This is a genomic window from Vibrio navarrensis (genome assembly GCF_000764325.1).
GTDB lineage: Bacteria > Pseudomonadota > Gammaproteobacteria > Enterobacterales > Vibrionaceae > Vibrio > Vibrio navarrensis.
The window spans coordinates 2652885-2883570 of sequence record NZ_JMCG01000001.1 but is presented as its reverse complement, the minus strand read 5'-3'; the positions used below and the strand labels follow the sequence as shown (position 1 = coordinate 2883570).

Here is a 230686-nt window from a genome sequence, read left to right as displayed (position 1 = left end):
CGGTTTGGCGCAACTGCTTCACTGTGCTGTTGACATCTTGCGCCAGTTGCGCGACTTCATTTTTACCTTCTACTTCGGCGTTAACCAGCAAGTTACCGCTGGCGACTTGTTGCATTGTCTGCTGCAAAGCGCGGATTGGCTTAACGATCAGGCTGGCTAACATCAGGCTAATCAGCGCGGCGACGGTTAGAATGCCAATCATGGCGAACACGGATACCGTCAGGGTTTTATCGTGCTGTTGCCCCGTTTCGCTGACTTCTTCTAATGCCATCTGATTGAGCTTTGTGGACAGTCGATCAATCGCTTTCACCATCTCTTCGCCAGCGAGGCGATAGGCGCTCATGGCGTTATCGTATTGATCCTGAAAGCCCGGTGGCGGGTAACGCTCGTGATGCTTGGTATTGAGCAGTGGCAGCATGGTGTTGCGAGAATAGCTTACGTAGTGATCCAGCGCCTGACGCATTTGCTGCGTCTCCGTTTCTAAGCCATCCATGGTGCTTATCTGATTAAGCAAGAGGCGAATATTGCTTTGTCTCTCACCGAGGACTTGGCTCAAGGTACTGACATCATCGGGATTAAACAGGCTATAAATGGCCTTAATACGCATCGCGTACATATTATCGACGATTTCGCCCAACTCATTTTTGTGCACGATGAGCTGCTCTGTGGAGACAGTGACGCGTTCAAACGCCTGCTTAAGTGTGCTTGTGCCTACGGTGAGCCCTGCGAGCAAAAGAACAATGGTAAATGCGACCGGCAGCAGAATTTGTGCCTTGATCGACAGTGCGCTAAGTAATTGACGCATTAAAACAACCCTCTGTATTTATTTTCTAAATGATAATAAATATTATTTGTAAATTATACATAAATCTATCAATTGAAAGTTCGCCTATTCAACCACTTATTTTGTCAAAAATATCACTACTAATTTGCTGTGTGTCTCAAATCGGTGAGATAGTGCGCACGAGTGCCGATTTCTTACTCACATCTGTCACTTTTGATGAATAAATTGCTTGTTGAGAGTCGGCTCTAGCAGGTATGGCGTGGTTTTTAGTGCTGTACGGAAAGGCTGTTTTTCCCGCGTATTTTCTCTAAGTAGTGGCTGCGATTATTAATTGATCAATCAGCAATGTGTCATAGAGGGTTCAATTAAGTGAAACACAAATGTCACATTCGCGTCCTAAAGTGAGCTTCGTTCAAGTAAAACACAACGGCAATCGAGCCATAAAGGATATTGTGATGAAAAAGACAGTAATCGGTGCAATCGCTCTATTGGGCGCTCTGACAGTGACCTCAGCTTCTGCTAAAGAAACTATCTCTGCAGTGGGTTCAAGCAGTGTAACTCCACTGATGGAAGTTTTCTCTGAAACGTACATGAAGAAAAACCCAAATGTATTTATCGAAGTACAAGGACCGGGTTCTTCTGCTGGTGTGAAAGCGGCGAAAAACGGCAGTGCCGACCTTGGTATGTCATCTCGTGACCTAAAATCTTCTGAAAAAGAGCCAACTCTGGTTGAAGAAGTGGTCGCTCGTGACGGTATCGCAGTGGTGGTCAACCCTAAAAACACGCTGAAAGGCCTGACGGCTGAACAAGTGACTGCAATTTATAAAGGTGAAGTGACTAACTGGAAACAAGTGGGTGGCGAAGACAAACCAATCGTTGCGATTACTCGTGACACCGCTTCGGGTACTCGCGGCGCATTCGAAGACATCATGAGCCTGAAAAAGAAAGTCTCAGGTAAAGAAGTGTCAGCCATCTCTCAACGTGCTCAAGTCGCTAACGGTAACGGTGCGCTGAAAACTATGGTTGCTTCAAACCCATACGCAATTGGTTACATCTCACTGGGCACTGTGGATGAATCCGTTCACGCACTCGCGATTAACGGTACCGACGCATCGGTAGCTAACGTGAAAAACGGCTCTTACAAAGTAGCGCGTCCTTTCCTCGTGCTTTACAAGCAAGGCAAACCTTCAGCAGAAACTCAGAAGTTCCTAGATTGGATGCTGACACCTGAAGCACAAACTCTGGTAGAGAAAGAAGGCTACATCTCGGTTCACTAATTCCCAATCTAAGTTTGCTCAGCCCAGTTTGTGGGCTGAGCGTTTTCTATCCACTTCGAACTTTATCGAAACGTGAGATTTTATAATGACCATCGCAACTCGTAGTGAAAAGCTTATGAACAGTGAAGCCAAAGCTATTAGCAAATCCGGTTTACGTACACAAAAGAGAGTTGACTGGCGGGAACGTATCTTCCACGGTCTTTTCTTAACCAGCGCGGTGATTGGCATCGTCTCTTTGGCTGTGATTGCCTACTTCATTGTGCGAGAGAGTATTCCCGCTTTCCAAGAGGCTGGTGTTTCAGGCATCGTACTCGGTGAAGATTGGCTGCCACCTGCACTTTATGGTGTCGCGACCATGATCGTCGCTTCAATGGTGTCCACCTTTGGCGCTGTTTTGGTTGGTGTGCCTGTCGGGGTGTTAACCGCCATCTTTATCGCAGAAATTGCGCCAAAGCGTGTCGCCGATATCATTCGTCCAGCGGTTGAACTGCTCGCCGGCATCCCCTCGGTCGTTTACGGCTTCTTTGGCCTAGTTATCATCGTACCTCTGATCCAAAACGTTTTTGACGTCCCAGCGGGTAACACCATTTTGGCAGGGATTATTGTGCTTGGCGTGATGATTCTGCCGACGGTAATTACCGTATCAGAAACCTCGATTCGTGCGGTGCCAAGAGCTTACAAAGAGGGCTCCTTGGCGCTGGGTGCTTCGAAAATTTTTACTATCTTCAAACTGCTTGTTCCTGCTGCGCGCAGCGGCATCATGACTGGCGTTATTCTAGGAATTGGCCGAGCGCTTGGCGAAACCATGGCCATCATTATGGTGATGGGCAACGCTCCAGCCATGCCACAAGGCATTTTAGACTCCGCTCGTACACTGACGGCAAACATCGCGATTGAGATGTCCTATGCCAGTGGTGTGCACGCCAATGCACTCTACGCCACAGGTGTCGTGCTGCTGGTGTTCATCATGATGCTCAACGCATCTCTGCTTTACCTTAACCGAGAAAAAGCGAAGTAATCGTTTGTGAAGGTGACAATTATGGATCGCGCAAAATTAAAACAAGCACGTCAGTTTAAAGACAATGTGTTAAGTGGCTTTATCTGGTTGGCAGCGGCTCTGACCGTTGGCTTCCTCTTCTGGATCATCTGGTACATTCTGTCGAATGGCTTACAGCACGTGGATTGGAATTTCATTACCGACGATTACACTCGTACGGGTGATGAGCACGGCATCTTCCCGATGATCATCTCAACCATTTACATGGTTATCGCTTCTATCGCAGTAGCGGCGCCTCTGGGCATCATGACCGCGATTTATTTAACCGAATACGCCAAAGTGGGTAGCCGCTTGGTCAAAGTGATACGCTTTTGTACCGAATCGCTGGCCGGTATTCCATCGATCATTTTTGGTCTGTTTGGTATGACGTTTTTCGTTGCCATTCTTGGCCTAGGTTTCTCGATTCTCTCCGGCGCGTTAACCCTGAGTATCCTGATTTTGCCTGTGATTATCCGTACCACGGAAGAGGCGTTGATGGCCGTGCCACAGACATACCGCGAAGGCTCATACGGTCTGGGCGCGTCTAAAATTTACACTATCTGGCGTTTGATTCTTCCAAGCGCAATGCCAGGTATCTTAACCTCGGTCATTCTAAGTATTGGTCGTGTCATTGGTGAATCCGCGCCCGTGTTCCTCACAGCAGGCATGGTTGCACGTATTCCTGATTCGTTATTCGATTCAGGTCGTACGCTAACGGTTCACCTTTATAAGCTAACCACAGAGCTGTTTACCATCGAAGAGTGGAATCAGGCTTACGGTACAGCAACGGTACTGATTGTATTGGTCCTTTTGATCAACATGGTGACCAAACTGATCGCCAAGCGCTTCAACACCGCAACGTATTAATTACTGCGCGCTTACGCAGGTTAAATGACACGAATTTTCCGATTTAGAGATAAAGAACATGAACAAATTTGATATCGAAAACTTAGACCTTTTCTACGGCGACAACCAAGCGCTTAAAGCGATCAACCTACCGATTCCTGTTCGTCAAGTGACGGCGCTGATCGGCCCTTCAGGCTGCGGAAAATCGACGCTACTGCGCTGCCTCAACCGCATGAACGATCTGATTGAAGGGGTAAAAATCACCGGCAAATTGGCGATGGATGGTGAAGATATTTATGGCAACGTTGATGTCGCCGATCTGCGCATTAAAGTCGGCATGGTGTTCCAAAAACCAAACCCATTCCCAATGAGCATCTATGAAAACGTGGCTTATGGCCTGCGTGCTCAAGGCATCAAAGACAAAAAACATATCGATGAAGTGGTCGAAAGCTCTCTGCGCGGTGCTGCGTTGTGGGATGAGGTAAAAGACCGTCTGAAATCACACGCGTTCGGCCTTTCTGGTGGTCAGCAACAGCGTTTGTGTATTGCCCGTACGATTGCCATGGAGCCGGATGTGATTCTGATGGACGAGCCGACCTCCGCACTTGACCCGATCGCAACGCACAAAATCGAAGAGTTGATGGAAGAGCTGAAGAAGAACTACACCATTGTTATCGTAACCCACTCGATGCAGCAAGCGCGCCGTATCTCCGACCGTACCGCTTTCTTCCTGATGGGAGAGCTGGTGGAACACAACGAGACGCAAGTGATTTTTGGTGAGCCGAAAGATGACCGCACGCGCGGCTATGTGAATGGTGACTTTGGTTAATGCGAAATTGCTGGCATACAATATTATAACTACAAGCGATGGTAAATCTTGCCCCTCATACGAGGGGCTTTTTTCTATTTGTGGCAGGAAAAGCCTTTGTGGCAATAAAAAGCCTCATAAGATAGCAAGTCTGTTGGCGCTTAAATTGTTGCCGCTATCGAATTTGTGACTATTCAACGGGCAAATTTGCGAAGCACTTAACAGCTGATTGTTAATGCGATTGATTGCACATTGACTCGCCGTTAACTTTAATTCGAGAGAATAATTAAGTGGTGTAGCAAGGTGAAGATCAGAAACTTTACACGTAAGGTCTCGTCAACGAGAGATCATCGACTGTTGGCGCAAACCATCTTTGAGTTTTTGTCTGAGTTGGTGGGTCCGAAAGCGATGGCGATTTTTGACGATCCGCTGATCAATACCTCTTTTACTTTGCAATACAGCCATGGTGAACCGTGCAGTTTAAGCGAATTTCCAGCCACTTTCTGGCCTTGGGCAGGCCAGTTTGATACCTCCGAAAGCTTGATCCCTCTGGCCATCAACACCTGCAACTGGGATCACCAACAGCCGTTAGGTGGCGCCAGCTACATCATGATGTTGGACAACTATCCGATGCTGCGTACCTACTTGTTAATTCAGGGCGTAAACGAAGGCTCAGCGCACCACATTTATGAAGAGACCCACGATGTAATGCAACTAGCGGCAGCGCGCTGGCAGTGCATCCGCGCCGAGAAGCACGCCTGCTTGGAAGTGAAAAACCGCGACATCCGTGAAGCGCAATACATCGACGAAATCAATCAGCGTGAGCGGTTTATCGACAACATGAAGTTGGTGCAGCAAGTGGCATTGGAAATCTCAAACCCCGGTTCGCTCAACGATCTCTACCGAATGGCCGTCGAGGCGCTGCGTGATCGCCTTGGTTTTGACCGCTCAACATTCATGTTGCTTGATATGAAAAAACGTTGTTTTAGTGGTACTTACGGTACAGATGAATACGGCAATACCGTCAGCGAATTCCACACTCAATATGATCTCCACCAACTTGGTGAAGAGTACATCACCGCGCTCTCCTCGCGAGAAACCAACTTGGTAGTGATTGATGAAACGCCGCTCTATACCGCAGGCAAAGTGGTTGGTCAGGGTTGGAATGTGATGCTGATTTTACGTGACGGAAACGAGCCCTTCGGTTGGCTGGCGCTGGATAATTTTATTCACCGCAAACCCATCACCAGCTATCAAAAACAGATGTTGCAGTCGTTCGGTGCGCTACTGTCGCAGATCTATATCCGTAAACGGCAAGAGCAAAACGTGCGCATGTTGCACTCCAGTATGGTGGAGTTGTCGCGTTGTACCACAGTAAGTAATGTGTGCCGATCGGCGGTCAGCTTTGCCATAACGCACTTGGGCGTAGATCGCATGGCGGTATTTCTTACCGATGAGAGCTGCTCTTACATGCAAGGGACTTGGGGTACGGACATTCAAGGCAATGTAGTCGATGAATCCTATTTCTTTGGTGAAACACAAGATTATTCGCTTATCAATCTCGCTCGTTCTATGCCCAACGAAGTTGCGTTTGAAGAGTCAGTACCAATTTATCACGATTGCAATATTGTCGGCTTTGGTTGGGGAGCGATGACGCTACTCACCAGTAATAGCGATGGGCCAATTGCATTCATAGCGGTTGACAACCTATTAACCCGTGGGCCGCTGACCTCGCAACTGCGAGAGGTGATCCGCATGTTTGCTTCCAGTTTGGCTGAGGTGTTGCAACGCACTCAGGCACAGGAAGCGATTCGTGAGCTTAATGAAAATCTGGAAAAAGAGGTGCGTAAACGGACGTTAGAACTGGAACAAGCGAATCTGCAACTGGAAGTACTCTCTAAACTCGACCCTCTCACGCGTCTTGGTAACCGCCGCATGCTCGAACATGTTATGGAAACCGCTTGCCACAATGACGATGATGAGGAACTCGCTTTCGGTTTGATCTTGCTTGATATTGACCACTTTGGCTTGTTCAACAACCATTACGGCCATTTAGAAGGCGATATCGCCTTGATGCGCATCGGCCATATTCTTGAGCATCACACACAAAATGAAGAAGAAGTGTTCTGCCGAATTGGCGGCGAAGAATTTGTTTTGCTGATGGTGGGGAGCGATGAGAAAGCGGTCAGAGCGAGAGCGGAAAGTATTCGTGCGCGGATTGAGCAAGAGCAAATTACACACGAAGTGAATCCACATGGTCGCATGCTCACCGTTTCTATTGGCGTATCAAGCAAGCGGGCCTATGGTCGCGACCTGCATTTTGATCGCCTTTATCAACAAGCCGACCAAGCGCTCTACCGAGCAAAAGAAACGGGGCGCAATCGAGTGTGCCACTATCACGACATCGTCGAAGCGCTCACTGAATAATGGCCATCAATCGATGGCCAAAAATTTTCTGTGACGTGACGCGGCCGTTTATAACTTGGCGAGCGGCTGTTCCTGCCTGTTGTGACCTTTCCCTACGCGACTAAGCAAAAGCTTCAGTTGCTCTGGCGTCCAATTTACCGCTTGGGCTGAAAAGTGCGCTTGATGCATTAATTCAAGCTGCTGCTCAATTTTTGCACGTAACGCGGCGTCTACCTTATGTTGGTTTAGCCAAATGCGCGTGGCCGCCTCAATCTGCGCCGCGTCGCCTCGCTCAATCGCTTGCATTACCGAGGTTTCGCCCATGAGAGCCTGTTGCTGATGAGGTGCCTGCGTGCGACGAACTTGGCGGCGCCAGTAAAGTGCAAAAGCAAGCAGAGTGAGAACCCACAGCGCGGCAAACAGACTCGTGAGATAAACCCAAATGGGAGATGCGCGGCTTTCTGCCGCCGGGTTCTGGTTGCTTTCGTTGTTGATCTGGCTTGCCGCTGGCAAGCTCGGCAGGCTAAACACTTGTGAACTGCTCGGGGTGATTTCTAGGGTGAGCCCTGAGGCCGTCGCGCGTTTCGGCTGATCGCTTTGCGTGTTCCACCAATCGATACTCAATTCGGGTAACGTTAAACGGCCTGTTTGGCTTGGGATCAACACCTGTTTGACGGTCATTTCTACACTGCCGTCGTTAGCGGTACTAAACTGTGGCTTTTCTGGGTAGACACGCACCGAATCGGGATAATTGATGGCAATCTCCGGCAGCAGATCCGCCGAGATCCCTTTGGCTTTGAGCTTGATGATACGTGAAATCGCACTGCCTTGTTCCACGCTGTCTAAATTTCCCTCTTGGCTGGTTTGCCAGCTTTGGGTCAGTGTAAGTTGGCTCGCGGGCAACCAAGGCCGACTGGCGTTGGCCGGGATGGCTTTCACCTCAATGTGTTTCGATTCGCCGCTACTGTTGAGCGATAGCAGGCGGGCCGAGCCAGTTAAGCTGTCGCCATAAATCAGCGAGCCCTGAAACTGCGGGCCTTGGATTTCATACTCGCCTGCGGTTTGTGCGCTGATGAGGTAGTTTTGCTCGACCACGGTCACTTGCAGTCCTTGTTCGACTACTTGGTATTGCTTGCTTTGCCCGACAGGCTGCATCGACAAACCGTTTACTGAGGGTGGAATGATTCGCGGGTTTTCCAACCGTCTTGGGTCAGCTTTAATGCGGATCTCCACTTTTAGCGGTGTGGTCTGCGCGGGGTAGAGCGTTTGTTGCCCGAGCTGCATTGAGTATTGAATGATGTCGCTCACCTTTGGCGTATTGCCATCGCTTGAGACGATCAACTCGATGGGTTGACTTTGCAGCCCTCCCGCACTGAACGCGGGGATCGTCAGGTTCCCAGTACGTTTTGGCGAGATGGAAAGTACCCATTCACTTTTTTGTGAGTACTGACCGTTGATGTAGTTCTTGGCCGAGCTGAACTGGGGCCCCGATTTGAAGAAATCGTTATCGAGTACACTGAAATCAATGTCGCTGGAATCGACAGAAAAATCGGCGCGAATGCGCAGCTCGATCAGCTCATTTTGTGCCAATCGGGTCTTATTGACGCTGGCAACCAAGGAGTTTGCCAAGGCATGCTGACTGACAAAGCCAATCAGCAAGATAAGAAACAGGCTTAACTTTTTCATCGGGTTTCGCTACCAAGTTTTTCCATTGTTATCCGGTTTAGGTCTATTTTGTGCTTGCAACAAGATCTGCGCTTTGAGCAAATAAGCAGGGTCGCGAGCACTCTCTATCGCCTCCAACTTGCGTTTATCGGCATCCACTTCGTCTTGCTTTGCCTGAGCGGTTGGCTGTTGTTCGCTATTGCTACTTTCTGTGGAGTTGGGTTTGCCTTGTTGCTCTTGCTCTTGCTCTTGCTCTTGCTCTTGTGCTTTGGCAGTTTCTTGAGGCTTTGACTCTGCGTCTTCGCGGCGATCATCTTGCGCATTTTTTTTATCTGCTGACGACGATTTTTCTGCCGTTTTTTCTTGACGGCTGCTCTCTGAACTCGAAGACTGCTGTTGCTGTTGCTGTTGCTGTTGCTGTTGCTGTTGCTGTTGCTGTTGCTGTTGCTGTTGCTGTTGCTGTTGCTGTTGCTGTTGCTGTTGCTGTTGCTGTTGCTGTTGCTGTTGCTGTTGCTGTTGCTGTTGCTGTTGCGCCTTTTTCACCGCCTCAAGGTTGGCTTGCGCTTGGCTAAGATCCGGCTGCTTGGTTAACGCTTGCTGATAAGCCGCGATCGCGTCGTCAAACTGGCCGTTTTTGGCTAATGCATTACCAAGGTTATACAGCGCCGCTGCACTGTCTGAACTGGAAAACCACTGCGCGGCTTGGGCGTAGTCACCCGCTTGATAAGCGGCTGCGCCTTTCCATAGTGGGTCGCTAAACGTTTGTTGTGCGGCTTGATACTCTCCGGCATCAAACTGCGCTTTGCCTTGTTGATCGGACGTTAAAAAGGGCGAGGCGCTGGCGTTTGGTGTGTGGGCTAGCGGCAGCGCGATGAGCAGCATCCAAAATACGCCTTTACGAAACAGCAGCAAGCTTAAGCCGAGAATCACGGGCATCAGCCAAAAACCGCCGTTAACACGAGAGAGGCCGCTCTCTTGTTGACGGCTTTCCACCTGCTGCCACAACCCAGGTTGATTGCTGAGCGCGGCAAGCTGTTCGATGTCGCGGTTATCGTGTTGCACGGGGAGAAAAATCCCGCCAGTTTGCGCGGCGAGCTTGGCCATATTGGTTAGATTCGATTGGGCGACGATCGGTTGACCTTGAGCATTGGCCAGCAGTGAGCCGTTTGGCAGACGCACAGGTGCGCCCGTAGGTGTGCCAACCATCAACACAGAGACGCGCACCGAGTGTCCTTGCACTAGCGCAAGAGCCTGTTGTAACTCGCTGTCGTCAACATCATCACTGATCAGCACAATGTCGCCGCCACGGCCCGAATCCGCTTGCAATTGAGTGAGCGCCAATTGCAATGCGCTGGCTAAGTTTGAGCCTTGAAACGGCATCAGCTCTGGCGACAAGTTTTCCACCAGATTGGCTAGCGTTTTACTGTCGCTGGTCAAAGGGCTGAGCAAATACGCATCGGCGGCGTAGGCGACTAAGGCGGTGCTGCCTTCTTGCCATTTGGGCAGCAGATCGAGCGCTTTGTATTTGGCTTGCTGCAAACGGCTGGGCGAGATGTCATCGGCGTACATTGAGCGCGACATATCCATCAGCAACACGCGGTTGTGGGCGAGGTCAAAGCTCGGTAGCGGGTTCTTTTGCCAACTGGGGGAAGCCAGTGCCACGATAGTGAGAGTCCAAGCCAGCAGCCATAGCCAGAGTGTTGAGGTTCTCTGCATGGCGTTGTCTTTGAGTAGGTGCGCGGCAATCGGGCCTGTGCGCCATTTTTTCCGGCTGGCTTGGATCAATATCGCCACGGGGATAACGATAAGCGCGAACAGCCATTGTGGATGAAGAAAAATCAAATCAGACACGGTTGCTCCTAAAAACAAACAGCAATAGGGAAAGCAAGAATGCGATGGCTAACGGATAGATGAACCACTCTGATTGTGGACGCCAGATCTGCACATCGCTGGTGACCGGTTCGAGTTGGTTGATGGCGTTGTAGATGCCCGCCAGCTCTTTGGCATCACGCGCGCGAAAATATTGCCCGCCGGTCATTTCAGCCATCTGCGTTAAGGTCTTTTCATCCAGATCTGCGGCGGTGTTGACTTTGCGCGTCATGAAAAACTGCTTCACCATCATTTCACCTGCGCCAACGCCGACGGTGTAGATCTTGATTTGATGACGCTGCGCGATTTCAGCGGCTTCTAATGGCGAGAGGATACCCGCGGTATTGCTGCCATCACTGAGTAAAATAATGGTGCGTTGTGGCGCTTTGCTGTCAATAAACGTTTTGCTCGCTAAGCCAACGCCATCACCAATGGCGGTCTTTTGCCCAACTAGGCCGATCACTGTCTGGTTGAGCTGCGCGGCTACCGTTTGGCGGTCAGCGGTCAACGGCGTTTGCAGATAGGCATGGTCGGCGAACAGTACCAGGCCGAGTCGGTCGCCTTGGCGCTGCTCGATAAACTGTGTCACCACTTTTTTAACTGCGCTCAGGCGGTCGATGTATTGACCGTCATCCTGCATGTCTTCCTCTTGCATCGAGCCGGATAAGTCGACCACCAGCATCAGATCGCGATATTCAGGCTGGAACTCAATCGGCTCACCAAACCAAACCGGACGCGCCGCCGCGCACAGCAGGCATAGCCAAATCAGGAGTGTCGTGGCTTTGGTGATTCGCCCTTGTTTTGTCTGATTTGTGGTACTTGTCGGCAGATAAGCGAAACGCAGAGCGTGTTCGGTTTTTGCTTCAGGCAACAACTTGTAAAGAATGAGCGGCAGTGGCAATAACACAAACATCCACCACCAAACAAAACTCAATCCTTGTAGCTCAGCCACGTTTACCTCGCTTAGGCGGTAGTGCCCGTTCAACCCAAATTTTACAGTCGTTGATAAGTTCAGCGTCGAGTTCGCTGCGTTTGCTCTGATATAAGGCGGCTTGCCACTCGTTCATTTTGTTGCAAAAGCGCGCTTCACCGAGCTGCAAATCGAGAAACTGATACCATTTTTCTCCATGTAGCGACGCGATGGTCTCGCGCGGGAAATAGCACAACGCGGCTTGGCGCAGCAGCTCAATCGCCGAAGAAGGGGTATGTGCCACGATCGGCTTTTCAAACAGTTTCAGTGCAGTGCGCTTGGCACGCAGCCTATGGGTACGCCAACGGAGATAAAGCACGATACACAGCAGTGTGGTGACCACGGCGGCAAGCACTGCCCACCAACCCCAAGCAAGTGGAAACCAAGAGGGAGTGGCAGGAAGAAGAATAGGCTGCAAGGCTAAAGTATCAGTTTGGGTTGTCATTATTGTTCTGCAATTTGATTGATGAGAGGTTTAGCGCAAGAGAGCGTGCTAAACGGAATTCCATGACGATAACTTAACAGACGAAGCTGCTGCTGATGCTGTTCAAAGTTATTTTTTAAGTCCATTTTTTGTTGTTTACAACCAAAATTAAACCAGCGTGAGGTTTGCCCGTTGGTCAGCTTCAACTGGCCCCGATAATCGGTTTCACCGTACTCTAGCGGGTCATACAATTGCACTAATCGCACGCTATGATGCTGTTTCAGCGTCGCGATCTGTTCAAGTACCGATGGAGCAAAACGCACAAAATCGCTGATAAAAATGATCTCACTGCCTTTGGCCGACATCCGTTGCAGTCGCGGTATTACTGCGGCTCTGTTGAGATGAGTAGGGCTATCTGCAACGACACGATTGTGAGCGTTTAGGATGGCGTTAAGTATCGTCAGCCCACCTTTGACCAGACTGGTTGGCTTAAACTCCAGCAGCTCTGAGCCCGTATCGATGAGCGCGCCAATCCTATCTTTCTTACTGAGCGTGGTCCATATCAAAACGGCGGCGAGATGGGCGGCTTGAACTGATTTATACAGATATTGAGAACCGAACAGCATATCTGGCCCCAAATCGAGATAAATCAGCACCGATTGCTGTTTGTCTTCGCTGAATAACTTGGTGTGCGGCTTACCGGTTCTGGCGGTGACGCGCCAGTCAATACTGCGAATATCATCACCAGCCTGATACTGGCGTACCTCTTCAAAGTCCATTCCTCGACCGCGCTGGCGGCTGCTGTTCATCCCGCCAAGCACGGACCAAAGTGAGCGTGCCGGAGGCTGCCAGCGTATCGATTGGCTTTTGTAGTACAAAAGCTCTTCCAGCGACAAAGTAACCCCGTTGCTGTGCGGTGGCAGTGCAAACTGAGCCATAAGTTACACGCTGCCAACCAGAGTGAGGAGTTTGTCAATCACCTGATTGGCGGTGACGCCTTCTGCCTGCGCTTGATAGCTCAGCATGATTCGGTGGCGTAGCACTGGGTACGCCATGGCTTGAATGTCGGCAGGTGTGACGTAATCGCGGCCACTAAGCCAAGCGTGTGCGCGAGCGCATCGGTCCAGCGCGATGGTAGCCCTTGGACTGACGCCCATCGTGATCCAGCCCGCCAGCTCATCGCTGTACTGCTGAGGAGCACGGGTTGCCATCACCAGACGCACCAGATAACGCTCCAAGGTTTCCGCCATGTGCACGTTGAGCACGGCTTGGCGCGCCGCAAAGATCTCAGGCTGTGTTACGCGTGGTTTGTCCACCGCCTTTTCGCCTTTGGCTTCCCCCCGGTTGATGCGCAAAATGGCAAGCTCATTATCTTCATCTGGGAAATCGACCTCAAGATGCAAGAGAAAACGGTCCAATTGCGCTTCCGGCAGGGAATAAGTGCCTTCCTGTTCAATCGGGTTTTGCGTCGCCATCACCAAAAAAAGATCCGGTAGCGGGTAGGTATGGCGCCCTGCGGTCACTTGGCCCTCGGCCATCGCTTCCAGCATCGCGGCTTGCACTTTAGCGGGCGCGCGGTTGATTTCATCGGCGAGGATCAAGCTATTGAAAATCGGGCCTGCTTGGAAAGTGAAGTCTCCCGTTTCCGGGCGAAAAATGTCGGTTCCGGTCAAATCGGCAGGTAAAAGGTCTGGCGTGAACTGAATGCGGTGAAAATCCCCTTCGATACAATCGCCTAGGCTTTTGACCGCGCGAGTTTTGGCCAGCCCCGGAGGCCCTTCGACCAGAATGTGTCCGTCGGCGAGAAGTGCGATAAGCAGTTGTTTGACTAATTCATGCTGACCAACGACTTGGCCCTCAAGATAGCTTTTTAATCCTTCAAAATGAGCGTGTTGCATGGTTACTTACATCAATTGAGTTTTTTGTCTTTGTTCACAAAAAGTAAAGAAAGTTCCGTTATTTTTTCGTTGATTGTTATGGGGGCTGAGCAAGTGATCTCAAGAGGAGATCAACAGATTGAGGTAAAAAATCGCGCTATGACGGTTTTTCTCCAGTTTTTGCAGACTTAGCCGATATATTTTCCGTCCATGAGAATGTAATAGACTATTCTTTAAAAGCATTTGCCAGTCTAAGCGCATTGTGCGCAGGCACCACACAGAAAGTGATTCTAATTAAAGGTCCAAATATGATGAATCTTCACTCCCTGAGCATTAAACAAAAAGTTGTCATCGGGATAACTTTTGCTGTCCTTGCTTCCACCATTTTGCTGGGTATCATGGCGCAGAAACAATCAAGAGACGTTATCAGCCATCGTTTGGTTGATATCGAACTGCCCTTGATCTTGAACCAAATTAACCTGCAAGTAGACAAGGATGTGTCTCAGCTGCTCTCCGCTGCAGAGCAGTTGGCAAAAAATGAGTTTGTACGTGAAAGTGTGCGTGACACGGCTGACCCGCAAGGTCAGACCAAGCTGATTAAGCAACTGAATAACGTCAAAGAGCAGTATCAGCTTAACGATGCGTCGGTTGCAAACCGTCAGACCGCGTATTACTGGAACCAAAATGGTTTTCTACGTCAGCTCAATCACTCGCAAGATGGCTGGTTTTTTGGCTTTACCAACTCGGGTAAACAAACCATGGTGAGCATTTTTACCGAAGCCAATGGCGAGGTGAAAATGTTTGCCAACTACCAGCATCTGAGTGGCTTTACCATGTCTGGCGTATCCAAGTCGATGGATGAGATGGTAGATAAACTGAACGGCTTCCAAATTGAAGACAGCGGCTATGTGTTTCTGGTAGATAGCGCGGGTAAAATCCAAATTCACCGCGACAAGCAGGCGGTAGGTAAACCGCTTTCTTCCTACATTGACTCCAACTCAGTTGCACTGCTTAATAAAAGCAAACCGACCGTGCTGCAAATTGAAATGGGTGGCCAAGATGTGTTTGTAGCCAGTGCCTATGTGCCATCGATGGACTGGTTTGTGGTCGGCGTTGTACCCGTCGAAGAGGTGTTTATGGAGCTGAACGCCGCTGCGACGCAAATGATGATTACCACTGGTGTAGTGGCAATTATCTTCATTCTTATGGGCGTGTTTTTGGCCAACAGCATCACCAAGCCGATCCAGCAAATTGCGCTGCGTTTTACTGATTTGGGTAAAGGCGAAGGCGATCTTTCTCAACGGATTGAAGTGAAAGGGCAAGATGAGATCGCTCAGCTTTCATCGGGTTTCAATGGCTTCATTGAGAAAATCCACGCCACCATGAAAGAAGTGGCGTCAACCAGTATGTCGCTCAGTGAAGCGGCGGAGAGTGTCTCTTCGAAAGCATCCACCACCCACAACAACAGCCAAGAGCAAAGAGATCAAACCATCCAAGTGGTCACCGCGATCAACCAGATGGGGGCGACCATCAGCGAGATTGCGTCCAACGCAGCAACCGCAGCCGATACCGCCAACCAAGCGTCAGACAACACCAAACTGGGGCGTGAAGTGGTGTCTAAAGCGAAAAACGTCATTGCCCGTTTAGCGGATGATGTGGAAGCAACCAGCCAAGTGGTGACGCAACTGGCAACCACAACCAGAGACATTGGCTCGATTTTGGATGTGATTCGCGATATCTCCGACCAAACCAACTTGTTAGCACTGAACGCAGCGATTGAAGCGGCGCGTGCAGGAGAGCAAGGTCGTGGTTTTGCGGTGGTGGCGGATGAAGTGCGTAATCTCGCCAGTCGCACCGCGTCGTCAACTGAAGAGATTCAGAAAATGATCAACCAGTTGCAAAGTGATGCCAAAGATGCGGTGACCGCGATGGAAGCGGGTAAAACCGTGACCTTTGAAGGGGTGGAAGCGACCGATGAAGCGGTGCATGTGCTGGTGAGTATCTCTGAGCGTATTTCTGACATATCTGATCGCAACACTCAAGTCGCCACTGCGACGGAAGAGCAATCGACAGTAGTGCATACCATCAACCAAAATATCGAAGAAATTAATGCCATTAACGAGGTGACCACCAACACCGCAGAAGAGCTTGCCGAGGCGAGCCGTGACCTTCGCTTGTTGTCACAACGCCTCGATTCCATGGTAGGTAGCTTCAAACTGTAGAGTCAGGTAGAATTCCGCTTAGTTTCGATGTTTTAGGTAAGAACCATGACGGATTTTGAAAAAGAGCTGCAAGCAATGTCTGCGGAAGTGGCACAAGAACCAGAAGTAAAACTGCCTTCTCTAGAAGAGCAACAAGCGATTGTTGCAGAACTAAAGAAGTTAGAAGCGGAAGGTAAACTGACTCCGGAAGTACTAGAGCAGTATTTCGGTCAGTTTGCAGCGAAAGGTGACGCACCGATCCACTAAGCTAACCATTCAGTGAAGCATGGATAGACGAAAGGGAAGCACGGCTTCCCTTTTTGTTTGTTTGAAAGTCTGGGCGCTGCTGTTGAGCGGACGCGCCGTCATAGACCATCGTGTCAATAAAAACGCCTTCCACAAAGAAGGCGTTGATTTAGCAACTTGAATGCATAGCGAAGAGGGTGAAATTAACGCTCGACGCCTTTTTCATTAAACAGACGTTTGCAAGCACGGCCATCGCTGTGGAACAAGTGGCAACGGTGCGCTGGGATGCCGATCTCCAAGCGATCGCCCGCTTCCACATCAAGCGTATCAGGTTGGCGATAAATCACGTCCGCATCCGCACTTTCTAAGTTGAGGTAGGCTTGCGTTTCGTTACCCAGTTTTTCGACGATCATCACTTCACCGTCGATGACTGCGTCACCGTCTTGTGCCGACACTAAATGCTCAGGACGCACGCCTAGAGACATACGATCGCCTTTATTTACCGTTGTGCCGTCAACCGGGATCCAGAACGAGGTGCCGTTCGACAGTTTCACTTTCACCTGATTGGCTTCGGCATCTTCAATCATCACGCTCATGAAGTTCATTTTTGGTGAACCGATAAAGCCAGCAACAAAACGGTTTTGTGGGTAGTGGTAAAGTTCAAGCGGCTTACCCACTTGCGAAACGAAACCGCCATCCAGCACGACAATCTTGTCGGCCATGGTCATCGCTTCCACTTGGTCGTGGGTAACGTAAATCATGGTGCAGCCAAGCTGGCGTTGCAGTTTAGTGATCTGCGCGCGCATCTGGACACGCAGCGCCGCATCAAGGTTAGAAAGCGGTTCATCAAGCAGGAACACGTTTGGTTGAGAAACCAGAGTACGGCCAATCGCGACACGCTGGCGCTGACCGCCGGATAGGGCTTTTGGTAAGCGTTCTAGTAAGTGACCCAACTGAAGAATTTCAGCCGCCTGTTCAACGCGTTTGTCGATCTCTTTCTTGTCTGCTTTTGCCAGTTTGAGGCCAAAAGACATGTTGTCATACAGATTCAAGTGAGGGTAGAGCGCGTAAGACTGGAAAACCATGCCAACGCCACGTTTAGATGGCTCAACATCGTTCATTCGTTTATCACCGATGTAAAGGTCGCCGGAGGTGATGTCTTCCAACCCTGCGATGCAACGCAATAGAGTCGATTTACCACAGCCTGATGGTCCGACGAAAACGACGAATTCGCCCTCGTGGATCTCTAAGTCGACGTTTTTAGAAATCATTACGTCGCCATACGCTTTACAAACATTTTTTAACGTGACACTCGCCATTTAGCTCGTCCTCGATCAATTTTTTTATAATTCACTGCCCATCATTATATGAATTATCGAAGCGGACAGTAACAGTAGGAATCGGTAAGCAGGGATGTAGTAAGAAAATAGGGTAGCACTTTAACCATTTTCAGATTGAAAGTGCTACCCGCCATGGCCAAATACGGGTTTTTCTCCCCCACATTATTAAGATGCCTCCCCCGTGAATAATTACCACTAACATCTTAACGTATGCTATTTCACCCGCATGGCTATGCTAAAACCAGCGAAAAATGGGTCTAATCAGACTCTGCTGGAAAGGGTTCTTACCATCCACTCTTGGATGAGTGAAGTTTCTTCGATCCTGAGCAAGCCGACATCCTCCTGTCACAATTTATTGTAGGGGGAGTAGTCAGGGAGGAGCGATAAACTTGCCTGCCAACGCAGAGTGGTCAAACATCACAATAATCAATGTTGCAAATATGAATTCGATCACATCAAGTGACTATTTTGTGATTTAGGTCGCGGTACGGTAACGATGCAGATCACGAAAATGCGCCATAATATCGAGGGCGTAGAGGATAGGAGGATGAGTCATAGCGGTATTTTTCAGATGATACATGTCGAAATACGGCTCACCCTCTGTGGAGTAGCCCTACATCAAAATATAAAAAGGATACGAACATGAAAAATGCTCTAAGCGCTGTAGCACTAGGTACTCTTGTTGCACTGGGTTCTTTTGGTGCGAATGCTGCCATCGAAGAAGGACAACTGACAATTTGGATCAACGGCGACAAAGGCTATAACGGTCTTGCTGAAGTTGGTAAGAAATTTGAAGCGGAAACGGGCATTAAAGTGACCGTCGCACACCCAGACGGCCTGCAGGACAAATTCCCACAAACGGCAGCGACTGGCGATGGTCCTGATATCGTATTTTGGGCGCACGACCGTTTTGGCGGTTATGCAGAAGCGGGTCTCCTAGTTGAAATCAAACCTTCGCAAAGAATCAAAGAAGGCATCGTTGATTTCGCATGGGATGCAGTGAAATACGACGGCAAACTGATCGGTTACCCAGTGGCAGTTGAAGCACTGTCACTTATCTACAACAAAGATTTGGTGCCAAACCCGCCTAAGAGCTGGGAAGAAGTGGAAGCGTTGGACGCGAAACTGAAAAAACAAGGCAAATCAGCCATCATGTGGAACCTAAAAGAACCGTACTTCACTTGGCCTCTGATGGCGGCTGATGGCGGCTATGCGTTCAAGTACACCTCTGAAGGTTACGACGTGAAAGACGCAGGTATCGCAAAAGACGGCGTGAAAGACGCGATGAAGTTCGTCAAATCACTGGTTGATAAAGGCGTTATCTCTGCGGATATGGATTACTCAGTGTCTGAATCGGCGTTTAACCAAGGCAAAACAGCCATGACCATCAACGGTCCTTGGTCTTGGGGTAACGTTGAGAAATCGGGCATCAACTACGGTGTAACCACTTTGCCGAAATTCAACGGCCAGTCTTCTAAACCGTTCGTTGGCGTTCTGACCGCTGGTATCTCAACGGCATCGCCAAACAAAGACCTAGCGGTTGAGTTTATCGAAAACTACCTGCTAACCAACGATGGTCTACGTATGGTGAACAACGATAAACCACTAGGTGCGGTTGCGTTGAACTCTTTCCAACGTGAACTGGATGCAGATGCTCGTATCGCTGCGACCATGGACAACGCAATGAACGGCGAAATCATGCCAAACATCCCTCAAATGGGTGCATTCTGGGGTGCGGCGAAGAACTCTATCGTCAACGTTGTTGATGGTCGTCAAACTGTGGATGCAGCACTGGCAGACGCAGAAAAACAAATGACTAAATAAATACCCTTTTGAGGAGGGGGTAACTCCTCCTCACTTTTCTCTCTTTTATGTTTTTATATCGCTAGCAGGTTTCCTATGCAGTCAGTTCAAGGTACAGATGCTATGACAGCTCCAGCAACCAGTGTGCCGGGCAGTAAAAAAGTGCTTATCAAGTGGGCACTTCTTGGCACCATCGGCATTCTTAACGGATACGCAACAATTCTGATGTATTCCCGAGGTGAGGTTGCGTTTGCAATGCTCACTATCATTCTTACTGCGTTGGCATTGTATATTTTTGGTAGTAAAAAGACGTACGCACACCGCTACATTTACCCTGGTATCGCCGGAATGATCTTGTTCATTCTTTTCCCGTTGGCGTATACCGTCGGTCTCGCGTTTACCAACTACAGTGCTAAAAACCAACTTTCTTTGGAGCGCGCGCAAACCGTTTTACTCGATCGCACTTTCCAAAGCGGTGAAAGTTATCCATTCACCCTATACAAAACCGATGCAGGCTATCGCATTGTGATTAAAGATGGTGACGTGTCACTTTCAACGGACGATTTCGCGATAGGCGCTGCGCCTTCTGAGCTGAGTCTGATGCCAGTAGAAACGCCGATTGGCGAAGTTGAGCCGATCAAAACTATCGTGAGTAACCGTAGCGCGCTGAACAGCATCGATCTGCATCTCCCTGGCGGTGAAGAGATCCGCATGAGCGGCCTTCGTAAGTTTGCTGGGGTTGTACCGCTGTACACCATGCAAGCCGATGGTGAGACACTGAAAAACAACCAAACGGGCGAGCTGCTTAAGCCGAATATGGATGTTGGTTTCTACCAAGCGATCAACGAGCAAGGCGAGTTTGTGGGTAGTACCGTTTCTCCGGGCTTTGTGGTGCAAATTGGTACCGATAACTTTGAGCGTGTATGGAAAGATGAAGGCATCAAAGAACCTTTCATCAGCATCTTCATCTGGACCGTGGTGTTCTCGATTTTGACTGTCGCTTTCACCCTGATGATTGGTCTCGTATTAGCCAGCGTGGTGCAGTGGGAAGAGCTAAAAGGTCGCGCAATTTATCGTGTTCTGCTGATTTTGCCTTACGCTGTTCCTGCGTTTATCTCCATCTTGATCTTTAAAGGTTTGTTTAACCAAAGCTTTGGTGAGATCAACATGGTACTGAACGCGCTGTTTGGTATCAGCCCAAGTTGGTTCTCAGATCCGATCATGGCGAAAAGCATGGTGTTGATCGTCAACACTTGGCTTGGCTTCCCTTACATGATGATCCTGTGTATGGGTCTACTTAAAGCGATTCCTGAAGATCTCTACGAAGCGTCTGCGATTGACGGGGCGAACTTTGTGCATAACTTCACTCGCGTAACATTGCCACTGATGATCAAACCGCTAACGCCACTGCTGATTGCCAGTTTCGCGTTTAACTTCAACAACTTTGTGATGATTCAGCTATTGACCTCTGGTGGCCCGAACATGATCGGCACTTCAGAACCCGCAGGTTACACTGACCTTTTGGTTAGCTACACCTACCGCATCGCGTTTGAAGGCGGCGGCGGTCAAGACTTCGGTTTGGCGAGTGCCATCGCAACGTTGATTTTCTTACTGGTTGGCGCATTAGCACTGCTTAACTTGCGTTTCACTAAGCTATCTCAGAACTAAGGAGCAGTAAAAATGGCAATGGTACAAGGTAACTCTCTTAAATACCGTGTCTGGGCGACGCATATTGCTCTGTGGGTTTTCCTCTCAATGATTATCTTCCCGCTGTTGATGATCGTCGCGATCTCATTCCGTGAAGGTAACTTTGCGACAGGCAGCTTGATCCCAGATAACCCATCACTGGAGCACTGGAAGTTGGCACTCGGCTTTGCCGTGACTAACGCGGATGGCAGTGTCACGCCACCACCATTCCCAGTACTCACTTGGCTATGGAACTCGGTGAAAGTAGCAGGCATCACATCAGTGCTGATTGTGGCCCTCTCTACCACATCGGCTTATGCGTTTGCACGTCTGCGCTTTAAAGGCAAAGACACTATCCTAAAAGCGATGATGATTTTCCAGATGTTCCCAGCGGTATTGGCTCTGGTAGCACTTTATGCTCTGTTCGACAAACTAGGTCAGTACATTCCTTTCCTTGGTTTGAATACGCACGGCGGTTTGATCTTCTCTTACTTAGGTGGTATTGCGCTGCATGTCTGGACGATCAAAGGGTACTTTGAAACTATCGATAACTCGCTGGAAGAAGCGGCGGCGTTAGATGGCGCAACACCTTGGCAAGCATTCCGTTTGGTGCTTCTGCCATTGTCTGTGCCAATCCTCGCGGTGGTGTTTATTCTGTCGTTTATCGGTGTAGTAGGTGAAGTTCCTGTGGCATCACTACTGCTTTCTGATGTAAACTCGTACACATTAGCGGTTGGAATGCAGCAGTATCTATACCCACAAAACTACCTGTGGGGCGACTTTGCCGCTGCTGCTGTGTTGTCTGCACTGCCAATCACGATCGTTTTCTTACTCGCACAGCGCTGGCTAGTTGGTGGTTTAACTGCCGGTGGTGTGAAAGGTTAATCGCTAAGGCATTAACTGGAAAGTATAAGAATAAGAGCGACCGTAACAGGTCGCTCATTTATTTGTCCTTTGTCTACACTCTTGGTTTGGCCGCCGATCAGTAGCAAAGGCATTTCTGGCGTTACGCATAGCTGGCTGTTAGCTTTGTTCCTTACGCTTAAAAACTAACAGTTTTTGTAACCAGATGCCTGAGTTTAGACTCAGGCTTTTTTATATCTGTAAATTATGTTTCAGACGTGAGAAGACTACCCATTTAGCGATAATTCTCCCAGATGCATGAACACCTGATGCGTATCAGTTCACAAAAATAACCGCGAGCTTGAAAGAACGGGAAAAGAGGGGGGTTAAAACTCTCGACTGGACGGGGCGCAGCCTAAGTATTGCAGCAAGGTATAAAGGCTTTCTTGCTGCAGCGCGACTTTGCGAAACAGATCGGCAAACGTAGAGTCACCGCCAAAGCAAGTGCGAATGTAGTGGTTGATCTCATCATTGTTATAACCTTCCACATACATGGTTCTAACCCACTGGTATTCGACGGATTTTAGATTGGAAAGGGTAGTTTCACTCAGTGTCGTTTCCTGAAGTTTCAATTGATGAGCCTGTGCTGGTCGTTGGAATATTGCGATTAGAGCAAAGATGAATGAAGAATTTATGACAGATTGGTTTCAGGATGATGTAACAAGAGCAGTGTATTCGTCGAAATTGGGAGCAGACTCTGCGCGACGGCTGCGCGCAGAGCTTAAGGAATTCGTTATTTGAGATACTTAACGTGTGCTTCCATCTCTTCACCGATCTCTTTGCGCATGTTCATCAACCTAATCGCAGATTGTTCCAGCGCTTTGTCTTCATCGGTTTCTGGCACCCACTTTTGAATAGGCGTCGGTGTCCCTTCTTGGTCGACGGCAACCATGATCACAATACAGTGAGTGGTTAAGCGATTTTTTAGATCTTTAGGATCGCTGGCTTGCACATCGATGGCAATGTGCATGGATGTGGTTCCCGTGTAGATCACTTTTGCGCTGACTTCGACCAGATTGCCGACGTGGATCGGGGCGACAAAACGAATTCCCCCGGCGTAGGCTGTAATGCAATACTTACCACTCCAAGCGGCAGAACAGGCGTAAGCGGCCAAATCGATCCATTTCATGACGGCGCCGCCGTGGACTTTGCCACCGAAGTTGACGTCACTCGGTTCAGCGAGAAAACGAAGAGTAATATTGCGTTGACCACGACTCATAGAGCAATCCTTTGTTGGCAAAAATACCAGACACTTGATAACAAAGATGTTACTTATTGGCAATCAGTTTAACCTGTGTGGCGCAATAAAGTGATTTTTGGGCTAAGAGATACTGGCAGTGGAGACTTCTGCCGGCCCGGGGACACTTTTTTTACGCCGTTTAATCTGCGATAGAATGACGCCGCTGACCACCATCAATCCCCCCGTGAAATGGTAGAGATAGATCTGTTCATCCAACAAGGTGGTTGCCAATGTGACGGAAACCACCGGAAGCAGATTCATGAACATTGCGCTGGAGTCGGCTCCGATGGTGTCGATGGCCTTAACCCACATCCAGGGAGCAAGAATCGACGCAGCAATGCCAGCGTACAAAATCAGTGGTAACGCAGCCGATGACGGTTGCAACTGCTCGCTGGTCAGCCAAAGCGGCGTGAGCATGGCCACGGCAAACAAGCCTTGCATGTAAATCAGTGTCCAATTAGACATCGGCATTTTCCAGCGCTTGAGCAGCACGCAATAGGCGGCGTAGACGATAGCGGCAAGTACCATCAAACCATCTCCCGGTGTAATGGGTTGGTGGAAAAAGTAGCTTGGGTCGCCTTCGCCGAGCATCAACGCTAAGCCTGCCAGTGAGACGACTCCGCCAACCAGACTCAGTGGTGAAATCTTTTTACCAAGCAAGGGCAGACTTAAAAATACGCTCAGCAGCGGCACCAGCGAAGTGATAAGGGACATGTTCGATGCCGATGTGGTGAGCCCGGCGTAGTAACCGAGCGACTGATTGAGCACCATCCCTAACATTGCCAGAAACGCCAGTTTAGTGAGGTGAGGCTTGATGGTCGCCCACTGGCGAATGACTCCCGGCAGACAAAATGGCGTTAAAATCACCATCGCCACAAACCAGCGATAGAAGCTCATCGCACTGGGTTCGATGGTGGAAGCAGCGAGTTTATTGACAATCGAATTGCCACCCCAGATGAATACTGTGAATAACGGAAGAAGATACACCATGAGATCCTGCTCGCACTATGTAAGTTGAATTAAAGTTTGGCAGGTCTGTATAATTATATGTATCTCCAATCAGACATTGCGCGTGACAGGAAGACAAGTTTGAAAAAAAAGACGCGAAACCTTCATCCTTCTTTATCGATAGAGCGGGCACCATCCGACGTATTCATGAACTTTGAGGCGTTTCTGTCCAATACCGAGACGCGTGCGCACAGTCATCCGTGGGGGCAAGTGCAGCTGATCAGTGGCGGCATTCTGGAGATGGAAGCACAAGGCACCCGCTTTCTTGCGCCGCCGCATTTGGCTATTTGGGTGCCTCCGGCCGTGACACACAAGAGTTACAATCGTCGCCCGCTTGAATATTGCTCAATGAATATCTCCAGCAGTTTGACGGATCAATTTCCCGCCAAAACCAGTTTGATCAAGATTACGCCCATTGTGTCGGCGATCATTGAAGATTTTCGCGCTCGTGATATCAGTGTGGCGCAAAGTGATGCTGACAAACGTTTGGTACAGGTATTGCTCGATCAGCTTGCGACGCAAAAAACCGAACACCACTTTTTGCCCTCGTCGAACAATAAATATCTGGCGCCTGTGCTGGCGTATGTGGAAGAAAATCCGACCGACGGTACGCCGCTTTCTGCTTGGGCGGAGCGCGTACACACCACAGAGCGCACACTTGCGCGGCATTGTCAGAGTGAATTAGGGATGAGTTTTACCGAGTGGCGGCTGCGCGTGCGTTATCTTTACTCGATGGAGCTGTTGCGCAAAGGGCAAACGGTAAAAGAGGTGGCGCTGACACTGGGTTACAATCAGGCGAGCCCATTCATTTCGATGTTTAAAAAATACTCCGGGCTAACCCCGGAGCAGTATAAAAGCCGTTTGCTGTAACCAAGTGGAGTTTGGCTCTAAAGCGTGCTGATCACGTAATCCAAACTGCCGACAATCGCTGCCACTTGTGCGTCGTTGCACTCTTGGGCGGTGACTTTAGGGCTGTCAGGATAAACTTCCGTGGTGGTGCCAAAACGGCATTGCGTGATGCCGCCGCAAAGCCCCAGTTTCGCCATTGGGTAGTTGATCACGCCATGTTGCACCACGCGAGAGCCAATGATCTCGCCATTTTCATCCGCTGGCGCAATGTGCGTCACTTTCGCCACGCAAGCAATGACCGCTGCTTGAAACTCTGGCTGCGGGTTTTCGCTGTCGCCGACGGTGTAAAAACCATCCGGAATGTTACCGGGTTCAAATTCTTGGCCATCACGCGCTGCCAGCGCTGGGCGAAATTCGCTTTCGTCGCTGTCGGTTGTTTCGTGTAGATCGAAATGCACCAGCACATCGCCTAACTCCGCCACCAAACTGAGCAAATTGGCCGATTCTTCTGCTGGGCTATTAGGATAGAAAGATCGATTCGGGTCGAGTGCGTTGGGGTTCCAACGGTTGATCACTTCATAGCCCCAAGGGCTGACACAAGGTGCGCACACCAGATTGAAGTGAGATTCGTAGCGTTTGCCCTCGGTTGCCATAAACTGCAAAGCGCCATGCACACCGCTGGTCTCATAGCCGTGTACACCCCCGGTAATCAGTACCGTTGGCTTTGATTCGTCCCAATGTTTGCTCTTGAGGCAAAAAAGCGGGTAACGGGCGGGGTCGTAAGAGAGCGCGCCATATTGTGCGACGTCAAACTGCTCGGTCAAAGCTTGAATCTTTGGCACCACGTCACTTTGGTATTCACGTTGAATGTGAGTTTGAGCTCGCCAAGCCAGGCGCTCCTCTTCTCCCCATTTTTGTCCCGGTGTTCCGATGGGGTAAGTTTGTCTTGTTTGCATGGCATTCCCTTTAGGCGTACCTGTGGATGAAGAGCCAAGGGTAGATCGACTCTGAGCCGAAAACAACCGAGTGAAGGCGCTTCCCATCGCGATCTGAATTATTGCTTTGCAAGAATCAAGGCCGCTGTTACATTTTGAAATACAGTAATTTATATAACGAGACAATAAAATGGCAGGGGCGAGTTTATTAACCTTATTGGATGACATTGCCACCGTGTTGGATGATGTGGCCGTCATCTCTAAAGTGGCGGCGAAAAAGACGGCTGGTGTGTTAGGGGATGATTTGGCACTTAATGCCCAGCAAGTGTCTGGGGTGAGCGCAGAGCGGGAAATTCCGGTTGTCTGGGCGGTTGCCAAGGGCTCGTTTAGAAACAAATGCATTTTGGTTCCTGCGGCGCTGTTGATCAGTGCTTTTGTCCCTTGGTTAATCATGCCGCTGCTTCTGCTCGGTGGTCTGTTTCTTTGCTTTGAAGGCGCGGAGAAAATCCTTGAAAAGTGGCATCATGCACAACCATCAAAAGAGAAGGAAATCGCAACGGAACAAGCGATTACTGATATCGCGGCCTATGAAAAGCAGAAGATTGCAGGGGCGGTACGAACTGATTTCATCCTTTCGGCGGAAATTATCGTGATAGCACTGGGTACGGTGCAAGGGCAAAGTACCAGCGCGCAAATATTGGTGGTGAGCTTGATTGCTTTTGTCATGACCATCGGTGTCTACGGCCTTGTTGCGGCGATTGTCAAACTCGATGATCTTGGCTTTTATCTCGAACGCCGCTCGCAAGGCAAGGGGATTGGCAACACGCTGGGTCAGAGCTTGATTCGCTTTGCGCCTAAGCTAATGAAAGGGCTAACGATAGTGGGAACGGCTGCTATGTTCCTTGTCGGTGGAGGCATCGTGGTGCACAACGTTCCGGCCATCCATCATCTGGTTGAACCTGTGTTAATGAATTTCTCGGCATACACCTTGGCTAATGCGCTGCTCCCAGTGCTACTTAACGGTATGATTGGGGTGCTCGCGGGGTTAATCGTGGTGGCTATTGTCACTGGTGTGCAAAAGATTCGCGCTCAGTTCGCTGGATAATCGGCCAGTTTGCTATTTTGCGGGTTTAAATATCGGATACCAAACAGACTCGGTTGCGGCCTTTGCGTTTTGCCAGATACAAGGCCGCATCCGCTCGGTTGAGCAAACTATCCCACTCGTCGTGTTGCAGCAGTTGCGCGACGCCAAAACTGGCGGTGCAAGGTTCTTGTTGCTTGGGAGAAAATTGCGTTTCTGCCATGATTTGCCGCAGCTTTTCTGCCACCACTAACGCGCTGTCTAAGTTGGTGCCGGGCAGCAAAATTAAAAACTCTTCGCCACCGATACGAAATGACAAATCCTGTCCGCGCAAATGTGTATTGAGCAGTTGTCCGATCCCAGCCAAGGTGACATCCCCCACTTGGTGGCCATATTTATCGTTGACTTGTTTGAAGTGGTCTATATCCAGCAAAATGATCGATAGCTCAGAATGGTTTCTTTCGACCCGCGACAGTTCGCGTGGCACCATATCTTCCATCGCTCGTCGATTGTAGAGATTGGTGAGAGGATCAAGCAGCGAGGTATTATAAATGTTGGTGACCAAGCGTGCGTTGACCATCAGTGGGAAGGTAAAGCCAAGCGTCAAAATCATCGCAATCGAGAGCAGAAAAGTGATTTGGTGAATATCACTCGCGAGCATAAAGTCATCTATTTCTGCACTTTGATAGGTGAACACGGCGCGAAATAGCATCCACAGTGACATCAGCGAAAAGGCGGTTGAAAGCAGGCGTACTGCGATGGGGTGATCTTTTGCTTCGCCGCGAGCGACAACATAGGCGTTGAGCGCGCAACAAAGAGAAATGTACATACTCAACACAATGATTCTCGCGTTGGTCGACATTTGGAACTCAGAGTAAAAAATCAGATACAGCACCAATACAGGAAAACCAGCTAATGCGATGGTGGTGCTGTTGGATGAGGCTTGACGGAACTGGCTGAGCCCGGCGACGATTAAGGCATATCCCAAACCTATGGCACTGTTGGCGAGAATCTTTGATAGCCAGAAAGTGGTTGAGTTGCCAAAACTGAGTGCCAGAAAGCCAAATACAATCAAAAAGATAGCGAAGACGAGCGTTTGTAACCCGCGAATATGAGTCGTTTGAATCGCTTTTAGCATAAGCATGCCAATACCGTAGGCGGTTGAGACCAATACGGAAACAATGGACAAAGTTCTTATATCTAAATCTAGATGCATATCGCGCCGTCAATCATTGTTATAGATTATTAGAGACGGTTGGTTTGCCGCTCCGAGTGTCACTTATAAGCGTAGATGATGAAATGTGAAAGGAATAAAAAAGCCGCTAAAATCAGCGGCCTTATTGCGATTTTTGTTACCAATCGATTATTGTACGGCCCACTCTATTGTTTCGTTCGCACGGATAGGCACTACTTCATCACCGCCAAATGGCATGGAAGCCGGAACGGACCACGCTTGCTTGATGAGAGTAACGGTGTCTGCATTGCGTGGTAAATCGTAGAAATCGGCGCCGTTGTGACTTGCAAACGCTTCTAGATTCTCCAGTTTTCCCTCTTGTTCAAACACTTCAGCATAGAGCTCAAGTGCAGCGTGCGCAGTGTAAGAGCCGGCGCAGCCACACGCGGACTCTTTCGCCCCTTTAGCGTGCGGAGCCGAATCGGTCCCTAGGAAAAACTTTTTGCTGCCGCTGGTGGCCGCTTTGCGTAGCGCCAGTTGGTGAGTGTTGCGTTTTAGTACTGGCAAGCAGTAAAAATGCGGTTTGATGCCACCAACCAGCATGTGATTGCGGTTGTAAAGCAAGTGATGAGCGGTAATGGTTGCCGCCACGTTGTCACCCACTTGGTTGACAAAGTCGACCGCGTCTGAGGTGGTGATGTGCTCTAAAACGATTTTTAGACCGGGGAAGTCATTCACAATCGGCGCTAAAACCGTTTCAAGGAAAGTCTTTTCGCGGTCGAAAATGTCGACATCGTGATGAGTCACTTCGCCGTGTACCAGCAGCAGCATACCTGCGTCTTGCATCGCTTGCAGCGTTGGGTAAATTTTCTTTACGTCAGTTACACCAGAGTCGGAGTTTGTCGTTGCACCAGCTGGGTAGAGTTTCGCCGCGACGACGATACCACTCGCTTTAGCGCGGTGAATCTCTTCAGCGGTAGTGTTGTCGGTAAGATAGAGCGCCATCAGTGGTTCAAACTGGGCGGCGGGTTGGTGCGCCATAATACGCTCGCGGTAAGCGTGCGCCATTTCGGTGGTGGTAACAGGAGGAACGGTATTGGGCATCACCAGTGCGCGACCGTTATAGCGGCTAATATCGCGAACGGTATCGGCTAAAACCTCGCCATCGCGTAGGTGAACGTGCCAGTCGTCAGGACGAGTAATCGTAAGTGTTGTCATTGTTGCTCCCACCAAAAGTTGTGATCCGAAAGGAGCCTAAACAGTTTGCGCAAACGCTACCGTTTAGGCGACAGGATGATATAGGAAAGCGTCTGTCATTTCATCCGCTTTTTCATTGCGGTTACAGTTTGTCATTCTGCAAATTAAAAACGTTTTAACATGGATATCAATTGGTTATCATATGCTCTACGCCAAATAACAAGGAAGCGAAGCCCATGTCACAAGCCATTCTCAAACAAATTAACGTGTTTCCGGTGAAATCGGTCGGTGGACTGTCCCTCTCCAGTGCTTGGGTCGAGAAGCAGGGGCTGAGTTTTGACCGCCGCTTTATGCTGGCAACCGCCGATGGTGGCATGGTGACGGCGCGCAAGTATCCTCAATTGGTGACCATTTCTTCCGCGCTTGTGGCTGACGGTGTGGTGTTTAGCTCTATTGGCAAACCATCACTGACGATTCGCTACCGCGATTTTAAAATGCAAGAAGCACCCGCGCAGGTGTGGAAAGATCAGTTTATTGCCTATACCACCACCGATGAAGCGGACGACTGGTTTAGTGACGTGTTGCAGCAGCGTGTCGAATTGTTGTTTTGCGGTGAACAGTCGAACAGAGTGCGTGAGAAAGTAGGGCACAACGTCAGTTTTGCCGACGGTTATCCCTTACTTGTGATCAGTGAAGCGTCTTTGGCGGAGCTGAATCGCCGCAGCCCTGAGCATCATCTGATGGATCAATTTCGCACCAATTTAGTGGTGAGTAATACCGATGCGTTTGCCGAGGATGGTTGGAAACGTATTCGCATTGGCGAGGTGGAATTTGAGGCCGTCAAGCCGTGTGAGCGCTGCGTATTGACCACAGTGGATGTAGAAAAAGGTCAGTTTCGCCAGAGTAAAGAGCCGCTGAAAACCTTGCTGCAATTTAGAGCCAATGAACGTGGCGGCGTGTTTTTTGGCCAGAACCTAGTGGCGCTTAATGAAGGGATGATCCGCGCGGGCGATCGCGTAGAAGTGCTCGAAAGCAAAGAGAGAGAGTTCTACCCAGACAATTCGCCAGCGCGCATTGAACTGACTTGTGTTGAGAAAGAGACCATAGCGCGTGATTTTATCACCTTTTGGTTAGAGCCAAAGTCGGGGCAATTGCCTATCTACCAGCCCGGCCAGCACCTACCGATTGAAATTGAAATTGATGGAGTCCGGATTGCGCGCCGCTATACGCTCTCATCGAGCCCATCTCGACCTGGGCGTTATGCTATTTCGGTCAAACGTATTGAAGGTGGGCGCGTATCGAACTGGTTGGCAGAGCATCTGGCTGTCGGTGATGTGCTCAGTGCGCAAACGCCCGATGGTCAGTTTCAACTCACCGATAAACACAGCCCGTTACTTTTGCTCTCAGCCGGAAGTGGTGTGACTCCGATGCTCTCCATGTTGCGTTATTTGGCTGATCATCAAGCGATGGACGATGTGGTGTTTTACCATCAGTGCCGCAGTGTTGAAGACATTCCGTGCCGTGACGAGTTAGAGCAGCTGAAAGCGCAGCATCCGGGCCTGAGTGTGAAAATCGCCTTAACTCAAGCGCCAGTGGATTGGTTCGGGCTCAAAGGACGGCTGAGCTTATCGCACATCAAACAGATCCCAGCGGTTGAGACGCGTCAGGTGTTTGTTTGCGGGCCAGATGGCTTTATGCAAAAAGCTAAGAGCCTATTACTGAAAAAAGGCTTGCCTGAAAACCATTACCATCAAGAAGCTTTTGGTGTTTCTGCTGCAACCAATAAACCGCTGCAAAACGTGACCATCCGCTTCGGTGAGCACGAATTTGACGGCAACAATCAGCAGCCTTTACTCGAACAAGTGGAAAATGCAGGATTGGAGATGAGCTACAGTTGCCGCGCCGGATTTTGTGGCGCATGCAAAGTGACGGTCACCGCAGGGCGCGTTCATCAGCCGGACGTGCCTGCGCTGTCGGAGGAAGAGAAACGTGACGGTAAAGCGCTAGCGTGTTGCTGCGTACCAGAGTCGGATGTGACTTTCCAGCTTGGCTAACCTCGCACAACTTTCTCATCCGCAGTAAACAAAAAGCCAGTTGCACAGCGCAACTGGCTTTTTACATGGTGTAATGTCAGCGACTTATTCAGTCGTAGATGGTTGGAATAGGCTGACGTTTATGTTGGGTGGCTTTGTAGATAGTAATCAGTCGCTCAGACACTGCTTGGCTGACGGGTTTGCCTTCGAGGAAATCGTCAATCTGCTCGTACGTCAGATTCAATGCATCTTCGTCGGCCTTCTGTGGTGCGAGCTCTTCCAAATCTGCTGTTGGCGTCTTTTTCACCAGCAATTCTGGCGCGCCCAAGGTTGCGGCGACTTGTCGCACCTGACGTTTACTTAAGCCAAATAGGGGAGCCATATCGCAAGCGCCATCCCCAAATTTGGTATAAAAACCCGTAATGTTCTCTGCGGAGTGATCCGTTCCTAACACCAAACCACCTACGTAACCGGCGATCTCGTATTGCGCCACCATGCGAGCACGCGCTTTGACGTTACCTTTAACAAAGTCTACTTTGGCCGCATCGCTCGGAATTAAGCCCGTGCCTTCTAGCGCTTGGTGTGACGCTGCGTGTAAGCCGTCGACGCCTTGTTTGATGTTGACAGAAACGGAATGAGTTGGCTGGATAAACGAGAGCGCCAACTGCGCTTCGTCTTCGTCTTTTTGCTCACCATAAGGAAGGCGTACGGCGATAAATTGATAGGTGTTAGTGCCACTCTCTGCATTTAACTCATTGACGGCTAACTGTGCCAAACGGCCGCAAGTCGTGGAATCGACACCGCCGCTGATACCGAGAACCAGTGCTTTGCACCCGGATTCAAGCAGTTTTCGTTTGATGAAAGAAACGCGACGTTCAATTTCAAAATGCGGGTCAATTGTTGGGAGAACACGCATTTCATCGCGGATGAGTTGTTCCATTTCGGTTTCCTTTTCCTGCAAGCTTAAGTCATCTGAAGTACGCATGAAGGGGTAAATCCAGATGAGTAATACAAAATAATCAAGACTGGTAGTATCATACCCGATTCATTTGAAGAGAAAACTCCAAAGCCCGGGTAAATACCATTTATGCTGAAAATCGCTGTATTTGGGAGCGCGTTTAATCCCCCCAGTTTGGGTCACAAAAGTGTGATCGAGTCTCTGTCCCATTTTGACTTAGTCCTGTTGGAACCGGCGATTGCCCACGCGTGGGGCAAAACCATGCTCGATTACCCAACTCGGTGCGAACTGCTTGACGCATTTATTGAGGATCTGTCGCTCTCGAACATTCAGCGTTCCTCATTTGAGCAAGAGTTATACCAGCCAGGTCAAAGCGTCACCACTTTTGCCCTATTAGAAAAAATTCAAGAAAAGTATCCTGATGCCGATATTACCTTTGTGATCGGACCAGATAACTTTTTTAAGTTTGCAGACTTCCATAAAGCGCAAGAAATACTCAAGCGCTGGTCAGTGATGGCTTGCCCTGAGAAGCTAAAAATAAGAAGTACCGATATTCGTCGGGCGGCTGAAAATGGAGAGAGCTTACATACGCTAACTACTGCATCGGTCACAAAATTATTGATTAAAAAGTGTCTGTATAAGACAATGCCCGCTTCTGAGTAGAGGTCTGATGAGTATGCTGAAGAATCTGATCATCGCGAGTTTTTATCTGCTGCTGTCTCAACACGCTTACGCTTCATGCGTTCTACCCGAAGAGCGTTCGGTGATGCTGGAAGATGAGATGTATGAGGCATGTCAGAGCATCGATGAGCATGAAAGCGATGCAGTGATACTGCATTTGGATGATCAACAGACCACACAACAAAAAGATTATTGGGATGAATGGGCGCTTAAGTCTGAAGACAGTCCTGTAATCAGTCAAAATTTAGCAAGCAACCATTTCGGCATTGGTTTCTGGTTGCCAGAAGAGTACCAGAAAGAGGCGCAGAGCATGACGACAGAAGAGTGGTTACGCAGCCATGGTGTGCTCTTTAGTATTGGTTTTGGCGACAAAAAAGCAGGCCATCCTCGCATGCGCTTTGATTACCGTTGGCACGATACATCCGAAGGGGATGTGATGATGCAAATCGAACTGCCTTTTTAAACCGCGCATTCTCCTTTTTGTACTTTTTGACTTACCGCCGCGATTTCGCGGCGGTGTCGTTTTCAAAAGCCCCCCTAGTTTCTCGCTTAGAGAATACGCCCTGCGATGGCTTCACAAGCTTGATCGCACTGCGCTAAATTTCCCGCAAACAATGCTTCGACAATCGCATCTTTACTCACACCGGATTGCTGGCGTTTGATCGCTTCACGCACCAATAAAGCCAGATAGACCTCATTTGGCAGTGCTTTGCTCGCTTTCTCCCAATGATTTATCGCGTCGTTGAGCGGGTTGGGCAAAGAAGATGGTTCAAGTTCGGTGATCTCACGTTTGAGCACGGCGAGCAATTCGTTATGGGCAGCGGAGTGAGCGGGTGTCACGGCAAGTTTGTCGCACAGTGCACTCATCAAGGGGGTGAGTGTCACGTAGCCTGAACTGCTTGGAAACGACTCTTTGAGTCTAAGAGAAAGGTCGCACCGCTCTAGCTGTGTATGCGGCAGAACCGTCAGCGCGGTTAAACAGTTTTGTGGGATCCAAAATCCTTGCTCGGGTTTGACCGCGAACTCTTGCTTGCCGAGTTTTATCAGCGCAAGACCAGTGCGCACAATCACCAGTTGATGTTTCAAAGTGCGCTTTCTCGCCGTGGCGAAAAGGTGGCGGTGGTGCTCGCTTTTAAACTCAATCGCGTAGTTCATCTTAGGTACCTCAAATCTCGGGGCGCCAAGATTACCGCCTCTGAAGGCAAAAGCCAACTTTTGCCCTAGATATTGGCCGTTTTCGGCGGTGTCTGAGGAACCCGAAACACAACAAATTGTCATATTTGTGATTTGACTGGTATGACCTTCCTCAAACTATGGCTAAGGTAGCTGCGTACTCGAATAACAATGCGTAGAATGTGCCAGCTTTTTTAAAACACGAAAAGAATAATGACTGACCATATCGATCCTTATGCAGAGATTCGTCCTTACAATGACGAAGAAATTCCTGCGGCAATAGAGCGCCTGATCCAAGACGATGAATTTATCAGTGCGATATTGCAACATCGTTTTCCACAGCGTAGTCCTTGGTTCAAAGGACTAGTTAAACCGTTTCTGCGTCTCTATCTGAAGCGCAAGTGGCGTACGCTGGATTCTGTTGAAGCCATCCAGTTAGTAGTGAAAGGCTATCTAGAAGATACTTTAGAGAGCACCACCGACGGGGTGACGTATACCGGGCTCGATAAGCTTGACCGCAACAGTGCCTATCTGTTTGTCTCCAACCACCGTGATATTGCGATGGACCCGGCGTTGGTCAACTATGGGCTATTTACCAACGGACACAAAACGGTACGTATCGCGATAGGTGATAACCTACTGAAAAAGCCGTGTGCCACGGAGCTGATGAAGCTAAACAAGAGCTTTATCGTAAAACGTTCGGTCAAAGCGCCGCGTGAAATGATGAAAGTGCTGGGCCAGCTCTCTTCCTATATCAAGTTTTCTCTTGATAGCGGTAACTCGATTTGGATCGCGCAGAAAGAGGGCCGAGCAAAAGATGGTAATGATTTTACCGATCCCGCTATTTTAAAGATGTTTCATGTTGAAGGCCGCAAGCAAAAAATCGCCTTTGCTGACTACATGACGGCGCTGAAAATTGTTCCTGTTTCCATCTCATACGAGAACGATCCGTGCGACATCGCCAAGGCGAAAGAGTTGTACGAGAAAGCGACGCATGGCCGTTATGAGAAAGGTGAGTTTGAGGATATCGAAAGCATCATACAGGGAATTGTCGGCTACAAAGGCCGAGTGCATGTCGCGTTTGGTGATGTGATCCAAGGGGCTTTTGAAACGCCAGAAGCATTGGCGCAAGAGATTGATCGTCAAATTCATGCCAACTACCACGTCTATCCGATCAACCGTCTGGCCGCTGGCCAAGAAAGTGCGGAGATTGCGCAAGCAGTGCGTCGTCAACTAAGCGAGAAATTGCATCAACTCCCAGAGGGTGCCAGAGACTATTTGGTGGCGAGCTACGCCAACCCGGTCAACAATCAGTTACAAGCGGATTGCAGATAAGCGTTTAACCGTTCAAAACAAAAGTCGTCCAATTGGTCGGCTTTTTTTTTTAATTTCTCATCAACGTCATAATTTGTTTTAGCGAGCCACTGCGCCACCAAGGTTGAGCTCTTGTGGCCATTTGGATATGCGGTTACCCCCGAGGAAAATGTTGCCTTTGACGGTCATTTTATTGGGAAACTCGCTTAAGGCCGATCCGCCGATATACAGATTCCCTTCTACCACGATCCCTTCCGGTAGGCTTTTTAGCGGTGTGCGAATCACGCTGAGGTCACCTTTGACGACCAAGCCGTTGGGCAGCTTTTCCAGCGGCGTATCGGTCAAATTAAGGTAACCGCCAAGTTTCACCCCTGCTGGCCAGTTTTTGATTTGGCTGCCAAGTAAGTTGGCATAGCCTTTTATTGAAGTACCGGCATAGACGGTGGTGAGCGTGCTGTTTCGCGCATCCAAGCTGCCTTGAATATCGAGATCTCGTGGCAGTGCTTTGATCGCTGTTTTACCGATGTTGAGGTTGCCTTTGACTTTCAATCCGTCTGGCAGCGAAGTGTAGGGTTTGTTTCGCAGGTCTAAATTGCCGTAGTTATCCAGATGATTGAGGATCTGGTAATGGTCGAGTGCTTGCGCATGAAGAGACAAGGGCAAGAGCAATAAAAAAGAGAGCAGAACAGATCGGGTCACGACAACATCCTAGTTTGAGAACAGTAGCGAGGTATCAGTGTACTCTACTCAGGTGAGAAAGGTGAAGGTGGCTGCAAATTGATTAGAATCTATTCGCCAAGTTGCTCTTTATTACTTTAGGAAAACGGCCTTAATAAATAGCCAGATATAAAAACGAGTCTCATAGAGACTCGTTTGCATATAATTTAAACAAATTAGTATTATCGCGCTAAAGAACGACTTTTTAATTCAAAAATCAGTTTTTCTGCACTCACTTCAAACTTAAAGCGCGCTTTTAATTCGGTCGATTCAGAATTGAGTTCGCTGGTATTAAATTCAACGTTTTCATTCACCGACTTGGCCAACTCTAAATAACGCGCAAATTCTGCTTCCAGTAACTCTTTTGAACTTGCATAAATAGTGACGTCGGCAACGTCATCGCCTTCTTTAATAATGAAACCAATCTCACCAGCACAGCCACAGGCCTCACACACGGCGTTTTCTTCTTTCTCAATGCTCATAACGAATCCTCACTTAAAAAAGGGATTATAGCGGACTCACTCGGTTTCTATCTAGTCAGATTAAGCGCAGTGAGCATAACCCGCTTATCATTTTAGCTTTTGTTAATGGATGACGTGATCTTTGTCAATTTTTGAACCGATTTAACCGTTTAGTAGTACAGTAAACCCGTCGCGTTAGTTGCACCTTTGAGAATTTTATTACAGTATCTCGTGATAAATAAATTTTACATAATCTATCGCTATTAAAAGATTATCCAAGCAGATAGAAAATCCAATTTGATAACAATATTTGTTGTTAATTTGGTTGCATATTCTGTGATTTGGATTTGCTCTTAGGCATGCCTCTGGCATTTATTGCAGAGTACCGTCATAAAAAGTAGGTAATTTTATTTTCGGTGTGCAGTCTAAGGGCCGGATCCCTAGTCGCGATGACCATTCCTGCTCCATACGTAGAGCAGGATGTATTTACAAAGAGTAGAGCTGAAAATATGCCAAAGCGTAGTAAAGAAGATACCGAAATCACTATCCAGAAAATCATGGATGCGGTTGTTGACCAACTTCTGAGGTTGGGGTACGACAAAATGTCCTACACCACTCTTAGCCAACAGACAGGCATTTCACGTACGGGGATAAGCCACCATTTTCCAAAGAAAACGGACTTTACCTCGGCACTGGATGGGCGGATTTTTAAGTTGTTTGTGGAGCACCTTGATTTCGATAAAGGACTGGGTGAGTTTTCTCATAGCTGGATAGCCGCACTGGAAAATGACCAATTCCGTGCCATCCTCCGTCTGCTGTTTCACCACATCGTGGCGGCAGAGCGTGCCCATGATTTTGCCGCCAATGGCATCGATCGTTTGTATAAAATGGTGGATAGTCAGTTTGGCGAGGGCAGTGAGAAAGAGTTGGAATGGCTGATAGGTAAATCATTGATTCAGCTAAGTTAGCAGAATAAAAAAGCTCCGAATTTCGGAGCTTTTTTATTTTCACGTTTGAGCGTTATGCTGCGGCATGGACCAGTGGGAAGCCCAGAGTTGGGTGCTGAGCTACCAGCGCTTTGTAGCCATAGACATTTTCAATTATCTGCGGCGTTAACGCTTGCCATGGCGCAGCGTCTACAGCAATTCTCCCTTGATGCAAGATGACCAAACGATCCGAATATTGTGCAGCGAGGTTTAGATCGTGCAAGACCACGATGACGGCCGCATTTTCCTCTTTGGCCAGCTGACGCGCAATCGCCAACGTGTTGTGCTGGTGGGCAAGATCGAGTGCCGAAGTCGGCTCATCCAACATCAAGATTTTATCTTTCCCCGCTTGGTGTAATTGTGTCAGCACCCTCGCTAAATGGAGCCTTTGTTTTTCGCCGCCCGATAGCGAAGGGTAGACGCTTTCGGCAAGGTGTAACACATCGGTCTTTTGCATGTAATCTTGGGCCAGTTGGCTGACTTCATGCTGCGGCAGGCTTAAGGGGATCGCACCCAGCTCGACCACTTCACGTGCCAGAAAAGGAAAGGTGAGTGCGCTGCTTTGCGGCAAAAGACCGAGGTGGCGGGACAGTTCGGCGGGCTGCCATTGTGAAGCCGCTTTGCCGAAATATTCGATCTCGTTTGTCGATGAAATTTCGCGGCATAACAGCTTGAGCAAGGTACTTTTGCCTGCGCCATTTGGACCGAGCAATGCGCTCACTTCGCCAGCTCGAAAATCAATATCGACTTTGTTTAGCACCACTCGAGAGCCAAATTTGACCTCCAGTTGTCGACCACTTAGCACGACATGTCCACTCACAGCATTTTTCCTTTTTGTTGCAGTAACAGATAGATGAAGAAAGGAGCGCCAATCGCCGCTGTGACAATACCCACTGGCAGTTCTGCGGGGGCAACCGCGATGCGTGCAACCATATCGGCAGCTGTCAGCAGCAACGCACCAAGCATCGCCGAAATGGGGATCAGCTTGCGATGATCCGGTCCGGCGAGCATGCGGCCAAGATGAGGGATGACCAAACCGATAAAACCGACCGCGCCACAAATGCTGACCGTTACGCCGACGCCTACAGCCGCCAAAGTGATCAGCCCTCGCTTGAGTGATTGCACGTCAATGCCAAGGTGTCTCGCCTCGGCCTCTCCGAGTAACAGCGCGTTGAGTGGCATCGCTTTGCGGGCAAAGTAACCATAAAGAATCAGCATAGTGACCAGTGCAAGCATGATGGATGACCAACTGGCGGCGGCGAGAGATCCCATCGACCATAATGAGAGATCGCGCAAGGTTTGATCGTCGGCGAGAAAGTTGAGATAGCCAATCACCGCGCCAGAAATGGCGCTAATGGCGACACCCGCAAGTAGCATGATGGTGGCTGACGTACCGAACTCGCTCGCGCCAATACGATAGACAAGCCATGTTGCGCCCGCACCGCCGAGAAAGCTAAACAGCGGCAAAATCGCCAAGTTCATCAGCTGCGGATATAGGTGACTGACTTGAGAAAGGCCGACAATTGCCACTGCGCCGCCGAGCGCGGCACCGGCCGAGACGCCGATGATGCCGGGTTCGGCTAATGGGTTACGAAACAAGCCTTGCATTACTACGCCACACAACGCGAGGATCGCGCCGACCAACATACAGAGCAAGGTGCGTGGCAGGCGGATCTCGCGGATCACGATGTCGATATGCGCTGGTAAGTCGCCTAAATTAAGTAAGCTGTGGAAAGTGTCATTGGCGCTGATGTTCATCGGCCCGACGGTCACTGAAGAGACCGCGGTTGCAACTAACAGCAAGCTAAAAAAGCACAGCACTTGGGCAAGAGAAAGACGGCGTAACATGATGATCACTAGTTGGTGTAGAGAAGCTGATTAAGACGCTCAGCTTCGGCTAAGCTTTTTAGACCTAAGCCACCCACAAGGGCTGACCCATCGATGGTGACTATCTGTTTGTTGATGCCAGCTGGGGTTGCAGCAAGTAGCGGTAACATCTTGATGATTGCATCCGGCCCGCCTAATTTTTCATAGCTTCGGCCACTGACCAAAATCACATCGGGCTGCATTTCGACCATGGCCTCTGTTGACAGCGGTTTGTATGAGTTCAATTGTGTCGCGGCGGGGTTGATGGCTCCAGCGAGCTTGATGATGGCATCTGGCGTAGTGTCATTGCCAGCCACGCTGGGCGCGCGACCATCGTGGATCAAAAGAAACAGCACTTTCTTTTTACTGCTTTCGGCCGGTTGATTGCTGGAGAGCTTGGCCACTTGCTGGGTCACGATCTGTTTCAACTGAGAGGCTTCTGCGGTTCGATCAACTAGTTGAGCAATATCGTCGATACGCTGCATCAAGCCGTCAACATCAGCGTCGGTGTTGACCACTTTAACATCCACACCGGTGGATTTAAGCTGTGCTAGCACAGGTGCTGGGCCCATTTCATCGGAGCCGACGAGCGTGGTTGGGTTTAGAGCCAGTAATCCTTCAGCGGAGAGGCTGCGGTGATAGCCAATTTTGGGCAGTGATACCGAATCGGGTAGATGGCTCGTGACATCGACGCCGACTAAACTTTTCTCAGCGTGGAGGGCAAAAACCAGCTCAGTCACGGCGCTGCCTGCGCTGATTAGGCGTTCCTCTGCGGCGGCGGTTTGGCTCACCATCACTGTACCAAGCAGAGCGATGCTCGCAGCGACGGTCGTCAGTTGCTTTTTCATAGATGAAATCTCTTATTGCGGTGGTTCGGTAAGAAGTTGTGTCGCTTTAATGCCGCTCTCTTGAAGAAATCCGAGCACCCTCACCAGATGTTGAATGTCGGCGGTTTTATCTGCGCCAATCACCACGGGTTTGTCTGAGTTTTTGCTTTCTTCAATTAAAGCGAGCGTAAAGTTGTCCCAATCGATGTAACGTTGACCATTGATCGCCCAGTGCGGCTCGTCAGCCAAAATATTGATGGTCAATGACTGCTTTTCGACTGGTGCAGCGGCGTTGGAATCGCTGCTTGGCAAGTCAACATCAATGGAATCGAGCTTAACAGCTGCGGTCAGCATCAAAAACACCATCACAATGAAGATGATGTCGAGCAGTGGAGTGAGATCGGGTGTTAAGCCATGCGAGTTGTCAGGTGGCGGCGCTTTGATCATTTCAGCTCCGTCGTCAGTTCGGTCGCAGTGCGCTGAGCTTGTGGAGAAACGTGCTGTACGGCAACGCCTTCCAGCCACAAGTTGACGTAGTTGAGCGTGTGCTCCAGTTTGGCCATCACTCTATCTGCCCAAAGCCCAAGTAACTGCGCTCCTGCAATTGCGGGCAGGGCAATCAATAAGCCAGCGGCGGTGGTGCGCATTGCGAGGCCAAGACCATCGGCGAGATCGTTGGGAGTGATATTACCGCTGGAAGCCGCGACGCCTTTAAACATCTCAATCAGCCCCAGTACGGTGCCGAGCAGGCCAATTAAAGGGCTGAGCACGCCGATCAGAGTGAGCAAGCGTAAGCCAGAATGAAGTTGATGGCGTTTTTCTTGTAGCCACATTCCAGCGGCATCTTCTCGCAAGGATTTCGCAAACGCGTGATGTGCCAGTAACATGGCGACCCCTTTGTAAAGCAGTGGACGCTTCAATGCTAGGCGTTCGGCCAACTGTTCAATGTGCAGGTTATTGGTGGGCGAAATAGTGTGCAACTCACGGCGAATGGCACGTTTACCAACCCCAAGACTCAGCACGACTTGAATGGAACGCTCGACAAGGATCATCACCATCACAGTGGAACAAATGATTAGCGGCCAAGCCATTAGCCCAAGTTGGCTCTGTAGTTCGTGTATATGTTGCATAGTTAATCCAATGAAAAACGAACGGGAACTCTGATGCGAGAAGGCATTCTTCTGCCGTTCTCAACGTGTGGAGAGAAGCGCCAAGCTTTGGTCGCTTTTAACGCAGCGTTATCCAACATCTCTGTGCCGCTGGAGGCGATCAGCACCGATTTGATCTGCTCGCCTTTTTCATCGAGCCAAATCTCAATCATCGCGGTGCCTTCGATGCCTCTTTTTTGTGCAAGACGAGGGTATTTCGGTGGCACGGGTCTTTCGAGATAACTTGGTCTGTCGACCAGTACTGGTAAACTGCTCGCCCCTTGCGCGCTCTGCGCTGGTGTCGGTTTGCTGCTCGGTTGTGGATCTTCAGCCACGTTTTGCTTTACTTCTGCCGGCTGTACTTCTGTCTGCTCTGCTTGAGTTTCAACCTTGTCCGTTGCCACTGTTGGCGTTTGTTTGGCTTTGACGGGCTGCGCTTTTACTGGCGGTTTGATAGCCTCTTTCTTAACCGGCTTGTGCACTTTTTCTCGTTGAATGGGTTCTGGCTGAGGCTTTTTTGCCTCTTCTACCACTGGTTTTTTTTTGACGGGTGGATGTTGCGGCTCAACTTTTGCTGCCGGTGGCTGAGGCTTAACCGCAACAAGATTCACCGCCACGGAAGAAGATTGATTTCCAGCGGTTGCAGCAAAGGCTTGCTTCTCATCTGCAACAAAAAGTATGGCAGCGTGCAGCACGAGAGACGCCATTCCTGCGAAGACATATCTAGGTAAGTTCACAATGTTCATACTGTCCAATCAAGCTAACTGGGCGAGATTATTACCTACAATACAAATAATATCAATTATCAATTGCATTATCATTTGTCTGATTTTATCATTTGCCCAGTTTAAAGAATTAGGCTCACCAAGCTTCATCTGGCGAGTAATAAGCGAGTAACTATGACGCTTAATTTAGAGAAGTACGATCAATCGATTCTTGGTGCGAACACCCCCGATCCACTGCGGTTTGCATTTGCACAAAAACACGCTGCGCACGCAGGGGGAGGAAGTCGCCCCGTGGCAGCGGACAAAATGAGTCCGACGTTCCAGCAGCTGATGTCTCAGCAAGAGAGCACCAAGCAAAAGCGTTGTCTTTATGTGCACATTCCATTTTGTCGCGTGCGCTGTACCTTTTGTAATTTCTTCCAAAATGCGGCTAGCCGTCAGTTGGTCGATAGCTATTTCGCCGCCTTGATGGCCGAAATTGAACTCAAAGCGGCACAGCCTTGGACGCAAAACGGCGTGTTTCATGCAGTCTATGTTGGCGGCGGAACGCCAACGGACTTGTCGCCGAAACAGGTCGAGCAGCTCGGCACGATGCTGCGCAGCCGCTTTCCATTGGCGGCTGACTGCGAAATCACTTTAGAAGGCCGAATCAACCGTTTTAGCGATGAGATGTATCAAAGTACGCTAAAAGGTGGTTTTAACCGTTTCTCCTTTGGCGTGCAGAGTTTTGATACCTTAGTAAGACGCAGCGCCAAACGCTTAGACGACAGAGAGCAAGTGCTTTCTCGCATTAGTGAGCTGGCTGGTTACGATGAAGCGCCCATCATTGTTGATCTGCTTTACGGTTTACCGCATCAAACTGAGCAAGTGTTGCAGCAAGATCTGCAGGATTTCATCTCAACCGGTGCGCATGGTTTAGATCTGTATCAACTGGTCGTTGGTGGCAGCGCGCCCATGCTCAACTTAGTCGAAAAAGGCCGTTTGCCTGCACCCGCAACCACCGCAGAGAAGGCGTCTATGTATCAACTGGGTGTTGAGTTTATGCAAGCGCACCACCTCAAGCAGCTCAGTGTTAATCACTGGGCGACGGACAATCGCGAGCGCAGTTTGTATAACAGTTTGGCAAAAACCTACGCTGAAGTGTTGCCAATTGGTTGTGGTGCGGGTGGCTCGATTGGTGGTTATGGTTTGATGCAAGAGCGCCAGCTTGATAGCTATCTCGAAGCGATGAGACAGCAACGCGTGCCCTTGATGCTGATGACAAAGCAGCACCGCTTAGAGCCAATTTTTTCAGCGTTAAAATCGGGTTTTGATCGCGGTGTGCTGCAAGCCTGCCAGCTAGCTGATTTTGCTGGAATAGATACGTTTGAGTATCTGCGTCCACTGTTTGAAGTTTGGCAGCAAAAAGGGTTAATTGAGCTGAATGGGCAGAGTCTGGTGCTAACGTTAGCAGGCAGCTTTTGGGCGGTGACACTCGCTCAAGCTTGCATCCAAGTACTAAGCTCTGAGTATCAGCAGCAACAACAGCAAATTTACGATATTGCGCTGTAACAACAGCGCAATTTATTGAATAAACCAAGAACTTTTGGAAGCAAAATGAACGAACTACAAGCAAAAGTCGCAGAACTGTTGCAACAAGAACCAACGCTGTTGCCGGGGGCAATGGCCGAACGCCTTAATGTGTCAGAGCTGGATGTGGTCAGTGCCTTGCCAAGCGACATGGTGGTAATGCTACCGGGTGAAATGGCTCAGTCTGTATTGGAAAGTCTGGTCGACTTCGGCCCAGTGACGACGATAGTTCACGCTTTTGGTTCGATATTTGAGGTGAAAGCGCCGTTTCCCAAAGGAAAAGAAGCGAGAGGCTACTACAACCTGATGGGGCGTCAAGGTGAGCTGCACGGCCATCTCAAGCTGGACAACGTTAAAGCGGTTGGTTTAGTGAGCAAGCCTTTTATGGGGCGTGAGAGCCACTATTTCGGCTTTTTCTCCCAGAGTGGGGAAAACATTTTTAAAATCTACCTTGGCCGTGATGAGAAGCGTGAGCTGATTCCACAGCAAGTGGAGCGTTTTAAAGCCATGCAAGCTGAGTTTGCAAAGTAACAGAATAAGAGTGAGGAGAAAGTCATGGATCCGCAGGTAAAACAAGAACGACTACAAGGCCGCTTAGAGCCGGAGATCAAAGAGTTCCGCCAAGAGCGTCAAACCTTGCAACTGGCGACGGTTGATAAAGATGGCCGCCCAAATGTCAGCTACGCGCCTTTTGTACAAAATCAAGAAGGTTACTTTGTGCTGATTTCGCAAATCGCACGTCATGCACGCAATCTCCTAGAGAATCCACAAGTCTCTTTGATGATGATCGAAGATGAAGACTCTGCAAAGCAGCTATTTGCGCGTAAACGCCTGACGTTTGATGCGGTCGCCAGTGTGGTGGAGCGCGATAGCCAACTTTGGCAGCAGGTGATTGGTCAGATGCAAGAGCGCTTTGGTGAAATTGTTGCAGGCTTAAGCCAACTGGAAGATTTTGTCTTATTCAACTTAAAAGCTGAACGGGGTTTGTTTGTCAAAGGCTTTGGTCAAGCGTATCAAGTGTCTGGTGAGGATTTGGTCGATTTTGTTCATTTGCAAGAAGGGCACCGCCAGATCTCTAATGGCTAAGCTCAACGCTGGTAAATATTCATGATTTTAAGGGAGTTAGGTATACTGACTCCCTTTTTTATCGGCTGGAGATACGTTGTGAAACCCGTCAGTAAAGTCATGGCAGAGCTCTGTTATCCGTTTATTTATGAAGAGAGTCCTGTGTGTGATTTTGAAATTGCCGCAGATGAACTCTGCTGCCGAGTTGGCCTCGTCCTGAGCATGCAGCCGCTCGACCCACTGGTGCAACAGGTGCTAAGCCGACTGCAAGCGAACATCTATCACCTCAATGGTTCAGTGCGTGGTAAGTTAGCGATCGGCGAAGAGGATGTTGATGCATTGATTGCCGATTATGACGCGCTGCGTGAAGCCTTGTCCGGTGGTTTCGCTGGATTTGTGCTGCCGGGTGGTCATCCGGTGTCGTCACAATTGCACCTTTGCCGCTGTCAGGCGAAAAAGGTAGTAAGGGCCTTGGTTGCGATTGAACACAGTGGCCTGAAGTCGCCCGCACCAATCCTATTTCGCTATGGCAATTTGCTGGCCAATGTGATGTACGCGCTTGCCTCATACACGAACCAAGTTAACCAAGTGGAAGAAACGGAGTTTATTAGCAAAAGCTATCCGATGCCGAAACGACAGTAATGAAAGCAAGTAAAGGAAAGAGGAGGCGGATTACACCGCCTCTTTGGATTTTTCAAGCGCTCGCGCCCCACGTAGCATGGCCTCTACCAGCTCACCAGCATTGAATTTTTCCAGAGCCTCGTGCGCACCCACTTGATGGGCACGGTCAACACAAATTTCACTCGAGAGCGAAGTGTGCAAAATACGATAGGAGCGATTAAGCGCCGGATCGTTTTGTACTTCAAACGCCAATTCATAGCCATCCAACCCCGGCATTTCAATGTCGCTGACCAGTAAATCAACCGGACGACCTTGTTCGGCTTCACGGCGCATTAATGCTAGTGCATCCGCGCCGTTTTTGCATATTTGGTAAGAGATATTGATGCTGTCCAACGCATCGCTTAACTGCTTACGGGCAATCGACGAGTCATCCACCAGCAAGATGCTTAATGCTTTGAGTCGTTCGCGTTCAATGTCGGTGAGCATCGGAATCTTAGTATTTTCATACTGCGGGTAAATTTTTGAAAGCAGCAGTTCGACGTCCAACATCTGCACAATTTCATTGTTGTAACGGGTGATACCAGTGACAAACACATTGTGTCCGGCACTGGCTGGGGGCGTCTCGATGGAGCGCCAGTCACAATCGATGATTTTCTCAATCGAACGCACCATAAAAGCCACGACAGTGCGCAAGCAGTCTGTGACGATCAAATAGCTATTTTTGTATTCCGATTTATCAATCGGGCGAAAACCAATCGCCGCCGACATATCGATGACTGGAACGGTCAGGTTACGAATCGTCACAGTGCCGATGACGTGGCGGTGCGAATAAGGAATTTGCGTGGTGGGCAAATATGGCACGATCTCCCGAACTTTGAGCGTACCAATAGCGAAATTTTGCTTTAGTGTCAGCTTAAACACCAGCATTCCCTGCGATTGATTTGCCTTACTAGGGGCTTTAGCCATACTGTTACCTTGCTTAACGTCATTTTTTACTGTCAATCTTACTGCATAATGGCTCACCTTCAAGGGATATCGACGACGAAAGTGCGATAGAGCTATCTCATCAGCAATTAATGACCCGATTGAGGACTTCAGGTAAACTTGCGAACTTTGACATTTTTGAGGGGAATAGCATGGCCCAAACAGCAGCGGCGTTGCACATTTTGGTGAAACACAAAGAACAAGCGGAAGAGATCATTGCGCAACTGAAAAAAGGGGCAAAATTTCACGTACTCGCCAAAAAGCATTCCCTTTGCCCATCCGGTAAACGCGGTGGTGACTTGGGAGAGTTCAAACGTGGTCAGATGGTTCCTCAGTTTGACAAAGTGTGTTTTAGCGGCGAAGTGCTTACACCACATCTGGTAAAAACAAAATTCGGCTGGCATGTGGTGAAGGTGCTGTATCGGACGTGATAAGCGTTAAGCTTCGCTAGTCATCTGCTGATTGAACAGAGCGTTTTAGGGCAAAATATGGACGTTATTCTCTACAGTGCGAAAGGCTCCAACAGCTCGGAGCGAGTGGAATGGGTGCTGAATTACAAGTAAATCGCCTATCGGCGGATAGAAGTGAGCAGCGAAGCGCTTGCTGGCAGTTATCTCAATATTAATCCTTTTGGTTACGTACCCGCATTGTCAGTGGATGGCGAGATCTTCTCAGAGTCCATGGCGATTATTGAGTACCTTGAAGAAAGTGGCGACAATTGGCCTTTACTCGGGCGAACGCGCAGCGAAAGAGCCCATGTCCGACGAGTATGCGAGTACGTTAACGCCAGTATTCATTCACCACAAAATAGAACGGTGTTGGCGTTTTGGCGGCCAGAGCTGGGCGAGAGAGAAACGCGGGTCTTGCGTGGTCAGTGGATTATGCGTTGCTTGGATAAATTGCGTGCAGCTTTGTGTTGTGATTCAGGCTATGTCATCGGTCATCACTTCTCGCTGGCGGACATTTTTGTCGCCTCAATCTACAAAAAAGCGCGGCAACATGGTTGTGTTGAGGACGCGTTTTACCGCAATCATCTGCTGCATTTAAGAGCAGATAAGAAGATCGCGGAGTCAGAGCCACACCCTTAAGAGCTACTTCGCACAACCCAATGTTAAGAGTGCACTGCATTTGCAACACGATTGAGCATCGAACGCAGACTGCCTAAAGCGATCACTTTATGAAAAGGAATGATCGCCAGCAGGTAAAGATAACCAATCCAAGTGTGGGTATTGACTAAGGTCGAAAGCGTAAACTGCCCGGGCGCATGTTTGACGATAGAAAGAGAGACACGCATGTGCTTATCTTCAGTGGAACAGATGATCTCGTCTGCGCAGAGTGACTCGACGTGATGCAGACCGATACCTTTGCCTTCTCGAAGTTGTTGTGCATTCAGCGCAACTTTCCCCGCCGAAATAGCAAAACCAAACGGTTTTACCAGCACATTTCTCAGCGCCATGAGCTTTTCGACACTCTTTGGTAAATGGCCAAAAACATCGACATAGACTTCGCTTGGTGTGCGGTTGGTGTCTGTGATTTCAAAGCGCAAAGCGTCACTAAACCCTCTTTTCTGTTGACGGCCAAATAAGGCGCTCTGGCTTGGTAAAGGGACAGAGTGTATCTGCGTCATAGTAGCTCCTTAAACAGTAGTTTTATTTCTCTTCTCACTTCCGCACCACCAATTAGCGCCAGTAATATCAAGCCGCCGGGCACCAGTATTAGCATCAAAATCGGACGCATAACATAAGAGAAAAGAAAGATCCCCGGTAGAAATATAAACCATTGAACAATCTTTAAGATCAGGTTTTTCACTATAGGTTGCATAAAATTTCTCCAATAAATTGAGCGTGCTCATTTTTATAATTGAGCGCGCTCAATTTGTCAACTTTGATCAGGAAAGGTATTATCCTTCCTAATGAGTTTGAGATGGATAAAGCATGAGTAAGCGAGATCAGACAAGAGAGCGTATCCTAGCCGCTGCGTGGCAACTATTTGAAACACAAGGGTATCAAGAAACCTCAACACGGCAGATTGCAAGAGAAGCGGGCGTTGCCGATGGAACGGTGTTTAGCCATTTTGCGACTAAACTGGCTATTTTACGTGAGGGTATGATGAAGCAGTTGTCGTTGCTTGCACAGCAAGGTGTGTCGAATCCATCTCACGACGCTTTTGAGCTCGGCTTGCAGTTTGCGCGGGTCTATTACAGTTACTACTTTGCCAATGTCAATTTGAGCCGCGCGCTGCTCAAAGAAGTGCTCTGGGACATGGAGTACTATCAATCGTTCAATCAAACCTTGTTTGCGACGATGAGTTTGCCTGACGCGTTGAGAGACAAAATTCCTTTACTATTGGATTGCTACTTCATGACACTCGTGACTCATCTGGGTATGCCGGAGCCTGATCTGGAAGAGGCGTTACAAGCCTTGGCTAATAAATATCAATGCTTACTGGCGCAATGAATCACGGTCAGTAATAGCTTGGTTTGATGATTTACTTGGATTAAGTTCACAAATTTGATGTGATTCATCTCAGTGTTTTTTTGCTCTCAAGCCTAATTTCAAATACTTATCGTCAGATTGTCTTTCCAAAATGAAACGTGCATTTCCTTTTTTATTGTTTTAAAACAGTAAGATAAGGTGTTTCTGCCTATGTGATCTCATTTCTCCATAACTCTAGGAAGGATGATAGTTGGCCACTTGGTCGATTTCTACGCCCTGTATTTCCTCCCGTTTGTACATTCACTAGGTGGATGGCGAATAGCCAGTTCGCTCTATAATTTTCTTCAAGCGCACCGAAGCGACATAGCGATACGCTACTTCGCAAGGTGCAACGTGAAAGGAGAGTGAAAATGGCTTGCTTAAACAACGAGCAAAAACGAAAAGGCAACGTGATTTTGCACGCTTTCGACTGGCGCTATGATGAGATTGGCGCTCAAGCAGAAAAGATCAATCAAATGGGTTATGCCTCGGTGCTGGTATCACCACCGCTGCGTAGTGCCAAATCCGCAAAATGGTGGCAACGGTATCAGCCACAAGACTATCGTGTTATCGACAACTTTCTCGGCAACACAGAAGATTTCCGCAACATGGTTCAAGCCCTTGAAGCGGTTGGCGTTCGTGTTTACGCCGATGTCGTCTTTAACCACATGGCCAACGAAGCCAAGCAACGTAGCGACTTGAACTATCCAGCCAAATCGGTGCTGGAAGAGTACATCAGCAACGCTGAGTACTTTGAAAAGCAGCGCCTGTTTGGCGATCTTTCGGAGCCGTTATTCACCGAAAGTGACTTTGTTGAAGCGTTCGGCATCAAAGACTGGAAAGATAAATGGCAGGTGCAAAACGGGCGGATTTCCGGTGGCCCAAGCGATCCGGGTCTGCCGACGTTGCGCGTACATGAGCATGTGATTGAGCAGCAGCGTAACTACCTGCGCGCGTTGAAAAATCTTGGTGTGAAAGGTTTTCGCATTGATGCAGCCAAGCACATGACCTTGGAGCACATCAAACAAGTTTGGACGGATGAAATTACTGAGGGGATGCATATCTTTGGTGAGATCATTACTGATGGAGGGGCGACGCAGGAGGAGTATGAACTTTTCCTACAGCCTTATTTGCAAGAAACGCGTTTGGGGGCATACGATTTTCCGCTCTTTAGCACTCTATTTAAGGCTTTCTCAGAAAAGGGCAGCTTCAAAAGCCTGATCGATCCTTACTGCTTTGGGCAAGCACTGTCCAAGCGTAGGGCGATAACCTTTGTGGTAACCCACGATATTCCCAATAACGATGTGTTTGCCAATTTGGTGATGGACGAGACATCAGAATGGTTGGCTTACGCTTATATCCTTGGTCGTGATGGCGGTAGTCCGCTGGTTTATACCGATCTCGACACCAGTGGAATGAAAAATGCCTCAGGAGAACCGCGCTGGCTGAACGTTTGGCGCGATGCCAAAATGGCGAAAATGATTGCATTTCACAACCGATTCCACGGTGAAGAGATGGAGGTGTTGGAGGGCAATGATGACATGCTGCTATTTCGTCGTGGTCAAGAAGGCTTTGTGGTGATTAATAAGTCGACTCGCAAACAGTCGGTTTCTATCCCTAGCAACGTGTCTTTAACGGATGTGCTGACTGGAAAACGTTACAGTTCAAGTAAAGGTCGAGTTGATTTCACCGTTGATGCGAAAACCAGCTTGATGATGTGGTAAGAAAACGGCGAAGCTTAAGCTTCGCCGTCTTTTATGGTGAGTAAAAGCGTTAAACGATGAATTTGTTCAAGATCGCGTCTTGTTCACGGACGTTTTCTACCTGAACTTGCATTGCAATGTTGGCGCTCTCTGCGAGTTCAGATACCTGTACGGAGAGATCTTTGATCTTCACCGTGTTGTTGTTGATCTCCTCGGCAACTAAGCTTTGCTCTTCAGCGGCTGAAGCAATTTGAATGTTCATATCACTAATTTGCTGAATGGCGCCACGAATACGCTCAAGTGCGCTATTGGCTTCTTGCGCTCTTGCCACGGCGTTGATCGCGGTGTCTTTGCTTTGGCTCATCGCGCTTGCTACCGAGTTCGCACTGCTTTGCAGTTTCTCAATCATGCTGCGGATTTCGGTCGTTGATTCTTGAGTGCGCTGCGCTAGTGTGCGCACTTCATCTGCAACCACGGCAAACCCGCGGCCAGATTCGCCCGCGCGTGCCGCCTCAATCGCGGCGTTTAGAGCCAGCAAGTTGGTTTGATCGGCGATGTCATTGATCACTTTTAGAATGGTTTCGATGTTCGACGTGGCCGATTCGAGCACTTGTACCTCGGTGACCGCTTCGTCAATGCGGGTAGAGAGTTCATCGATAGCTTGAGTTGTGTCGTTGACAATCGCGGTGCCATCGACAGTGGCGTCATCGGCATCTTTCGCTGCAGAAGCCGCGCCTTGTGCGTTAGAGGCAACATCGGAAGCGGTGGTCGCCATCTCATGCATCGCAGTGGCAAGCTGTTCGAGCTCACGTAACTGCTCTTGCATCGCTGCCGCAGACTCTTGTAAACCGACGGAGGTGTTTTCTGACCCATGTAGGATTTCAGCACCAATCGCTTTTGACTGCTTAATGAGCTGCTGCAAATTACCCGTAAAGGCATTAAAACCACTGGCTAGCTTTGAAAACTCTTGGTCTGTATTGGTATCTAGGCGCTGAGTTAAGTCACCATCGCCAGAAGCCACATCCTGAATCGCTGTATTGAGGTCATCAAGTGGGCGCATCAAAGAGCGGATCAGCACCAGCAGCAACGCGACACTGATAATCAGCGCAATTATTGTATAGTTGATGGAGCTGTTACGTAACTGGCTTATCGATTGGTAAGCAATGCTTTCATCAAGCACCACGCCTACATACCAGTCTTCCCCAGGAACGGCAGAAAAATCAAGTGTATAAGACTTACCATTCAACTCGACTTTCTGCGGTTTTTCGGTAATTTGCACGTTTGGCATGTATTCCGACATCGGTTTGCCGTTTTTCTTTGTTTCTGGGTGAGCGATGGTGGTGCCGTCTTTTGCCACGATGAAGACGTAACCTGCATCAAACAGTTTTACTTGGTTCACCAATTCGGCCAAACCTGCCAAACTCACATCGTAGAAGATTGCGCCAATAAACTTGCCGTTATCGCGCACAGGCGTCGCGATGGAGACAAGAATTTCATTTGTCGCCGAGTCAGCATACGGGGCGGTAATGATCAATTTTCCGGCATTCTTCGCATCTTTATACCAAGGACGAACGCGGGGATCCCAAGTCGGCCCTGGGTTCCAGTTCGGATCGTTATTAATATTAGAGCCATCTTTTTCGAAGCCCAAGCCAGCGAGTAGGAAGGTATTTTTAACCACTGGGCGAGTAATGACGTCGGAGATATGTTTTGGTGAAAGGTCGGTTTCCATCATACTGGTCGAGTAGGCGGCAATGGCTTTTCGGCCATTAATTTCAGCCGCGACGGTATTTCGGACCCCATCGACAATTTCAGTGACACTGGCTTCTACTTGTTTGGTCAGTTCGTCCTGAACAGTAAAATATTGCTTTGCCGTTAGCAAAGAAACAGTAACGAGCAGCAATAGCGAAGAGGCTGCAACAATTTTATGGCTAAATTTCATCCTGTGTCCCTCGGTTTGGTTAAATAACCAACTACTTATAATTTTATAGTTAAGAAAGTACCGTTCATCCAGTTATTTGTTTAGTTATGTCTAATTTATAAAGTATTTTTTGTCCGAAAAAAAAGCGAAGGAGAATCCTTCGCTTTTTCGATAGTTGTTAGACAGTAAAACGGTTGAGAATATCGTCTAGTTTGCGCACGTTGTCTGTCTGGACTTGCATCGCTTGGTTGGCATTTCTCGCTTCACCTGCTACCTGTGTAGAGAGATCTTTGATGTTGACGGTGTTGTTGTTGATCTCTTCAGCGACCAAGCTCTGTTGCTCAGCAGCGGAGGCAATTTGCATATTCATATCGGTGATTCGTTGAATCGCATCACGGATACGTTGCAGTGAGTTACGCGCCAAGTTGGCTTTTTCCACCGCGTCAACTGCGCTGTTTTTACTCTCTTTCATTGCGCCAGCGACAGAAGATGCGCCCGATTGCAGTTGCTCAATCATGCTGCGAATTTCAGTCGTAGACTGTTGAGTTCTTTGTGCCAAGGTACGTACTTCATCGGCAACCACGGCAAAACCACGACCGGATTCACCAGCGCGGGCCGCTTCAATCGCCGCGTTAAGCGCCAGCAAGTTGGTTTGGTCGGCAATGTCGTTGATGACTTTCAAAATGGTTTCGATATTGGCCGTCGCAGACTCCAATCCTTGCACCTCTTCAACCGCCATATCAATGCGTTGCGATAGCAGATTGATGGAATCGGTTGACTGATTGACCACGTTGGCGCCTTGCTGTGTGGCATCGTCGGCTTCTTGCGCGGCGGCCGCTGCTCCTTGGGCATTGTTCGCCACTTCGGTTGCGGTGACCGCCATCTCATTCATCGCAGTAGCCAGTTGTTCAAGCTCTTGCAACTGCTCACTCATGGCTTCTGCCGAACCTCGAGCACCGCTTGCCGTCAGCTCCGTACCGTGGCGAATTTCTACGCCGATCTCTTTCGACTCAATAATTTGCTTTTGCAGATTGGCAGTAAAGGTATTGAAGCCTGCCGCAAGTTGCGAAAACTCTTGATCGGTATTTGTATCAAGGCGATGGGTCAGATCTCCGTTGCCCGACGCCATATCTTGAATGGCTGCGTTTAATGCATCCAGCGGGCGCATTAAGAAGCGGATCAGCATGGTAAGCGCGGTCAAACTGAGGATTAAGGCAATCACTGCATAAATCATCGAGTTGTTGCGCAGAGAGTTGACTGCTGAGAAAGCGATATCTTGATCGACAATTGCGCCGATGTACCAGTTTTCACTTGGGATTTTGCTAAACTCAACCAGATAGCGAGTGCCGTTGAGCTCAAATTCCTGCGAACCTTCTTTGAGTTGTACTTGTGGCAAGTAACTCGATAATTTCTCACCGTTGTTCTTTTGCTCAGGGTGAGCAATCGTGGTGCCATCGGCGGCAACGAGGAACAGATAACCTGCGTCAAACAGGTTAACTTGGTTAACCAGATTGGCCAAATTAGTCAGTTTCATGTCATAGAACATGGCGGCAACGAAACGGCCATTCTCTTTTACTGGTGTACCGACCGAAATAATCACAGTTTTGCTCGACACATCTACATAGGGTGCGGTGACGATTAGCTGGTTTTTGTTCTTGGCATCGACATACCAAGGACGCTTACGAGGATCGTAATCCGGACCTGCTTCCCAACCATCGTCATTTTCAACCACGAAACCATCTTTTTCATAACCGAAACCCACCGCAAGAAAACTGGATTTCAATTTTGGTTTCTCAAGAATGGTTTTGACGTAGGTTTTATCGGATGGCGAAATCTCGATCACTTCGGTGGTCGACTGAGCCAGCATCTTACGTGCTTCCATCTCTGAAACCACGGTATTGCGCACACTGCTTATCATCTCATCTAGGCTTTTAGTTACGTGTTCTTCGATGGTGCTGCGAACAGTGTAAATTTGCTTAAGTGACAGCAAGGATATAGTCACTAACAGCAGCGCAGAAGAGGCTGCTACAACTTTATGACTGAATTTCATATAAATCCCCTAACTTAATTCCAGCAAGCTTTGTAATTTTTTATTAATTGTAGAAGTATTATCGGCATTTGCGCCGTATACCTAAGTACAATTTGTTACTTTTTTCCAAGCTAGGCAAATATTTGTAGATGTCAGTCCTCTTTTTGTGACTTTGATGGGTTTCTTTTGCATCCGATTGAATATTAAGCGGATTGATAGCAAGGGAATGTCACAAATATGAGATGTATCAATGTCTCAAATGCAAGCAAGCCTCGTATGAAACGAGGCTTTCTTTATGGTAGCACGGGCTAGAAAATGAGATGCGCCACGCCAGCAATAATTGGCAGAGTGATCAGTGTGCGCAGAATGAAAATCACGAACAGCTCAACGATATTAACCGGAATTTTACTGCCGAGCAGTAGCGCGCCAACTTCAGACATGTAAATCAACTGAGTGACCGACATGGCAGCGATGATAAAGCGAGTCATCTCGTTATCAATAGACGCGGCCAAAATGGCCGGGATGAACATATCGGCAAAACCAACAACAATGGTTTCAGATGCGGCAACGGCTTCTGGTACACCCAATAGCTCAAGGAATGGGATGAATGGCTGACCAAGAATGGAAAATACAGGTGTGTATTCAGCGATGATCAACGCCATGGTACCTAATCCCATCACGACGGGTAGTACACCAAACACCATATCCACCGCGTTGCGAATACCTTCAGCAACCACAGATTTTACCGACGTCACTTTGCCAGCGCGATCCAGAGCCAGTTCCATGCCCCAGCTAAATGAGGTGTGGCCTGCTGGCACGGCGTTGGCATCCGCGTGCGGTTCACTACCATCGATATAGCGATCTTTTTTCATGCTCAGTGGTGGTAAGCGAGGAATGATGATGGCTGCAACGATGCCCGCAAGACAGATAGCACCGTAGAATGGCAGAAACAGGTGTTCCAGTTTCACTTGGGCAATCACGACCAAACTGAAGGTGATGGACACTGCCGAAAATGTGGTGCCTACGACTGCTGCTTCGCGCTGAGTGTAGAACTTACTTTCGTACTGCTTGCTGGTGAGCAAAATCCCCACGCTGCCATCACCAAGCCAGGAAGCCATACAGTCAATGGCGCTGCGGCCAGGAAGGTTAAAGACAGGGCGCATCACCTTGCTCAGCAGCGCGCCAAACAGCTCCAGCAAACCGAAGTTGAGCAGGAGTGGCAGTAGCATGCCCGCAAAGATGAATACCGCAAACAGAGTAGGCAGAAGGCCAGTTAGGACTAAACCACCAGTATTTTCTTCCCAGATTGCTTTTGGTCCAACTTGGAAGAAAGTCATCACCACGGCTGCACCACCCAAAAGGCGAACGATTAGCCACAAAGCGCTTGGGTTGAACAGGCCGTTGAGAAACGCGTTGTTGACGATCTTAGCTGGCTGGAAAAGTTTGGTAGCAAGAGAGGCCACAGCCATAAAAGCGATGATTGCCGTCACGAGTGCGACAAGATGATCGCCCAGCAAAGCAGGTACCAGCTTGGCTAAAATTGCCACTGGGATGGTTAATTCACCTTGGTAGCTGATTGGAGCCATAAAAAGAAGTAGGCCAATAAGCGAAGGAATGAAAAATTTCCAAAAGTTGTTTTTTCCGGCCACTTCACCGTTGGTCAGCGTGGCAGTATTGGTGTTTTCTGTCATACGTTTCTCATGTTACTACTAGTCAATACTTCCATTTCTGGAGAATAGATATTCACTAAATGTCTGTGTTTAATCACAGAGTGCGCGAGAGTACTCGCAAACGCACCTCGATGCAATACTATTCAACAAAATACCCTAAATATTCAGGCGTAACATCCGATGAACGATATGAAATCAGAGTATTGTATTGACCATGTGTTAAATGTTAGAAAATTGTATCATTTTGAGTTCGGTGCGTTTCATCTGAGACAAAAATTTGTGATTTCGTCTGCGGGAAGGGGGCAGAAATAGCCAATAACTCTGTCAATTAGCCTTATTTCTATTGAGGTAAAGGTAGATCCAGTAGGCACATGCGATGGTAATCGCCAGAGTGGCGGGGAAAATTAATGCGTAGAGTTGATAATGAAGGAAGCTAACAGCGCCAACCGAGCCGCCGAGGAGAAAACCGCAGAATATGCATAGGAACAATTTGGCTTTGCGCTTATCAAACTGCTGACCGCGTAAGCTTTCGCCAATCATGATACCGAGATCGGTTATCACCCCTGTCATATGCGTGGTGCGCACCACCGCGCCGCTGAAGGTGGTGATCATGGCGTTTTGCAATCCACAAGCAGCAGAGGCTAAATATTGGCCGTAAATATGACCATTCACCAAAAAACCGAGTGACATGATTAATAAAAAACCTTCAATACAGAGCGCCACACCGTAGCGACGGCCGAGTTTTAATGCGCTGCTTTCGATAAAAAAGCCGCTGAAGGTGGAGCCTAATAAAAAGCTGACGATAATCAGCACCAAGTGAAAAGTATCGGTGGTGTTTGTGATAAAGCTGCTGCCGAGCAAGGTTACCGTACCGGAGAGGTGTGAAATTGCTTGGTGTTGAAATCCCATTAGACCAATAGCGTTCACGCAGCCAGCCAACAGTGCCAGTAAGAAGGCACCAAATTCAACCCAACGAGGCAATTTTGAAATCACGGTCATCTCTCTCAAAGACTAAGGTGGTGATTATAGCGCTGCGTGCGCTAAGTTAAAGTGGTACGAGCTGTGGGTGGTTGATCCTTCTCAAGTAATTTTGAACTTTTATATCAAAATTTTAGTGGTAATGATTTCGTGCCACAGAAACGAATCACAGTACGGTTCGCTGTTTTTGAACTGCGCTTTGCCATCTTGATCCGCTTTGTCGTCTTGATCATTGTAATAAAGAGCTTTAAGGTCTGCTTAACTCAATTTTGCCTAGTAGAAAGATGAAAAGACGCCGACTGCCGATCCCTTTGATTTTGCTCGTGCCAATCGCGATGTTAGCGGTAGTGATTGTAGCGGGCGTGTACCGCTTTAGCCTCAGTGACGACGACATCATGGCAAAGTTTCCCAATCAACCTGTAGAAAGTGATGCGCTGCTTTACGCTTGGCTTGGGATCTCTTCGCCCAACCCCTTGACCCTCAATGTGCCCGAAAGCAGAGCGTTTGCCTTTATTGATGAGTATGACAGCGCCAATGGGCTGGCATCTGGTCAGTATGACGCGGGGACGGAGAGAGGCCGCGTTACGCTGTTTACCCAATTTAAGCTGGATCTCCGTTCAGATGAAGAGATCTGGTTTACTGCGCCATTCATGGTCAGTAATCAGGGAAGCGGCCGTTTTTACTATTTGGGATTGTTTAAATATGACCCACAGCCGCGACGAGTCATTATGACGGACTCCGTTCTTCTCGGTGATCGTATCGAGCTTGAACAATCGCAGCTTGGCGACAATAAGTATATCGAAGTGACGTTTTTGCAGCATTCGGCGCAACAATCCTATATAGAACAACCGCTTGATCGAGTGACGCAGCGATATGAACGAGTGGGAAATAAACTCAAACAATCTAAATAATCATTTTTGAACGACTTTTTGTGCTAAAAATGGCAATTTCATGGTGATTTCTCAATAAGAAATGCATAAGCTGTGAAGCCTGTTCAGCAGGAGATAGTAAGGCCGTGTCTTCCCCAGTAATTAACAGACGTGTTTCTCAACGCAGTAGCGGTAAGAAGTGGATGATGTTCTCTCTACCGCTGGTGGCAATTGTCGGTATTGCCGCCTCATTACCCCAATCCAACCTCACTCGCACGATTGAGCTCAATTTACCTGAGACGAGCCAAGTGGTTGAGTCGCTGTTTGCCAACAAGTCAGACGGTTGGATGATTCCGCCCAGTTTTGAATACCAGATAAAAAGTGGTGATAACCTCAGCACGATTTTTACTCAGCTTGGTTTTGGCTACGCTGAGATGATGAAAGTGATGGAAACCGATTTAAACTATCTGGCACTTGATACCTTAAAACCCGGCAACACGCTGAGATTCTGGAGAAATGAAGAGACTGGCGTGCTCAATAAAATGGAGCTGGAATTTAGCATCGCAGATAAAGCGGTTTACGTGCGTAACAGTGACGGAACTTTTGATTTTGAGCAGGTTAACCTTCCCGGCGAGTGGCGTCAGCAACCGCTAACAGGAACGATTGACGGCAGCTTTTCTACTTCGGCCAATCGTCTAGGATTGAGCAGTACAGAAATCGATCAAGTGGTGTCTTTGTTAAGAGAGAAACTGAATTTCACGCGAGATCTACGTGCGGGTGACAAGTTCGAAGTGGTGCGGCGAATGCAATATATCGATGGCATCGACAGTGGTAAGCGTCAGCTAGAAGCGATCAAAATTTACAACCGCGGGCGTGAAATCAGCGCTTATTTGCACAGCGATGGCCAGTTCTACGACGCCAAAGGACAGAGCTTGCAACGCGCCTTCCAGCGCTATCCTGTTGCCCGCAATTGGCGTTTGAGCTCGCAGTTTAATCCACGTCGCTTGCACCCTGTGACTGGGCGTGTTGCCCCGCATAACGGAACCGACTTTGCCACGCCAATTGGTACCCCTGTGATGTCGACAGGCGACGGGACGGTCATCATGGTTCGCAATCACCCATTTGCCGGTAACTATGTGGTGATTGAACACGGCAGCAAATACAAAACACGTTATTTGCATTTAAGTAAGATCCTTGTGCGCAAAGGACAAAAAGTGTCGCGTGGACAAAAAATTGGTTTATCTGGTAACACGGGGCGCGTGACTGGGCCACATCTTCACTATGAATTGTTGGAGCACAATCGCCCGGTTGATGCGATGAAAGCCAATATCCCAATGGCCAGTTCGGTGCCGAGTAAGGAGATGAAATCTTTCTTAGCAAGGGTGAAGGAAGTGGATTCAATTTTGCGTGAGCAAACGTCGCAGGCGATATGATGCAATCACGATCAAACCAACAGATCAAAGGGAATTCTTTGATCTGTTTGAAACGATTTTCTGTTTAGGCGCTGCGTGCGTTCTGTGCCTGCAATCTAGCGATGATCTCCTGTGGCTTTTGCGGTTTGGAGTAGTAGTAGCCCTGAATTCGTTCGCAGCCCATTTCGACCAGCTTGTTCAATTCGCGTTCGTCTTCAACTCCTTCGGCGACCAGATCGACATTGAGTTGGCTAGCCAGTTGAATAATCAACCAAATCACACGCTCGGCAGTTTGGTTGCTGAGCATATTTCGCACGAAACTGGCGTCAATTTTGATTACATCAATGGGATAATTATAGATGTAATTCAAACTGGAGTAGCCCGTACCAAAGTCATCCAGTGCGATTTGAAAGCCTTTTTGTCGTAGCGCATCAAGCAAAAGTCGTTCTTTGCCAGAGTGAGTCAGCAAGACCGTTTCAGTTAACTCGACGACAAAATCTTTTGGATGGTGGTGATATTTGCGCATCATGGCATCGAGAAAAGCCAGATAGCGTTGGTCGTTGACCAGCTCATAAGCTGAGCAGTTAACCCCGAGTTTGATTCGATAGCCTAGCTCATTTTCCAACCACACTTTACTCTGGCACGCCAGCTCGATAATGCGTTCACTTAACTGAGTGATTAAGCCAGACTGCTCCGCAGCGTCAATAAACTCAACGGGTGATACGGGCCCATACTCAGCGCTGTTCCAGCGAGCGAGTACTTCAAAATAGTCCCAGCGTTTGTTATTGACGTTAACAATCGGTTGAATCACGACATAAAACTCCTGGCTTTTTTCTACAGGCAAGGAGAGCTGCTCGCGAATGGCTTCAATCAATTGTGACTTACGGTGGTAGTTCGCACTGAGGTGCGTGTCGTAACAGCGTATCCGTTCCTGAGGATATTTCTTACACTCTTTCATCGCCAAGGTGGCGTTGAGGATCAGCTCGTCGCCGCTCACTACTCGCTTGTTTGCTGCTTTGGCGATGCCCATGCTGACATCAAAACCGACATGGTTGCATTTATCTTGATACCCAGGTGAGAGACTGTCTAAAATTTGCTGGCAGATATCTTCCGGTTGCGCTGCGAAAGTAATAAGTGCAAATTCATCTCCAGAAATTCGATAAGCCAACCTCGGCGGTGGCAGCACTTGACGAATTGCATTGGCAGTAAATTTAAGGATCTGGTCGCCGATGTAATTCCCGTGAATGTCATTGATCAGTTTGAAATTATCAATGTCCAAGTAGACCAAAGAAAACGGGCTCTCAGTCTGCTCGGTTAGCGTCTCCAAGGTATCACTCAAACTACTGCGATTTTCCAAACCGGTGAGATTGTCATGAGAGACCTCATAACTGAGCTGATTGACCAACTGATCGGAGCGCGCCGTTAGCCACTGTTCACGTAGGCTTTGTGCTGCCAGTTTGGCGTACACTTGATGGTGCTTAATCAGGTTAACCGTTTCCTGTGGCGGTGAGTCATACACGGAAATCAACATGCCCAGAATGCCACCATTGGGTGCGTGAAGCGGAATACCGACAAAGGTTTTGATTCCCATCGCGGTGAGCGTTGCTGAATGAGGGGCAGAGCAGTAACAACTCGCGTGTCTAAGACAATACTCAGTGATGGCTAATGCGACTCTCTCTAACGATTCAGGCGTCGCGTGAGCAAGATCGGAGTCCGAGTCGCGTTTGGTGCAAGACTTAATACTGGTGTGACCGCTATGCAAATCAACCTGCAAGATGCAAGTTGAGTAAGCAGCAAACTTTCTTTGCAGTTCTAAAGTGACTTGGTGCAGTAACTCATTCCCATCAAGGGACAAAGCCTGGATGAGCGTATCGAGTTCAATGCAAGCTTCCAAGGTTGAACTTTTCATCTGACGTTATCTCTGCCTGAATAGTTTTCACGAGTTATTATTGGTGCATAGAATTGCAAAATCATTACTTTATGCATCGTGTTAAATATTGTTCAGGTCTTCTAAGTTTGCAACGTTGATTGTCTGCCTAGCTGCTAAGCCTCTGTTTTTCCATCAGGTAAAAATATGTATCAACTGGACCTTTCTTGTTCCAGCCGTTCTTTTAGATAGTCGATAAACAGCTTTGTGCGAGTGTGCTGGTAGTCGAGTTTGGGGTAGTAAGCATAAACAGTCGATTCGTCGGCAGTGATTTCAGGTAAAACCCGTACCAGTGTGCCTTGTTTTAACTCATCTTTGATCATCACGTTATTGCTCAATAAAATGCCCATGCCTCGCTTGGCGCCATGGAAAAGCGCTTCTGGATTGGTGGTAGAGAAATTGCCAGAAAGAGTCAGACGTTTTCCTTTGTTGATTTTCACCTCCCGGGTCGGTTTTTCTCCCCAAATGAGTACGTTATGTTGCAGTAAATCGTCTGCACAGGTCGGGGTGCCATGCTTGGCTAGATACGCAGGGGCGGCGTAAAATGTCGCCTTGTGCTCAAAGAGAGGGGTGGCAATAAAACTGAGCGAATTTAACTGTTCCAGCTCACGGCTGATAAACAGATCCAAACTCAGCTCCGGCAACTGGCCGGGCAACGTGGTAAAAAGCTGAATTTTGATGTCTGGATATTTCTCAAGAAAATCATCAAGATAATGAACGAGAAACTTAGAACCTACCGATAAGGTCGCGCCAATTTTCAACAGTCCGGCAGGGCTTTGGTTGACAGAGCGTGTTTCGTCTAACACCGATTGCCAGCTCTCCATTTGCGCTTTTGCTCGTTGATAAAACAGCGCGCCAGCTTCGGTTTGGCTGATCGAACGCGTGGTGCGCTTTAACAGTTGCACGCCAATTTTATCTTCAAGCCATTGAATGCGTTTGCTGATCGCCGAACTGGTGGTGTTCTGCTTTCTCGCTGCGGCGTTAAAGCTGCCTTCCTCCACCACTTTGATGTAACTCTGTACGCTTTGGATCCAATCCATTATTCATTCTCTCTAGGAATTAATTTCTTTCCAGTTTCCTAGATTATCATCAAATCATAAGCAATATACACTGCGGCGATGAGCTTAAGGGGAGAAGGAAGTAAAGTGCAAAATCGGCTGCGTAAAACACCACTACTTTTGGCGATGATGATTATTGCAACTGGGCAGGTCGGAGTGGCTATCTACATGCCTTCGCTGCCGATGATCAGTGCTGAACTCGGCTTGGCGCAAGCCAGTGTACAGCAACTGGTGACACTGTTTTTACTCGGTTTTGGCTTCTCGCAACTCTTCTACGGGCCGCTTTCAGACGCGATTGGCCGCCGTCCGGTATTTATTGTTGGTCAAGGGGTATATCTCTTGGGCACCTTGGTCTGTATCGCTTTTTCATCCAGTATGGAAGCATTGGAATTTGGCCGCTTGTTGCAAGGATTGGGTGCAGGGAGTGCCTCGGTGCTAGGGCGCTCTGTATTGCGAGACAGCTATGAAGGGGATCAACTGATCAAAGCGCTATCGTACATTTCGGTAACAGCGTCAATTATGCCGATCATCGCCCCCGTGTTTGGTGGTTGGATAGCCTTTCATATTAGTTGGCAAGCGGTGTTTGTATTCGTGCTCTGTTACCTACTGGCTATCTTCACGCTGGGTTATTTTGTCTTACCAGAAACTTTGCCGTATGCGAAAACGCGTTTTCGTCCGCTGAGCCTAATTGCGACCTACCGTGAACTGTTGGCCAGCCCACAAGTTTTGGGCAGTGCAAGCTTTAACTGGATGAGTTACTTAGCGAGTTTGGTCAGCTTATCGATTTTCCCCTTTATGATGCAAAATCAACTCGGTTTATCGGCAGCGGATTACGGCAGCTTGATGATCGTTCCCTCCGTCGGGCTTCTTTGTGGCAGTGTCGCGGTGAACATTCTGCTGCGCCGTTTTACTATCCGTAGCGTACTCGGATTCAGTTTTACCCTGGTTGTGCTGGCGGGGCTTGCACTCATGAGCTTACCGCTGAGTGTGGCGAGCCTTGTGGGCGCTTTCACTCTGATGAGTTTTGCTCAGGGTTTGTCATTTCCCTTGTCGATCAGCTTGCTGCTAGCGCCACATAAACAAAAGGCGGGCGCGGTGTCTGCGCTCTCTGGCTCGGTACAGATGTCGGTTGCCGCGTTGTTGGGCGGGTTTCTGGTGGAGCACTGCATTGCCACACAAACACAGCTTGGGCTGTTCTATCTGATGGTGGCAAGTGGTTGCTTTGCGGTGCTGCTTTTTAATAGCCGCATTATTGTTGCTCGCGAAGTACAACAAGTGTGAGCTTGATTCTACCGTGCGGCATTACTACAATGCGCGCAAATCTTCACAAGGGCATACTGATGCAACAGAACGAATTTGAACAACTGGTGAAAGCGCTTTGCCAGCAAGAAAACCTACCTAAAGCGCTGGAATTGCTAAAAGCGTCGGACGATGAAGAAATTTCGCAGGCAGCGCAATCCCTCACTGGTCAATTTGTTTTGGCCGAAGTCGAGGGTGAGCGACGTGTCTATCACGTTTCTTACCAAGAAAATGAAGCAGGAGAAGAAACCGAGTACCTAGAGCACATCATGAACGAAGGTGAGCACTTGGTGAAATTTGCGGCTTGGTTCTTTGATAGCATGTTTGAAGTGAAAGCGAAGGATACTTACCAAGCGGCAGGCAAAACATACCAGCAGCCCAAACGCAGCTAACCTCCTTTCCCTCAGCGTAAAAACGCCGCCGTGTTGTTCACCGCGGCGTTTTTTGTTGATAGCGGCAACGCTGCCCTCTTTTTCTTATTTCGATAAGATCTTTTTATCATCTCATGAAATAAAATTACGAAATAAATGTGATCTAACGCTTGTTATTAGTCAAATATGAAGTAAAATTACAACGTAAATGAGAGAAAAGAAAACTGAGGAGAAGCAAAATGGGTAACGAACTAGGTGGCGCGTACATTGGTCAAATGATGGCAAAGCAAGCGATGCACAACGCTTTGTACGGAAAAAGCACCAAGAAGAAAGCCTCTTTGATCAGCCGTATGTTCAAAAAAATGGCAAAATAAGATCATTCATTTGTAATAAAATTTCAAAAAACCTGGCTTTAGCCAGGTTTTTTATTTTCGCTCAGTTAGGCTCTTAGTGAGCCGATTGATGGCTCATATCCAGCACATTGTCTGGCAACGAGGTTAAACCACGTTGCTCTAGCCAGAGTTGCAGTTGATCACAGCCACCGACGTAACTGCCTTCCAGCCATATTTGCGGGACGGTCACAGGCGTTTTCTCTCCGATGATGGCTTTTACCTCAGGGATCATGCGATACAGAGCCGCACTCTCTTTGACCACATCGTGATAGAGGTATTTTATGCCTGCGTCATCCAGCAGTTTTTTGGCTTTTACGCAGTAGGGGCAGGTCGCTTTGCCGTAGACGATGTTGCCTTTGAGTGTATCTCGCTTAGACCATTCGGCGATGACCGACTGAACCAATACGCCACGGTTGAGCGCCTCTCCCTGACTGACTACTTTGCCTTCAACCAGCAGAATCGGTGCGTGCCAAGCGCCCAGTTTTAGCGGCTCCCACCAGTGAGAAAGCCAATCCTTGACCTCCAGCTCAACGGGTACGTCTGCCAATTCGTTGGCAAAGGTGTCAGTGAGAATGTCTTTGGTTAAGGTGCACTCGCCACAAGGAATATTGACTTTAAAAGGGCCCCAACTTCCGGCCCATTTATACAAAGTGATTTTGATCGGTTTACTCACGAGTGTTTCCTTAATTTGGCTATTCGCTTTAATTTAATCAGTTTCTTGTGAATAAGAACGAACTTGTCTGCCTTTTCTTTCAGCCTAGTGGAAATTATCGGCTTTTCTAACTTTCGGCTTTCTTACTTTCAGTTTTGTTAGCAACGGCTTTGTTAGTATCGATTTCTCACCGTCTGTTTTTCTTACTTTCCCAATGGGTGATAAAAGCGACGGAAGCGATGATGATCGCTGCACCGACCCAAAGTCTGCCCGGTGGAACCCAGCCGAACACCAGCCAGCCGGCCAAGACATTGAGCGGCAGCTTCGCGTGGTCGAAAGGTTGCACAAAGGAGGCATCAGCGCTGTCATACGCCTTTACCACCGCCCACTGTGCCAGTGCGGTCATACAGCCTGCGGCAAAAAGTACCAGCCAGATGGTGGTGTTGTTCGGTAGGGTAAAATCGGGCAATGCTAGCACAATGTTAAACGGGGTGATCAACAGCAGTAAGTAGACCACCATGGTGGAAGGCGGATCATTCACCGAGAGCTTTTTCACCATCAGTGAATAACATGCCCAAAAGAAGGCCGCGCCGACAGGCAGTAAGGTCGCCCAACTGAAATCATCGGTCCATGGCTCAAGAATGATCATTGCGCCGACAAACCCCATTAACGTGGCGGCCCAGCGAGCGATACCGACCCTTTCTTTGAGAAACAGGCCCGAGCCAATAGTGGCAAACAGAGGTGATGTCATCAAAAGCGCAATGCCTTGCCAAATCGGCACCGGGTAGGCGAGAGCCCACAGCCACAATTGGATCCCAATCACTGAGAGAAAAACCCGCACTGCATGCCAACCGAAGTGTGAGGTTCGCAGTGAACGGCGGATACCGAGGGTTCTGAGATACGGGAGAATCACAATCAGCGCGATGCCGTATTGCAACAGAGCGACGGTGGTGGACGGAATGGAAAAATGAATGCTGGCAATTTGTGCGAGGCTGTTAACCAGAGCAAAGGCGAGCCCAGCGGTTAACATCCAACTCGCGCCTCGAATAGGGTGATGTTGAGATTGCATAGAAAATTGGTGTTGATAAAAGTTTGAGAATCATACGTTTTCTCGCTGAGTAAGCCAACGTTTCGCTACCAAATGCAAGATAAAAAAAGCCCCCAGTGAAGGGGGCAAATGCCGATTTAAAGGACGTTACCTCTGATCAAGAGGCTAAGAACGAGAAGCACAAACGCTGCCATGCATTTGTACTTTAATAAGAGCATGATGCGTGCCAATTTATAAGTTATTGATATTTATAGGGAGAGCCATTTTGATATGCCGTTGATTGCACCAAGATCAGGCTCAAATATCTCCTTTGGTGCACAGCGAGGGCAAGTTGTTATGCACCAATTGACGCCATCGTTGCTCGAAAGCAAAAAAGCCGGTGACTGGACCGGCTTAAAGACTCTAAGTGTTAAGGACAATTAGAAATCGTAGCGTACACCCAAGCGAAGCGTGTCTTCACCTTGAGTAACTTTACCTGCTGCGTCTTTCACTTCATCTAACTGATTCATGTAGTAAGAAGCGTAAGTGCGGAAGTTGCTGTTTAACTTGTAGTAACCAGCCAACTCAATGCCTTCAGCCTTGTCAGATTTGGTGCCATTGTTGTCTTCTTCGGCGAAGGTGTAGAGCAGCGCGAGGCTAAATGGTTTGCTGACTTTGTACTGTGCGACAAGCTCGTACGCTGTGAATTCTTCTTTCGCTTTATCATCGATATCACCAGTTGAGTAAGTGGCACCGAGGTACAAGTTGTCGAGCGTGTAACCTGCACCTGCTAGGATTTGGCTTTCGCTGCCATTGCCTTTGCCTAGGTCACCAGTTGAATAAGCCAGACCAAGATCTAGACCCATTGGTAAGGAAAACAGGCCGCTGATACCCATAAGGTCACTGTTATCTGCACTTTTTGCAGAGTAAGTCGCTTGGATTTGTAGTGCATCAAAAGAACCACGATAAGCAAAAGTGCTGTCTGTTTTGTCTGATGATGAGTCGATGTACTGCTGTATGCCTGAGAACTCAGTAATATCCGTCAGGTCAGAGATAATCACTGCAGCCATGTTTTGACGGCCGACAGAGAACGAACCTGCATCAGATTTCACACCAGCATACATGTAGCGGTTGTCAAAGGTGCTTTTGCCTGTACCTTGCTCTGCTTCATAGAAACCGAATGCTTCTAGGCCGTTGCCCAAATCGGTGCTGCCTTTAAGGTTAAGACGAGCACGAGTGCTGTCTTTCATCGTACCGTCGATTTCAGCGCCTTTACTGCCGATGAAGTCACCACGGAATTCAACGCGGCCACCAATCTTTAGTTCGGTGCCTTCATTGCTGTATACCGTTGCAGCAAATGAAGAACCTGTTACCACTGCTGAAAGAATTGCTGTTGCTAGAGCTGCCTTTTTCATTACTTGTTACCTTATTTGTAATCAATGGGCTTACTTGCCCGTTTTGTTTATGTGGCTAAGGTACGGGTTGAAAATGAACAATCGATGGCTGATTGATGACAATTCGGTTGTGAATATATTTCAAATCTATGAATTGATTGGTTTTTATACGAAACGTATAGCGAAAGAGGAAAAAGAGATGGGCAGAAGAAAAGGCCAGCGTTTCTGCTGGCCGATTTAGTTACAGTGGCTGATCGTTGACGCTCAGTTTCACATCAATGTTGCCACGTACAGCATTGGAGTAAGGGCAGACTTGATGCGCAAGGCTAACGAGTTGACTTGCTTCTTGTTGAGGGAGATCCAGTGTGGCGTTTAAAGCCACTGTTAAGGCAAATCCACCGCGATCATTTGGACCAATGCCAACCGTTGCCGTTACCGGAGCGTGTTTTAAAACCACTTTGCCCTCGCGTGCGACGTGTAAAATCGCATTGGAAAAACAGGCAGCGTAACCAGCTGCAAATAGCTGTTCTGGATTGGTGGCTGCGCCGCTACCGCCCATCTCTTTTGGGTAGCTTAGGTTCAGCTCAAGCAGTTTGTCGTCGGTGCTGACCACGCCATTACGGCCAGCAGAAGCGGTTGCGGTAGTTTGATACAGTGTTGTCATCGTCTTGTCCTTTATTTTTTGATTGTGTGCAATTTAATTGCTTGCAATCTTATATCGATCCCTGAGTTGTTTGCAAGTATATTGTGCGCAATTTATTTAAAGGATGATTCTATGTCTCAGTCCAACCCCAACTGCCAGAGCGGTGCAGAAGACGCCATTTTGCTGGAAAATCAGATCTGTTTTCCGCTCTACAGCGCCGCGAATGCGGTCATTCGAGCTTACCGTCCGTTACTTGAGAAGCTCGATCTCACCTATTCTCAATACTTGGTGATGTTGGTGCTCTGGCAGCAAAACGGTATCAACGTGAAAGATCTCGGCGCAAAGTTGTATCTCGATTCGGGCACCTTAACGCCGCTACTCAAACGCTTGGAGAGCAAAGGCATCGTAGAGCGGCGGCGCGGTAAGGATGATGAAAGAGTTCGAGAGCTCTACTTGACCAATACGGGGCAAGCGTTGAAACAGCAAGCGTTGTCGATTCCGCGAGAGATGCAATGCAAGTTTGATCTCTCTTTGGAGGAATTGCTCACCTTGAAAAAGTTGTGTGAGCGAGTGATTGGCCAACTGGGCTAATGGAGAGCGGATCTCATTTTCTTTCATTCTGTGATTGAATTCTGAGCACTTTATCAGTGGCTGGTTTAGAATCCATTTTTTGAGTTCATTCAGGGAAGAAAAATGCATCCTATCTATTTAGGAAACAAAAAGTTGCAGCCAAGTAAAGTGCTCTGTGTCGGGCGAAATTATGTCGAACACATTAAAGAGTTAGATAACGCGCTGCCTGAACAGATGGTTTTATTTCATAAGCCCGCTACTTCGGTCACTCCCTCCCTGAGCTCATTCCATCAAGAGCCGTTGCACTATGAAGCTGAGATCTGTTTTGTGGTGGAAGATGGCCAATATACGGGCGTTGGTATCGGTTTGGATCTCACTAAGCGAGAGATGCAAAGTTATCTGAAAGGGAAAGGGCTGCCGTGGGAGCGTGCGAAGGCGTTCGATGGTTCTGCGGTTATGAGCCGTTTTGTTTCGCTTGCCGGATTGGATGTCGGCGATCTCAACCTTGAGCTATTTATCAACTGCGTCCGAGTGCAAAAGGGGCATGTCAATCAGATGCTCTACTCTCCGCAGGCCATCTTAGCCGAACTGAAAGGCTACGTGACGTTACAAGATGGCGACATCGTTATGACCGGAACGCCGCAAGGTGTCGGAGTGGTACACAAAGGCGACGTTTTCTTGGGCCGCCTTAAATGTGGTGAGCATACCTTGATCGAAATCGAATGGCTGGCGAGCTAGAACACCAGCAGTTTTAGCAGCAGAAATACCGCCATACTGACGACAGTCGTCAGCAGCACGTTCTTGCTTTTCCATGCGATGAAGGCCGCTAGCAGCGCGGCTAAAATGTACGGATTTTGCGGCGACAAATGAAGCTCTCCCTCGGGGGAGAAGACAATCGGAGCCCAGATGGCGGTTAAAACCGCAGGGCTGGCGTAGCTCAAAAAGCGTTGCGTGCGCTGGCCTAATTTCAAAGGCAGATTGGGTTCGAGAAACAGATAGCGACTGGCAAACACTAACGCTGTCATGGCTAAAATAGTCAATAAAATCATTGTTTTTTACCTCCAAGCTCTTCGGCTAAATAGCCTGTAGCCATCGCGCCGATACTGGCAACCATCAAAGCGCCTTCGACCTTAAAAAAGTGCAATGCCACCGAAAGCAGCAGGGCCGTTACGACGCTGAGCAAGACCGGCAGATTTTTGATCCCGGGGACGACGATGGCAATAAAGGTGGCGGCGACGGCAAATTCTAAACCCAGTTCATTGAGCTGAGGTAGGAAGCTGCCCGCCAAAATGCCAGCAAAGGTCGCGAGATTCCAGAAGAGATAAAAACTAAGCCCTGCACCCAGCGCGTACCAGCGATCAAACTGCTTTTCGCTTTGATGCCCAACGAGGGCAAACAGCTCATCGGTTAGCAAGAAACCCAGTGACAAACGCCACCTTAGCGGCAGCGGAGCTACTTTACTGCGCATCGACACGCTGTAGAGAAAGTGGCGAGAGGTGATGAAAAAGGTGGTGAGTAGCATAGTAGTCAGCCCTGCGCCCGCTTTGATCATGCCCATTGCGACCAGTTGCGCCGAGCCGGCGAATAGAATCGCTGACAGGGCTTGTCCTTCAAAAGGATGTAAGCCTGAATCAATGGCAAAGGAGCCGGCAAGCAGCCCCCAAGGAAGAACGGCGATACTCAGTGGCATCATGGCAATCGTGCCTTGCCAGAATCGTCTCGCTTTTGAGTCGTGTTGTTGTGAGGTCAAACTGATATCCATAGTGTACTCTTTGCTGTTTTTTCTCACTTTAGCGAGACGTGTGGGCAAAGTGTTGTATTTTTTTGCTGAGAGAAGATGCGACGGCTAGCCATTTGCCAAGCGATCCAAATGCTTGACATACTGCCCCGGCGTCACGCCCATGGCTTTTTTAAAATGACGGTGGAAATGGCTTTGGTCATGAAAACCGCACTCTTGCGCCACGTCCAAGATGCGCTGCCCACCTCTTAATAACCGTTTGGCGAGCCGTAAACGCTGCTGTATCTGATAGGCGTGTGGTGGAAAACCATAGTTTTTTTGAAACTCCCGCACCAAGTGAAACGGGCTTATGCCGCCAAGTTTCGCTAACTCTTCCAAAGAGACATCAGCTTGTGGGAAATCATCAAGAAACTCTTTAACCAGCGAGAGCTGGCGCTGAGCAGAGGCAGGAGATCGTAGTGGCTGGCGCACACTGCTGTGTTTGGCCGCCAGTTTGATCAAGGTGCCGTACACCAGTGTTTCGCGCAGTAACCTATTGTCTGAATTGGCTAAGGTGTCAAACACCAGCCGCAGCTGCATCGCTAATTCAGGATCGTACACCACGGGTTGCGGGAAGTAAGGCTGCGCCAAGTTGGGCGAATTGAGCTCGTCGCTTAATCTGGCAAACTGCTCTGGTACCGGATACATCGCTTTGTATTCCCAGCCCCCTTCGGTAGCAGAATGACCATTATGCACTTCATCAGCATTGACAAGAATAATGCTGTCTTGCGGTGCAATGTGGTTTCCTCCGGTGCGGAAAAATCGCTGCGCGCCTTTTTCAATCACGCCAATGGTGTAGCCTTCGTGGCTGTGCCGAGAAAAATTCTGTTTCTCGTACTTGGCATCCAGCAGTTCTAAGCCCCCGAGTTCGGCGGCAATCTGAAAATGGGCGATTTCTTTATTATCATTTTTCATCGTGTGGTGATTCGCAGCAGCATCTTCGTCCAGTCTACCCGAGTTCGAAACGCCATTTTTGTACAAAATTGCTCTGGATGATATCACCGCGGGTAAATTGGTTTGATTCTCCGTACTTCGGATATTTATTAGTCATATAGTTGGCTTGGTATTAAATGATTAGCAGTAAATATGGCTTTCTGGCATAGCTTAAGATAGAATCCGCCGCTTTGTTGATAACTATTCACTAAACAAATGATCGATTTCGCTATATTGCCTGTTTACCTGACGGCGGTCATTGCTCTGCTACTGCTGCCTGGCCCCGACATGTTGTTGATCGCCAGCTCAAGTATGAGCTACGGGAAAAGAGTGGGCCTTTTTGCCAGCTTGGGAAATGCGACCTCTGGCATGATTCTCACTCTGCTTGCGGCGATGGGCGTGTCGGCTTTAATCGCCATGAGTCCACTTGCTTTAAAAGCGCTGCATCTGCTCGGTGGTGCCTATTTGCTGAAAATGGGTTGGGATTGCCTCACAAGCATGCCTGCGCAGGCACCGGAAAACTACGACGCCAAAGCGATGGCGGCCACTTATTATCAGCGCGCTTTAATGAGTAATTTACTCAACCCGAAAGCGCTCGTTTTCTTTGTGATGTTTTTGCCACAGTTTGTGTCGGCCAACATCAGCGCCAGCTCTGGTGAGCAGATGCTGGCTCTGGGGCTGCTGCTCAATTTACTGGGGTTACTGTTCAATCTTGGCTTGGTGGTATTAGCCGGAACGCTGGGTAAGCGTTTTCTGGAAAGCGATACCGTTCGCCTCTATCAACACAAGCTCATGGGGCTGGTATTTGTTTTCTTATCTCTTTGGATGTTATCCAATTTCAACTCGTGATAGGGTTAAGCCTCATTTCTAAAGCCAGCGACTGCTGGCTTTTTCTTAGCCAGAGGAGCACGTCACCATGACGATGACAACGGAATTCACTTTTGATCTCCAGCCGGACGATTTTGAAACGATTCGTAGCGGCATTCGTGCCTATAACTTGCAGCATTTACCTTCAGGTGAAGTGACCCGAATTGGCTGCTTTGTGCGCGATGAAGAGGGCAAAATGGTCGGCGGTTTGACAGGTAACCTATTTGCTAACACCGTCTTTGTTGAATTTCTCTGGCTGGATGAAAACCATCGTAAGGGCGGTCTTGGCACGCAACTGATGCAACGTTTAGAAGCGGAAGTCAAACCCAAAGGGGTAACTGATCTTTATCTCGACACCTTCAGTTTTCAAGCTCTGGGTTTTTACCTCAAACTGGGTTTTGAAAAAGTGGGTGAATATCGCGGATTTCCAGCAGAAGGCATTAGTAAGTATTTTCTGCAAAAACGTATTTAACGTGAACACGGGAATGGTTAACACGCCAAGCTTCTGCTTGGCGTGAAACAATCAGGTTACAGGCTTGCTTGATGAGCGTTGATCAGGGCGTTCATCTTCTCTTCGGTATGACGCTGCGCTGTGGCGTAATCCATTTCAGCCGGGAAATCCCCAATCACTTCGTAATAGCACTTCAGCTTTGGTTCCGTGCCTGAAGGGCGGACAATCACCCGCGATTGATCTTGCAGATGATAGATAAGTACATCACTGGCAGGCAGATTGATTGCCTCTGTGATGCCACCCGAGACAAAACGCAAAGATGCTTTGAGATCTTCAATCACGACGACCTTCTGCCCGCCAATCGTTTTGGGCGGTAGTGCTCTTAGCTTGTCGCCAATCGGCGGTGAATCGGGAGAGAGGGCGATACTGTGCTGCGCATTGTAATAGAAACCATGTTGACGATAGAGGCTTTCCAACTTATCCCAGATGGTCATGTGTTGTGCGCTTAATCTGGCGGTGAGCTGGGCAAACGCCACCAGCGCAGACAAGCCGTCTTTATCCCAAACCTTGTTGCCGATTGTGTATCCTAGCGCTTCTTCATAAGCAAAAAGAAACTGTTGGTTTTCGCTTTGCAGATTCATCGCTACGTTAGTCAGCCATTTGAAACCGGTGAGTGTTTGGTAGTAGCTCGCGCCATACTGTTTGGCGATGGCAGACAACAGGCGAGACGACACTATGGTATTGCCGACCAATTGTTTACTCGCATCGCAGCGGCTAAGCAGATAGTCCGCAAACAACGCGCCGACTTGGTCGCCACTGAGCATCTGGTAGCGACCATCACTTCGTCTTGCGGCAACGGCAAAACGGTCTGCGTCTGGATCGTTGGCGCACGCAATCTCGGCATTGACCGATGTGGCTAATTCGATCACCCGATCCATCGCTCCAGCCTCTTCTGGGTTGGGGAAGTTTACCGTCGGGAATGTGCCGTCTGGTTCACGTTGCTCGGCAACGCTGTGGACCTCGGTAAATCCTGCGTCTCGAAGCAGCGTTTCGGCCATATCAGCGCCCACACCGTGCATAGCGGTGTAAGCCAGCACGAGATTATTGGGCGCGTTTTTCTCCAGCAGCGGATGGTTATTCATGGTTTCACGGTAGCTTTGGTAATACTCTTCTGTCAGCCATATCAATGAACCATTTTGTTCAGCTTGTTCCAGCGCTTGGTAAGGGATCGGGCGCGCTGCGGCGAGGTCGATTTGCGTGGCAATGCCTGCATCATGTGGGGGAATGATTTGTGCGCCGTTTTCCCAATATACTTTGAAGCCATTGTATTCAGGTGGGTTGTGGCTCGCTGTCACCACCACGGCCGCCGCCGCGTGGAAATGTTTTACTCCATAGGCGACCACCGGAGTCGGGGCGACTTTATACGTGAGGTAGACTCTAAACCCCAGCGCACTCAACACCGCCGCGGTATCGTGGGCAAATTGTTTCGAATCGGTGCGGCCATCATAGCCGATCACCACGCCGCGCGATTGTGCGTTGTCGATGGTTTGCATCAGGTAGTGACCAAGTCCCGCGGCCGTTTCTTGGATGACTAAGCGGTTCATACGATTTGGCCCAGCGCCGACTTTGCCACGTAGGCCAGCGGTGCCAAATTCGAGTCGACCGCGAAAGCGATCGGCCAGTTCTTCATCTCGGTGATTATCAATGAGGGTTTGTAACTCGGCTTTACTGATTGGATCAGGATCTCGGGCTAGCCATGCAGCGATCTCTGTGTTCATTGTTTTCTTCCTTATGCATCTTGCTTGGAATTAATCTAAATGATAACAACTATCATTTCTTTGAAGCCAATCGTTTAGTTGTGAACAAAAAAAACGTGTTGCTGTAAAGATAGTCAATTTCTGCCAAAGCTTCTGCTATGGAAGTGAAATCAAGGGGATATCAGCAATCTGCATCAAGAAATGCGAAGGGGGTAGAGAAAAAAACAAGAGGAGCGATTCGCTCCCCTTGGACTATTGAGGCTCAGTGCGCCTTAATTTGTTTTTTTAAGCTCTTGATACTCAAAGCTTGGAATCGTGACTTCTACACGGCGGTTTTGCGCGCGCCCTTCGGCCGTGTCGTTTGAAGCAATAGGGCTTGACTCACCCGCACCGACTATGGTCAGTTGCTCTGCTTTCACGCCACCCTGGATGAGATAATCTGCCACCGCTTGAGCGCGTTTCTCCGAAATGCGTTGGTTAACTGTCTCTGAACCGGTTGAGTCGGTGTGACCGACAATTTCCGCGTTCGCGGTTGGGTAAGCAAGTAACACTTCCAAAAGAGGATCTAACGATTTTTTGCCACCAGCAGAAAGTGTGGAACTTCCGGTTGCAAACAGCTCTTGGTTGTACTTCTGATTAGTGAATTTAGTCACCCACTCCGGTTTTGGCTCAGGCTTCACTTCTTCTGGCTGAGTTTGAGCAACGGGCTCAGCAGCGGCAGGTTGCTCTTGTTCGACAGGGCGTGGTTCTACCACAGGTTCGCTGGCGGCAGCGGGCGCTGCACTTGATTGGCCAAACAGGTAAGTGACACCCAAACTGAACACGTTAGTGTCCATGTCTTGTACGATATCGTCACTCATATCTTGAAAGCGTTGATATTCAGCGCGTGCTTTTAGCGTTTCTGACAACTGGTATTCAAGACCCAGTGAGCCTGTGGCAACAATGTCATTCTCATCACCAAAGCGCATGTAGGCTGCACCTAGTTTAGCAAAAGCATCGAGCTTCTCATTGACAGGCAAGTTGAGCTTTGGCGCAACAGAAATTGCCGATAGACGGTCTTTGACATAGCGCCAATCTGAAAACGTGGTTTCAAATTTACCCAACATATCAATGCCCACTTCGGCAGCGATGTTGTCGGTAAAGTTGTAGCCAGAGTAAGCCCCTAAACCAAAGGATTTGTAATCACAAGGGCTGGATGCGTAGCAGGCATCCTCAAGAGCAACGTAGCCAAGTTTACCACCCACGTATACATCAGAGAGGGCGGCTGTAGCGGTAGCTGAGAAAAAACCACTGCTAGCTAGCACGGCGGAAATAGTGATAGCTAATTTTTTCATAATTATTCCTTCTGTTCTTAGGCTAAGACGGTATGGGAACTTGATTAACTTGTCATTAAACGTGATGACAACGTGGTCAACGCAAGAGAGTCAAGTCCCTTCATTCTAGTGACAAAATGTTGCAAACCCCATGCGAGAATGTGAAATTATGTGATATGTCTCATATATAGGACGAATAGGAATCTTTGTTTTGTCTCTCTTGATCATTGCATAGGAGTGTACTCCAAGAGGGTGTAATTAAATATTTACAATCAATGTAAAACGTAAAATTATTGAAAAGTTTGCCTTTTGCTAAAAAAAATGATTGCAGTCTCCGTTTTAAGCCGATAAGTTACCCCCATACCCAGAAAAAACGGGCTGTGCAGAGGATCCGTTCCTTCTGCGATTTCAGCCAGAAAAGAGTGAATAGGAAGAAGTACGCAATGTTTCAAACTGATGATGTAAGAATAAATCGAGTCAAAGAACTGTTACCACCTGTGGCGGTTTTAGAGAAGTATCCGGCCACTGAAACCGCGTCTTCGACCACTTTTGAATCTCGCAATGCGATTCACAATATTTTGAACGGTGAGGATGATCGTCTGCTGGTGATTGTTGGCCCATGTTCGATTCACGATCCTGTCGCCGCAGTGGAATATGGCAAAAAACTCAAAGCACTGCGTGATGAGCTGAGTGATAAACTGGAAATCGTGATGCGTGTCTATTTTGAAAAGCCACGCACGACGGTGGGCTGGAAAGGGCTTATCAACGACCCATACCTAAATGATACGTACAAGCTGAATGATGGCCTGCGCATGGGGCGTAAGCTGTTGTTGGATCTTACGGACATGGGACTACCTACAGCCAGCGAGTTCCTAGACATGATCACCCCGCAATACGTCGCTGATTTGATCAGTTGGGGCGCGATTGGTGCGCGTACCACAGAATCTCAGGTGCACCGCGAGTTGGCATCAGGTCTCTCTTGCCCGGTTGGTTTTAAAAATGGCACCGACGGCAATATCAAAATTGCCAGTGATGCGATTCGCTCTGCGAGTGCTTCGCACCATTTTCTTTCGGTCACTAAATACGGCCATTCTGCGATTGTTGAAACGGCGGGTAACCCAGATTGCCACATCATTTTACGCGGTGGTAAAGAGCCAAACTACAGTGCATCACACGTTGCTGCGGTGAAAGAGGAACTGGCCGCTGCTGGTCTTCCACAAAAAGTGATGATTGACTTCAGTCACGCAAACAGCTCGAAGCAGTTTAAGCGTCAAATGCTGGTGGCCGATGATGTGTCTGAGCAGCTTGCCAGTGGCGAAGATGCGATCTTCGGCGTGATGATCGAGTCACACCTCGTTGAAGGACGTCAAGATCTGGTGGATGGTAAAGCACCGACTTACGGTCAGTCCATTACCGATGCGTGTATCGGCTGGCAAGATACCGAAAACGTTCTTCGTCAGTTGGCTGATGCCGTGGTCGCACGCCGCGCCAAGTAAGTCATTAACCGCTAAGTGGTATTAAAAAGGCCTGCAATCGCAGGCCTTTAAGATCTCAGGTTATCGATCAATCACGCTCTTTTGCCGGAATGTAACCGTACTCTTGAATAATCGCTTGGCCTCGTTCGGACTTGATAAAGCGGATAAACTCTTTCGCCGATTGATCTAAGTTGTCACTTTTGTACACAATCAAAAATGGCCGCGACAAGAGATAGCGGTTAGTCGCGATGCTTTTCGCATTCGCCTCAACACCATCAATAGTAATGGCTTTTACCGAGCGATCCACTGACCCTAAAGAGACGAAACCGATAGCTTGTGGGTTGTGGTTGACGATGGTTTTCACCATGCTGTTGCTGTTCACAACCAGATTACTGGTGCTGATATCGGAGACTAAACGATCTTTAATGATTTTAGTCAGGCCGAGAAGGCTCTCGAAGCTGTAGCGTGAACCGGACGACGCTTCACGGGTGACTGCGGCAATTCGTTTATCTTCACCGCCCACTTGTTTCCAGTTGGTCAGCTTACCTTGATAAATATCGAAGATTTGTTGCTGTGTTAGGTTATTAATTGGATTGGAGATATTGACGACCAGCGCCAAACCGTCATAAGCAATCAGATCGACATTTAGATCTTCACCTTTCTCCATTTCAGTAAGGTAGCGTGAGCTCATACCCAGTTTCACCACCCCTTTATTGACCATGGTGATGCCCGCTGTGGAGCCGATGCCTTGTACGGCAACAAAGGTTTCAGTATGAGTTTTGTTAAATTCTTCAGCCAACACATCCATCACGCGTGCGACAGAGGTTGAACCTGAAATATTGAGCTCTTTGGCGTAAGCGGATGGAAAGGATAGGGCAAAAGCCAAAAAGGTAGAGACCGCTAAGCGAATCATAAGGTACTCCAATATAAGCGTATTTTAGCCGCCTATGATATTTCGTTCAGGTTACACTTTTGTGAAAGGGCTGGCATATCCTGCGAAAGCATGGTCACAGACTGGTTTTCTGGTGAGATAAGCGTAGAGTTTGCGTATACTCATTACTCGTATTGGGCGCGGGAGAAAACCATGTCAGTCACGCAAATAGCCACCAATCGTCTCTATAAAGAAGTTGAAGAGTTGTGTACCAAGCGCAACACCAATGTGCCAGTGGAGCTTGGCAAATGTCTCTATGTGCCTCTTGAAACTGGGGTTGAGCTGCACAAAGCGAGCTATCTTCTAGACTCCCGACACAGTGAGTACACCTCTCCTGTAGCCCAGATTCTTTTTGATGAAGGGCAGCAGCACTGGCTGTTTTTTATCGCTCGATTCGATGGCGAAAACTACTATTGGGAACCGTATGCGACTTTAACACAAAGTGCGCATCTTGAGGATATTCTCCATGAGATAGAGCACGATCCGGCTGGCTGCTTTTGGTAATCCCTTTCCAACTCTCCCATTAATCACGATTTCCCAGAAACCTTGGCACGAAATTCTTTAGGTGTCATGTGCTGAAGCGCTTTAAAGGCGGTGCTGAAATGGGCGGCGCTTTTAAAGCCTGATTCCGTTGCAATCTCATTGATGGATTTGTGGCTGTTGCGCAGTTGGTTGGTCGCATAACTAATACGTTTGATTTTCAGCAGTTGTGAAAAAGACATCTCTTCTGCGGCTAAGCGGCGCTTTAATGTCGCGATAGACATGCCCATATGTTGTGCCAGCGATTCTAACGAGATCTCGTGATCGATGTTCTCTTCGATATAGCAGATGATCTTTTGTGTTTCACTAAACTGAGTCGCCGCGAAGATAGACCCGAGTAATTGAGGCTGAGCTTCAACCATCAAACTCAAGAGTGCCAGCGCCATATGTTCTTGAGCCAGTTGAGGGCTTTTGCGCGATACGGACTCGATTAGCAGTTGTTTCAACTGTTGGAGAGCTGGAGTGGTTGCGCCAAACTTCGTCAGAAATTCAGCTTGGCTGGTGGTTGCACTAGCGAGTGGATAGCTATTGCGAAATTTTTGCAGCAGGGCTGGGGTGAAAATCAGTACGACAGCGGAAAAGCCTTGCTCTCCGGGCAGTGCCAACGCTTCTTTAAATTGGTCAGAGTGATAAAAGGCAAACTCGCCTTCCCCCAGTAAACACGCTTCTCCAGCTTGTGGATGAAGCTGCAATTTCCCTTTCTCGACACAAAACAGACCGTTTTGCGCTGTAGGGTAGCGCTCTTGCTTGCGCGGCGCGAAGTGAGTAAAGGTCAGAAGCTCTATTGCTGGCATAAAATCGAAATCGCTGTTTGGTCGTTGATCACTGAATGGACAGCTAGAGTCGTGCCCTTCAATCGTTTTTTCTTTTCGAGATGATTTTACTGGGATTGTGGAAAATAAAAAGCGCCCAAATTGAGCGCTTGTTATCATTTATTCGCCTTGTATTGCTTCAGCGACTGGCAATTCGGCAAACACGGCAGTTGGTCTGGCGACCAAACTGCGGTTTTCTTGGTTGACTTCGGTAAGAACCACTTCCAACACATCGCCCAGTTTGTAAACCAGCTCTTTATCGATGGAGATTGTTCCCGCATCACCATTGCACTCAATGCGGTCTTTATTGTCGACAATCAGAGCACCAGGAATGAAGGCGGCCGCGCCATTCTCTAGCAAACGAACACGCATGCCCGCGCGGTTGATGTCAAAGATTTCCCCATGGAAGCGAGTTTCTTTCGCTGGCTCGTCGGCCAAGGTGCGCGCGTAGAGCCAATCCGCGACATTGCGCTCAGCAATCTTGTGATGTTTACGATGCAGAGCCAACTCATCACCGACGGTATCATCAGGTTTTTGTACTGGCTCTTTATTAAGGATCAGTGCTTTAAGCATACGGTGGTTGATCATATCGCCATACTTACGGATCGGAGAGGTCCAAGTCGCGTAAATATCTAGCCCCATTGCGTAGTGAGGCAGTGGTTGGTTGCTCACTTCACTGTAGGTTTGGAACTTGCGAATACGGTTGTCGAGGTAAGTGCTCTCTTGCTGACACAGCCAGCGACGTAGTGCAGCAAAGCCTTGCAGGGTGGCTAACGATTCACTGGTGAAAGGTAAGGTGCCGTCGGGATTAACCAGTTCAACCGCATCAGCCAATTTTTCTGCTTTGAAGCCAGAATGGCAGTTGAATACGCCTGTACCAAAGTGCGCTTGCAAAGTTCTACCTGCACAGATGTTGGCGGTGATCATCGACTCTTCAACCAAACGGTTGGCGCTGCGGCGTGAGTCGGCATGAATCGCGATCACATCGTTATCTTCACTGAGTTCGAAGCGGTAATCCGGTCTGTCTGGGAAGACGACCGCGTGTTCTTCACGCCACTGTGCGCGTGCCAGCGAAAAATCGTACAAGTCGCGAACGATGGTTGCGATTTCTTCGCTTGGCTGCCATTTTTCCGATACGCCGTTTTCTAACCAATCAGAGACGTTGTCATAGGCCAGACGGGCATGCGATTTAATATTGGCAGCAAAGAAACGAATGTCATCGCCGATCACGCCATCTTTCGACACGGTAACCGTGCAGCAAAGGGCAGGGCGAATTTCACCTTCGATCAACGAACATAGCTCGTCGGCCAGATCGCGTGGCAACATCGGAATGTTGCGCCCAGGCAGATAAATGGTGAAGCCCCGTTCGCGCGCGACTTTGTCCATCTCATCGTCTGGTGTAATGTACGCAGTTGGGTCAGCGATTGCGATGGTCAGTTCAAAATCCCCTGCGGCGTTTTTCTTCGCATACAAGGCATCGTCCATATCTTTGGTCGACTCGCCATCAATCGTGACAAATGGCACGTGTGTCATGTCGATGCGTTGCAGATCCGCATCGTCTTTGATTTCCCAGTGTTCAATGCCCGCAGGCTCTGAATTTGGTAGATCATTTTCGGCCAACGTAACCCACCACGGGGCGATTTTGTCATTGGCATCGGTGATTTTTTCTGAGATTTCAACAAAGAAGCCGTTTTCATCTTTCAGAGGGTGACGTACAAGATGGGCAACCACCCAGTCACCTTCGGCGAAGTCATCACTTTTCAGCCCTTTTTTCACTTTGGCTTTCAGTGACATTTTTTTCAGCTGCGGATGATCAGGCGCGACGTTGAGCTTGCCCTTGAACATTTTGATGCGGCCAATAAAACGGTTGAGTGATTGTTCCACCAACTCTTGAGGCTCGGCGACTTCACGTTCGTTTTCCGTGCGGATGATGGCAATCACTTTGTCACCGTGCATACATTTTTTCATGTAAGCCGGCGGGATGAAGAAACTGGTTGTGCTGTCGACTTCGAGAAAACCGAAACCTTTTTCGGTTGCCTTGATGGTTCCCTCTTTCTTAGGCAGATTTTCTTGAATTTGCTGCTTAAGTTGGGCGAGTAGTGGATTATCTTGAAACATCTTTTCTTAGCTTATGTTTTGAATTGGGCACACTATAATCATTGCACGGCTTTATTACTACCAAAAACAGGCTATTTCACCGTCCATCATCTACAATTTGACCAATAAATGATTGAGCTCAGCCCTTGTATTTACTTGGACTGAAGGGATTAGGCGGTCCGATTCTACCACTGCTAAGAAATATTTGTGATGAAACTCAATTTTTTCTGGCTTTTTTTATGCTTTTAAGGAATAATCCGCGTCCCTTAAGTCGTCCCCAATGGCTTGTAGCGTTTTTGTACTGTGCTGTTTCCTGCAAAAGGAAGCTAAAACCGGATGAATCAGTATCGAATGAGAAGAGCTTGTGGGACCCATTTTTACATTTAATACAGTAGGATCCCCATGCAAGATTCTGTTATTCAATTCAGCGATTTAGAGCTGAATGATTCTATCCTTTCTGCTCTAGAAGGAATGGGCTTTGTTTCTCCAACACCAATCCAAGCAGCCGCTATCCCACATCTACTTCAGGGCGTAGATGCACTAGGTAAAGCACAAACAGGTACAGGTAAAACCGCTGCGTTTTCTCTTCCTCTGCTAAACAAACTGGACCTAGCACAACGTAAGCCACAAGCTATCGTGCTTGCACCAACTCGTGAGTTGGCTATCCAAGTTGCGGCAGAAATGAAAAACCTTGGCCAAAACATCAAGGGACTTAAAGTTCTCGAGATCTACGGTGGTGCATCTATCGTTGATCAAATGCGCGCACTGAAAAATGGTGCTCACGTTATCGTGGGTACACCAGGCCGTGTTCAAGACCTGATCAACCGTGAGCGTCTGGACCTCGGTGAAGTTCACACTTTCGTTCTTGACGAAGCAGACGAAATGCTAAACATGGGTTTCGTTGATGACGTGACCGAAATCATGGAACACGCGCCATCTTCTGCGCAGCGTGTCCTTTTCTCTGCAACCATGCCTCCAATGTTGAAAAACATTGTTGAGCGTTTCCTGCGTGAGCCGGTAACGGTTGACGTTGCGGGTAAAAACCACACGGTTGACAAAGTTGCTCAGCAGTTCTGGGTCGTAAAAGGCGTAGAGAAAGACGAAGCGATGTCTCGTCTGCTTGAAACTGAAGAGACCGATGCGTCGATCGTATTCGTTCGTACTCGTCAAGATACCGAGCGTCTGGCAGATTGGCTCAGTGCACGTGGCTTCAAAGCTGCGGCGTTGCACGGTGATATTCCTCAGTCTCTGCGTGAGCGCACTGTTGATCACATCAAACAAGGCGTGATCGATATCCTAGTTGCAACAGACGTTGTGGCACGTGGTCTTGATGTTCCACGTATTACGCACGTATTTAACTACGACATCCCGTTCGACGTGGAATCATACATCCACCGTATCGGCCGTACTGGCCGTGCTGGACGTCAAGGTAAAGCGATTCTTTTGGTTCGCACTAACCAGATCCGCATGCTACGCACCATCGAACGTGTGACGAAATCTTCTATGGAAGAGATCCAACTGCCACTGCGTGACCAAGTTGCAACGGCTCGCCTAAACAAACTAGCGGCTGAATTGGCAGCAGAAACTGAGCACAAAGCACTCGACAAGTTCGCTGAACTGGTTGAAAAGCTAGAAGAGACGCTAGAAATCGATTCTTCAGTACTGGCCGCGATTCTGCTGAAACGTCAGCAAGGTAAACGTCCGCTGTTCTACGTTGGTGAAGATCCAATGGTTGAAGCGGTTGAGCGCGAAAAACAACGCCGTAAAGATCGCCGCGAAGGTGGTCGTGAAGGCGGACGCGAAGGTCGTGAAGGCCGTCGTGAGAGCTTCAACAACCAAGATTGGGATACTTACCAGTTGCAAGTTGGTCGTGAGCAAGGCGTTCAGGTTAAAGACATCGTTGGCGCAATCGCAAACGAACTTGGCCTAGGCAAAGGTTCTATCGGTGCGATCAAGCTAGCGCAAGAGCACACCTTTGTTCAGCTACCAAAAGCGATGAGCACACAAGCGGCCAGCAAACTTCGTAAGCTGCGCATCCGCCAGAAAGAAGTCGGCGCGGTAGTGTGTGATTTCGAAGATTTCGGTGAGCCACGTGGCCGTCGTGAAGGTGGTCGCCGTGATGGCGGTGCACGCCGTGAAGGTGGCTACCGTGGTCAGCGCGAAGGCGGCCGTGAGGGTGGACGCGAAGGCGGTGCACGTCGCGAAGGTGGATTCCGTGCTAATCGTGAAGGTGAGCGTCGTTTTGACCGTAACCGTGGTGGTGATCACCGTGGTAACTATCGTGGCGAACGTGGCCATGGCCGCAGCAACAGCAGCCGTCGCGAAGAAGCATAAGATTGTAGAAAACCGGGTTTCGACCCGGTTTTTTTTCGTCTGTGGTTTTTCCGTTTGTAGTCGGCCACTTTGTCGGCAAGTTGCAGCACCGCCCCGAACCGCTTAGTGCATCAAGTGGCATTTCCTCTCTCTGTTTTTTCTGTCAATCAACTCATCTCTCGTGGCGATGCTACGTACTTCTGACGCTGCGTTTTATATTTTTCGTGCCCCTAATAAAATCAAAACCTGTTCAAGATCAACAAAAAATCAGCGTTTGAACCGTATGGGCTAAAAGATAGTTGAAAGATTAAAAAATTATTGAATAATGGCCTGTAGATTAAGAGAACCGCGCAAATGCGTTGTACCCAGCTCCGCTCCACAACAGGAAACAAACTCCATGTCTAATTCGTTCGTACTAGTGATCAACTCAGGTAGTTCCTCTCTCAAATTTGCCGTTATCGACTCGGTCAGTGGTGATGCGGTGTTAAGTGGGTTGGGTGAGTGCTTTGGCTTGGCCGACGCTCGCATGAGCTGGAAATACGCTGGCGAGAAAACGGAAATTGCCATTGAAGGGGAAGGAAACCACCATAAACTTGCTATTGGCAAGTTGGTTGGTTTGACTGAACAATTAGGTCTTACGCAAGATATCGTCGCCGTCGGCCACCGTATCGTCCATGGCGGTGAGAAGTTCACTAAGACAGTGCGTATCAACGAAGAAGTGACCGCTGAAATCGAAAAATTGGCCGATCTTGCGCCGTTGCACAATCCGGCGGGTGCGATTGGTATTCGTGCGGCGATGGAAGCTTTCCCAACCTTACCGCAATTTGCGGTGTTTGATACCGCGTTCCACCAAACCATGCCTAAACGTGCTTTCACTGGCGCGATTGCGAGCGAGCTGTATACTGACTTTGGGATCCGTCGTTACGGCTTCCACGGCACCAGCCACTATTTCGTTAGCCGTGAAGCGGCCAAGATGCTCAATAAACCGGTCGAAGCATCGAGTTTCATTTCTGTGCACCTTGGCAATGGTGCTTCTGTTTGCGCGATTAACAACGGAAAATCGGTGGATACCTCAATGGGCTTTACCCCATTGTCTGGTCTGATGATGGGCACACGCTGCGGCGATTTGGACCCTGGGATCATCGAATACCTGCTGAAGAAAGGCTGGTCGCAAGAGAAAGTGTTTAACTCACTCAACAAAGCGTCTGGCTTCTTGGGTGTGTCTGGCCTAACCAGCGACGCTCGTGGCATTTTAGAAGCGATGGAGCAGGGCCACGAAGGAGCCACATTGGCATTCCAAGTGTTTACCTACCGCGTGGCGAAGTACATTGCCTCTTATCTGGCAGCGCTTGATTCTTTTGATGGCATTATTTTCACTGGTGGCATTGGTGAAAACTCACTACCGATCCGCCGCGAGATTCTACAAAACCTCAAACTGCTTGGTTTTGTCGAAGATGAAAAAGGCAACGAAGAGGCTCGTTTTGGCAAGGCTGGCGTGATTGCCAAATCAGAATTACTCAACGCAGTAGCGTTGGTGGTGCCGACCAACGAAGAATTCGTGATTGCCCAGCAGTCGGTTGAACTGCTGTAATTAATAACAAAAACAGATAGTTAAAAGCGAGCTTGGTGCTCGCTTTTTTTTGCTCGTTATGTTGGATAGACCATTGCTAAGGATGTGCATGGCGACACACCGATTACTCACTACATCGACTTCTCAATTCATTTTTTGCCCCAAGTTAGTGGGGTTAGGGTTGGCTTGGTTATGCCCCAAAGTTTGTTACGTTCTTCTAACCAACCACATTATGGGGCATATGTTTGACCTACTTTTTTAATCAGTGTGCTGTTCGATATCAGGGTTGTATTCAAACTACCAAATCTCAGCACACAACAACATCTTTTGACTGTACCCTCTCAATAATTGACCGCACAAAGAAATCCACGGATTTAGGCGTAAGTGGTAGGCTTAATGATGGCTCTGTGATCTCGAGTTCCAACAGCAGTGGCATACCGTTCTTATCTTCTATAAAATCTAGTCTCGCGTACAAAAGTGGTTTAGAAAGTTCAAGGTTGGTTTGTACTAGATCCAGTATACGCTTTGCCAACGCCTTCTCTTCACTGTTCGCATCCTTTAGCGTGCGAAATTCCATGTCAGGTGTTTTGGTCTCCCCACGTTCCGCCAGTAATGGCTCTTTCTTAATCGTATGTGAATACGTGTTGTCAAAGTAAATTATGTTTGTTTCACCATGCTTCTCAATTGTGTTGAGATAGGGTTGAAAAATGACGCTCTTGCCCAACTGTAACAGGTAGCGCACATGCTGAGTTATTTTGTCTGAATCGTCGATTGAAAGACGAACGACACCAAATGAATAGGCGCCAACTGTTGGCTTAATCACGACTTCGTTTATTTCCCATTCGCTCTCTTTAAGACTGGCAAGCGCTGCTTGAATCTCTGTTTCTGAATAAATGATTTCAGTCGGGACAATGGGGATCCCTTGTTTCTCCAGTAGTTTCAAGTAACTTTTGTCTGAGTTCCATTCGATGACTGATAGAGGATTAAGCAACACAGAACTCTGTTCAACCTTTTGGCAAAACTCAATGAATGGTTTTATTTTCTCCATATAGGTCCATGGAGAGCGCAGTACAACCAGGTCATATATTGACAAATCCGGATTGGCGTCATCCCAGAAGATGACATCAGCTTCCACGTTAGTGCGCTTAAAAGCGTCGATTATTAGTGGCATATCATAGTCGACGGATAAGCTATCGCTATCCGATACCAATGCGACTTTCTTTGTATCGAGCATTTCACAATTCCTTTTTTGCTACCAGGGAAGGACAGATCCCATATGAATAAACTGACCACTGACTGAGTTGTCCGTATCAAGTGCCACTTGTATTGCTGTGAGGGAACCTTCTTTGGGGGTCAACATCCCGTCCCCATCATTTAAGTCGGTTTTCGTATAACCTGGGTGGATGCTATTGACCGTAATTGAGGTATCTCGAAGCTCATAGGCAAGATGAGCAGTCCAAGAGTTGAGCGCAGCTTTTGAGGCACTGTACGCAGGGAGTGATTTAAACGTATCCGTGTAGGTATATGAGGTGGTGTCACTGTGTAACGTCACTGAACCCAACAAACTGGAAATGTTGAGTATTTTGCCTTTTGTCGAACGCTTAAGTAATGGTAAGAAACGGCAAGTTACGTTTACCGTACCAAACAAGTTGGTGTCGAACGTTTCCAGCCATTTGGTGAGTGGTTGCTCAGATGGAGATTTGCCGTACTCTTCAACCCTAATTGCTGCATTATTAATAAGTATGTCGATTTTACCGAACAAGTTTTCAACAACACGAACAGCTTCTTGGATAGAGTCGTCACAGGTAATATCCATTGGTAAGCAAAATGCTTCGATTCCTTGGACGCTCAATGTAGAAACCGCTTCGTTAATCGCTGTAGCGTTTCTACCAGAAAGCAGTACCGTGTGACCTTGCTTGCCAAGTGCAGTTGCAATTTCAAAACCGATCCCTTTGTTTGCTCCAGTGATCAGCGAAATCTGTAAATCTGTCATATATCCCCCTAGCTCTCAACTTTCACAAAGTGAGTTTGTTTCTTCGCTTCGAGCAGTTTGCCGGCGCCAATAATGGAACACAGAGTCAGTAGAAGTGTTATGAAACTGAGTATTGCCACCCAGTTACCAAAGCGTTGTGCTATAAAACCAGATGTAATGACAGGTATCGAGAACCCAATATACGAATAGATGTACATGCCAGCCGTAGATCTTGCTTTATCGATGTTACGGTTACTGGTAAATTGAAACAGACCTGCCATGTACGTGAAACCATAACTTGAGAGGCTAGTACACCCGGCTCCAAGAAGAATGATTGTGATGGATTCACGATAGTAACCAAGCGCTATGAGGCTAAATCCCAACACCGTCAAGAAGCATCCCAGCAGTAGACTTAGGTTTGAAGACAAGCGCTTGGCAATGTGTTGAGTCAGAAAGCCGGTGCAAATAGAAAGGAAAACCATTAACCCAGTCCACTCGCTAAAACCTACCTCATTGAGTAGTATTGGGACAATGGCGATGACCATGCCGGTAGTTGCCCAAGCCATCATCATGCCTAGACCATACGACCAAGTATTGGAGGGAAAGCAAGGCAATGTGATTAGATTGAGGTTTGGTTGGATAGATTGATTGGTCGGCAAACGAACAAGCAATAGCACCAACAGCGGTACGAGCAGAAATAAGCTTAGATAACTGTATGGCAGCACGGTCATACCTGCTACATTCAAACTCGCACTTGTGGCAAGAGCTCCGCTACCAAAACCTAAAGATGTCGATGCTGCCACCAGCAATGTCCCAAATTTTAGCTCTCTCTCTTCAATTAGGTCATAGATGTACGCTGAAACAGATGTCGTGGTTAGGGCAGTAGCAACCCCCAGTAATAATCTTGCCACAAACAAAGATGTCCAATTGGGCTGAATAACGAGCAGTGTCGTTGCGCCGGCACTCAACAAAAGTGCGATGAATATGGGCGGTTTTCTACCCACTTTATTTGAAATCCCCCCCAGCATTAATAAGGTAGGTAATAGCCCTAACACATAGGCTGCAAAGGCGACGGTTACCGCCGCGGTGCCCATGTTACTGTTTTGGGCATACACTCCATAAAGTGGAGCTTGTAAGTTTACAGAGTAAGTCACGCAGAACATGACCAACGCCAAAACACTTAATGAAATTTGCTTTTTCATACGATGCTTCCTTTCATGGATAATTCTTGTTGATTGGTCATACATCTCACGTGCAGTATCAACATACTTTCAGTTCTTAGAGGGAGAGCTAGGCGTCACATTCAGCCTTGACTGACTCTTCACACCAAGTCTTAATAAAAGGATCCGTTTCTTCATTGCCAAGTTGATCAAACAACTCGGTAGACAAATATCGTTCTCCTGTATCTGGCGCCATCGCCAATATTACGCTTCCTTTAGGGGCTGATTTCGCTACTTCTAACGCGGTTGCGACCGTCGCTCCGGCAGAGATGCCAACAAGGATCCCTTCGTAACGAGCAAGAGCACGTGCAGTGGTGATTCCTAAGTTTCCATCGATGGTGACCAAGCTATCCACCACATCCTTATCTAATACGCTCGGTATGAAATCTGGGGTCCAGCCTTGCACGGGGTGCACGGTCCATTCATTCTTCGCGAGGATACGAGCTCCTTGAGGCTCAGGGACAACAATTTCTACCCCTGGTCGTGCCACCTTCATCATCTGTCCGATACCGGTGAGAGTTCCGCTTGTCCCAAAGCCTGTGACAAAGTAATCTAAACGCTTACCAGCAAAGTCACTGAGTATCTCAGATGCTGTGGTCTCGCGGTGATACGCAGGGTTCGCAGGGTTATCGAACTGACGGGGTCTGAACCATCCATGCTTAGCGGCAAGATGGTCGGCAATTCGATTACCGCCGCTACTCCCTTGCTCGCTTGGGAATAGGATAACTTCACCACCGTACGCGCGAATCAGTTTCCTGCGTTCTAGCGAATAACCATCGCCCATAACGGCCACAAATTTGTATCCTCGTGCAGCAGCAACCATGGCGAAGGCAATGCCAACATTCCCTGACGTGCATTCGATAATTGTGTCACCTTTCTTGAGCAAACCTTTGGCTTCAGCGTCTAAGACGATCGAGAGTGCAAGCCTGTCTTTTACTGATCCAGCTGGGTTAAAAGACTCAACTTTTACATAAACCTCGACTCCCTTTGGAGCAAGATGATTGAGTTTGACAATTGGAGTACGCCCCACGGTTTCTGTTATTGAGTTATATAAAGGCATTTACGTTCTCTCTTATTTTGTATTTGATTTGAAGGGACACTGGCTTGGTCGTTTGACACTTGCTTCTTGCAACTGATACTGACGCCATTCAAGATTTTGTTCTTCGCCATAAAAGCCTAACTCCGTGGGCATTACTCCGTCGTTGTAGGTTTTGACACGATTTCGAATGCGCTCGCGAGCCTGCCTTCCACCTTTTGTTTCTCCATTAGCGACTATGTCAAAGATTTCTCTGGCGTTAATGACAAAGTTAAGTCGTGAGCCGAGATTTCGATTTTTAAGCTCTTTATGCTTATCCGAGCTCATGTTGATGAATAGTTCGATACCGTTAAAGCAATATGTCCATTCAGCGGCTTCGGGGTCGGTAGGTACATTCCCAGGCCATTGAGCGATGTCGTGCTCATGTGTCCAATTTAAGATGTCCCAACCAAGTTCGTGTGGTTCCATTGACGATGAAAGATCAGGAGAAATGAAGACCACTAATGGTGAGAACATGCGCTTGCTCACTGGGGTAGCGTTAACCATGTCTGTATAGGCAATCATGCCATGCAAAAACTGGTAGTAACCGTTGCGATCGTCTGGCTCACAAAACAGCACGTGAATTGTCTTAGCGCTCCACGCCCTGCGGCTAAACAGGCAAGGAAATTCAGGTGCGCTGACTCTCGCACTGAATTCTTCCCATGCCTCTCTCTTCCAGTTAGATAACGTATGTAGTTTTGGCAACAACTCCTCGTGTGTATACAACGTTTTATGTTGAGCGTTAGGCACGAGTGGAGCGGGTCTCGTTTCGATGATTTCCATGATTACAGACTCTTATTTTGTTTGAATAGGGCATCCACGGTCTTAAGGATAAGATCTAGTCCTTCCATGTTAGCGACTGACGAATGGCTATCCGCACAAAACTCAGCAAGTTCTAACCCCATGATTTGATTGCTTGGAAGTGACTCGAATAGTTCCAACAATTGGGCGATTTTTAATCCGCCTTCAACTTTGAAGTCAGCGGAAATCTGCCCTGGGTCCATAACGTCCCAATCCACGTGAACCCAGACTTTAGAATCTCCAATGAAGCGCATGACAGATTCCGGTGTCAGAGTCGAAGGAGGAAAGTGAATGACACCTGCGTTGTTCACGTTATTCAGTTCTTTTTCATCAATGTCATGCACGCCAATTAGACCAACATTATTGGGTTTGACGCCAGAACCTAAGCCGCTCTCCCAAAGACCACATGTAGCAGCCAGTACCATCCCGCCAAGGTAGCCTGTTTCGGTCGTATCTGGTGTATTAAAGTCACTGTGTGCATCAATCCACAGAACCTTTATATCAGGAAAAGTCGCAGCGACGACTGGGAGTGTTGCTAAGCTTGCCGAGCAGGTATTTGAAGCAAAGATGACAGGGTGCTTACCGTTGGCAAGCAATCGCGAGGTTTCAGTCTGTAACAAATCGAGGTGTTTTTTAGCTTCTGGGAGTGCCAGACTCCAATCATCCGATTTTGCAGGTGATCGCTGCCCTACGTAATTGGGTGTGAGGTCATAATGTAGAGCCAGTTTGTCTGCCGTAAGTTTTGCGCCCTCCAGCATACGATCTGATCTGTCTGCGACACGCCCTTGAGAGCATAGAATTTGAAAAGGCATTTAAAAGACTTCCATACCATTTAAAAAGGAAATCGATTTATAACCCAGATTAAGTAGACATAAAATACATGATAAATATTGTTATTTTTATCATTATAAGAATATGCATCCTTAATAATCCTGATAATAAGAATCATGTGAAATAATTTATATTTTTCTTTCGTAGAATATATTCCCTTTATCACATTAGTATGAAATAAAAATCCAAATGCATACTTGTGATATTACTCCCAAAATTGAGAGTAAAATAAAATAATCATCAAAAACAAATGCTTATGTTGTTAATTCCTATCGAGCTTTTATGGCTTTAAGTAACTTTGACTTGAGTTTTTATATAATAAAAATCAAGTTCTTTAAAATTATTGTATCTATTACAATTATTAAATAAATAAAAATAGCAAATAAAGTGATGTTTAAATGAATAAAAATTGTATCTATTACAATATTTAAAATGATTAGGTCTTATTAATTTTTGTACTTTAATCGTTAGCGATTCATTTATGACGGTGAACTCAAACGAGTCCAACTGCATCATACTGAGTGAAGGCTTAGCCTAATGCTCCATTTTTCAAACAGGGATATACGTGACACGATGCTGTTGCACTTAGCCTACTGGTTGAATCACAAAATCATTATCATCTGAGAAAAACAATATTAAATTAGACGTTTATTGGGCAGGACAACCTATGCGTCAAGCGATGAGTTTCCGTTGTTAAATACTTGTATCAAGAATGGTTATCTTGTAAAAATACAGAGTGTGTAAGTAATTTCATGTCTTAAAAATCATAAGGTTATGAGGTCTATTAGTGAAGGCGAGATACAAGAATATTGTCGATAGATACGCGGAGGCGATTAGATCTGGACGGTTATACGCAGGTACGAAGTTGCCAACACATCGAAAACTCTCCACAGAAGAATCGATCTCGTTAGCAACGGCTACAAGGGTCTATGCTGAGTTGGAGGCGATGGGGCTCGTCAGAGGGGAGACTGGAAGAGGCACATTTGTCAGAGACATTAGCTTACCGACAAACCATGGCATGGACCAACAAATGATAGCCTCTGACGTAGTGGATTTGAACTTCAACTATCCAGCCTTACCTGAGCAAGGCGAATTGTTGCGGAATGCGCTACGCGCTTTGTCATTATCGGGCGGGATCGATGCTCATCTCCTTTACTCACCACATGCTGGTTCGACGAGTGACCGCGAGATCTTTGCGCTCCATTTCTCAAAGCATGGTATGAGCTTTAGTGCAGATGAATTGCTCATCGTTAACGGTGCGCAGCACGGTTTAATGGTTGCAGTAATGGGTTTGTTACAGCCGGGAGATGTGGTTGCAGTAGATGCGCTTACTTATCCTGGGTTTAAAGCGCTAGCCCAACTCTATCATATTGAGTTGGTCCCTGTTCCGTTTGATTCTGATGGGCCTGACTTACGTGTACTTCGACATTTGTGCGCACAAAGAAAAATCAAAGCTGTGTATACGATGCCAACTTTGCACAACCCGCTGGGCTGGGTCTTGAGTGAGCTACAGCGCATAGAGATAGCAGAAATTGCTCGTCTCTATGACTTTCTAGTTATTGAAGATACCGCTTATGGTTATTTGGTCGACAACCCTCCATTACCGATTTATCGCCATGCACCAGAAAGAACGGTGCTAATCACTGGCTTTTCAAAGAATGTTGCAACGGGACTACGTGTCGGTGTTGTCATAGCGCCACAAACACTAAGACCAGCTCTAGAAAGAGCAATCCGGGCGACAACGTGGAATACACCATCGTTATTGACTGCCATAGTCAGAAATTGGGTGGAAGAGGGAGTGGTTAAACAGTTAGAGGAAAAGAAAAGAGCAGATGCTGGAATGCGCCAACGTCTAGCGAGGGAGATTTTAAGTCCGCTCGACTACATTAGTCATCCTGCATCTTATTTTATTTGGCTCCCTTTAGCTGAGGGGGTTCGGTCAGACCATGTGACAACGTCTCTTATTAAACATAATATTTTGGTCTCTACCGCTGATCCATTTTGCGTGACTAAAGTCGTTCCTCATGCACTCAGAATTGCGCTCGGTTCAGTTAGTCCATCAGCTTTGCGTGCAGCATTACAGACTGTAAAGGACTGCATTATTGGTAGCTATTGATTTGTACTAGTAAGATTGGACTCTTCACTAAGCAACTTTCAATAGCTGTAGTTATTCATGAGTCGCTAAATTAGTAAAGTCACTGGCTTACTTTTGTCCAAATTCCTGTTAGTAGAAGCGATACTAATCGCCGCCCAACCAACGAAGAGTTCGCGATTGTCCGGTAATCGGCTGAGTTACTGTAATTTTATCGAGTTTAACATCAGGGAAAGAGATGCGAGCCCCGTGCTCGCTTTTTCTCTAGTTGATCAGGATATCTGCTCAACGCGGTTGCGGCTTATAGCTTTCTTCCCGAGTAGTGAATAATGTCGTGGAACACGGCATTCGTCTCTCCTATGTTTTTGTAGCCATGAGCTTGGTTGGCATTAAAGCGCACTGCTTGGCCCGGGCGCAATGTGTGCCATTCGCCATCAAACAGGACCGCCATTTCGCCAGCAATACATAGAATGTGCTCGGTCACACCAAGATTGTGCGGTTCAGATTCGTGCTGATAGTTGGGCGCTAAGGTGAGCTCGAATACCTCGAACCCCAGCGCTGGCTCAAACGGGAACAACAAGCTGACAAAGAAGCCAGCATTGTACTCCTCACGCCTTAGCTCGTTTGCATCTCTGAAAAGATTGGTAAGTTCATGGTTCGAACTCACGGAGATAAAACTGGAAAACGACACATCAAATCCTGAGGCGATTTGCCACAGTTTCGCGACGGTCGGGCTCGATTCACCGCGTTCTATTTGCCCAAGCATGGCTTTACTCACGCCAGTTGCTTGCGCGGCTTTGTCTAAACTCCAACCTTTTTCTTGCCGAAGGCGTTTTAAGTTATCGCCGACTTTGATTTCTGTTTGCATATTTTTTCAACAAACCCCTTGTGCGTTATAACGCACAAATGCTAGATTAAATTTTACGGACGTTATAACGCACATTAAGGTGAATTAACATGACTAAGCTAAAACTTTCTCACATCAGCACCGGCTTTATCGCCGTTTTTATTGGCTACGCAAGTGCGGCCGCGATAATTTTTCAAGCCGCGACCAGTGCTGGCGGGAATGAAGCGCAAATTGCTTCTTGGTTTTGGGCGCTGGGGATAGGTATGGGAACCACTACGATTTTGCTCTCATGGTTCTACAAGAAACCAATCGTCACCGCGTGGTCCACACCGGGCGCAGCATTGTTAATTACCTCCCTTGACGGGTTGACCATGAATCAGGCCGTCGCCGCGTTTTTATTCAGCTCTCTGCTGATTACCTTAGTTGGCTTGGCTGGGATAGTTGAAAAAGTACTAAAGCAAATCCCAACCGCCATCGCAGCGGCGATGTTGGCCGGAATATTATTGCAATTTGGCTTGGGCTTGTTTGAATCGCTCATGGGAGAAGGACAAATTGTCTTGGTGATGTTAGCGATGTTTATTGTGGCAAGAACTTGGCTAGGAAACTTACTGGTCCCGAGTATTTTTCTCGTCGCGCTGGGGCTCTGTGTCGCTATGGGAAAACTCGATGTTAGTGAGGTCACGCTGGGGTTGACCACTCCGACCTTCATGGCTCCGGATTTTGATTTCTTCTCGTTGGTCAGTGTTGGAATCCCTTTGTTTATTGTCACTATGGCCTCGCAAAACTTGCCGGGATTTGCGGTATTAAAAGCCAATGGCTACCAAGTCGAGTCCTCCAAAATCATCACGACGACAGGTTTGGCCGGGCTGTTATTGGCTCCGTTTGGTGGTTTTGCTTTTAATTTGGCCGCCATCACAGGCGCAATTTGTATGGGGCCAAATGCGGATGAAAACCCGAAAACACGTTATATGGCGGGGATTTCGATGGGTGTATTTTATCTTTTAGCGGGCATTTTGGGCATGTCATTTGTTTCCATTTTTAGCGCCGTCCCTGCCGCGGTGGTGATTGCGATTGCAGGGCTAGCGGTGATGCCCACCTTAATGAACTGCTTATCGGTATCGATGACCGATAGCCACTGCCGAGAGCCTGCACTGTTTACGTTTCTGTTCACCGCATCTGGCATCAATTTACTCGGGATAGGCAGCGCTTTCTGGGGCGTATGTCTGGGGCTGATTTGCTACTGGCTATACAATTACAAAGCGAGCATGGCGAGGGCGAGTGACACATCATCAACCCAATAGGTTTAATCCGTTGATGTTCGAGTATTCCTATCAACTCAATTGTGGTTAAACAGGGCTGCTATTGCAGGCGAGAAGACCTTACCGCTATGGGTCTGACTTAACGGGTTGTTAAGCACTACCAAGGCTCGCTAGAGGCTTTTACTGTTATGTGTGTCTATTTGCACGGCATGCTTGCTTTGAAAGTCTCGGTATTGGGTGTATAGAAGAGGCAGTTTCGAGTCTAAGATCAAGATAAATAGGAAAAACCTATGCTGTATAGAGTGTTAATCATCGCCTTTGCCTCTTTGTTAACTGCGTGCGCATCACAAATCACCATCATTCCAGATGAACATAAAATTTTGCTGACCGAGGATACTTTGGTTTACGAGGGGATGATCACCGGAGATGCTGTCCTTGAGGCGATCCGCCTAGTGCGAACCGACGGACGCCAGATTAAAAAGTTAAGGATCACCAGCGAGGGTGGTGAAATGGGTTCTGGCATCGAGTTTGGCTATTTCGTTCATGAACTGAATTTGGATGTGGAAGTGAGTCAGCTCTGTTTTTCCGCCTGTGCAAACTACATTCTGCCCGCAGCCAATCATGTGTTGATCAAGAAAGATGCCATGCTCGGTTGGCATGGCGGGGCGAAGCAAGACGACGAAATTTGGCGTCACTCAGTTCCTGCGAGTCGGTGGGAAGAGTTTTCCGGCTATTTGAACCGTTTGAGATTAAAAGAAACGGCTTTTTTTGAGTTAATAGGCGTTGATCAAAATATCACGATTTATGGGCAGACTATTCCCAACAATTGTCAGTTCAGCCAAAAGACGCAAGGATGGATATATAGCTTATCTGACATGCGAAAAATGGGAATAAAGCACATTGAGATGCAAGGGGATGAGTTGACCACGTCGACAACCTATAAAGACTCCGAAATAAGCACGTGTTTATTGCCGGATATTTTTAAATAGAGCAAGTGATTGCCAATAAAAGTAGCCGCAAAATGCGGCTACTTTGTGAGGCGAAAAAGACTCTCTACTACATTGCCGCTTTTTTCGCCGCTTCAATCCAAGCATCAAATTGCTTTTGGTGCGCTTTTATCCAGCCATCGACATGCGCTTCAATGTCGGCAGAACGGTTTTTGCCTTGGCTCATCATCATATTTTGCGCGTTCACATCGTTGATGTTCACTTGCATGATGGCAAACAACTTCGCCGCCGCTGGGTTTTGCTCAGCAAACGCTTTATTGGCAACGATGCGCATGCTGTTCATCTCAAAGCCGTAGTTTTTGCCATTTGGCAACGTGGTATCGACATCTTTTCGCTCACCTGGCAGCGCCGAGAAAGGCACTTCAAGCCAGACGACGTCTTTACCGGGAACCAAAACGCCGCTCACCCAATACGGTGTCCAAGTGTAGTAAAGAATGGGCGAGCCTTGCTTATAGCGGGAAATGGTATCGGCGATGATGGCGGCGTAGTTGCCTTGATTATGCGAAACGGTATCGCGCAGGCCGTAAGCACTGAGCTGCGCCTCGATAACCCCTTCACAGCCCCAGCCCGGATTACACCCGGTTAGATCGGCCTTACCATCGTCGTTCGCATCAAATAGGCGAGCGATTTTCGGATCTTTCAATTGGCTAATGTTGCTGATGTTGTATTTATCCGCTGTGGCTTTATTAATCAAATAGCCTTGCGCCGCGCCGCTGATGTATTGGCCTTGGCGATAGAAAACCTTATCTCCTCCGGCCATGGCGTATTTGTCACTGTGCAACGGAAACCAGCCAACCGCGAGGAAGGTGGCATCGCCTTTGGCGATCGAGGTGTAGGCGACGTTGTAATCGACTTCTTTGGTTGGTAACACATCGTAACCGAGCGCTTCAAGGGCACGGTTGACGATCAAGGTTTGAAAGGTCTCTTCCGCAACAGTGGATTGAACCGGCTGTACGGTTATCCCCGCACCGGGCAGTTTTTCTGCCCACGCGCTGCTGGTCACAGCCAGTGACGTGAGAGCAGTAACGGTGAGGGTTTTCTTCCATGAGCGATGCATATTATTTCTCCATTTTGCTAAATTCAGGTGAGGGCTTGCGGGAGTTGAAGAGTCGCGTCAGCAGAGATGCTGGTCCGGTGTGATACCAGCGCAGTTTGCTATTGCCCGCGTTGTCCCCCAAGGTTTGTGTGATGCGATCAAGTAAAATCGCCAGAATGACGATGCCGACCCCGCCGACTGCGGCTAGGCCCATATCTAAACGGCCGATGCCACGCAGCACCATCTGGCCTAAGCCGCCAACGGCAATCATGGAGGCAATCACCACCATGGAAAGTGACAACATGAGAGTTTGATTGACCCCAGCCATAATGGTGGGCAGCGCCAGAGGCAGTTGAATGCGATAGAGCATTTGCCGTTTGTTGGCGCCAAAGGCGTGACCTGCTTCAATTAGCTCTTCGGGCACTTGTTGAATGCCTAAAATCGTCAAACGCACCACAGGTGGCAGGGCAAAAATGATGGTGACAACTACGCCGGGCACGTTGCCAATGCCAAACAGCATCACGATTGGTACCAGATAGACAAAAGCGGGCGTGGTCTGCATCGCATCCAGCAGTGGGCGAATAATTTTGGCGGCGGTTTGGCTGCGTGCGAGCCAGATCCCCAATGGCAAACCAATCAACAAGCAGAAAAATACTGACGTCATGACCAGTGCCAAGGTGGTCATGGCTTGCGACCAAGCGCCAATCAAACCGATGAAGATCAGTGACGCAAGTGTGGCACTGCCTAAGCGAACATTTGAGCATTGCCAAGCAAGCAAAAACAAGATCAGCAGCATGATGGGTGCTGGTGTGGAAACCAGTGCGGTTTCGAAAGAGGAGAGAATAAAATCGATCGGCACGCGTACGGCTTGAAACAGCGGGCGACCATGATCCACCAGCCAGTTTAATCCGGTTTCTACCCAGTGATCGAAGGGCAAAATGGCTTGCTCGAAGGGATGAAGCGGATCAAACGATGGGAGCGGCGGCACATCACTATTGAGCCAATCGGCATTGTCGGTCACGGGCGTTGCTTGTCCCCAAGGATCGCTTGGCGCAGCGCTGGTTTGTGACCACGGGTCACTGGTTTCTGATTCGTTAGACATAGTTACTACTCCTTGTCTAGGGTTTGCAGCAGCCGTGATTTGGTGACCACACCAAAGTACTGCCCTTGTTCATCGACAACGGGAACGGCGTAAGGCACCCCGGCCACAAGGCCCAAGATGTCGTTGACTGACTGTTCGGGCATGAGTGCGATGGCGTCAGGTAGTTGCGCGCTACTCAAAGAGCGCTGTTCTTTGTGCGCAAGGCGCAGCGAGTCGAGCGACACCACACCGGAATAGCGGTTGGATTTATCAATCACAATGCCGTAATCGCGGTCCTGCTCAAGCAATATCTGCATGGCGGATCTTGGGCCGTCGTGCTCACTCTTCTTAAACACCGCCACCGGTTTTTTCCGCGCAATGTCTTTGGCGGTTAATACGCTCGCCACATTGACACCACGAAAGAAGGCAGCCACGTAGTCGTTGGCTGGATGGTTGAGGATCTCATCGGGTGTGCCGACTTGCACCACATCCCCATGCTGCATGATGGCGATGCGATCGCCGATGCGCATCGCTTCATCCAGATCGTGCGAAATAAATACGATGGTGCGTTTATCGTCGTTTTGCAGGCGCAAAAGCTCGTCTTGCATTTCGGCGCGGATCAAAGGATCAAGCGCTGAAAACGCTTCATCCATCAATAAGATATCGGGGTCGCACGCCAGTGCACGTGCCAGACCGACGCGCTGTTTCATCCCTCCGGAAAGTTCATCGGGAAACGCCTCTGCATAGGCGTCCAATCCGACGCGGTTGAGCGCAGCAAGCGCGGTGCTTTCTCGCTCCTCAACGGCAATGCCGGCCAGCTCTAAGCCGAAGGCGGCGTTTTCCAGCACCGTCATATGCGGCATTAAAGCGAAGTTTTGAAACACCATGGAGATGTGTTTGCGGCGCACCTCACGCAGTTCTTGCTCAGAAATGTGGGCGATATCTTTGCCCTTAAGCAATACGCTGCCCTTGGTGGGTTCAATCAAGCGATTGAGTAAGCGAACGAGAGTGGACTTGCCAGAACCAGACAGTCCCATAATGACAAAAATTTCTCCGGCTTGAATCGACAGTGACACATCATTGACGCCGATGGTCAATCCTGTCTTTTGCAAAATGCCGTCCTTGTCGACACCCTTCTCTAGCAGGGTAAAGGCCTGCTCTGGCTGCTCCCCGAATACCTTAAACAGGCCTCGGGTTTCCAGTATGGGGTTCATAGTTTTTTCCTTGTACTGTTACTTAGAGACGTAACATTTAGTACTCTAAATAATTATTGGGATTTTTTCAATCTTAAACCTGAGTGTGCTCAGTTGAATCTAAGATTGCACCATGCTCTTGTGGCAAAATTAACCGGTAATTGCTGGTTAAATATCATCTTTTTGCTTCTATTTTTACCAATTGGTGTGTTTTATGGCGACTTGTGTGATGCTTTGTTGAGCAATGAAAATGAGTTTTCGACCATCACCGAAGGTTTTATCGCTTCTCTTTGTGAGGAGTTTTACGAGCCATTTTTAAAATAAACATTTGTGCACGAATAAATAATGTGGCATTTTAATTTAACTGCACGTTCAATTAAAAACATCAGGAGCCAAAATGCCGAAGGTTGGGATGCCGCAAATACGTAAGCCGCAACTGGTGAATGCGACCATGACGGTGATTGATCGCGTGGGTCTGCACGCCGCCAGTATTGCCCTGATTAGCAAAGAGGCGGGGGTATCGACGGGCATCATTAATCACTATTTCGGTGGCAAGCACGGTTTGTTGGAAGAAACCATGCGGGAGATCCTCCGTCAGTTATCGCGCACTGTGGTGGAGCGTTTAGCCGCGCTCCCCAAACAGGCCTACCACCAAAGGATCAATGCCATCATCGACGGAAACTTTTCCGGTTACCAAGTGGAAAACAAAGTGGCCAAAACGTGGTTGGCGTTTTGGTCTTATTCCATGCACGACGAGCAGCTAAAGCGGCTGCAACGAGTCAATGAGAAGCGCTTGATCTCTCATCTCAAACATGAACTGAAAGCGCTGCTCAATCGCGATCAAGCGGAACTGGTCGCCCACGGCATTGCGGCATTGATTGATGGTATTTGGTTACGCGGGGCGCTCAACCCCGATGGGATCAGTGGCGAAACCGCCAAAGTGATCATTAACGATTATTTGGACAAGCAACTCACTTTTTATACAAAACAATAACGACGAGTCAGACCTTCATGATGGATAACAAATCACATTACATTGGCGGTAAAGCCGTAACTCGTGAAGCCAGCGAGTATTTTACCACCTACAACCCGGCCACGGGCGAGCCGCTGGCACGCGTCGCTCAGGCTACTTCTGACGATCTTGAGCAAGCGATAGTCGCCGCCAAAAGCGGTTTTGCCATTTGGTCGGCGATGTCAGTACAAGAGCGTTGTCGAATTTTGCACCGAGCGGTGGCGCTGCTGCGTGAGCACAACGACGCGCTGGCGAAACTGGAAGTACTGGATAGCGGTAAGCCGCTGCAAGAAGCCATTGTCGTGGACATCGCCACCGGCGCCGACGTGATTGAATACTACGCGGGGCTCGCCGTGTCACTGCAAGGTGAGCAGCAGTCACTCAGTGCCAAGCAGTTTTACTACACTCGCCGTGAGCCGCTCGGCATTTGCGCTGGCATTGGTGCCTGGAACTACCCAATCCAGATTGCGATGTGGAAATCGGCCCCAGCGCTTGCCGCAGGCAACGTGATGATTTTCAAACCCTCCGAAGAAACGCCACTTTCGGCACTGAAACTGGCGGAAATATTTACCCAAGCAGGCCTGCCAGATGGCGTGTTCAACGTAATTCAAGGCGACTATCGTGTCGGGCAAATGCTCACTGCCCATCCTGATATCGCCAAAGTCTCTTTTACGGGGGAATCAACTACGGGCAGAGCCGTGATGGCCGATAGCGCCAAGACACTGAAATCGGTGACGATGGAGCTCGGCGGTAAATCCCCCCTGATCATTTTTGAGGACGCTAAGCTCGATCAGGCTGTCTCAGCGGCGATGGTGGCGAACTTCTACACCCAAGGGGAAGTGTGTACCCACGGTACACGCGTGTTTGTGCACGAGTCGCTCTATGACGATTTTGTCGCACAACTGAAAACGCGCACCGAGCGTTTGCGTATCGGCGATCCGATGGATATGGAGACGCAAATTGGCGCGCTGATCTCCGGCGAGCATCTGAATAAAGTGATGGCCGCAATTGAAAGCGCGAAACAGAGCGGCGCGACCTTACTCACAGGCGGCGAGCGTCTGATGGCAAATGGTTTGGATAAAGGCAATTTTGTTGCGCCAACCGTGTTTATCGACTGCCAAGACGAGATGGCCCACGTGCAGCAGGAGATATTTGGCCCGGTGATGTCGGTTTTGAAATTTCGCACGGAAGAAGAGGTCATTGCCCGCGCCAATCACAGCGATTATGGCTTGGCGGCTGGGGTATTTACCCAGAATCTTGGCCGAGCGCATCGAGTGATTCATCAGCTGCAAGCCGGGATCTGCTGGATCAACACCTGGGGAGACTCGCCCGCTGAAATGCCGGTTGGCGGTTACAAACACTCTGGGATTGGGCGTGAAAACGGCCCGGAAACGCTGCGTCACTACACGCAAACTAAAAGCGTATTAGTCGAGATGGGCGATTTCGTCGGCCCGTACCAATAATCAGCAAATAAGAGAGAAAACCATGCAACAACACTACGATTACATCATCGTCGGTGCGGGATCGGCCGGCTGCGTTTTGGCCGATAGGCTGTCTGAAAGTGGTGAACATCAAGTGCTGCTTTTGGAAGCGGGCGGCTCTGATAACAGCATTTTCATCCAGATGCCCACCGCGCTCTCTTACCCGATGAACAGCGAGAAATACGCTTGGCAATATGAAACGGTCGCGGAGTCTGGCCTGTCTGGGCGACAGCTGCATTGCCCGCGAGGCAAAGTGCTCGGCGGCAGCTCTTCTATCAACGGCATGGTGTATGTCCGTGGCCATGCTTGCGATTTTGATGAGTGGGAAGCGCAGGGCGCGGCTGGTTGGAACTATCAAGCCTGTTTGCCTTATTTTCGCCGTGCCGAAGCTTGGATTGGCGGCGCGGATCAGTATCGCGGCGGGGAGGGGCCACTTGGCACCTGCGCAGGCAACGAGATGACGCTCAACCCGCTCTATCAAGCCTTTATCGATGCAGGCGCTGAAGCGGGCTATCCGCAAACATCGGATTACAACGGCTACCAACAAGAAGGCTTTGGACCGATGCACATGACGGTGAAAAATGGCGTTCGTGCTTCCACCTCTAACGCGTACTTAAGCCGAGCGAAAAAGCGAGCCAATTTCACTCTGATCAAAGGCGTTAACGCGCAAAAAGTGCTGCTAGAAAACAAACGGGCTGTCGGTGTTGTGTTTGAGAAATCGGGCAAAACCTCACAGTGCCTTGCGCGCAATGAAGTGATTTTAAGCGCCGGCCCCATCGGCTCGGTGCAACTGCTGCAACTTTCTGGCATCGGCCCGAAAGCGGTACTTGAGCGTGCCAAGGTGTCCTTAGTGCATGATTTGCCCGGCGTGGGGCGCAATTTGCAGGATCATCTGGAAGTGTACTTTCAATATCACTGCAAAGAGCCCATTACCCTCAACAGCAAACTTGGCTTAGTTAGCAAAGGGTTGATCGGCGCACAATGGATTCTGACCCGCAAAGGGTTGGGCGCGACCAACCATTTTGAATCTTGCGCCTTTATTCGCTCACGTAAAGGGCTGAAGTGGCCAAACATTCAGTATCACTTTTTGCCTGCGGCGATGCGCTACGATGGACGTGCAGCCTTTGCTGGTCATGGCTTTCAGGTGCATGTCGGCCCCAACAAACCGCAAAGTCGTGGCAGCGTCGAAATCATCTCGGCGAATCCAAACGACAAACCCAAGATTGAGTTTAACTACATTTCGACCGAGCAAGATCGCCAAGATTGGCGAGACTGCATTCGTTTAACGCGCGAAATTCTTGCACAGCCAGCGCTCGATGCCTATCGCGGTGAAGAGATTCAGCCGGGCGCGGACGTGGTCAGCGATGACGCGATCGATCACTGGGTGCGCGAAAATGTGGAAAGCGCCTATCACCCGTCATGCAGCTGCAAAATGGGCGCGGACGATGATCCAATGGCAGTGCTGGATGAACAGTGTCGAGTGCGTGGCCTGAGTGCATTGCGCGTGGTCGACTCGTCAGTCTTTCCCACTATTCCCAATGGCAACCTCAATGCACCAACCATTATGGTCGCTGAGCGGGCTGCGGACATGATTTTAGATAAAGCCCTGCTCGAAGCCGGCAACGTCCCGGTGTGGCTCGCGCCGAATTGGCAAGAGAGCCAACGAATGCATCCACCGAAAAGAGCGTTACAACACGCGCCATAGCGATGTGCTAAGTCATCAGCAAGTAACACATTTAATAATGAAAAGTCAGAAAAACGATAAGGAATCGATTATGTCTATGACGACAAAACTGCTCACCACCACCGCCCTCACGCTTTTTGCCGCCAACAGCTACGCCAACAGCTGTCAAACGGTGCGCTTTGCCGATGTGGGTTGGACCGATATTACCGCCACCACCGCTGTTACCTCTGAGCTGCTCAAAGGTCTCGGCTATGAGACGAAAACCGATCTTCTTTCGGTTCCGGTGACTTACTCTTCAATGGCCAACGGCGACATCGACGTGTTTCTCGGTAACTGGATGCCGACGATGGAAGGCGACATCGCTAAGTACCGCCAAGCGGGGACGGTCGAAACGGTACGTGCTAATCTGCAAGGGGCCAAATACACCTTAGCTGTGCCGAAGTACGTTTATGACGCGGGCGTGACAAATTTCGCCGATCTCGCCAAGCACGCCGACAAGTTCAAATCTCGCATCTACGGTATCGAACCGGGCAACGATGGCAACCGCTTGATCCAATCGATGATTGATGCCAATGCCTTTGATTTAAAAACGTTTCGTCTAGTGGAATCGAGCGAAGCGGGCATGGTGTCACAAGTCTCTCGCGCCGCACGCCGTCAGCAGTGGATTGTCTATTTAGGCTGGGCACCTCACCCGATGAACAGCAATGTTGAGATGGAATATCTGGCCGGTGGCGATGACTATTTCGGGCCGAATTACGGCGGTGCCAATGTTTACACCAATGTACGTGCAAATTACCTAGCGCAGTGCCCAAACGTTGGTCAACTGCTGCAAAACTTGCAATTTAGCCTGGAGATGGAAAACCAGTTGATGGAAGCGATCCTCAATCAGAAGCAGAAACCGGCGGTGGCGGCGCAGCAATGGCTAAAAGCCAATCCAAACGAGCTGCAGCGCTGGTTAAAAGGGGTGAAAACCCTGCAAGGCGAAGACGCCGTGCAAGCGGTTATGAACTACCTCGATAGCAACGTGTAAGCGCGTTGCTTGTCCTGTTTCGATTAAATAACAAAGGCTTAATTGTGAATTTTATTACTGATAACAAAATCCCTCTGGGTCAATGGATGGAGACGGGGGTTGACTGGTTGACCTTAAACGCCGCCGGCGTTTTTGACGCCATCTCCTACTTTCTAGAAACGGTTATCCTGTTTGTGGTGGATATTTTTAAGTGGATGCCACCGGCGCTACCGATAGTCATCACCGCCTTATTGGCGTGGCTGCTGCATCGCAGCCTGCCTTTGATGCTGTTTGTGGTCGCTGCTTTGCTGCTGATCCTCAACCTTGGTTATTGGCAAGAAATGCTGGAAACCTTTGTCTTGGTCTTTGCCGCGACAACGATTTCCGTATTAATTGGCGTACCCCTTGGCATCATGGCGGCGCATCGCCCTTGGCTTTACACCTTGCTGCGACCAATTCTTGACCTGATGCAAACTGTGCCAACCTTTGTCTATCTGATCCCTACCTTGGTGCTGTTTGGTCTTGGTATCGTACCGGGTTTGATCTCCACCATCATTTTTGCCATCGCCGCGCCGATCCGCCTGACCTATTTAGGCATCACTAAAGTGCCGCAAGAGCTGATTGAAGCGGGCAAAGCGTTTGGGGCCAGCCGCATGAAACTGCTGCTTAAAGTCGAACTGCCAGCGGCGCTGCCCAACATTATGGCGGGCATCACGCAGTGCATCATGTTGTCGCTCTCTATGGTGGTAATTGCCGCACTGGTCGGTGCCGATGGTCTCGGTAAGCCTGTGGTGCGCGCGCTGAACACGGTGAACATTTCACAAGGCTTTGAAGCAGGCCTTGCGATTGTACTGGTGGCGATCATCCTTGATCGCTTGTGCAAAACCCCCAACCAAAAGGAGGCATAACCATGGATGCCATTACGATTAAAAATCTGGATGTGGTTTTTGGTTCGGATCCCGCACTGGCGTTTGAAAGGCTCGATCAAGGAAAATCACGCCAAGAGATCATTGATGAAGTCGGTCAAGTGGTGGGGGTCAATAACGTCAGCATGAGCGTCAAAGAGGGCGAAATTTGCGTGTTGATGGGGCTTTCGGGCTCGGGCAAGTCAAGTTTGCTGCGCGCTGTGAATGGGCTAAATCCGGTGTCACGTGGTGCTTTGCTGGTGAAAGATGGTGAGCAGCAGGCGGACTTAGCCACGTGCGACCAAGAAACGCTGCGTCATCTGCGCACTCATCGCGTTTCTATGGTGTTTCAAACTTTTGCTCTTATGCCGTGGCTGAACGTTTTGGATAACGTGGCGTTTGGTTTGGAGATGCAAGGTATCAGTAAAAAAGTGCGCCGCGCAAAAGCGCGTGAACAACTCGCGATGGTTGGGCTGGCGGAATGGGAAGACAAATTTCCCCATGAACTTTCCGGCGGGATGCAGCAGCGGGTTGGCTTGGCGCGCGCATTTGCTATGGACAGCGACATTCTGTTGATGGATGAGCCCTTTTCGGCGCTCGATCCGCTGATTCGTGCCCAACTGCAAGATGAGCTGTTGCAACTGCAAAAACAGCTGAATAAGACCATTTTGTTTGTCAGCCACGATCTGGATGAAGCGCTGAAAATTGGCAACCGCATTGCGATCATGGAGTCTGGACAATTGATTCAACACGGGAAGCCTGAGCAGATAGTGCTGCAACCCGAAAACCAATATGTGCGCGATTTTGTGGCTCACACCAATCCGCTTAACGTGCTGAAAGGGCGCTCTCTGATGCGTCCAGTGGAAGAGCTCACACAGCAAGCGCAGCGCTGGCAAGTGTGTAATGAGCAAGCGCTGTGGGTGGAGCAGCAAAAGCAGGGGATAACGCTGGTTGATTCGTCGCACCAATTGCTGGACTGGCATCAAGAGGGCGTTGGCCTTGGCGATATCAATGACCATACCGTCGTTGCGGTCGAGCCTGATATCGGTATGCGTGAAGTGATTGAACTTAAGCAGCGTACTAAACAACCGATTCTGCTGGTGGAGCAGCAACGTCTGGTCGGCGTGCTGAGTGACAGGCAGTTGTATGGCGCGCTCCTTGGCAACTTCGCCGCTTCAGCCTAAGCAAAACGATGCGCCAGTATTGAGCAGAACGGATGGCTTGCTGATTCTTTTGCGCTACACTTGGCCGTTAGCCAATAAAGGGGAAAGCCATGCTGATTGGAATTAAGTTGCTTAAACTGGCGGTGATTTGCGCCCTGTTCTTTACTATTTTTGACTTGATTGCTCATGGTGAAGTGACGTGGGTGGCGCGTCTTTTAGGGATGTAAGTAAAAAATTGAGCCTTCTTAAGAAGGCTCAATTTGTTTGCCGCTCAACCTTTTAGTCAAACGGACGTGGTATTGGCGTGTTTGGCGTGGAAGGTGGCAATATGGGCAGCGAGAATGAAGGTTGATCGCCTGTTAAGGTATAGAGAAAAGCGACAATTTTCTGGTTCTCTTCAGATGTGAATGTTCGGCCGAGCTGTAGCCTTCCCATAATGTCTACCGCTTCTGTCAAAGTCTGGGCTTCGCCATCGTGGAAGTAGGGATAAGTTAATGCCACGTTACGTAACGTCGGCACTTTGAACTTAAATCGGTCAGCATCTTTGCCAGTCACAGCGCTTAAGCCTTCAGCACTGTTTGCGGTTTGGTAAGGTTCAATCAACCCCATTTTTTGAAACGAAGTGCCACCGAGTGAGCTACCGTTATGGCAAGCCACACATCCTGAGTTTTTAAATAGCTGATATCCTTCCAGCTCCGCTTGAGTGATGGCGTTATCATCCCCCATTAACCATTGGTCAAAACGTGAGTTAGGGGTGACTAAGGTTTTCTCAAACTCGGCGATGGAGTCAGTGACTTGGTCAATATCAATTTTCTCTTTGCCAAACACCAACTTGAATTCGTTAACGTATTGTGGAATAGACTGCAATACATCGATCGCCAGCGTGTGAGTAAAGGCCATTTCTCCCGGATTGGCAATCGGGCCTCCCGCTTGCTCTTTCAAGTCAGCGGCCCTGCCATCCCAAAACTGGGCGATATTGAGGCTTGAGTTTAGAACCGTTGGCGAGTTTATCGGACCTTGCTGCCAGTTGTGTCCAATGGATGTTTTTAGATTGTCGCTGCCGCCCATACTGAGGTTGTGGCATGAGTTACACGAGATGAATCCAGATTTTGATAAGCGAGGATCAAAATAGAGTTTTTTGCCTAACTCGGCTTTACCAAGATGGATTTCTTGTGCTTGGGCGATAGGGGTGACGGGTTCACTGCGATTACTCGATAGAGCGGAGGTAGAGAAAACGCTACTGATAGCAATGGCAAGAGTAACGACTCGTATCATATTGGCTTCCTTTTCTTGTTATAGGCGCGATATAGCGCCGATTAATGAACTGACGACCTTACTACTTTGGAAGTATGGCTGAGGGAAAAGGAGTGATGATGGCGAGTTCTATTTCGGTTGTTTTAGATCAAAAATCGGCAGGGATAAAATCTACAATTGAGACTTTGCTCAAAATATAGCCGCTGGATTGTCGGCCATCTTCCCCGCAAACGGTTGGTTAAAAATAAAAAGCGCCAAAAATGGCGCTTTTGCGTTTCCATTGCAAATGGATTACTGGCTCGCTTTACCAAGCTGAAGCCAAGTATCAATCACAGTGTCTGGGTTGAGCGACACTGAGCTGATGCCTTGTTCCATTAACCACTGTGCAAAGTCTTCGTGATCCGAAGGGCCTTGGCCACAGATGCCGACGTATTTGCCTGCTTTGGTTGCTGCGTCGATGGCCATTTTCAACATCGCTTTCACCGCAGGGTTACGCTCGTCGAACAGGTGAGCGACATCGCCTGAATCTCGGTCGAGGCCGAGCGTGAGCTGAGTCATGTCGTTTGAGCCAATCGAGAAACCGTCGAAGTACTTGAGGAACTCATCCGCCAGCACCGCGTTTGACGGTAGCTCACACATCATGATCACTTTCAGACCTTGATCGCCACGGCGCAGATCAAACTTAGCGAGCAAGTCAATCACCTGAGCCGCTTCACTTGGCGTGCGTACAAACGGGATCATGATTTCGACGTTTTTCAGCCCCATTTCGTCACGTACGCGTTTGATCGCTTGCGTTTCCAGCTCGAAACAGTCTTCAAACTGTGGCGAGATGTAACGCGATGCCCCACGAAAGCCCAGCATCGGGTTCTCTTCGTGCGGTTCGTAGCCTTTGCCGCCGACAAGGTTGCTGTATTCGTTCGATTTAAAATCGGACATGCGCACAATAACGCGCTTTGGCCAGAACGCTGCGGCGATGGTGGCGATCCCTTCAGTCAGTTTGCTCACGTAGAAATCGATAGGATCTTTGTAACCGCGAATACGCTGGCTGATCTCGACTTTGAGGCTGTCGCTTTGCTGATCAAAATTGAGCAGCGCTTTCGGGTGGATGCCAATCATCTTGTTGATGATGAACTCCAATCGTGCCAAACCCACCCCTTCGTTAGGGATCTGAGCGAAATCGAACGCTCGGTCTGGGTTGCCGACGTTCATCATCACTTTGGTGGGTAGCATAGGCAGCTCATCAACGGTTGAACGGCGCACGGCAAACTCGATCTGCCCTTGATAGACATAGCCAGTTTCGCCTTCAGCACAAGATACGGTGACGAGCTCGCCATCTTTCAGCTGGCTGGTTGCGTGTCCACAGCCGACAATGGCCGGAATACCAAGCTCACGAGCGATGATGGCTGCGTGGCAAGTGCGTCCACCACGGTTGGTGACAATCGCCGACGCTTTTTTCATCACCGGTTCCCAATCTGGGTCGGTCATGTCGGTGACCAGCACGTCGCCTTCTTGCACCAGTGACATTTGATCGAGTGAATCGACCAAACGAACCACACCAGAGCCGATACGCTGGCCAATTGCACGACCTTCCACTAGCACTTCTGCTTTGTGGCTCAGTTCGTAGCGCTCGATCACATTCTGTTCGCTTTGCGAGCAGACAGTTTCAGGGCGAGCCTGCACTATGTAGAGCTTGCCGTCGATACCATCTTTGGCCCACTCAATATCCATCGGACGCTGATAGTGCTTCTCAATGATCATCGCCTGTTTGGCCAGCTCAATGATCTCCTCATTGGTGAGGGAAAATTCGCTGCGCTCTTGCTCGGTGGTATCGACAATTTCCACCTGCTTGCCAATCACTTGGCTGTTGGCGTAGATCATTTTGCTCAGTTTCGAGCCAAAGGTTTTCTTGACGATGGGCGCTTGACCCGCTTCAAGCAGCGGCTTGTGCACGTAGAATTCGTCTGGGTTAACCGCGCCTTGCACTACCATTTCGCCAAGGCCCCAAGCGGAGGTGATGAACACCACTTTGTCAAAACCGGATTCGGTATCAAGAGTGAACATGACGCCGGACGCGGCTTTGTCGGAACGCACCATGCGCTGAATGCCCGCGGAGAGCGAAATACCACGGTGGTCGAAACCTTGGTGCACGCGGTAAGAGATAGCGCGATCGTTAAACAGTGATGCATAGACGTGTTTGGTCGCTTCCAGCACAGCGTCGATGCCTTTGACGTTAAGAAACGTCTCTTGCTGGCCGGCAAAGGAAGCGTCCGGCAAATCTTCTGCGGTCGCGGAAGAGCGCACAGCAACAGAAAGCTCGTCGTTACCCGCAGTGAGCTCTGCGTAGTTGCTGCGGATATCTTGCTCGAGATCCGCTGGGAATGGGGCTTCTAAAACCCACTGACGAATCATGGCACCGGTTTTACGCAGCGCGTCAACGTCGTCTACATCCAGTTCGTCAAGCAGTTGGTGAATACGCTCATCCAGCCCTTCGTAATCAAGGAACTGGTTAAACGCGTAAGAGGTGGTCGCAAAACCGTTGGGCACAGAAACGCCAGCATTGGCAAGGTTAGACACCATTTCACCAAGAGAAGCATTTTTTCCGCCGACTTTATCGACATCTTCCATGGATAGGCTATTGAACCAGAGGGTGTTCTTTTGCATGTCTTTCTCCAGAAACATTGCAGCTTGTAGGGATTAGGCAAACGATTACGCGGCAGCTGAAAAAAATTGTGAGCAAATTTTCAAAGCTGTGGGGGTGGTAATTGAACGCCTGGGTTTATTGTTTGTATTATGGTTAACATCCTAATCAAAATATTTTTAAAATTTAAACAAAAATGCAAACTGAAAAGCAAAGTCGTGATGTATTCTACGTTTCCGACGGAACAGCGATTACCTGTGAAACCGTCGGTCACGTTGTTCTCGGGCAATTCCCCTTTTATGCCAACGAAAAAACCTTTCCTTTCATTGAAAGTGAAGAGAAATTAACTGAGTTGCTCAAGCATATCGAAATATCCTTTCAAACAACTGGCATAAAACCGTTGGTGTTTTTTTTCGTTAGTGATTGCCGAGTTTCGCGAGAAATTGTTGCAGGCGAATGCTCACTGTTACGATGTGCTGGAAAGTATTGTCCAGCGGGTGAAAGATGACATTCACATGGAACCCGTGCCCAAGCTGCAACGTTCGCGCAGCGTCAGCAAAGACACCGATACCTATTTTGATCGTATTGCGGCCATTGAGTACACCTTGGCGCACGATGACGGCATTTCTCTTAAAGGTTTGGAGCAGGCAGACATCATTTTGCTTGGCGTCTCACGCAGTGGTAAAACCCCAACCAGCTTGTACATGGCAATGCAATTTGGTTTGCGCGTGGTGAACTATCCGTACATTGACGACGATATTCGTGGGCTTAAATTGCTGCCGGAGTTTGAGATCCACCGGCACAAGTTATTTGGCTTGACGATCGCGCCAGAGCGTTTGACCGAGATCCGGCAAAATCGTTTGGCGGGCAGTGAATACGCCAGTACCGCGCAGTGCCAACATGAACTGGCTAACGTGGAGGCGCTATTTCGCCGCGAAGCGATCCCTTACATCAACACCACCTCTTTGTCGGTGGAAGAGATTTCGACCCGCGTGCTGGAGAAAACCGGCCTGAAGCGTCGCTTGTTCGGATAAAAGCCGAGGTTGTTAGGGTCTGTTGACCTTTTGCGGTTAAATTTTGTTCGAGACAAAAGCGTTTTAATCGCGGCGAGAGGTTTGTAGCCTAGTCATTCTAAGCAAAACACCTCTCAACAAAGAGTAAAACGCTTTTGGCCGAACCCTTCGGGCAGCGTTTGTGGCTCCTTTTTGCTGCGTTATCGGCTTATCATGTAGGCCCCTACAATTCAAAGCCTCTGCCTTGCACAAAGAACCCACAAACTGCTGCAAAAATCATCTCAAAAGGTCAACAGACCCTAGTCAGCCTCGGCAAAAATCGAAGAGAGCAATCAAGGAGTTAGGAATCTAGTATCGCGATAAGCTCAGTGGGCGAGGCGCGGTTTTCGAGTAAGTAGTGGCGAAATTGCTGCTCGGGAAGGGCGGTTGAGTAGTAAAAACCTTGAATGTTGCGCACTCCGAGTTTGGCTAAAATGTCGAGCTGCGACTTTTCTTCTACCCCTTCTACGACTACATCCATATGCAGAGTTTCTGACAGTGCTAGCATCGACATCAGCAGTGGCTGAGTGTTGGAGTCACTGGTCAGATTGTTAATAAACACGCGATCAATTTTCATGATGTCAAACGGGTACTGGCGAATAAAGTTCAGCCCAGAGTAGCCAGTGCCAAAATCATCCACCGCGATGCGAATGCCCAAGTTTCCTAGGTAGGTGAGGTGCCTGCGCAGCGTGGTGAGATCGTCAGGGCTAAACACGCTCTCTTCGGTGATCTCAAACACCAGGCGGTGGCTAATCTCCGGTTTATCTTTGAGTTGTTCGGTGACCTGAAAAATAAAATCTTGGTCAAGCACCACCTGACGGCTGATATTAATGCTCACATAGCCTTGAGGGTAGAGCTCACTGGTGGTTTGCAGCAGTTGGATAGCTTTAGCAAGAACAAAACGTGTGATCTGTTCGATAAGGCCGACTTTTTCGGCTAGTGGAATAAAAATGCCCGGAGACACAAAACCTTGTACCGGATCGTTCCAGCGTAGCAGCGATTCACACCCCACCACTTTATTGGTTTTAAGATCGACAATTGGTTGAAAATGCACCGATAAATTTTGTTTCTTAATCGCATTGGTCAGAGCGTATTCGATGCTGTTATGCGTGATGTGTCTTTGGCGCAATTGAGCAGAAATCAGCAGCACTATGGTGGCGACCAACAAGCCAATCCACGCGTTTTTCAGCAAATATTCGAGATAAAAACCGCGTCCAACAGCAGAGTTGATAACGACTGGGAAGTGTTTTGACGTGACTTGCAGTTGGTTAATCGGCTCGGCCAAGGTGAGGCTTTTGACTGGCCTGCCAGCCACGTGGATCTCGTAGTCTAAATCGCCAAAGGAGAGGATTCCGCGAGTGATCAGTTGCAAATAGTTGGTGGGAAACAGCACGCTTAGCCCGCGCAGTGTCTCGTCACCAAAGATGTAGATCAGCGCCATTTCGCCCGTGAGTGCTGTTTTAGCAAAAGAAAGCGTCGCGCGTTCAGGACTTTCATCCAAACGTTGCAGTATCGATTTGTAGAGATAAAACGAAACCTTGACTTCATTGCTGGTGCAGAACACGCGGCCAGTATCGTCAAAGGTGCCTATCTCTTTGGTCATACCAAGATTGAGAATACTCTTGCGCAGTTCGTAAGTGAGAGCGCTACATGGCTGAGAGAAAATCGCAGGGCTGAAAAGATAGTTGAGCTGGATGCGTGTCTCTAAGAGCTCTCGCTCAATGTGGTTGATGGCTTTGTGGGTCAAAGTGCGCTGATATTGATTGGCAAATGGCACCAAGGCACACATGGTGATGGCGAAAGAAACCAGCAAAATGACGGCTACCTTGATGGTCCGTTGCCAGTTATGCCTGCGAAAAAAAGTCTGCTGAGAATTCAAGGTACGTCGTAATCGTCTATTTTTTGCCAAACTATATCGGCCATTGTGGCCAGCGAATAACGGCTTCTGTTCAAACTGTGATCATAAGCCTCAAATATCCTATTGAGGAAATACTTTTTTACCAGCGCTAATATTGCGAGGCAGACAAAATATTGTGCATATGGCCGCTATTGCGCTGTTTTTTTTCAGATTGCCCATGGTGTTGACAAAACGTTACTTATCTTGACGAAACTGCCGCGGCGCTTTGCCGGTTAAGCGCTTGAAGCTATGGCGAAAATTGGCACTGTCGCTGTAACCTAAGCGATAGGCTATTTCCTCGACACTCAACGCCGTATTGAGTAACAGCTCCAGTGCGAGATCGCGCCGAACCTGATTTTTTAGTCTCTGGTAGCTGGTGCCCAGCGCTTGCAGTTGTCGGTGCAAAGTGCGCGCAGAGAGACCATACCAAGCGGCGATTTCCTCAGCACTGGGTTCCGAGCCCAGACAAGTGTAGAGGTGTTGAGTGATTTGCCGATCAAGCCGATGCGATGCTTGCAGATGGTGTAATAAGGATTCGCAGCCGCTTAAACATTTTTGCCATTTACTCTCTAAATGGCGCAGCAGTGGACGCTGCAACACCTCAACGTCAAAATACCAAGCAAACTCTTGCGCGTTAAACTCAATGGGGCACTGAAAATGGTGTTGATAAGCGAGCGCGTGTGGCGGTGGTGGGTAGGGGAGCAGCATCTGTACACTCGGCAGCTTTTCTCCGGTCAACTCTGCGCACAGCTGCGCAATCGCGCTAAAGAAATACTCGCTGCAAAAAGGCAGCAACTTGCCAATCTCTAAATTGTTTTCGATTCGGATACAGGCCTGATGTGTATCGCGCAGCACTTGGATGTGGAAAATCGGCCCGTTGAGCTGTAGATATTTAAACCCCACTTGCAGCGCTTCAAGCACGTTTTTGCTGCTGGCGATGGCAAAGCCGAGCAGGCCAAAATCGCTGAAACTGGCTCGCTGGCCGCAAATCAGCCCGAGAGGTTGGTCGGGGATGCGCTCTGCGGCGAGCTGAAAAAGCGCCAATTTATCGGCAAAACGATAGTGACCTGCCTCTTGGTCTTCTGGTGTGGCTGAGATACCGGCCTCGCTAAGGAACATTTCGCTATCGACGCCATAGTCTTGCAAAACGCTCAGCAGCAATGCGACATCGTAACCGCCAAACGCTTGCCAGTGTTTGACTGGTCGATATTCGGTGATCAGTTGCATCGTCATCTTTCAGCCTTCCTGCTTACTTGCTTAAGGTCGTTTATTGGTCGTATAAAACGTGATCTAAACCAGATTGATGTCCGATTCTAACCTGTTTTATACGCTGTTGGCGCGTCACACTGTGAGTTCATGTTAAATTATTGTGAAGCAAGGACGCTATCATGCTCAAATTGGACTCTGCACCAAAACGTTTGATCGCTTCTTCCGGTGCGCCAAACTATGGTCAGTTTGATGAGATTCCGCGCGATTTGGCACTGGGAGACTTTGACTATCGCACTGTGATGGACGCGCAAGCGAGCAAATTCGCGCGTTATTTCGACTACAAACAGTTCCAGTTTGTCAGCATTGTCACGCAAGATTATCTGATTGGCGTGGCGATTGCCGATATCCGCTATCTCACGTCGGCGTTTTGCTATCTCTATGACAGACGCAAAAAGCAACTGGTGGAAGAGAACTGGTTGCGTCCATTGGCTTGGGACAGCCATTCGGTGCCTTCTCCTTACAACAGCACCATGCACATCGCTCGTAAACAGATCCAATTTCACATTGTCGATGGTGTATGGCGGGGGCAATTGGCGACTCGTCAACTGAGCGCGGATCTGACCCTGATGCCTGAGCCCGGCAGCCAAGCGCTTGCGATGTGCACACCCACCGGTTATCAAGGCTGGACTTATACGCAAAAACACAATGCCTTGCGTGTAACGGGGAGGCTTTCTGTTGCGGGGAAAACGCTTGATCTGAGCGGTGCCTGTGCTGGCTATGATTTCTCCGCGGGCTATATGCGGCGTGAAACCAGTTGGCGCTGGGCCAGCATCAATTGCCGCGATCAATTTGGCACTCTTGGGCTTAATCTCGCCGCCGGAGTCAACGAAACCGGTAGTTGTGAGAACGTGCTGTGGATCAATGGACAAAAACACGGCCTGCCATCGGTTTATTTCTCTTTTAGCCGCGCCGATAGCGCCAAACCTTGGCACATCTACTCACAAAATGGACAAGTGGATTTGACCTTTACCGCCGAAAACTGCCGCCGTGAGAAACTGAACCTTTACTGGCTGAAAAGTAATTTTCGCCAATTTATCGGCCATTTTAACGGCGCGATCACCGACAATCATGGCGTGGTCCACAAGATTAACGCCACGTTGGGCGTCACGGAAGATCACTTCGCTCGCTGGTAACCCTGAATACAAAGGAGTGTAACTATGTTAGTTGAACATCCAGAATGGCTTTTGCTGTTGATGGCGCCGCTGTTTGTGGCCTTGATGGCAGCGGAATATTGGCTGGGCGAGAGAAAAGGCAGACTGCCGGCCAACTCTCGTTACGAGTTTAAAGAGGTGCTGTGCAATTTTACCTTAGCCTTGATGCATCAAGGTACGGATCTGCTGGCGGGTTTGTTGCTCGCTCATCTCTATTTGTGGCTGTTTGGCTGGCGCTTATTGGAGATTGACATGGGCGCGATGAGTTTTATTGCGCTGATGGTGTTGCAGGATTTTTGCTACTACTGGTTTCATCGCGCTAGCCATCGCGTGCGTTGGATGTGGGCTGCGCACGTTGTCCACCACAGCTCTGAGCGAATGAACTTCAGCACGGCGTTTCGCCAGAGCTTGATGTATCCGGTCACAGGCATGTGGCTGTTTTGGTTGCCTTTAGTGATCATTGGCTTTGAACCACAGTGGATCACCTTGGTGGTGCTGTTTAATCTTGGTTTGCAGTTTTTTGTCCACACCCAATGGGTAAAAAGCTTAGGGCCTTTGGAATACGTGTTTAATACCCCGTCACACCACCGGGTTCATCACGGCGTCAACGCGCGCTATATCGACAAAAACTATGCGGGCGTTTTGATCATCTGGGACAAGCTGTTTGGCACCTTTGAGCCAGAGAGCGAAACTGTGCGCTTTGGCATCAGCAAACCGGTGAACAGCTTTAATCCACTGGTGGTTACGTTTGCCGAGTGGCGCGATCTATGGCAAGACGCGACCCAGTGCGGTTTAACGCTTTCCCAACGGTTGAAGATCCTGTTATCGCCGCCTTCAGATGCCTCTGGGCAGGCTGAACTGCGTCATGAGCGTTTGTCGGCTGAGCAGAAGATTGAGGCCGAATAACGCTATCCGCTGTAAGTGGATGATTCATTTTGTCTGTTTAATGAGCGAAATAACTTTTCGATTTACCAATAAATGCTCGAACGCGCATTTTGTGAGTGATGTATCGAACCTAAAGGAAAAAAAATGACACACTAAACGTATGCTTATTAATGAATAGGAAGAAAGCGATGAAAGCTTCCGCTCATTTTGAAACGGACGTAGTGATCATTGGTGGTGGTGCCACAGGGACGGGGATTATGCGCGATTGCGCGCTACGGGGAATCGCCTGCATCTTATTGGAAAAAGATGATATCGCCTCCGGTACCTCTGGGCGTAATCATGGCTTGCTTCATTCTGGTGCGCGTTACGCGGTCACGGATGAAGAGTCGGCCCGAGAGTGTATTCAAGAGAACAAAATCCTCAAAAGGGTGGCCCGCCATTGCGTGGAAAACACCAGTGGGCTGTTTATCACTTTGCCGGAAGACGATCTCTCATTTCAGGATACCTTTGTCGCTCAGTGTCAAAAAGCCGGAATTGAAACCGCGGTTCTCACGCCCAAAGAGGCGCTGGCGCTAGAGCCTAATGTCAACCCGCAGTTACTTGGGGCAGTGCACGTTCCGGACGGCATGCTCGATCCGTTTCGTCTTTGTGCTTCGAATGTGTTAGACGCCAAAGAGCATGGCGCACGCATTTTTAATCACACGTTGGTCGTTGGTCTCATCCGTGAGGGCGATCAAGTGCGAGGAGTGCACTGCTTGCATACGCAAACTGGCCAAGCGTTTGATATTTATGCGCGAGAAGTTATCAATGCAGCGGGGATCTGGGGACAAAATATCTGCGAATACGCGGATCTCAATATCAAGATGTTTCCGGCCAAAGGCTCATTGCTCATTCTGGATTACCGCATCAACAACTTGGTGATCAACCGTTGCCGTAAGCCGTCGGATGCCGACATCTTAGTGCCCGGTGACACCATTTCGCTGATCGGCACCACCTCACAACATATCGACTATGCACAAATTGATGACTTGCACGTGACCGAGCAGGAAGTCGATGTGCTTTTGCGTGAAGGGGCTAAGCTGGCGCCGATCATGGCCAACACGCGGGTATTGCGTGCCTATGCCGGAGTGCGGCCATTGGTTTCTGTCGATGATGACGGCAGTGGTCGCAACATCAGTCGTGGCATTGTTTTGCTGGATCACCAGCAGCGAGATGGTCTAAAAGGCTTAACCACCATCACTGGCGGCAAGCTGATGACGTACCGTCTGATGGCGGAGTGGGCAACCGATTTGCTGGCGAAAAAACTCGGCGTGGATCGCGCGTGTGAAACCCATCTGCGCCCGTTGCCGGGGTCCAACGACGCGCCCAAACCCGCCAAGAAAACCGCCAGTATCGTCAAACCCGTTTATGAATCAGCAATTTATCGCCATGGCGAACGGGCTGAGCAATTCTTGCAGCAAGACAGTGCCAGCCAAACGGTGATCTGCGAATGCGAAATGGTCACTCAAGGCGAGATTGAGTACGCGATCAAGCAGCTCGATGTGAGTAATTTAGTCGACTTGCGCCGGCGCACACGTCTTGGCATGGGCCCTTGTCAGGGTGAGCTGTGCAGCTACCGTGCAGCGAGTCTATTTAGCCAATATGGCAACGTCGATGGCACGGCCAGTGCTCATCTACTGGCAGAGTTTCTTGAAGAGCGCTGGAAAGGCATTAAGCCAATTTTCTGGGGCGATGCGCTGCGAGAGGCGGAGTTCAGCTACTGGATTTACGAAGGCCTGTTTGGTGCCAGCGAACTACCAAATGTGGAAAACGGCGACACCGCACAGCAGCAAAATGAGGAGAACCACTCATGTTAAATTACGATATTGCAGTCATCGGTGGTGGTATCGCGGGTTACAGCGCCGCATTGCACGCGTTAGAACAAGGTAAAAAAGTGGTGTTAATCAGCCAAGGACAGAGCGCGCTGCATTTTTCCTCCGGCTCGATTGATCTGCTCGGTAAAACGCCTGCGGGTGAGGATGTGAGTGCACCTTTTCACGCTATCGAGCAATTTGCTGAGCGTTTTCCTGCTCACCCTTACGCAAAACTGAGTGCGCAAAGTGTGCGCCGCGCACTGCGTTGGTTTCAAACCGCTTTAGCACAGCAAGGGATCCCACTGCAGAGCGAAGAAGATGAACATAACCACTTTCGCATTACGCCACTCGGCACTTTAAAAGCGACTTGGCTTTCGCAGCCGTTTGTCTATCGTCACCGTCAGAGGCTGCCATTTAAACGGCTGCTGCTGGTCTCGGTTGATGGTTATCGTGACTTTCAGCCGTTGCTTGCCAAAGATAACCTGCGCAAACAGCGCGATTTCGCCCAGTGTGCGGTTGAGGAAATCAGCGTCACCATCCCCGGATGCGAGCAACTGCGGCGCAATCCCAATGAGCTGCGCTCAATAGACATTGCCCGTTTACTCAAGCAGCCGCAGGCGTTTAACAGTTTGTGTCACCAACTGATGAAAGGGGCGACACCGGACGATCTGTTGATCATGCCAGCCATTATGGGGAACGGTGACGGTTTGGTGTTGTTGGAGCAATTGCGCCGCGAAACCCGTTTGCACTTTCATGAAGTGCCGACCATGCCCCCTTCGCTGCTTGGTATTCGTATCGAAGAAGCGCTGCACAAACGTTTTGTCCAAGCGGGCGGGACGCTACTTAAGGGCGATCAAGTGACTCGTGGCGAATGGCATTCAGAACAGCAGTTAAAAGCAATTTACACGCGCAATTTGGGTGATATGGCGCTGCATGCCAAGGCGTTTATTTTGGCTTCTGGTAGCTACTTTAGCCAAGGGCTTAAAGCCAATCTCAGCGAGATCGTGGAACCGATTTTTGGTTTGGAGATGGTGTCAAACTCGGCGCGTAGCACTTGGCGCGCAGAGAAATTCTTTAGCCCCATCGGTCATCCATTTATGGCGTTTGGCGTCAAAACCGATGGTACGTTCCGCCCTTATTTGCACGGTGCGCTTTGTCAGAATCTCTACTGCTGTGGCTCTGTCTTGGCGGGGTACGATCCGGTGTTTGAAGGCTCGGGAGGCGGCGTCGCTATCTCGACCGCGCTGGCCGCCGCACAGCATGCCGTTTTGCATTGCGAGGTTCAAACGCAGGAGGAGTGCGTATTATGATGAATACTTTTGCCAAACATGCCCCTGTGAACACCAGCTTTGATCAGTGCATTAAATGCACCGTGTGTACTGTGTATTGTCCGGTGGCGAAAGCGAATCCGGAATATCCGGGGCCAAAACAATCCGGGCCAGACGGTGAACGTCTGCGCTTGAAAAATCCGCACTATTACGATGAGTTGCTGAAACTGTGTACCAACTGCAAGCGCTGTGAAACGGCCTGCCCGTCGGGGGTGAAAATTGGTGATATTATCGCCGTGGCGAGAGGTAAGTTTGGTCAGAAAGGTGTCAGCCCTAAGCTGGTGCGCGATTTTGTCTTAAGCCATACTGATCTGTTTGGCTCGCTGGCAACGCCGGTCGCGCCGATTGTCAACAAGATCACTGAACTGAAACCGATAAAAAGCTTGATGCACAAAACCATTGGCGTCGATAAGCACAAGCAACTGCCGAAATACTCTCACGGCACGTTTCGTCAGTGGTACAAGAAGCAGGCGAAAACGCAAGCGCAGTTTGCGCGCCAAGTGAGCTATTTCCACGGCTGTTATGTCAACTATAACCATCCGCAACTGGGTAAAGATTTAGTCAAAGTACTCAATGCCATGGGCTATGGCGTGCAATTGCTGAAAAAGGAAAAATGCTGCGGTGTGCCTTTGATTGCCAATGGTTTTCATGAAAAAGCGCGTAAAAACGCCACGCTCAATATCGAGATGATCGAGCAAGCCGTTTCGCAAGATCACACAGTGGTTTCCACCTCTTCGACCTGCTCATTTACGTTGCAACAAGAGTACCCGCATGTGTTGGGTGTCAAAAATGAGCACGTGGTACAACGCATTGAGTACATTACCCGTTTTCTGCTCAAAGCATTTATGAGCGGCTATGCGCCCGCGATGAAGCCAATCAACAAGAAAGTGGTTTATCACACCCCTTGCCACCTAGAGCGCAGCGGAAATGTGATGTTTACCCTTGAACTGTTGCGCATGATCCCCGGATTAGAGCTGGTGGTGCTAGATAGCGAATGCTGTGGTTTGGCAGGCACTTATGGCTTTAAAGAGGAGAACTATCAGACGTCGATGAAAATCGGCGCGCACCTATTCGAGACCATCAAACAATCGGCGGCGGATTTTGCCATTACCGATTGCGAAACCTGTAAATGGCAAATTGAAGAGAATACCCAGCTTGAGACCATTCACCCTATTAGCCTACTGGCGATGGCACTTGCCTAACCTGCGCTGGCTGTTAGCGCCGTTTGCAAATAGCTGAGCAAATCATCCAACTGGGCCACAGTGATGGAGGCCTGGTTGGCGTACGGCTTTTCCTGCGCATTACTCACCAGACAAGATGGCATATTGGCATTCTTTGCTGCTTGTAAATCATACAGATAATCACCGACATACAGCACCTGATGGTGCTGCAACTGCCATTGGTCGGCCAATTGCAGCAGCGCTTCGGGATCGGGTTTAGGCGCGCAATGTTCCCGGGTGATCAGCTTTTCCACTTCGATGTCATTGTGCGCCAGTTTGAGTTCACTGGCTGCCAGACAGTTGCGGGTGACAATCGCGCAGCGCCACGCTCTTTGTTTGATAAAAGCCAGTAAAGCGTGACAACCCGGTAATGGAGTTGAGCTTTGCGCATCGGCCATCTCATGCTGCAAGATAATGTGCTGCGCATGTGCCCGCTGCGTTGCATCGGGTAGCTTATCAACAAAACTGAGCAAATCTTCCTGTGCGGGGCAACCAAGTGCTTGGCGCATGGAGACAAAATCCAGTGACGAGGTGACTAAGGTGTTATCCAAATCAAAAACAACCGCTCGTATTTGATTGATTTCTAATGTAATTGGTTCCATTTGCTCTCGTTATCACTTTTGTGTTTTCAGTCTAGTTTATCTCTTTACATGCGCTTTGTGCGCAGATAAGTTGGTTCCGTCTCGAAAATCACAAGGAACACTTTGATGAAAAAGGATTTACGTGAACTTTGCCACACCATTTTATCTGGCAATCATGAAGCCACGCCGGCGGAGCAGTTTGCCGCTATGGCGCAATGGTGTGAAAAGCACAATGTAAAACACGATCACTATGGCGATGGTGAGCTGATTGAAGCATTTCAGCAGCAAGTTGCGGATTTACTGGGCTTTGAGGCTGGCTTATTTGTTATCAGCGGAACCATGACGCAAGCGACGGTGCTGGATCTGGTCTGTCAGCAAAAACGCAACAAAACCGTGGCGATGCATGAATCGAGTCATATTTACCGCTTTGAACGTCAGGGCTATCAGTTGCAAAACCGTTTTCACATCCTGCCGCTCGGCGATATGTTTCGTCCTTGGAAAGCGGCCGATCTGGATGCGTGGCCAGATGAGATTTCAGCGGCGCTATACGAGTTGCCAATGCGGGAGCTTGGTGGGCAGCTTTTAAGTTGGGATGAGCTAAATGAAGTCAAAGCCGAATGCGAACATCGCGATATTCACTTGCACATGGATGGTGCGCGCCTGTGGGAGTGCGCAGCGTATTATCAGAAGAGCTATCAGGAAATCGCCCAAGGGTTTAAAACGGCTTACGTTTCCCTTTACAAAGGGGTGAATGGTCTGGGTGGTTCTCTGCTGTTAGGTGATCGCCGTTTTATCGAACTGGCGTCGATGTGGATGAAACGTCAAGGTGGCAATGTTTACCATCGCACCCCTTATGTGGTGTCGGCTGCGATGCAGTTTGAGCAGCGTCTGGCTAATATGCCTGCCTTGTTTGCCCGTACAGAGCAAATTTATCAGCTAATCAACACCTACCCGCAATTAGCTGTCAACCCATCAAAGCCGCAAAGCAACATGCTGCATCTTATCTTGCCGTTTGGCTATGAGAAAGCGCTGGAACTGCGCGACAAGTTGGCAGAAGAACAAGGCATCTGGTTGGGGCATCCGCAAATTGCGCAGCATCCTAACCAGTCAGTTGTTGAGTGGTACGTTGGCGATCGCTTGCAAAGCGTTGCAGACGAACAGTTACGTGCAATATTTGATTGGCTACTCAGTCAGTAAAGAGAGGATTCGATGATCATTCCAGCTTCGCTCAAAGTGGGCGATACCATTGGCTTCTTTTCTCCGTCGTCTCCTGCGACGGTGTTTGCTCCTGAGCTTTTTGCTCGTTCGCTCACCTTAAGATCCTAGATGTATTTGATAAAGTGGCGGCTGTGGTCTTAGGCAAGCATGAGCTGTTTAATGATAAAGGCACCGGGCGAGCGTCGATTGATGTGCTAAAAGAGGTGCTCAATGGGCAGAAAGTCCCCATTCTGTATGACTTTGACAGCTGTCATACTCACCCTATGCTGACAGTGCCACTAGGCAGCACCATGACGATTGACTTCGATCAGCACAAGGTGAGTGTGTCGCTGGCTTAAGGCTCGATCCGATACACGTTGCCATTATCGGTGGTGAAATAGAGAAAGTCGTCCGGGCTCACGCTGATGGCTCGGATACGCTCGTTGAGATGGGTAAATAAACGGTCAGTTTCTGCAAGCTGACCGTTTTTTATGCTGACCACGTTAATGTGGGTCAGCTTTAACGCGCCGATAAGCAGTTTGCCATTTAAGCTTGGATAGCGTTCTCCTCGATAGAGCAGCAAACTGCTTGGGGCGATGGAAGGGACGTAAACCAGTTTAGGCGCTTCGATATTGGGTAAGGTTTCCGCTTCGCCGACACGCATCGGCCCCCAATACTCTTTACCGTGCGAGGTTTTTGCCCAGCCATAATTTTTCCCGGGTTGGATCAGATTGATTTCGTCACCGCCACGCGGCCCGTGCTCTACCGACCACAGTTGCGCTGCCTGTGAGTCAAAAAACAGACCTTGCGGATTACGATGGCCGTAACTCCAAATCTCATTTCTTACCGTATCATCCAGCAAGAAAGGGTTGTCGTTTGGTACACTGCCATCCAGATTGAGCCGCAGAATCGCTGCGGCGTGGTTGGCGGGGTTTTGCCCGTTATCTCTTTCTCCGCGATCGCCAATCGAAAAGTAAAGTCGATTTTGCTGATCAAAGGTGATGCGACTGCCAAAGTGCCTGCCCGTGGTAGAGGAGGCATCGGCGACAAACAGTTCTTGCCAGTCAGAGAGAGTTTTGTTGCTCAGCTTTGCGCTGGCCAGCACGACAGTGGTGCCGTTGTCGACCTCTTTGCTGAAAGTGAAGTAGAGCATTTGACGCGAGACAGGGGAGAGCGCGACGTCCATCAAACCGCCTTGCCCTGCATCATTGACGTTGGAAAGCGTATAGAGGGGCGTTTTCTTGCCCTTGGTCACATCCAGCAGCGATATGTGGCCATTTTTCTCGTTAATCACCGCATAAGCGCTGTCGACAAAAGTGATGCCCCAAGGAATGTGGTAGCCGCTGGCAATTTTTGTCGCTTTGAGATTAGCGGCATAAAGGGTGGGAGAGCAGACCCAAATGATTAAGCTGGCGAGCCAGCCGAGCGCATGACTTTTGTTCATCGACTTTCCTTGTTGTTGGCATAGGCATTTACGTCACGCCATCCGGCGTTATGAGGAAGTAATGAATCAAGTGTATGCCAGGAAGCGAAAATGTCATATGGGCGAAAGGTGAACAAATGTGTCGAAGTTACCGGACAGAACAAAAAGGCCGAAAGTGACACCTTCGGCCTTTGGCTTTGCTTATAACACGTTAATGATAGCCAGCGGGATTACATGGCGGCTTCGAAAATGGCCGAGATCTCTGCGTGCGTGGCTTGTTTCGGGTTGGTAAAGCCGCAAGCGTCTTTCAGTGCGTTATCCGCCAAAGTGGGAATGTCTTCCAGTTTCGCGCCCAGCTCACGAATACCCGCAGGAATGCCAACATCTTTGGCCAGAGCGACAATCGCCTCAATCGCTGCATTCGCGCCTTGCTCTGCGCTCATGCCTTCCACATTCACCCCCATCGCTTTTGCTACGTCACGAAGACGTTCTGGGCAAATCTGCGCGTTATAGCGCTGAACGTGCGGAAGTAAAATGGCATTACAAACGCCGTGTGGTAGGTCGTAGAAACCACCAAGCTGGTGCGCCATCGCATGTACATAGCCTAATGATGCGTTGTTAAATGCCATGCCCGCCATAAATTGTGCGTAGGCCATTTGTTCACGTGCTTCAATGTCGTCGCCATGAGCAACGGCTTTGCGCAGGTAGGCTTGGATCAGCTCGATCGCTTTGATAGCGACAGCGTCGGTGATTGGGGTGGCTGCGATCGAGACATAAGCTTCGATCGCGTGGGTTAGCGCGTCCATGCCTGTGGCCGCTGTCAGCGATGCGGGTTTCGCCAGCATCAACTCAGGATCGTTCACCGAAATCAGCGGCGTGGTGTGCTTATCGACAATCACCATCTGAATGTGACGCTCTTCATCAGTGATGATGCAAAAACGGGTCATCTCGGAGGCAGTACCTGCGGTGGTGTTGATCGCAATCAGAGGCAGCATCGGTTTAGCTGATTTATCAACTCCCTCGTAATCGCCAATTACGCCGCCGTTGGCTGCAACCAAAGCAATGCCTTTCGCGCAGTCGTGTGGTGAACCACCGCCTAAAGAGATGACGAAATCACATTGGTTCTCTTTAAGTAGCGCCAAGCCTTGGTTGACGTTGCTGATGGTTGGGTTTGGCTGAGTGCCATCAAAAACCACGGTTTCGACAGAACGCGCCGTTAGCAGATCTTGTACCTGCTTAACCACGCCAATTTGATTGAGAATTTTGTCAGTGACGATTAAACCCTTAGTGAAACCTTGCGCTTGAATGTTGTCAGCGGCGTCTTTTAAGCAGCCCGCGCCCATAAGGTTGATCGTAGGGATAAAAAAATGCACTCGTCATTGGAATTGCTCCGTAATTAGTTGTTATCGGTTTACGTCGCTACTCTGTCACAGACGAAGGTGGAAAAAACTTGATCTCAGACAAGTTGGGGGAGGGAATTCCCCCGTAATGATAGGGAAGTGTGAACGGGATCTTGTTGCACATAAAAAAGGTGACACTATTGATGTTTTGATTAGATTTTATCATGTTTGAAGGCAATCGTTTTCTCAATAGTAACTGATAAAATGTTTATAATTTATATAGTTGTGTAGTTCGGTTAAAAATACCTCCCAAAAATGAGAGGTATTTTATTGACTTCGGCTAATGATAAAACTGAGCGAATTTATGCGATTTCGACCAGTTGTTCCACCAGTTTTTCTATCCCACTGGCTGCTTCGGAAATCGAATTCGCCAGCATATAAGCGGGCGTTGATAGCACTTTATGTTTGGTATCAAAGTGCACTTGATTCACCGTGCAATTGATGTGTACGCCACCTAACTTGTTGAATGCGGCGGCAGTGGCTTCGTCGTTGCCTATCGTGCCTTCTACTCCATGCGGGTAGATCATAGGGATAATGACTGGTGCGATGCACAAGTAACCGGCGGGTTTACCTAGTTGCGCGAATGTGCGACAAGCATGGGCAACATCGGCATTGATGCTGCATTCAGCCCCCTTGACCGCAAAATCAGTGAGATTTTTCGCTGCACCAAAGCCGCCTGGCAGTAACAAAGCATCAAACTCCTCTACGTGCAGTTTTGCCACATCTTCAATCTGACCGCGCGCAATACGTGCCGCTTCGACCAACACATTGCGCGTCTCATCCATTTCTTCGCCTGTTTTATGGTTAAGTACGTGCAACTGTTCAATATTTGGGGCAAAGCAATGCCAGCTTGCTCCCGCCTTTTCTATCGCGTGTAACGCAAGAACCGCTTCATGCAACTCGCTGCCATCAAAAACGCCTGCGCCACTGAGAATCACCGCAACTTTTTTCATTTTCTCTGTCCTGTGGTTGATCGTTGTCTCCTTTACTCTAGCCAATTCTGTTGGCGATGAAGCAAAGTTTGGCGAATTTTGTGCACTTACTCCACGCCGGATTGAGGTGCTGGCTCCGCTTCTTGGTGCGAGACTGATGGGGATGTTTCTTCGCCTTCCTCCTCTTGTTCGTTCTCTGGGTAAACGCGCACCACAAAGGGTGTGAGCATGACACTGGATGGCATAAATCGCTTCATAACGTCTCCGACTGATCATTCCTTGCTGCTTTATAGCCACATAACATCAAGATGGTATTGAAGTAGGTCATTTTTGCAGTAAGCTGTCTGCTTTGCTGATTTATGCTGCGTTTAAGATCACACTGGAAAAAGAACGATGACCAATAAATACACCTTGTTTGGCTTGCTGGCGATTTTGTTTTGGAGCTGTTTGCTCGCCATGACACGTATGGTGGCGGAATCATTTGGTCCGGTCGGCGGCGCCGCATTGCTCTACACCGTGAGCTCAATGTTGTTAGTGTTGGTTTTAGGCGTGCCCAAACTGCGCAATTTTTCTTGGCGTTATTTGCTGATTGGCGGCGCACTGTTTGTCAGCTACGAAATTTTACTCGCCTTGTCATTGGGTTTTGCCGACAGCCGCATGCAATCGATCCAAGTTTCTATCGTCAACTATTTGTGGCCTGCGTTGACTGTGCTCTTTGCTGTCTGGGGGAGTGAGAAAAAGCCGAATTGGCTATTGTATCCTGCCGTTTCGCTTGCGTTTATGGGGGTGGCTTGGACTGTGGGCGGCGATCAGGGCTTATCACCAAGCATGATTGCGCAAAACGTCATGGCTAATCCTTTGGTGTTTGCCATGGCGTTTGTTGGCGCAATCATTTGGGCCGTTTATTGCAATATCACCCAGCGACAGCAATCCAAACACAGTGCGATTACGCTTTTTTTCATCGCCACTGCAGCGGCCTTGTGGGTGAAGTATTTTCTCACTGACGCCGAACCGTTGCATTTTACTTTAGGCAGCAGTGTCAATCTGCTACTGGCTGCGGGGCTGATGGCAGGAGGCTATGCGCTGTGGAATGTGGCTATCGTTGGCGGCAATATGGTGTTTTTGGCCACCATGTCGTATTTCACCCCCGTACTTTCTTCATTTCTTTCGTCGTTCATTCTTGGGGTCAGCCTACCTGGGGCATTTTGGCAGGGCGTATTTATGGTGACACTGGGTTCACTCGGCTGCTGGTGGGTAACGCGCAAGAAAAACGCCGCATGACGCGGCGTTTGGCAAATTTAATGAGCCGTGTTTTTAATGAGCAATGTTGAGATTGAGTTGCAACTTAAACGGATGTTTAGAAAGCTGGTCGCGCAGCTTGTTACGGGTATTTTCTAGCTCTGCCAAGGCTAACGTTTGATTTTTGACATGCAAGTCGACGTTGACGCGCAGCTCTTGGCCTACTTTTGTTACCCCTGCCAGCTTAAGATGCTGTGAAGTTTGCTGTTCAATAAATTCGATGTCGCTGCCCACGCGTTTGCACAGCTCTTCGTCTGGCGACATCATCAGCAGCTCTCGCAACGCATCTTTCAGCATACCAAGCGGCACTTTGATAAAGTAAAACGACATCGCCAACATCATCACTGGGTCAGCATAGGCAGCGAACTCTGCGTATGGGGTATACGTCACCGCCCAAGACATCACAAAACCAATCGAGACCACGGCACTGAGCAGCGCATCCATCTGCCATTGTTTTACTTCCGCTTCAATCAGACCGGACGAGAACTGACGGCTTTTTTTAACGATAAACCACCACACATACGCGCAGCCGATCACACAAGAGGTTTCGAAGAATATCGCCACCGACGCATCAACTTCACGGCCACCGTTAAATAAATCGGTCACTGCCGAGTAGAGTGAATAAGCCACCACAAGCAAAATCACGATTGCTTTAATCGCAATCACAATCGGCTCTAGCACCGCTTTACCAAACGGGAAAAGGTTTTTGGAAGGCTTGCTGATGTAGTAGGAAGCAGCCAGCGACAATAATGTTAACAGTAAGCTGACCAGCGAATAGATCCCATCGAACATGATGACCAAAGAACCTGCGAACAAGCCAAGTACCAGTCCGCTGATAGCAAACCCTGATGCAGCAAGGGCTGAGAAAGTCAGGATTCGATTTTCGTTCTTTGTTGTCCTGTCACACATAAAATAGTCCAAAGGCTAAACACTCTGACATTGTTTAGCGGGCTGGGCTTTTTTACAAATGAAAAGTGGATGAAAGAAATATGACCGAAAGAGATTCTTTAGATAATTTCTTATTTTACAATAGGTTGTGATTAAAAATTGCTGTCAGTAAATTTGACGCTCACTGAGGGGAAAGTCTGTGTTGGCTAGAAATCGAATAAATAATCGTTGATTCTGTCCGCCAGCCAGCTCATCGCCGGGTGCTCTGCCATACCACTTGGGGTGAACATACAATAGTCCTCTTGCGTCAAACCGTAGGTGTGTTTGATGACCGCTAATTTCTGCTCGCGCAGGTATTGGCGAATCAAGGGCTCGGGTAATACGCCCCATGCGTTTTCTTGCAAAATCATGTTCATCATGTAGTCAAAGCAGGAAAAACCGATGTGACGCAGCGAAAAAGGGCGTAGCTCGGGGTTATCTTTCTCGTTGAGATAGACCATCAAGGCTTGCATCTGAGAGCGCAAATCCTCGTCCGAAACTCGCCGCATACGAGTCAGTGGATGATCGGCGCGACACACCGACATCATGCGGATTTTGCCTAGTGGGTTGTAGGTGATTTTGGGGCTATCGATGCGTTCATAATCAACACCAAAAGCGAAATCAACCTGACGTGTTTCGACTAAATTTTCCAAGTCGCCACTGGAAGCAAGGACGATGTTGAACGAGGTGGATGGGTAGCGTTTACTCAGTTCATGTGAGTATTCTTGCCAAACTTCATCGGGTAGTGAATCGTCTCGTGCGATCCACATCTCGGCGTTAAAGACACCAGAGACTTGCTCGCAGGTTTGCTTAATTCGCTGCGACGTAACCAATAAATTCTCGCAGTCTTTAAAGATGGCTTTACCCGCTTCAGAAAGAGTGAGTTGATTGCCTGAACGGGTAAAAAGCTCAATATCTAACTCTTTTTCCAGCGATTTTATCGACATACTGAGCTTGGTGCGGTTGCAATCTAGATGGCGCGCCGCTTCAGAGACAGAGCCTAACTCTGCGACGCTACAAAACGCTTCAATTTGAGACAGATTCATGTGTTACCCATAACCATTTTTGAAGCTATAGCATAACTAACTTTTGCCCCGGTTGTTAAGTGGCTCTTTTGCACACAGATTGGCGTTAATAACTCTATGACGTGGCGAGAAATTTGAGTTAATCTATACGCAGTTCCCGTTACAAGAAGTAATTATGGAGGCCATGATGGCACACAATTGGGATGAGGTCGCTAAGGAGTGGGAGAGCAATCCTGCGACGGAAGAATTTGCCAAATCTGTGTTTAATCAGCTGTTAGATCGGGTTGATCTACAGGGCGCAAGAGTGTTGGACTTTGGTTGTGGTACTGGCTTATTGACGCAAAAAATGTCGCCATTGGTGAAAGACATTGTTGCGCTTGATGCAAGCGAAGAGATGATTGAAGAGCTCGATAAGAAGCAGTTGCCTAATGTTGAGCCTGTAGTCGACAGTTTAACGCGTGGATTGGTAGCGCAGCACCCTGCATTTCGTGGTCAATTTGATCTGGTGGTTGCCTCATCGGTTTGCGCGTTTGTCGATGATCTGGCTGGCGTTTTGGATATCGCTCACAGTTTGCTCAACCCAGGTGGCTGTTTTATTCATTGGGATTGGGCTGCGGATGCCGCGGAGCAAGGTTTAGAGGTTGATGGCCTCACGGAGGAGCGAGTCCGTCAAGCGCTCACCAATGCGGGTTTTGTCGATGTTGAAGTGGGCCCTGCATTTTCGTTAACGATGGACGGTAAAACCTATCCCGTTTTAGTGGGAATGGGTAAACGGCTTAACTAACCGTTAAGCGAAATCATTAAATACAGGTGAGGCGAGTACAATGCTCGCCTCACGTTTTCTCTGTTCCTTTCGTTATTTTGTCTAGCCGTCTGCGTCTACTGTGGCGAACTGAGCTATCTCATCCAGCACTTCTGGGTTGGCCACAGCACCGAGGTTTTTCACTTCTTGCCCGTTCACGACCTGTTTCACCGCCAGTTCAACCAGTTTGCCAGAACGGGTGCGAGGAATATCGCTGACCGGAAAAATTTGTTTCGGTACGTGACGTGGCGAACAGTGTGACTTGAGCGTGGCACGAATTTGCTGCGCAACACTCTCTGTAAACTCAAAACCCTGCGCCATTTTAACGAACAACCAAATCTCTTCATTGCGCTCATGGATTCGCCCGACCGCGATGGAGTCTTCGATGCCACTCAGTGCATTGACTTGCTGGTAGATCTCGGCAGTGCCGATACGCACCCCGCCGGGATTCAGAGTGGTATCACTGCGGCCATAGAACACCACGCCGCCCGTTTGCGTCATCATCACATCATCGCCATGGTGCCAAACGTTAGGGTATTTTTCCCAGTAGGCGTGATGATATCGCTCGCCATCATCGTGCCAAAAACCAATCGGATAGTTGGGCAGAGAGTTGCGGCAAACCAACTCGCCGCGCTCGCCAATCAGTGGCGTTTGCTTATCGTCAAACACGGCGACGGCAACGCCAAGGCCTGCGCTTTGAACTTCGCCCCGATAGACTGGAGAGATAGGATTTCCCAGCACAAAGCAGCCGCAAATGTCCGTTCCGCCAGAAATCGATGCCAAGTGCACATCCTGTTTAATGCTGCCGTAGATAAAATCGAACTGCTCTGGATAAAGTACCGAGCCAGTCGAGCAGAGAGTTTTTAGCGAAGTGAGCTGATGGAACAGGGCGGGCTCGTAAAAGGCTTGCTGCAATGCTTCTAAGTATTTAGCCGACGTGCCAAATAGCGTCACGTTGTGCTCATCGACCATGTCCCACAGTACCGAATGCGCCGGATACACTGGGCTACCATCAAAAATGACTAAGGTTGCACCGCTGGCGAGGGCCGAAACATGCCAGTTCCACATCATCCAGCCGCAAGTAGTGTAGTAAAACACCCGATCATCGGGTTGAATGTCACAATGCAGTTGATGTTCTTTGAGGTGGTTGAGAATGGTGCCACCAACTGAGTGAATAATACACTTGGGTTTACCCGTGGTGCCGGAAGAGTAGAGAATGAACAAAGGATCGTTAAAGCCAATGCGTTCAAACTCAATCCCTTTGGGCTCATAGTTGTCCATAATGGCTGCCCAAGTAGAGTAGTTACTGTTGTGGACCGCATCAGGTGCTTGTAGATACTCGATCTCACAGATGTTTACTAAGTCTACCAACTTGTCTTCAATTTCTCGGTTTTTTTCCGACATATCGAAGATTTTCCCGCCAAAGGAGTAGCCGTCACAACAGAACAGGACTTTGGGTTTAACTTGGCCAAATCGCTCAAGAACGCTGTCGATGCCGAAATCGGGTGAAGTCGATGTCCAAATCGCACCTAAGCTGGTCGTAGCCAGCATCGCGACCACGGTTTCTGGCAGATAAGGAAGGTAGCCTGCCACCACATCGCCACGGCCTACACCATTACGGCTAAGCCATTGCTGAATAACCGATACTTGATCGCACAATGCTTGCCAAGTGAGACTCTTTTCCTCGCCACGTTCGTTACGAAAAATAAGCGCAGGTTCGGCGGGTTTTTGGTAGGCAGAGGAGAGGAGGTTTTCCGCATAATTAAGTTCCGCTTGGGGAAACCAAAGATTATCTCGATTGGCCGTATACGCTTGCCACTTGGGCTTTCCTTCTCCGATGATGCAATTGCCTTGAAAACCGATCACATCGCAATAATCCCAGACTTCCATCCAAAACTTTTTGTTCTCGACGATAGACCACTGATAGAGCTCGGCAAAGCTGTCGATTGCTTCGCCTTGCATATTGATGTGTTCAATGAATTTCTTCAGATTACTGTTGGCCACTCGCTGTTTAGAAGGTGTCCAGATTGGGCTTGACGTTGTCATTGTTCTTCTCATTGTTAATCATTTATTAACATGACTAATTTTTAACCCAATAATGGGGAAAGTCAAACATTCAGACTCAATCCAGCTTATTGAATTGAAAGGGCTTGATCTATTTATGTAAAAAAAATGTTACACGGAAAATTAGCGGCAAAACCCGCACGAGGATTGGAAGCGTCGAGTTGAGAAGATAGGCTTTATGTAAAGGAAATGTTAATCGGAGATGCGTAATGGACGCCTATCACTCTAAAGCCGTTGATGAACAAGGGTATGTCGACTGGAACACAGAAGAAGACGCGATTTGGCGCGATCTATTTAGTCGGCAAATGGAAGTAATCCCTGGCAGGGCGTGCACGCCATATCTGGATGGATTGCGTTTGCTCAACCTCTCTTCGCAACGTGTTCCGCAATTGCCAGAGATTAACCAAGTGCTGCGCGACACCACGGGGTGGTGCGTTGAGCCCGTGCCTGCTTTGATAAACTTCGACCGTTTTTTTAATTTGCTCGCCAACAAAAAATTCCCGGTAGCGACCTTTTTGCGTCGTCGTGAAGAGTTTGATTATTTGCAGGAACCCGATTTCTTTCATGAAATCTTTGGTCATTGCGCCATGCTGACGAATGCCAACTTTGCTAAGTTTACCGAAACTTATGGAAAACTCGGTTTTGCCGCCACGCCCAAACAGCGTGCATTTCTAGCTCGTTTGTACTGGTTTACGATTGAGTTTGGCTTGGTTAAAGAACAGGGAGAGCTGAAAATCTACGGCGGCGGCATTCTCTCATCGCCCGGCGAGACGTTATATGCGTTAGATGATAGCCGGGCGCAGCGCCGACCTTTTGATATCCAAACGGTACTTCGCACTCCTTACCGTATTGATATTATGCAGCCCGCATACTACGTGCTGGATGACATTTCTTGTCTGTTTGACCTAAGTCGACTCGATTTACTCAGTGAAGCGGATCTCGCAATGGAAGCGGGTTTGCTCCCTCCACTTTTTCAACCAAAGGAAACTGAACATGCTTGATGAATTGAAATGCGAAGCTTGCCATATTGACGCTATGCCTTTAAGCGATATGGAACAACAAACCCTGATCACTGAGTTGGAAGGTTGGCAATTGTTGCATCGTGATGGTATTACGCAGCTTGAGAAGGTGTATAAGTTCAAGAACTTTATGCAGGCTTGGCAGTTTAGCAATCAAATTGCAGAGCTTGCGGAACAAGAGTTCCACCATCCATCGATTTTGTTGGAGTGGGGTAAAGTCACCGTGACGTGGTGGAGCCATTCGATCAAAGGGTTGCACAAAAACGACTTTATCTGCGCAGCGAAGTGCGATCAGATCATCAAATAATTCTCACGATTTAGGGCGACATCGCGATGTCGATCTTCGCCCGGCTTGGCAGAATAACCTTCTCCGCAAGAGTGAAAACTCATGCTTGTTCTGTCGAGCCTTCTTTTTCCCTGTTTCAATAGCGAATTTGAAAAATGCTGACTCTCGCGGTGAGAGCCAGCTTTGCTATAAAGAGCTAAAAAGATGTTTTCGATTCCACGTTTAAAAATCTAGGCGATACACAGAGGTGGTACCGCTGACTTCATTGCCAACTGCCAGAAGATGTTCTCCCTGACGTTGGAAGTAACGAATGGATTCTGGCCCCAAATCACCGGCCAAAGGGTTGTACTGGTCGTTGGTGCATTCACCGTCTTTGTTGGTTTGGCTACACACTGGTTGTGAGTAATCGCGATGGTTGATGTAAGTGATAAACATCGCATCACGTGGCTGGCTGACATCATAAACCATGATACCCCCTTGGCGCTCTAAACCGATGAACGCGTAGGTACGGCCATTGACTGTGGCTACTTCGACCGCCTCAGGCTCAATGCCTTTGTCATCACTGCGATCATCGGCACTACGATTGCTGTCGTTACTGCTGTTGAAGTTTTCCCCTTCCATCATCGAGGCGATTTGACCGAACTGGTCACCACTGTCAAAGACTAACTCGCCTTGTTCATCCCAAATGGAAAAGGAGCGTGCGCCATAAGTGAGTAGTGTATCGCTGGCGGTGACTTTTCCATCTGGTTTGATGAATTTCAAACGAGCCAATTGTTTGTTGCCTTTCAGTGCCGCCGCCAACGGGTGTTTTTCATCGACTTTCAGTTTCTTGCCACGCACTTCATCACTGTGGCTAACACAAAAGCCCAATTTGTTGCTGTAGCCATCTGTAGAGCGATAATCCTCTTCTTGCCAAGAGAAACCCAGCTCGTCACAACGGCTTTGTGTTGTCTCAATACCGTATTCGCGACCATCGCCTTCGTTAGCGGAAAGAATGTACGTTTTGCCTTCGGCTTGATAACTGGTGATGCTGTCTGGCATATACAAACCGCTTAACTGAGGATAAGCGCGGAAATTACCGATCTTTTTATCCTTATTTGACGCGTCTAGTTGCGCATTGGCCCAAGATTTCTCTCCCAAAGGGGCAATTTTCTCGATATGTGCAGAAGCGACGTCGATGATCGCGAGAGCGTTGTTCTCTTGCAGGGAGACGTACAGTTTGCCGTTATCGGCGAACGTTAAGTATTCCGGTTCTAAGTCTTGGGCAGGGGTCGCGTTGCGGCCAGAGATTCGCACACCTGCAAGCTCGTCACGTCGCAGATCATTAAATGCTTTGAAATCAATTTGCTGTACTTTAGCTTGCATTGGCCCGTTAGCAAGGTCGACCAAGGTGATGCTGCCCTCAGGGTCGACTTGGTAGTCACCACTAGGTTCGCCTTCGTTCGCACTGGCAATATAGCGGCCATCTTTGGAAAAGCTCACCATGTCGGGTAGCGCGCCAGCAGGATAAGTAGTGATGAGGGCCAAATCGGACGAGCGATACAGAGCAATAATACCGTTGGCCTGTTTGTTGGCATTTTCTACCGCCACCGCCACCAAACCGTTATGGGTAGCAACACTATTGGCTGCACCAACCTCAATGCCAGCGGATTTCCCTGCACTGCTTAACTCAATATGACCAACCAAGAAAGGCTGATTATCCTCATCAAGCGCTAATACATCGACTAAACCTGCTTTGGCGTTGACCACGTACAGCTTGTCGCTGCAACTATCGTAACTGACGATCTCTGCCGCGCTTGAAGCAAAAGGCGCATCGGCAATGTAACGCCCGAGGTAAGTTAAACCGCTTAATGGCATCTCAGTGCTCGGTATGCTGGTCGCGACTTGGCAAGCCGATGCCAATTCACTTGAGTCGGCCATTTTCTGCTGTTGAGCACAGCCAGAGAGCAGAGTCAGCGCCGTTAGAGCGGCCAAGGGCGAAACACGTGTCATAGAAAACTCCTTTTGATAAATGACTTGATTAAGCGCAAGAATCTATTTAGTTTCTGTGACAGTTAAACAGGAGATAGATGAAACTATTGTTTCAGTAAAAGGAAATCAGATGACACTAAATGCATTGCTCGAAAAACTGCAATCAGCCCCGAATAGCGTTGAGTTTGATCACGTGATTGAGGTAATCGACGCCAACTACCACTTTACTCCAAGCGCATTTCGTAACGGTGAGTGCGAGAACCACGTTGGGCAGAATAATGGATCTTGTAAGATCTTCTCATTTGCTCAGCTACATGGTCTTAGTGTGCCACAAACCTTAGCCTGTTTTGGCCGTTTCTATCGTGAAGATGTGCTGCAGTATCCGGATAATCTCGATCATCAGAATATCCGCAACTTTATGCGTTTTGGTTGGAAGGAAGTGGCGTTTGAAAGCCAAGCATTAAGCGCAAAATAGCGTTTTCATCGCGGGCTTAACCGAGCCGCTTTTTGATCACACTAGGGTAAAAATAAAGCCCCCCTTTGTCTCCGGGAGGCTTTTTTTGATCTTGGGTTTTGAATAAAAACTCAAAACGATCCTCAGGTTAGTTAGTTCTTCTCTTCAATGCAGAGAGATTTTGATATTAATTTATATTAAAAATCAGTTAGATATAAAAAATTATGAGAAATCCATCGCAAATATGACTCTTTGTCATAAAAATTTAATCTTGTTATGGATTGAGAATTGGTGAGGAATTAATCATATTGTCAACATGATGTCGAAAACAATAATAAAGAGGAGATTGGATATGCATCATGAAATGATTCAACCTACACACTTTGGCGTAATCGGCCGTACTTGTCTCTTGTCTCTGATTATTGTTGTCAGCGTCATGAGCCTGATTTAAGTCGGCAATTTTAGTTAAAGCATGTTGAGGGCTCCTTGTGGAGCCCTTTGTGTTTTTGCTTACACCATCGAGAACAAAAGTGCGGATACAGCCAGCAAGCCACTAAGCAGAGTAAACCAAGTACTGAGTTTATGGCGGTATTGACGCAGGGCGTCGATTTTGTAAATCGCGTACACAGGCATGATAAAGAGGATCATGGCGATCACTGGCCCTGATAGGGTTTCCATCATGCCGAGGATACTTGGGTTGATGACAGCCGCAATCCAAATGGAAACAAATAGCAGCACGATGGTGATTTTGTCAGCGCCGTTGTTACTGATGCGCGCATGTTTGGTAATAAGGCCATTGAGACTTTCCCGCGCGCCTAAGAAATGCCCCAAAAACGAGGACGTAATGGCGATGAAGGCAACCAGAGGGCCAAACGTGGCGATAAATGGGTTGTTGGTGGCGTTGGCTAGGTAAGAAAGTACCGAGACATTTTGCGCTTTCGCTTCGGCGAGCTGTTCTGGAGAAAGTGCCAGCGCACAAGAGAAGACAAACAGCAGTACAAAAGCAATCAGCATCACGCTGGTGCGCTTTAGGATCTGTTCAGATTTTTTCTCAGCGTGCTCTGCGTAATGGCGACGCTGCACATTAGCGAAGCTGGAAATCGCCGCAGCGTGGCTAAAAGAGAACACTACAACGGGTACGGCAAGCCATACAGTTTGCATGAAATCAACGCCACTCGGTATCGTCAATAATGGCAACTGCCAATCTGGGATCAAATAGAAAGACAAAAATGCCAGAATGGCGGCCAGCGGATAAACCATTACCGCAAAGGCTTTGAGCATCAGCTTTTCTCCGCCGAGCATGATGGCGATTAAGCTCGCTACCAATACGCCGGAGAGTAGCACGCGTGGCAATGAAGCCATGCCCGCTTGGTTGACCATAAAACTATCGACCGTGTTGGTAATGCCAACGCCATAGATGAGCAGGATAGGGAAAATAGACAAAAAGTAGAGCAGTGAAATCAAACGGCCGGCTTGGCTGCCAAAGTGTTCTTCCACCACGTCGGTGAAGTCCGCGTTGCGCTGTTGAGAAGAAAGGACAAAGCGTGCTAATCCTCGGTGGCCAAGAAAGGTCATAGGAAATGCGACCAGTGCCATCAGCATCAGTGGCCAGAAACCGCCCATACCTAAGTTGATTGGCAGAAACAAAATGCCCGCCCCTACCGCGGTGCCGAATAGGCTCAGTACCCAATGGGTATCGTGTTTAGACCAAGTGCCAGTTTGTGCCTGATCACTAAAATTTAACGTTTCTCGAGATTCTTCCACTTTGATACTGCCTTTGTGAAAATAATAATTTTGCGAATGTTATACATTTTAGTTTGATATATCACATGGCCAAGCTAGCGATATCTGCTGCAGATCGGCAGATTATGTAAATTATCTGCTTGCTATTTTTTCGGCAAAATAGAGATAATAACTGAATGTGTGATATTAACTGGTTTAATATTGCAAATATTTGTTATTTTTTGGATGTTGGTGTTGTATTCAAAGTGACGAAAAAGCCAACACATTTGAGCGGTTGGGCGGGAAAATGGGTTGCTTTAGATGGTTCTGCCTGTTTGACAACGTTTTAAATGGCTCAGCAGTGGCAGCGGTTTGGCAATGCCAAAACCTTGCGCGTAGTCGATCCCTAAATCACACAAAATGTCGGCGTGTTGCTCAGATTCGACAAACTCAGCGACCGTGGTCAAGTTCATGGTTTTGGCGACCTGACTGATCGCTTGGACGATGGTTTTGTCCCTATCACTGTGGGTAATTTCTTGTACAAACGAACCGTCAATCTTGATGATGTCCAAAGGCAAACGGCGCAAATAATCAAAGCTGGCGTAACCGGTGCCAAAGTCATCCAGTGCAATAGTGCAACCGATTTTACGCAACTGCTCAATGGCAAGAATCGCTTGTGCTTCATCGCGTAATGCATCCGATTCGGTGATCTCAAAGCAGATTTTGTCCAGCGGCACACCGTATTGCTGAGCTAAGGAAACGACCTCCTTGACTAAGCTATCATCACTGAGCGCTTTGGCGGTGAGATTAATTGAGCAGCGGCCGATACTCTGCCAGTTATCGACAAATCGACTCAGGCTGATAAAAGTGTGGCTGACAACCCATTTGTCGAGTTCCACTTCCAAACCAAACTCGTTGATGAGCGGGAAAAACTCCGCTGGCGACATCATCGCCTGACCGTCAACTTTAAGCCGTAGTAGTACCTCGAAGTACTCTTCTTTTAAGCGTCCGTGTAGGTTGCGATAGGGTTGGCAATAAAGTTCAAACTGATTATTTTTAAAACAATTTTGAATGAAGTTGAGCTTTTCTAATTCGGAATATGGTGTGGTGTGCTGGTTAAGCCATTTGATGTCCGTTTGCGCATCACTGTACTGTTCACACAGTGATGAGACCAAGCTTTCCAGATCCTGATCGTACTTTAGGTCAGTGCAATGAATCGTCCGTTTGACTAGGCTAATCGAGGTGTCTTGAAAGTAAAAATGGAACTGCTCAAGCAGACGGATCAGGCTCTTTAGCTCGGAGTTGAGATAAGGTAGACGTGGCACGTAGCAAACCAAGCCTTCAGAAAAAGGTGGCAGGTAGCAGCGTTTAATGTACTGCGTTTTCTCGTTGAGGTAGTGGCTCAGTTGTTTGATCAGTTGCGCACGGCCTCGATGCCCCAAACTGCTCAGCTTGGAAACGGTCGGGGTTAGATTGATAAAAATGAGCACCACGTGGCCACTTTGTTCGATATCTTCACGCATCTGCGCGAGATTAAACAGCCCAGTATAAGGGTCTATCCGCTCGCGCACGATCGCTTCGCGGGTGGTGAGGTAGTTTTTGATCGAGTGCGCACCAAGCATAAACATCAATGCGGTCATGACAAACAAAACCAGCAAAATACCGTAGAAGTGACGTTCAGAGAGGATGCCTTGATTGAGGCGACTCACGCCGTCTTCGATCGTCAGTAGCAAGACAAAAGTTGCAAACAGCACTGGCCGAACAAGGCCATACTTGCCAATGCCGACACCCACCAGGCAGATCAACAGCAGCGACATGGTGTCGCGATAGAGCGAGCTTTCACCAAACAGGATGAAGACACAGACCAGAACGCAGATGGTGAACCACAAGCGGTAGTGATAGCTGGTGAGGCTGTCTTCATGCATCGCTTTATCGAGTTGGATGTAAGGCGCCTTACTTCCCTCGGCGAGATAATGGATCACCAGCGTAAACAAGGGCGTTAATACCAACTGTGTCAATGCGCCGCTGAGCACGGAATAAAATAGAAACTGAATATCAAACTGCGCTGCCGCGCCAAAATAGTCACTGATGCTGATCAAAAGCAGACTATTGGCGATGGGGTAAGCGAGCCCTAACACAAGAATGTAATAGACCAGTCTTAACGGAAAGTTATGTGCATCAAAACTTTGGATAATTCGCTGATAAATGGTGGAAAACAGCAGCGGAATTGCAGGCAAAGCAGTTGAGAAAAGTAATGCAATCACGAACGCTCGATGAGAAAAATAGCTGTAGTAAAACAGCAATCCGGAGACCACACCGGGAATCACGCGCCATGAATATTTGAGGAAAATCGCCATGATTAAGGCGGCGGTGAAGGAGAGCACATGGACCCGATCAGCTTGCATCACATAAAAATTGGATAAAAAGAAACTGCACTGAATAGCAACAAACACCAAGATTTGGCAAAGCAGAAAACGACTGTTCTGCGTAATATCCTTGGCGAAAAACGATCTCAGTGACGACAACATGTAAGTTCCTGAAAGTGTGCACAGCGGTGGGCGATGCCGCCGAACCTTGCTTATCACTCGTTTGATTGTAGTGGCGAATGGCACACTGTTTGCGGCGCATTGTACAAAAAGTTGTGAGAATGACCAAAGCAATGTTGATGATTTCAACAACACTGTCACGAAAGTTGTCAAAGAAAAGGGCCGATTTGGCTAGGCGCACAAGGGAGAGCGGTGTATGAAGGAAAAAAGGAGGGCATTCGCCCTCCAAGCAATGATTTTATTTCCCACCAATGCTTAAACGAGCAAAGCGAATCTTTGGCGAGTAGAAGCTGTATGAATCGTTGGCTTCGACCAAGGAACCAACGGCCTCGATCTCTTTCAGCATTTGATAGAAATTCCCCGCCACAGTAATGCCGCGCACTGGTTGGACTCGTTTGCCATCGCGACACAGAAATCCGCTCGCGCCAAAGGAAAAGTCGCCACTGATAAAATCTGCGCCAGAATGAGCGCCTTGTAAGTCGACCAGTTCTAAGTATTCGCCCGCAGTCACTTCTGCAAAGCTGCTGTTGCCCGAGCCAATCACCGTGTGATGAGCCGAAACGTCTAAGCTGTCTTTCGGTCCACGAGAGGCATGGCCTGTATTAGCGACGCCAAAGTAGGCGGCGGTGTAACTGTTGTGCAGCAAAGAATGGAGTTCGCCTGCGCCAACAATGACCAGATCTTGCGCCGCAGTGCCTTCGCTATCAAAACGGTGGATACGAAAACCCCCTTCAACGTAAGCCTGGCTGGAAACCGTTAGCAGAGGGCTGGCAATGGCCGCGCCGATTTTATCGCGCAGTGGATTGAATCCTTTCATCGCACTGGACGCTGAGAAACAGGCAGAAAAGGCACCAAACAGCTCACTTAAGGTGTCAATGGTGAACAGTACGGAGTAGTTGCCCGTTTTGACTGGCGCACCATCGAGCAGATCACGCGCCTGCTCATAGCCTGCATCAATGCAATACTCAGGATCGAGATCGATGTAACGTCGACCCAAACTCATAGCGCCAGCCATCGACTGTTTACCGTCTTTTTCAAACAGGGTATAGGCGTAAGCGGAATGGTAACGTTCCGTTTGCTGACATAAACTGCCTTGAGTATTGGCAATCAGTACTTGGCTGGTTACATCACTGTAGCCGTTGTAGGGTGAGCTGCTGGCATGCGGGCGGCTGACCACGCCTTGTTCCAATCTCAGACTTAGGGCAATTTTGTCATCGACAGTGGCATCACAAGCTTGATTGAGTTCTGGGTAGTCGGCAGTCAGTTGGCTATCGATGACACTGATCTTTTGCTTAGGGTCAACTTTCGCGTACTTGGCGCTTTCTAACGCGTTATTAAGCATGAGATCTAAGCTCTCTGTGGCCAGCGATTCAGAGTAGCTGGTGGCGACGCGATCGTTTTTCACAACGCGAACACCAATCACTTGAGAAGTGCTGACTTTGTACTCATCCAGCTGGCCTTTACTGGCTTTGAGCGAGAAGTTATCACTGGTTTGCGCTACGATGTCGGCTTGCGCACCCTTTGCTTTGGCTTGAGTGAGCAGATGATCAATCGCCGTGAGCAGGTGTTGTTTTTGGTCCATTAGTTGCCCCCTCCAACCAGAATATTGTCTACTTTTAATGACGGTTGCCCCACGGTCGTTGGCACAGAGCCGCTGACAGAGCCACACATCCCCGGTGCCAGCGCCATATCTTTGCCAACCATGCTGATCTCTTTCAGCACTTTTGGCCCGGTGCTGATCAGCGTTGCGGTTTTCAGTGGCTTAGTGATCTTGCCGTTTTCAATCAGGTAGGCTTCACGAACGGCAAAGTTAAATTCGCCCGTGCCAGGCTGAACGGAGCCTCCGCCCATTTTTTTGGCGTAGATGCCTTTCTCGATGCTGGAAATCATCTCCTCGAGCGAGCTGTTACCTGCTTCAATGAAGGTATTTCGCATGCGAGAGGTTGGTGCGAACTTGTAATTTTGTCGACGTCCTGAACCGGTGCGCGCGTAACCCGTTTTCATTCCGCCCATCTTATCAACCATAAAACTGGTCAGTTTGCCATCTTTGATCAGCTGAGTACGCTGTGTTTCCATACCCTCGTCGTCGATGTGAATAGAGCCCCATTCGTTTGTCATGGTGCCATCGTCCACCGCGTTCACCACCGGATGCGCGATCATCTCGCCCATTTTGTCGTGAAATACCGAGGCTTTTTTTGCCACTGAGGTGGTCTCAAGCAAGTGACCACACGCTTCGTGGAAAATAACGCCACCAAAACCGTTGCCAATGACCACAGGCATCTCACCGGAAGGGCAGGCATCGGCGTTGAGTTTTACCAGTGCTTGGGCGGCGATGTCGCAACCGAGCGCTTTGGCGTCCAACTGCTGACTGTACTCCCAGCCTGCCAGCGCACCGGGACCGTCCATCCCTGTACTTTGCTCACTACCATCTTGGGCAACCGCATTACCTGCTACGCGAACATAGTGGCGAGTGTCGGCAATGTGCAGCCCTTCAGAGTTGAAGATTTCAACCTGCTGTTCCCGTTGCAGCACACTACCGATAAACTGAACGATTTTTTCGCTCTGGGCACGAGCGGCGAGATCCACTTGGCACAAAAAGGCGATTTTGGACTCTAAGTTCGGATCGCGCTTGAGCGGCATAGTGCAGCCGTGCTGCATGGGGTAGCGAGTAAGGTTGAGTGCGCCAGCGTGGGCGATTTGTTCACGTTTATCTTTGGCTGCGAGCAAGCTGGTTACGCGTTTTAGCTCTGTTTCCTCTGTGCTGTTGGTGTAGCCGTAAAGCACTTTGTGGCCAAAGAACAGGCGGATACCGATACCAAAATCGATACCAGAGTTGATTTTGTCCACTTCTTTGGACGTTAGGGAAACAGAACTGGTTTGATGATGTTCTACAAACAGCTCAGCGAAGTCGGCTCCAAGAAACAGAGCATGATCAATGACCGCTTTAGCGGTGACAGCGTTAAGCATGAAATCTCCTTGAGAAATTGTCCTAGGCTTCTTTCAAAAACAGCGCGCAGCCTTTTTGAAGTTAGGCGTTATGTTAACATTTTATTAAAGATTTTTTATTCTAAAGCTGGAGAAGTAGATCTTGAAAATGGGCGATCTTACGCGGTATTGCAGCGAAAAGTAAGGGAAATAATCGGATTTTAGTTAAGGCTAATGGAAGAGGAGGCCGTCAATTCGGCCTCCAAAAATGGGAATGATTGAAATTGGATGGAGTTTATTTTTGCTCGGACAAAAAGTGCACCGCTTTGTCTGGGAAGTCGGTAAATAGACCGTCTACTTTGACCTTGTTATAGAAAACGTCCAGCATGCCAGCAAAATTTTCTGCGTATGGCGCAATACGTCCAGGGTCTGCGCGGAACGTGTAAGGGTGAACCGCAAGCCCAGCTTGTTTAGCCTCTTGCATGAGCGGTAAAACAATCAGATTGTCTTTGGTTGATTTGTCATCCACGAGCATCGGTTTCCAAGGGCCAATCCCTTCTGCGTAGGTTGCCACTTTTTTCATTGCTCCGGGCTTAAAGAACCAGTCGTAATCGTAGGGTGTTGCAGTGTTACCTTGGTACACCATGGTTTCGTTCCAATCGGTGTAGGCAAGAAGCTGCACCAGTTTCAGATCCATTCCCATTGCTGGCATCAGTTCATCATTAATGCGTTTAAGCTCAATCGGGTCGAAACATTGCAGGTAGACTTTGCTCTCTTGGTTGGTGTAGCCGTATTGCTTTAACACTTTCAATACTGCAGTACTGATATCTTTACCTTCATGGCGATGGAACCAAGGTGCTTTGATCTCTGGGTAGATGCCGATATCGTAACCTAACGTTTTGTTAAGCCCTTGGATCAGTTCAATCTCTTCTTGCAGGGTGGGGACGGTGAAATCGCCTTTCCACATTGGGAAACGGTTCGGGAATCCTGCCACCTTATTGCCTTTGTCATCGATGTTGAAACCTTCGGTGACTCGCAGCGATTTGATCTCAGCTAAAGTAAAGTCGATGGCGTAGTAGCGTTTATCCGCACGGGCACGATCTGGGAACTTATCCGCGACGTCCGTCACGCGATCAAGATAATGGTCATGCAGCACAACCAACTGATCATCTTTGGTCATCACCACATCTTGCTCGATATAATCTGGTTTCATGGCGTAAGCCAACGCTTTGGCTTCCAGCGTATGCTCTGGCAAATAACCAGAAGCGCCGCGGTGTGCAATCACCAAAGGTTTCGCGGTCACACTGCCAGCCGCCAAGGCGGCGAGAGCGAAATAGAGAGGAGAGAGCTTCATGGAATTTTCCTTGTGTTTGTTTTCACTAAATTTTCGAAGGAGTATCCTGACGTTCGAAAATGTAACTATGATGACACTTTCGCGCAGAAAATAGCCCGTTAGCTTACGGAAGTAAAAAAACGGGCTTGAGGACGTTTAATTAAGCAACAGCTTCTTTCTGTTTGTTCTTCGCTTCGTGATGAGCGCGTTCGCCCAGCAATGCGTAAGTCAAACAGACAATTGATGTGATACAAGAGCCGATCAAGATGATAAAGCCACCATCCCAGCCAAAGTGGTCAACGGTGTAACCCAGTACCGCGTTTGCCGCTACAGCACCACCCAAGTAGCCAAACAGACCCGTTAGACCTGCAGCAGTACCAGCGGCTTTTTTCGGCGCAAGTTCGAGGGCGTATAGACCAATAAGCATCACAGGGCCGTAGATGAGGAAGCCGATAGCCACCAGCGCCGCCATGTCCACACCAGGGTTGCCTGCTGGGTTAAACCAGTAAACTAGTACCGCAAGCGTTACCAACACCATAAACAGAATGCCCGCTGGCGCACGACGGCCTTTGAACAGTTTGTCTGAGATCCAGCCACACAGCAGGGTACCCGGAATACCCGCCCACTCGTAGAGGAAGTAAGCCCAAGACGATTTGTCAACCGTGAATTCTTTAGCTTCTCTCAGGTATACCGGAGCCCAGTCGAGAACGCCGTAGCGGATCAAGTAAACGAAGGCGTTCGCAATTGCGATAGACCAAAGCAGTTTGTTGTTAAACACGTACTTAAAGAAGATCTCTTTGGCCGTCATCTCTTTTTCATGCGAGGTGTCGTAATCATCTGGGTAGTCGTTTTTGTACTCTTCAATCGGTGGCAGACCACAAGATTGAGGCGTATCGCGCATGGTGATCCAAATAAATACCGCAACTAGTAGAGCGAAGAAAGCGGGCACGTAGAAAGCGGTGCGCCAGTCGTCATTGAACATCCACAAACCGAAGAGGAAGATAGGACCTATCAAACCACCACCCACGTTGTGCGCCACGTTCCACACTGACACAATTTCGCCCCGCTCTTTGCGAGACCACCAGTGCACCATGGTTCGGCCACAGGCAGGCCATCCCATACCTTGGAACCAGCCATTCAAAAACAGCAAGATAAACATGGCGGTAATGCTGCCGGTTGCCCAAGGCATAAAGCCAAAGCAGAACATGACTAGGGCCGACATCACCAAGCCTGCGCTGAGGAAGTAGCGCGGATCAGAACGGTCGGAAACACTGCCCATTAAGAATTTAGATAAACCGTAAGCGATGGATACCGCTGCCAGAGCGACACCGAGATCGCCGCGGCTAAAGCCTTGTTCAATCAGATATGGCATCGCCAGACTGAAGTTCTTACGTACCAGATAGTAGCCAGCATAGCCAACGAAAATGCCGATAAACAACTGCCAGCGCAGGCGGGAGTACGCACCATCAATTTTCTCGCCGGGCAGGCGATTGATATGTGCTTTGGGTTTGAATATACCAAACATGGTAAGCCTCTTTACTTTGTGTTTTGCGATGGTATAGAAACGGCCCCGAACAAAAGAATGTTGAGTAGAGAGCGGGTGGTTTCTTCTAAAGTGCGAACGAGCAAAATGTTTCGTTCGAAATCGGTCTGATTTTCGTATTGATTGACAAAGTTTTCTGTGAGAAATGTTACATTTCAATTAATAATATTAATAAAACAAGATATTAAGTTGCAAATATGGATGATGTCTCTCATTTTCAACGTGTTACGAAATGGCGTTTTGGAACTTTTGTGATTGGTTTTTGAGCAAACGAGTGTTCGCTGGTTAGAAGTAAAGCGCTCCCACTGAATGCGAGAGCGCTAGGCTGCTTAAAGTTTGATCTGTTGCAGAGTGGGTTTCCAGCGTGCATGCGTTGCTGAGGATTCAGGGCTGACGCCGACAGTTTGGCCGCTGATGATATCTAGTACGTAGCGAGTGTCGCTGCCATCGACATAACGGCTGATCAGCTTATCGCCTTCCCAGAACCATTTCTGAGCAAGGTTTGCGCCACACTGCTCAACGGTGAGGCGTTGGTCATTATCAACAGTCAGGCAGCGATCTGGCGCAACACGGCTGCGGTAGCGCTCTTCTTTGTCAAGGCCCCAAACTTGGTTCCAGTTGCCGTGACAGCTCCAACCGTTGACCTCGCCACCGATGGCTTTTTGATCGCCATCTTTACCATACACATCGAGACACAAATCGTTATTGCTCAAAGATTGCAAGGTGACGTGCGCTTCGGCTTCAAACAACGGATGATTCCAGTCTACACGGACTCGCTGTTTAACGGTTGTACTGTTTGAAGAGTACCCCGCAGGGCCATAAACAGAGAACAGCGCCGAAGGTACCACAGTACCAAAACGAGCACGGTAGTTAAGTTTTACCCCAATCTCAAAGTCTGTGGTGCCACTTTCACTGACAGGCGTCTCGTAAAGTACGTCATAGCTGGGTTTAAAGTTAGCGTAGGAGATCGGATTGAACTTGGTTTTGTCAAACACCCAGCCGCTACCCCAGTGAGCTGCGGTGAAATAGCAACCCAACTCCTGACGGCGCAGTTCATCACACTCACCGAACTCGCGTTCAAAGGAGATATCGAAATCGCTTAGCGAAGAACGGTTGTTGATGCGGTAGTCTTTTGTGTCAAACACTAAGGTTTTCGAGTAGTTATAAGTGAACGAACCGCTGACTTCCCCCCCAACTTTGGGGCCGTCTTTATTGACCTCGGCCCCCACTTTACCATTCACGCCAATCGAGTAGCCATGCGTGTCGCGGTGCTGGTAGTTTTTGTTCTCATTTTGTGGGAAATCACGTGCTTTTTTCGGTGTGTAGCCAGAAACCGGCTTAACCCACAAATCATAGCTGCTGGCAAACGGACCAATATAGGTGCGGCGGTTCGCCCAGCTTTGGAACCAGCTATGTTCTTGTTGCAGCTCGTTCACAAGGTGGATGCCCGTGCCGGGCTTATCAGCATCAACGGTAAAGCGGACAATTTTTGCATCTGGGGTAAAGCCTGCGGCAGTGGCTGACTGTACCGAGCGCATTTGTGCGACGTTAACGCGAACATCAATTGATGCACCTGCATTACACCAATCGCGGGTATTATCAAAATCGCCAGACGTATGCAGGTTACATTTGATTTTCGAGCTGGTGATGTAAATCGGCTTTTCGACAATCGGTACATATTCTTGTGCACTGGCGTTCATCGCCGCGGCGAGTAAAGAAAACGTAAATACAACTTGTGTTTTCATCTTAGTTGCCTCCGAAGCCAAAACGGTCAAGTGCATGTTGCAGAGACTGAGTGATACTCTCCAGTTCTGCGGTAGGGTTATTGAGCGAGTTACCATTTTCATCGGTCACATCGCTGACAATCGCATTGACTAAGGCATCCCCTTGATAGGTGCCAGTCACGACCACTGGAGCAGAAATGCCCAGTCCGGTGAGCTTTTGGCTGAGTGAGAACTGCGCTTCTTCGCCAGCAATTGCAGTGAGATCGAGCACAACCGTATCACCATTAGCGATGTGTTGTTGAGCAAGGTTGAGCTCATCTTCAGAAGCGCTGCCTGCGTTGACGTAAAGCAAATCTTGCTGAGATAAATGACCACTGTAGAGCGTCACAGGTTGGCGATAGCTTTGTGCGATAGCCTGAGAGATTTCACTTTCACTGCCCAAAATTTGGACATCTGCGAAAGCCTGTGCAGCAAACAAGCTTGAAAGAAGCAGGGCAAGATCATGAACATTTCTTGTACAACGCAAGGTTAAATTTGACCTGAAGCACGGTCTGTGATCTTATGCTCTTCTTTTGGGGAGCGACCATGAATATTAATACCATCAAAGCGCATTTCAGTATCATCCGTGACAAACGGCAAAGTGCAAAAGTTGATTATCCTCTGTTTGATATTTTGTTTGGGTCTATCTGTGCCGTGATAGCCGGAGGTCAAGGCTGGACTGACATTCGTGAATATGTTCTTGGCCACCATGAGTGGTTTCTTAAACAGGGACTGTTTGAAAACGGTGTGCCTGTCGACGATACCTTTGCTCGTTTGATTGCAAATATTGATCCTGCCGAGTTTCGCGACTGCTTCCTGGGTTGGATGAATGCGGTACATACCATGACGTTTGGTGAGGTGGTTGCCATTGATGGCAAGACTTTGCGCGGCTCCTACGATAGAGACGACAGGAAAAGCACCATCCATATGGTGAGCGCCTATGCAAGTGCCAACCAACTGGTATTGGGCCAACTCAAAACTGACGATAAGAGCAATGAAATTACCGCGATTCCAGAGCTTATTAAGATGCTCGACTTGCGAGGAGCTATCGTGACGATTGATGCGATGGCCTGCCAGACCAAGATTGCCAAGGCGATCACTAGCAAGGGCGGTGATTACTTGTTGGCAGTAAAGGGGAATCAAGGCAAGTTGTCGGCAGCCATACAGACAGCCTTCGCCCCACACCGCCGTGCCCCGATTGACAAAACCACCTATCAAATCGAGAAATAAAAAGGCCGCGTTGAAGCACGTACTTGCCATGTACTCAAGGCTAGTGAGTTAGAGGGTGACTTCTCAACGTGGAGCGGACTCGCCAGTATTGTCATGGTTGAAAATTACCGAGTTGCCAAAGGTAAAGCGCCAAAGCTGGAGTACCGCTACTACATAAGTTCAGCAGACCTGACCGCGGAGCAGGCAGGAAATGCCATTCGAGCCCACTGGGGCATAGAGTCAATGCACTGGATTTTAGATGTGAGCATGCGAGAAGATGCTTGTCAGATTTACCGACAAAACGCGGCTGAAAATTTGGCAGGTTTAAGACACATGGCGCTTAACATGCTAAGAGCTGAGCCAAGCAAAATTAGTGTGCCAATGAAGCAGAAACGTTGCATGATGAACCCCGGCTTCTTGGAGCAAGTCTTAGTCGCTGGATTTAAGTCAATGACTAAATTCTAACCACTCATGCGGACGCCCTGTTGAAAGAAGGAGTATTCTTCCTGCTATTTTATTGTTGTTTTTTCGCATAGTTTCCTCATTACGAGTTGGTTTTATTATATTAAACTACCGATCACGAAATAATGTTAATAATCGTAAGGGTATTGATCCTCATCCTTGAATGTTGAAGCGTTCTTATTCCATCAAGCGACTAATTTGTAACCGCTATGAATATTGATGAAAAGGCAATAAATTCTTATTCTGGCTGATATTCACAAAAATAAATATTGTAAATTTTTATGATTGACAAATATTGGTTGATGTAATAATGATCTAGAAACTCTTTTTGTTCATTATATGTTTTAATTTAAGCTATTGTATTTGTTGAATTTTATTTATTTAATAATAAGGAATTAATTAATAAGGTGGCATTTTATTAGTTTTTTATAGATAATCTAATGCTAATTTATTTCATTTTCTAGATTTAAAATAATTATGTTTGTTTCGATTGTATTCTAATTTTCAGTGTTGATTTATAGTGTTTGCTAAATTTTGTTTTGCTAAATTAGAAATTATTAACAATGTTCTTTGATATAAAATAGAATTTCCATAATTAGAAATAAACTCGGTCACCTGCAAAAACGTTTTTTGTGTTCAGTGCGCACAAACGAAGCAGAGATCACAAATGTCATGACTTAAGAGCTAGATCATGATTTATTTTTAGCATCGAATTTATAATTGCCGCCCCTTCAGCGAGTTTGGCGGTAAGCAGAAACCGCTCGAAGGTGTCCATTCATTACACGCAAAGCAGGTTTACAATGCTTAAAAAATTATCACTGAAGAATAAACTCGCTGTTTCTGCGAGCGCTGCCATCATTATCGGGGGACTATTGGTTGAAGCGTTGTCTTTTAGCGACGCTCTGGAGCGTTTGGACGCCGAAGTTCAACAACGCTTAGCCAGTACCTCTGCCTCTTACAACCAATATGTTACAGACTGGCTGGTGTCTAAAGAGCGGGCTTTGACCGCGTTGTCGCAAGAAGTTGAAAAAAACGCCATTGTGACGCATCTTAAGCAAGTCAAACATTCTGCGGGCTTTGATAACGTCTTTCTCGCTTATCCCGATGGAGGGCAGGACAACGCCAATGGCGCCATCCTTCCACCCGGCAACAACGATCCGCGCCAATGGGGTTGGTATATTAATGCCATCGCCAACCCAGCCAAAGTGTTTATGGACAACCCGACGGTTGCAGCAGCAACGGGTGCCAATGTGGTTTCGCTGGGCAAAGCGTTGTCGCTGCACGGTCAACAGGTGGTTTTGGGCGCTGACGTTGAAATCACCGATATTCTCACCAGCATGGAGAAGGTGATTTTGCCCGGAGAGGGTTACATGGCTATCGTCAATGACCAAGGCAAGCTCTTTACTCATGCCAATACCAAACTACTGAATCAGCCTGTCAGCGCGCTTGGGTTGAACTTTAATGACATTATGCAGGCGGCTCGCAGCGGAAAAGATATTTACGCTGATGTTAATGGCGAGAAGTCGGTGATCTACGCTCAGCCGATCGACGGGACTCAACTGACCACAGTCAGCGTGATCAATTATCAATCCCTTGTCGCGCCTTTGTTTGACGCGCTTTGGGGGCAATTATTGCTAACTGCGATCGTGGTGATTGTTTGTACTGCGCTGTTTAACATGTTGTGTACTTTGCTGTTTCGCCCGCTGAACAACGTCTCGCTGGCACTGGAGCAAATCGCCAATGGTAGCGGCGATCTCACCCAGCGGATTGAAGTGGAAAGTTCTGATGAAGTTGGACGTTTAGCCAATAACTTTAATACCTTCGTCAGCAGCTTACAGCAGTTGATCGGCCACATTCGCCAGCAGTCGCACCAGTTGACTGACCAAGCCGACACCAGCACTGCACGTGCGGATCGCGCGGTAAATGAAATTCACCACCAGCAACAGGAAATTACTATGGTGGCGACGGCGGTAACGGAACTGGCCAGTGCGACTCAAGAGATCGCCTCTCACGCGGAGCAAACCGCTCGAGCAGCGCAAGATTCGGCCACCAGTACCAACGATGGCCACGCATTGGTGTTACACACGAAATCGTCTATCAACAGCCTAGCGAGCGAACTGGAGCAAGCCAGTGGTGTGATTGGCGACCTTAGCCGTCATGCACAGGAGATCTCGACGGTGCTTTCCACTATTCAGGGCATTGCTGAGCAAACGAACTTGCTGGCACTCAACGCGGCAATTGAAGCCGCGCGGGCCGGTGAGCAAGGCCGAGGTTTTGCGGTGGTGGCGGATGAAGTGCGTGTTTTGTCTCAGCGCACACACTCATCGACCGAAGAGATCAAATCCACTATTGATGCGTTGCAACAGATCACTCAGCGTGCTGTGGCCTTGATGGAGAACAGCGCAACGCTGGCGGGCAATTCGGTAAACAATGCAGATAAAGCGACCTTGGCCTTGGAAGAGATCAATGCGGCGGTGAATTTAATCAGTGATATGGCGACACAAATTGCGACGGCCGCTGAAGAGCAGACGCACGTTACCAGCGAAATCACCCAGAACATCACTTCAATCAAAGATGTTGCCGATCAATTGGTGATCAATTCGCAAGACAGCTCAAGCGAGTCCAATCAATTGAAACAACAAGCTTCTGAGCTTAGTGCCAAAGTGGCGACCTTTAAACTATCCTGACAGCGATGATGTCGCGGTCCACCTCTGAACGGCGCTATTGGGCGCCGTTTGTTTTGAAGCAAGATCACAACCTTACTGCAAAGACAAACCGCTTGAATATAAAGTTAGACGCATAGCCAGAATTTCGTAAATTAGATTGATAATCTACGCTTTACAGAATTTCTAATAAGCAATGAGAGCCATCTATGCAATTCAGTTTAAAGAGGAAAATGGTTTCCTCCGTCGTTTTAGCGATTGCGATTACCGCCGCGACACTTCTTTTTGTTGGGTATCAAACTTTTAAAACTCACAGCTGGAAAGCGATTGAAAGTGAAAGCCGCAACACACTCAGTGCTCATGCCAAGGGGATTGCAGACTGGTTTCATGACAAACAGCTCGCCGTTAAAGGTTTGAAAGAAGAAATCGAGCGTAACCCGCAGCTCGATATTGTACCGCATTTACGTCAAGCGCTTGTCGCGGGTGAGTTCGGCCTGAGTTATTACGGGAATGAACAAGGAGAGATGTTTCGTCATGATCCTTCACTGAACAAGGCGGGCTACGATCCCAGAGAGCGTGGTTGGTATAAAGAAGCCAAAGCCGCCAATAGTGCTATCACCACTGCGCCTTACGTCAGTGTTACCATGCAAACTTTAGTGGTGACGTTAACCGAACCCGTTCGACACAATGGCAAATTGATCGGCGTTGCCGCTTCAAATTTGGCACTCAACAAACTGATCAAAGACGTTTTAGCCATTCAGGTACCGGGTAACGGCCGCGCTATCCTTGTTAACCGCAAGGGCAATGTAGTTGCTCATCCGAATAAAGACGTACTACTTAAACCAGTGGCCGAAATAGCGCCAGAACTGAGCATTTCGGAGCTGATTCGCGCCGCTGATAACAATAGTGCGTTATACGTTGATGTTGCAGGGGCTGCCAAAGTGATCATGGCGCAACCGATCGAATACACCGACTGGTTACTCGTGATGGAGATGGATAAGGCAACGTTGGAAGAGCCGTTATCTGACATGCTGCTTAATCAGACGTTAATCGGTGTGCTGGTGCTTGTGGTGATGGCGCTGGCGACGTCTTGGTTCGTGGCGAAACAGCTGGTTGAGTTGGGTCGCGTAAGTGAAGCTTTGGCTGATATCGCCGAAGGCGACGGCGATTTGACCGTTCGTTTGCAAGTGACTAGCCAAGACGAAGTTGGTCAGTTAGCAGAGAAATTCAATAAGTTTGTCGACCGATTGCATGTGATGGTGAAGAACGTGCGCGATGTTTCTGGTGCGCTCAACCTTGGGGCAAATGAGGCGGCGCGATCAGCCAGTCAGCGCAGTGAAAGCATTCGTCATCAGCAGGATGAGATCACCATGGTGGCTACCGCAGTGACGGAAATGGCCTCCGCAACAGCTGAAATTGCAGGTAATGCCGATAACACGGCGAAAAATGCTAACCAATCGGTTGAGTTGAGCCAGCATGGCTTTGAGCAGATGAGAAAGAGCCAGCGCTCGATCAATTCTCTTGCGCAAGAGCTCACCAACGCCGTTGATATCATTGGTGAACTGGAAGCGCACGGACAGCAAATTTCGACCATTTTGGCCACGATTCGCGCTATCGCAGAGCAAACGAACTTGTTGGCACTCAACGCGGCGATCGAGGCGGCTCGTGCCGGGGAGCAAGGGCGTGGTTTTGCGGTGGTTGCTGATGAGGTCCGCGTGTTGTCGCAGCGTACCCACGCCTCGACCGAAGAAATCCAAGAAAAAATTCAAGGCTTGCAGCGCGCAACCAGCAGCGCTGTTGCAGTGATGAAGCAAAGCCATGAGCTTGCGGCGACCAGTGTCGATGACGTTAACCTCACTGGTGAAAGCTTGACGGCGATTGGTGACGCGATTCAAACCATCAGTGATATGGCAACGCAGATCGCTTCGGCCGCAGAAGAACAATCATTAGTAACGGCCGACATCAATGGCAATACCGAATCAGTTCGAGAGGTGAGTGATCGTTTGGCTGTCGATGCGCTGGATGCGGTTGAGCAAGCAAAACGTCTACACGCTTTGGCTGGCGATCTCGACAAAGAGATATCGCGTTTCAGATTGTAAAGACTAACTCGGCACCTTAGGGTGCCGAGCTGCTTTTGGGCAAATCATCACCTGAAATCAGGCTTACTTTGGCACAACACGATAATTGCGCTATCTTATGCCTCTTGATTTCTATCCATGAAATACCGACATGAATCTACACATCCGCAATGCAAATAGAGAAGACATTCTCGCCATCGCACAGCTCGAACAGCAACTTTTCGCCGAACACGGTTACCCGCTTTTTTTCATCCGCCAAGCGCTCGATTGTTGGCCTGGTGGCGTATATGTTGCGCAGGTTGACAGACAGCTTGCTGGTTATGTTTTGATTGCTCCGACGGATCACTCTGCCGATGAAGCGTGGATGCTTTCACTCGCCGTATCATCGGCCCATCAAGGGCAGGGAATTGCGCGCAAACTGGTGCGCCACGCACTCGCTCACTCAATTCAATATCAAAAAATCAAGCTGACGGTGGCACCAGAAAACGAGCCCGCACTGCGCCTTTATCAATCGGAAGGCTTTCAACTCATTGATAGCGAGCGTAATTACTTTGGGGATGGTGAAGAGCGATTGGTGATGCTCTATCAACGCGAGTCAACAGCTTAAGCAAGCGTTAGTTTACTACTGTTTTCGGGTACGTTATTTTGCAAGTGATATGCCACTTGGTGATTTTCGCCGAGTTAACTATGGTTAATTAACCTAGTGAAAAGAGAGCAAGCAAATGGACAAAAATACGCTGCAACAGGAAGTAGACCAAGCGATTCCGCAAGAAGCGTTCGATTGGTATGACGACTATGCCCACGGCCGAATTGATCGCCGTGAGTTTCTAGGCAAATTAGCTGGTTTAGCAGTCCTTGGTTTTAGTGTCGGCTCTATTACGGCGGCGCTTTTACCCGACTATGCCAGAGCTGAGCAAGTGTCGTTTAACGATCCCGATATCAAAGCGACCTATGTTTCCTTCTCATCGCCGCAAGGGCATGGGGAAGGACGAGGCTATATGGTCACGCCAGCAAAGATCCTTCAGCCGACTCCCACGGTTTTGGTGGTGCATGAAAATCGGGGACTGAATCCTTACATTGAAGATGTCGCTCGGCGCTTGGCCAAAGTGGGTTTTATTGCTTTTGCTCCGGATGCATTAGCGCCGCTGGGTGGCTATCCCGGCAATGATGATCAGGGGCGAGAGATGCAAAAAAGCCTCGCCAGAGAGAAAGTGGAGCAAGATTTTATTGCTGCCGCTCAATATCTCAAGTCACATCCAAATAGTAGCGGTAAGCTGGGTGCCGTTGGTTTTTGCTTCGGCGGTTACGTAGTCAATCTGTTGGCGGCGGTGCTGGGTGAAGAATTGAATGCAGGCGTTCCATTTTATGGCACACCCGCGGCTAAGTCTCTGCGCCGGAGTATCAAAGCGCCGCTGATGCTGCACTTTGCCGAGCTGGATAAACGAGTCAACGATACTTGGCCAGATTACGAGGCGGACCTCAAAGCAATCAATGCCAACTATCAAGCGTTTATCTACGCCAATGTTAATCATGGTTTTCACAACGATTCGACCGCACGCTACGCGAAGGAAGAGGCAGAATTGGCTTGGCAGCGTACGCTTGGCTTCTTTAACCAGCAGCTACGCTAGCCAAGCAGACTACACATCCCCCCCACTTTTGCGTTTTAAAGTGCAAAGTGGGGTGGGTGGCGAGAGTTCTAATCGACAACCAATTCGCTAAATCCAGTCTGCTCGTCAAATGCTCGCTGAAAGACTAAGTCAGGATAGTGATGAATGATGAGCTCAGCGGTGGTGTCAATCAAACAGCCCTCGAGGAGATGTCCGCCCCAAACGCGGCCCTCTGTATCCGACACAGCAATATGCGTATGCTGGTGATTGGCCGTTAGTGTCCCCATCAAAGAAACCAGTTCAAAAGGTGCCTCAAGTGACAACGTTTGCTCAGCGCCCGCAAGGCGGATGTTCAGCGCAGAGAGTGAGCCCACACACGAGGCGATACTGCCCGCACGAATAGAGTGCTTGGTGACTATTTCAGCCAGCGATTTTTTCAAATCGTCACCGCGCGTAAGACGAGTGACCAGAATATTGATTGCCATGATTGTCCTGTTAATTTTCAGAAACGCCATAAAGACATTCGTTTTATGGCGTTTTGCAAAGTTAGCTTTTTAGGTTACCACGGTCGATTTGCTGGAGCAGTTCATTGGCTTTTTTCATCGCACTGCGCGCATTATTGGCTTGGCGCTTTTTAAGCAGGATATCTGAAAACTGCAAATACTTGTTGGCAGTTTGAAAGCGCAGCTCAGCGATATCATTGAAGTTGGCGGGTAGCTCAGACGCCAGCTTGTCTATTTCGACCACTAAGCGATCAAGATTATTGATTGTGGAGGCTTTTTCAAGGCGAAGATACAAACCATCAAAATCATTTTTGTACAGCACACGAGCGGCATCCTGCGGATAGTCCAATTCTTCACCATTTTCTCTCGCCACGAGGTAAGCACTCATCTGTTCTATCGCATCTTTCATGCTATTACTGGCAGCTAACCTCTGCTTATGTTCTTCGAACGAGGCAAAAAACGTATTTCCTATCGTAATCAACGTCTGAAGGGCGATGGCATCACGCTGATTAAGCGCCCTTTTTAAATGATCGCCAAACACTTCGCTCGCGAGTGAAGAGGGGACGAAGGGGTAACCAGTATGAATCGAGTTGAGGTCGTCATATAAGTTGATTAGCGATTTTTCACCGTCTTCGGCTACATACTGAGCCCGCTCTAATCCAGAATTGATCTGTCTTTCGATGGAAAGTAAGGTTGAGCGCTTGCTGGACTTGATGTCTAGGTTTAATAGTTCAAGCCGATGAGAATCCGGGTAATAGATCGCGGCATTTTTGAGTACCGATTCAACTTTGTCATAATCGGGATACTCGCTGTTACTTGCGTTGAGGATCTCATCGATTTGCCGCTCAAAATCGCCCAGCAGCGCGTTCTGATGATAGCGTAAGAGACCAGCACGTACCACAGGTGGGAGTTCACCGCTGTTGAGCAGAGGCAGCACTTGATCAAATGGTGTATCCAACAAATCTCTTAGATGGCTCATCTCCTTGGCTTGCTCAGCAGCAACGCTCTCAAGTGTGGCATGCTGATTTTCGTAGTGTCTAAACATGCTTACTGTGATTGAGAAAGTCAGGAGGATTAATGCCGCGACTGTCAGTTTGGGAGTGAGCGTTTGGTTTAATCGTCGTTTGAGATCACTGGCTGACATTGAACTTTGACGCGTCGAAAGTGAGAGGATCTCTTTAAGTGGTCGCCAGGCATACCAAGGAAGAGGGGCAGGTTTAGTCAGGCTTAACGCTTGCTTAAGGGCGAGATCCGCCGTCGTCCGATTGTAAGGATGTTTGCAACTTACTAGTTCGTAAGCAATGCAGGCGAATGCAAACAGATCGTCTTCACGTTTGGGTTTGTTACCCGCGAGAATATTAATCGATGCGTAGTTTGGCGTATAGCCAACGACCGCATGATCGTCTGTTTTCCTTTTGGCAGAGTATTGGTCTTGCTTGATTCGCTCTGTTTTTGACACGCCGAAGTCGAGAATCTTCACTCGGCCAGTTGATTCGATCATGATATTTGCAGGTTTCAGATCGGCATGCACAATGTCTACGGAATGAGCATAAATCAGAGCGTCCAAAATTTGGTTAAATATGACTTTGGCTTTTTGCAATGGTAGACCGGAGGGCCGTGAACGCTGGATCAACTGTTCAACGGTTTCACCATCAAGGTACTCCATCACAATGAAATAGGTACGGTTGTCAACGCCAAAATCGAACACGCGAATGATGTTTGGGTGGCTCAATGTTTGAGTATGTTGCGCTTCGCGTATCAACATTCTTGCGGTTTCTGGCTGATCAACGTATTCGTTTTGCAAAACTTTCAAAGCGACATAAGGATTACTCGCACCGGAAGATTCCAGCACTTTATCTTTTGCCCGATAAACGTCACAGAGTCCGCCGTGGCCAATAAGCGCCTCAATGACATATCTACTCTTCACAACATGACCCGCGGGTAATGTGGAGTTTGTCATAGGATTATTTTGGCTATGAGATCTTGATTCAGTATTGTCTTTACTTATATTCACAGAAATATTTTTTATTTCTGTCTTATCCGAGACGGTATCACTTATAATAACTTTGTCCGATTTTTGAGACTCTACATTTTCTTTGCTTTTTACTGATTGTTTCTTTTCTGAATTTTCGTTTATGGCATCATCATTAGAGTTACTTCTTTTAATAAGTTGCGTCTTGTCTCCATTGGCCTGCTGGCCTTTATCTTCATTTTTATCAACTGACATTGATTAGACTCCTAGCTAAAATGGCCATTACTATATCCACAAACTTCAACTAAATAGAAGTGCGATGAACAAAAGTTCGCTCTAACTAACAGCAAATTAACTATTAATGAAATCCAAAATCTTGAAAATTTGATCTGGGTTCTAGATTTTGTTTTCTCTGCAAACTTTGAATTGAATTGAAATTTAATTAATTCATTATTTGCAGCTATTAAAATAGTTCCCACACTGTTGACTTGCATGTAAATAATGCCACTGAGTCACGGTATTTCGCGCGTGGCGCTTGGGAATTACAAAAGTATAAAATAGACAATGGCTAGAGGTTGACATGGGCTTAGTGCTTTCCATTACTAGTTTTCACAAGTTCACACCAGAGCTACAGAGTGTTTTCACGCTATCTTCTGCAGAAGAACACTGCTCAATTAAATTTGGTCGAGCTGATTCTTGTGACTGGGTTCTTCCCGATCCTGAACGCATCATTTCAGGTGTGCATGGTGAGATATCAAAGTTTGGAAAGGACTATTTACTAAGAGATCTGTCAACGAATGGTATATTTATTAACAAGTCAGTTAGCCCTGTAGGAAATGGAATAGAGATCGCTTTAAAAGATAAAGACACAATTAATTTTGGTGATTACGAAATTGAGGTTTCACTACAGGAAAATCAGCAAGAAACCCCAATCGATAAAGAGCCAGTGTTTTCTAGTTCCAATACGCTATCCCCAAGAGATATTCTTAGTACTCCCATAGATACAGGGAGTCCGGACTATATGGACTTTGGTTTTGATGCGAACCTGTTTCTTGCACAAGAGGAGAGCACATCCAGTTTGCCTCATCCCGATATCGGTAGCATTGATGACTTCTTCGATAGCAAATCTGATGTTAAGAATGAAGCGCTGACTGTCAGTCAAAGCAACGCGGATAGGGCATTGCCACTAAGTAGAAAGTTTGAGGGAGAAGCGGAGCCCCGTATTGATTCACTGTTAAAAGCTTTCCTCAATGGGGCGGGCATCGATCAAAATTTGATACCTGACGGAAATAAAGAGGCATGGTTTAACGAGTTGGGCCGTTCTTACTCTTTGATGCTAGAGGGCTTAATGCAAACACTGCACAATCGCGCAGAGTTTAAGCAAGCGAATAAATTAAATCATACTGCATTTCAACGCTCTGAGAACAATCCGTTAAAGTTTTCTGCCAATTTAGATGATGCAATACACAATTTATACAACAGACGAAGTGCAAGTTTTCTCTCTCCTGAAGCGGCCATAAAGTCAGCATTTAGAGATATTGAAACTCATGAAGCAGCGATGGTTAATGGTGTTCACGGAGCCGTATCTGGGGTAATGAAATTACTGGACCCAAATAACATCTCTGAACATATCTCTCAACGTGAGAGCAATGCCGTATCTGCTTTGTTTTCCAAAACAGAGAAGAAAAAATGGCATAAATATGAAAGCCTTTATTATCAGCTAAATAATGAGATGGATTCTGATAAAAACCACTTTTATTTAGAGGATTTTGCAAAAGCTTACGAGATAGCATTGAGGAATACAACGGGAGAATAGGATGAGACTTTCAGTCAAAATTTTATCTATCATATCGATATTTTTATTACTTGGTTGTAGTGCGGCGAATATGGTCGTAGACCCCTACGCTGATGTGGAAATTTCAGCGGGACACAATATTAATCCTGATATGAATGGCCGCCCTTCTCCTGTCGCTGTTTATATATTTGAACTGACTTCGGATACTTTGTTTGAAAGCCAAGATTTTTTCTCTTTATACGAAGGAGCAAGTGAAGTTCTCGGGCCAGATATGGTCTCGAAAACAGAGCTTTCCTTGTCACCTGGGCAGTTAGAGCGTTATCACTCAACAATGAAACCCGGAGTGGAATATATCGGAATCATTGTTGCGTTCCGTGATATTGAGAATGCCAATTGGCGTAGAGTTATCAAAGTCGATCGAACGGGTTATCACACCTACGAGCTATTGTTAGACGAATTATCGTTGGCAATAAAGTAAGCAGCATTGGCAGGTTAGTAAATGAGTGCATATTCACCAATGGTTTGGAGTGAAGGGATGTTTTTACGTCCGCAACACTTCCAGCAGCAGGAACGATCACTGGCGTACGACTATCGTGGACTGGCGAAACTAGCTAGCCATTATGCGCGTGGAATCGAACAGATAAGTCTTGATAAAACGGCTCTCAAGGATGGACAAATCGCCATCACTGAAATGGTCGCGATTCTACCTGATATGACTTTGGCGATGATCCCTGAGCGAGATGTCATTCCGCAAGGGGTTACGGTGGATCCTCACATTGAGAATACTTTAGTGCAGTTAGCTATCCCCGTTGAAAAGCTGCAAGGGCAAAATGTTTCAGCTGTCAGTGATGCTCAGGTCACTCGCTATAAGTTTGTCGAAGCCGACATCACTGACAACGTGTCTGGCATGGATGAAGAAGTGGTTCAGTTAGCAGGTTTGTCATTTGAAATTAAAGTAACCAATGACAGTTTGCCCGGATATGTTTCTCTGCCGATTGCGCGTATTCGCCAAGTGAGTACAGAAGGACAAATTCTGCTTGATGAGGATTACGTTCCACCTTTTCTCAACGTGCATCACAACCCAGTACTGACCAAGTATCTCAAGAATATTTTGGCGATGTTAAAAATTCGTGCCGATGCAATTGCTCAGCGTTTGGCGCAAGGGAAATCTGCTGCATCTTCAGCGGTGGATTTCATCATGCTACAAATGCTCAATCGTTATGAGGCTAGTTTAAGGCATCTTGCGACTGGGACAGAACTACACCCTTATACTTTGGTCACTCATCTCTTCGGCTTAATCGGCGAACTGGCAACATTTTCGACAAAAAATAAGAGAGTACCTAAGCTGCCAGAATATGTTCATCACAATATGGGGGCTGTTTTTTCTGAAATAAATCAGATTCTTAGCCAGTATCTCAGTGTTGTCCTCGAACAAACTGCGACCAAGATGCCGCTTGATGTCCGTCAGTTTGGTATTCGTGTCACACCACTGCCAGATAAGAAACTGCTGTCGGTTTGTCAGTTTGTCCTCGCGGTGAAAGCGGATATTTCCCCCGATGAAATTCGCCATAAGCTGCCAGGTCAGATCAAAGTTGGGCCGGCAGAGAACATTCGTGATCTCATCAATAACCAAATTAATGGCATTTCAGTCTCGCCGCTTAGCGTGGTTCCAAGGCAAATGCCGTACTCCTCGGGTTTTGTCTATTTCGAGCTGGTTAAGAGAGGCGCCTATTGGGCACGTTTAATGGAAAGTGGTGGTATGGCTTTCCATGTGTCTGGTAACTATCCCGGACTTGAGATGGAACTCTGGAGTATCAATCAATAGCAGCTGAGTTATGGATCAAACAATAGTAAAACCGACACCCGGAAAGAAGAAGGGTAACGCACCTCAGCCCGCGACGGTGGTTGAGAGTGACAATACTGTGCTTCTTACGCAAATGATCAAAGAAGAGAAAGAGTCCAGCGTGATTGCTTATGGGAGCAATACGCTGTTGGCGGAAGCGAACGTTATCTTCTCTTTGCTTGGTCAGATTCGCTCTACGGCAGCTCACAGTGACGTGAAACAGCTTCGCGAAGCCTTTGTGCAGAAAATGCGCGATTATGAAAATCGTCTTCGTTTACAAAATGCCAACGCTAAGCAAATTGATATTGCTAGGTATTGTTTATGCTGCGCGATTGATGAAGCGGTCCTTAATACCACATGGGGGAGCCAGTCTGTTTGGGGGCATAATTCTTTGTTGTCGACGTTTTACTCCAACACACAAGGTGGCGAACAGTTCTTCGTTCATTTAGATGAATGCCTAAAAGACGCAAAACAATCGCTGGATCTGTTGGAAGTGATGTATCTCTGCATGAGCCTTGGATTCAAAGGCCATTTTCGTCTGAAAGAGAATGGTAACGAGCAACACCGTGCTTTGAAAATTCAAGTTATGGATGTACTGAAAAACAATGAAAGAGTGCCGAAAAACGCATTGGGTGAGGGTTGCATCCAGAATGTACTGATGGGAGAACAAACCACCGAAAAAGCGCCAATTTGGGTTGTACTGTCTATAACCGCGGCGTTGTTAGCTTGTGTGTACATGTATTTGAGTTTCAGTCTCAACGAAAAATCAGACGCAACTTTCACCAATCTGATCAATTTGCTGCCGGACAGACAAGTGGATGCGACTCACGAAAGTTACGCTTCTTCTCTGGCTATTAGTCGAGAGATGGAGCGCTTTTTAGCCACAGAAATAGAGATGGGCATACTGCAAGTGGAAGCGCTGGCCGATAGAGTGCGCATCACCTTTCAATCCCAAGATTTGTTTCAGTCTGGCAGTGCCGAAATGGTGGCGCATATACAACCCGTGGTCTCAAAAGTTGCGCGAGCGTTGGAAGCGACCAACGGTAAAATTCTGGTCGTCGGCCACACCGACAATGAACCCATTTTTACCAGCAAGTTTCCTTCAAATTGGCATTTATCTTTAGCGAGAGCCACATCACTAACGGATCGCCTTATGGCATCGGGAGCGCTGCACGGGCGCATTATTCCTGAAGGAAGAGGCGATGCTAAACCTTTGGCGTCGAATGACACCCTTGAAGGCCGTCAGAAGAACCGGCGCGTTGAAATTGATCTGCTGATCCCGAATCAATTAACCGATGGGAACAACTAAATGAAAGCCATTAACACTCTTATTCGTCAACGCTGGGTGATTGGACTTATTGGCCTATTTGCAGCTTCAGTATTCATTTGGTTTGTTGGGCCACTGATTGCCATTGCAGGCGTTGAACCGTTGAAATCGGGCTTTAATCGCTTACTGGTGATTGTGGTGCTGGTCTTTGCGTGGGGTGTGACGAACGTAATTCGTCAGCAACGTGAGCGTAAAGAGCAGGATGAAAGTATCCAGAATTTGCTGGAAGTAGACTCGTTCAATGACAAAGAAGCGGCGTCGGAAATTGATGTGATGCGAGAGAGAATTGAACGGGCGGTACAAGTCATCACTAAAGATGGAAAGGGCAAAAAGAATCTATACAGCCTGCCATGGTATGTCTTAATTGGCCCTCCAGGTACAGGCAAAACGTCAGTGTTAAAGCATTCCGGTTTGGAATTTCCGTTAAGTGATGCGCTAGGCAGTGACGCTATCGCGGGTATCGGTGGAACACGTCATTGTGACTGGTGGTTTACCAATAAAGCTGTATTGATTGATACCACTGGCCGATACACGACCCAAGATAGTCAAGCCCATGTAGACTCCAAAGCGTGGTATGGCTTTTTAGGGCTGCTGAAGAAATACCGTAAACAACGTCCGATTAACGGTGCGCTGGTTACCGTCAGCCTTGCCAGCATGATGACGCAAACAAGAACAGAGCGCGGCCTGCATGCTCGTGCGATTAAAAATCGCTTGCAGGAGTTAAAAAACCAATTGGGTATGCAGTTTCCGATTTATGTGGTGTTAACCAAAGCGGATCTGATTGCAGGATTTAACGAATTCTTTGCTGATCTCAGTCGCGATGAGAGAGATGAGCTGCTCGGTTTTGTTTTCCCGCGTGAAGTCGGCGATGAACGAGGTGTCATTTCACTGTTCAACAAAGAATTTCACGATCTTTTGGAACGCCTCGATAAACGTATGATGCAGCGTTTGGAAAGTGAAGAAGATCTAGATAAGCGCGCTCTGATGTTTGAGTTTCCTAAGCAGCTACGTTGTTTACAAGCAAATTTGGATGAGTTCCTCAGTGAGATCTTTGCCCAGAATAAGTTTGAAGAACCGGCAATGATTCGCGGTGTCTTTATCGTCAGTGCATTGCAAGAGGGCATGCCTGTTGATCGCATCATGGCCGAAACCTCGCAAGGTCTGGGTTTGGGGCGCCCGCCGCTGCGGTTAAGCTCAAAAGAGTCGTGCACCTATTTCGTTAAAAACCTTTTTGAAGAGGTGATTTTTAAAGAGCAGCTTCTCGGCACGCTAAACCGACATCATCAAAAACAGAGTGGTTGGTTAAGAACGGGAACCTACGCGGCTTGTGCTGGTGTTTCCGCGTTGGCACTCGCCTTGTGGATGACGAGTTATCAATGGAACAGTCGTTTAATTGAGCAGACAGATGCGCAGTTGGATGAGGTACAAAATTTACTAAAAAACCAAGACTTTGATTTTACGGATGAACTGATCCCATCACTGAATGTCTTGAACAAAATCATTGAGCTGCCCATGGGATACGCAGGCCAACATGTCGAGGATGGTCAGATCACGACCCTAGGTTTGTATCAAGGGGAAAAGATTGGTCAATCGGCTAAGGCGGCTTATCACAAAGCGTTGGTGAGTTACTTCTCGACATTTATTGAGACTGCGCTGCTCAATGAACTGCAAGAGAACGAACAGCATCGAGAATATTTATATGAAACGTTGAAAACCTATTTGATGCTGTTTAACGACGACAAACTGGATACAGAGCATGTACTTAACTGGTTCACGTACTATTACGAACGCACTTATCCGGGGGCGTTGAATGAAGAGTTACGGACGGATTTAGCCTTGCACACGCAAAACTTTGTCAAACAAACTGAAAGAGGGCTTTACCTCAATAACGACGCGGTTTCAGCCGCTCGACACGTGCTCACACAAATGTCGCTGTCCGAAAGGGCGTACCAAAGAATGAAGCTACAGTTTGTTAAAAGTCATGTTGCCTCTTTTCGTTTGACCGATGTATTGGGAACACGCGGTATTGAACAGTTTGAACGAAAAAGTGGCAAACCTTTATCTATGGGGATCTCTGGTTTTTATACCTACAACGGTTTCCACAGCATCTTCCAGTTACAAATTGGTCGCACGGTAAAAGCCTTAATGGAAGAAAACTGGGTGTACGGTGATGAGATTGATGCGCGCAGTATCGATCAGGACTTAGCGATTGCTGGGGTTCGTGAGCGCTACTACCGCGACTACGTTTACGAGTGGAAATCGCTGTTGGAAGACATACAGCTAAAACCGACATCAAGTTTAAAGACCAGCTTAGATCAAAGCGTGGCCTTGGTCAGTTCGGAAAGACCACTTGAGTCGCTGCTGCGGGCGGTGCAGAAAGAGGTTGCTCTAACCAAAGTTTCCTTGTCGCAAAATGAACAAGCCGCTGCAGAGGTTGCTGGTAATGTTGCGAAAGTGAAGTTCTCCGGTACCGCTGACAAACTGGAGATGTATCGTCCCTCAGAAGAGAATGCATTTAACGTCAGTTTACCGGGCAAAGAGGTGGAGGCGGAATTCGCAGAGATCATCCAGATGACCGACCAAGACTTTGACGAGATCCATCAAGCGCTGAATAGTTTGAAAAAGTATCTCACTGATCTTTCAAGTTCAGGGAATAACCAAAAAGTGGCGTACAAGAGTCTGCTTAACGGCACCTTAGCAAGCGAAGTAGCCGCTTCTATCAATCACGCAAGGCAGTTACTTCCGTCGCCGTTTGACGCTTGGCTAAATGAACTTTCCAGTGAGTCAGCAAAACTGGCAGAAAAAGGATCACGTGTTCATCTCAATACTCTGTGGACCAATAAAGTGCTTAAGCCTTACGAGCGCAGCATTCAAGGACGATATCCTTTTAGCCCAACGGCGAAAAAGGAAGTGACGCTAAAAGATTTCAGCCGCTTCTTCGGTTACGGCGGCACGTTGGATGCTTTTTTTAACGAGTATCTCTCTCCTTTTGTGGATACCTCCAAATCCGTGTGGCGTTTTGAAAAGGAAATTGGCGTGAGCCAAGAAACCTTAGCCGTTTTCCAGAGAGCGGAAAAAATCAGGCAGGCTTTCTTTGAACCAGACAACACCTTACGGGTCGATTTTGGCATGAAGCCTGTCTATCTGGATCAACATATTACTAGCTTCGTACTGGAGTTGGGTGGGCAAAACCTAGTTTACAAGCACGGTCCTGCTAGGTCGAAGACGCTCAGTTGGCCTGCGCGGCAGTCGGCTACGCGTGTTGTGTTTACACCACCAGACTCTCGTCGAGAAATTGCTCACACGTTTGAAGGTGATTGGGGACTCTTTAAGCTGCTCGACCAATCACTTAAAGCCCGTCCTGAATCACGTAAGGACAATATTGTGATGATAGATCTCAAAGGGAACAAAGTGCAGTTAGAGCTGATCCCCAAAAGTACGATGAACCCATTCTGGTCAAATGATATGGAAAGATTTCGATGTCCACAGACTCTGTAACGTTGGGATGGGGCTACATAGGTAAGATCCCGACGAAAGGCGACTTTATTAAACATGGCTTAGCAAAATCTTGCAGCAATGTTTTACATGACTGGCAACAAGCCGTGATGGCCGTCAGTCGTGAGCAGCTTCAGCAGCGTTGGCAAGATCTCTACCTGAATGCGCCCATTTGGCATTTTGCGCTTGATGCAGCTATCAGCGGTGAGTCGACTTTGATCGGCAGTATGATCCCCAGCGTAGATGCTGCGGGGCGCTACTTTTTCTTTACAGTGGCACGTGCGGTCGAAGCCCCCGCTGTGGCCTATTGGCAGCAGCGAGCATGGTCGGAAGACTCGCAGACGCTAGCCTTAGCGGTACTCGAAGATGGTTTCGTGTTTGAAGAGTGGCAGCATCGTTTGTCGACTCTGGAAGAGAATATTGCAGTTTCGCGTCAGTTTAATGGTGAGGTGGCGCTTAAACATCCACATAGTGAATCACTGCTCTTGGCGGAATACACGCCAACCGATGCAGACAGCTTGTTGAGGATGTTGCTCAACGAGAAATTCGATAAGCCTTGTTTCTGGTGGACAGACGGCAACGACAACATGGAGCCAATGGCATTCATCTGTGACGGTATGCCCTCGATTGGTAAATACGCTGCGATGCTGGACGGCGAGTGGGCTAAGTGGAACTGGTAGGTGGATGAATGAACTGGAATTTTTTTACGTTTTCAAAATCTCACCCGGGAAAAGTTCGCCCGTATAACGAAGATGCCTTACTCGATATGACGAACCGCCAAGTTTGGGTGGTCGCGGATGGTATGGGGGGGCATGCCGCTGGCGATATTGCCAGCCAAATGCTCGTCGACAAAATTGAGCGGTTCATCTTCGAAGCGCCCGATTTCGCCATTGATGATTTGCGCCACCAAGTTGAACAGGCAAACAACGACATTTACGACTACGCGCAGCAAAATTTGGCGGGTAAAACCATGGGCACCACCATGGTGCTGCTGATGATTCAAGATGGCTATTTCCATTGCTTATGGGTCGGTGACAGCCGAATTTATCTGCTGCGTGATGACGTGTTTGCACAAAAGACGCGCGACCATAGCCAAGTGATGGAAATGGTTGAACAGGGCATCTTGTCCGCTGAAGAAGCAGAAGATCACCCCTTGGCGAATGTGATTACAAGAGCGATTGGCGTGGAGTATGGGGTTCGAATTGACCAAGTCTCCGGCCAGTTGCAGCACGGTGACCAATTCTTGCTTTGCAGTGATGGTTTGACCAAGGAGCTCAACGATCAAGAGATTAAAAATAGCCTCTATGCAGACTCGGTGAATCAATCTGGTTTAGCGCTATTGCATTCGGCTCTGGTGCGCGGGGCGAGTGACAATGTCACTTGTGCACTCATCAAGGCAAGTCGAGAGTTACCGTTCGCCAAAGAAGGTGTCTCTGTCTCTTCAGATGCCACGGTGCCTGTCTATGCAAGGAGAAGAATGGTATGAGCTTTGAAGATATCGAATACGATTGGCTAGACGCTGCGCAGCAAGCGATTGAAGGGGAAAGCCCGACAGGTATCGATCCCAGAGGAGATATCACCCCGCAGTCACTGTACTACCGACTCAAAGATCAACGTATGCAAGCGCGCAATGTTGAGCGAAATGCCATTGTTGAGGAGGAACCGCTGCTCAGCCATGCCAACCTATGGCGTGTGTTTATTGATGAGCTGCCGAACGCGCTCGCAACACAAACGAAAGATTTAGAGTATGTCGCTTGGCTTATCGAGGCCCTGACGCGTCTACAGGGATTTCGTGGTATGGCGATTGGCTATGAGCTTGCGACTCACTATGTGCAACATTATTGGGAGCATCTGCACCCAATGCCTGATGAAGAGGGTATCGAAACTCGTATTTCGCCAATTGTGGGGCTAAATGGTATCGACAACGAAGGGACACTCATTTTCCCACTGGCTTGTATACCGCTTACTGAGCAAGGACCAGTCCAAGCATATGCTTACTGGGAATATCAGCAGGCGTTGGATATTGAACGCTTGGATGAAGAAAAGAAACGCGCTAAACGTGACAAAGGTGTTGCAGCGCTCAGCGATATCCTTCAAACCGTGAAGTCTTCCAGCGCCGCGTTTTATCAGCAGCTCGATGCGGATCTGCAACGGGCGATCAATGCATTTCACCAGTTTTCGCAAGTGTTGGATAGCGTTTGCGGTGAAGTGACCCCAAGTTCATACATCGCACATAAATTGGATGCGATACATGCGGCGGTAAAACACCTTGCTGGTGACAAACTGAGTAGACCGATGGCGGTCGAAGAGAGCACTTCGCCACAGCTCGAATCAGCAGAAGAAAGTGGCGCACCTAACGTGGCTAAAGGTGCTCACTTTGAGCTACTCAGCGCCAATATGGAGTCGCGACAGCAGGCGATACTGCAATTACAGAAAGTGGCGGATTTCTTTCGAGAGACAGAACCACACTCACCCGTTTCATACACCATTGAACAAGTCATTCGTTGGTGTGGGATGGCTTTGCCTGATTTATTGGCAGAGCTTATCGCTGATGGAGAAGCCAAAAATGGCTACTTCCGTTTAGTTGGCATAGCAAATAAAGATGAGTAATTAAAGGGAGAACGATATGACTAGTATCCACTCGAAACTGTCACGAGTAAGGAAACCACGTGTTCATATTACCTACGATGTAGAAACCGAAGGCACATCACTGAAGAAAGAGCTTCCGTTCGTGGTTGGCGTGATGGGGGATTTTGCTGGTCAAAACACCGAAGCTCTCAAACCGCTGAAAGATCGCCGTTTTATCCAGATTGATCGCGACAACTTTGATGATGTTCTGAAGAAAATGAGCCCGTCGGTAGCATTTAAAGTGAACAACACGTTGGCGGGTGACGGTTCACAGTTTGAAGTGAATTTGAAGTTTCAATCCATGAAAGATTTCGAACCTGCTTCGATTGTCAGACAAGTCGAACCACTGCGTCAGCTAATGGACACTCGCAATAAGTTGCGTGACTTAATGACCAAAGTTGACCGTTCTGAAGAGTTGGAAAATGTGCTCGAAGCCGTACTGAACAATACGGAAAACTTATCCAAGTTGGCTGATGAACTGAAGATTGGTCAAGAAGAAGCGCAAGCGGAATAAGGAAAGGAAGATGACAACACAGTTAGAAAACCAATTGGATCCGACCACCGAGGAACAGTCGTTTTCGTTTCTTGAGCAGGCGATTGGAGCAACGAAACAAACAGAAGCGTCTCGTGCAGAAGAGTTGATCAAGACGCTGACGGAAGAAGCGCTGAAAGGCACGGTCACTTGGAATAAAAACTTAACCGTTACGTTCCGTGAAGCGATTACGGCGCTTGATAAGAAGATTTCTGAACAGCTTTCTGAAGTGATGCACCATTCTGATTTGCAAAAATTGGAAGGGACGTGGCGCGGACTGAACTATCTGGTGATGAACTCAGAGACCAGCTCGACCCTGAAGATCCGCATGATGAGCATGACCAAGAAAGAGCTGCATAAAGATTTGAGCAAAGCGGTGGAGTTCGATCAGAGTCAGATCTTTAAGAAAGTGTATGAGGCGGAGTTTGGTAGTGCTGGTGGTGAGCCATACGGCGCCTTGATCGGTGACTACGAGTTTACCAACCATCCAGAAGATATCGAGAGCTTGCGCTTGATGTCGAACGTTGCGGCGGCAGGCTTTTCGCCATTTTTATCGGCGGCGTCACCAGCGTTGTTTGGCTTTGATGAGTGGACGGAGCTTTCTAAACCTCGCGATTTAGAAAAAGTGTTTGAATCACTGGAATACACTCAGTGGCGCGCCTTCCGTGAGAGCGCAGACTCGCGCTTTGTTAGCTTGACCATGCCTAAAGTGCTAGCACGTTTGCCTTATGGTCAAGCTACTTCACCAGTCGAAGAGTTTGGTTTTGAAGAGTTTGATGTGGATGAGATCTCCGGGATCGCCACCAATGCACAGCATAACGATTACTGTTGGATGAACTCATCCTACGTACTGGGCGCTAAACTGACGGATGCGTTCTCAAAGTATGGCTTCTGTACTGCCATTCGCGGCGCGGAAGGGGGCGGTCGAGTAGACAACCTGCCAACACACTTCTTTATGAGTGATGACGGTGACCCGGACATGAAGTGTCCGACGGAAATCGGCATTACCGATCGCCGTGAGTCAGAGCTGGGTAAATTGGGTTTCCTACCGCTTTGTCACTACAAAAACACCAACTATGCGGTGTTCTTTGGTGCGCAAACATGCCAGAAACCTGCGAAGTATGATTCGCCAGATGCAACCGCCAACGCGGCTATTTCAGCACGCTTGCCTTACATGATGGCCACCTCTCGCTTTGCCCATTACTTGAAAGTGATGGCACGCGACAAGATCGGCAGCTTTATGGAAGCGCAAGATGTCGAGTCATGGTTAAACCGCTGGATCTTGAGCTATGTCAACGCCTCTGAAGGGGGCGGCCAGGAAATTCGCGCGAAATACCCGCTAGCTGATGCTCGTGTGCAGGTGAAGGAAATCCCAGGCACAGCGGGTGCTTACAACGCGGTCGCTTGGTTGAAACCTTGGCTGCAAATGGAAGAGTTGACAACCTCGCTACGCTTGGTTGCCAAGATCCCACAGTCTGGTGGTTAACTAAAGAGGAATGGGCTGGTGCTTGGTACCAGCCCAAATTAAGTGGATGAATTTTGTCTCAGCAGAACAGCTAACCCATCAGCGTGCGACGCCAGAGCAACCTCTGGCCATGAGCCATTGGATCGACCGTTTTTTGGATACCCAAGATATCAATCAGGCCGCTCGGTATTGGGTTGAATTTGCAGGGATTAAAGACCGAGAGGAGTTTGTTCACAGCATTTTGAGCACAATTGAGCAGATTGATGCTCAGCTCAACCAGCAGTTGGATGAGATTCTCCATTGCAAAACGTTGCAGGATCTCGAGTCGACGTGGCGAGGATTACACTATTTAGTCGAGCAGAAAGATCGCAATGCCGAGGAACAGGTCAAGATCAAAGTACTGGCTTGTACTTGGGATGAGTTAGCCAAAGACGCCACCCGTGCGATTGAATTTGATCAGTCGGCGCTGTTTAAACTGGTCTATCAAAATGAATATTCGATGCCCGGAGGGGAACCTTTCGGACTCTTGGTCGGAGACTACTATTTAGGCCAGTCGTTGGGCAGAAACGCCTTGGATCGCGATGTCAGCATCCTCGCGAAGTTGGCACAGTCTGCCGCGGCGGCGTTTAGTCCTCTGATTATGTCGGTAAAGCCCGGGGTATTTGGTACTGACCATTTTGCTGACATTGCTTCGATTGGCAATATTTACACCCAGTTTGAGCAAAACGAGTACATGAGCTGGCGAAGATTAAGAGAAACCGACGACGTGCGTTTTGTCGGTTTGACGATGCCGAATGTGCTCTACCGTCAGCCATATTGCAGCGATGGTTCAAGAGGCGATCGCTTTGTTTACAACGAACGTATCCGCGACTCTCATCAGGATCTATTGTGGGGCAATGCCTCATTCTGTTTTGCAGCCGTGATTATGCGTGCGTTTCAGGAGTACGGCTGGTTTACGCATATTCGAGGGCATAAGACGGGTGACTATTCACAGGGCATCATTCAGCCCCCGTCCATGAGTCAAGTCTCACTACCGGGTAAAGGGCAGCGCTTTAAAGCGCCGCTCAATTTGAAAGTTACAGAGCGGCGTGAGCAAGAGCTCTCGGACTGTGGATTTATTCCGCTCTCTCCCGTGGCGGAAACACCATTTATCAGTTTTACGTCGAATATCTCGCTGCATAAAGCGCAATCATTTTTGGCGAAAGGTGCGAATGTCAACGCGCGGCTTTCTTCAATGCTGCAATACACCTTGTGTGTATCAAGAATTGCCCACTATATCAAAGTGATGGGGCGAGATCGCATTGGTAGCTATCAGGATGCGCAGAGCATCGAACGAGATTTTCAGACGTGGTTGCATAAATACACAACGGCGTCGGACGAAGCGTCAGATGAGTTGAGGGCAAAGTACCCGCTCAATGAAGCGCGCATCAAAGTAACGGAAAAGCTTGGCAGTCCGGGCAACTACTATTCGGTGATCCATTTACGTCCTCATTTTCAACTGGACCAGATGGTGTCATCCATCAAGCTTATTACTGAGCTATCACCGGAACACATACTATAAGGAGTCACAATGTCAGATTGGCAACAACAGATTAATCAGGGCGAACTGCAACAGGCGAAAGAGGCTTTAGTCAGCGCAATAAAACAAGACCCGAAAAACGCCACTTTACGCAGTGCATTTATTGAAGTGCTGTGCCTGCAAGGTGACTTTGAACGTGCCGATGAGCAATTGATGCAGGCAATCAAGCTTTTTCCCGAATATCTGGCGGGTGCGAGCCAAATTCGTCACCTAGTTAAAGCAGCGCAAGCGCGTGTCGATTTTGCTGGTGGCGCAGCCAGCGCACAGTTTGTCAGTGGTAATGACAGCCAAAACAATACGCTCGTTCGCTTTAGCTTGGCACTGCTTAATCAAGATGGCGAAGAACTCGTCGAGGTGTGTGAAAAGGCCGAAACCGCGAGACCCAAAGCGACTTTCTCCATTAATGGCCAAACTTATGAAGATGTCCGTGATCTTGATGATCGACTGGCAGGCTTTATTGAGCTCTTCTCTTCAGCCGGAAACTATTTTTTGGTGCCACTTAACCAAGTGAACTCTTTACAACTGAAACCTGCAACCAATCTTTTAGAAAACATCTGGCGTCCTTGTGAGTTTGATATTGACGGCCTCGGTGAAGGGGAAGCCCATTTCCCAATGACGTATGTCGACTCTGAAACAGATCAACACAAGCTTGGTCGCGAAACGGATTGGAAAACGCTTTTAGGCACCGAACATTGTTTGGGCATGGGGCAAAAAATGTGGTTGGCAGGGGAAGGGGCGATTGCGCTATCGCAGTTGCAAACCATTGAGCGAGTTGCGTTGGCTGCAACGGAATGAGTGATTTTAGCCTGACGCCTTCTTTGCTCGACAAGTTGGTGGATCATGACCCTAGCAGCAGCTACGACAGGTACTATCCACTAACACGTCAGGCGTTAATGGATTCTATCCGTTCTGATTTAGAAGCACTGCTTAACAGCAGAATAAGCTGGTTAGCCGTATCGGAAGAGCTACGAGAAGTGCATTCGTCCATTCTTCGTTACGGTTTACCGGATTTTTCATCCATGCCTTTTAGCAGTGCTGATGGGCAGCAGCATCTGTGCCGTTTGGTGCAAGAGACTATTGTGCAGTTTGAACCACGGTTGACCTCTGTAAGCGTGACGATTGCCGAAGACAAAAACCCGCTAGACCGCATTTTAAAACTGCGAATTCGCGCCACCTGCATCATCGACAGCACAGAGCAGGAGCTAGTGATGGATTCAGAGGTTGAACCCGTGAGCTTAGGGATAAAACTGAGTAAAGCGAAATGAGTGAAGAGTTTTTAAAATACTACAATCGTGAGCTGGTCTACCTGAGACATAAAGGCCATGAATTTGGCGAGCAGTATCCTAAAATAGCAGCCAGATTGCGTTTAAGCGAAGAAGTGGTTGAAGATCCGCACGTGTCTCGTCTATTAGAAGGGTGTGCCTTTCTCACGGCGCGCATTCGACAAAGTTTAGATAACGCTTTTCCACAATTAACGGAAGCGCTCATTGGCCAATTATTTCCCGACTTTCATGCACCGATTCCCTCTATGTCGGTGATCAAAGTCAATGGTTCGAGCTCTGCGACATCAACGGTGACTGTGCCTGCTGGCGAGCGGGTTACCATTACCGCCCCCGGTTTTAAAGAGTGCGATTTCCTCACCTGCTATGACACTCAGGTTCTACCTTTTGATGTGGCGGAGGCTAAGCTGGAAAATGCCCCTTTTAGCGGCGCAGATGCCCGTATTGAAGCCGATGCAAAGTCAGTGTTGAAGCTGAGTTTATGCAGTAATAGTGATGAAATCAGCCTTGCCGATAGTTCAGATAAGAAATTGCGTTTTTATCTTAATGGACAGTCTCAAGTGGCTTTGCAGCTCTATCAAAGTCTGTTCAAGTCCTGTATCGGCATCGCGTTAGTGCAGAAAGGGCGCAGCAAAAAAGAACTGACTCCACGTCATCTCAAAGCAGTCGGCTTTTGCGATGAAGAAAAAGTCGTGCCCTACAGCAAACGCAGCTTCTCCGGTACCCGAATGTTGATTGAGTACCTACATTTCCCAGAAAAATTCCTCTTCTTTGATTTGCTGGATTTGGACTTCCGAGCTTTCGACAGCGAACCTCAAGGCGAGATATGGTTTTACTTCAATGAATCGAACGATTGGTTAGAGAAGCAGATTACCAGCGATAATGTTCAACTAGGATGCACGCCAGTTATCAATTTGTATAAGGCGAAAATGAAGCCTGTTCGCGTTCAACCTTCTGAGTATGAGTACCAGCTTCATGCCGAGTATATGGAGCCAGAGTCAAGTGAAGTGGTCAGTATCGATAACGTCACGCTGAGAAACTGGAACAAGGTATATGATAATTTGCCGCCGTTTTATGCTGGCCAGCACACTAACTACCGCACTCAACCGGAAATATATTGGGTTTTGCGCCGAGAAGATAAAAATTGGGCGGGGGGCTTTGATGAGCCAGGACGTGAAGCATTTGTTTCGGTTGTGGATAAGCAGCACCAACTCTTTTGCCCAGAATCGAGAGAAAACTGGCTGATGTCGGTTGAGGCGTGGTGTTGTAACCGAAATCTTGCCGCAAAAATTCCTTTTGGCGGCGGCCTGCCACAAGTATCGATGCCGGATTGCAAAGATAATTTCAGTAAGATCAAATGTTTGTCGACCCCTACGGAAACGGTTCGTGCCGAGATGGACGAAAGCTCACGCTGGCAATTTGCCAAGTTACTGACGCTGAATCATTTCAGCGATGACGCTGGCGCTGAGAACTTGCGACAAGTACTCAGTCTATTGGCTTTTCGCGGCACGCCGGAAACCAAAGCGCTGATTGACGCCATTAAAGGGATGAAGACGACGCTAACAACCGGCAGAGTGGTGCAAAATGGCCGAGTGGGTTTCTGCAACGGCACGGCGATTACGTTACAGATCTCAGAGCAGATTCTTTCGCGAGAACAGATCTTCTTTTTGGGGAACGTGCTCTCTGCCTATTTCTCCCAGTTTGCTGAAATCAATACCTTCACTCAGTTGACCATTACGCTGACCTCAACAGGGGAGCGCTTTTTTCGCTGGCCCGCCAGTGCAGGAGAAAAGGAGCTGCTATGACAGAGCAGGAGTTTTTTGACACCTTGGAAACATCGCCTCTGTTTGAAGCCATTCATCTGCTGGAACAGCACTATTTACGAGGCGATAGTCATCTGGGAAGTGACACCTTGCCAGAGCGGGAACGCATTGCCCTTTCAGTACAACAACGAATGGGCTACGAAGCTAACCAACTTGTCAGCATAGAAAAGAAAACCGCCCATCAACTCCGTATTAAAACCAATTTAATCGGGTTAACGGGTGAGCAAGGTGTCCTGCCCAATCACTACAGTGAACGGGTGATGCAGAGACAGCGTGAAAATGATGAGGCGATGTCGGACTTCTTCGACATTTTTAATCATAGGTTACTGTCGCTTTACTATCGCTGCTGGCAGTCATCGCAGTTGCCAGCCCAGTTGCAGCGTGTAGCCCGTGGTCACTCATCGGCCATTCATACCATTCTCAACGCGTTGACGGGGGAGCAAGGAGATGAGGCGATTTTTCTTGGTGGGGCCTTTCAACATCGCTTACGCAGTAAAGCGATGGTCAAGAGCTTGCTCGAAATGCAATCGGGTTGTTTGGTGCATCTGCATGAATTTAAAGGACGTTGGTTTGATATTGATAAGGATGAACAAAGCCGTCTTTGCAGTCGAATCCAACCTGAAGGACAGTTTGCTCAGCTAGGTGGTGGCGCGCTACTGGGAAAACGAAGCTGGAACATGAGTGTCGGATTTGAAGTGGAATTTATCGCGACAGAAGAGCAGGCACTTCGAGATTTATTGCACAGCGAACGCCTGCAGCAAACAAAAGCCTTGATTGAAAAACTGCTTGGAAGAAGCAAACAAATTAAGTGGAAACTGACGGCAGATCGCCGCCTGCTTCCGAAAGCAAATCTTAGCAAGGGGCTTGGGATCCTTGGCAAAGGAAGTGTACTGGCGGCGAAGAATCTCGTCGTCGATGAACAAATAACGATAACAATCTGAAAGGATGATTCATGACGTCTTTATCACTATCAGCGTTGGTTGAAAAACTGACTCCCGAAGCAAAGGGGTCGTTGGAGCAGGCTGCGGCCCTCGCCAGTTCAAGAACGCATTACAGTATCGAAATTGCTCACTGGTTGCTGACGATGATTCAGGGAGCGGGCAGTTTTGAGCTGGAAATGTACCGCTCTTTTTCGGTCGATCTCGCCAAGCTACAGAGTGATGTTCAGCTACAACTGGAGAAGTTTAAAACGGGCTGTCAAACTGTTCCTGGGCTCTCTTCTCATACGGTTACCATTTTGCAAAATGCCTGGATGACCGCAACGATCGCGTTTGAGGCGCAGAAAATCGCTCCAATCCATTTACTGCATGCTTTTCTCTCAGACGATACCCTATTCGCTTTTTCGAGCAGTTTTAGCCCGGAGTTGAAGAAGATCGACCCCGATGCATTGCTCCAGTTCAGCCGGAACTATGTTAAATCGCCTCAAGCGGAGGCGGCTAATCGCAAGGTATCGACTCAAGCCTTGGAGCAGTTCACCATCGATTTGACCGAGCAGGCGAGGGCTGGGGAAATTGATCCAGTGATTGGTCGAGACGACGAGATTCGTTTGATGAGCGATATTTTGCTACGTCGCAGACAAAATAACCCGATTTTAACGGGGGAAGCCGGCGTGGGGAAAACGGCTGTCGTCGAGGGTTTGGCACTGAAAATTGCGAGCGGCGATGTTCCACCGGCGCTGAAAAATGTGCAGATCAAATCCTTGGACCTCGCCCTTCTGCAAGCTGGCGCAGGCATGAAAGGCGAGTTTGAAAATCGTCTTAAGAATGTAGTCAAAGAAGTGAAAGAATCCCCAGTGCCTATCATTCTGTTTATCGATGAAGCACATGGCTTGATTGGTGGGGGCGCTCAGGCCGGTCAGGGAGACGCTGCGAACATTCTTAAACCCGCATTGGCACGCGGTGAATTACGTACCATTGCTGCGACAACGTGGGCCGAGTATAAGAAATACGTCGAGAAAGATGCTGCGCTCACCCGTCGTTTCCAAGTAGTCAAAATCGAAGAGCCAACAGCCGAGCTGGCAGTCGAAATGCTGCGCGGCCTGTTGAATGTGATGGAGCACCACCATGGGGTGCATATTACCGCTGAAGCGCTAAAAGCGGCGGTAACGCTTTCTGATCGCTATATCAGTGGGCGACAGCTTCCGGATAAAGCAGTGTCGGTGTTAGATACCGCTTGCTCTCGCGTGGCCTTGAGTCAAAACGCGGTACCTGGTGCGCTTGATCAAAAACGCAAACAACGACAAATGGCTGAAAATCAATTGAATCAATTGTTGAACGAACAGTCCTTTGGTCAATCCCATCATCAGCTCATTGGAGAGCTGGAAGTAAAAATCAGCGCATTGCACGATGACATTGCACAGCTAGAAAGCGTTTGGCAGCGAGAAAATGAAGCGGTCAGCGCGGCAAAAGCGCTTCGCGCTGAGATATTGCAGCAGCCTTCTGCAGAGAAAGCGCAGCAACTGGTGTCGATTGAAAAAGAGTTAGCGGAAAATCCGACTCCGCTCGTTTTCTCCCATGTGAATGAAACCTTGGTGGCAGAAATCATTGCCGATTGGACAGGCATTCCACTTGGTAAGCTAAAAAATGACGAAGTGAAAGCGATTTTGAATTTGCAGCATCACTTGTGTGAACGGGTCGTGGGACAAGATCACGCCTTGGCTAAAATGGCAGAAGTGATTAAAACGGCGCGCGCGCAGCTAAATGATGAATCAAAACCGAACGGGATCTTTTTCTTGGTCGGGCCTAGCGGCGTCGGGAAAACGGAGTCCGCTTTGGCAATTGCCGAACAGGTGTATGGCAGTGAAGAGAACATCACCGTCATCAACATGTCGGAGTTTAAAGAAGAACACAAAGTGTCACTACTGCTCGGCTCTCCACCGGGGTACGTTGGTTATGGAGAAGGTGGCATACTAACAGAAGCCGTGCGGAGAAAACCGTATAGCGTGATCCTGTTGGATGAAATGGAAAAAGCTCATCCGGGCGTGCAGGACATTTTCTATCAGGTATTCGATAAAGGCATGATCAAAGATGGTGAAGGTCGGGACATCGATTTCAAAAATACCATAGTGATTATGACATCCAATTCAGGGACGGATACCACGATGGAACTGTTTCAAGACCCTGAGCTCGCGCCAGATGCAGACACACTAAAAGAAGCACTAAGAGACGATCTACTGAAAGACTTTAAACCTGCCTTTTTAGGTCGGGTTAATGTGATTCCTTATTTACCGCTTTCACGAGACGTCTTAATTAAGATCGCAGATTTGAAAATATCAAAAATAAGAAAACGGATTGAAAATAATTACAAAGCTGAAACTGAGATTTGTGCCAAATTAATTGGCAGCATAGTTGATAATTGTAATGAATCTGGAAGTGGTGCACGAGCATTGCAAACAGTTATTGAAAATCGATTGCTGCCCAAAATATCAGATGCGATTTTAAATGCCGTTTTAAATGATACTCCTGTTGATAAAGTAGTTATTCAAGGCGAGTTAGACGACTTACTCGTCTCGATACAATAACACCGGAGATGAATATTTTTATTTGGGAGTAAGATCAAAATATCAGCCTCGTATGATATTTTGATCTATTAAAGGAAATTAATCTCGGTTATAAAAGTGCGTATTTAAATTCCCTTATTTGATACATTTGTTATTAATTAAAACCTTGCATCAAGAAAAACCTTACTCATATTGAGTTTTATTAATCAAATGCTATAGGAGATTAGCATGCAGTCAAATACCTACCTGAAATATGCTGATATTAAAGGTGAAGCTACCGCAGAACAGTACAAGGACCTAATTACTCTTCTTTCAGTTGATTGGAGTGTAGGTCGTGAGATTTCTTCTTACACTGGTACTGCAATGGACCGTGAAGCGAGCTCAACTCGTCTTTACGACATGACAATCACTAAGCTTCAAGATCGTTCTTCACCAGATCTGTTCAAAGAAGCGACCATCGGTAAAGGTAAGCCAGCGGTTTTCCACATTACCAAGCAAGGTGAGAAAATCGAAGAAATCATGAAGATTGAGCTGACTGATGCGATGATTTCTAACTACGCAGTTTCAATTCAAGACGATCGTCCAATTGAAACCATCACGATTTCTTACACTGAAATGATGATGACAGTTACACCAACTGACGACAAAAACAACACTTCTGCACCGTTGGTATACGGTTACAGCGGCGTTAAAGGTCAGCAAATGTAATTTATTTTGCGGAGGATATGTTCCTCCGCTTATTTCTAAAAGAAGTCTGCAATGAAAAAAGCTACACAAGATAACAACTTTATTAGTATATCGACCCCCTATGGTAAAGACGCTATCATTCTCAACTCATTTGAGTATCGGGAAGAAATATCAGAGCTTTTTTCATTGCAAGTGCTTGGCTACTTTAATGGACAAAAAGGTGAACTCAATCAAATACTCGGTAAGCCTGTTATCGTGACAATGAAGAATCATGAAAAAGTGACAGCAGAGCCGCGCTATTTTCATGGCATAGTATCAAAAGCGAGACTATTAGGTAGTCGAGTGACCAAAGTTCACCAAGGCGACAACTATAAAAATATTGAAATTATTGTCGAACCGAGACTTAAGTTTTCTGAGTATCGGGTAAATAGCCGCATTTTCCAAAACAAAGATATTAAAGAGATTCTGTCGTTAATTTTGGGTGAACATGGCGTTGATTTTTCATTCAAATTGAACAAATCCTATGCAAAGTATACCTACAAAGTTCAGTATGAAGAATCTGATCTGTTATTTGTGAAGCGTTTAATGGCAGAGGAAGGACTCTCTTTTTGTTTTACTCATAGCAGTTCTGCACATCGTTTAGAGATTTTCGATGACATCAGCTACTACAAGCCGGGCACCGAATTCACCGTCGATTTCGACACGGGCAGCGCCGAAGTTGGGCACATTTCATCGTGGAACGAAATGCAAACTCTTGTGACAAAGCGTAGCCATAAAGCGGGTTTTAATATGGAGAAGCCCTCTTCAGCTCCGAAAAATACCGCCGTGGGCGGTTCTGCTCTCTTTACCGTCCCCGCTAGCGAGTACTTTGAGTATCTTGGTGAAACGGAAACCAGTGATCAGTACAAACTGCGCAATACGCACAGTATCGAGTCTATCCAACAAAATGGGTATGTCTGCTCCGGTGAATCCAGTTGTCGTACGTTTTCGGTGGCGAAAAGCTTCAAGTTTGCCAAGCATGAAGACAGTAACCGAGTGGGCAAGGAATACGTACTCTCGTCTGTCGTAGTGAGTGCTGCAGTGTTTAACCAAACTGGTAAAGGGGGCAGCTCAGAGCAAGGCGTTAGGGTCTTCTTCACCTGCGTCGAATCCGGTACGGTTCATCGTCCTTCAGTCAGCTACGCCAAACCTCTCATTCGTGGAGTGCATACCGCCATTGTCACGGGAAACAAAGAGGGCGAAATCTACGTTGATAAATTTGGCCGAATTAAGGTTCAGTTCCATTGGGACAGAGAGGGCAAATACGATGTGAATAGTTCTTGTTGGATCCGTGTAGCGCAGCAAATTGCCGGGAACGGGTGGGGGAGTTCCTTCCTACCGCGAGTTGGTCAGGAAGTGATCGTCGAGTTTATCAACGGCGATCCCGATCAGCCACTGGTGACAGGTGCTTTGTATAACGGTACCCAAACTCCGCCCTTTGCTTTGCCAGAAAAGAAAACACAGAGTGGCTATCGTAGCCGTTCTGTAGAAAAAGGGGCAGAGAATTTCAATGAACTGCGCTTCGATGATAAGCCCGGCGAAGAACAGGTTTACTTGCACGCTGAGAAAAACTTCCAAATGAAGGTGGAAGACAGCGCCGATGTACTGATCGAAAACAACAAAACAGAGAAGATCACCAACAATCTCACCTGCGAAGTGGGCAAAAATACTACCGCCAAGATTGGCAAAAATTACAGTTTGGATATTGGTGAAGTGCTCTCTTTATCGGCTGGAAAAAGCATTGAAATCAAAGTTGGAGGTGCTTCGATCCAGATGTCGAGTTCTGGTGAGATCAACATTAAAGGTAAGAAAATTGCCATTAATGGCTCAACCATAGCCCTGAAAGCGGGCCAGATCTCACTCAACTAAGGAGCGCAAAATGGGTAAAGCGGCATCCGTTGTCGGTTGTTTTCATCTCTGTCCTAAAGTGACCGCCAAAGTCCCTCATGTCGGTGGTCCGGTGGTGGCGGGATCGCCTAATGTCAAAATCTGCGGTATGCCTGCCGCTAGAAAAGGCGACAAGCTCATTTGTATTGGCCCGCCCGACAGTATTTCTCAAGGCTCCTCATCAGTGAAAATCAATGGAAAACCCGCAGCAAGAATGGGCGATGGTACATCGCACGGCGGCAAAATTCTGGTGGGTGTACCGAACGTGTTGATCGGAGATTAAATGGCTCTTTTGTTCGACTCGGCATGTATTGCTATTGGTGAGCAAACGCTTTATCAAGGTTTTACTTGGCAGGATCTGGAGTTGCCACAATGGTGTGACGACATCTATTTCACTGGCAACGTTCGTAGAGCGATTGCACATCAATCTCCGTCGTTAGTACATCGTTTGATTGAGCTGATTGATCATCATGCGGTTCACTTCGCCCTTGTGCCTGCTGAGGCGCCGCTCTGTTTGCTGTTGCCCGAAATCAAAGAGAGGCAAAGTGTGGCAGAGGTGTTGAAAGCGGTACAACAAAAACTGCCCACTTCGACTGAGCATGAAAGAACACTTTTTTGTTATCCCTATGGGAGTGCGTCATTTTTGGTCGCCTTAAAGCGGATTGCTCAGTTGGCGAACTCACCTTACGGTTGCTGGGTTGTTGCGTTGGATAGCTCTGAGGTTTTTTGTTCAGGCATCGAACACCAGAGCTTTGAAGAGACAAAAACAGATTCCTTATTGCTGGCTCGCACGGTTGATACGGGCACTGGTCTGGCATTTTCACCGGTACAAATTGATCTGCATTCTCAAGCCTATGCCAGTGGTAGCGACTCGGTGATGCCTTCTCTCGCCTCGTTATGTAAACAGGAATTAACCGATCTCTGCTTGCCACTAAAGGGCGAAGAGAGCGAGCAATGGCAAAATCATCTGCCCCGTTTCTCGCCATGGATTACCCAACAAACTCGCTACCATTTTAATCAATTGAATAGTGGCGAGTTGGGAGCTGGGGGCGGGTTGCTCAATGCCCTCCTGCTGTACGAACAACAAAAGCAAGCACCTAACGCCCATTTTCATGCATTACAACTGGACTGCGATCCTCTCGGTATGGCCGCAGGGGTTTTATATCGCTGGCGCAGCGAAGAATAAACGTCAAATAAAATGAGTATTCAACGGATAGTTCAACTCACCGCTTACGACGGTTCACTACATCACTTCTCTGATCAGCCCTTTGCTGAGGGTAAATCGTATCGATTTCCAACCGTAGCAGTCGCAGCTCAGTTTGTTGAGCGCTTTAAGCTGTCAAATTTAGCGGATATCGAAGAGATCGCACGTTGGCTAGGTGTTCAGCCAACCGTTGGGGTATACCGTGAAAAATGTACGTTTGCCGACTATGTGACGCCGCTTAGCGATGCGTTAACCAACAACAGGTTACATGTTGTCCAGATAGCTAGCGTTAATCCCGCGGGCGTCAAACCCAGTGCGCCCGTACCAGCGCCAAAGGTGCAGGCTGCAAAACCTGCAGCGGATGGAAAGTCCGCGCAGCAAGAGAGCCAAAGCAGTGTCAGCCAAGAGCCCCAGGCGGAAAGCAGCAGAAACCATGAAACGGCAGGTGATCCGGTATCTATGGTTACCGGAGAAGAAATTCTCACCTTGTGTGACGTGGCGAATCATCCCGTCCTCTTTAGCCGCACTTACCGGTCATCACGTTGTGATAGCGACAGCGGTATCGGTTTCGGTTGGCGTCATAGTTTTGACTTGCAATTATTTGATGTACAAGCAGAAGATGGCGAAGTGAGCCACTGGCAGTTTGTGGATGAGATGGGCGATACGATTCTGTTTCCCGCCGTCAATCAAGGTGCGGTGAGCTATCAGACTTATGTGGGTGCCAGTTGTTTTTATCAGAATGACAAGTATCGCCTTGTTACCCTGAAAAATGGCGTCCAGTACAAATTCGAGCATGTGGATGAGCACTGGCTGCTAAGACAGATCCGCCCTAGCGTTTTACAACGAGTTGAACTGAATTATTCGCTCAAACATCGCTTGATCGGTGTCAGCACCAATCAGCATCCATCTCTTGAGTTTCAATATGATCAGCGTGGGCATTTGATTGAAGTGAGAGAGCCTCACTCAGGGCGAGTGTTGGCCCAGTATCGCTATGATCCACAAGATTGCCTTATTGCTGCCACCAATCAGCAGGCGCAAACAGAGCAGTATGCCTACTCGCAAAGCCATCTGATCATTCGCCGTCAGCGCTGCACGGGTTTTACTCACTATTTTGAGTGGACGGGAGAAGGCTCAGCAGCAAAATGCGTGCGTAACTATGGCGACGACCAGACCTACGATTACTGCTTCGCATACCAAGACGATCGTTCAAGCTTTCGTGACACGCTAGGCAATCAATGGTTGTTTCTGCACAGCGCACAAGGGAAGTTGCTTGAAAAACACAGCCCTGAAGGGCGTAAGTGGCGCTGGGATTATGATCACTTAGGTAGAGTAGTGGCTGAACATTTTCCCGACGGCAGTTGTGTGAGTTTCCAATACAATCAGTATGGACAAAAAATCGCCCAGCAACATACATCCGGAGCCACCACGCGCTACCAGTACAACCAACTTGGTCAGCAGACGATGTTGCTTCATCCGGATGGTGAAAAGCAGTACCAGCATTACAACTCACTGGGGCAGTTATTGTGGCGTTCGGCCACCGATGGCACGGTCACCGAATACCAATACGATAAGTTTGGTCGCTTAATTCAAAGTCACAGCGCGCGAGGTGAAAAGCAGCAATGGTGGTGGAACGATAATCAGCAGCTCGTAGCACGTCAAATCAACCAAACCTTACTTCGTTACAGTTATGATCAGCACAACGACCTTGACGGTATCGCCTATCCAGACGAAATGGTGGTCGCCTTTGAGCGAGACAGCCATGGGCAGGTAGTGAAGACCAAAGCCTTCAACAGCAAAGACGATACGCAGCGAGAAGTGAGCTATCAGTATGATGATTTTGGTCGCCTAACGCAGATAACGACCCCAGCGGGGCGAAGTGCCATTGAGTGGGGAAAGCTGGCACAACCAGAAGCGATCATTCGCGCCGATGGCAGTGCGCTGGCGTTTGAGTATGACGGAGAGCGAAATCTCACCGCGATCACTCGCAGTGATGGCGTGCAATACCATCTCACTCTCTCTGCTGATGGACATTTGGCACAAATAACCAATTTCGACGGGATCTGTACCCAATACGACTATGACGCTGCAGGCCGCTTAGCCCACCTTCGCTGCGCAGAAAGGCAGGTTGCGTTTGATTACGATCTTAATGGCAATCTTTGCCGAGTGCGCGCGGGTGGGGAATACGGGCTGTGTGAAAACTATTTTCAGTTCAGTGCTGGCAGCAAACTGCGCTTGGCGAGCAATGCCAAACGCACCATTCAGAACCAGTATCAAAGCGATGGATTACTTAGCGAACAGACACAAGGCAATCATACTTTTGTCTATCGCTACAATGCGTGCGGGCAGTTAGCCGAAATCGACCTCCCTGATGGCGAAACAATGATATTGGCGTACACCGCGTATGGCCAGTTGCAGCGTGTACAGCGCAAAGAGTGTCAAACCGCGGCGGTGCAGTATGAGTACGACGAGATGGGGCGTATTTGCCGTCTCTATTGCGGCGGACAAAGTGAAGAGAGGCAGTTCGATGGCATTGGCCGTTTGAATTTGCAGCGTTGGCCAGAGAAAACGCGCAAATACCATTACGACGCTGCGCAGCATCTTGCCATCGTGATAGATAGCGAGAGTGGTGCAACGCACTACCAATACGACGCGCTCGGTCAGCTTACTCGGGCGAAATCGGTTTACATTGAAGAAAAATATCACTTTGATGGCTTTGGCCATCCGCAAGGGCAAGCGAGCCAACGGCTTGGAGACCGATTGCTAGAGCACCAGGGTTGGCGTTTTCAATACGACGCTCATGGTAATCAAATCAAAGCAGAAGGGCAGGGCCAAGAGCAGAGCCGCCGCTTTAACGCACTCAATCAGTTAGTTGAAGTGCAGTATGATGACCAATTAGCCTATTACGAGTATGACGCGTTAGGCCGTCGCAGCCGTAAAGTCACAGAAGCGGGTGTTACCGAGTTTCTTTGGCAGGATAGCCAGTTAATCGGCGAGTACCACCAAGGTCGATACCGCTGGTATTTCTACCAGCCAGAAAGTCATATTCCGAGCATGTTGGTGCAAGATGGGCAATGTTATTTTTACCAGTGTGACCATCTTGGTACCCCGTTACGGCTAGTGACTTCCCAAGGCGAGATTGTTTGGCAAGCGCACTACGAGACGTGGGGCACGGCACATATCGAGATAGAGCAAGTGACCAACCCACTGCGTTTTCAGGGGCAGTACCATGATGCTGAAACGGGATTGCACTACAACCTCGCGCGATACTACGATCCGCGCACAGGCCGTTTTATCCAACCAGACCCGATTGGTTTATTGGGCGGGCTGAATCACTATCAGTACACGCCCAATCCAGTGATGTGGGTGGACCCCACAGGGCTGTGCGCAAAAGAAGATAGCACACTCTCTGTCGACGCCTTAGCGGAGAATCCGCAGCAAACGCTCATCACGAGTACCCTTCCGGCGAGTTATCAGTCGACTACGTTAGCCAGCAGCTCTGTGGGGCAGCTATCTAGCACAACATCATCGAAGAAAAGTACGGACCTAGAAAAACTGGGTTCGGCACTCAGCGATTCGGTTGATAAAAACGTGATAGACCAAAACACCAGTGATAAACTGTATGCTCTGGCCGAAGCGGGAGTCGCTACGCCAGCGCAGATTAAGCAGGGATTGGATGATGGCACCCTACTACAAACACCAGACAGGCTGACCATTACAGATGTAGTTGATAATAGCAAAGCAGTATGGGTAGTAGATATGGACGGTTGTCCCGTATCTGTCTCAGCCGTCTTATCTAACACTCACGCTGGCAAGCGGTCGTCTATAGAGAAAAAACTTCAACAGTCGGTCGGTGGTGATGAACGGTTAAGTGATGATGATGGTGGGCATCTGATTGGTCATCGCTTTATGAATGATCAGGGCTTGAAAAACCTATTCCCACAAAATGCAAATTTAAACCGTGGTGCGTATAAAACTATGGAAAACGAGTGGGCGGATTGGATTGCAGAAGGCTGTGAGGTTCGTGTTACTGTTAAACTCGATCCACCAGGTGCTGAGCGCCCGGAAAACATTGTTGCACAATATCAAGTGTTTGACCCAGCCACCGGAGATAGGGTGTTTAAGCGCCGACACCGATTTGATAACAAAAAAGGCGAAGAGTTTAAACGTGTTAACCGTACAGATATGCAAAATTATATTTAAAGGGTAAGTACAATGAATATAGATCCAAAATACATACAAGAGTTAGGCGAGCTGATTTTGCGTTGTGAGGATGTTGTTGAAACTGAAAGCTGGGATGGTCTAGCCTTTGTATTTGATGTGGGGGATGGTCATATGGCCAATTCAGGTTTCATGTACGTCGGTGATAAGGTAATCCCTGCATCAGCTGAAGTAGAGTCTGACATTATGGTGCTGGATAATAAAATACTTGAATTCCGTGAAGCAATTCGCCAAGCCTGTGGACATGAATTTGTACAGCTGTTGATTCAGATGACTTCAGCCGGAAAAATTCATATCGACTTTGAGTTTAATGATCGTGAACGTTGGAACATGGGGCCGGCCAACTACCGCGCCATGCGTGAAAACTTACGCCCTTCGTTGGATAATTAAGCGTTTACTTCATATCTAAGCAGTCACCCATAACTATTCTAGCTCTAGCTGAAAAAGTTACGGCTAGTTCGCATTGAGTGGCTGTGTATCTGTTAGTTAACTGTAAATAATGCTCATTTTAACCCAAAATAGCAGCACTCCTACGCTTATCCTGGTGGGATGTTGTTTGCGTTGGAATACGCTGAATGTAGCCAGCGCATTCAAGCACGTTTGTACAGTGAACATGATGAACATCAACGAGAAGTTCGTTATCACTATGATGATTATCGCAGTACAAAGTTTTATTAATATCCCATTGTTAGGTATGGCATGCATGTGGCATGACCGAGGCAATGAGTTGCAAGTCTCTGGTCCATTTTTGCCTCCGGCGTTAGTGGATGGACGCTGGCTGGACGAGGTAAAAAGCGGCCGCTACACCCGTTAACTTGAACGCTGGATGGGATGAAAGTGCAGAGGTCAAAGCCTGCACTTTTTTAAAGGCAGATGGTTAATATGACTATCAACCTGATGGTGTGTTGAGTGAACAAGCCCAAGGGTTATACGCATTGCCTACCGTTACCATCAACACGGTCAGTTAAACGTAGTATCGTTGAGTGCGCATAGAGTATGAATACGACGCTCATGGTAATCAAATCAAAGCAGAAGGGCAGGGCCAAGAGCAGAGCCGCCGCTTTAACGCGCTCAATCAGTTAGTTGAAGTGCAGTGTGATGACCAATTAGCCTATTACGAGTATGACGCGTTAGGCCGTCGCAGCCGCAAAGTCACAGAAGCAGGTGTTACCGAGTTTCTTTGGCAGGATAGCCAGTTAATCGGCGAGTACCACCAAGGTCGATACCGCTGGTATTTCTACCAGCCAGAAAGTCATATTCCGAGCATGTTGGTGCAAGATGGGCAATGTTATTTTTACCAGTGTGACCATCTTGGTACCCCGTTACGGCTAGTGACTTCCCAAGGCGAGATTGTTTGGCAAGCGCACTACGAGACGTGGGGCACGGCACATATCGAGATAGAGCAAGTGACCAACCCACTGCGTTTTCAGGGGCAGTACCATGATGCTGAAACGGGATTGCACTACAACCTCGCGCGATACTACGATCCGCGCACAGGCCGTTTTATCCAACCAGACCCGATTGGTTTATTGGGCGGGCTGAATCACTATCAGTACACGCCCAATCCAGTGATGTGGGTGGACCCAACGGGTTTATGTGCGAAAGAAGATCGCCCCGCCATCACAGCTGGAGCCAATGACGTCGAACCCCAACAACAGATATTCTACGCTATGGGGTCAGGTAACTATTCGAGTACGCTAAAAACGTCTAGCCCCACTTATCAACTTAATGCTGGGATGTCTGATGTGAATCAGGTCAATTCCGATGATATTCATTTATTCCTTGATGGAGCGGGGATGACGCCTGCTTTTGGTATCATCCCTGATTTGGCGAATACGTTGTTGTATGCTGCCGAGGGAGATTATGCCAACGCGTTAATCTCTGCGATGGCCATGGTTCCGATTGCCGGACAAGGAGCGACAGCGGCCAAATATGGCAACAAAGCACTCAATGCGGCCACTGAGACAGCAGCAAAGGGCAGTGATAATTTAACATCCGCAGCGAAACAATTGGACACACCGAAAGGGAGTGAGTTGCCGGGGATTAAGCCTAAACGCCTAGAAATGAACAAACATAAACCACCTTGTTTTAAGCCGGGTGATGATCTACTCAAAGCTAAACGCTTTTCAGGTAATAAACCAAAACTTGAAAAAGAATTCTATCGCCAGCTTAAAGATCAGCAGACAGGCATTAATAAAATGACTGTTGGTAAATACTTACAAAATAGGCAAGTTCTCAAAGATTTAATTGATGAGCATGGTCACAAGAAAGCGCGTCGAATTTTAACAGGTGGCAGTAAAGCACAAAATGCAGCGAGAAAAGATTACACCAAGGAGATTCGAGAGTCTCTAATAAAGAGTTACCGTAAACAAGGGAAGTCAGCAAGGGAAGCTGAACGGCTAGCGATCACAGAAACAGAAAAAACATTAGAGGAATTAGCAGCACTCCACGATCCTGATATGATCGCAGGCGGTGATGATAAAATAAACCGTTTGGGTAACACAAATGTAAACTCGTCGCTTGGTTCACAGTGGTCAAAAGCAGGCAGGATAACAGGTATTGACGAAGCGGCAGAGAAAGCTTTAACTGAGTTTGGTCCAAATGCACAAATGAATGTAGAACTTACACGATGCAAATAAGGTAAATAAAAATGACATCCTCATTTAAATTAGACGAAGACTTTGAATACTTTTTGGAAAAGTTTTCAACTCCGTTTGAACAAGTGCCATGTAGCACAGAGACTATTAATAGATACAAAGGTAAACTTCCTTCGCGTTTGCTAGAATACTGGCGAGAATATGGGTTTTGTGGTTTTCATGATGGACTTTTTTGGATAGTAAATCCAGAAGATTTCGAGGACATAGTAGATGAATGGTTGTCACCAACAGATATTCTTGATCATGACATTTACCATGTATTTGCTCGTAATGCCTTTGGTGATTTATTTCTTTGGGGTGAAGAAACGGGTCAGAAATATAAGCTTTCGACTTCAAAAGGATGGATTATAGAGCGCGAGGGAGATCCAAGACCAGAACATAACTCTCGCATCGAGTGGTTCTTTGGCGGACAAACAATTGACTTGCACGATATTGATGATGAGGACGATAATCCCCTCTTTGAACAATGTGTGAAAAATTTAGGTGCGTTAAAATCCGATGAAATGTTTGGCTTTGTGCCCAGTTTAATTGCTGGTGGTGAAACCAAGTTAGAAAATATTCACAAAGTGAATATTTTCGTTCATTTATCACTATTAGCTCAATTTGGCCAAATTGAAGTTCTGGACAAGAATGCATTACGTAAAAAAGCCTTTGGCTTATAAATTGAGGAGACTCCGATGTGGCTAGAATATTATTCAACACCGCTTTAACAATTTAGAAATGATAACAAATTCAACAACATACACCCACTTAACTTAGTGACAAAATGTATGCTTTTGAATCGGTTTTTTTCTTAGTGGATAATTAATATCGAGAGTGCCTCTAAAGTGAACAGTTTTGCGCATAAAAGCACAACATCTTCCGCTCTTTAACAACACGGATGTTGTTGAGCCTGTCAAATATATTGGCAGGCTTAGCTTTAACACTTGGCACTGAGGAATCTAGGTTTTAGGTTGAATGAAGAAATGCATAAGGCGAAGGCCATGCTCGAAGAGAGAGGCGTTGTGTTTCCTCCCCCACTACACCTAAAGAAGTACGAGAGGCGTTAAAGCAGGGGCAGTAAAGACGCGTTAGGCCGTCGCAGCCGTAAAGTCACAGAAGCGGGTGTTACCGAGTTTCTTTGGCAGGATAGCCAGTTAATCGGCGAGTACCACCAAGGCCGATACCGCTGGTATTTCTACCAGCCAGAGAGCCATATTCCGAGCATGTTGGTGCAAGATGGGCAATGTTATTTTTACCAGTGTGACCATCTTGGTACCCCGTTACGGCTAGTGACTTCGCAAGGCGAGATTGTTTGGCAAGCGCACTATGAGACTTGGGGCACGGCACATATCGAGATAGAGCAAGTGACCAACCCACTGCGTTTTCAGGGGCAGTACCATGATGCTGAAACGGGATTGCACTACAACCTCGCGCGATACTACGATCCGCGCACAGGCCGTTTTATCCAACCAGACCCGATTGGTTTATTGGGCGGGCTGAATCACTATCAGTACACGCCCAATCCAGTGATGTGGGTGGACCCAACGGGTTTATGTGCGAAAGAAGATCGCCCCGCCATCACAGCGGGAGCCAATGACGTCGAACCCCAACAACAGATATTCTACGCTATGGGGTCAGGTAACTATTCGAGTACGCTAAAAACGTCTAGCCCCACTTATCAACTTAATGCTGGGATGTCTGATGTGAATCAGGTCAATTCCGATGATATTCATTTATTCCTTGATGGAGCGGGGATGATGCCTGCTTTTGGTATCATCCCTGATTTGGCGAATACGTTGTTGTATGCTGCAGAAGGAGATTATGCCAACGCGTTAATCTCTGCGATGGCCATGGTTCCGATTGCCGGACAAGGAGCGACAGCGGCCAAATATGGCAACAAAGCACTAAATGCGGCCACTGAGACAGCAGCAAAGGGCAGTGATAATTTAACATCCGCAGCCAAACAGCTGGATGGACCCAAAGGAGGAGAGTTACCGAAGTCTGCCCATCTAAAGCGGCTGCGTAATCCAGTTCTTGAAAAGCACTATCAAAACCTTGCAGAATACGAAACTAGGTATCAGAAAAAACTCGATGATGCGATAGCAAACGGCGCTTCGGCTAGGAAGATTGGCGCGTATAAAGCCAAACTCACCGAAGTAAAAGGCGAACGTGCTGCCAGCGCTTATATGGAAAAACACTTTGCCAAACCGCCACCACCTGCACAAATGGAACTCGGTTTTGGGCCAGGCCCCGGTGTTGACCAGATTTGGGCGAAACGAGATGAGAATGGAAAAGTACTTGAATACTTTATTGTTGAAGCCAAAGGGCCGGGGGCTAAGTTACAAGAAACCAAAACCAAAGGTATGCAGATGTCTAACAAGTGGATTGAGAATAACCTCAACCGCATGAAACAGTCCAAGAAATACCCTGAGAGAAATCAGCTTGGTAAGGATTTATTGAAATCAATAAAGTTCAAAAAGCCAAAAATGAATAAACTCGTTATCGAGGCCATAGAAGACAATGGAAAAGTGACTGGTGGTAAACTACAACCACTTCCAAAAGAAGGATGATAAATGTTAAAGCTAAATAAAGTTATTCTTGATGACATAAATGAACTTTATGAGGACCTTGAATACTTAGAAACCCATCGAGCGCCTGAAATCAATGATGAAAACGAAACGCTTGATGACCGTCAAAATGCGGTTTTTGTTATGACTAGTCAGTATATTGAAATTGCTTATACCAACTACGCCCTTGAAAACTATTCTGAGGTAAAACCTAATTTGATTAAATCCGCGCCATTTGCTTTTTTGCGCGGTTTCGATAGTGAGCTAAGAACGCATAATAATGATTGGACAATTCAGCAAGAGATGAATATATGCTTAACCTTTGGCGATGCAGATATTATTGAAAAATTATCCAAACTAGCAAATAGCTTTAAACCTAGCAGCATCATGCATAAAGCGTGTTATTTTTATGACCTTCTACTTATCAAAATCGGTACTCATCAACCGCTTGAACAGAGTGACATTGATGAAGCTTTATCTGAGGCTAAAAACACCAAAGACAAAGATGTTCAACAATACATTCATCCATTAATCGAAGCCATCAGTGCGCTTACTACAAGCAACCAAGCTTTATGGCAAGAGAGTATTGATAAAGCCATTGCGTGGCATACCGATGAATGTAAGTTCGGTGACTATAAAGACATGCTCGACGGCTTTATGTGCTTAAACGCCCTCACCATGGCAAAACTCGGTAAAGAGTTGCACGGGTGGCATTGCACCACCGACTCGTTATACCTGCCTTTATTTTTAATTGATTAAACGGATTTAAACTGAACTATGAGCAGCTTAATTCACCTCTATCTGGTTAATGAAGACGATTACCCAACCATTGCTTCTGGTACCCATGAGCAGACTTATCAAACGCTAGTTGAAATCACGCAAGAAGAAGGCATGCGCTGGCAAAGCCTTGAGCTGAATATGCGCGGCTTTGAGGCGGCTCTGCAATTGTGGGATGCGGTTGCGGGTAACAGCAGACTCTTACTCATCGCCACCTTTAACTTTTATCCGCATAAGCTATTACCACCTGATGCCGATACCAGCGGCACGTTTGGCTTCTTCCCTGCGGACATGGTGCGTGATTTATTTACCGTGATGGAAGAAGAATACGACTTTGATATCGACAGCGAAGAAGGCCAGCAACTGATTGCGGAAATTGAAGAGGATGGGCTTGAAGAGCTCAACCCTGATGCTTATGAAATGGTACGTGATAAGTACTTTGTTACCTTTAGGGATGCGGCAAAACAAGGTAAGAGTGTTGCCGTATTAATCGAACAATAGAGTTACATCGCCAACAGATAGGGGGCTAGCAGCGGCAAAATGGATATTTGATAGCGATGTGATGTTTAGTGCCGAGTGTTTAAAGATTGTTGTCGCTGGTGTGGAAAAGGACGAGTTGCAAATGGGGCTTAGCAGGGAAAAGCATGTGAGCATTCAAGAACTTGATATAGACGCCAGCCAGTTGGCTGGCTAGAAATAAGGAATACTGATGATTACCCTAACTCGTAATGCGGACCCTAGCTTTGAAACCATCCCTCTAGATGAACAGCTATCAGGAGGTTATAACACCTTAGACAAGCGCATTAGGCGCATATCAATTCGCCGCGAAAACCTGACATCAATACCAGATCAACTGATTTTCCATGCCCGTTGGCAAACCTGGCTGGAGCAGACGCCCGAGGTGGAAAAGCTCAGCACCTTGTGTTTTGTTGAGGCGGCGGCGATGCGAGCTGCCTACTTCAAATTGGCGCAAACCCCCGAGGTAGAGCAAGCGATCTCGATACCGGGTTTTCCGACGGTGCACTGGAATGGTAATAGAATTTTGGAAACGGGTTGTATTAACTCGGCTGACTGGATTGACGCTTATTTTACCGCGGTGATAGCACGAGATACAGCAAGCATGGAGAGCTTAGCCAGTTTCAGTGTTGACCTAATGAAACAAAGTGTCACTCAGGCTGGCCCCGTTTCCTATATGTTGGTGGAGGTGTTTCAAGCTTACCATCATCAAACGCCCGATTATGCCGATAAGTTATTGCGAACCATGGATGCTGCAATGAAACAAGGTAATGACTGGGCTCTAGATATTGCGATGGGCATGCTTGAAACCTTTGCCGCCTTAACCACCGACATTGGTTATGACTTCAATCAAGTGTTGGCAAAAAACTTACAACTACAAGAACGTTACGCGATACAAGAAAACGGCCCCAATTATATTGCCGTGGAAAGTTTTATTAATATCCCATTGTTAGCCATGGCTTGCATGTGGCATGACCGAGGCAATGAGTTGCAAGTCTCTGGTCCATTTTTGCCTCCAGCGTTAGTGGATGGACGCTGGCTGGACGAGGTAAAAAGCGGCCGCTACACCCGTTAACTTGAACGCTGGATGGGATGAAAGTGCAGAGGTCAAAGCCTGCACTTTTTGTTTAAGGTTGGGTTTGAATATGATGGAGAGTGTAACTCAAACTCGCAATTTCCATTTTTTGATTGGTTAAACGCCGAGACTGAGTCATTCAGTCTCGGCGTTTTCATTTATAATATCAGTTGATTATTCTTCTAGTCCGTATGCCGCCATTGCAGGTTGAGCGTATCGTAATCCCTGAATTGGGTGATTCGTCATAACCTCATCAATGAACTGCATGTCGGAGTGAGAGAGTTGTGCCTTCAGTGCAGCCACGTTTTCAATCAGATACTTCTCGCGTTTTGTTCCTGGGATGGCAATGACATGCTCCGATCTAGCTAACAGCCATGCTAAAGAGAGCTGGGCTGGAGTGACATTCTTCTCTTTTGCTAGCATACAAATGGCTTCTACCAGACGATTATTCTCTTTCAGATTGTCATTAGAGAATCTTGGAAGAGAACGTCTAAAATCATCTTGTGCTAGAGTATCTAGCGACAGCAATTTTCCAGTGAGCATTCCACGCCCAATTGGACTATAAGCCACCAACTTGGCACCAATCTCCTCGATGGCAGCAAGTACACCATTTTTTTCCACGGTAGGAGTGACAATAGAATATTCAGTTTGCACGGCGGAAATGCCGTGTTTACCCTGAGTATATTTCTTAAGTGATTGATCTGCCTTCAAGATGATCTCAGGGCTTACTTCAGAGAGACCGACAGCCTGAATTTTCCCTTCTTTCAACAAATCTGCCATGGCAGACATACTTTCATCAATATACAACCCCTGATCTTGGATACGGTGTAGGTAGTATAAATCGATGTGGGTGTTTAAACGGGACAAGCTCGCTTGGCAAGCCTTACGAATATACTCCGGCGAGTTGTCCACATTACGGCTTGCAACATCGTTATCACGCACAATGCCACACTTGGTTGCCAAAGAGATATTTTCACGTCCTGCGGAGCCCAATGTACGGATAAACCGCCCTAATAGTGCCTCGTTGTGTCCGTAGCCATAAACATCGGCAGTATCGAAATGGTTTACCCCCAACTCTAAAGCCTTATGAAGAACATCTAGCGATTGCTGTTCATCTGTCTGCCCGTAGAATTCTGACATGCCCATGCAGCCAAGACCTATTGGGTTTACAAGCTTGTTGGCTAAGGTACGGCTTGTGAAGGTATGGTTTACTACAATGGAATTTTTCATCTTTTTTCACCTTATTTGGTTAAGCTTCGGCACGAATTGCTATGTGGTTCTCTGAAACCAATTTTCTGATCAAGAAGAAACACAGAATATTGATAAGCAAGAACATGCTTGATAGGGGGAGTAGGCTTTCGGTATTTAAATAGCTTGCGAAGACCATGATTAGACCTGCAAGTAACATTAACAGGAACCCAAGTAGAGAACTCGCTAAGCCACCTAACTCAGGGAAAAGAGAAACACCTTTCCCCATCAGATTTGGATACATGACTCCTGCAAAGAATGTCATGATTAAACATGGGATCACTAGAGCATAGATATTCATTCCAAACTGATATGCATAGGCAAACATCGCAAGCGAGACGAATACGTTTATAGTGGTTGCGCTCAGGTAAAGTTTATTAACTGGAACTTTATCTTTGTTGAAGCGATTACTGAATACGCCCAGAAAGTAAGCCGCTCCCATCAGCAGTGCAATATTGCCAAACGTAGCTGGTGAATAGCCTAAAACGTCTTGCACGATAAAAGGAGCAACAAGGTTGAATGTGAGCAAAATGCCATAACATAACCCCATGGCAAGGAAACAGATTTGGAATTTCTGTTCACCGATAATCTTGCGGCTGTTACTTGCCAGCGTGGCAGGTGTAAGCGGTACTGGTGTTTTCAGAGATTCCTTGAACCGGCAAAGCAATGCAAGTAACACTGCGCCATAGATAGCTAAGAAGTAGAGGCATGATTCCCAACCGAAATGAAGTTGCAATTTCGCACCAATAACAGGGGCGATAATTGGTCCCATTCCCCATGAAATCACCATATAAGTCAGAACATTCGCTAATTGTGCGTCTTTGAAATTATCTGTAGCGATTGCTTTCATCACTACGGATGCGGAAGTGATTCCCAATCCCTGTATGATACGGGCAACAAGAAAAGTGTTGAAGTCATGGCTGAAAATTGCAATCAGGCTACCAATTAAATAGATAAAAATTCCTAGGAACAAGGTCGGTTTCCTGCCCCAAGCATCTGCTATTGGCCCGTAAATCATCTGACCGATCGCAAATGCAATCAAATACAGAGACACACTTAGCTGTATCTGGCTTTGCGTTACGGAATAACTGTCACGCATTTCTGGTAGTGCTGTAACATAAATATCAATTGCTGCTTGACCAATGGGTGCTAGCAATATAATAAGCAGTGTGATAAAGAAACTGCTATTACTTTTTGTGTTCATTAGTTTTCCTTTATATTTCATTTAATTTAAATTCGTTTAAAACCTTTCTCATTTCATGATCAGGATTAACGACAAAAGCCTTTCCAACTGCGGTTAGCATAGGTATATCAGAAATATGATCACCATATGCAATACAATCATTAGTGTCGATGTGGTGAGTTTGGCAAAATCTTATAACCAGCGCTCTTTTTCCATCTCCAATTGATTGTTGAATTAACTCGCCAGTGTATCTGCCATCCGATACTAATGGCTCTGAGCACAAATAGAAATCTGCACCGATTACATTACCTATAGGGTAAATAATGTCTTCCATTGCGCCAGAAACAAGGACGATATTAAATCCATTCAGTTTCAGTCTCTCTATCTCAGATACAACTTTATCAATAAATATAATATCGTTAGATTGATTAAACCATTTTTGAGATAAATCTCTTAGTTTATTTCTACTTATGCCCCTCATTTGTTCATAGTAAAAAGAGTTAATGATTTCTCTCGAAGCCCCATCCTTAACTTTGTTTCTGATATCAGTCATTAAATTTTCAAACCGTTGCGAATGATTTTCTGAATCAGTCTGCGTTAGAAAAAATTTATAGAATGAAAACATGCTTTTACATTGAACTATTGTTTCATCCATATCAAAAAATGCACATTTCATTTATCTTTTCCTTAATAGGCATGCTGTCCATGAAAATCCAGCACCAGCACTAATCGCTAAAATCAACTCACCACTTTTGATTCTGTTCTCATTGTCTAAAGTATAGAGATGGGCAAAAATATCGGAGCAACCTAAGTGCCCACTATTCTGACCAAAATCAAAATGGGTTTTATTTACTAATTCACCTAAAGCGGGAAGATAGCTGCTCTCGATCAATCCCGAACCGAGGTTTGGTAGAAAAACATGTTGAATATCATGAAGAGAAACAGAAGCACTGACCATTACTTGATGGATTGCTAATTCGATACTTTTTAAGGTAGATAACCTCAAATTCTCATTTCCATGTAAATTTAAATAAGATTTCTTACTTTTCTTAATGTCATAAAATTCATGTGGATCATCTGAGCGAATATCAGTAAATCGATGTAGTGCCTCCAATTTATGTTTCCATACAGTTTTCATTCCCTCAATCGCATAAGCGCCTTCACCAGGAGGGCCAACAAGAATACTGACTGCAGCGTCACCATAAATAATTCCGTAGTCTGATTTCCATCGATTGAAATTAGTTCCATCAAAGCGATCTGATGCGACCAGCAAATAATGATGATGAGAAAAATTCTGTTGGCAAACCTGTTCAAGTGCAATCATAAGACCATTACAACCTTGATTTAAATTGAAACAGCATACGCCATTTTCAACAGAAAAATAGCTCGATAAATAACTTGCTGGTGACCAAAGAAATGTTCCTCCTTGATGATGAAGATGACAGTAGATCAGAGTTGAAATATCCTCTTTCTCGTGCCTGTGAATATTCATTGCCTTTAGTGCCATTTCGGATGGAAATAACTCAGTTTCACAGCAGATCTCACGATAATTCGTCTTTAGATGGCTTTCACTATCATATTCTCCTGATATCAGTGCACGAGCTACACTCTTTCTGGGGGCTAGGTAGCATCCTATGCTGATAATGTCAGGAAAACTTGGCGTATCTCTCATAACATTTCCACGCTACTTATGATGAAATCTTGTCGGAAACGTATCTTGCAGGGGACAGATTGCTCGAAATAATCTGCCAGTATGTTTCCGATACCGTGGCCAGTTGGGATTATTTCCGTATATGTTTTCCCCGATAGTTCACGCCAAGTTGTTGTGTCATGCCACCGCAGGTTTGGAATTCTCGCACCGGTTTTGAGCGATTTAGTCTGCAAGCTTTTTTCAGAATTTACCTGTATTGCATGAGCCGTTTGACTAAAAGAGAGCATGATTTTTTTCAGCTCTTGCTTGGATACTTTCCCACTATTCATTTTTTGAATTAATGGATTAAGTTTCGTTCTCTCGACCGTATATTTGGCGAGAGTCAACCGCTCTTCTGTGTATTCACGCAGTAGTGCTTGGCGCTGACTAATGTCAGTCTGAGCGAAGCGCCAATATAGGCAAAACGCATCTGCGATCCCTAAATTCATTGCTTGGCCTCCCGTCGGGGAGTGGATATGACCAGCATCACCGCACAATACCACCCTATCTTTTACAAGAGTTTCTGCCATTCTTTCGTTGACCTTATAGCTGCGGAGCGACGTGATTTTTTTGAAATCAGCAAACTCTCCCATGCCAATCGAAGCCATTATCTTTTTGAAATCTTCGATATTGATCAAGTCACCGACATCTTGCCTTGGTCCGGGACCTGCAACTCGAAATACGTTGTCCCCCATAGGTATCACTGAAATGGCACCGTTTTCCGAGATGTGCATCTGTGATTCATCCAAAGGGAAGCTTTGGCGGGGGACGCCTTCAACCAAAACATAGCTGTAAGGGTAGGTGATGCCTTTGTATTCGATCTGTGCAAGTTTCCTTACGGTACTCTTGGCACCGTCGCATCCAACAATGTAACTGCCGATAAACTCAACATCTTCATCACCGTTTTTTGCCAGAACCGTGCCATTTTCTCCAATTTGATACACGTCGTGATGGTAGTAGACTCGTCCCCCCAGAGAGGTGAACTTGCGCTCCAATATGTCGACCAGATCCGGCTGTTTTATATTGATGAAGAAAGGGAACTTATTGGGAGATAGTTGGGTAAAGTCCATTACATACTCTTCCTTTCCCTGAATATTAAATCGTATAGAATTCTGCTTTAACCCTTTTTGGAGCACGGCTTGATCAATTTCGAGTAGAGAAAAAACATCGAGTGAGGCGGCGTGCACCATGACTGCCTTAGTCAACTGATTCTGTTGTTGCTCTTTCTCTAAGATCACACAATTAATACCCTGACTTTGCAGCAAGCATCCAAGTGTTAACCCTGTTGGTCCTGCACCAACAATGATAATGTTATCGTTCAAGTTCAGCCCCTCATGCAGCTTTTGACACAGCGTCTAGTTTCGCGAAGAAACTTGCTACAACATCGCTTGCAAGCTCACTTTCTCTATCGGAAATAAACGCCTTATCATAAACGCTGTAATCAATGTCGATCTCTGCTAAGTGTGTAGCACCTTGATAAAGAATGGCTTTGCTCTTGGCTTTGATTACGCCACGTTTGTTCTTGTTCAGTGAGTGAATAACAAAATCAATTCTTACATCGAGAGGGAAGGTGAAGTTTATATATTCACTATTTACCCGATTAAGAACAAAGTAACGATTTCCTCGTTCCTCTTCTGCCAAGTAGAAGTTTTCAGTGACAGAAAGCATCATTTGCCTTGCTGATTCCGTCAATACCATGCCCTGAATGTGCTGCCCGGTCATATGATCCTGCAATAGCTCGTTTTCATCCTGTATGCTTAGCCATGCCGTGTAGAGGGTGTCAGTTACTCGTGCTGGCTTTGATATCAAAACATTCTGTCGATTATGTTTGTGCACAGAACATTGATGTGAGTGATCGACTTGATCATGCACTTTTCCGGCTTCTTCTATGCTGACGGAGAAGCCCAACTTTTGATAACTCAGGCTGAGATGCTGCATCGTCATCAGATCATTGAGTTCAACACCTTGACCAATGATTACCCTTAAATCTCCAGAAACTGCACGAGAGAAAAGTGCTTGCTTAAACTCATCGACAGTCATAACAGTTTCATTTCTATTAGAAAACTCTGAAAACTTGTTACCAACAACCAAAATTACTGACATTGTTATTTACCTTATTATGAATGGATGAACTATATGTTTTGATATAATTAAGAGCTTAACTTTATTTTTTAAAATAATATTTATGAGAAAAATAATTGCAACAAATTATTTCCATAAAAATCACATTAGTGTGATCCTGATCGCACTAATTGGCTATTTACATAAATGTTCATAGATGTATGTTCTTGATATTATTGAAATTAATTTAGTTCCTTGAAATGAGGCATAATTGTGAACAAGGTAACGCTGAAACGCTTCCATACTGTATGGTAAAAGGGTAGACTATTAAGCATTGAACTAAATTGCTCGTAATATGGTAGTTTTTATGACTAAGTACGATGTACTACTGGCTGAGGCTGGTCTTCTTCAAGACGAAACAATTAGCACAACAAAAATCAAAACCGTGGTCGATCTCATTAGTTTCTGTAGTAAAGTTTCAGATAAATGCACTCAAAATTTGGGGAAATCATCACTCAGTGATGGACAGTTTGTGGTTTTGATGCTGTTGAAGCACTTTGGCAGAATGAAGCCATCTGAACTCGCCACCAAAGCAGATATCACACGCTCGGCGATTACAGTGGTATTAGATAGCTTAGAAGGACGAGGTTTTGTGATAAGAGAACATCAACAACAGGATCGTCGTTCGTGGATTATTTCTATAACGGATGCCGGGTTGGCGGAGTTTCAATCGATACTACCGGAACAAACAAAATGGCTATCCCAAATACTGATGATATTGAGTGACGATGAGTTTAAAACTTTTTCAACGTTGGTAAGCAAGATCTACTCTCACAACCCCGCATTAGATTTAGAAATCTAACTATTGTGTAAAAATATCTGTATTGATGACGGTTGGTCAGGAAGTCTTTAAAAGCAACTGATTCATTCTCTTAATAGTAAAGGTAGGGTTTATACTTTGCCTTTGCTTCAAACTAACTTGTTACGATATCAAGTCCTTTCATCAACTTTTCCCCTGTTCTTACACTTTTCTCTGCGCTGGCTCATTGCGTTAACTAAGGCTATATCTATCAATGACTCTTGATAATCCTCTTAGTAAATTGAGAATGTCTGGGTTTACTGAGGATATTGAAAATTTATAAATCAATAAATGAGTGAAATATAGGGTTTTTCTCAAGAGAAAAACCGTGATTTTCCTCCATAAAATAGAATGTGAACACTGTTTCTATATATGTCAATAAGTGAGATTAAATCTGTTTTATGTGGCTGGCATCTCAATGAAATGAAAGTGTTATAAATGAAAATTACATCAAATGTTATAGATGGCAATTATTCTCTATATTTATCTTTTTATAAGGTATTGATATATTTTGATAATGTTTTTATTGACGATGCTTTTGACTTTATTTTTATTAGATCTCAAATTTGATAATCGTGAAAATTTGTATTCTCATGAATTAATTGACGTAGAGTTTTTCAAAATTATAATCCGCGGGGTTCAGTTGGCTGTAGCTAGGGTTATATTTATTTTTAGTGATAATTTGCGTTTTATTTCCCGTTGTCGTTTTTATTTAATCAAAACGACAAATGCTATTGAGATTTTTAAATATATGCATGTTAAGGAGAATTCATGTATAAGCAAGGCTTAGTGAGTATACCACTCATTATGATGTTAACCGCTTGTGGAAGTGACAGTAATTCTGGTGCTTCCCCCCTCTGGCAGGATAGTTGTCACTGTTAAAATTTAACCAGTCTAGGGCGGTAAGAGTGAATTGTGTCTCGTATTCCAACAGAAAGAAAAGAAGCCATATTGAAGAAGCTGCTGCCTCCATACTCAATGTCAGTGAGCGAACTTTCAAAAGAGGAAGGCATTAGCACTGCAACCCTGTATCATTGGCGACAGCAACTCAGACGTTCAGGAGCCGCAGTGCCAAACAGCAACACTTCATCAGAGCAGTGGTCTGCTCAAACTAAACTCGCCATCGTCGCCGAGACTTACTCGATGACCGAGAATGAACTCAGCCAATATTGTCGTGAAAAAGGTCTGTTTCCAGAGCAAGTCCAACGCTGGCGCAGCGAATGTATGCAAGGCTTCATGTCGAGTAAAGAGCGGGAAGCACAAGCAAAGAAGCAGGCCAAAGCGGATAAGCTTGAAATCAAAGAGCTTAGGAAGGAGTTACGCCACAAAGAAAAGGCGCTCGCTGAAACGGCTGCCCTGTTGGTTCTACGAAAAAAGCTCATAGCCTTTTACGGGGAAGAGCCAGAGGACGACTAACCTCAACCGATGAAAGGCAGCACCTGATTGCTCTTATCCACGATGCCAAGCAAAGTGGTTGCCGCTTAGAGCGAGCTTGTTATGAGGTTCAAATTGACCTGAGAACGTATCGTCGATGGTATCGGCAAGGAGAGGTTCAAGCGGATAAAAGACCGACCTGTGCCAGACCTGAGCCAGCTAACAAGCTCTCTCAGCAAGAGCGTGATGCCATTATCGAGGTGTGTAACCGCCCAGAGTTCGCGAGCTTACCTCCAACTCAAATCGTACCGACACTGCTTGATAAAGGTGAGTATATCGCCTCAGAGTCGAGCTATTATCGGGTACTGAGTGCACAAGGGCAACTTCATCATCGAGGCCGTCAGAGGAGTAGACAAACACAAGCGAAGCCAACGAGTTATACGGCGACAGGCTCGAATCAAGTCTACACATGGGATATCACTTACTTGCCTTCAAAGGTTCGAGGCCAGCACTATTATCTGTACGTCATTGAGGACATCTACAGCCGAAAAATCGTGGGTTATGAGGTGTATGAACGTGAGTGCGGCGAGTTAGCCTCACAACTCCTGCAGCGGACGTTGATGCGAGAGCAGTGCTTCAGTCAACCGCTGGTTCTTCACTCAGATAACGGTGCGCCTATGAAGTCGCTGACGTTCAAAGCGAAGATGGATGAGTTAGGCATTACCTCATCGTATAGCCGTCCAAGAGTCAGTGATGATAATCCGTATGTAGAATCGTTGTTCCGCACGGTAAAGTACATGCCAAACTGGCCGACAAAGGGCTTTGAAAGTCTCGACAGCAGTCGACGTTGGGTTGAAGCCTTCGTGCGCTGGTACAACACCGAGCACAAACACAGTAAGCTAAATTATGTCACGCCTTCAGAGCGTCATAATGGAAAAGATGAAGAGATCTTGAAGCGCCGAGCTGAGGTATTGCTCGCAGCAAAACAGCGAAAACCTGAGCGCTGGCCTGGTGATATCAGGAACTGTGAACCAGTTGGTGAAGTCCACCTAAATCCAGAAAGAGAAGCTGCTTAATAAGCAAGCAAATGATGGCAACTATCTTGAAAAACACCGCTTCTTCCGACACTCGTCAGTTCAAAGGCTTAAAATTCGCGGGCATGGTTTACGATGGTCCTATTTCTGATGCTACGGTGTCGATATATGTAGGAAATAAACTACTAGCGACTGCGAAAACCGATCAAGATGGTAAATATTCTGCTGAGGCAAAAGTATTTGATGATGAATATGAAAACATCAAGTCTTTGCCTATTACCTATAAGGCGCAGCGTGACCAGATTATATTCTATGAATATGCCGGACAAACCTTAGAGCAGGCGTTAAGCCATGAAAGCGTTAATGCGTTAATTAGCAACTTTTCGACGGTTGAATATGTGCTTGCAGATGTTAACAAGGATGATTTTGTTTCGGCCAATGAGTGGGACGCTTATCAATCCCTTGATCGCAATTATGCAGAGCAGATGATTGTTCGTTATGGTGTTGGCCTCAAGTCTATTGTTGATTTCTCAGGTTCTCTGGCTGGTTTTGAGAATACCACAGTATGGCTTCGCAATTTGCGCAGCGATGTTTCATGGGGGCAGTGGCATCGATTAAATGACATTCCTTATACTGCCGCTTGGGATTCTCTGTTTGCCGATACCTGGTTTCTCGATCAGGAGGCCCATCGCTTTGTCAGTATCAATGCTTGGTCAAGCCAGTATGAGAATGTGATTTCTCCCGATCCTCAGCCAGCCAGTGTGAAGTATGTGTTGGTGACCGGATTGCCACAAATGGCGAACGTTGGTGATTGGGTGAGCCCTTCAATGTTCGCGCTTTGGTCGGATACCACCTCAAGCGATATCAGCAACGAAGCGGCGATTACGATTACGCCAGCAACAGCATTGGAAAAAGTAGGTGCGCGTTGGAAAGTAAAACATGCTGGAACCATTACATTCAAAGCTGAATATAATGGTGTCTCTACTTCGAACACCTTCACCGCGGAAGGGGTCGGACTGGACAATATTGTATTGAGTGGTGTTGGCAAAAACGTCAAAGTGGGTGATAAGTTGCTGCCATTGGTTTCAGCCATGTGGACAGACAATGCAACCACTGAAGTGACTCGACTTTCTGCTTGGAGTTACACACCAGCGGATGCCATCATGCTGGTCGATGGTCAGCTTCAAGTGGTGAAAACAGGCGAGATCGCGCTGACAGCAAGCTACCAAGGTGCAACGTCAACCATCACCTTTAATGCCGAACCCGCGGCATTGGCGTCATTGCGTATCGAATCAGCCCAGCGAGAGCAATATCTGGGAGATCAGTTCCAAGTCAGTGCTTTAGGCATCCACGAAAATGACTACGTTCTTAATGTCAGCGACAGTGCAGAGTGGACCTCCAGCGATCCAGAAATCCTAGAATCGCTCGGTGGTGGCTTATTCCTGAGCAAAGGTGTTGGTAGTGCAACTGTAACCGCGACCCTTGAAGGTTTCAGCACGACGCAACAGTTTGATGTGGTGGCGAAACTCACTGGAATTAGCCTCAATCTACCAAATAAGAGTGTTTCTCGTAATCAGTCCATTCAACTTTCTCTAAATGGCGAGTTCAATGATGGGTCGGTCAGCGAAATTATTGAAGGCGTACAGTGGGCAACGAGCCAACCAGAGATTCTCGCCATTGATGAAAAAGGCGTGGCGACGGGTCTGGTTGAAGGCAGTTCTGTTGTCTCTGCTAGCTACAAAGGGTTGACGTTAGAAGAAACGGTAACGGTTACTCAGGCGATGATCATTTCGTCTGTGCCTGAGTTTGTGAATGGCGAAATGGTGCTTAATGAAGGGGCGAAACTGCCTTACGTATTTAAGTTTACCCGCTCAAATGGGGTGGTACACGAGTTCGCTGCGAGCGCTGATGGCTTGAACTTTGAAAGCTACGGTTTCCGTGCAGAAGTGGATGCCTCGGGCTTGCAAATCGCCGATCTAGATAAAGAAGCGGATCTCATGCGCGGTGTACGTGCTGGGAAAACCAAACTTGCACTTGATTCGGTGCCAGTGGATCTGCAGCAGATTTTTGTTGAGCTGGGGGCACTGGCTAGCGCCTCGGATTACCCAACTCGAGTCGATCTGCCGGTCTCTGTCGTGGACAATCAAGATGTCTATCAGTGGCATAAGCTGGCTGGCAACGCGACTTCAGTCGAGGGCTTAGTACAGATCCAAGCCGTACAAAATGGCAATGCTCTGTATCGCTTCTGGCAAGTTGGTGGAACGGAAAACGGCAGCCTGTTCGTCAGCAAAGTCACGGCGTCAGGTGAAAGCGATGCAGTTGAAGTAGCGCTGCCAACGACGGACTTCAAACTGCTTTCTAACCAAGTTATCTCAGGAAACAACGGTTATGTGATGTTAGTGACATCGAACAAACATGTCAGTGGTGTTATCCCTGAACACAAAGCGTATCGCTACACGCTTGCGGATGGCACACTGGCAGAAGTTGATACCAGTAAGCTCTACAACAAGCAGTTCAACCTTAACGCAGACAGCTTCTATTTTGCCGCAAATGGTAATTTGATTTTGCTGAAAGAAGATGATGCCTCTCTGGTGTCCGTGTTTGATTTCACCAGCAACACTTGGACAGATAAAGTCGCTTCACTCAACGGTAAGCCAATACAGTTGCCTTCTCAATACGCGAGTATTGCGGCACTGGATACAACAGGAATGGATTACGGCGCGTTTGCACCGCCAACGCTGAACATCTTTGATCTCGAGACACAAACCGTGACGTCTCAGCAGTTTATCTACCCTGGCGATGCACAATACTTCTGTGCGGAACCGAAATCAGTCAGCGTTGCCGTACGTGCGGAGCTGAAAGATTCCGGAGCTGGCTGTCAAATTGCGGCGCGTGGTAGCTATGACATTATCGGTTACTGGATCTGGAATTCCATCAATGAAGCGCCTCACACCTTCTTGTTTGCTGATGGCAAATCACGTCGCGGCGGCGATAACTATGGAGTGGCATTGGTGAAACCAGATGGGAATGTTGCCTACAGTGCGGGTCGACAGTCTGTTGATGGTACCGACGTCTTCAATATGGCTGAAATTGTCGATGTGGAAGTTGATGGTGTTATCGAGAAACAAGTACGCCACCAAGTCTTTAATAAGAAAGAGAAAGCGATGGATGGTGCCTACTCTAAGTTCTCTGTAATCGATGGCAATCAGTTCGCTATTGTCAATGCCGATGTCAAAGATGAACTATTCAGCGTCTTCACTCATGGCGTCGCGGTTAAAGATGAACTGGGTCAATGGGCGAGCGATAGCTTCATGTACCAATTGCCAGTCTCTGTTACGAGCAGTGATACTAAGTTGTACAACTTGGGCGACACATTAGTGTTGAGTACTGAAGGTCAAGCGTCAACGGAGTACTGGGTGTTGCAATTGCGCAAGCCACTTCTCGACCCAACCACGGGTGAAGAACCGGATGTTGAGTGATTAAGGGTACAAGTTGACTTAACTCTGTAATAGCGATTCGTCGCAAGTCACGATAAGCCAGCCAGGTCTACTGACTGGCTTTCTTGGTAGGACGATGCGCAGATTTTACCGTTCTCATAAAATTGCCATTCCTTATTTCATTTCAGCACTAATCGCTGCGTAGTATTGTTCAGTAATTTCATAACTTGCGCTCGATTCTGAGCAGAGACCAGTGTTAGAATCTGCGCCCCTTGCGAATCAGCAAATTAAAAAAACAGGAATTTTTTGCGAAGTGAAAATCTTCGAATTGATCACTCTTGTTGTTCGCGGGCACTAGATCTTAGGGAAGCATTAAACAGCAAATTGAAAGGAATAGTTAATGCAAAGAGTCAATGTGATTGGCAGTAGCGCTAGCGGAAAATCAACGTTCTCCAAACAATTGGCGGCTCGTTTAGGTTGTCCATATATTGAGATGGACCGCCTATTCTGGCAAGCCGATTGGCAGGAAACCGATGATGAGACTTTCTTTTCTAAAATAAGCCAAGCAACGGACGGAGATGCTTGGGTTCTTGATGGAAATTACAGCCGCACGCAGAATGTAAAGTGGCAACACGTTGATACCATTATTTGGCTGGATTATTCCCGCTGGCGAACGACTTACCGAGCGGTTAAAAGGGCATGGATGCGTTCGTGGACACAGCAAGAACTTTGGCCGGGAACAGGCAACCGAGAAAGCTTTAGTAAATCCTTTTTCAGCAGAGATTCTATTATTTGGTGGTCGATTAAAAACTATCGCAAAAACAGGGTAAAATACTTGCTCCTGAAAGAAGAATTGCAGAACTCGCCGATCTGTTTCGTTCATCTAACCACGCCCAAAATGGCTGAGCAATTTTTGCGTCAACTAAAATGAGTGATGATGGCTTTGTCATTAAGTCAGGCTCATTACTCTCTGTCACTCGCACTTTGAATGTCTGCTCTCCCATTAACGAAATAAGTCGTTAATATCGAGGCGTTGCTAATTTCCGGAGTGAATATGATGGGTTACGAGCCAATGGCGATCTCAAGTTATTTGGGATGGTTGATTTTTTTAATGCTAACTTATCCTTTTGCCTTAGTTGCGATTCAACTTACTGTCTTTGATATTCGCATTAGAGCGGTTGTTAATCGTGTATTTAATGTGACGGCATTGCTTCTTGCATTATTCCTTCTCATCATGCATATGCAAACCGAAGTTGTTTATGGCAAACCTTTACTGGATGCTTGGCACGCGAAACAGCAGTCCGATACGAAATAATTCAAGAAGCAATAAGCACTTATTAACGGATGCGAGGTGGTTCTTCTTAAACCCTGTTTGCTATAAGACGCTCTAACGTTGTAAATACTTTAAGCTGCGCAGTTCAATACGCTTGAACACGGTAGACAAAGTTAAACAAAGCAGCAGATAGCAAAAACCGACAATCAGCCAAATTTCGAAAATGAAACCAGAAGAGTTGGCGACCTCACTGCCCACAAACGTCAGCTCTTGAATGGAAATCAGAGAAACGATGGAGGTTTCTTTCACCAGCGAGATAGTTTGCCCCGCTAACGCTGGCGTGATGGATGCCAATACTTGTGGACCAATCACAAAACGATACTTGACCCAAGCGGAGAGGCCGAGAGAATCCGCAGCTTCCCACTGACCTTTGGTAATGCTACGCAGTCCTGCGCGAACAATTTCGGCAATGTATGCCGAAGAGAGCAAGCCAAGACACATCACACCGGAGAGCAAGTTTTCCCACAAGTTGGACGGGCCAAACAGCCAAGTTATCGCCGCTGGTGGCGTTGCTGGGTAATTGCGCAAAAGTGTTTCCAGACCAAGTAACGGAATAAGTTGGTTCGAAATAAAGAAATAGAAAATAAAGACAAACACCAATGGTGGAATATTGCGAATTAACTGCACAAACGCATTGGCCGGAACGCGCAGCACTGAACGTTCGCTTGTTCTGGCAATGCCAATCAAGGTGCCCAGTATCAAAGCCAGTAGCATCGACCAGAAACTTAGCCGTAGCGTGGCAAGCAGTCCTTGAAAAAAGTATGGCAAACTACCATCGGCACGCGGAGTGAAAATGAGCTCAAGCGCCTCTTGCCAATGCCACTGATAATGAATGCCAACCGAAGAACGGTGGTAGAGCCAAGCCAGCAGGCCAATAATTAAGAGGCTCAGCCCGACATCCAGCGGGCTGAGTCTATAGCGAAAAGGTGGTTGCGATTTAACCGTCATGGGTTATTGGCCCGAGGCAATTTGATCTTGCCAATCTAGCGTTGAGAACCAGTACTCGTAACGTTGCTGCAACCAGCCATCGGCCATGCGAGCTTGGATCCAAGCGTCGAAAAAGGCTTTTTTGTCTTCTTCTCCAAGGCGCACCGCAAACGCTTCATTGCCTTTGGCAAGGCGTTCGCTAAACGGCAGGAACAGTTTATCGCTATGTTTAATGGTTTCGTGTTCAGGTTTTGGGCTGGAGGCAATTACGGCGTGAGCATTACCGTTGATCACTTCTTGGAATGCTTGTGCATCGTCATCAAACTGCAAAATGGTCGCTTTCGGGAAGGTTTCGCGGGCCACTTGCACGGTAAATGCGCCTCGTCTGGCGGCGATTTTCACCCGGCGCGAGTTGAATTTTTCCATTGAGGTGAAATCGGCTGCTAGCGTTTTGCTGGCTGCAACTTGCACGCCCGAGTGAGAATAGGGCGCAGTAAACAGCACGCTTTTTGAACGCTCTGGGGTGACGGACATACCGCCGATGATGACGTCAAATTTCTTTGCCAAGAGAGCGGGAATGATGCCATTCCAAGCGGTTGGAACAAATTCGACTTTCCAGCCGGAATCAGCCGCTAATCGCTTGGCGACATCAATTTCAAAGCCAATCAGTTCTCCTTGTTTGTTACGCATTGCCCATGGAACGAAGGTAGACATACCAACACGCAGTGTACCGCGTTGATTGATACTATCGAGATTGGCAGTTGCGCTTTCGTTAGCCAGTGATGGTGTGCTCAGGCTGAGCCCGAGTAGGCCAGTGAGAAGCGCTGCAATACTTAAGCGAGCGATTCGGTGTTTAAACAGTTTCATGCTTCTTCCCTTAAATGTGTTTAATGTGAACGCCAGCGAGCACCAAGGCGATGTTCCAGCCAAGCAGAAAGTGCTGACAGACTTAACGTGAGTAGCAGATAGATGGCAGCGACACTAAACCAGATCTCAAAGGGCATTGCCGTTTCAGAGACGATATTCCTACCTTGGGTGGTGAGGTCGAAAATGGCCATCACACTGACGATAGACGAGTTTTTGATCAGAGACACCATTTCATTGGTCAGCGGTGGCAGAGTTCGTTGCAAAAGTTGCGGCAAGATCACATCGTAGAAAGTAAAGAAGGTCGACAAGCCAAGTGATTTTGCTGCTTCGTATTGCCCTTGTGCAATGCCGTTAAGCCCGCCACGCAAAACCTCAGCAGTATAAGCGCCTTGAAACAGCGCTAGCGCGAGCACGGCGGTTGAAAAGCGATCCAGCCCAATGACTGGGCCGAAGACAAAATAGATCAGATAAATTTGCACCAGCAGCGGTGTGTTTCTGACCACTGCGACATAACCAGTACCAAGGGCTCGGCCGACAATCGAACGTGACTGACGTAGTAGGGCGGTGGTCAGCCCCAGTAACAAGGTGAAAAGAAGGCTGATGGCAGTGAGCTGCAACGTGACCACCAGACCTTGCAGTAGTTCAGCGGCCCACCATTCGCCATCTTCAAAAAAGAGTATGTAGTCAGGAACTCGATGCCACTGCCACTGATAGCCCATTGCTTTGGCTCCTGAATCGAGCAACCAGACTAGTGCGGCAAACATCAGCACCGCTTGAAGCATCGCCAGCAGAATAGGTTTAATTAAGCGCATGGCTTTATGGCTAACCATCGCTACCTCGAACCTAAAATTTGTTGGAGAAATTGTTGCGTACGCGGGTGCTGTGCTGCCGAGAAAAGTTGCTCTGGCGGTGCGATCTCTACTATTTCGCCGCCGTCCATGAACGCCACTCGATGGGCGACTTTGCGTGCAAAGCCCATTTCATGCGTGACACACATCATGGTGATGCCATCATTGGCCAGATCAACCATCACATCCAGCACTTCGTTGATGGTCTCTGGGTCAAGTGCCGATGTTGGCTCGTCAAACAATAAAATCTCCGGTTGCATGCACAGAGAGCGCGCAATCGCCACACGCTGCTGTTGCCCGCCAGAAAGCTGGATCGGGTATTTGTCGGCTTGATCGGCGATTTTTACTCGTTTAAGGAAGTGTTCCGCTCTTTGATTGGCTTGATGGCGACTTAATTTCAAGGTTCTCATCGGCGATAGGGTCAAGTTCTGTCTCACTGTCAGGTGAGGAAAGAGATTGAAGTGTTGGAAAACCATACCGATTTTGCCACGGCTCCGATGATTTTCCTGCTCATCGGGCAGAATACGGATCTCTCCTGCATCGATGGATTCCAAGCCGTTAACTGTACGGATCAGCGTCGATTTCCCCGAACCGGATGGGCCGCAAATCACGAGAATCTCCCCTTTGCGCACGGACAGTGAGATTGATTTTAACGCTTGGAATTGACCATACCACTTGCTGACTTGGCAGAACTCTATCACGCTCATTGGCTATTCTTAGTTATTGTTTTGACCATACCTTAGCAAAATCAATAAGCTATTTCATCAGTCGCTTCGCCTCTCAAGGTTTGAGAGGCGAGTAGGCTCAGCGAATCAAACGCACTACTAAAGCGCCCGGCGCGCGCATTGGTTCAAGATTGTGGCTTAGAACTGTCGCGGCGACAGGCGCGGTGTAGCGAGCAATTTCTTCCCCAAAGCTGTCGTACTGAAGCGCCAGCAATTGACCCGGGGAAACGTCTTGCAGCAGCTCAACCTGCGGAATGACAAAGCCACCCACCTCGGCGCGCAGTGAGATAATCTCTTTGCCTTGCACGCAAGAAAGCGGCGTTGACGGGGCGCCGTCTTTGATCTGCAAGTGCGTCAGAATGTTATTGATTCCTTCGGCTGTACGTTCAACAAGGTCAGATTGCGTATATCGCCCCATACCCACTTCAACCGTAATGCAGGGGACACCGTGTTGATTCCAGACCGTTTCTAACACGCCCGCATCTCCCGGGTCATCGAGAATGGCGTCTGGGTTTAACCAGCGTGCCATATCAAGCGAAGCTTGCTGGCGAAAATCGGCAAAAACATAAAGAGGATACGCTGCGCCGCTGGTTTGTGTGTGCAGATCAATGGCCAGTTGGGCGTTGGGCTTTAACAGTTTTTGCCACAAGGTATCGAGGTAGCGGCTGGCTTCATTTCCTTTGGCATTGCCGGGAAAGTGACGGTTGAGATTGACGGCCGACGTGTCTGGGTCAGCGGAATGAAAATCGCGGCTGTGATTGAGCAAACCACTTAAGTTGATGGTCGGGACGATAGTCACGACGCCCGCTAAGCTCTGCCCGACCAGATCACGCGCCACTTTTTGCGCGCTGAGTACGCCGTTGTATTCATCGCCATGAACGCCAGCGGTGATGAGCAATTTTTTGCCCGGCTTTTCCCCTTTAAAGACCAGCACAGGCAGATGTTGCCACTGAGATAAAGCGTTACTGGCAACGCGAAACCAGAATTTGTGCTCGCCGCTGGGTAAATCATCGACATCCAAAGCGTCAATCACACGTAGACCTTGGAGAGAATCAGCTAAGAATTGTGTGGCCATTGCAGTGGAGACTCCAAATGACGGTTAAACAAAATACTCTGAGTAAAATGGGCAGAGCATCGTCAGTGACGCGCTCGGCCAAAAAAATCACAACGCTCTGCTATGAAAATCATAAATGGGAGCGTAATACGCTGAGCAACCGATCGATGTCTTCGCGACGGATGTCCTTATGAGTGACAAAGCGGATTGGATTTCCCGGGGACACGATGATCTGCTCTTGCTTTAGCTTTTGCGCTATGGTTGCGATATCGACGCCATCATCGAGTTTGGCAAACACAATATTGGTTTGCACCCATTGCGGATTGACATCGAACCCGGGCAGTGTTGCAAGCCCGTGTGCCAGCGCTTTTGCGTTGTCGTGGTCCGTTTTAAGTTGGCTCACTTGCTCGGTCAGTGCCAATTTACCTGCGGCGGCTAAAATGCCCGCTTGGCGCATACCGCCGCCAACCATTTTGCGCAAACGACGTGCCTTAGTGATGTACTCTTTGCTTCCCAAAAGCAAAGAACCGACAGGCGCAGCGAGCCCTTTAGACAGGCAGATGGTCATGGAATCGAAATACTGAGCGATTTCACGCACTGGAACATCCAGCGCTACGGCGGCATTGTAAACCCGCGCACCATCAAGATGCATTTTCAGCCCATGTTTGTTGGTAAAAGCGCGCGCTTGTTGAAGATAGCTTAGTGGTAACACTTTACCGTTGATGGTGTTTTCTAAGCTAAGCAGCTTGGTACGGGCGAAATGGCTGTCATCGGGCTTAATCGCAGCGGCGAGTTTATCAAAAGGCAATGTGCCATCTGGATTGTTCTCAATCGGCTGCGGCTGAATTGAGCCTAATACTGCCGCGCCGCCCGCTTCGTAGCGATAGTTGTGCGCTTGTTGGCCGCACAGGTATTCATCCCCCCGTTCACAGTGAGACATCAAGCCGAGTAAGTTTGCCTGAGTGCCCGAAGTGGTGAAAAGCGCAGCTTCAAAACCCGTTTCGCTCGCGGCAAACGCTTCTAACTCGTTGACAGTTGGATCATCGCCGTAGACATCATCGCCAACCACCGCGTTGGCCATGGCCTCACGCATCGCCGGGGTAGGCTGAGTGACGGTATCGGAGCGAAAATCAATTTTATTACTAGCCATCATTTCTCCTGACTTTACTATTTTATTGGTGGCTTTTTTCTCTTTAGAGATAACCACACAGTTTGGCTTTACTCAAACAAGCAATGGTTTTGCCATCACTGATGCTGCCTTCAATAATTTTCTCTTCTAATTGCGAGACTGGCATAGTGACGACTTGAATCACTTCATCGTCATCACATTGATAGCGATTGGTTAGGCGCAGCTGCTTTGCCACGTACAGATATTGGATCTCATCGCAAAATCCAGCCAGCGGCGTGACTTGACCCAGTGAGTAAAAGCACTCTGCACTGTAACCTGTTTCTTCCTCTAACTCTCGTTGAGCACAGGTGAGTGGATCTTCATTGGCCTCTTTGGTGCCCGCCGGAAGTTCCAACAGCCATTTTTTTAACGAAGGGCGATACTGATTGATCAGCACAATTTCGCCTGACGCCGTGACGGGTAAAATAACCGCTGCGCCGGGATGTTGGATGGTGGTATGACAGACAGATTTGCCGTTAGGTAGGGCAACATTTTCTTCAACTAGGGCGATGTTTTTCCATTTATGTATGATTTTTCTCATGTCAAAACGACTTTCCTAGTTAACAGATTTGTAAAAAACTCAGCAGACAAGATACGCACTAACCAAGTCAAACGAAAGAAATAATTGGGCAAACGCTGCTTTATCGATTGCGCAATCAGTGATTTGCGCCCCATAAATGCAATCTTTGTTTACCCGTTGTCAAGCGAAAGCGACTTCTGCTATAAGGGCTTCTCCGCACAAAATACACTTGTAACAAAGTGATAACAAATGTATAAAAGTACGTGTAATCGAATCGATCTGAATCAGGAGTAACGTAATGATTCGCCCCTCTTTTGCGTCAAACGCAGACAAAGCGTTACTTTCCGAAAGAATTAACAAACTCTCTTTAGCGCTGGCCGATGGCGTCTATGAACGTGAATACACCATCAAACTCTGTTTGTTGGCCGCTTTGGCTGGTGAAAGCGTGTTTCTTCTTGGCCCTCCGGGTATTGCTAAGAGCTTGATTGCAAAGCGCCTTATCCAAGCATTTGACAACAGCAGCTATTTTGAATACCTGATGACGCGTTTTTCCACGCCAGAAGAAGTGTTTGGTCCGCTGAGCATTCAAGAACTGAAAGACAATGGCCGTTATGTGCGCTTAACTCAAGGCTATCTGCCGACGGCGCAAGTGGTGTTTTTGGATGAAATCTGGAAAGCAGGGCCAGCGATTCTCAACACGCTTCTTACCGTCGTCAATGAAAAGACCTTTAAAAATGGCAGCGATATCGAGCGTGTACCGATGCGTCTGCTGATTTCTGCGTCTAACGAATTACCGGATGAGGACAGTGGCCTAGAAGCCTTGTACGACCGTATGTTGGTGCGTGTCTTCGTCAATCGAATCCAGAACAAGCAAAATTTCAAATCGATGCTGACGGTCGGTACGCCAGAAGAGGCGCGCATTCCTGAGGGTTTGGCGATCACCGATGAAGAATATCATTACTGGCAGCAGGCGCTCGAGTCACTCAAACTCAACGATAAAGTGTTTGAAAAGCTCTATCAGCTCAAATCGATGCTGGAAGAGAAAGTGGAATCTCAAGGCTACGATGCGGCTGACATGGATCTCTATGTCTCTGACCGTCGTTGGAAAAAGGCGGTGCGCCTTCTCAAAGCGAGTGCCTTTTTCAATGGTCGTGACGAGATCAATCCGCTGGATCTGCTGTTACTGCAAGACTGCTTGTGGAACAGTCCTGACTCTCGTGACGTGGTCACTTCTGTTATCCAGGAATTTGCCCTTAACTATGCGTTTGACCAAAAGAACGTACAGCACCAAATCGACCATTGTCGCGAAGAGCTGGCGGATATTCAGCAGGAGCTGGAAGAGCAGTACGGTATTGTATTGTCGATGGAATCCTCGGCGGGTCTTTTGCGTAAAGGGAAAGAAGTACACCATTTTGATACTTCAGAAGCGCGCCTTTACAGCGTTGGGCCAACGCGCAATTTGGTCAAACTGGTGCTACTACAAAGCAACATGTCAGTCTCTGAATCTGAACGAGGCGATAGTCGCTGGGTGTATGTGCAAAAAGATGAGTTGGATCGCTTGATCAAAGAAGGTCATGGCGACCTCTATGGTTTTGTTAATCAAAATACCAATTTGTGTCGCCTTAAGTTCGACCTTGATGCCTCGAACAACTTAGTCGTACGTGATATTGCCAACCGCGCGGTGCTGGTCAGTTTGGTGACGAAAGAGGGGCTTAACCAAGAACACTACCAAAAATGGGTAGAAAAATGTGACAACGCTTTTAGCAAACTCACGGAGGCTGAACACCACTTACGTAAAGCGCGCAGCGATTTTCATGGTGCCTTGCCGCACAACTTCATTGATCCGGAACTGCCTCGTTTAATGGAAGCAACGCTGCAACAGGTAAATCACACGCTGGAAACCACCAAGAGCGAGAGTGAGAAAACCATGTTCCGCATTAAGCATCTCAACGAGTACTTTTCGTAAGGAGCCGCCATGCTGGGAGCCGATAGCCTTAACCTCGCGTTAATGATTGCAGACTCAGGCATTGTTGAGTCTGCGGTGAATGATTTAATGGCCCGTTCGCAACTCATGGTGATGGCGGAAAACCAAGGTGTCAAATCCTCGGTAAAAAACCATCTGCTTAAATGGCGCGGTAGCGTCAAGCGTCGTATTACCAAAGTGTGCGAAACGGAGCGCTTCCAGCAAGAGTTGTCGCTCTATCAAAGCGTCATTCATCTCAGTGAACGTGAGTTTTTCGAGCAGATCGATGAGGTCGTGAAAAAACTGGAGTGGCATTCCGCGTTTTATATGCAGGCGCGTAGGCTGCTGGAAAAAAACAAAGGGGTGTTTAACCCTATGTTTCCACACTACTTCTGTGATCAGTGGTATCAGAGTTTAAGCGACGCGGTCAAACAAGCGCAGCTTACTGAGCTGGAAGCGAACAAAGAGAAAATGCTCGCCGACATGTATCAGCGCATGGAAACCATGAAAAGCATGGACAAAGTGACCGACGGTGGAGATGAAGGTAGTGTGGGTCGCTTGTGGGATATGGCGGCAGCTAAGCTGAGCAAAACGGACGTTTCCGTGATGAAACGTTACGCTGAATTTCTTAAAAAGAACAAAGGTTTGCAAGAGATAGCCGAGCAGCTTGGCCGCATGGCGAATGAGGTGGATGATCCGGAGCTCTACCGCACACCAGCGGAAGAGCTGCAGATGGTGGAAGAAAAAAGTGATGAAGCCACCGATGACATTGTCGGCATTCACGAGAGTGATGATCTCAATAAACTGCTGCCGAATGAAACCATGTTTCTCGCCTATCCGGAGCTGGAAGTGGTGTTTTACAAGCATTTGGCCGATAAACGTTTAATGAACTATCGAGTCAAAGGCAAATCGCGCACCCTGCGTAAAGTAAAAGCGCATAAACCAGATAATCAGCAAGTTGAAATCGAAAAAGGGCCGTTTGTCATTTGTGTAGACGCATCGGGTTCGATGAGTGGTTTTCCAGAACAAAGCGCAAAAGCGATGGCGTATGCGCTGATGCAGATTGCATTGGCAGAAGAGCGCGACTGTTATGTGATCTTATTCTCCACCGAGCAGATCACCTATGAGCTGACTCGCCAAGATGGCTTGCGTGAGGCGGCGGACTTCCTCACTTATACCTTTCATGGCGGCACCGCGTTTGAGCCCGTGTTGCTTAAATCGATTGAGCTGATGAGCGGTGAAAAGTATCGTAACGCGGATCTGGTGGTGCTGTCTGATTTTATCGCACCGAGACAGTCGGAAGAGATGTTGGCGAAGGTCGAGCAGCTTAAGTTGCAACAAAACCGTTTTCACGCGGTAAGCTTGTCCAAATATGGCAACCCTGAGTTGATGTCGATGTTTGACCACTGCTGGAGTTACCACCCAAGTTTGGTCGGCCGCCTAATGAAAAAATGGTAACGAGAAAAACCAAAAGAGCCGTGAGTGCTCTTTTTTTATGTGCGGCTTCACAACACGCTATTTCTAATGCTTAACTTATCATTAATCAGTGGCATCTTATGATGCAACGGATTCCCTTGGTGGAGAGAGTGATGACGATCAACGAGTTACAGCAATACCTAGACACCTTCAACTGTGCGCAAAGTGATTTCCCTTTTGGTCCGGACGCTCTGGTTTATAAGGTCAAAGAGAAAATGTTTGCTATTTTGGCCACGCGCGAGGGAAAAGAGTACGTCACGCTCAAAGCCAAACCTGAAGATGGCGAAGTGCTTTGTGCACAATTTAGCGCCATCACACCGGGTTACCATACGAATAAGCGCCACTGGATCACGGTCTATTTTGCTGGTGACGTCGAGGATGGCTTGATCGAAGATTTGTGTCAGCGCTCTTACGACTTAGTGGTGGCCAAACTGCCCAAATCACAGCGGCCACTTTAGTACAATCAGGAAGGGAAGCGATGCGTACATTGACTCAGTGGCTTGACGCTTACGGGCAAAGCCATCAACACCCGATCAATCAGCGTATCCATACCATCGCAGTGCCGGGGATTTTTTTCTCTGTGGTGGCGCTGATCTGGTCCATTCCCCCCATTACTTTGTCTGGCATGACACTCAATTGGGTCTGGCTCGCGGCCTTACCGGTGTGGGTATTTTATTTTCGCCTTTCACTGAGCGTCTTCTTGCTGATGCTCGGTTATACCTTGTCTTGCATCGCGCTGGCTTGGAGCTTAGCACTTTTGCAACTGCCTGTTTTTACTATCGCCCTAGCGCTGTTTGTCTGCTTGTGGCTGTTGCAGTTCATCGGCCATAAAATTGAAGGTAAAAAGCCGTCCTTTTTTGAAGACTTGCAGTTTCTCCTCATAGGGCCAATCTGGGTGTTCAGAAAGCGCTAATGGTTCCTTAGCTAAAAAACAACCAGATGCCGACGCCGACCATCAAGCTGCCTGCAATTCGGTTGAGCGTCCGCACATTTTGTGACTTGCCAAGAATGCGTTTTAGCCCCTTACCGCCGGTGGCGTAGAGCGTCATGCAGACAAACTCTGAGATAAGAATAATGCCGACTAACAGCATTAGTTGTGGGGTGAGTGGCGCCGATTGATCGATAAAAGGCGGCAACAGCGAAATCATAAACGCCCAACCTTTGGGGTTCGCAATGGCGGTGATAAAGCCTTGCATCACCAAATTCCAGTTACCACCGACCATGACGGGGCTGCCATCGCCTGATAATGCTAACTTGCCTTTTGAGCGCCACATCTGTACGCCAAGGTAGATCAAATAGAGCGCGCCTAACACCTTGAAACTGACAAACAGCATCGGGTAGTTGAGCATGATAGCCGCAATACCAATCACCGCCGATACCGAAACCAACGCCACTCCGGCGAGCTCACCGATCATCATCCATAAAGTGCGTTTGTAGCCAATACTCATGCCCAAGCTCAGCGCCAGCGTCATGCACATGCCGGGCGTAATCGAGACAAAGAAGAAAGTTGGGATAAAAGCAGAAAGCAATGCAAGGTTCATAGGGCGAAGATTTCCTGAAACAAAACGTGACCAGAAAGAGCATTTGTTAACAATTTGCTCGACATAGAATACTGCTTTCGTGAATTTTGTCGAAATTTATTTGTGATCGATTGCGCTGTTTTTTTACCACGAGCTGGTCTTTGCAAGATCGCTATCACAGATTGAACGGGGAGTAATAGCAAATTATACCGCGCGATATACTATCTCATCGAAACGTTTCGATGATGATTTTCCGACGAGGATGACTCGGATTTTTCCAACGTACCGAGAGACGCACAATGAAAAAAAGTACCCTGATAAACTCTGACCTCTCTTATCTGGTGGCCACTTTGGGACACACCGATGAGATCACCATTTGTGATGCGGGTTTACCCATTCCCGATCAAGTGACGCGCATTGATTTGGCGCTGACCCATGGCGTCCCCAGTTTTATAGAAACGGTTGGCGTTTTCTTGTCAGAATCGCAGATTGAAGGGGTGGTGATGGCGGAGGAATTTGCCCAAGTTAGCCCAGAGCTTCATCAGGCGCTGCTCGTTCAATTGCAGCAAGAGCAAGAACGCACTGGCAAGAGCATCGCCACTTCCTATGTGTCTCATCAAGAGTTTAAGCAACGTACTCAGCAAAGCAAAGCGGTGGTGAGAACAGGTGAATGTACGCCTTATGCCAACGTTATTTTTCAGGCCGGTGTGGTTTTTTAGGCGGCGAGAACGTGAGGGAAAAGTATGAGCGAGACGATACTGCAGCTGAACAACATTGAGAAAGCATTTCCGGGTGTCAAAGCGTTGGATAAAGCGTCACTCAATGTCTATCCCGGCCGAGTGATGGCGCTGATGGGGGAAAATGGCGCGGGCAAGTCCACCTTAATGAAAGTGCTGACGGGGATTTACCACAAAGACGCTGGCAGCATCGTCTATCAAGGCCGTGAAACCACATTTAAAGGTCCGCGAGATTCCCAGCAAGCGGGTATCAGCATTATTCACCAAGAATTGAATCTGATCCCGCAATTGACTATCGCGGAAAACATCTTTCTTGGCCGTGAAATAACCACCAAATTTGGTCGCATTGACTGGGCCAAAATGTACCAGATGGCGGATAAATTACTGACCCGCTTGAAAGTGAAGCACAGCGCGAAAACGCTACTCGGTGAACTGAGTTTGGGCGAGCAGCAGATGGTGGAAATCGCCAAAGCGCTCTCGTTTGAGTCGCGTGTCATCATCATGGATGAGCCAACCGACGCTTTGACGGACACGGAAACGCAAGCCTTGTTTGGCGTGATCAACGAACTGCGCGATCAAGGCTGTGGCATCGTCTATATCTCTCACCGTCTCAAAGAGATCTTCGAGATCTGCGACGACATTACCGTGCTGCGCGACGGAAAATTCATTGCTCAATGTGCTGTAGCGGAGACGGATGAAGAGGGGCTGATCGAGATGATGGTTGGCCGCAAGCTAGAAGAGCAGTACCCACGCATTGACGTCAAGCATGGCGAGACCTGTTTGCAAGTGGCGGGACTCACTGGATCTGGTGTGCATGATGTCAGCTTTAGCCTAAAACGTGGCGAGATCCTCGGCATTTCCGGTTTGATGGGCGCAGGGCGCACCGAACTGATGAAGGTGATTTACGGTGCGCTACCGAGTGAGCGCGGAGTGATAAACCTTGACCAGAAAACCATTAATCCGGTGAGCCCGCAAGATGGCTTAGCCAACGGCATCGCCTACATTTCCGAGGATCGCAAAGGCGATGGCTTGGTATTAGGGCTGTCGGTGAAAGAGAATATGACACTCTGCGCGCTGGATAAACTGAGCAAAGGGATGCAAATCCAGCATGGCGATGAAATGACAGCGGTGGATGACTTTATCCAGCTGTTCAATATCAAAACGCCAAGCCGCGAACAAATTATTGGCAATTTATCGGGTGGTAACCAGCAAAAAGTGGCGATTGCCAAAGGGCTGATGACGCGGCCTAAAGTGCTGATCCTCGATGAGCCGACACGTGGTGTAGATGTCGGGGCAAAAAAAGAGATTTATCAATTAATCAATAAGTTTAAAGCCGAGGGGATGAGCATCATTTTGGTGTCGTCGGAAATGCCTGAGGTGCTTGGTATGAGTGATCGCATCTTAGTCATGCACGAAGGGCGCATCACCGGAGAATTTGATGCAAAAGACGCGAATCAGGAAAAGCTGATGGCGTGTGCAGTCGGTAAAACGCTATCTGAGGAAGCAGCATGAACAGTAAAACCATGAGTAAGCCGAGCAATACAGGCGGCAAAAAACTGCTGAGTAAAGAGTGGTTGATTGAACAGAAATCACTGATTGCATTGCTATTTTTGATCGTTGTTGTCTCATTTTTGAATCCAAACTTTTTCACCCTCGACAACATTTTGAACATTCTGCGCCAGACATCCGTTAACGCGATTATTGCGGTGGGCATGACGCTGGTGATTCTCACCGCTGGGATCGATTTGAGTGTCGGCTCGGTGTTGGCGTTGTGTGGCGCTTTTGCGGCCAGTTTGGTCGCAATGGAAGTACCGGTGCTTATTGCTGTCCCCACCGCCTTGGTTGCTGGTGCTGCGTTGGGCGCGATCAGCGGCATCATCATCGCCAAAGGCAAAGTACAGGCATTTATCGCCACGCTGGTAACCATGACGCTGCTGCGCGGTGTGACTATGGTTTATACCGATGGTCGTCCCATTTCAACCGGCTTTAGTGATTCTTCTGATGCGTTTGCTTGGTTCGGTACCGGCTATGCGCTAGGCATTCCGGTGCCAGTCTGGTTAATGGTGGTGGTGTTTGCCGCGGCTTGGTATCTGCTCAATCACACCCGTTTTGGTCGCTATGTCTACGCCTTGGGGGGCAATGAATCGGCAACTCGCCTCTCTGGTATCAATGTTGATCGCGTCAAGATTGGTGTGTACGCCATCTGTGGTCTGTTGGCGGCGCTGGCTGGCATCATCGTCACATCGCGTCTCTCGTCCGCACAGCCCACTGCTGGTATGGGGTACGAGTTGGATGCGATTGCGGCCGTGGTGCTCGGCGGAACCAGCTTAATGGGCGGCAAAGGGCGCATCATGGGCACCTTGATTGGCGCATTGATCATCGGATTCTTGAATAACGCACTGAATCTATTGGATGTTTCCTCTTACTACCAGATGATTGCAAAAGCAGCGGTGATTCTGCTAGCCGTCATGGTGGACAACAAGAATAAGTAACCAACGAGCGGAAGGACCATTCTGCTCCCCCTACACAACAATAAGGACAATAACATGAACAAACTGGCCACTTTAATTTCTGCTGCGCTGCTGAGCTCCACGGTTTCTGTTGCTGCACAGGCGCAAGATACGATGGCAATCGTACTTTCAACGCTGAACAATCCGTTCTTTGTCACTATGAAAGACGGCGCAGAAAGTAAAGCGAAAGAACTGGGTTACGATTTGATCGTACTCGATTCGCAAAACGACCCAAGCAAAGAGCTTTCTAATGTGGAAGACCTGACTATTCGTGGTGTGAAAGCTATTTTGATCAACCCGACGGATTCGGATGCCGTCTCTAACGCTATTCGCATGGCTAATCAGGCGAAGATCCCTGTGTTGACACTCGATCGCGGTGCGAGCCGTGGTGAAGTCGTCAGCCACATCGCCTCTGATAACGTGATCGGCGGTGAAATGGCGGGTAGCTACATCATTGAGAAAGTGGGTGAAAAAGCCAAAGTCATTCAGCTTGAAGGCATCGCTGGTACTTCCGCTGCTCGTGAGCGTGGCGAAGGTTTTATGAACGCGGTGAAAGAGAGTGGCATGCAAGTGCTTGCCAGTCAGCCCGCCGATTTTGACCGCACCAAAGGGTTGAACGTAATGGAAAACCTGCTGGCAGCCAATCCTGATGTGCAAGCGGTTTTCGCGCAAAACGATGAGATGGCGCTAGGCGCACTGCGCGCAGTACAAGCATCTGGAAAACAGGTTGTGATCGTCGGCTTTGATGGCACAGAAGACGGTATTGCGGCGGTGAATCGTGGCAAGTTGGCTGCGACTATTGCCCAGCAACCTGATCTGATTGGTGCATTGGGCATCGAAACGGCCGACAAAGTCCTTAAAGGTGGTGAAGTCGAAGAGTACATTCCTGTACCACTCAAAGTCGTGACTAAGTAAGTTTAAACCTCTGGTTCCCGGCATTTGATGGCTCAGGCTGGGAGCCAGATTTTTTAGGCATTTGCCTGACGATGGTTGTGCGTTTTTCTCAAGAGCGCAAACCCATCGGTTACATTCAAAAGTAAGCTCATCAGAGCTGAGGATTCCCTATGAATAAGTTAGTGGTATTAGGCAGTGTTAACGCTGACCATGTCCTTCAAGTGCCTTCTTTTCCACGTCCAGGCGAAACCTTACATGGGCGCAATTATCAAGTGATCCCGGGTGGAAAAGGAGCCAATCAGGCCGTCGCCGCGGCTCGCTTGGGCGCAGATACAGGCTTTATTGCCTGTGTTGGGGATGATGCTTTTGGTATCAATATTCGCGAAAGTTTCAAAATGGATGGCATCAACACTGTCGGCGTGAAAATGCAGCCGAATTGTCCAACGGGCATTGCCATGATCCAAGTGGCCGACAGTGGTGAAAACAGCATTTGTATCTCCGCAGAAGCAAACGCGAAGTTAAGCGCACAAGCGATAGAATCAGATTTGGACAGGATCCGCGCGGCGCGCTTTTTGTTGATGCAACTGGAAACGCCCATTTGTGGCATTGAACGCGCGGCAAGTGTGGCAAAAGCAGCAAAAACCAATGTGATTTTAAACCCAGCGCCCGCCAGAATGTTATCGGATGAACTGCTAGCATGCGTGGCGATGATTACCCCGAATGAAACCGAAGCTGAGCTGCTGACTGGTATCACGGTCACGGATGATGAGAGTGCGCAGCTAGCGGCCAACAAGTTACACGCCAAAGGGGTAGAAATGGTGTTGATTACTCTCGGAGCAAAAGGTGTTTGGCTGAGCGAAAATGGTCGAGGCCAGCTGATTGCGGGGTTCAAAGTGGATGCTGTTGACACAACCGCAGCCGGAGATACTTTTAATGGGGCCTTGGTCACTGGTTTATTGGAAGATATGCCATTAGAATCAGCCATCAAATTTGCTCACGCTGCGGCGGCCATTTCCGTCACCCGTTTTGGTGCGCAAACTTCCATCCCAACCCGTAAAGAAGTTGACGCCTTTCTCGCAGAGCACCTCTAGCCGTATATCAAGGAGAACGACATGGCAACCATGAAAGATATCGCCCGACTTGCCGGGGTTTCTACCTCAACGGTTAGCCATGTTATTAACAAAACCCGATTTGTCAGCGAAGAGATTGCTGAGCGAGTCAATAACGCCGCCAAAGAGCTCCACTATTTCGCGCCCTCAGCACTCGCTCGTAGCCTAAAAGTCAATCGCACCAACACGCTTGGCATGCTTGTAACGACTTCAACTAATCCCTTTTTTGGTGAGGTGGTTAAGGGAGTAGAGCGCAGCTGTTTCCTCCAAGGTTACAACTTGATTCTTTGCAACACTGAAGGCGATAACGAGCGCATGAAGTCTTCTATTAATACGCTATTACAAAAGCGAGTCGATGGATTGATCTTGATGTGCTCCTCGCTCGAAGGGGAAAGGTTAGATGCGTTTGAACAGTATCCTGACATCCCTGTCGTGGTGATGGACTGGGGCCCCATGCTGTTCCAAAGTGACAAGATTCAAGACAACTCTTTACGTGGCGGCTATTTAGCAGCCAAGCATCTTATTGATTCCGGACACACACAAATAGGCTGCATTACTGGACCACTGATTAAGCATCAAGCACAGATGCGTTATGAAGGCTATAAGCGTGCTCTGAATGAGGCGAGCTTAACCTTCAATGCCAACTGGATCATTGAAGCGGATTTTGAGTGCGAAGGCGGTTATCAAGCGTTCAAAAAAATGCATGCATCAGGCTCATTACCCAGTGCCATTTTCGTCTGCAATGACATGATGGCAATGGGGGTGATTAATGCGGCCAATGAGTTGGGGATCGCGATTCCTCAGTCGCTTTCCATTGTAGGTTATGACGATATCCACATTGCCAAGTTTATGACCCCATCACTGACCACCATCCATCAACCTAAATACCGTTTAGGCAAAGCGGCGGTAGAAACGCTACTGAAGAAGATCAAAAAGCAGACTCAGGAAGTGCAAGTTGTCCAATTGGAACCTACACTGGTTGAGAGAAACAGTGTGCGATCTCGTACTGAATGAGCTGGTGGCAAGCGGAACATATTGAATTTAAAGCTATTCAATAAGTTGTTTGTAATTTAGCTCATTTTTGTTCACTCGCTATTGCTAATCGGTCTATAAATTATTCTTATGTTCATGATATAAAGGACGCTTTATACAAGGGTGAGATGTGTGATTTTTTGCCCAAAAAGCTCAGTAATTAATTGTATCTTTACAAATAGTGTGGTCTTATTGAGCTGTTAGTTATTAATCTAATAAAGAATGAGAAGAGATGATTGGTGCAAAATACGCGGTTTTTTCAGTCAAGCATCCTTGGGTGCATAGACTGAATTTGTTGGTAGTGCTGTTAATATCCTTGGTAAGTGGTTACCAATTGCTAGTCCATGAACAGTTAATTTACAGTGTAGGAGCTTTGATTACCCTATTGTCGATTATCGTTTTTGCGTCGGCTTCCGAGTTTAAGCGCAAGTACGTGCACATCGAATAGCATGCTAAGGTAAATCTCAAAAGAGCGATGGTCCGGTTTCGAGCGTTTTGCTTGGACCGGACTTTGTTATTTTATCTCTCCTTATTTTTGTTACTCGTCAGAATTGCTGCTCATCAAAATGCAGTGCAATCTGTTGCTTTTTGTGTGGTTTAATTGCAAAACTTCTACAAACTCGGCAAACAGTGACTATTATTGATGGTAGAGTGGTGCTTGCCCTGGAAAGCACTGCGCTTACGGCACTTTTAGCGAATTATTTGAACTGCTAGGAAGTTTGCCGATTTACAAATAGGGTCTAAGCAGTTAAAAATAAACTAATAAATAATAAAGACGACGCAATGTTTGCGGCGCTTTCACTACCTGAAGTATGTAAAGACATGAGCCATCCAAGTAGTACAATTTTGACAGAAAGTGGGACCAATGAACTTGAGATCATTGAATTTCACTTAGAGAAAACGTTACCTGACGGCAGGACGAAAACCTGCTACTACGGGATTAACGTCGCTAAGGTGCGTGAAGTGATTCAGGTGCCGGAAACAACGGACTATCCGAATGCCCAGCCTCACATGATTGGCGTTTTCTCCTCGCGAGATGTATTAACTCCGCTGGTGGATCTTGCAGGATGGTTGGGTGTGCCAACCCGCCAAGATATGGCGCGCAAGTTTGTGATCGTAACTGATTTTAACAAGATGACTAACGGCTTTCTGATCGATAGCATCAGCCGTATCCACCGTATTTCATGGAACGACGTCGAATCGCCCAGCCAGTTTTTGGAAGCTGGTGAGCAAGATTGTGTCGTCGCTGTCGTGCGTAAAGATGGCAACCTCATCATGATCTTAGATTTCGAGAAGATCATCGCCGACATCAACCCTGAACTGAGCATGGAAAAATACGATGTTAAGGTGGATCGCTCAGTCGATCTCAACCAGCGTATGGTCTCTAAGCGCAATGCGAAAACGGTCATGGTGGTTGATGACTCAGCGTTTATTCGTTCACTGATCCAAGATACGCTCAGCTCTGCAGGCTACAACATCATTGCTTGTAAAGATGGCGGCGAAGCGTTTGAGAAGTTAATGAGCCTTATCCAAGTAGCGAAAGAGGAAGGATTGCCTGTCAGCGAGTTGATTGATGCGGTGGTAACCGACGTAGAAATGCCTCGTATGGATGGCATGCACTTGGTGAAGCGTCTGCGGGAGACGGCAGAGTACAATTCGATGCCGATTGTCATGTTCTCTTCATTGATGAGTGAAGACAACCGCGCAAAAGCGTTGGCTTTAGGGGCGAATGACACTATCACTAAACCAGAGATTGGCCGGATGGTGGCAATGATGGACAAATACGTCCTGAAGATTTAATGCGGCTTGTCGACAAAACCAGGGCTCCAAACGGAGCCCTGATTCTTTATATACTAAAGGTTATGCGTACGCTTCGACGAATTGATTCCATAAGCGATAACGTTCAGCGAGCTCGGCTTTAAGCTGCTTATAACGAATGGTGAGTAGTGCGTTTTCATACTTTTGCGCCGCATTCTGGCGCTTACTTTCAAGTAACTGTTTCTTCGCTTCGTAATACTCCTTCATGAGCGCGGTTAAGCTATCAAATTCCCTCTGCAATTGGTCATGCAATGAAGCTGCTTCTGCCCGTTGTTCCAACTTCATTTTGGCCTTTTTAAAAATTTGTGCCGCTTTTGCGCTATCGATTTTCAGTTGCGGAGTTACGCGCAGTTTTTTCGTCAATCCAATCCAAGAACAACTTTTGATCAGCCATTTAGTCGGATCGTACTGCCACCAATAGATGCCATTGCGATAATCGTTCTCAAAAATATGGTGGAAGTTATGATAACCCTCGCCGAAGGTGAAGATGGCGAGTATCCCATTATCCCGAGCGCTATTTTTATCGGT

General features: G+C 48.0%; 198 protein-coding genes and 6 pseudogenes (2 of these 204 only partly in view). 112 read left to right on the top strand and 92 right to left on the bottom strand.

Translation table 11 applies throughout. The annotated features are described in order from the left end of the window. Positions 1 to 805 carry the 5' end (the start) of a methyl-accepting chemotaxis protein gene (locus EA26_RS12770; protein WP_039428028.1) on the bottom strand. The gene continues 839 nt to the left of window position 1, outside the view, so 805 of the gene's 1644 nt are visible here — the first part of the coding sequence; the start codon lies at positions 803 to 805; the stop codon falls past the left edge of the window. A 434-nt stretch (positions 806 to 1239) separates the two neighbouring features. Here EA26_RS12770 and EA26_RS12765 point away from each other — a divergent pair, with 434 nt between their 5' ends. The 5 genes from EA26_RS12765 to EA26_RS12745 all read left to right on the top strand — a co-directional run bounded on the left by EA26_RS12765 (position 1240) and on the right by EA26_RS12745 (position 7178). Continuing rightward, entirely contained in the window at positions 1240 to 2061 is an 822-nt protein-coding gene (locus tag EA26_RS12765; protein ID WP_039428026.1) for a phosphate ABC transporter substrate-binding protein, read from the top strand. Positions 2062 to 2146: 85 nt separating this feature from the next. Next, positions 2147 to 3079: a phosphate ABC transporter permease subunit PstC gene (gene pstC / locus EA26_RS12760; protein WP_039428023.1), complete on the top strand. Its 933-nt coding sequence runs from the start codon at positions 2147 to 2149 to the stop codon at positions 3077 to 3079. 21 nt (positions 3080 to 3100) lie between these two features. Then, on the top strand, positions 3101 to 3964 hold the full coding sequence (gene pstA / locus EA26_RS12755; RefSeq protein ID WP_039428021.1) for a phosphate ABC transporter permease PstA: 864 nt from the start codon (positions 3101 to 3103) through the stop codon (positions 3962 to 3964). Between the two features lie 58 nt (positions 3965 to 4022). Beyond that, complete coding sequence (pstB, locus tag EA26_RS12750; protein ID WP_039428020.1) at positions 4023 to 4772, top strand: phosphate ABC transporter ATP-binding protein PstB; 750 nt, start codon at positions 4023 to 4025, stop codon at positions 4770 to 4772. A gap of 336 nt (positions 4773 to 5108) precedes the next feature. Further along, entirely contained in the window at positions 5109 to 7178 is a 2070-nt protein-coding gene (locus EA26_RS12745; RefSeq protein WP_052079751.1) for a sensor domain-containing diguanylate cyclase, read from the top strand. A 48-nt stretch (positions 7179 to 7226) separates the two neighbouring features. On the opposite strand, the gene EA26_RS12740 is transcribed toward EA26_RS12745, so the two are convergent. The 6 genes from EA26_RS12740 to EA26_RS12715 are packed head-to-tail and all read right to left on the bottom strand — an operon-like array spanning position 7227 to position 13983. Next, complete coding sequence (locus tag EA26_RS12740; protein ID WP_039428018.1) at positions 7227 to 8843, bottom strand: BatD family protein; 1617 nt, start codon at positions 8841 to 8843, stop codon at positions 7227 to 7229. A 9-nt stretch (positions 8844 to 8852) separates the two neighbouring features. Next, positions 8853 to 10673 (bottom strand): vWA domain-containing protein, encoded by a 1821-nt coding sequence (locus EA26_RS12735; protein WP_039428017.1) that lies wholly within the window; start codon positions 10671 to 10673, stop codon positions 8853 to 8855. Next, on the bottom strand, positions 10666 to 11604 hold the full coding sequence (locus tag EA26_RS12730; protein WP_081947137.1) for a vWA domain-containing protein: 939 nt from the start codon (positions 11602 to 11604) through the stop codon (positions 10666 to 10668). Before EA26_RS12730 ends, EA26_RS12735 begins: the two co-directional genes overlap by 8 nt. Positions 11605 to 11635: 31 nt before the next feature. Next, on the bottom strand, positions 11636 to 12106 hold the full coding sequence (locus EA26_RS12725) for a DUF4381 domain-containing protein (RefSeq protein WP_039428012.1): 471 nt from the start codon (positions 12104 to 12106) through the stop codon (positions 11636 to 11638). Continuing rightward, a complete protein-coding gene (locus EA26_RS12720; RefSeq protein ID WP_039428010.1) occupies positions 12106 to 13023 on the bottom strand; it encodes a DUF58 domain-containing protein in 918 nt (305 codons plus the stop codon). The genes EA26_RS12725 and EA26_RS12720 overlap by 1 nt, the downstream gene beginning before the upstream one ends. 3 nt (positions 13024 to 13026) lie before the next feature. Then, on the bottom strand, positions 13027 to 13983 hold the full coding sequence (locus tag EA26_RS12715) for an AAA family ATPase (RefSeq protein ID WP_039428007.1): 957 nt from the start codon (positions 13981 to 13983) through the stop codon (positions 13027 to 13029). 287 nt (positions 13984 to 14270) lie between these two features. On the opposite strand from EA26_RS12715, the gene EA26_RS12710 reads away from it, so the two are divergent. Both EA26_RS12710 and EA26_RS12705 read left to right on the top strand, forming a co-directional pair. After that, the gene (locus EA26_RS12710) at positions 14271 to 16184 is read left to right on the top strand and encodes a methyl-accepting chemotaxis protein (RefSeq protein WP_039428005.1); all 1914 of its coding nucleotides are present in this window, start codon (positions 14271 to 14273) and stop codon (positions 16182 to 16184) included. Positions 16185 to 16229: 45 nt separating this feature from the next. Further along, the gene (locus tag EA26_RS12705; protein ID WP_039428004.1) at positions 16230 to 16430 is read left to right on the top strand and encodes a restriction endonuclease subunit S; all 201 of its coding nucleotides are present in this window, start codon (positions 16230 to 16232) and stop codon (positions 16428 to 16430) included. Between the two features lie 182 nt (positions 16431 to 16612). Here EA26_RS12705 and malK read toward each other — a convergent pair whose 3' ends face one another. Beyond that, positions 16613 to 17728, bottom strand: a complete 1116-nt coding sequence (gene malK, locus EA26_RS12700) for a maltose/maltodextrin ABC transporter ATP-binding protein MalK (protein ID WP_039428002.1) — start codon at positions 17726 to 17728, stop codon at positions 16613 to 16615. A 663-nt stretch (positions 17729 to 18391) separates the two neighbouring features. Between malK and malE the strand changes: the two genes are divergently transcribed. The 3 genes from malE (at position 18392) to malG (ending at position 22123) form a co-directional block, all read left to right on the top strand. Beyond that, positions 18392 to 19573: a maltose/maltodextrin ABC transporter substrate-binding protein MalE gene (malE, locus tag EA26_RS12695; RefSeq protein WP_039427999.1), complete on the top strand. Its 1182-nt coding sequence runs from the start codon at positions 18392 to 18394 to the stop codon at positions 19571 to 19573. A 75-nt stretch (positions 19574 to 19648) separates the two neighbouring features. Beyond that, positions 19649 to 21220, top strand: a complete 1572-nt coding sequence (malF, locus tag EA26_RS12690; RefSeq protein ID WP_039427998.1) for a maltose ABC transporter permease MalF — start codon at positions 19649 to 19651, stop codon at positions 21218 to 21220. A gap of 12 nt (positions 21221 to 21232) precedes the next feature. Beyond that, positions 21233 to 22123, top strand: a complete 891-nt coding sequence (gene malG, locus EA26_RS12685) for a maltose ABC transporter permease MalG (RefSeq protein ID WP_039427996.1) — start codon at positions 21233 to 21235, stop codon at positions 22121 to 22123. A 344-nt stretch (positions 22124 to 22467) separates the two neighbouring features. Here the strand turns inward: malG and EA26_RS12680 are convergent, their stop codons facing one another. From EA26_RS12680 to EA26_RS12670, 3 genes are all read right to left on the bottom strand, one after another. After that, a complete protein-coding gene (locus EA26_RS12680) occupies positions 22468 to 22713 on the bottom strand; it encodes a hypothetical protein (RefSeq protein ID WP_039427993.1) in 246 nt (81 codons plus the stop codon). 161 nt (positions 22714 to 22874) lie between these two features. Then, positions 22875 to 23360, bottom strand: coding sequence for an acyl-CoA thioesterase (locus tag EA26_RS12675; RefSeq protein WP_039427992.1), 486 nt, complete (start codon positions 23358 to 23360; stop codon positions 22875 to 22877). Between the two features lie 102 nt (positions 23361 to 23462). Continuing rightward, on the bottom strand, positions 23463 to 24371 hold the full coding sequence (locus tag EA26_RS12670; RefSeq protein ID WP_039427989.1) for a DMT family transporter: 909 nt from the start codon (positions 24369 to 24371) through the stop codon (positions 23463 to 23465). Positions 24372 to 24470: 99 nt separating this feature from the next. Between EA26_RS12670 and EA26_RS12665 the strand changes: the two genes are divergently transcribed. Beyond that, complete coding sequence (locus EA26_RS12665; RefSeq protein WP_039427986.1) at positions 24471 to 25259, top strand: AraC family transcriptional regulator; 789 nt, start codon at positions 24471 to 24473, stop codon at positions 25257 to 25259. A gap of 17 nt (positions 25260 to 25276) precedes the next feature. Here EA26_RS12665 and EA26_RS12660 read toward each other — a convergent pair whose 3' ends face one another. Continuing rightward, on the bottom strand, positions 25277 to 26194 hold the full coding sequence (locus tag EA26_RS12660) for a M14 family metallopeptidase (protein WP_039427984.1): 918 nt from the start codon (positions 26192 to 26194) through the stop codon (positions 25277 to 25279). A 169-nt stretch (positions 26195 to 26363) separates the two neighbouring features. Between EA26_RS12660 and EA26_RS12655 the strand changes: the two genes are divergently transcribed. After that, the gene (locus EA26_RS12655; protein WP_039427982.1) at positions 26364 to 27278 is read left to right on the top strand and encodes a DUF808 domain-containing protein; all 915 of its coding nucleotides are present in this window, start codon (positions 26364 to 26366) and stop codon (positions 27276 to 27278) included. 25 nt (positions 27279 to 27303) lie between these two features. Here the strand turns inward: EA26_RS12655 and EA26_RS12650 are convergent, their stop codons facing one another. Further along, the gene (locus tag EA26_RS12650; protein WP_226978270.1) at positions 27304 to 28398 is read right to left on the bottom strand and encodes a GGDEF domain-containing protein; all 1095 of its coding nucleotides are present in this window, start codon (positions 28396 to 28398) and stop codon (positions 27304 to 27306) included. Positions 28399 to 28617: 219 nt separating this feature from the next. Further along, a complete protein-coding gene (gene pyrC, locus EA26_RS12645; RefSeq protein WP_039427976.1) occupies positions 28618 to 29646 on the bottom strand; it encodes a dihydroorotase in 1029 nt (342 codons plus the stop codon). Between the two features lie 215 nt (positions 29647 to 29861). Here pyrC and EA26_RS12640 point away from each other — a divergent pair, with 215 nt between their 5' ends. Continuing rightward, complete coding sequence (locus EA26_RS12640; RefSeq protein WP_039427973.1) at positions 29862 to 31679, top strand: hybrid-cluster NAD(P)-dependent oxidoreductase; 1818 nt, start codon at positions 29862 to 29864, stop codon at positions 31677 to 31679. Positions 31680 to 31767: 88 nt separating this feature from the next. Here EA26_RS12640 and nadE read toward each other — a convergent pair whose 3' ends face one another. Continuing rightward, positions 31768 to 32598, bottom strand: coding sequence for an NAD(+) synthase (nadE, locus tag EA26_RS12635; protein ID WP_039427970.1), 831 nt, complete (start codon positions 32596 to 32598; stop codon positions 31768 to 31770). 147 nt (positions 32599 to 32745) lie between these two features. Between nadE and EA26_RS12630 the strand changes: the two genes are divergently transcribed. Next, positions 32746 to 33279: a nicotinate-nicotinamide nucleotide adenylyltransferase gene (locus EA26_RS12630; protein ID WP_039427969.1), complete on the top strand. Its 534-nt coding sequence runs from the start codon at positions 32746 to 32748 to the stop codon at positions 33277 to 33279. Between the two features lie 7 nt (positions 33280 to 33286). Continuing rightward, positions 33287 to 33760, top strand: coding sequence for a hypothetical protein (locus tag EA26_RS12625; protein ID WP_152593688.1), 474 nt, complete (start codon positions 33287 to 33289; stop codon positions 33758 to 33760). An 86-nt stretch (positions 33761 to 33846) separates the two neighbouring features. Here EA26_RS12625 and EA26_RS12620 read toward each other — a convergent pair whose 3' ends face one another. Beyond that, on the bottom strand, positions 33847 to 34452 hold the full coding sequence (locus EA26_RS12620) for a hypothetical protein (RefSeq protein WP_039429116.1): 606 nt from the start codon (positions 34450 to 34452) through the stop codon (positions 33847 to 33849). A 231-nt stretch (positions 34453 to 34683) separates the two neighbouring features. Here EA26_RS12620 and EA26_RS12615 point away from each other — a divergent pair, with 231 nt between their 5' ends. Then, a complete protein-coding gene (locus tag EA26_RS12615) occupies positions 34684 to 35805 on the top strand; it encodes a 1-acyl-sn-glycerol-3-phosphate acyltransferase (protein ID WP_039427966.1) in 1122 nt (373 codons plus the stop codon). A gap of 78 nt (positions 35806 to 35883) precedes the next feature. Here EA26_RS12615 and EA26_RS12610 read toward each other — a convergent pair whose 3' ends face one another. Both EA26_RS12610 and EA26_RS12605 read right to left on the bottom strand, forming a co-directional pair. Continuing rightward, the gene (locus tag EA26_RS12610; RefSeq protein WP_039427965.1) at positions 35884 to 36483 is read right to left on the bottom strand and encodes a hypothetical protein; all 600 of its coding nucleotides are present in this window, start codon (positions 36481 to 36483) and stop codon (positions 35884 to 35886) included. A gap of 200 nt (positions 36484 to 36683) precedes the next feature. Continuing rightward, on the bottom strand, positions 36684 to 36983 hold the full coding sequence (locus EA26_RS12605; RefSeq protein ID WP_039427963.1) for a YfcZ/YiiS family protein: 300 nt from the start codon (positions 36981 to 36983) through the stop codon (positions 36684 to 36686). 488 nt (positions 36984 to 37471) lie between these two features. On the opposite strand from EA26_RS12605, the gene EA26_RS12600 reads away from it, so the two are divergent. Then, the gene (locus tag EA26_RS12600; RefSeq protein ID WP_039427962.1) at positions 37472 to 37930 is read left to right on the top strand and encodes a TetR/AcrR family transcriptional regulator; all 459 of its coding nucleotides are present in this window, start codon (positions 37472 to 37474) and stop codon (positions 37928 to 37930) included. A 52-nt stretch (positions 37931 to 37982) separates the two neighbouring features. Here the strand turns inward: EA26_RS12600 and EA26_RS12595 are convergent, their stop codons facing one another. The 6 genes from EA26_RS12595 to EA26_RS12570 are packed head-to-tail and all read right to left on the bottom strand — an operon-like array spanning position 37983 to position 42535. Continuing rightward, positions 37983 to 38768 (bottom strand): heme ABC transporter ATP-binding protein, encoded by a 786-nt coding sequence (locus EA26_RS12595; RefSeq protein ID WP_039427960.1) that lies wholly within the window; start codon positions 38766 to 38768, stop codon positions 37983 to 37985. Continuing rightward, a complete protein-coding gene (locus EA26_RS12590; protein WP_404976588.1) occupies positions 38765 to 39799 on the bottom strand; it encodes a FecCD family ABC transporter permease in 1035 nt (344 codons plus the stop codon). The genes EA26_RS12595 and EA26_RS12590 overlap by 4 nt, the downstream gene beginning before the upstream one ends. Positions 39800 to 39804: 5 nt before the next feature. Beyond that, positions 39805 to 40662, bottom strand: a complete 858-nt coding sequence (locus EA26_RS12585) for a heme/hemin ABC transporter substrate-binding protein (protein WP_039427956.1) — start codon at positions 40660 to 40662, stop codon at positions 39805 to 39807. A gap of 12 nt (positions 40663 to 40674) precedes the next feature. Then, the gene (locus EA26_RS12580) at positions 40675 to 41088 is read right to left on the bottom strand and encodes an ExbD/TolR family protein (RefSeq protein WP_039427953.1); all 414 of its coding nucleotides are present in this window, start codon (positions 41086 to 41088) and stop codon (positions 40675 to 40677) included. After that, positions 41085 to 41771 (bottom strand): MotA/TolQ/ExbB proton channel family protein, encoded by a 687-nt coding sequence (locus tag EA26_RS12575; RefSeq protein ID WP_039427951.1) that lies wholly within the window; start codon positions 41769 to 41771, stop codon positions 41085 to 41087. Before EA26_RS12575 ends, EA26_RS12580 begins: the two co-directional genes overlap by 4 nt. A 2-nt stretch (positions 41772 to 41773) precedes the next feature. After that, positions 41774 to 42535: an energy transducer TonB gene (locus EA26_RS12570; RefSeq protein WP_226978271.1), complete on the bottom strand. Its 762-nt coding sequence runs from the start codon at positions 42533 to 42535 to the stop codon at positions 41774 to 41776. Positions 42536 to 42688: 153 nt separating this feature from the next. Here EA26_RS12570 and hutW point away from each other — a divergent pair, with 153 nt between their 5' ends. From hutW to EA26_RS12550, 4 genes are all read left to right on the top strand, one after another. Next, the gene (gene hutW / locus EA26_RS12565; protein ID WP_039427949.1) at positions 42689 to 44065 is read left to right on the top strand and encodes a heme anaerobic degradation radical SAM methyltransferase ChuW/HutW; all 1377 of its coding nucleotides are present in this window, start codon (positions 42689 to 42691) and stop codon (positions 44063 to 44065) included. Positions 44066 to 44110: 45 nt separating this feature from the next. Next, positions 44111 to 44614, top strand: coding sequence for a heme utilization cystosolic carrier protein HutX (hutX, locus tag EA26_RS12560; RefSeq protein ID WP_039427947.1), 504 nt, complete (start codon positions 44111 to 44113; stop codon positions 44612 to 44614). A 24-nt stretch (positions 44615 to 44638) separates the two neighbouring features. Then, on the top strand, positions 44639 to 45169 hold the full coding sequence (gene hutZ, locus EA26_RS12555; protein WP_039427944.1) for a heme utilization protein HutZ: 531 nt from the start codon (positions 44639 to 44641) through the stop codon (positions 45167 to 45169). A 78-nt stretch (positions 45170 to 45247) separates the two neighbouring features. Continuing rightward, on the top strand, positions 45248 to 45790 hold the full coding sequence (locus EA26_RS12550) for an ATP:cob(I)alamin adenosyltransferase (protein ID WP_039427942.1): 543 nt from the start codon (positions 45248 to 45250) through the stop codon (positions 45788 to 45790). Between the two features lie 30 nt (positions 45791 to 45820). Here EA26_RS12550 and EA26_RS12545 read toward each other — a convergent pair whose 3' ends face one another. After that, on the bottom strand, positions 45821 to 46735 hold the full coding sequence (locus EA26_RS12545; RefSeq protein ID WP_039427940.1) for a chemotaxis protein: 915 nt from the start codon (positions 46733 to 46735) through the stop codon (positions 45821 to 45823). Positions 46736 to 46905: 170 nt separating this feature from the next. On the opposite strand from EA26_RS12545, the gene ppiC reads away from it, so the two are divergent. After that, the gene (gene ppiC, locus EA26_RS12540; protein ID WP_039427938.1) at positions 46906 to 47184 is read left to right on the top strand and encodes a peptidylprolyl isomerase PpiC; all 279 of its coding nucleotides are present in this window, start codon (positions 46906 to 46908) and stop codon (positions 47182 to 47184) included. A gap of 57 nt (positions 47185 to 47241) precedes the next feature. Continuing rightward, positions 47242 to 47841 (top strand): annotated as a pseudogene (locus EA26_RS12535) (glutathione S-transferase family protein). 23 nt (positions 47842 to 47864) lie between these two features. Here EA26_RS12535 and EA26_RS12530 read toward each other — a convergent pair. Continuing rightward, positions 47865 to 48380 (bottom strand): DUF2867 domain-containing protein, encoded by a 516-nt coding sequence (locus EA26_RS12530; protein WP_039427936.1) that lies wholly within the window; start codon positions 48378 to 48380, stop codon positions 47865 to 47867. A gap of 307 nt (positions 48381 to 48687) precedes the next feature. Between EA26_RS12530 and EA26_RS12520 the strand changes: the two genes are divergently transcribed. Then, positions 48688 to 49209: a TetR/AcrR family transcriptional regulator gene (locus tag EA26_RS12520; protein ID WP_039427931.1), complete on the top strand. Its 522-nt coding sequence runs from the start codon at positions 48688 to 48690 to the stop codon at positions 49207 to 49209. Positions 49210 to 49598: 389 nt separating this feature from the next. Continuing rightward, positions 49599 to 50951: an alpha-amylase family glycosyl hydrolase gene (locus EA26_RS12515; RefSeq protein ID WP_039427928.1), complete on the top strand. Its 1353-nt coding sequence runs from the start codon at positions 49599 to 49601 to the stop codon at positions 50949 to 50951. Positions 50952 to 51000: 49 nt separating this feature from the next. Here EA26_RS12515 and EA26_RS12510 read toward each other — a convergent pair whose 3' ends face one another. The 4 genes from EA26_RS12510 to EA26_RS12495 form a co-directional block, all read right to left on the bottom strand. After that, positions 51001 to 52869, bottom strand: a complete 1869-nt coding sequence (locus EA26_RS12510) for a methyl-accepting chemotaxis protein (protein ID WP_039427925.1) — start codon at positions 52867 to 52869, stop codon at positions 51001 to 51003. A 157-nt stretch (positions 52870 to 53026) separates the two neighbouring features. Next, complete coding sequence (locus EA26_RS12505) at positions 53027 to 54898, bottom strand: methyl-accepting chemotaxis protein (protein ID WP_039427922.1); 1872 nt, start codon at positions 54896 to 54898, stop codon at positions 53027 to 53029. 287 nt (positions 54899 to 55185) lie between these two features. Continuing rightward, positions 55186 to 56568, bottom strand: coding sequence for a YjiH family protein (locus EA26_RS12500; protein ID WP_039427919.1), 1383 nt, complete (start codon positions 56566 to 56568; stop codon positions 55186 to 55188). Between the two features lie 303 nt (positions 56569 to 56871). Further along, positions 56872 to 57540: a YoaK family protein gene (locus EA26_RS12495; RefSeq protein WP_039429110.1), complete on the bottom strand. Its 669-nt coding sequence runs from the start codon at positions 57538 to 57540 to the stop codon at positions 56872 to 56874. A gap of 269 nt (positions 57541 to 57809) precedes the next feature. Between EA26_RS12495 and EA26_RS12490 the strand changes: the two genes are divergently transcribed. Continuing rightward, positions 57810 to 58436: a hypothetical protein gene (locus EA26_RS12490; RefSeq protein ID WP_039427916.1), complete on the top strand. Its 627-nt coding sequence runs from the start codon at positions 57810 to 57812 to the stop codon at positions 58434 to 58436. A 104-nt stretch (positions 58437 to 58540) separates the two neighbouring features. Beyond that, positions 58541 to 59827 carry a peptidoglycan DD-endopeptidase ShyA gene (gene shyA, locus EA26_RS12485; RefSeq protein ID WP_039427915.1) on the top strand — a complete coding sequence of 429 codons (1287 nt, stop codon included), beginning with the start codon at positions 58541 to 58543 and terminating at the stop codon, positions 59825 to 59827. A gap of 64 nt (positions 59828 to 59891) precedes the next feature. On the opposite strand, the gene EA26_RS12480 is transcribed toward shyA, so the two are convergent. Both EA26_RS12480 and EA26_RS12475 read right to left on the bottom strand, forming a co-directional pair. After that, positions 59892 to 61715, bottom strand: coding sequence for a putative bifunctional diguanylate cyclase/phosphodiesterase (locus EA26_RS12480; RefSeq protein WP_039427913.1), 1824 nt, complete (start codon positions 61713 to 61715; stop codon positions 59892 to 59894). A 170-nt stretch (positions 61716 to 61885) separates the two neighbouring features. Further along, positions 61886 to 62773 carry a LysR family transcriptional regulator gene (locus tag EA26_RS12475; protein WP_039427911.1) on the bottom strand — a complete coding sequence of 296 codons (888 nt, stop codon included), beginning with the start codon at positions 62771 to 62773 and terminating at the stop codon, positions 61886 to 61888. A 144-nt stretch (positions 62774 to 62917) separates the two neighbouring features. Between EA26_RS12475 and EA26_RS12470 the strand changes: the two genes are divergently transcribed. The 3 genes from EA26_RS12470 (at position 62918) to EA26_RS22465 (ending at position 64835) form a co-directional block, all read left to right on the top strand. Continuing rightward, positions 62918 to 64072, top strand: coding sequence for a multidrug effflux MFS transporter (locus EA26_RS12470; RefSeq protein WP_226973871.1), 1155 nt, complete (start codon positions 62918 to 62920; stop codon positions 64070 to 64072). 59 nt (positions 64073 to 64131) lie between these two features. Beyond that, positions 64132 to 64482: a hypothetical protein gene (locus tag EA26_RS12465; RefSeq protein WP_039427903.1), complete on the top strand. Its 351-nt coding sequence runs from the start codon at positions 64132 to 64134 to the stop codon at positions 64480 to 64482. A gap of 218 nt (positions 64483 to 64700) precedes the next feature. Further along, a complete protein-coding gene (locus EA26_RS22465; protein WP_264299426.1) occupies positions 64701 to 64835 on the top strand; it encodes a hypothetical protein in 135 nt (44 codons plus the stop codon). A gap of 73 nt (positions 64836 to 64908) precedes the next feature. Here the strand turns inward: EA26_RS22465 and EA26_RS12460 are convergent, their stop codons facing one another. The 4 genes from EA26_RS12460 to ohr form a co-directional block, all read right to left on the bottom strand. Continuing rightward, entirely contained in the window at positions 64909 to 65526 is a 618-nt protein-coding gene (locus EA26_RS12460; protein ID WP_039427898.1) for a glutaredoxin domain-containing protein, read from the bottom strand. 166 nt (positions 65527 to 65692) lie between these two features. Then, positions 65693 to 66574 (bottom strand): DMT family transporter, encoded by an 882-nt coding sequence (locus EA26_RS12455; protein ID WP_052079745.1) that lies wholly within the window; start codon positions 66572 to 66574, stop codon positions 65693 to 65695. Between the two features lie 398 nt (positions 66575 to 66972). Continuing rightward, complete coding sequence (locus EA26_RS12450; protein WP_039427893.1) at positions 66973 to 67947, bottom strand: porin; 975 nt, start codon at positions 67945 to 67947, stop codon at positions 66973 to 66975. A gap of 220 nt (positions 67948 to 68167) precedes the next feature. Further along, the gene (gene ohr, locus EA26_RS12445) at positions 68168 to 68590 is read right to left on the bottom strand and encodes an organic hydroperoxide reductase Ohr (protein WP_039427890.1); all 423 of its coding nucleotides are present in this window, start codon (positions 68588 to 68590) and stop codon (positions 68168 to 68170) included. Between the two features lie 111 nt (positions 68591 to 68701). On the opposite strand from ohr, the gene ohrR reads away from it, so the two are divergent. Next, entirely contained in the window at positions 68702 to 69160 is a 459-nt protein-coding gene (gene ohrR, locus EA26_RS12440) for a transcriptional regulator OhrR (RefSeq protein WP_039427888.1), read from the top strand. 102 nt (positions 69161 to 69262) lie between these two features. Continuing rightward, positions 69263 to 69877 carry a fumarylacetoacetate hydrolase family protein gene (locus EA26_RS12435; RefSeq protein WP_039427887.1) on the top strand — a complete coding sequence of 205 codons (615 nt, stop codon included), beginning with the start codon at positions 69263 to 69265 and terminating at the stop codon, positions 69875 to 69877. Here the strand turns inward: EA26_RS12435 and EA26_RS12430 are convergent. The 3 genes from EA26_RS12430 to EA26_RS12420 form a co-directional block, all read right to left on the bottom strand. Continuing rightward, entirely contained in the window at positions 69874 to 70188 is a 315-nt protein-coding gene (locus tag EA26_RS12430) for an AzlD domain-containing protein (RefSeq protein WP_039427885.1), read from the bottom strand. The genes EA26_RS12435 and EA26_RS12430 overlap by 4 nt on opposite strands. Further along, positions 70185 to 70901 (bottom strand): AzlC family ABC transporter permease, encoded by a 717-nt coding sequence (locus EA26_RS12425; protein WP_039427883.1) that lies wholly within the window; start codon positions 70899 to 70901, stop codon positions 70185 to 70187. The genes EA26_RS12430 and EA26_RS12425 overlap by 4 nt, the downstream gene beginning before the upstream one ends. A gap of 84 nt (positions 70902 to 70985) precedes the next feature. After that, positions 70986 to 71831, bottom strand: coding sequence for an AraC family transcriptional regulator (locus tag EA26_RS12420; RefSeq protein WP_039429106.1), 846 nt, complete (start codon positions 71829 to 71831; stop codon positions 70986 to 70988). 234 nt (positions 71832 to 72065) lie between these two features. Between EA26_RS12420 and EA26_RS12415 the strand changes: the two genes are divergently transcribed. Then, positions 72066 to 72698 carry a LysE family translocator gene (locus tag EA26_RS12415; RefSeq protein ID WP_039427881.1) on the top strand — a complete coding sequence of 211 codons (633 nt, stop codon included), beginning with the start codon at positions 72066 to 72068 and terminating at the stop codon, positions 72696 to 72698. A gap of 67 nt (positions 72699 to 72765) precedes the next feature. Next, a complete protein-coding gene (locus EA26_RS12410; RefSeq protein WP_039427877.1) occupies positions 72766 to 73188 on the top strand; it encodes a GNAT family N-acetyltransferase in 423 nt (140 codons plus the stop codon). A 56-nt stretch (positions 73189 to 73244) separates the two neighbouring features. Here EA26_RS12410 and EA26_RS12405 read toward each other — a convergent pair whose 3' ends face one another. Both EA26_RS12405 and EA26_RS12400 read right to left on the bottom strand, forming a co-directional pair. Beyond that, positions 73245 to 74945, bottom strand: coding sequence for a phospho-sugar mutase (locus EA26_RS12405; RefSeq protein ID WP_039427876.1), 1701 nt, complete (start codon positions 74943 to 74945; stop codon positions 73245 to 73247). A 251-nt stretch (positions 74946 to 75196) separates the two neighbouring features. Beyond that, complete coding sequence (locus tag EA26_RS12400; RefSeq protein WP_039427874.1) at positions 75197 to 76258, bottom strand: OmpA family protein; 1062 nt, start codon at positions 76256 to 76258, stop codon at positions 75197 to 75199. Positions 76259 to 76680: 422 nt separating this feature from the next. On the opposite strand from EA26_RS12400, the gene aroG reads away from it, so the two are divergent. Then, entirely contained in the window at positions 76681 to 77733 is a 1053-nt protein-coding gene (gene aroG / locus EA26_RS12395; protein ID WP_039427870.1) for a 3-deoxy-7-phosphoheptulonate synthase AroG, read from the top strand. Between the two features lie 67 nt (positions 77734 to 77800). Here the strand turns inward: aroG and EA26_RS12390 are convergent, their stop codons facing one another. After that, positions 77801 to 78625, bottom strand: coding sequence for a phosphate ABC transporter substrate-binding protein (locus tag EA26_RS12390; protein ID WP_039427868.1), 825 nt, complete (start codon positions 78623 to 78625; stop codon positions 77801 to 77803). A 171-nt stretch (positions 78626 to 78796) separates the two neighbouring features. Between EA26_RS12390 and EA26_RS12385 the strand changes: the two genes are divergently transcribed. Next, the gene (locus tag EA26_RS12385; protein ID WP_039427864.1) at positions 78797 to 79147 is read left to right on the top strand and encodes a DUF3024 domain-containing protein; all 351 of its coding nucleotides are present in this window, start codon (positions 78797 to 78799) and stop codon (positions 79145 to 79147) included. A gap of 23 nt (positions 79148 to 79170) precedes the next feature. On the opposite strand, the gene EA26_RS12380 is transcribed toward EA26_RS12385, so the two are convergent. Continuing rightward, positions 79171 to 79977 (bottom strand): AraC family transcriptional regulator, encoded by an 807-nt coding sequence (locus tag EA26_RS12380; RefSeq protein WP_039429103.1) that lies wholly within the window; start codon positions 79975 to 79977, stop codon positions 79171 to 79173. Between the two features lie 138 nt (positions 79978 to 80115). After that, positions 80116 to 82113: an exoribonuclease II gene (gene rnb / locus EA26_RS12375; protein WP_039427862.1), complete on the bottom strand. Its 1998-nt coding sequence runs from the start codon at positions 82111 to 82113 to the stop codon at positions 80116 to 80118. Positions 82114 to 82494: 381 nt separating this feature from the next. On the opposite strand from rnb, the gene EA26_RS12370 reads away from it, so the two are divergent. Beyond that, positions 82495 to 84426, top strand: a complete 1932-nt coding sequence (locus EA26_RS12370; RefSeq protein WP_039427860.1) for a DEAD/DEAH box helicase — start codon at positions 82495 to 82497, stop codon at positions 84424 to 84426. A 376-nt stretch (positions 84427 to 84802) separates the two neighbouring features. Next, complete coding sequence (locus EA26_RS12365) at positions 84803 to 85996, top strand: acetate/propionate family kinase (protein ID WP_039427859.1); 1194 nt, start codon at positions 84803 to 84805, stop codon at positions 85994 to 85996. 286 nt (positions 85997 to 86282) lie between these two features. Here the strand turns inward: EA26_RS12365 and EA26_RS12360 are convergent, their stop codons facing one another. The 6 genes from EA26_RS12360 to EA26_RS12335 all read right to left on the bottom strand — a co-directional run bounded on the left by EA26_RS12360 (position 86283) and on the right by EA26_RS12335 (position 91855). Continuing rightward, complete coding sequence (locus tag EA26_RS12360) at positions 86283 to 87209, bottom strand: ATP-grasp domain-containing protein (protein ID WP_039427857.1); 927 nt, start codon at positions 87207 to 87209, stop codon at positions 86283 to 86285. A gap of 18 nt (positions 87210 to 87227) precedes the next feature. Then, positions 87228 to 87968 carry an SDR family NAD(P)-dependent oxidoreductase gene (locus EA26_RS12355; protein WP_039427854.1) on the bottom strand — a complete coding sequence of 247 codons (741 nt, stop codon included), beginning with the start codon at positions 87966 to 87968 and terminating at the stop codon, positions 87228 to 87230. A gap of 8 nt (positions 87969 to 87976) precedes the next feature. After that, a complete protein-coding gene (locus tag EA26_RS12350) occupies positions 87977 to 89149 on the bottom strand; it encodes an MFS transporter (RefSeq protein ID WP_039427851.1) in 1173 nt (390 codons plus the stop codon). An 88-nt stretch (positions 89150 to 89237) separates the two neighbouring features. Continuing rightward, positions 89238 to 90227: a cysteine synthase A gene (cysK, locus tag EA26_RS12345; protein WP_039427849.1), complete on the bottom strand. Its 990-nt coding sequence runs from the start codon at positions 90225 to 90227 to the stop codon at positions 89238 to 89240. Positions 90228 to 90239: 12 nt separating this feature from the next. Next, the gene (locus EA26_RS12340) at positions 90240 to 91025 is read right to left on the bottom strand and encodes a YqcI/YcgG family protein (protein WP_052079212.1); all 786 of its coding nucleotides are present in this window, start codon (positions 91023 to 91025) and stop codon (positions 90240 to 90242) included. Positions 91026 to 91027: 2 nt separating this feature from the next. Then, positions 91028 to 91855, bottom strand: a complete 828-nt coding sequence (locus EA26_RS12335; RefSeq protein ID WP_039427846.1) for an arginase family protein — start codon at positions 91853 to 91855, stop codon at positions 91028 to 91030. Between the two features lie 806 nt (positions 91856 to 92661). Between EA26_RS12335 and EA26_RS22595 the strand changes: the two are divergent. Both EA26_RS22595 and EA26_RS12330 read left to right on the top strand, forming a co-directional pair. Then, positions 92662 to 92850 (top strand): annotated as a pseudogene (locus tag EA26_RS22595) (GntR family transcriptional regulator); the annotation flags it as partial. Between the two features lie 54 nt (positions 92851 to 92904). Further along, on the top strand, positions 92905 to 93990 hold the full coding sequence (locus EA26_RS12330; RefSeq protein ID WP_226978357.1) for an aminotransferase-like domain-containing protein: 1086 nt from the start codon (positions 92905 to 92907) through the stop codon (positions 93988 to 93990). 277 nt (positions 93991 to 94267) lie between these two features. Here EA26_RS12330 and EA26_RS12325 read toward each other — a convergent pair whose 3' ends face one another. After that, positions 94268 to 94834 (bottom strand): helix-turn-helix domain-containing protein, encoded by a 567-nt coding sequence (locus tag EA26_RS12325; protein ID WP_039427841.1) that lies wholly within the window; start codon positions 94832 to 94834, stop codon positions 94268 to 94270. Between the two features lie 89 nt (positions 94835 to 94923). Here EA26_RS12325 and EA26_RS12320 point away from each other — a divergent pair, with 89 nt between their 5' ends. Together EA26_RS12320 and EA26_RS12315 are read left to right on the top strand one after the other, a co-directional pair. Continuing rightward, a complete protein-coding gene (locus tag EA26_RS12320) occupies positions 94924 to 96114 on the top strand; it encodes a benzoate/H(+) symporter BenE family transporter (RefSeq protein WP_039427839.1) in 1191 nt (396 codons plus the stop codon). A 260-nt stretch (positions 96115 to 96374) separates the two neighbouring features. Continuing rightward, complete coding sequence (locus EA26_RS12315) at positions 96375 to 97061, top strand: hypothetical protein (RefSeq protein WP_319024169.1); 687 nt, start codon at positions 96375 to 96377, stop codon at positions 97059 to 97061. 67 nt (positions 97062 to 97128) lie between these two features. On the opposite strand, the gene proX is transcribed toward EA26_RS12315, so the two are convergent. The 3 genes from proX to proV are packed head-to-tail and all read right to left on the bottom strand — an operon-like array spanning position 97129 to position 100410. Beyond that, on the bottom strand, positions 97129 to 98136 hold the full coding sequence (proX, locus tag EA26_RS12310; RefSeq protein WP_039427835.1) for a glycine betaine/L-proline ABC transporter substrate-binding protein ProX: 1008 nt from the start codon (positions 98134 to 98136) through the stop codon (positions 97129 to 97131). 1 nt (position 98137) lies between these two features. After that, on the bottom strand, positions 98138 to 99217 hold the full coding sequence (gene proW / locus EA26_RS12305) for a glycine betaine/L-proline ABC transporter permease ProW (RefSeq protein ID WP_039427834.1): 1080 nt from the start codon (positions 99215 to 99217) through the stop codon (positions 98138 to 98140). 5 nt (positions 99218 to 99222) lie between these two features. Beyond that, positions 99223 to 100410, bottom strand: a complete 1188-nt coding sequence (proV, locus tag EA26_RS12300; protein ID WP_039427832.1) for a glycine betaine/L-proline ABC transporter ATP-binding protein ProV — start codon at positions 100408 to 100410, stop codon at positions 99223 to 99225. A 120-nt stretch (positions 100411 to 100530) separates the two neighbouring features. Between proV and EA26_RS21885 the strand changes: the two genes are divergently transcribed. The 7 genes from EA26_RS21885 to choV all read left to right on the top strand — a co-directional run bounded on the left by EA26_RS21885 (position 100531) and on the right by choV (position 107664). Then, a complete protein-coding gene (locus EA26_RS21885; RefSeq protein ID WP_160173459.1) occupies positions 100531 to 100713 on the top strand; it encodes a hypothetical protein in 183 nt (60 codons plus the stop codon). Positions 100714 to 100786: 73 nt separating this feature from the next. Next, on the top strand, positions 100787 to 101383 hold the full coding sequence (gene betI, locus EA26_RS12290) for a transcriptional regulator BetI (RefSeq protein ID WP_039427828.1): 597 nt from the start codon (positions 100787 to 100789) through the stop codon (positions 101381 to 101383). A 20-nt stretch (positions 101384 to 101403) separates the two neighbouring features. Beyond that, on the top strand, positions 101404 to 102864 hold the full coding sequence (betB, locus tag EA26_RS12285; protein WP_039429099.1) for a betaine-aldehyde dehydrogenase: 1461 nt from the start codon (positions 101404 to 101406) through the stop codon (positions 102862 to 102864). A 22-nt stretch (positions 102865 to 102886) separates the two neighbouring features. Then, positions 102887 to 104587 carry a choline dehydrogenase gene (gene betA / locus EA26_RS12280; protein ID WP_039427826.1) on the top strand — a complete coding sequence of 567 codons (1701 nt, stop codon included), beginning with the start codon at positions 102887 to 102889 and terminating at the stop codon, positions 104585 to 104587. A gap of 70 nt (positions 104588 to 104657) precedes the next feature. Beyond that, positions 104658 to 105596, top strand: a complete 939-nt coding sequence (locus EA26_RS12275; RefSeq protein WP_039427825.1) for a choline ABC transporter substrate-binding protein — start codon at positions 104658 to 104660, stop codon at positions 105594 to 105596. Between the two features lie 44 nt (positions 105597 to 105640). Beyond that, positions 105641 to 106483: a choline ABC transporter permease subunit gene (choW, locus tag EA26_RS12270; protein ID WP_039427823.1), complete on the top strand. Its 843-nt coding sequence runs from the start codon at positions 105641 to 105643 to the stop codon at positions 106481 to 106483. A 2-nt stretch (positions 106484 to 106485) separates the two neighbouring features. Next, positions 106486 to 107664, top strand: coding sequence for a choline ABC transporter ATP-binding protein (gene choV, locus EA26_RS12265; protein WP_039427822.1), 1179 nt, complete (start codon positions 106486 to 106488; stop codon positions 107662 to 107664). A 258-nt stretch (positions 107665 to 107922) separates the two neighbouring features. Here the strand turns inward: choV and EA26_RS12255 are convergent, their stop codons facing one another. After that, entirely contained in the window at positions 107923 to 108918 is a 996-nt protein-coding gene (locus EA26_RS12255) for a cytochrome-c peroxidase (RefSeq protein ID WP_226970216.1), read from the bottom strand. A gap of 270 nt (positions 108919 to 109188) precedes the next feature. Further along, the gene (gene ppsA / locus EA26_RS12250; protein ID WP_039427819.1) at positions 109189 to 111576 is read right to left on the bottom strand and encodes a phosphoenolpyruvate synthase; all 2388 of its coding nucleotides are present in this window, start codon (positions 111574 to 111576) and stop codon (positions 109189 to 109191) included. Between the two features lie 155 nt (positions 111577 to 111731). Between ppsA and ppsR the strand changes: the two are divergent. Beyond that, positions 111732 to 112569, top strand: a pseudogene (ppsR, locus tag EA26_RS12245) (posphoenolpyruvate synthetase regulatory kinase/phosphorylase PpsR). Between the two features lie 319 nt (positions 112570 to 112888). On the opposite strand, the gene EA26_RS12240 reads toward ppsR, so the two are convergent. Beyond that, positions 112889 to 114400 (bottom strand): EAL domain-containing protein, encoded by a 1512-nt coding sequence (locus EA26_RS12240; RefSeq protein WP_226978355.1) that lies wholly within the window; start codon positions 114398 to 114400, stop codon positions 112889 to 112891. A 279-nt stretch (positions 114401 to 114679) separates the two neighbouring features. Continuing rightward, positions 114680 to 115717: an AraC family transcriptional regulator gene (locus EA26_RS12235; protein ID WP_052079213.1), complete on the bottom strand. Its 1038-nt coding sequence runs from the start codon at positions 115715 to 115717 to the stop codon at positions 114680 to 114682. Between the two features lie 155 nt (positions 115718 to 115872). Between EA26_RS12235 and EA26_RS12230 the strand changes: the two genes are divergently transcribed. From EA26_RS12230 to glpC, 5 genes are all read left to right on the top strand, one after another. Continuing rightward, positions 115873 to 116886, top strand: coding sequence for a DUF2804 domain-containing protein (locus tag EA26_RS12230; RefSeq protein WP_039427817.1), 1014 nt, complete (start codon positions 115873 to 115875; stop codon positions 116884 to 116886). Positions 116887 to 116910: 24 nt separating this feature from the next. Continuing rightward, a complete protein-coding gene (locus EA26_RS12225) occupies positions 116911 to 117810 on the top strand; it encodes a sterol desaturase family protein (RefSeq protein WP_081947071.1) in 900 nt (299 codons plus the stop codon). A 167-nt stretch (positions 117811 to 117977) separates the two neighbouring features. Beyond that, a complete protein-coding gene (glpA, locus tag EA26_RS12220; protein ID WP_039427816.1) occupies positions 117978 to 119645 on the top strand; it encodes an anaerobic glycerol-3-phosphate dehydrogenase subunit A in 1668 nt (555 codons plus the stop codon). After that, positions 119639 to 120952 carry a glycerol-3-phosphate dehydrogenase subunit GlpB gene (gene glpB, locus EA26_RS12215; protein ID WP_039427813.1) on the top strand — a complete coding sequence of 438 codons (1314 nt, stop codon included), beginning with the start codon at positions 119639 to 119641 and terminating at the stop codon, positions 120950 to 120952. Before glpA ends, glpB begins: the two co-directional genes overlap by 7 nt. Next, the gene (gene glpC, locus EA26_RS12210) at positions 120949 to 122172 is read left to right on the top strand and encodes an anaerobic glycerol-3-phosphate dehydrogenase subunit GlpC (RefSeq protein ID WP_039427812.1); all 1224 of its coding nucleotides are present in this window, start codon (positions 120949 to 120951) and stop codon (positions 122170 to 122172) included. The genes glpB and glpC overlap by 4 nt, the downstream gene beginning before the upstream one ends. Here glpC and EA26_RS12205 read toward each other — a convergent pair. After that, positions 122169 to 122792, bottom strand: a complete 624-nt coding sequence (locus tag EA26_RS12205) for an HAD family hydrolase (protein WP_039427811.1) — start codon at positions 122790 to 122792, stop codon at positions 122169 to 122171. The genes glpC and EA26_RS12205 overlap by 4 nt on opposite strands. A gap of 105 nt (positions 122793 to 122897) precedes the next feature. On the opposite strand from EA26_RS12205, the gene EA26_RS12200 reads away from it, so the two are divergent. Both EA26_RS12200 and EA26_RS12195 read left to right on the top strand, forming a co-directional pair. Next, positions 122898 to 123968, top strand: coding sequence for a threonine aldolase family protein (locus EA26_RS12200; RefSeq protein WP_039427810.1), 1071 nt, complete (start codon positions 122898 to 122900; stop codon positions 123966 to 123968). 104 nt (positions 123969 to 124072) lie between these two features. Then, positions 124073 to 124327 (top strand): annotated as a pseudogene (locus EA26_RS12195) (LD-carboxypeptidase); the annotation flags it as partial. Here the strand turns inward: EA26_RS12195 and EA26_RS12190 are convergent. The 4 genes from EA26_RS12190 to EA26_RS21985 form a co-directional block, all read right to left on the bottom strand. Then, the gene (locus tag EA26_RS12190) at positions 124324 to 125412 is read right to left on the bottom strand and encodes a PQQ-dependent sugar dehydrogenase (RefSeq protein WP_039427806.1); all 1089 of its coding nucleotides are present in this window, start codon (positions 125410 to 125412) and stop codon (positions 124324 to 124326) included. The pseudogene EA26_RS12195 and the gene EA26_RS12190 sit on opposite strands and share 4 nt — an antisense overlap. A 209-nt stretch (positions 125413 to 125621) precedes the next feature. Continuing rightward, positions 125622 to 126764 (bottom strand): L-threonine dehydrogenase, encoded by a 1143-nt coding sequence (gene yiaY / locus EA26_RS12185; RefSeq protein ID WP_039427804.1) that lies wholly within the window; start codon positions 126762 to 126764, stop codon positions 125622 to 125624. Between the two features lie 329 nt (positions 126765 to 127093). Then, positions 127094 to 127744: an isoprenoid biosynthesis glyoxalase ElbB gene (gene elbB, locus EA26_RS12180; protein ID WP_039427802.1), complete on the bottom strand. Its 651-nt coding sequence runs from the start codon at positions 127742 to 127744 to the stop codon at positions 127094 to 127096. Between the two features lie 86 nt (positions 127745 to 127830). After that, positions 127831 to 127980, bottom strand: coding sequence for a hypothetical protein (locus tag EA26_RS21985; RefSeq protein ID WP_167772726.1), 150 nt, complete (start codon positions 127978 to 127980; stop codon positions 127831 to 127833). A 136-nt stretch (positions 127981 to 128116) separates the two neighbouring features. Between EA26_RS21985 and yddG the strand changes: the two genes are divergently transcribed. Further along, entirely contained in the window at positions 128117 to 129004 is an 888-nt protein-coding gene (yddG, locus tag EA26_RS12175) for an aromatic amino acid DMT transporter YddG (protein WP_039427799.1), read from the top strand. Positions 129005 to 129037: 33 nt separating this feature from the next. Here the strand turns inward: yddG and EA26_RS12170 are convergent, their stop codons facing one another. Further along, positions 129038 to 129931 (bottom strand): cation diffusion facilitator family transporter, encoded by an 894-nt coding sequence (locus EA26_RS12170; protein ID WP_039427798.1) that lies wholly within the window; start codon positions 129929 to 129931, stop codon positions 129038 to 129040. A 185-nt stretch (positions 129932 to 130116) separates the two neighbouring features. Next, complete coding sequence (locus tag EA26_RS12165; protein WP_039427796.1) at positions 130117 to 130995, bottom strand: LysR family transcriptional regulator; 879 nt, start codon at positions 130993 to 130995, stop codon at positions 130117 to 130119. Between the two features lie 154 nt (positions 130996 to 131149). On the opposite strand from EA26_RS12165, the gene EA26_RS12160 reads away from it, so the two are divergent. Further along, entirely contained in the window at positions 131150 to 131758 is a 609-nt protein-coding gene (locus EA26_RS12160; protein ID WP_039427794.1) for a class I SAM-dependent DNA methyltransferase, read from the top strand. A gap of 81 nt (positions 131759 to 131839) precedes the next feature. On the opposite strand, the gene EA26_RS12155 is transcribed toward EA26_RS12160, so the two are convergent. Then, positions 131840 to 133822 (bottom strand): acetoacetate--CoA ligase, encoded by a 1983-nt coding sequence (locus tag EA26_RS12155; protein ID WP_039427791.1) that lies wholly within the window; start codon positions 133820 to 133822, stop codon positions 131840 to 131842. A 227-nt stretch (positions 133823 to 134049) separates the two neighbouring features. On the opposite strand from EA26_RS12155, the gene phhA reads away from it, so the two are divergent. Next, positions 134050 to 134841 (top strand): phenylalanine 4-monooxygenase, encoded by a 792-nt coding sequence (gene phhA, locus EA26_RS12150; protein ID WP_039427788.1) that lies wholly within the window; start codon positions 134050 to 134052, stop codon positions 134839 to 134841. After that, a complete protein-coding gene (locus tag EA26_RS12145) occupies positions 134834 to 135166 on the top strand; it encodes a 4a-hydroxytetrahydrobiopterin dehydratase (RefSeq protein ID WP_039427786.1) in 333 nt (110 codons plus the stop codon). The genes phhA and EA26_RS12145 overlap by 8 nt, the downstream gene beginning before the upstream one ends. A gap of 201 nt (positions 135167 to 135367) precedes the next feature. On the opposite strand, the gene EA26_RS12140 is transcribed toward EA26_RS12145, so the two are convergent. Further along, on the bottom strand, positions 135368 to 137137 hold the full coding sequence (locus tag EA26_RS12140) for a choice-of-anchor I family protein (RefSeq protein WP_052079741.1): 1770 nt from the start codon (positions 137135 to 137137) through the stop codon (positions 135368 to 135370). 109 nt (positions 137138 to 137246) lie between these two features. On the opposite strand from EA26_RS12140, the gene EA26_RS12135 reads away from it, so the two are divergent. Beyond that, a complete protein-coding gene (locus EA26_RS12135; RefSeq protein ID WP_039427782.1) occupies positions 137247 to 137591 on the top strand; it encodes a HopJ type III effector protein in 345 nt (114 codons plus the stop codon). Positions 137592 to 138080: 489 nt separating this feature from the next. Here the strand turns inward: EA26_RS12135 and EA26_RS12130 are convergent, their stop codons facing one another. From EA26_RS12130 to EA26_RS12095, 8 genes are all read right to left on the bottom strand, one after another. Next, positions 138081 to 139334, bottom strand: coding sequence for an aromatic amino acid transport family protein (locus EA26_RS12130; RefSeq protein ID WP_039427780.1), 1254 nt, complete (start codon positions 139332 to 139334; stop codon positions 138081 to 138083). 275 nt (positions 139335 to 139609) lie between these two features. After that, a complete protein-coding gene (locus tag EA26_RS12125) occupies positions 139610 to 141820 on the bottom strand; it encodes an EAL domain-containing protein (protein ID WP_052079739.1) in 2211 nt (736 codons plus the stop codon). Positions 141821 to 142076: 256 nt separating this feature from the next. Then, complete coding sequence (locus EA26_RS12120; RefSeq protein WP_039427778.1) at positions 142077 to 143420, bottom strand: TldD/PmbA family protein; 1344 nt, start codon at positions 143418 to 143420, stop codon at positions 142077 to 142079. Beyond that, the gene (locus tag EA26_RS12115; RefSeq protein WP_039427777.1) at positions 143420 to 144805 is read right to left on the bottom strand and encodes a TldD/PmbA family protein; all 1386 of its coding nucleotides are present in this window, start codon (positions 144803 to 144805) and stop codon (positions 143420 to 143422) included. Before EA26_RS12115 ends, EA26_RS12120 begins: the two co-directional genes overlap by 1 nt. Before the next feature lie 253 nt (positions 144806 to 145058). Continuing rightward, a complete protein-coding gene (gene glpQ / locus EA26_RS12110; RefSeq protein ID WP_039427774.1) occupies positions 145059 to 146117 on the bottom strand; it encodes a glycerophosphodiester phosphodiesterase in 1059 nt (352 codons plus the stop codon). A gap of 139 nt (positions 146118 to 146256) precedes the next feature. Continuing rightward, on the bottom strand, positions 146257 to 147621 hold the full coding sequence (glpT, locus tag EA26_RS12105) for a glycerol-3-phosphate transporter (protein ID WP_039427773.1): 1365 nt from the start codon (positions 147619 to 147621) through the stop codon (positions 146257 to 146259). A 347-nt stretch (positions 147622 to 147968) separates the two neighbouring features. Next, positions 147969 to 149384 (bottom strand): leukocidin family pore-forming toxin, encoded by a 1416-nt coding sequence (locus EA26_RS12100; RefSeq protein ID WP_039427771.1) that lies wholly within the window; start codon positions 149382 to 149384, stop codon positions 147969 to 147971. Position 149385: 1 nt separating this feature from the next. Continuing rightward, the gene (locus tag EA26_RS12095) at positions 149386 to 149889 is read right to left on the bottom strand and encodes a hypothetical protein (RefSeq protein ID WP_039427769.1); all 504 of its coding nucleotides are present in this window, start codon (positions 149887 to 149889) and stop codon (positions 149386 to 149388) included. 59 nt (positions 149890 to 149948) lie between these two features. On the opposite strand from EA26_RS12095, the pseudogene EA26_RS12090 reads away from it, so the two are divergent. The 5 genes and pseudogenes from EA26_RS12090 to EA26_RS12070 all read left to right on the top strand — a co-directional run bounded on the left by EA26_RS12090 (position 149949) and on the right by EA26_RS12070 (position 157442). After that, positions 149949 to 151076, top strand: a pseudogene (locus EA26_RS12090) (ISAs1 family transposase). 797 nt (positions 151077 to 151873) lie between these two features. Continuing rightward, on the top strand, positions 151874 to 153760 hold the full coding sequence (locus tag EA26_RS12085) for a methyl-accepting chemotaxis protein (protein WP_039427766.1): 1887 nt from the start codon (positions 151874 to 151876) through the stop codon (positions 153758 to 153760). Positions 153761 to 153945: 185 nt separating this feature from the next. Then, positions 153946 to 155835: a methyl-accepting chemotaxis protein gene (locus EA26_RS12080; RefSeq protein WP_039427764.1), complete on the top strand. Its 1890-nt coding sequence runs from the start codon at positions 153946 to 153948 to the stop codon at positions 155833 to 155835. 130 nt (positions 155836 to 155965) lie between these two features. Beyond that, entirely contained in the window at positions 155966 to 156421 is a 456-nt protein-coding gene (locus EA26_RS12075; protein WP_039427762.1) for a GNAT family N-acetyltransferase, read from the top strand. Between the two features lie 115 nt (positions 156422 to 156536). Continuing rightward, positions 156537 to 157442, top strand: a complete 906-nt coding sequence (locus EA26_RS12070; protein ID WP_039427759.1) for a dienelactone hydrolase family protein — start codon at positions 156537 to 156539, stop codon at positions 157440 to 157442. 68 nt (positions 157443 to 157510) lie between these two features. Here EA26_RS12070 and EA26_RS12065 read toward each other — a convergent pair whose 3' ends face one another. Continuing rightward, on the bottom strand, positions 157511 to 157906 hold the full coding sequence (locus tag EA26_RS12065) for a PPC domain-containing DNA-binding protein (RefSeq protein ID WP_039429085.1): 396 nt from the start codon (positions 157904 to 157906) through the stop codon (positions 157511 to 157513). Positions 157907 to 157967: 61 nt separating this feature from the next. Then, positions 157968 to 160151 carry a serine/threonine-protein kinase gene (locus tag EA26_RS12060; RefSeq protein WP_039427757.1) on the bottom strand — a complete coding sequence of 728 codons (2184 nt, stop codon included), beginning with the start codon at positions 160149 to 160151 and terminating at the stop codon, positions 157968 to 157970. A gap of 325 nt (positions 160152 to 160476) precedes the next feature. On the opposite strand from EA26_RS12060, the gene tagH reads away from it, so the two are divergent. The 29 genes and pseudogenes from tagH (at position 160477) to EA26_RS11910 (ending at position 196771) form a co-directional block, all read left to right on the top strand. Beyond that, positions 160477 to 161712, top strand: a complete 1236-nt coding sequence (tagH, locus tag EA26_RS12055; RefSeq protein WP_039427754.1) for a type VI secretion system-associated FHA domain protein TagH — start codon at positions 160477 to 160479, stop codon at positions 161710 to 161712. Position 161713: 1 nt separating this feature from the next. Next, positions 161714 to 162169: a type VI secretion system lipoprotein TssJ gene (gene tssJ, locus EA26_RS12050; protein ID WP_039427751.1), complete on the top strand. Its 456-nt coding sequence runs from the start codon at positions 161714 to 161716 to the stop codon at positions 162167 to 162169. Between the two features lie 21 nt (positions 162170 to 162190). Then, positions 162191 to 163516, top strand: a complete 1326-nt coding sequence (tssK, locus tag EA26_RS12045; RefSeq protein ID WP_039427749.1) for a type VI secretion system baseplate subunit TssK — start codon at positions 162191 to 162193, stop codon at positions 163514 to 163516. A gap of 10 nt (positions 163517 to 163526) precedes the next feature. Then, positions 163527 to 164843 (top strand): type VI secretion system protein TssL, long form, encoded by a 1317-nt coding sequence (gene tssL / locus EA26_RS12040; protein WP_039427748.1) that lies wholly within the window; start codon positions 163527 to 163529, stop codon positions 164841 to 164843. Further along, positions 164844 to 168359, top strand: coding sequence for a type VI secretion system membrane subunit TssM (tssM, locus tag EA26_RS12035; protein WP_039427747.1), 3516 nt, complete (start codon positions 164844 to 164846; stop codon positions 168357 to 168359). Next, the gene (tagF, locus tag EA26_RS12030) at positions 168341 to 169036 is read left to right on the top strand and encodes a type VI secretion system-associated protein TagF (protein ID WP_039427746.1); all 696 of its coding nucleotides are present in this window, start codon (positions 168341 to 168343) and stop codon (positions 169034 to 169036) included. The genes tssM and tagF overlap by 19 nt, the downstream gene beginning before the upstream one ends. A gap of 8 nt (positions 169037 to 169044) precedes the next feature. Further along, entirely contained in the window at positions 169045 to 169842 is a 798-nt protein-coding gene (locus EA26_RS12025) for a Stp1/IreP family PP2C-type Ser/Thr phosphatase (protein WP_039427743.1), read from the top strand. Then, positions 169839 to 170966 carry a type VI secretion system protein TssA gene (gene tssA / locus EA26_RS12020; RefSeq protein ID WP_039427741.1) on the top strand — a complete coding sequence of 376 codons (1128 nt, stop codon included), beginning with the start codon at positions 169839 to 169841 and terminating at the stop codon, positions 170964 to 170966. Before EA26_RS12025 ends, tssA begins: the two co-directional genes overlap by 4 nt. Before the next feature lie 16 nt (positions 170967 to 170982). Then, positions 170983 to 171498, top strand: coding sequence for a type VI secretion system contractile sheath small subunit (tssB, locus tag EA26_RS12015; protein WP_039427740.1), 516 nt, complete (start codon positions 170983 to 170985; stop codon positions 171496 to 171498). A gap of 10 nt (positions 171499 to 171508) precedes the next feature. Beyond that, complete coding sequence (gene tssC, locus EA26_RS12010; protein ID WP_039427739.1) at positions 171509 to 173002, top strand: type VI secretion system contractile sheath large subunit; 1494 nt, start codon at positions 171509 to 171511, stop codon at positions 173000 to 173002. 46 nt (positions 173003 to 173048) lie between these two features. Further along, positions 173049 to 174542: a type VI secretion system contractile sheath large subunit gene (gene tssC / locus EA26_RS12005; RefSeq protein ID WP_039429082.1), complete on the top strand. Its 1494-nt coding sequence runs from the start codon at positions 173049 to 173051 to the stop codon at positions 174540 to 174542. Positions 174543 to 174551: 9 nt separating this feature from the next. Further along, a complete protein-coding gene (locus EA26_RS12000; protein ID WP_039427738.1) occupies positions 174552 to 175355 on the top strand; it encodes a type VI secretion system accessory protein TagJ in 804 nt (267 codons plus the stop codon). Continuing rightward, positions 175352 to 175825 (top strand): type VI secretion system baseplate subunit TssE, encoded by a 474-nt coding sequence (gene tssE / locus EA26_RS11995; RefSeq protein ID WP_039427737.1) that lies wholly within the window; start codon positions 175352 to 175354, stop codon positions 175823 to 175825. Before EA26_RS12000 ends, tssE begins: the two co-directional genes overlap by 4 nt. Then, positions 175822 to 177645, top strand: a complete 1824-nt coding sequence (tssF, locus tag EA26_RS11990) for a type VI secretion system baseplate subunit TssF (RefSeq protein ID WP_039427736.1) — start codon at positions 175822 to 175824, stop codon at positions 177643 to 177645. The genes tssE and tssF overlap by 4 nt, the downstream gene beginning before the upstream one ends. Continuing rightward, on the top strand, positions 177642 to 178604 hold the full coding sequence (gene tssG / locus EA26_RS11985) for a type VI secretion system baseplate subunit TssG (RefSeq protein ID WP_039427734.1): 963 nt from the start codon (positions 177642 to 177644) through the stop codon (positions 178602 to 178604). The genes tssF and tssG overlap by 4 nt, the downstream gene beginning before the upstream one ends. Positions 178605 to 178615: 11 nt before the next feature. Next, complete coding sequence (gene tssH / locus EA26_RS11980) at positions 178616 to 181183, top strand: type VI secretion system ATPase TssH (protein ID WP_039427733.1); 2568 nt, start codon at positions 178616 to 178618, stop codon at positions 181181 to 181183. A 207-nt stretch (positions 181184 to 181390) separates the two neighbouring features. After that, entirely contained in the window at positions 181391 to 181870 is a 480-nt protein-coding gene (locus EA26_RS11975; RefSeq protein ID WP_039427731.1) for an Hcp family type VI secretion system effector, read from the top strand. Between the two features lie 51 nt (positions 181871 to 181921). Next, positions 181922 to 183757 (top strand): type VI secretion system tip protein TssI/VgrG, encoded by a 1836-nt coding sequence (gene tssI / locus EA26_RS11970; protein ID WP_039427725.1) that lies wholly within the window; start codon positions 181922 to 181924, stop codon positions 183755 to 183757. A 10-nt stretch (positions 183758 to 183767) separates the two neighbouring features. After that, entirely contained in the window at positions 183768 to 184058 is a 291-nt protein-coding gene (locus tag EA26_RS11965) for a PAAR domain-containing protein (RefSeq protein ID WP_039427724.1), read from the top strand. Continuing rightward, positions 184059 to 184961, top strand: coding sequence for a hypothetical protein (locus EA26_RS11960; RefSeq protein ID WP_052079215.1), 903 nt, complete (start codon positions 184059 to 184061; stop codon positions 184959 to 184961). 12 nt (positions 184962 to 184973) lie between these two features. Then, complete coding sequence (locus tag EA26_RS11955; RefSeq protein ID WP_052079737.1) at positions 184974 to 189179, top strand: RHS repeat-associated core domain-containing protein; 4206 nt, start codon at positions 184974 to 184976, stop codon at positions 189177 to 189179. Positions 189180 to 189191: 12 nt separating this feature from the next. Continuing rightward, a complete protein-coding gene (locus EA26_RS11950; protein ID WP_039427723.1) occupies positions 189192 to 189587 on the top strand; it encodes a hypothetical protein in 396 nt (131 codons plus the stop codon). Between the two features lie 166 nt (positions 189588 to 189753). Further along, complete coding sequence (locus EA26_RS11945) at positions 189754 to 190011, top strand: immunity 49 family protein (RefSeq protein ID WP_152593686.1); 258 nt, start codon at positions 189754 to 189756, stop codon at positions 190009 to 190011. Positions 190012 to 190180: 169 nt separating this feature from the next. Next, positions 190181 to 191836 (top strand): polymorphic toxin type 15 domain-containing protein, encoded by a 1656-nt coding sequence (locus EA26_RS20490; protein WP_081947070.1) that lies wholly within the window; start codon positions 190181 to 190183, stop codon positions 191834 to 191836. 11 nt (positions 191837 to 191847) lie between these two features. Further along, a complete protein-coding gene (locus tag EA26_RS11935) occupies positions 191848 to 192516 on the top strand; it encodes a GAD-like domain-containing protein (protein WP_039427721.1) in 669 nt (222 codons plus the stop codon). A gap of 414 nt (positions 192517 to 192930) precedes the next feature. Then, positions 192931 to 194406 (top strand): annotated as a pseudogene (locus EA26_RS22590) (RHS repeat-associated core domain-containing protein); the annotation flags it as partial. Between the two features lie 3 nt (positions 194407 to 194409). Continuing rightward, the gene (locus EA26_RS11920; RefSeq protein WP_039427719.1) at positions 194410 to 195162 is read left to right on the top strand and encodes an Imm49 family immunity protein; all 753 of its coding nucleotides are present in this window, start codon (positions 194410 to 194412) and stop codon (positions 195160 to 195162) included. A gap of 18 nt (positions 195163 to 195180) precedes the next feature. Continuing rightward, positions 195181 to 195681, top strand: coding sequence for a hypothetical protein (locus EA26_RS11915; RefSeq protein ID WP_039427717.1), 501 nt, complete (start codon positions 195181 to 195183; stop codon positions 195679 to 195681). Between the two features lie 208 nt (positions 195682 to 195889). Beyond that, positions 195890 to 196771 (top strand): immunity 49 family protein, encoded by an 882-nt coding sequence (locus EA26_RS11910; RefSeq protein ID WP_039427715.1) that lies wholly within the window; start codon positions 195890 to 195892, stop codon positions 196769 to 196771. A gap of 174 nt (positions 196772 to 196945) precedes the next feature. Here EA26_RS11910 and EA26_RS11905 read toward each other — a convergent pair whose 3' ends face one another. Genes EA26_RS11905 through EA26_RS11880 form a run of 6 tightly spaced genes read right to left on the bottom strand, consistent with a single transcriptional unit; the run spans position 196946 to position 202995 of the window. Next, positions 196946 to 198001: an aldo/keto reductase gene (locus tag EA26_RS11905; RefSeq protein ID WP_081946429.1), complete on the bottom strand. Its 1056-nt coding sequence runs from the start codon at positions 197999 to 198001 to the stop codon at positions 196946 to 196948. A gap of 19 nt (positions 198002 to 198020) precedes the next feature. After that, on the bottom strand, positions 198021 to 199223 hold the full coding sequence (locus EA26_RS11900) for a multidrug effflux MFS transporter (RefSeq protein ID WP_039427713.1): 1203 nt from the start codon (positions 199221 to 199223) through the stop codon (positions 198021 to 198023). 10 nt (positions 199224 to 199233) lie between these two features. Continuing rightward, positions 199234 to 199878: an HAD family hydrolase gene (locus EA26_RS11895; RefSeq protein ID WP_039427711.1), complete on the bottom strand. Its 645-nt coding sequence runs from the start codon at positions 199876 to 199878 to the stop codon at positions 199234 to 199236. Beyond that, on the bottom strand, positions 199879 to 200874 hold the full coding sequence (locus EA26_RS11890; protein ID WP_039427709.1) for a ketoacyl-ACP synthase III family protein: 996 nt from the start codon (positions 200872 to 200874) through the stop codon (positions 199879 to 199881). Next, positions 200871 to 202214 carry an FAD-dependent oxidoreductase gene (locus EA26_RS11885; RefSeq protein WP_039427708.1) on the bottom strand — a complete coding sequence of 448 codons (1344 nt, stop codon included), beginning with the start codon at positions 202212 to 202214 and terminating at the stop codon, positions 200871 to 200873. The genes EA26_RS11890 and EA26_RS11885 overlap by 4 nt, the downstream gene beginning before the upstream one ends. A gap of 10 nt (positions 202215 to 202224) precedes the next feature. After that, a complete protein-coding gene (locus tag EA26_RS11880; protein WP_039427707.1) occupies positions 202225 to 202995 on the bottom strand; it encodes an AfsA-related hotdog domain-containing protein in 771 nt (256 codons plus the stop codon). A gap of 325 nt (positions 202996 to 203320) precedes the next feature. On the opposite strand from EA26_RS11880, the gene EA26_RS11875 reads away from it, so the two are divergent. The 5 genes from EA26_RS11875 to EA26_RS11845 all read left to right on the top strand — a co-directional run bounded on the left by EA26_RS11875 (position 203321) and on the right by EA26_RS11845 (position 210972). After that, a complete protein-coding gene (locus EA26_RS11875) occupies positions 203321 to 203815 on the top strand; it encodes a MarR family winged helix-turn-helix transcriptional regulator (RefSeq protein ID WP_039427705.1) in 495 nt (164 codons plus the stop codon). Positions 203816 to 204727: 912 nt separating this feature from the next. After that, positions 204728 to 206262, top strand: a protein-coding gene (locus EA26_RS11860) for an IS3 family transposase (protein WP_404975831.1) whose coding sequence is annotated in 2 segments (ribosomal slippage) — positions 204728 to 205181 and positions 205181 to 206262 — 1536 coding nt in all. Because the reading frame shifts where the segments join, the coding sequence is not laid out codon by codon here. An 11-nt stretch (positions 206263 to 206273) separates the two neighbouring features. Continuing rightward, a complete protein-coding gene (locus EA26_RS11855; protein WP_052079733.1) occupies positions 206274 to 209699 on the top strand; it encodes a cell surface protein in 3426 nt (1141 codons plus the stop codon). Positions 209700 to 210057: 358 nt separating this feature from the next. Beyond that, positions 210058 to 210588: a P-loop NTPase family protein gene (locus tag EA26_RS11850; RefSeq protein ID WP_039427701.1), complete on the top strand. Its 531-nt coding sequence runs from the start codon at positions 210058 to 210060 to the stop codon at positions 210586 to 210588. Between the two features lie 123 nt (positions 210589 to 210711). Further along, positions 210712 to 210972 carry a hypothetical protein gene (locus EA26_RS11845; protein ID WP_039427700.1) on the top strand — a complete coding sequence of 87 codons (261 nt, stop codon included), beginning with the start codon at positions 210712 to 210714 and terminating at the stop codon, positions 210970 to 210972. Between the two features lie 72 nt (positions 210973 to 211044). Here the strand turns inward: EA26_RS11845 and EA26_RS11840 are convergent, their stop codons facing one another. From EA26_RS11840 to EA26_RS11810, 7 genes are all read right to left on the bottom strand, one after another. Further along, positions 211045 to 211938, bottom strand: a complete 894-nt coding sequence (locus EA26_RS11840; RefSeq protein WP_039427698.1) for an amino acid ABC transporter permease — start codon at positions 211936 to 211938, stop codon at positions 211045 to 211047. 3 nt (positions 211939 to 211941) lie between these two features. After that, positions 211942 to 212784: a transporter substrate-binding domain-containing protein gene (locus EA26_RS11835; RefSeq protein ID WP_039427697.1), complete on the bottom strand. Its 843-nt coding sequence runs from the start codon at positions 212782 to 212784 to the stop codon at positions 211942 to 211944. A gap of 20 nt (positions 212785 to 212804) precedes the next feature. Continuing rightward, positions 212805 to 213596, bottom strand: coding sequence for an amino acid ABC transporter permease (locus EA26_RS11830; RefSeq protein WP_039429061.1), 792 nt, complete (start codon positions 213594 to 213596; stop codon positions 212805 to 212807). Positions 213597 to 213616: 20 nt separating this feature from the next. Further along, a complete protein-coding gene (locus tag EA26_RS11825) occupies positions 213617 to 214333 on the bottom strand; it encodes an amino acid ABC transporter ATP-binding protein (RefSeq protein WP_319024170.1) in 717 nt (238 codons plus the stop codon). Positions 214334 to 214436: 103 nt separating this feature from the next. Continuing rightward, positions 214437 to 215432, bottom strand: coding sequence for a succinylglutamate desuccinylase/aspartoacylase family protein (locus EA26_RS11820; RefSeq protein WP_039427695.1), 996 nt, complete (start codon positions 215430 to 215432; stop codon positions 214437 to 214439). A gap of 109 nt (positions 215433 to 215541) precedes the next feature. Continuing rightward, the gene (gene ltaE, locus EA26_RS11815; protein WP_226978360.1) at positions 215542 to 216561 is read right to left on the bottom strand and encodes a low-specificity L-threonine aldolase; all 1020 of its coding nucleotides are present in this window, start codon (positions 216559 to 216561) and stop codon (positions 215542 to 215544) included. 43 nt (positions 216562 to 216604) lie between these two features. Then, complete coding sequence (locus EA26_RS11810) at positions 216605 to 217120, bottom strand: NUDIX hydrolase (protein WP_039427694.1); 516 nt, start codon at positions 217118 to 217120, stop codon at positions 216605 to 216607. 277 nt (positions 217121 to 217397) lie between these two features. Between EA26_RS11810 and EA26_RS11805 the strand changes: the two genes are divergently transcribed. From EA26_RS11805 to EA26_RS11790, 4 genes are all read left to right on the top strand, one after another. Then, positions 217398 to 219065: an ATPase RavA domain-containing protein gene (locus EA26_RS11805; RefSeq protein ID WP_039427693.1), complete on the top strand. Its 1668-nt coding sequence runs from the start codon at positions 217398 to 217400 to the stop codon at positions 219063 to 219065. Positions 219066 to 219074: 9 nt separating this feature from the next. Beyond that, positions 219075 to 220520, top strand: coding sequence for an ATPase RavA stimulator ViaA (viaA, locus tag EA26_RS11800; protein WP_039427692.1), 1446 nt, complete (start codon positions 219075 to 219077; stop codon positions 220518 to 220520). A gap of 131 nt (positions 220521 to 220651) precedes the next feature. Further along, the gene (locus EA26_RS11795) at positions 220652 to 220996 is read left to right on the top strand and encodes an MmcQ/YjbR family DNA-binding protein (protein WP_045572140.1); all 345 of its coding nucleotides are present in this window, start codon (positions 220652 to 220654) and stop codon (positions 220994 to 220996) included. Between the two features lie 20 nt (positions 220997 to 221016). Further along, complete coding sequence (locus tag EA26_RS11790) at positions 221017 to 221451, top strand: Mpo1 family 2-hydroxy fatty acid dioxygenase (RefSeq protein ID WP_039427690.1); 435 nt, start codon at positions 221017 to 221019, stop codon at positions 221449 to 221451. Positions 221452 to 221458: 7 nt separating this feature from the next. Here the strand turns inward: EA26_RS11790 and EA26_RS11785 are convergent, their stop codons facing one another. Further along, positions 221459 to 222079, bottom strand: a complete 621-nt coding sequence (locus tag EA26_RS11785; RefSeq protein ID WP_039427689.1) for a LysE family translocator — start codon at positions 222077 to 222079, stop codon at positions 221459 to 221461. Positions 222080 to 222357: 278 nt separating this feature from the next. Here EA26_RS11785 and rbsD point away from each other — a divergent pair, with 278 nt between their 5' ends. From rbsD to EA26_RS11745, 7 genes are all read left to right on the top strand, one after another. Next, the gene (rbsD, locus tag EA26_RS11780; protein WP_039427687.1) at positions 222358 to 222777 is read left to right on the top strand and encodes a D-ribose pyranase; all 420 of its coding nucleotides are present in this window, start codon (positions 222358 to 222360) and stop codon (positions 222775 to 222777) included. Between the two features lie 24 nt (positions 222778 to 222801). Then, positions 222802 to 224307: a ribose ABC transporter ATP-binding protein RbsA gene (gene rbsA, locus EA26_RS11775; RefSeq protein WP_039427685.1), complete on the top strand. Its 1506-nt coding sequence runs from the start codon at positions 222802 to 222804 to the stop codon at positions 224305 to 224307. Further along, positions 224304 to 225287 (top strand): ribose ABC transporter permease, encoded by a 984-nt coding sequence (gene rbsC / locus EA26_RS11770; RefSeq protein ID WP_039427682.1) that lies wholly within the window; start codon positions 224304 to 224306, stop codon positions 225285 to 225287. The genes rbsA and rbsC overlap by 4 nt, the downstream gene beginning before the upstream one ends. Before the next feature lie 54 nt (positions 225288 to 225341). After that, positions 225342 to 226220 (top strand): ribose ABC transporter substrate-binding protein RbsB, encoded by an 879-nt coding sequence (gene rbsB / locus EA26_RS11765; protein WP_039427680.1) that lies wholly within the window; start codon positions 225342 to 225344, stop codon positions 226218 to 226220. 149 nt (positions 226221 to 226369) lie between these two features. Beyond that, the gene (gene rbsK / locus EA26_RS11760; protein WP_039427678.1) at positions 226370 to 227290 is read left to right on the top strand and encodes a ribokinase; all 921 of its coding nucleotides are present in this window, start codon (positions 226370 to 226372) and stop codon (positions 227288 to 227290) included. 21 nt (positions 227291 to 227311) lie between these two features. Then, positions 227312 to 228322, top strand: coding sequence for a substrate-binding domain-containing protein (locus EA26_RS11755; protein ID WP_039427677.1), 1011 nt, complete (start codon positions 227312 to 227314; stop codon positions 228320 to 228322). 840 nt (positions 228323 to 229162) lie between these two features. Beyond that, entirely contained in the window at positions 229163 to 230140 is a 978-nt protein-coding gene (locus EA26_RS11745) for a chemotaxis protein (protein ID WP_039429056.1), read from the top strand. A gap of 60 nt (positions 230141 to 230200) precedes the next feature. Here the strand turns inward: EA26_RS11745 and EA26_RS11740 are convergent, their stop codons facing one another. Beyond that, on the bottom strand, positions 230201 to 230686 hold the end of the coding sequence (locus EA26_RS11740; protein ID WP_039427674.1) for a fatty acid desaturase. Its footprint extends 651 nt past the window's final position; only the last 486 of its 1137 coding nucleotides appear in the window; its start codon lies off the right edge, out of view; the stop codon is at positions 230201 to 230203.

Bases quoted from the DNA above. Each gene is read 5' to 3' on its own strand.
- rbsK (WP_039427678.1), top strand. From the start codon at position 226,370: ATGAATAAGTTAGTGGTATTAGGCAGTGTTAACGCTGACCATGTCCTT.
- EA26_RS12650 (WP_226978270.1), bottom strand. From the start codon at position 28,398: ATGCTTATGCTAAAAGCGATTCAAACGACTCATATTCGCGGGTTACAA.
- EA26_RS12370 (WP_039427860.1), top strand. From the start codon at position 82,495: ATGCAAGATTCTGTTATTCAATTCAGCGATTTAGAGCTGAATGATTCT.
- cysK (WP_039427849.1), bottom strand. From the start codon at position 90,227: ATGCCTTTATATAACTCAATAACAGAAACCGTGGGGCGTACTCCAATT.
- glpQ (WP_039427774.1), bottom strand. From the start codon at position 146,117: ATGAAGCTCTCTCCTCTCTATTTCGCTCTCGCCGCCTTGGCGGCTGGC.
- glpA (WP_039427816.1), top strand. From the start codon at position 117,978: ATGAAAGCTTCCGCTCATTTTGAAACGGACGTAGTGATCATTGGTGGT.
- EA26_RS12165 (WP_039427796.1), bottom strand. From the start codon at position 130,995: ATGAATCTGTCTCAAATTGAAGCGTTTTGTAGCGTCGCAGAGTTAGGC.
- EA26_RS12715 (WP_039428007.1), bottom strand. From the start codon at position 13,983: ATGCAACACGCTCATTTTGAAGGATTAAAAAGCTATCTTGAGGGCCAA.
- tssC (WP_039427739.1), top strand. From the start codon at position 171,509: ATGACAACACAGTTAGAAAACCAATTGGATCCGACCACCGAGGAACAG.
- EA26_RS12325 (WP_039427841.1), bottom strand. From the start codon at position 94,834: ATGCAAACAGAAATCAAAGTCGGCGATAACTTAAAACGCCTTCGGCAA.
- EA26_RS12410 (WP_039427877.1), top strand. From the start codon at position 72,766: ATGACGATGACAACGGAATTCACTTTTGATCTCCAGCCGGACGATTTT.
- EA26_RS11785 (WP_039427689.1), bottom strand. From the start codon at position 222,079: ATGAACCTTGCATTGCTTTCTGCTTTTATCCCAACTTTCTTCTTTGTC.
- EA26_RS12580 (WP_039427953.1), bottom strand. From the start codon at position 41,088: ATGATCAAAGCGCCGCCACCTGACAACTCGCATGGCTTAACACCCGAT.
- EA26_RS12085 (WP_039427766.1), top strand. From the start codon at position 151,874: ATGCTTAAAAAATTATCACTGAAGAATAAACTCGCTGTTTCTGCGAGC.
- EA26_RS12575 (WP_039427951.1), bottom strand. From the start codon at position 41,771: ATGCAACATATACACGAACTACAGAGCCAACTTGGGCTAATGGCTTGG.
- tssM (WP_039427747.1), top strand. From the start codon at position 164,844: ATGAAAGCCATTAACACTCTTATTCGTCAACGCTGGGTGATTGGACTT.
- tssC (WP_039429082.1), top strand. From the start codon at position 173,049: ATGAATTTTGTCTCAGCAGAACAGCTAACCCATCAGCGTGCGACGCCA.
- EA26_RS11960 (WP_052079215.1), top strand. From the start codon at position 184,059: ATGGCTCTTTTGTTCGACTCGGCATGTATTGCTATTGGTGAGCAAACG.
- EA26_RS11950 (WP_039427723.1), top strand. From the start codon at position 189,192: ATGAATATAGATCCAAAATACATACAAGAGTTAGGCGAGCTGATTTTG.
- EA26_RS12170 (WP_039427798.1), bottom strand. From the start codon at position 129,931: ATGTGTGACAGGACAACAAAGAACGAAAATCGAATCCTGACTTTCTCA.
- pstA (WP_039428021.1), top strand. From the start codon at position 3,101: ATGGATCGCGCAAAATTAAAACAAGCACGTCAGTTTAAAGACAATGTG.
- EA26_RS22465 (WP_264299426.1), top strand. From the start codon at position 64,701: ATGGGTAACGAACTAGGTGGCGCGTACATTGGTCAAATGATGGCAAAG.
- betB (WP_039429099.1), top strand. From the start codon at position 101,404: ATGGATAACAAATCACATTACATTGGCGGTAAAGCCGTAACTCGTGAA.
- EA26_RS12625 (WP_152593688.1), top strand. From the start codon at position 33,287: ATGAGTATGCTGAAGAATCTGATCATCGCGAGTTTTTATCTGCTGCTG.
- EA26_RS12600 (WP_039427962.1), top strand. From the start codon at position 37,472: ATGCCAAAGCGTAGTAAAGAAGATACCGAAATCACTATCCAGAAAATC.
- EA26_RS12725 (WP_039428012.1), bottom strand. From the start codon at position 12,106: ATGACAACCCAAACTGATACTTTAGCCTTGCAGCCTATTCTTCTTCCT.
- EA26_RS12430 (WP_039427885.1), bottom strand. From the start codon at position 70,188: ATGATTTTATTGACTATTTTAGCCATGACAGCGTTAGTGTTTGCCAGT.
- viaA (WP_039427692.1), top strand. From the start codon at position 219,075: ATGCTGGGAGCCGATAGCCTTAACCTCGCGTTAATGATTGCAGACTCA.
- hutZ (WP_039427944.1), top strand. From the start codon at position 44,639: ATGGATCCGCAGGTAAAACAAGAACGACTACAAGGCCGCTTAGAGCCG.
- EA26_RS12415 (WP_039427881.1), top strand. From the start codon at position 72,066: ATGATCGATTTCGCTATATTGCCTGTTTACCTGACGGCGGTCATTGCT.
- aroG (WP_039427870.1), top strand. From the start codon at position 76,681: ATGTTTCAAACTGATGATGTAAGAATAAATCGAGTCAAAGAACTGTTA.
- EA26_RS12620 (WP_039429116.1), bottom strand. From the start codon at position 34,452: ATGAACTACGCGATTGAGTTTAAAAGCGAGCACCACCGCCACCTTTTC.
- EA26_RS12405 (WP_039427876.1), bottom strand. From the start codon at position 74,945: ATGAACACAGAGATCGCTGCATGGCTAGCCCGAGATCCTGATCCAATC.
- EA26_RS12190 (WP_039427806.1), bottom strand. From the start codon at position 125,412: ATGAACAAAAGTCATGCGCTCGGCTGGCTCGCCAGCTTAATCATTTGG.
- rbsD (WP_039427687.1), top strand. From the start codon at position 222,358: ATGAAAAAAAGTACCCTGATAAACTCTGACCTCTCTTATCTGGTGGCC.
- malG (WP_039427996.1), top strand. From the start codon at position 21,233: ATGGCAATGGTACAAGGTAACTCTCTTAAATACCGTGTCTGGGCGACG.
- EA26_RS12145 (WP_039427786.1), top strand. From the start codon at position 134,834: ATGCTTGATGAATTGAAATGCGAAGCTTGCCATATTGACGCTATGCCT.
- ppsA (WP_039427819.1), bottom strand. From the start codon at position 111,576: ATGTTTCTGGAGAAAGACATGCAAAAGAACACCCTCTGGTTCAATAGC.
- tssI (WP_039427725.1), top strand. From the start codon at position 181,922: ATGAAAAAAGCTACACAAGATAACAACTTTATTAGTATATCGACCCCC.
- EA26_RS12490 (WP_039427916.1), top strand. From the start codon at position 57,810: ATGAAAAGACGCCGACTGCCGATCCCTTTGATTTTGCTCGTGCCAATC.
- EA26_RS12075 (WP_039427762.1), top strand. From the start codon at position 155,966: ATGAATCTACACATCCGCAATGCAAATAGAGAAGACATTCTCGCCATC.
- EA26_RS12720 (WP_039428010.1), bottom strand. From the start codon at position 13,023: ATGGCTCAGTTTGCACTGCCACCGCACAGCAACGGGGTTACTTTGTCG.
- malF (WP_039427998.1), top strand. From the start codon at position 19,649: ATGCAGTCAGTTCAAGGTACAGATGCTATGACAGCTCCAGCAACCAGT.
- EA26_RS11810 (WP_039427694.1), bottom strand. From the start codon at position 217,120: ATGAGAAAAATCATACATAAATGGAAAAACATCGCCCTAGTTGAAGAA.
- EA26_RS11975 (WP_039427731.1), top strand. From the start codon at position 181,391: ATGCAGTCAAATACCTACCTGAAATATGCTGATATTAAAGGTGAAGCT.
- nadE (WP_039427970.1), bottom strand. From the start codon at position 32,598: ATGGAACAACTCATCCGCGATGAAATGCGTGTTCTCCCAACAATTGAC.
- hutX (WP_039427947.1), top strand. From the start codon at position 44,111: ATGAACGAACTACAAGCAAAAGTCGCAGAACTGTTGCAACAAGAACCA.
- EA26_RS11835 (WP_039427697.1), bottom strand. From the start codon at position 212,784: ATGAAACTGTTTAAACACCGAATCGCTCGCTTAAGTATTGCAGCGCTT.
- tagH (WP_039427754.1), top strand. From the start codon at position 160,477: ATGGGCTTAGTGCTTTCCATTACTAGTTTTCACAAGTTCACACCAGAG.
- betI (WP_039427828.1), top strand. From the start codon at position 100,787: ATGCCGAAGGTTGGGATGCCGCAAATACGTAAGCCGCAACTGGTGAAT.
- EA26_RS12710 (WP_039428005.1), top strand. From the start codon at position 14,271: ATGATGAATCTTCACTCCCTGAGCATTAAACAAAAAGTTGTCATCGGG.
- EA26_RS12615 (WP_039427966.1), top strand. From the start codon at position 34,684: ATGACTGACCATATCGATCCTTATGCAGAGATTCGTCCTTACAATGAC.
- EA26_RS11830 (WP_039429061.1), bottom strand. From the start codon at position 213,596: ATGCGCTTAATTAAACCTATTCTGCTGGCGATGCTTCAAGCGGTGCTG.
- EA26_RS12475 (WP_039427911.1), bottom strand. From the start codon at position 62,773: ATGGATTGGATCCAAAGCGTACAGAGTTACATCAAAGTGGTGGAGGAA.
- EA26_RS12275 (WP_039427825.1), top strand. From the start codon at position 104,658: ATGTCTATGACGACAAAACTGCTCACCACCACCGCCCTCACGCTTTTT.
- ohrR (WP_039427888.1), top strand. From the start codon at position 68,702: ATGTCTCAGTCCAACCCCAACTGCCAGAGCGGTGCAGAAGACGCCATT.
- EA26_RS12350 (WP_039427851.1), bottom strand. From the start codon at position 89,149: ATGAAAAAGCAAATTTCATTAAGTGTTTTGGCGTTGGTCATGTTCTGC.
- EA26_RS12480 (WP_039427913.1), bottom strand. From the start codon at position 61,715: ATGAAAAGTTCAACCTTGGAAGCTTGCATTGAACTCGATACGCTCATC.
- EA26_RS12135 (WP_039427782.1), top strand. From the start codon at position 137,247: ATGACACTAAATGCATTGCTCGAAAAACTGCAATCAGCCCCGAATAGC.
- EA26_RS12655 (WP_039427982.1), top strand. From the start codon at position 26,364: ATGGCAGGGGCGAGTTTATTAACCTTATTGGATGACATTGCCACCGTG.
- ohr (WP_039427890.1), bottom strand. From the start codon at position 68,590: ATGACAACACTGTATCAAACTACCGCAACCGCTTCTGCTGGCCGTAAT.
- EA26_RS11745 (WP_039429056.1), top strand. From the start codon at position 229,163: ATGAGCCATCCAAGTAGTACAATTTTGACAGAAAGTGGGACCAATGAA.
- EA26_RS12730 (WP_081947137.1), bottom strand. From the start codon at position 11,604: ATGTTTGTGTTATTGCCACTGCCGCTCATTCTTTACAAGTTGTTGCCT.
- EA26_RS12360 (WP_039427857.1), bottom strand. From the start codon at position 87,209: ATGCTCGATACAAAGAAAGTCGCATTGGTATCGGATAGCGATAGCTTA.
- tssG (WP_039427734.1), top strand. From the start codon at position 177,642: ATGACAGAGCAGGAGTTTTTTGACACCTTGGAAACATCGCCTCTGTTT.
- EA26_RS12465 (WP_039427903.1), top strand. From the start codon at position 64,132: ATGCAACAGAACGAATTTGAACAACTGGTGAAAGCGCTTTGCCAGCAA.
- EA26_RS11905 (WP_081946429.1), bottom strand. From the start codon at position 198,001: ATGAAAAATTCCATTGTAGTAAACCATACCTTCACAAGCCGTACCTTA.
- EA26_RS12570 (WP_226978271.1), bottom strand. From the start codon at position 42,535: ATGAACATTGTGAACTTACCTAGATATGTCTTCGCAGGAATGGCGTCT.
- EA26_RS12355 (WP_039427854.1), bottom strand. From the start codon at position 87,968: ATGACAGATTTACAGATTTCGCTGATCACTGGAGCAAACAAAGGGATC.
- EA26_RS12510 (WP_039427925.1), bottom strand. From the start codon at position 52,869: ATGAAATTTAGCCATAAAATTGTTGCAGCCTCTTCGCTATTGCTGCTC.
- EA26_RS12705 (WP_039428004.1), top strand. From the start codon at position 16,230: ATGACGGATTTTGAAAAAGAGCTGCAAGCAATGTCTGCGGAAGTGGCA.
- EA26_RS12630 (WP_039427969.1), top strand. From the start codon at position 32,746: ATGCTGAAAATCGCTGTATTTGGGAGCGCGTTTAATCCCCCCAGTTTG.
- EA26_RS12670 (WP_039427989.1), bottom strand. From the start codon at position 24,371: ATGGTGTATCTTCTTCCGTTATTCACAGTATTCATCTGGGGTGGCAAT.
- EA26_RS11845 (WP_039427700.1), top strand. From the start codon at position 210,712: ATGATGGGTTACGAGCCAATGGCGATCTCAAGTTATTTGGGATGGTTG.
- EA26_RS12660 (WP_039427984.1), bottom strand. From the start codon at position 26,194: ATGCAAACAAGACAAACTTACCCCATCGGAACACCGGGACAAAAATGG.
- EA26_RS12435 (WP_039427887.1), top strand. From the start codon at position 69,263: ATGCATCCTATCTATTTAGGAAACAAAAAGTTGCAGCCAAGTAAAGTG.
- EA26_RS12400 (WP_039427874.1), bottom strand. From the start codon at position 76,258: ATGAAAAAATTAGCTATCACTATTTCCGCCGTGCTAGCTAGCAGTGGT.
- glpC (WP_039427812.1), top strand. From the start codon at position 120,949: ATGATGAATACTTTTGCCAAACATGCCCCTGTGAACACCAGCTTTGAT.
- EA26_RS12585 (WP_039427956.1), bottom strand. From the start codon at position 40,662: ATGAAAAAGCAACTGACGACCGTCGCTGCGAGCATCGCTCTGCTTGGT.
- EA26_RS12330 (WP_226978357.1), top strand. From the start codon at position 92,905: ATGATAGCCTCTGACGTAGTGGATTTGAACTTCAACTATCCAGCCTTA.
- tssK (WP_039427749.1), top strand. From the start codon at position 162,191: ATGAGTGCATATTCACCAATGGTTTGGAGTGAAGGGATGTTTTTACGT.
- EA26_RS12450 (WP_039427893.1), bottom strand. From the start codon at position 67,947: ATGAAAAAGGCAGCTCTAGCAACAGCAATTCTTTCAGCAGTGGTAACA.
- EA26_RS12140 (WP_052079741.1), bottom strand. From the start codon at position 137,137: ATGACACGTGTTTCGCCCTTGGCCGCTCTAACGGCGCTGACTCTGCTC.
- tssA (WP_039427741.1), top strand. From the start codon at position 169,839: ATGAGCTTTGAAGATATCGAATACGATTGGCTAGACGCTGCGCAGCAA.
- pstB (WP_039428020.1), top strand. From the start codon at position 4,023: ATGAACAAATTTGATATCGAAAACTTAGACCTTTTCTACGGCGACAAC.
- EA26_RS11820 (WP_039427695.1), bottom strand. From the start codon at position 215,432: ATGGCCACACAATTCTTAGCTGATTCTCTCCAAGGTCTACGTGTGATT.
- EA26_RS12100 (WP_039427771.1), bottom strand. From the start codon at position 149,384: ATGAAAACACAAGTTGTATTTACGTTTTCTTTACTCGCCGCGGCGATG.
- tssJ (WP_039427751.1), top strand. From the start codon at position 161,714: ATGAGACTTTCAGTCAAAATTTTATCTATCATATCGATATTTTTATTA.
- EA26_RS12255 (WP_226970216.1), bottom strand. From the start codon at position 108,918: ATGATACGAGTCGTTACTCTTGCCATTGCTATCAGTAGCGTTTTCTCT.
- EA26_RS12640 (WP_039427973.1), top strand. From the start codon at position 29,862: ATGTCACAAGCCATTCTCAAACAAATTAACGTGTTTCCGGTGAAATCG.
- EA26_RS12320 (WP_039427839.1), top strand. From the start codon at position 94,924: ATGACTAAGCTAAAACTTTCTCACATCAGCACCGGCTTTATCGCCGTT.
- EA26_RS12455 (WP_052079745.1), bottom strand. From the start codon at position 66,574: ATGCAATCTCAACATCACCCTATTCGAGGCGCGAGTTGGATGTTAACC.
- EA26_RS12385 (WP_039427864.1), top strand. From the start codon at position 78,797: ATGTCAGTCACGCAAATAGCCACCAATCGTCTCTATAAAGAAGTTGAA.
- EA26_RS12160 (WP_039427794.1), top strand. From the start codon at position 131,150: ATGGAGGCCATGATGGCACACAATTGGGATGAGGTCGCTAAGGAGTGG.
- EA26_RS12605 (WP_039427963.1), bottom strand. From the start codon at position 36,983: ATGAGCATTGAGAAAGAAGAAAACGCCGTGTGTGAGGCCTGTGGCTGT.
- tssF (WP_039427736.1), top strand. From the start codon at position 175,822: ATGAGTGAAGAGTTTTTAAAATACTACAATCGTGAGCTGGTCTACCTG.
- EA26_RS12000 (WP_039427738.1), top strand. From the start codon at position 174,552: ATGTCAGATTGGCAACAACAGATTAATCAGGGCGAACTGCAACAGGCG.
- elbB (WP_039427802.1), bottom strand. From the start codon at position 127,744: ATGAAAAAAGTTGCGGTGATTCTCAGTGGCGCAGGCGTTTTTGATGGC.
- EA26_RS12225 (WP_081947071.1), top strand. From the start codon at position 116,911: ATGTTAGTTGAACATCCAGAATGGCTTTTGCTGTTGATGGCGCCGCTG.
- EA26_RS12340 (WP_052079212.1), bottom strand. From the start codon at position 91,025: ATGGAAATCATCGAAACGAGACCCGCTCCACTCGTGCCTAACGCTCAA.
- EA26_RS12235 (WP_052079213.1), bottom strand. From the start codon at position 115,717: ATGACGATGCAACTGATCACCGAATATCGACCAGTCAAACACTGGCAA.
- glpT (WP_039427773.1), bottom strand. From the start codon at position 147,621: ATGTTTGGTATATTCAAACCCAAAGCACATATCAATCGCCTGCCCGGC.
- tssL (WP_039427748.1), top strand. From the start codon at position 163,527: ATGGATCAAACAATAGTAAAACCGACACCCGGAAAGAAGAAGGGTAAC.
- malK (WP_039428002.1), bottom strand. From the start codon at position 17,728: ATGGCGAGTGTCACGTTAAAAAATGTTTGTAAAGCGTATGGCGACGTA.
- EA26_RS11855 (WP_052079733.1), top strand. From the start codon at position 206,274: ATGATGGCAACTATCTTGAAAAACACCGCTTCTTCCGACACTCGTCAG.
- betA (WP_039427826.1), top strand. From the start codon at position 102,887: ATGCAACAACACTACGATTACATCATCGTCGGTGCGGGATCGGCCGGC.
- EA26_RS11875 (WP_039427705.1), top strand. From the start codon at position 203,321: ATGACTAAGTACGATGTACTACTGGCTGAGGCTGGTCTTCTTCAAGAC.
- EA26_RS12120 (WP_039427778.1), bottom strand. From the start codon at position 143,420: ATGGACCAAAAACAACACCTGCTCACGGCGATTGATCATCTGCTCACT.
- EA26_RS12420 (WP_039429106.1), bottom strand. From the start codon at position 71,831: ATGAAAAATGATAATAAAGAAATCGCCCATTTTCAGATTGCCGCCGAA.
- EA26_RS11900 (WP_039427713.1), bottom strand. From the start codon at position 199,223: ATGAACACAAAAAGTAATAGCAGTTTCTTTATCACACTGCTTATTATA.
- EA26_RS12530 (WP_039427936.1), bottom strand. From the start codon at position 48,380: ATGACGCAGATACACTCTGTCCCTTTACCAAGCCAGAGCGCCTTATTT.
- glpB (WP_039427813.1), top strand. From the start codon at position 119,639: ATGTTAAATTACGATATTGCAGTCATCGGTGGTGGTATCGCGGGTTAC.
- proW (WP_039427834.1), bottom strand. From the start codon at position 99,217: ATGTCTAACGAATCAGAAACCAGTGACCCGTGGTCACAAACCAGCGCT.
- rnb (WP_039427862.1), bottom strand. From the start codon at position 82,113: ATGTTTCAAGATAATCCACTACTCGCCCAACTTAAGCAGCAAATTCAA.
- EA26_RS11840 (WP_039427698.1), bottom strand. From the start codon at position 211,938: ATGACGGTTAAATCGCAACCACCTTTTCGCTATAGACTCAGCCCGCTG.
- EA26_RS12500 (WP_039427919.1), bottom strand. From the start codon at position 56,568: ATGACAGAAAACACCAATACTGCCACGCTGACCAACGGTGAAGTGGCC.
- EA26_RS12765 (WP_039428026.1), top strand. From the start codon at position 1,240: ATGAAAAAGACAGTAATCGGTGCAATCGCTCTATTGGGCGCTCTGACA.
- EA26_RS11895 (WP_039427711.1), bottom strand. From the start codon at position 199,878: ATGAAATGTGCATTTTTTGATATGGATGAAACAATAGTTCAATGTAAA.
- EA26_RS11890 (WP_039427709.1), bottom strand. From the start codon at position 200,874: ATGAGAGATACGCCAAGTTTTCCTGACATTATCAGCATAGGATGCTAC.
- EA26_RS12070 (WP_039427759.1), top strand. From the start codon at position 156,537: ATGGACAAAAATACGCTGCAACAGGAAGTAGACCAAGCGATTCCGCAA.
- hutW (WP_039427949.1), top strand. From the start codon at position 42,689: ATGACGCTTAATTTAGAGAAGTACGATCAATCGATTCTTGGTGCGAAC.
- EA26_RS12335 (WP_039427846.1), bottom strand. From the start codon at position 91,855: ATGCCTTTTCAAATTCTATGCTCTCAAGGGCGTGTCGCAGACAGATCA.
- EA26_RS12200 (WP_039427810.1), top strand. From the start codon at position 122,898: ATGAAAAAGGATTTACGTGAACTTTGCCACACCATTTTATCTGGCAAT.
- EA26_RS11755 (WP_039427677.1), top strand. From the start codon at position 227,312: ATGGCAACCATGAAAGATATCGCCCGACTTGCCGGGGTTTCTACCTCA.
- EA26_RS12380 (WP_039429103.1), bottom strand. From the start codon at position 79,977: ATGCCAGCAATAGAGCTTCTGACCTTTACTCACTTCGCGCCGCGCAAG.
- tssB (WP_039427740.1), top strand. From the start codon at position 170,983: ATGACTAGTATCCACTCGAAACTGTCACGAGTAAGGAAACCACGTGTT.
- EA26_RS12115 (WP_039427777.1), bottom strand. From the start codon at position 144,805: ATGCTTAACGCTGTCACCGCTAAAGCGGTCATTGATCATGCTCTGTTT.
- EA26_RS12125 (WP_052079739.1), bottom strand. From the start codon at position 141,820: ATGTTGTCGTCACTGAGATCGTTTTTCGCCAAGGATATTACGCAGAAC.
- EA26_RS12505 (WP_039427922.1), bottom strand. From the start codon at position 54,898: ATGAAATTCAGTCATAAAGTTGTAGCAGCCTCTTCTGCGCTGCTGTTA.
- rbsC (WP_039427682.1), top strand. From the start codon at position 224,304: ATGAACAGTAAAACCATGAGTAAGCCGAGCAATACAGGCGGCAAAAAA.
- EA26_RS12390 (WP_039427868.1), bottom strand. From the start codon at position 78,625: ATGATTCGCTTAGCGGTCTCTACCTTTTTGGCTTTTGCCCTATCCTTT.
- EA26_RS11965 (WP_039427724.1), top strand. From the start codon at position 183,768: ATGGGTAAAGCGGCATCCGTTGTCGGTTGTTTTCATCTCTGTCCTAAA.
- EA26_RS12740 (WP_039428018.1), bottom strand. From the start codon at position 8,843: ATGAAAAAGTTAAGCCTGTTTCTTATCTTGCTGATTGGCTTTGTCAGT.
- malE (WP_039427999.1), top strand. From the start codon at position 18,392: ATGAAAAATGCTCTAAGCGCTGTAGCACTAGGTACTCTTGTTGCACTG.
- EA26_RS12675 (WP_039427992.1), bottom strand. From the start codon at position 23,360: ATGAGTCGTGGTCAACGCAATATTACTCTTCGTTTTCTCGCTGAACCG.
- EA26_RS11920 (WP_039427719.1), top strand. From the start codon at position 194,410: ATGTTAAAGCTAAATAAAGTTATTCTTGATGACATAAATGAACTTTAT.
- EA26_RS11880 (WP_039427707.1), bottom strand. From the start codon at position 202,995: ATGTCAGTAATTTTGGTTGTTGGTAACAAGTTTTCAGAGTTTTCTAAT.
- tagF (WP_039427746.1), top strand. From the start codon at position 168,341: ATGTCCACAGACTCTGTAACGTTGGGATGGGGCTACATAGGTAAGATC.
- rbsA (WP_039427685.1), top strand. From the start codon at position 222,802: ATGAGCGAGACGATACTGCAGCTGAACAACATTGAGAAAGCATTTCCG.
- EA26_RS12470 (WP_226973871.1), top strand. From the start codon at position 62,918: ATGATGATTATTGCAACTGGGCAGGTCGGAGTGGCTATCTACATGCCT.
- EA26_RS12080 (WP_039427764.1), top strand. From the start codon at position 153,946: ATGCAATTCAGTTTAAAGAGGAAAATGGTTTCCTCCGTCGTTTTAGCG.
- yddG (WP_039427799.1), top strand. From the start codon at position 128,117: ATGACCAATAAATACACCTTGTTTGGCTTGCTGGCGATTTTGTTTTGG.
- EA26_RS12425 (WP_039427883.1), bottom strand. From the start codon at position 70,901: ATGGATATCAGTTTGACCTCACAACAACACGACTCAAAAGCGAGACGA.
- EA26_RS12545 (WP_039427940.1), bottom strand. From the start codon at position 46,735: ATGGCTAAAGCCCCTAGTAAGGCAAATCAATCGCAGGGAATGCTGGTG.
- EA26_RS11915 (WP_039427717.1), top strand. From the start codon at position 195,181: ATGAGCAGCTTAATTCACCTCTATCTGGTTAATGAAGACGATTACCCA.
- phhA (WP_039427788.1), top strand. From the start codon at position 134,050: ATGGACGCCTATCACTCTAAAGCCGTTGATGAACAAGGGTATGTCGAC.
- pstC (WP_039428023.1), top strand. From the start codon at position 2,147: ATGACCATCGCAACTCGTAGTGAAAAGCTTATGAACAGTGAAGCCAAA.
- proV (WP_039427832.1), bottom strand. From the start codon at position 100,410: ATGAACCCCATACTGGAAACCCGAGGCCTGTTTAAGGTATTCGGGGAG.
- tssE (WP_039427737.1), top strand. From the start codon at position 175,352: ATGAGTGATTTTAGCCTGACGCCTTCTTTGCTCGACAAGTTGGTGGAT.
- EA26_RS11910 (WP_039427715.1), top strand. From the start codon at position 195,890: ATGATTACCCTAACTCGTAATGCGGACCCTAGCTTTGAAACCATCCCT.
- EA26_RS12520 (WP_039427931.1), top strand. From the start codon at position 48,688: ATGAGTAAGCGAGATCAGACAAGAGAGCGTATCCTAGCCGCTGCGTGG.
- tssH (WP_039427733.1), top strand. From the start codon at position 178,616: ATGACGTCTTTATCACTATCAGCGTTGGTTGAAAAACTGACTCCCGAA.
- EA26_RS12065 (WP_039429085.1), bottom strand. From the start codon at position 157,906: ATGGCAATCAATATTCTGGTCACTCGTCTTACGCGCGGTGACGATTTG.
- EA26_RS11805 (WP_039427693.1), top strand. From the start codon at position 217,398: ATGATTCGCCCCTCTTTTGCGTCAAACGCAGACAAAGCGTTACTTTCC.
- rbsB (WP_039427680.1), top strand. From the start codon at position 225,342: ATGAACAAACTGGCCACTTTAATTTCTGCTGCGCTGCTGAGCTCCACG.
- EA26_RS12205 (WP_039427811.1), bottom strand. From the start codon at position 122,792: ATGGAACCAATTACATTAGAAATCAATCAAATACGAGCGGTTGTTTTT.
- EA26_RS11850 (WP_039427701.1), top strand. From the start codon at position 210,058: ATGCAAAGAGTCAATGTGATTGGCAGTAGCGCTAGCGGAAAATCAACG.
- pyrC (WP_039427976.1), bottom strand. From the start codon at position 29,646: ATGACAACACTTACGATTACTCGTCCTGACGACTGGCACGTTCACCTA.
- EA26_RS11955 (WP_052079737.1), top strand. From the start codon at position 184,974: ATGAGTATTCAACGGATAGTTCAACTCACCGCTTACGACGGTTCACTA.
- EA26_RS12060 (WP_039427757.1), bottom strand. From the start codon at position 160,151: ATGTCAGTTGATAAAAATGAAGATAAAGGCCAGCAGGCCAATGGAGAC.
- EA26_RS12025 (WP_039427743.1), top strand. From the start codon at position 169,045: ATGAACTGGAATTTTTTTACGTTTTCAAAATCTCACCCGGGAAAAGTT.
- EA26_RS12365 (WP_039427859.1), top strand. From the start codon at position 84,803: ATGTCTAATTCGTTCGTACTAGTGATCAACTCAGGTAGTTCCTCTCTC.
- EA26_RS21985 (WP_167772726.1), bottom strand. From the start codon at position 127,980: ATGAAGCGATTTATGCCATCCAGTGTCATGCTCACACCCTTTGTGGTG.
- EA26_RS12230 (WP_039427817.1), top strand. From the start codon at position 115,873: ATGCTCAAATTGGACTCTGCACCAAAACGTTTGATCGCTTCTTCCGGT.
- EA26_RS12515 (WP_039427928.1), top strand. From the start codon at position 49,599: ATGGCTTGCTTAAACAACGAGCAAAAACGAAAAGGCAACGTGATTTTG.
- EA26_RS11790 (WP_039427690.1), top strand. From the start codon at position 221,017: ATGCGTACATTGACTCAGTGGCTTGACGCTTACGGGCAAAGCCATCAA.
- EA26_RS11795 (WP_045572140.1), top strand. From the start codon at position 220,652: ATGACGATCAACGAGTTACAGCAATACCTAGACACCTTCAACTGTGCG.
- choV (WP_039427822.1), top strand. From the start codon at position 106,486: ATGGATGCCATTACGATTAAAAATCTGGATGTGGTTTTTGGTTCGGAT.
- EA26_RS11935 (WP_039427721.1), top strand. From the start codon at position 191,848: ATGACATCCTCATTTAAATTAGACGAAGACTTTGAATACTTTTTGGAA.
- ltaE (WP_226978360.1), bottom strand. From the start codon at position 216,561: ATGGCTAGTAATAAAATTGATTTTCGCTCCGATACCGTCACTCAGCCT.
- EA26_RS12155 (WP_039427791.1), bottom strand. From the start codon at position 133,822: ATGACAACGTCAAGCCCAATCTGGACACCTTCTAAACAGCGAGTGGCC.
- ppiC (WP_039427938.1), top strand. From the start codon at position 46,906: ATGGCCCAAACAGCAGCGGCGTTGCACATTTTGGTGAAACACAAAGAA.
- proX (WP_039427835.1), bottom strand. From the start codon at position 98,136: ATGCATCGCTCATGGAAGAAAACCCTCACCGTTACTGCTCTCACGTCA.